We start from the raw sequence: 224,806 nt of genomic DNA, 5'->3' as shown, positions 1-224,806 counted from the left end.
TTCCGGCGTCGCGGACCTGAAGAAAGTGTTCGAAGCAGCGAAGCTGCGCCGCACGAATGGCCGCCAGACGCTGCTGTTCGTTGACGAGATCCATCGCTTCAACCGCGCCCAGCAGGACTCTTTCCTTCCGGTCATGGAGGATGGAACAGTTGTTCTGGTCGGCGCCACCACCGAAAATCCATCGTTCGAGCTGAACGCGGCGCTTCTGTCGCGCGCGCGGGTGCTGGTGTTTCACTCGCTGGGCGAGGACAGCATCGCCAAACTGATGACGCGGGCGGAGGAGACGGAGGGCAGGGCGCTTCCGCTCGACGACGAGGCGCGAGCGATGCTCATCCGCATGAGCGATGGCGACGGCCGGGCCTCGCTGACGCTGGCCGAGGAAGTCTGGCGCGCCGCCAAACCCGGCGAGGTTTTCGATCCCGAAGGGCTGCAGCGCATCGTCCAGCGCCGCGCGCCGATCTATGACAAGGGCCAGGACGGTCACTACAATCTGATCTCGGCGCTGCACAAATCGGTGCGTGGGTCCGACCCGGACGCGGCGCTTTATTATCTTGCCCGCATGTTCGACGCCGGCGAGGATCCGCTCTATCTCGGCCGCCGGCTGGTGCGCATGGCGATGGAGGATATCGGGCTGGCCGACCCGCAGGCGCTGGTTATCGCCAACGCCGCCAAGGACGCCTACGACTATCTCGGCTCGCCCGAAGGCGAACTGGCCTTCGCCGAGGCCACCGTCTATCTCGCCACCGCGCCCAAATCCAACGCCGTCTATACCGCCTTCAAGGCAGCCACGCGGGCGGCGAAGGAGTTCGGTTCGCTGCTGCCGCCCAAGCACATCCTCAACGCGCCGACCAAGCTGATGAAAGAGGAGGATTACGGCGCCGGCTACCGCTACGATCACGACCAGCCCGATGCCTTTTCCGGCCAGGACTATTTCCCCGAAAAGATGGGCCGGCAGACCTTTTACGATCCGCCCGAACGCGGCTTCGAGCGCGATATCAAGAAACGGCTGGACTATTGGGCAAAGCTGCGCAGCGAGCGGGAAAAATAGGTGCGCGGGACAAACGGGACGAACTCGGCCTGCCCGCGATGAACTGAAATTCTGTCCCCGCCAGTCACAGCAGTGTGATTGTACCGCATGACAAAAAGCCCTATCACGTCGCATGACTCGGCCGGGAGGCTGCCAGGACGGGCGATAATTCGGAACGGGGACAGCGCGCCGCGCGAACAGAAATGACAAAATCCCTTCGCAAAACGCTTCGCCAGGCTGTGATTGCTGTCCCGCTGCTCGCGCTCGGCTTCTATTTCATTCCGATCCTGACCACGATCTGGATCGTCTGCGGCCTGATCGATGTGCTGCGCAACGCCAACAAGGATCTGTCGCTGTTGCGCGGCTATTTCCTCGGCAATGGCATCTTCACCTGGCTGCTGTCGCCCTTCAATCTGCTGGTGGACCTCGTTTGCTACAGGAACCCGGGCGTGTGGAAGCTGGAGCAGTTTCCCGCCGATTATCAGCGCGAGGTCAACGAGGTTCTTGACGTCTTCAAGGCGCGCAAGGACGAGATCATCGCCGATATCGACGCCAATTTCGGCACCGGTCGTCGCGGCATGTATGTCTATCAGTGGTACGGCAAGCACCGGATCGACAATGTCGCGGAATTCAACAAGGATTTCAAATACATCAAGACCATTGCCGTATCTGTCTTCAGAGGCAAGGAATCGACTTCCTGGCATTTCGGACCGCTGCGGCTCAGCCTGCGCATCCTCTACAATCTCTTGCCGGTGAAGGCAGAGGTTTTCGTCGAATGCAACGGCGCGAGGAATTACTGGCACGACAACCCGCTCTATATTTTCGACGACACGCTGCTGCACCGCTCGGTCAACGAGTATGACGGACGCCGCTACTGCGTGTTCATGGACATCATCCGCCCGTCGCCGTTCCCCGGCTTCATCGCCGGACTTCTGGCCATCGTTTCGGTAACCGTCGAGCGCATCAATTCCATGTTCTACAAGAACTGGAAGATGATCGGCTCGAGCAAGGCAAAGAAGGTCGAGACGACCTGAGGCGTTGGCCTGAAGGGATTGACCGCACTGCCTTGGCCGGGCAGTAAACGGGCATGTTCAATCTGCTTCTTGTTGTGGTCGGCGGCGGCATCGGCGCCGGCATCCGCCACCTGACCAACATCGGCGCCTTGCGCCTCGTCGGCCCCAACTATCCCTGGGGGACGATGGCGATCAACATCGTCGGCTCCTTTGCCATGGGGCTGTTCGTCGCCGCGCTGATGCGGCGCGGCGGTTCCAATGAGCTCCGGCTGTTCGTCGCCACCGGCGTCCTTGGCGGCTTCACCACCTTCTCCGCCTTTTCGCTCGATTTCGCGACCCTATGGGAGCGCGGAGCGACGCTGCCGGCGTTGGGATATGCGCTTGCCAGCGTCGTTGGCGCCATTATCGCCCTGTTTCTGGGACTTTGGCTCGCAAGAACCGTTTCATAGTGTTATTGCCCCGACCTGGAGCACGCCGCATCCTCTGGACGCGCTGCAGAAACTTTGATCTTGCGCATGATCCTTTCCGAAAGCCGGAGTAGATTTTCGGGGTCACGCGTTAGAAACGGATAAAGCGAAAATCATGGCAGGCGTAGAACAGATCACGGTGGAGGCCGGCGAGGCGGGCATGCGGCTCGATCGCTGGTTCAAGACCCATTTCCCCGGCCTCGGCTTTGGCCATCTGCAGAAGTTGCTGCGCTCGGGCCAGATCCGCGTCGATGGCGGCCGGGTCAAGGCCGACAGCCGTGTCGAGCCCGGCCAGGTGGTGCGTGTGCCGCCGCTCGAGGTCGACAAGAAGGGCGAGAGTGCGCTTACGGGTTACTCGATCCGCAACCAGGGCGACGCCGATGTGCTGGCCAAGATGCTGATCCACGAAGATCCAAAAGTCTTCGTCTTCAACAAGCCGGCCGGCCTGGCGGTGCAAGGCGGCTCGGGCGTCACCCGCAATGTCGACGACATGCTGGAGGCCTGGCGCAGCCAGAAGGGCGAGAAGCCGCGCCTGGTGCACCGGCTCGACCGCGACACGTCGGGCGTGTTGGTGGTTGCCCGCACCAGGCTTGCGGCGATGAAGCTTTCCGAGTCATTCCGGGCGCGCGAGACCAAGAAGACCTATTGGGCGCTGGTCAAGGGCGTCCCGCCCAAGCGTGAGGACAAGATCTCGACCTGGCTGATCAAGGAGCCGACCGAGGACGGCGACCGCGTGCGCGTGGCAGCCCATGGCGAAAAGGGCGCCGACCACGCCGTGTCCTACTATCGCATCATCGAGCAGGCGGCTCAGACGATGACCTGGCTGGAAATGGAGCCGTACACTGGCCGCACCCACCAGCTGCGCGTTCATGCCGCCTATATCGGCTGCCCGATCCTCGGCGACCCCAAATATTTCGAGGCCGACACCAACTGGGACTTTCCGGGCGGCATTCAGAACCGCCTGCATCTGCATGCGCGCCGCATCGTCATTCCGCACCCGGACAAGGGCGTCATCGACGTCACCGCGCCGATGCCGCCGCATATGCGCCAGAGCTGGAACCTGATCGGCTTCGACGACGCCAGCGCGGAGGACTGACATTGGCCGTTGCCTCGGTATTGGATCGCCGCGATGCGGTCGATCTGGCGGCTGCTTCCATCATGGTCGGGTTGACCTTTTCCTGGGGGCTGAACTACGTCGCCGCCAAGATCTCCTATGCCGGCTTCGATCCGGTTTTCGTCTCGATCGCACGTTCGATCATTGGCGGGCTCTGTGTGCTCGGCTGGTGCTGGCTGCGCGGCATCAGGCTGTTTAAGGCCGACGGGTCGCTTGTCGCCGGCATCATCGTCGGCGTGCTGTTCGGCGTCGAGTTCCTGTGCCTCTATATCGGGCTGGAATACACGACCGTTGCCCGCAACACACTGCTGGTCAACACCATGCCGTTCTGGGTCCTGATCGGCGGCCATTTCCTGCTCGGTGAGCGTATCAACGCGCGCAAGCTTGGCGGGCTCGTTCTCGCCTTCTGCGGCCTGGTGGCGGTGTTTTCAGACGGGATTGCCGGCGGCACCGACGTGACCTTGATGGGCGATCTGCTCAGCCTCGGCTCCGGTATTCTGTGGGCGGCGACCAGTATCGTCATCAAGCGTTCGAAACTGGTCGAGACCAGTGCCGAGAAATTGCTGCTTTATCAGCTGGCCGGTGCGGCCATTGTCGGTGTCCTGGTTCTGCCTTTCGCCGGCCCGCCGATCCGCGCGGTCAGTGCCTTGCCGACATTGGCGCTGCTGTTCCAGTCGCTCTATATAGTTGCCTTCACCTATGTGCTGTGGTTCTGGCTGCTCAGGCGCTATCCGGCATCGGGCCTGTCGAGCTTCGCCTTCCTGTCGCCGGTGTTCGGCGTCCTCTGCGGCGCTATCATTCTTGGCGAGGCGCCAACGACCAGGATCTTTGTGGCGCTTGGGCTGATCGCAGTCGGCCTGATCATCGTCAACCGGCCGGCGCGCAAGCAGGTACCTGGATAGAAAGTTCGACCATGCGTGACATCCTCAACGACCTCGAAGCGGGAAAGCATCTGTCCGATCCGGATCCGGTCCGCCGCGCGCAGATCCAGATGAAGACGCACCTGCCGAAGCGCTTCTACAAGGACGTGTCGGTCGCAGCTGTGGAGGACGGTTTTGCCGTCCATCTCGACGGCAAGCCGGTGCGCACGCCGGGCAAGGCGCTGCTGGCGCTGCCGACCGAAAAGGCCGCCGCCCTGGTCGCCAATGAGTTCGCTGCACAGGGCGAGACCATCGACCCGGTCACGATGCCGGTGCTGCGTCTGGTCAACACCGCCATCGACGGCGTCGCCAGCGACCCGCAGGCGGTGCTGGAGGACGTCTTGCGCTTCGCCTCGTCCGATCTGACCTGCTACCGCGCCGACGCGCCACAGGGGCTGGTCGAGCGGCAGAACCAGCATTGGGATCCGGTGATCGACTGGGCGAGAGCGACATTAGGGGCTCGGTTCAATCTCGCCGAGGGCATCATCCATGTCGAGCAGCCGCGCGAGAGCATCGCAGTGCTCGGCGCTCATCTTGCCCAGCGTGCCGAGCCGCTGCGGCTGGCCGCAATCCATGTCATGACTTCGCTGACCGGGTCGGCGCTGCTGGCGCTGGCGGTCGATTACGGCGCGCTCGATGGCGACGCGGCTTGGGCCGCCGGCCATGTCGACGAGGACTGGCAGATCGAGCATTGGGGCCAGGATGCCGAGGCTGTCGCACGCCGCTCGGCCCGCAAACGCGACATGATGGCGGCCGTCGGCCTGCTCGATGCGCTGAAGACCTGATCCTCGGCCTTTGCCGCACTGCACCTAATACCAAAGTCATAAATCCAAGGTCTGTCTGCCTCCGGCGGTCGCTTTCTGTCATTTTTTACGCTGATGGCTGGTTCGAGTCGCGTTCAGAGGGAACGCCGACGATGACGCCCAGCGTCGAAGGCAGACGATTCACGGGAGGACAGTTCAATGGCATTGGCATCGACCGCCGGCGGAGCCAGCCGCGGCATGACACGAGAGGAGAAGAAGGTCATCTTCGCCTCCTCGCTGGGCGCGGTTTTCGAATGGTATGATTTCTATCTCTACGGAGCGTTGGCCGGCGCGATCGGCTTGACCTTCTTCAACTCGTTTCCCGAAAGCACCCGCTACATCTTCACGCTGCTGGTCTTCGCCGCCGGCTTCATCGTGCGCCCGTTCGGCGCGCTGGTGTTCGGCCGCATCGGCGATCTCGTCGGCCGCAAATACACATTCCTTGTCACCATCATGATCATGGGTCTGTCGACTTTCCTTGTCGGCCTGCTTCCGGGTTCAGAGACACTGGGCATTCTGGCGCCGATCCTGTTGATCGCGCTGCGCATGCTGCAGGGCCTGGCGCTTGGCGGCGAGTACGGCGGCGCCGCGACCTATGTCGCGGAACATGCGCCGGACGACCGTCGCGGCTTCTACACCTCATGGATCCAGACGACGGCGACGCTCGGCCTTTTCCTGTCGCTGATTGTCATCCTGCTGGTGCAGAATTCCGTAAGCAAGGACGCCTTCAACGCCTGGGGATGGCGCATTCCGTTCCTGGTCTCGGCTATCCTGCTCGGCATTTCGGTCTGGATCCGGCTGTCGCTTTCGGAATCGCCGACCTTCCTGCGCATGAAGGAAGAGGGCAAGAGTTCCAAGGCGCCGCTGTCGGAAGCCTTCGGCCAGTGGAAAAACGCCAAGATCGCCATCCTGGCGCTGTTCGGCCTCACCGCCGGTCAGGCCGTGGTATGGTACAATGGCCAGTTCTATGCACTATTCTTCCTGGCCAATGTGCTCAAGGTCGACGCGCAGTCGGTCAACATCATGATCGCCATTGCGCTGGCACTCGGCACGGGCTTCTTCGTCTTCTTCGGCTGGCTGTCCGACAAGATCGGCCGCAAGCCGATCATCATGGCCGGCCTTGCGCTGGCGGTCGTCACCACCTTCCCGCTGTTCAAGGCGTTGACCTGGGCCGCCAATCCGGCGCTCGCCACCGCGCAGCAGAACACGCGCGCCACGGTGACGGCGGCGCCGGGAGACTGCAACTTCCAGTTCAACCCGACCGGCACGCGCGTGCCGGTCAGTTCGTGCGATATCGCGACCGACTTCCTTGCCAAGAACTCGGTGCCTTACGACATCGTCTCGACGGCGGCGGCGGGGACCCCGGCGAGTGTCATGATTGGCAGCGCAACCGTGGCGTCTTATGATGCCAAGGCCGCGGGCGACAAGAAGGCTGCCAGCGACGCTGCCTTCAAGAAGGGTATCAACCTCGCGCTTCAGGGTGGCGGCTATCCGCTGAAACGTGCTGCCGCCAAGGTTGCCGACCAGAAGCTCGACGCCTTTGTCGCGGCCAATCCTGAACTGAAGCTCGACGCGGCAGCCATCCGCGCCGGCGAAAAGACTGCGGTCCCGACCGAACAGGCGATCAAGGACAAGGTGCTGACCAAGGACGAAGCCGCGGGCGCCACCGAGGTGACCGTCTACAGCGTTCCGGCAGCGGGCGCGTTCGCGATGTTTGCCGACCCCGCACAGGTCAACTGGGCCAAGGTCATCGGCATCCTGTTCATCCTGGTCCTCTACGTGACCATGGTCTATGGGCCGATCGCGGCGATCCTGGTCGAGATGTTCCCGACCCGCATCCGCTACAGCGGCATGTCACTGCCCTATCACATTGGCAATGGCTGGTTCGGCGGGTTGCTGCCCGCGATCGTGTTCGCGTTCAGCGCCTACAAGGGCGATATCTACTATGGCCTTTGGTATCCGGTGGTGATCGCGGCGGTGACGCTGATCATCGGCATGATCTTCGTCAGGGATACGCTCGGCACCGACCTGCATACCAAGCAGTAGCCGACGGCCCTGTATCAAACAAAAAACCCGGCGCGAGCGATCGCGCCGGGTTTTTGATTTGTGGGCCTGTTCGATCTATCAGCGCGGAAGACGCCTAGCTCTTGCGAGGCTGTTCGGCCTCCGCAATGGCGGCCTCATGATACCAGGCCTCGCCATGGTGAAGCGGGTGATCGCGCAGCGAAGCAAGCTCTGCCGCAAACTTTGCCTTTACGCCTAAATTTGAGGCACCCGCACGCGCTGCCACCGGGAACATCAGGATTTTGGCCGACGGACGGGCTGAGGTGATTTCCATGGTCGGTCTCCTTTCTTGTGGAGAGGCTCTTCGATTCATCTTTCCATCAAGGTAGGTCCTGCAATCCTTTTAGGCAAGATGCCTAAAGAAAGATCGGCATTTGCCTGTTATTTAAGCAAATTCTGCCTTTGATTGATCCGGGCGCATCGCTTAGGCGGCTTGCCATCACCGGCGGGATGAAAGGGCATTTTTGCCGCACCCTGACCAACTGATCTGGCACACGGTTTGCATTTTATCGACCGGCAGCTGGGCTGCTGGATGGCTCGGCGCGCCGGCGTCATCCAGGTTCGGTGATCAAGCAACGAGAGGCTCTAGAATGACGAAATACAAGCTCGAGTATATCTGGCTCGATGGTTACACGCCGGTCCCCAATCTTCGCGGCAAGACCCAGATCAAGGAGTTCGCCGAGTTCCCGACGCTCGAGCAGCTGCCGCTGTGGGGCTTCGACGGTTCTTCCACGCAGCAGGCCGAAGGCCACAGCTCCGACTGCGTGCTGAAGCCGGTCGCCGTGTTCCCGGATCCGGCCCGCAGCAATGGCGTGCTGGTGATGTGCGAAGTGATGATGCCAGATGGCGTGACGCCGCATGTGTCCAACAAGCGCGCCACCATCCTCGACGACGAAGGCGCCTGGTTCGGCTTCGAGCAGGAGTATTTCTTCTACAAGGACGGCCGTCCGCTCGGCTTCCCCGAGAGCGGCTATCCGGCGCCGCAGGGCCCGTACTACACCGGCGTCGGCTATTCGAATGTCGGCCCGATCGCGCGCCAGATCGTCGAGGAGCATCTCGACCTTTGCCTCGCAGCAGGCATCAACCATGAAGGCATCAACGCCGAAGTGGCCAAGGGCCAGTGGGAATTCCAGATTTTCGGCAAAGGCTCCAAGAAGGCCGCCGACCAGATGTGGATGGCCCGCTATCTCTTGCAGCGCCTGACCGAAAAGTACGAGATCGACATCGAGTATCACTGCAAGCCGCTCGGCGACACCGACTGGAACGGCTCGGGCATGCACGCCAACTTCTCGACCGCCTATATGCGCGAAGTCGGCGGCAAGGCCTATTTCGAAGCGCTGATGGCTCAATTCGACAAGAACCTGATGGACCACATCGCCGTCTACGGCCCGGACAATGACAAGCGCCTGACCGGCAAGCATGAGACCGCTCCGTGGAACCGCTTCAGCTACGGCATCGCCGACCGAGGCGCCTCGATCCGCGTGCCGCATTCCTTCGTCAACAATGACTACAAGGGCTACCTGGAAGACCGCCGCCCGAATTCGCAAGGCGACCCCTACCAGATCGCTTCGCAGATCCTGAAGACCATCGCGGAGGTTTCGACCAGCGCGCAGGTCTCGGCGGCCGCCTAAATACGCAACCACGGGTTGGACGTGAGTGTCAATTTCGCACTAACAAAACCCCGATGTCGCCGTCGGGGTTTTCTCGTCCTAATGGAATTTAGCACAGACTCTGATGCGCAGGCTGCTACGGCTACGACCTTCGCAGCTAATTGTATCCGCCACTGCAAAACCAGTCGGACGCCGCAAGTGCGGTGTACATAGCGGTTTGCCATGAATTGATGTGCGCAGCCGCGCTGCTTTCGGCCCTACGCAAAAGCTCCCCCCGAATATCGTCTACTGCCCCCCGCTCGCCAATTCGTTGCAAGCCGTAGCGGATGTTGGTGAGTTCCACGGCCGAGTGCGATGCGTAAAGCGCACCAAGACCGAACGTTTGGAAATGCAAGCGTAGCCGCGTTTGCATTGTCTCGGACCAATCTAATGGTGGGTCGGGAAAGTACAAAAGTGCAGCGGGGTTGCGTTCCTGTACACTCGCACGCAGCCAAACATCGTCATCCACGTTGTCGAAGTAGGGGTGCAACGTCTGCTCATTCGCAGCGCCGGGCTGGGCGTCCAGCTTCGCCTTGTTGCAGTCCCCGCACGAAGGAACCAGATTAGCGGGCGTGACCACGAGCGCCGGGTGAAGAGATTGTGCAAGGTAATGATCGAGCGTGCCCACCGTGCGTTGTCCGCACATGGGGCAGATGTCATTAGGTGAAAGCTTCTTGATTGCATCATAGATGTGGCGCGTGTTCTTGCTCTTCGCAAAGGTCCCTTTGTAAACACGTTTCATTTCGTCACTGGTTACATCGCCGACGCCGCCGGACTGCGAAATGGAGAAAAGTGTCTCTGTATTTCCGTGCTCAACATAGGCCGTTTCGGCCTCTTCGATCTGATCCTCAATAAGCTCGAGTCGTGTCGTAAGGTTTTCATCTCGGATGCTCTGCGCACATTGATCGAGAATGTCGCGGGCGGCGTATGCCGGGCGGATGAGACGACGCATAGATTTTCCTAAAGTCCGACTTCGCGCTCAGCTACGAGCGCTTGTACTATTGCTCGTGCCTCGTCACCAAGTTGCCCGCCAAAATGATCAACTACTGCGTCATACCCTAGCCGGTGCTGGTTAACTGCATTGTCGAGCATTCGGTGAAAGCCAGATTTTGTCACCTCGAAACCGAACACTTCGCGAGTAAGAATGCCGACGTTCTCGCCAAAGGTCTCGATGGACGGTCGCTCGGCTACTGAAACGCGCCCGGAGCGACGGAGTTTCCACGCGCAGGATTTCGGCACTTCTTGCAAGACCACTGGCGAATGGGTAGCGACTACAGCCACGCCATTGCGCCTTATTAGCAGATCGGACAGCGCGCGAATGAACGCGGATAGTAGAGGTGGATGAAGATGACCCTCTGGTTCGTCCAGCAGGACAAGCGTTCGTTCGTCAACCAGTTCAACCAAGCGGGTCATTGTGAGAAGAACTATGGCGTGACCGGAACTGAGCCTTTTGTAAAGCAAGAGAGCCTCATCTGCCCAAGCATCGTCGCCCATCTCCAACAGTGCCCCGACGTTTGCCTCCGCAAAGAGATCATCGGCTTCCAGAGTTTCGACAGCCGCAAGCCAACGAAGTGATCGCAAACCTTGGCGACAGGAGGAGAAGCTGTCCTGAAAGTCTTTCGCCAAATCGGCTGGCGTCTTCCTGGCCATGTACTCCTGGTCATCTTCACCGGCCTGCCATTGAAGAAGGCCAACCTGACTTGATCGGATCAAGTCGTTGGGAAGCGGACGAAGGTCGAAGTCATCGAATGCGCTGAATGAGATCATGACCAATCCTGAGAATGACCAAGCCTCTCCCGCCCGCGCATCTACGACTATTTCTCCGACGGATTCGTCACCCTCTTCCGGTTCGCGCCCAAGCAACGCTATCGCGACCCCTCGCATACAACGTGTTTTGCCAACGCCGTTTCGCCCGATAAGGACGTGCACGTTTGTTGGCGGTTCCGATTCTGGAGTGACCTCGAAGTGGGTGATCGGTGGTTCGATGCCTTCGCCTGGCTCGGGAAAGGCATAGCCGAATTTGAATTCCGTAAGCGTAACGTCGCCGCGCGAGAGTCTATGTAGGCGGCCGCGAACGTTGCTGGCGTCTACGCTTCGAAGCAGTGACCTCGCCATAACATTTTGCGAGCGCGCGCCGTCGAAAATGGCCAGGTCGTATGCGCAATCCCGAAGGCCCACCAACACCCGCTCACGCTGAGGCACGGATAAGCTGTTGAGTGTCTCATAGTAATTCTCATCTGGCCTAGTGAGAAAAACTCATCGTCAAGGCTGTCAAATGTCTCTGGCAATTCTGGAGCGCGCTGCCCGGGAGCGGTGGTTCCCGAGGGACGCAGCTCGTGCTGGCCGATTTTTACCGAGCCCACCTGGTGTCGGGCGGCATGTTCGTCGAACACCCAAAGAGTAAACATGGTCCGATAGCTGAACCAATCATCCCAGTTGTCTACAAGGAGGAACGCTGAATCTCGCGGATTAACGGGCACCTCGCTCCAACTGCTAATCACGGTAAAGAACATGCGATGCTGCCTGAGCGGTTGAAACGCGAATTATGTGAATTAAAGGCTAGCGCACTCCATTTCAGCAACTAGTTTGTTGCCCTGCGGAAACGCAAGGCCCGCACTGCGATGGTTCACAATACCGTTGACAGTCGGGAGCGCATTTTAATTGTCAGCCGTCAGTTCTTGGAGACTAGGGTCGGGTGCCGACTGTCACATAGTAAGAGGGCATACCGCAACTCGCAAATAAGCCAACCCGAACGGTAATAAGGGTGCTTCCTTGCCATTCAATGTTGCCGATTTCGATTTCATGTAAGCAATCTGTGGGTTGTTCCTTAGCTTGCCAAAGGCATCCGACATGATCGTAGTGGCCGGAGTAAGTGTCGCCTGGTGCTATATTCTTCTGGATAAAATCTGCAACCAAGGGTGTAAAAGGGTTATCTCGATGGTAATGGCTAGCGTAAACGTGACCAATTTTGGCGATCATCTGGCAAAAACCGACGGTATCGATCGCCTGGCTTGATATTTGTCGATTTGGTAGTTCTTAAGTGTCGACGCACTTGCATTGATATTGTATAGCCAGATTTACCCTCAATCGCCCAATTTTTCCGAACAGGATCGAACATCTCAGTTGCGATAGAATGCTCAAATGCCGCTGTAACTTTCTGGCAGGTATTGCAGGACGCTCGCGGCAATTCCAAGCCTGCGCCAAGAAACTCTGGCAGCACGTGCTCGCTGGTGAGCTTTAGGGGTTGGCCGTTGGCTTGCTTGCTTCGGCCACAAAAAGCACAGTGACCTAAGCTAGGAAGCTTGGACCTAACCTTTTGGGCCGGGAAGTCTTCTAAATACTCTCCAAAAAAACGCCCTTCCGTGTCAGAGAAACGGAAAGCGCCACCTTTGGGTTGGTAATCAGGTTTGCCAAGAGGCGGTAGGTACGCGAGATCATCCCAAGCAAATTTCCAATATCTGCTTAGTTCGACGGTTGGTGAATTGTCGCCGCGCATCAGTGTTCTCCATTTCCGAGAGGAGATTGTATGCATTAACCGCTTAATGGAGCTCTTGGCATTTCTGTCGAGAGCTTTCTCTGTCCACAATGATCCGGCCGTCAGTCCACGCGAGAACCCCGGCGAAAGCCGGGGTTCTTTTTTCGTCAATTCGTTGTCCGAAGCGTCGGATCAGACCGAATAGTACATGTCGTATTCGACCGGATGCGGGGTCATTTCGAAGCGCATCACTTCGGCCATCTTGAGCTCGATGTAAGAGTCGATCTGGTCGTCGTCGAAGACGCCGCCGGCTTTCAGGAAGCCGCGGTCCTTGTCCAAGCTTTGCAGCGCTTCGCGCAGCGAACCGCAGACGGTCGGAATCTTCTTCAGTTCCTTCGGCGGCAGGTCGTAGAGATCCTTGTCCATCGGCTGTCCCGGGTGGATCTTGTTCTTGATGCCGTCGAGGCCGGCCATGAGCATGGCGGCGAAAGCGAGGTAGGGGTTCGCGCCCGGATCGGGGAAGCGGACCTCGACGCGCTTGGCTTTCGGCGACGAGCCGAACGGAATGCGGCAGGAGGCCGAACGGTTGCGCGCGGAGTAGGCGAGCAGAACCGGGGCTTCATAGCCAGGCACAAGGCGCTTGTAGGAGTTGGTCAGCGGGTTGGTGAAGGCGTTGATCGCCTTGGCGTGCTTGATGATGCCGCCGATGTAGAACAGGCACGACTCCGACAGGCCGGCATATTCATTGCCGGCGAAGGTCGGCTTGCCGTTCTTCCAGATCGACTGGTGGACGTGCATGCCCGAGCCGTTGTCGCCGAAAATCGGCTTCGGCATGAAGGTGGCCGTCTTGCCATAGGCGTTGGCGACCTGGTGCACGACATATTTGTAGATCAGCATCTTGTCGGCGTTGCGGACCAGCGTGTCGAACTTGATGCCGAGCTCGTGCTGGGCAGCGGCAACCTCGTGATGGTGCTTTTCGACGCGCACGCCCATTTCGGCCAGCACGGTCAGCATTTCGGAGCGCATGTCCTGCGCGCTGTCGATCGGCGGCACAGGGAAGTAGCCGCCCTTGACGCGCGGGCGGTGGCCGAGATTGCCGGTCTCGTAGTCGGTGTCGTCGTTGGACGGCAGTTCGGTCGAGTCCAGCTTGAACCCGGTGTTGTAGGGATCGGCCTTGTACTTGACGTCGTCGAAGACGAAGAACTCGGCTTCGGGGCCGACATAGATGGTGTCGCCGATGCCTTCGGCCTTCATGTAGGCCTCGGCCTTCTTAGCGGTGCCGCGCGGGTCGCGGTTGTAGGATTCGCCGGAGACTGGATCGAGAATGTCGCACAGGATGACCATGGTCGACTGGGCGAAGAACGGATCCATGTGGACGGTGTCCGCATCGGGCATCAGCACCATGTCGGACTCGTTGATCGCCTTCCAGCCGGCGATCGAGGAGCCGTCGAACATGACGCCGTCGGCGAACATGTCTTCCTCGACCTCGATGACATCCATCGTCACGTGCTGCAGCTTGCCCTTCGGATCGGTGAAGCGCAGGTCGACGAATTTCACGTCGTTGTCCTTGATCTGCTTCATGATGTCTTTGGCTGTCGTCATGTCGTTTCTTCCCTGTGTGATGACGTTTCGAGGAGACGTTAATCTGAAATCAGAAAGCTCAGACGGCGTCCATCCCCGTTTCGCCGGTACGGATGCGAACGACCTCCTCGATGTTGGAGACGAAGATCTTGCCGTCGCCGATGCGGCCGGTCTGCGCCGCCTTGCGGATGGCTTCGATGGCGCCTTCAACGGCGTCGTCGCCCAGCACGACTTCGATCTTCACCTTGGGCAGGAAGTCGACGACATATTCGGCGCCGCGATAGAGTTCGGTATGCCCTTTCTGGCGGCCAAAGCCCTTGGCCTCGGTCACGGTAATGCCTTGCAGACCGGCCTCCTGAAGCGCTTCCTTCACTTCGTCTAGCTTGAACGGCTTGATGATCGCTTCGATCTTTTTCATGTAAAAAGTGGCCTCCACTGCCAAAAAAACGGGTTGTGCGCCCCGCTTGCGCCTCCATCAAGCACGAACTGTGCCAATTTCAGCCCACGCGAAGCGGTTTCGCGCAATTCCAATGCCGCGCCGCGCCGGGATGCACATTCGCGTCATCCTCTGCTTCGGCTGCGGCAAAGCTGCCCGAAGCCTACACATTGCCGCTTCCGGCGTCTGCACGATAATTAGGCAGATTGCGCATTTTGCAGGCCCGCGCGAATCCGTGGCACCAGTCTGCGAAAGGATTGGCCGCACGCCAACGCAGCACCTGGCCGTTTGCTTCGAATCCGAAACTGGACAATGCTCGATAGGGACAAAGGGGTCGGCCTTGAACGAAATGCGGATCGGCAATCCATGAGCAATGAGGTCCTGTCGCCGGCCGAGATGGGCGAGGCCGACCGGCTGGCGATCGCGGCCGGTCCGCTCGACGGCTATGGCCTGATGCAGCGCGCCGGCGAAGCGGTCGCTGCTGTGGTCCTGGCACGCTATCCCGCAGCAAGCCGCGTGCACGTGCTGTGCGGCCCCGGCAATAATGGTGGCGACGGCTATGTTGTAGCGCGGTTGCTGGCCGAGGCTGGTGTGAATGTGGCGCTCTGGGCCGAAGGCAAGCAGAAGCCCGGGAGTGATGCGGCGCGAGCTTCCGAGGCCTGCAATCTGCCGGTCGAGCACATCGGACACTGCTACCCGGAACCGGGTGAAGTCGTCGTGGACGCGCTCTATGGTGCGGGATTGTCGAAGAAGATATCCCTGCATGCCTCTGCCGTCTCAGGATTGGCCGCGGCGGAGCGCGTGCCTGTGGTGTCAATCGATCTGCCTTCTGGTGTGTCGGGCGAGACCGGCTTGAGCAACGCTTATTTCAAGGCCGACGTGACGGTGACGTTCGTGCGGAAAAAGCCCGGCCATCTGCTGATGCCGGGGCGCAGCCTCTGCGGCGAGATCATCATCGCCGATATCGGCATTCCGGATGCGATCGTCGATGAGTTCAAGATCAAGACGTTCGAGAACACGCCTGATTTCTGGCTATACAGTTTTCCGAAAACGGCGGTCGATACACATAAGTATAAGCGCGGCCACGTCAGCGTCTTTTCCGGCGGGCCGAGCGCGACAGGTGCGGCGCGGCTGTCGGCGATGGCTGCAGCCAGAGCCGGGGCAGGGGCGGTGACCGTGCTCTCGCCTGAAAATGCCATGCAGGTAAACGCCGCGCATCTGACATCGATCATGCTGCGCGAGGCCGGTTCGATGGAGGAAGTGCAGGAATTTTTGTCGGCGAGGCACCCCGAAGTACTTGTGTTCGGACCAGGGCTCGGGCCGAAACCCAAAGTGGGGGATTTCGCGTTGCAATTGATCGCGACGGTCGCTGACCTAAACCGCACGTCGACGAGTTCATTCGGAATTCAGCGCCCTGCCATTGTCTTGGATGCTGACGCCATCACGTCATTGGCGCATCAGCCTCAGGCCCTGTTCGACGCCGCGCTGCTCCCGTGGGCGCCGGTATTGGTGCTGACGCCGCATGAAGGCGAATTCGCCAGACTTTTTCCCGACATCGCGAAGGACAAGAAGCAGTCGAAACTCGCCAAGGCGCGCGCAGCCGCTGAACGAGCCAACGCCATCATGGTCTACAAGGGCGCCGACACCGTCATCGCGGCGCCGGACGGCCGCGCGGTGATCAACGCCAATGGTGCACCATGGCTCGCCACCGCCGGTTCCGGCGACGTGCTGGCGGGCATTGTCGCCGCGCTGCTGGCGCAGGGCATGCAGGCATTCGAGGCCGCCTGCGCAGCGGTCTGGATCCATGCCGAGGCCGGCAGCCGCTTCGGACCGGGTCTGATCGCCGAGGATCTGCCGCTGGCGCTGGTGCCGGTGCTGCGTGAACTTGTCGAGGCACGGCAGAAGGTGCCGATCGGATGAAGCGTTTCGCGCTCGCCATTGCAGCCATCATCGCGCTGTTCGCCTCGCATGGCGTGCGCGCTGAGCAGCCGGTGACCATCGTCGACGATCCGGCGGTGCTCGCCGCCCTCGATGCCAAGGGGTTTGGCTTCGCCGGCATTTTCGCCGTCGACGGCGCGGACGATCTGAAGACGCTCTACAGTGAGGTGCCGGCCTATCGTGCTGTTGTCGACATGGTGGCGGCCGATATTGCCACGCTGCGGGCCGAGATAAAGGCCGGCGGGCGCACGCTCTACGAGGTGACCGACGGCAATGTCGGCCGCATCATGGATATGCGCTGGCTGAAGACCGAGGCCGCGCGCTTCCGCCTGGTCGGCGTCGTCAACCGGCTGGACCGGCGTGACTTCACCGCGCTGCAAGGCGACAAGAGCTGTGGCGAGGTGCGCTTCATCTATCGCCTGGCCTACAGTTTCCGCAAGAACGGCAAGGTTTTGGCATCGCGGCTGCCATTCAATTTCAACGCCGTCTACAGCGTGGCGCCGGATGCCGATGGCGGCTGCGTCGGCGTTGCCGGGCGCTGGACACCGCAGATCGACGAAAACGTCGATGCCGGCTGGCTGGCCGGCGGGCCGCTGGCACCGGAGGAACTGACTTTCAAACAGCTCGAACTCAACGCGCAAGTGGTGCGCTTTCCCTCGGGCCAGGAGACCGAGTTCGGCGGGCAGGCGGCCTATCTGATGCGGATCTTCGGTATCGATGGCGCTGCCATCAGCGAGAAGCCGCTGGAGAATACGCCTGACGTTGCGCGGCTCTCGGATGATGCCGCACTGAAGAAAGGGCTCGCCGACTACGTCAGCGCCAATGTCGCGGCCATCGATCTCGGCGTCTACGAAATCCCCGACGAATTCCTGGCCAAGAAAATCATCTCGTGGTCGACCTTCGGCAGCGCGAGACGGGCCAACCATCCGTTCACGCCGCTGTTCCAGCCAGCGGATTTCGCCGGCTTGGACTATGCGGCGCTAAAGCTGGTGCGGACACCGGAGGCGCTGGTCGAGCGGCTGGACAATGGCGCCTGCCAGGGCTGCCACCAGGGGGGCTCGACGGCCGGCTTTCACTTCATCGGCCTCGACGACAAAACGACGTCGCCTCTCAACCGGATCGAGGTCGGCATCTCGCCGCATCTCCATGCCGAGATTGCGCGACGTGAGGCCTGGCTGCGCGCGACGGAAGAAGGCAAGGAGCCGAACCGCTACCGGCCGCTGTCCTTCGCGCCGCCGGCGACATGGACCGATGCCGGCGATGTCGACTACGCCCCGGCCGAGATCGCGATGCCGTGCCTGATGCCGGATGATGCAAAACGCTTCGGCGCGACCTGGCAATGCGGTGGCGGCACCGTCTGCACGCCGCTCGCGACGGCTTCAGGCGTGCATACCGCGTTGGCGCAATGTCTGTTGCCCACGGACAGTCCAAAGATGTTTTCGGGCCATCCCTGCCTGACCGGGTCGATCGCCAGCAACCCGTCTCAGCCGTTCAACGACCGCTACAAGATCACCGGCCAGTTCGCGGCTTTTGCGCCGACCTTTTCGCGGACCGCCTACACCTGCCGGCCACCGAAAATCGGCGTACCGGCAGGCATCGCTTATCGCGCCTGCGACGACAAGGACCGCAGCTTCGCCGCATTCAAGACGGGCAAGCCGATGCCATCGGAAATTTGCGGCATGGTCGGCGGCAAGAAATTCGACACCTGCGTCGCCACCAACAATTTCGACCAGTGCCTCGGCGGCGCGGTCAACCGCGGCAACCGTCCAGCCTGCTCGGCTGATCATTTCTGCCGCGAGGACTATATGTGCCAGTCGCTGCCGCCGGACACGCCGGGTGCTGCCAAGGTGAAAGGCATCGGCTACTGCTCGCCGACCTATTTCATCTTCCAGATGCGCATCGACAATCACGCGACGCCCTGGGCGAGCGCGACCAGCGCCCCCAGGAATGCGGGGTTCGGGGCGGCGGAAGAGGAGTGAGCCTGGGAGTTGGGAAACCACCAGTTCAGCGCTGGAGATAGTCTTCCATCCGCGCAGTCCATTTGGTGTCGAATTCCGAAATATGGCGCTGTGCTACGCTCGAGTTCAGCAGCGTCGAGAGCGCGGTCACGGCGATCGGGTCCAGGTCGGGCGGCTCCGTGTAGCCAAGCGCCGCCAGCCGTTGAGCCCATGATGGATGGGTGGACTTTGCGTCATCCGGGCTTGCCCACGCCTTGCGGGCGCAAACATTGAGGCAAATGGGTTCTCGCAGCTGGCCGGCAGCTTCCAGCATGCGCTCGAGCGGCGGTCGCGGCGGACGCAAAGCACCTCGCAATTCATGCTGCAAAGGGTCATAGACCGTCTCCGCGAAATGCACGTCTGCCGTGGCAAGAAGCAACAGCGCGCGTGCGGCGTGCTCGGCGTCGCCGGAGGATGCCGCGTGTCGATCTGCCTTGATCTCCGCTTCGCGCGAAAGCCGGATTTCTTCCCGCTCGAACGATTGCGACAGCCAGCCGATAGCGGCGTGGAGCAGGCTGCCTGTGATCGTGGTTCCGGGCGGGGCATACTCGAAGACAAATCCGAAACCGTTTTCGAACTCAGCGAGATTGAGGCTGCCATTGGTATCCTTGTTGCGCACATGCGCGTCCTCATGGGCAAGGATCGCGGCAAGCGCTCTTTCATCGGTCACTGCGAGGAGAGGGATGCCAATGGTTAGAAACAGCCGATTGCCGAGAAGGCCGAGAAGCGTGCGCTCTTCGTGCACGCTGGCGTTCAGGTTGCCCTCTAGTATGACAACCGTGCGCGCAGCACGGCGCGGTCCGGCGACGCTCCGCCACAGCGCCCAGAGGCCGGGCGCTTCTGCTTCACTGACGCCTTTGATCTTGCTGCGTCGGAAGCCCGCAAACAATGTGCCGAACAGAAATGCCAAGGCCGTGGTGGCGATCGGCATGACGACGAAGCCGCTGGCGATAAACCAGATTGGATGGTTGTCGAGCAGGGACATCCAGACGCAGAAGATGATGAGAGCGGGAACAACGAAAAACAGGACCGTGAACCTGCCAAACCGCCGACCGGCGCTGATGATCAGTCGCGACATTGGATGTTACAACGGGATGTTGTCGTGCTTCTTCCAAGGGTTCTGCATGTCCTTCTTGCGCAGCATGCGCAGCGCGCGGGCAATGCGGCGGCGGGTCGAATGCGGCATGATCACCTCGTCGACATAGCCGCGTTCGGCGGCGACGAAGGGCGACAGGAAGCGGTCTTCGTAAGCCTTTGTGTGAGCTGCGATCTTTTCGGCGTCGCCAATATCCTTGCGGTAGATGATCTCGACCGCGCCTCTCGCCCCCATCACCGCGATCTGCGCCGTCGGCCAGGCATAGTTCATATCGCCGCGCAGATGTTTTGAGGCCATCACGTCATAGGCGCCGCCATAGGCTTTGCGGGTGATGACGGTGATTTTCGGCACGGTCGCCTCGGCGTAGGCAAACAGGAGTTTCGCGCCATGCTTGATCAGGCCGCCATATTCCTGCGCGGTGCCGGGCAGGAAGCCGGGGACGTCGACGAAGGTGACGATGGGAATGGAAAAACAGTCGCAGAAGCGCACGAAGCGCGCCGCCTTGCGGCTTGCGTCGGAATCGAGCACGCCGGCCAGCACCATCGGCTGGTTGGCGACGAAGCCGACGGTGCGGCCTTCGACGCGGCCGAAACCGGTGACGATGTTCTTGGCAAAGTTCTGCTGGATCTCGAAGAAATCGCCTTCATCGGCAACTTTGAGGATCAGGTCCTTGATGTCGTAAGGCTTGTTGGCGTTGTCTGGGATCAGCCGGTCGAGCGACAGATCATGGTCGGTGACCGACTGGTAGCATTCGATCTCAGGAAGCTCCGACGTATTTGACGCGGGCAAAAGGTCTACCAGCCGGCGCATCTGCAACAGCGCCTCGACGTCATTGTCGTAGGCGCCGTCGGCAATCGACGATTTGGTCGTGTGGACGGACGCGCCGCCAAGGCTCTCGGCCGTCACCGTCTCGTTGGTGACCGTTTTGACCACATCCGGCCCGGTGACGAACATGTAAGAGGTGTCGCGCACCATGAAGATGAAGTCGGTCATCGCAGGCGAATAGACGTCGCCGCCGGCGCACGGGCCCATGATCACGGAAATCTGAGGAATGACGCCGGATGCGAGCACGTTGCGCTGAAAGATCTCGGCATAGCCGCCTAGCGCCGCCACGCCTTCCTGGATGCGGGCGCCGCCGGCGTCGTAGATGCCGATGATCGGCGCGCGGTTGCGCAGCGCCATCTCCTGCACCTTGATGACCTTTTCGGCATGAGCCTCCGACAGCGAGCCGCCGAAGACGGTAAAGTCCTTGGCGAACAGATAGACCGGACGGCCATTGACCGTGCCCCAGCCGGTGACGACGCCATCGCCGGCGATCTTGGTCTTCTCCATGCCGAAATCGGTCGAGCGATGCTCGACATACATGTCGAACTCCTCGAACGAGCCTTCGTCGAGAAAGACCTCGATACGTTCGCGCGCCGTCAGCTTGCCCTTCTTGTGCTGGGCGTCGATGCGGGTCTGGCCGCCACCCATGCGGGCGATCTCGCGGCGGCGCTCGAGTTCCTTCAGCACGTCCTTCATCGCTCGGTCTCCAGAAATGGAAGCTGCATTTGTGGTAATGATGCCTGCAGGCGTGTGCAAGCGCCGCTTTCGGCCTCGACTATTGCGCTGCAACATGTGGCCCCTTGCATTCCGGAGCGAACTCAGCCATATGCAGCCCATAGGCGCTTGGGCCGGAGATTCCGGCCTTCTCGACAAATGAGACTGGTTGCGTCTGTTTTCCCTCTTTCCGGTATATCGGCCCCTCTTTCCGATACATCACGAAGTGGCGAAAGAGCCCCGTGGCATGACGCCTGCGGGCACGACAGCGCAGCCGAGTGGACGTTTCCGTCCGCCCGCCTTGTCGTTTCATATCAAATTTCTCGACGGCAGGTTGCGCCCTGCCGCCATCGATGTTTGCGGCCAAGACCGCGTGAAAGAAGACTATTTTGACCAACGAAAACACCTCAGCCGGTAACGCGATCTCGACCGGCAACACTGCGGACCTCACCGGTTTCGCAGCTCTTGGGATCACGGGCGCGCTGCTCAAGGCGACGCATGGCGCCGGCTTCACCGAGCCGAAGCCGATCCAGACGCAGGCGATCCCGCCGCAGATGGAAGGCCGTGATATCTTCGGCATCGCCCAGACCGGCTCGGGCAAGACCGCTGCCTTCGCGCTGCCGATCCTGTCGAAGATCATCGCGCTCGGCACCAAGCGCCGGGCCAAGACCACCCGTGCGCTGATCCTGGCGCCGACGCGCGAACTCGCCGTCCAGATCGAGGACACCATCAAGATCCTCGCCAAGGGCGCGCATGTCTCAACCGCTCTCGTGCTTGGCGGCGTCTCGCGCTTCAGCCAGGTGAAGAAGGTTGCGCCCGGCGTCGACATCCTGATCGCCACGCCCGGCCGCCTGACCGACCTGGTGCGCGAGGGCGACCTCATCCTCTCCGACACCAAATGGCTGGTGCTCGACGAGGGCGACCGCATGCTCGACATGGGCTTCATCAACGACGTCAAGCGGATCGCCAAGGCGACCGCGCCCGACCGTCAGACGGTGCTGTTCTCGGCCACCATGCCCAATGAAATCGCCGAACTGGCGAAGGGCCTGTTGAAGAACCCGATCCGCGTCGAAGTCGCGCCGCAGAGCACCGCTGCCGCCGAAATCGTGCAGGGCGTTGTCTTTGCCCGCACCAAGCAGAAGCGCCAGGTGCTGTCGACGATGCTCGCCGACGAAGCGATGAAGTCCGTCATCATCTTCTCGCGCACCAAACATGGCGCCGACCGGGTGACCAAGGACCTCGAACGCGACGGCTTCAAGGCCGCCGTCATCCACGGCAACAAGTCGCAGAACGCCCGCCAGAAGGCGCTCAACGATTTCCGCGAGGGCTCGGTGCGCATTCTCGTGGCGACCGATATCGCGGCGCGCGGCATCGACGTCCCCGGCATCAGCCATGTGGTGAATTTCGACCTGCCGGATGAGGCCGAAAGCTATGTCCACCGCATCGGCCGTACCGGCCGTAACGGCATGGACGGCATCGCCATCACGCTTTGCGATCCTTCCGAAAACAGCAAGCTGCGTCAGGTCGAGCGCATCATCCGCAGCAAGCTGCCGATCGTTGCCGACCATCTCGGCAGCCCGGATCCGGTGCGCAATCCGGCCGAAAAGAACGAGCGCTTCGAGCCCGCCAATGATCGCAACGACCGCAATGGCCGTCGCGACGGCAGGCGGCCCGGTGGCCAGAACAACGGCTTCGCCAAGAAGCGTTTTGGTGACAAGCCGGCCTTTGCGGGTGCAAGCGAGCGCAAGCCGGAAGGCGCCAAGGCCTTCAAGGGCAACAACAAGCGCCGCTTCGGCGGCAAGCGGCCCGCGGCGCGGGCTGCCTGATCAGACGAACCGGTCAGGCTCGTCGAGCCTGGCTTGATTGCTGACGATCGAGTATGAGGACGGTCGGGGCAATGCTTCGGCCGTCCTTTTTCGTTTAGGGCTGCCCGGTAATTGCCTGAACCCACACGACGATCCGCTGCGCCAGGAATGCCGTGGTCGAGGGCGACAGCGCGTCGCCGGCAATGACGTGGTCGTCGGGATCGCCATTGTCGTCGACGGGCACCAGTTCATGCGGTGCGCCCCAGCGGCCGGCGATTTCGCGGGTGCGATCCTGGCGCACCACCTTGTCGGAATCCGAGAAGATGAACAGCGCCGGTATGGTTGCCTTCTCCACAGGCGCTGCGTAGGCAAGGTTGGTCAGCGCCGCCATCGGTAGCACGGCCGCCATTGGATAGGTGTGCGTCCAGAGTTTCTCGTGCAGCGCGTTGCGGGTCGTAAAGCTGCGCTCCTTGCCGCCGACGAACTCGGCGATCTGCCTGCCCCAGGGCATGGTCAGCAGCTCGGCGCCTGAAGCCCTGATGCCGAAATTCGGCGAGATGAATGCGATTGCAGCGACGCCGTCCGATGCGCCAGGCTCAGTCGCCGCCCATGCCGCCAGCGATCCACCGGTCGAGGTGCCGATGACGATCACCTTGTCGCCGATGGCCCGGCCGATGGCGAGCGCCTCCTCGTAGTCGTTGATCCAGGCATTGACGCTGCCTTGCGCCATCGAGGCGCCGTCCTGCCCATGACCGGTGAGGCGGGTGTAGAAAAGGTTGGCGTCGAGTTGGTCGGCGACCTCGTCGGCCAGCGGGCGAACCTCGCCCTTCGATGCCGAAAAGCCATGGATATAGACGATCGCCAATGGCGTCCTGGCGTGAACCATCGGATCGGCCCAGATGATTTCTTTCTCGAGCCCGTCGCGGACGTTGGGCACGGCAGCCTCTTCACGCGCGATATATGCTTGCGGATCGTCGCCGATCACCTTGGGGTCGAAGCTGATTGTTGTGTCGACGGGAACGCGCGGACCAAGCAGGAAGGCCAGGACAAGGATGATGACGACGCCCAGCACCGCAAGCACGATCCGCCGCCCCATCTCAGACTCCACGACAATTCTAAAGCTATGGCGGCCGGTGCAGTCAGGCAACAGCCGGGGCTGTGGACAGCTATTCGTTCGGCGGCTTGCGGTCGAAATTCAGCGGCCGCCCTGTCCAGCGGGTCGCCGTGCTGATGAACCACCGGCAGACTGGCCTTGGCAGCAGTGCCAGCAACTTCAGCCCCCAGCTCAGCCGGTGAGGGAAGGTAACCTCGAAGCCGCCATGCTCGATGCCGCGCAGCAGGCGGCGCGAGGCGCGGTTGACCGGCATCAGCCCCGGCATCGGCAGCATGTTCTTTTCCGTCAGCGGGGTGTCGATGAAGCCCGGATTCATCACCTGGATCCGGACATTCATCTTGTCGAAATCGTATTTCAGCGACTCGGCTAGGATGTTGATCGCCGCCTTCGAGCCGCCATAGGCCGCCGTGGTCGGCCAGCCGAAATAGGCGGTAACCGATCCGACAAGCACGATATGGCCGCGCGCACGGATGCGCATGCGCTCCATGAGCGGGACGAGGCCATTGATGATACCGAAATAGTTGACCTCGAAGGTCTGGCGAAAGTCGCGGACCCTGAGGTCTTCGCCGGGCGTGGCGATGTAGTTGCCGGCGTTGAAGACGGCGAGCACGATCGGCCCGAGCTCCTTTTCAATCGCCGCCACCGTGCTTGCCATGCGCGGCTCATCGGTGACGTCGCAAGGGTAGGCGACGACACGTCCCGGCATCTGCGCCGTCTCGACGATGAGCGCGTCGAGTGGGTCGCCGTCGAGTGCGGTGACCGCGACGACAAAGCCCTTTGCCGCGAGGTCCTTTGCCAGCGCACGGCCGATGCCGCTGCTGCCGCCGGTTATCCAGGCGACGCCGTGCTTCGGGTTGGCCCGGTAAAGTGTCATTCTGCGCCCTGCCGATCTGTCATTAGTGCTCTAGCGGTGAAAAAATCGAATGAAAAGAGCGCTTTTCCGTACTGGTTGAAATGATCGTCATCGCGCGATGTCCGGCCGCGGGAGATTGCAGTGCCCGAAATGCGACTGGACCAGGCGAATTCTTGCCTTGAAACGCACGCTTCGGGTTTCTAGGGTCTCGCCGCAGCTACATAAGGAATCCCGGATGCCCCGTTCTGTGATCGAAGCGATCGGCAACACGCCCCTGATCCGCCTCAACAAGGCCTCGGAGCAGACCGGCTGCGAGATCCTGGGCAAGGCCGAGTTCATGAACCCCGGCCAGTCGGTCAAGGATCGCGCCGGCCTGTTCATCATCCGCGACGCCGAACAGCGCGGACTGTTGAAGCCGGGCGGCGTCATCGTCGAGGGCACGGCAGGCAATACCGGCATCGGCCTGACGCTGGTCGCCAAGGCGCTGGGCTATCGCACAGTGATCGTCATTCCCGACACCCAGAGCCAGGAAAAGAAGGACACGATCAAGCTGCTTGGCGCCGAGCTGATCGAAGTGCCGGCGGTGCCTTACAAGAACCCCAACAATTACGTGAAACTGTCGGGGCGGTTGGCCGAGCAGATGGCGAGGTCGGAGCCGAACGGCGCGATCTGGGCCAACCAGTTCGACAACGTTGCCAATCGCGACGGCCATATCCGCACCACGGCGGAAGAAATCTGGACGCAGACCGGCGGCAAGGTCGACGGTTTCGTCTCGGCGGTGGGTTCGGGCGGAACGCTGGCCGGCGTCGCCTTCGGGCTGAAGGCCAGGAGCAGCAACGTCAAGATCGCACTCGCCGATCCGCTGGGTGCGGCGCTCTATTCCTTCTACACCAGTGGCGAATTGAAGTCCGACGGCAGCTCGATCACCGAAGGGATAGGACAGGGGCGCATCACGGCAAATCTCGATGGGTTCACGCCGGACTTCTCGTTCCAGGTGCCGGACGAGGAAGCGCTGCCGATCGTCTTCGACCTGATCCAGGAAGAAGGCCTGTGCGTCGGCGGTTCGACCGGCATCAACATTGCCGGCGCGATACGGCTGGCGCGCGAGCTTGGCCCCGGCCACACCATCGTGACCATCCTTGCCGACTATGGCACGCGCTACCAGTCGAAGCTGTTCAACCCGGAATTCCTGCGGGATAAGAACCTGCCGGTGCCGGGCTGGATGGATGAGCGCAGCACAATTTCGGTGCCGTATGAGAAGGTCGCCTGATGGCGCACAGAACAGAAGCGCTGTTTCGCGACGACGCCTATCTCAGAGCGGCTGACGCCACTGTTGTCGCCATCAACGAGCGCGGCGGCATCATTCTCGACCGGACCATCTTCTATGCCACATCGGGCGGCCAGCCTGGCGATACCGGAACATTAGAGCGCGCCGACGGCAGCCGCATCGCCATTGCCGCCACCATCACCGGCGAGACCAAGGACGAGATTATCCATGTGCCGGCGCCGGAGCAGCCGGCACCCGAGGTCGGCGAGCAGGTGAAACTCGCCATCGACTGGGAGCGGCGGCATCTCCTGATGCGCATGCACGCAGCTTGCCATTTGCTCACCGTCGTCTGTCCGTTTCCGATTACCGGTGCCGCGGTTTCCGAAGATGACAGCCGCGTCGACTTCGACGCTCCCGATGCCGGCTTCACCAGGGAAGACGTCACCGCCGGGCTGATGGAGCTGGTGCGAGCCGATCATCCGATCTTCATCAGGCTGATCACCGACGAGGAACTGGCAGCCAATCCTGGCCTGGTGAAATCCAAGAATGTCCGGCCGCCCGCCGGCACCGGCAAGATCCGCCTGGTCTGCATCGGCGACAACGCTTCGATCGACAGCCAGCCCTGCGGCGGCACCCATGTCAAAAGCACCGGCGAAGTCGGTGAAATCCATATCGGCAAGATCGAGAAGAAGGGCCGCGAAAACCGGCGTTTTCGCATTCGCTTCGGACCAATGCCGGTGGCTTGAACGAACCATGATCCCGAAAAGTGGAAGCCGGTTTTCGGGGAAGATCATGGTCAACAGGAAGCAATGCTTCGCCAAGGCGGAGCAGGAGAAGAACAATGGCCGATGACAGCTCTTTCATCGTCGATGCGGACTGGTTGCAGAGCCGTCTTGGCGAGCCCGGCCTGACGATCGTCGATGCATCCTGGTATCTGCCGGCGCAGAAGCGCGATGCGCGCGCCGAGTATGAGGCTGCGCATATTCCGGGCGCGCGATTCTTCGATCATGATGCGGCCTCCGATCCTGATGCCAAGCTGCCGCACACGCTGCCCTCGCCACAGCATTTGGCGCAATATGTAGGCGCCATGGGAATTTCGGCCGACGACACCATTGTCGTCTATGACGGTCCGGGTTTCTTCTCGGCGCCGCGCGCCTGGTGGATGTTCCGCGTCATGGGCGTGTTCCAGGTCTATGTGCTCGACGGCGGCTTCGACCGCTGGAAGGCGGCGGGCCGGCCGGTGACGGCGGAGCCGACCAACATCGCGCCGAATGTGTTTCATGCCGATTTCGATGCCGCTCGCGTCGCCAGCCTTGCCGACATGCGCCGCATCGTCGAGACTGGCGAGAGCCAGATTGCGGACGCCCGAGGCGCGGGCCGCTTCACCGGCGCCGAGCCAGAGCCCCGCGCGGGTGTTCGCTCCGGCCACATGCCCGGCGCGCACAATTTGCCTTATTCGGCGCTGTCGCTGGATGGCGCGCTGTTGTCGAAGGACCAGTTGCGCAAGGCCGTTGAGGATGCCGGTATCGATCTGTCGAAACCGGTCGTCACCTCTTGCGGTTCCGGCATCACGGCGGCTGTCGTCACTCTGGCGCTGGAGACGCTCGGCCACACCGACAACCGGCTCTACGACGGCTCATGGACGGAATGGGGCGGGCTGGCAGACACGCCCGTGGTGACGGGCAAGGAATGATGGCGATGGAAAATGGCGCGCTGGACGACATCGAGGTTACGGTCACGTTTCTGGAAATGCATGTGCCGCCGGCCTATTCGCCGCCGTTGCCCTACAACAGGCAGATCGCGCTGCTCAGGACCAAGGACATTCCGCTGCATTTCTACCGCTATCTGATGGATCGGGTCGGGCGCAAATGGCACTGGGTCAATGTGCTGAGGCTGGACGATGACGAGCTTGCCGCCGGGATCCACCGCGAGGACCGCGACATCCGGGTGCTTTATCTTGACGGCGCGCCAGCCGGGTTCTTCGACCTCAAGCCGCATCTGCCGGAAGAGGTCGAGCTCGCTTATTTCGGCATGATGGAACATGCGACCGGGCAAGGCATCGGCCGTTGGTTCCTCGGTGCGGCGATTGCCGCAGCATGGTCGTATGGGCCGAAACGGGTAACGGTGCAGACCTGCACGCTCGACCATCCGGCTGCCTTGCCGCTCTACCAGAAGCTCGGTTTTGCGCCGGTGGCGCAAAAGAAGGAGACCGTGCATCCGCTGTCGTTCGCCGAGCGCTCGGCCAGCGTCATGCGGCCGTGACTTTCTCCGACTGAAGGCCGAACCGACCGTTCATGGCGAGGAATTCCTGCTCGTGCGGACCCAGGACGAGAACTGGCGCAGGCGCCGGGTGACGCTGCGCCGCTTCGACGATTTCATCCGCTGAGCCGGCGCGGGACCTGCCCAATGCCGAAGCAGTCCGGCCTGAGACTGGCCGGGCTGCTGACAGTTGACAGGAATCGGGTGGGAAGCACCTCGGCGGGGGCATAATTTCCGGTCAACCACACCGGAGATTTAGCCATGACCGTCCAGTTCAAAGCCTTGCCGACAGAAGATGTGAGAGCGCTGCAGCGCGGCGGGCCGGACGCCTACGGGCAAACGCCGGAGCGGAAGGTTTCAGATGGCGACGGGGTGCCGTGCCGGCATTGCCTGAGAAACGTCGCCGAAGGCGATGGCTATCTGATCATGGCCTATCGGCCATTTCCGGCGTTGCAGCCTTACGCCGAGACAGGACCGATCTTCCTGCATGCGCAGGAATGCGAACGCGCAGCCGAGACGGAAGCGCTTCCAGAGATGCTTGAGAGCAGCGGCTATATCGTGCGCGGCTATGGTGCGGATGACCGCATCGTCTATGGCAGCGGCGGCGTCATTCCGACTGGCGGCATTGCGGCGCGGGCAGAGACGCTGTTTGAGCGCGCTGACATCGCCTATGTCCACGTCCGCTCGGCGCGCAACAATTGTTATCAGTGCCGCATCGAGCGTTTCTGACAAAAAGATGCCCGCCGGTGGTCTGGCGGGCAGTTGGGAACCGTGTGACGGCACGAGCCGTCAAGTTGGCATCCCTGTCTGCACATGTTTTTCGAATGGCTGATGTGAAGCACTTCACACAAGCGCCGCGATTGTCGCCGGCCTGGTGGCGCGCCGACTGCCGGTGAACTGTCGCACTCCCGTCGCATTCGTCCATTAAAAGACGAGTGTCGATGGGTTTGCCGACCGCGGATGAACCGGCGGCGATCTCGACAACGAGGAAGCGGGGCTTTGGCTCCGCTTTTTTGTTGTCCGCCAGCCTGTTCACTTCCGACGTCAGGAATTTTGCGCAAAGAAAAAGCCCGCCGGAATTGACCGACGGGCCTTCGCCGTGTGTGTGTGCGGCGTTTAGTTGAATTTATACTTCGCGCCGACGCGAACGGTCTGGAAGGAAGGCTCGTCGGTGAGGAAGCCGTCCGAACCGAAATCCTCTTTCTCATACTGCGAATAGCGGTATTCGAGACCAAGCGTCATGTTGCTGGAAACGGCCGTTTCCAGGCCGCCGCCGACCGAGAAGCCGCTCGAGCCCCAGTCGATGATGTCGCCAACGGGCGAGGAGGCATGCAGGTCGAAATGCTGCCAGCTGTAACCGCCGAGGACATAGGCCAGCGTCGATTCGTTGACCTTGGCGCCGATGCGGGCCAGGGCATCGAAGCCATAGTCGGCATCGCCTTTGATCGACCCACCCGGAATGTCCAGCTTCGAGCGTATGCCGGAATAGCGGGCGTCGACCAGAACGCCGGCGACCCAGCCGCCGAAATCATGGTCGTAACCGATGCTCGCCTCGCCGAACACGCCTTCGCCGCCGATGCCATCCAATTCGAGGGCGCTGGCGAGCGTCAGGTCATGCACTACAGTGCCGGCGCCAAGCGCGCCGCCGACATAGAAGCCGGTCCAGTTGTAGGTCGGAGCAGCAAACGAGGCACCGCCGCCATTCTGGGCGCCGAAGCGGTAGTTGGCCGCGATGTGGAAGGTATGGCTGGATGGCTCGACATCCAGAGAGGTCCCCGGGCCGCCGATAATGCCGAGGTCAGCCACCGAGTCGTCGCCATAGTTGGCGTAGCGGTACTCGGTCTTGATCGTCCAGTTGCCGCGCAGCACGGTTTCCATGCCAACGCCGACGACATAGCCGCCACGGTTCTCCGTGAAATCAAGACCGTCGGCAAAGCCCGAACCCTCGAGCTTGAAATGGTTCCAGGTGTAGCCGCCGAGCACATAGCCGAGCGTATCGGGGTTCAGGAGATAGCCGGCGCGCAAGCCGACGTCGAAGCCATAAGCGTTCGTCAGGTCGATATCAGCGCCCGGAAGGCTGATCGACGGACCGATATTCCCGATGTTGGCGTCGATGAAGCCGCCGAGCAGGAAGCGTTCAGAGACCATGTAGTCGTAGCCGGCGGTGATTTCGCCAAACACGCCGTTGCCGCCGATGCCATTGAAGTCGAGAAACGGGTCGACGCTGATGCGGTGCACGGTGGCGCCGAAGCCGCCGCCGATGCCGACATAGGCGCCGCTCCAGTTGAAGCCGGCAGGTTCTTCCACCGGCTGCACAACATCGGCGGCATGCGCTACCGATATCAAAGCCATTGCCGAAACGGCGCCGAGAAGAACGGATTTAGCAGAAATGAACATTTTAGCCCCTTAGCATAGAACAAACCCGTCCGTGTTCTAACAGGATGCTCGCTAATATTGGAATGACAAAAATGCCACATCGATAGGCAAAAGCACCGCCAAGCCGGGCCGTTTCGCCGTGATGTTGCCTTAGAGCCCGCAATTTGTGAGCACGCGGCCAATAAAAAACCCGCCGGCGCAACCGGCGGGTGAGGGAGGCAGAACTGCTTGAGTCGATTAAGGCGTCTGGTCAGGCCGCCAGAACCGCCTTCGATTCGACCAGCTCATAGCCGAGTGCTTCGGCGACGGCGCGATTGGTGATCTTGCCCCTGTGGACATTGAGGCCGTTGCGCAAATGATGGTCGTCGACCAGCGCCTTCAGGCCCTTGTCGGCCAGTTGCAGGCCATAATGCAGCGTCGCGTTGTTGAGCGCGTGCGCCGAGGTCACCGGCACGGCGCCCGGCATGTTGGCGACGCAGTAGTGGATCACGCCGTCGACCTCATAGGTCGGCTCGGCATGGGTGGTGGCGTGCGAGGTCTCGAAACAGCCGCCCTGGTCGATGGCGACGTCGACCAGCACCGAGCCCTTCTTCATGCCCGACAGCATTTCGCGAGTCACCAGCTTGGGTGCAGCAGCACCCGGGATGAGCACGGCGCCGACGACGATGTCGGCCGAGAAGCATTCTTCCTCAAGCGCCTCGACTGTGGAGTAGCGGGTGTGGACGCGGCCGGTAAAGAGGTCGTCCAGCTGGCGCAGGCGCGGGATCGAGCGGTCGATGATGGTGACGTCGGCGCCGAGGCCGACGGCCATGCGGGCGGCATGCAGGCCGACGACGCCGCCGCCGAGCACGGTGACCTTGCCGGGCAGTACGCCGGGCACGCCGCCGAGCAGCACGCCGCGGCCACCATTGGCCTTCTGCAGCGCGGTCGCGCCGGCCTGGATCGACAGGCGGCCGGCAACTTCCGACATCGGCGCCAGGAGCGGCAGGCCGCCGCGGTCGTCGGTTACGGTCTCATAGGCGATTGCGGTGACGCCGGACGCGAGCAGGCCCTTGGTCTGCTCCGGATCCGGGGCCAGGTGCAGATAGGTGTAGAGGATCTGGCCGTCGCGCAACTGCGCCCATTCGTTGGGCTGCGGCTCCTTGACCTTGACGATCATGTCCGACTTGGCGAACACGTCGGTGGCGGTCTTGGCGATGGTGGCGCCGGCGGCGCGATAGGCATTGTCATCGGCGCCGATGCCGGCGCCGGCGCCGCTTTCGACCAGCACTTCATGGCCATGCGCAACATATTCGCGGACAGAGCCCGGCGTCAGGCCGACGCGGTATTCGTGGTTCTTGATTTCCTTGGGGCAACCGACGCGCATAGTCTTCTCCTGATCCGGCCCTTCGGGCTCGTTCCCTGTATCAACCGAGTGAACCACGAATCGTTGCGCAGGTGTTTGCGAATGCGCTTGCGCGGGGTCACGCGTTTCGATAATCGTTGCGCGAAATTGCAGAATTTTCGCAGGAATCACTGTAAATGCCGCTCGACAGGATCGATATCGCCATTCTCGAGGCACTGCAGAAGGATGGCCGCATACCCAATGCGGCGCTCGCCGAAAGGGTCGGCCTGTCGCAGTCGGCCTGTTCGCGCCGGCTCGACAATCTGGAGAAATCCGGCACCATCCGCGGCTATCACGCCCGGCTTTCGAATGCCGCGCTCGGCCACCAGATGACGGCGATCGTGCACATATCGCTGTCGGGACAGTTCGAAAAGACGCTGTCGGATTTCGAGGCGGCGATCAAGCGCTGCCCCAATGTGCTGTCGTGCCACCTGATGTCGGGCGAATACGACTACATCCTGCGCATCGCCGCCAAGGATCTGGTCGACTATGAGCGCATCCACAAGGAGTGGCTGTCGGCGATGCCGCATGTGACCAAGATCAACTCATCGTTCGCCTTGCGCGAGATCGTCGACCGGACCGCCATGGGCATGAAGCCGGAACTGGCCTAGCCCTGAGCAGCCTCGGTCACCAGCCTATCCATTGGGATGTCGTGCGGCTGCGGGTAGATGGTGGCTATGCGCTGCAGTTCGTAGCCGACGCCGATGACCAATGGCTTGAACGGCATGGCAGCCAGCGTGCGGTCGAAGAAGCCACCGCCATAGCCCAGGCGGTAGTTTCGCGGGTCGATGCCGACGATCGGCGAGATGACGACGTCGGGCAGCACCGGGTCGCCTTCGGCGGGGATAGGGATGTTCCAGACGCCTTTTTCCAGCCGGTCGCCAGGCACATAAGCGCGGAAGATCAGCGGCTGGCCCTTCTCGATGACGACTGGCAGTGCCGTGCGGCCGCCGCGCTGGTTGATCGACGCCATCCACGACCGCAGGTCCGGCTCGCCGCGAAACGGCCAGTACAGGCTGACCATGCGGCCGGCGATGTCGCCGATTGCCGCGTCGAGGCCTTCGGTGATAGCCCGCGACATCGCCACCCGCGCATCGGCCGAAACCGCCAACCGTGCCGCGATCAGACGCTCGCGCTCGGCCTTGCGCCAACGGCGCACATCGGTCCAATCGGACGTGGGCGCGCGAAATTCCGGATCGAGTTCGTGCATGAAGCAAGGCGGCGAAGAATATTGCGCCCGCCCTTTGCGATCTTTGTCATCGTCGTTGGCCATGCCTCACTCCCGTGGTTCCAGCCCCTGCAAGGCTATACCCGTCCAGGCTTGCCGACATAGGCATTCGCGACATCCGGCGACGAGTCCTGGGCAGCCTTACGCGCGGCAGTCTAGCGCGCCGCGACATGGTTGCGGTGCACAAAAATCACTAGATAAAGGGAGACAAACAGGGGTGAATGCGATGAGTGAAACCAGCCATCATGTCGTTGTCGTCGGCGCAGGGTTCGGCGGTCTCGAACTCACCCGGGCGCTGGCCGGCGCACCCGTGCGCATCACCATGATCGACAAGCGCAACCATCACCTTTTCCAGCCGCTGCTCTACCAGGTGGCGACCACCTCGCTGGCGACCTCGGAAGTTGCCTGGCCGATCCGTCATCTGCTGCGCAAGCGCGAGGACGTGACGACCCTGCTCGGCAACGTCACCGGCGTCGACCGTCCAGGCAAACGCGTGCTGCTTGAGGACGGCAGTTCTGTTCCCTACGACACGCTGGTGCTCGCCACCGGCGCGCGTCATGCTTATTTCGGCCACGACGAATGGGAGCCTTTCGCGCCCGGGCTGAAGACGCTTGAAGACGCAACCACCATTCGCCGGCGCATCCTGCTCGCCTTCGAGCAGGCCGAGCGCGAGACCGATCCGGCCAAGCGCCAGGCACTGCTGACACTGGTCATCGTCGGCGGCGGCCCGACCGGCGTGGAGCTTGCCGGCACCATTGTCGAACTCGCGCATGAAACGCTGCGCGGCGAATTCCGCAACATCGACACGCGTGAGGCGCGTGTGGTGCTGGTGGAGGCCGGAGACAGGATCCTCGCCAATTTCGCGCCAAAGCTGTCCGACTATGCGCGCAAGGCGCTGGAGCGGCGGGGCGTCACGGTCGAGCTTGGCCGCGCCGTCACGCGCCTCGATGCCGAAGGCGTCGTCTTTGGCGATACGCATCTGCCGGCGCGAACCATCCTGTGGGCCGCCGGCGTAGCGGCTTCGCCCGCGGGAGAGTGGCTGGGCGCGCCGGTGGACCGGGCGGGCAGGGTAATGGTCGAGCCCGATCTGACCGTGCCGAACAGTCCTGAAATCTTCGTCATCGGCGACACAGCGCATGTCTCGCGGCCGGACGGCAAGCCGGTGCCAGGCGTGGCGCCTTCCGCCAAGCAGGAGGGCAAGCACGTCGCCGCGACGATCAGGGCGCGGCTGGCCGGCGATAGCGCGCCGCGGCCTTTCCGCTACAAACATGCCGGCGACCTGGCGACGATCGGCAAGTGGGCAGCCCCGATCGATTTCGGCTCGATCAAGCTCACGGGATGGCTTGCCTGGTGGCTGTGGGGCGTGGCGCATATCTACTTCCTGATCGGTTTTCGCAACCGGCTCTCGGTGTCGCTTAGCTGGCTATGGATCTATTTCACCGGCCAGCGCAGCGCGCGGCTGATTACCCAGGGCGATGACGACAAGGGCTGAGGTTCTCAACCGCGGCCAAGGATATTCATCCAGCCGTCACCTTTTGCTGATCGACTGACTTCACGGTGGACATGGCCGGCTTTCGGCGCGAAGCTTTCGCCCAGGGCTGGGATATTGTCGCATCGCTGGGAAGGAAAACCATGTCGCATTTGCTCCACCCCGTCTCCCGTCGCGGTTTTCTTGCCGGTGCGGCCGCCACAGGCGCGCTGATCATGCTCCACCCGTTCTCCGCCCGCGCACAGGCCAACCAGGCGCATCTCCGGATCATGGAGACGACAGACATCCATGTGAATGTCCTGCCCTACGATTACTACGCCGACAAAGCCAACGACACGATGGGCCTGTCGCGGACGGCCTCGTTGATCGCGGCGGTGCGCAAGGAAGCCACCAATGCGATGCTGATCGACAATGGCGATCTTTTGCAGGGCAATCCGATGGGCGATTACATCGCCTATGAGAAGGGGCTGAAGGAAGGCGATCTGCATCCGATCATGAAGGGCATGAACCTGCTGGGCTATGAATGCTCGACGCTCGGCAATCACGAGTTCAATTACGGCCTGTCGTTCCTCGACAAGGTGCTGGCCGGAGCCAATTTCCCCTTCGTCTGCGCCAATCTGATCCGCGGCACCGAGCTTGCCGCCAAACCGCGCGACGACAAGCTCTACCTCAAGCCCTATGTCATCCTCGACAAGAAGATCAAGGACGGGTCGGGCGCCGAGCAGCCGATCAAGATCGGCATCATCGGCTTTGTGCCGCCGCAGATCATGGTCTGGGACCTGAAGAACCTGGAAGGCAATGTCAGGACGCGCGACATCGTCGAGGCGGCCAGGGCATGGGTGCCGCAGATCAAGGAGGAGGGCGCCGACATCGTCATCGCGCTCTCGCATTCCGGCATCGATATCAAGCAGGGCGACGGCATGGAGAACGCCTCCTTCTTCGTCGCCGGCGTCGAAGGCATCGATGCGGTGTTCACCGGCCATCAGCATCTCGTCTTCCCCGGCAAGAAGGATTTTCAGGCGCTCGAAGGCGTCGACACCGAGAAAGGCACGCTGCAGGGCAAGCCCGCCGTGATGGGCGGTTTCTGGGGCTCGCATATGGGACTGATCGATCTGCTTCTGGAACGGGACGGATCGAAATGGCGCGTAGCCTCGGCCACATCGGAGGCAAGGCCGATCTACCAGCGCGTCGACAAGGCAAACAAGCCGACGGTGGCGGACGACCAGCGCGTCGTCGATGCGCTGAAGGCGGACCATGAGGCGACACTTGCCTATGTCCGCCGACCGGTCGGCAAGACCTCGGCGCCGCTCTATTCCTATTTCGCGCTGGTCGCCGACGATCCGTCGGTGCAGATCGTCAACCAGGCGCAGAGCTGGTACCTCAAGGACATATTGAAGAGCACGCAGTGGAAGGATGTGCCGCTGCTGTCGGCGGCAGCACCCTTCAAGGCCGGCGGGCGCAACGGCGCCGACTACTATACCGACGTGCCGGTGGGCGACATCGCCATCAAGAACGTCGCCGACCTCTATCTCTATCCGAACACGGTGCGCGCCGTCGAAATCACCGGCGCGCAAGTGAAGGAATGGCTGGAAATGTCGGCCGGCATTTTCAGGAAGATCGAGCCGGGCAAGGCCGACCAGGCGCTCATCGACACCGAATTCCCGTCCTACAATTTCGATGTGATCGATGGCGTCAGCTACGGAATAGACCTGTCGCAGCTGCCGAAATACGATGCCAAGGGTGGCGTCGCCAATGCCGGCTCGAACCGCATCGTCGGCCTCAGCTTCGACGGCAAGCCTATTGATCCGGCAGCGAAATTCGTCGTCGCCACCAACAATTACCGCGCCGGCGGTGGCGGCAATTTCCCCGACATCAATGCCTCGAAGATCATCTACGAGGCGCCGGACACCAACCGCGACGTGATCGTGCGCTACGTCGTCAGCGAAGGCACGATCAATCCCTCGGCCGACGACAATTGGTCGTTCACGCCGCTGCCCGGCACCAGCGTCGTGTTCGAGACCGGCCCCAAAGCGAAGGATTTTATATCGGGAGTGAAATCGCTCAAGATCGAGCCGGCCGGCGAGGGCGAATCCGGGTTTGCGAAGTATCGCATCCTGCTTTGAGGCAACGTGCAGCTAACAGGGAAAACGAGCGGGCATACGCCCGCTCAATCACGCTTCGGATCAGGCTTTGTAGACCACTTGGCGCACGTCGATGTAGCTGGCTCTAAAGCCGGCTTCGCAATAGTGGAGATAAAATTCCCAAAGCTTCTTGAAGCGGTCGTCGAAGCCGAGCGGGACGATCTTTTCCCACGACGCCCAGAAGCGGTTGCGCCATTCGGCAAGCGTGCGGGCATAGTCGTCCGGAAAGACGCGCTCGCGCAGATGGGCAAGGCCATGGTCGCTGCCCAGCGTCTTCAGGATCGACGGCGTCGGCAGCATGCCGCCTGGGAAGACATAGCGCTGGATGAAATCCGGCCTCGCCCGATAGGTGTCGTAGGCGGCCTCGTTGATGGTGATGATCTGCAGGCCGGCGGTGCCGCCGGGCCTCAAGCACGCCTTCATCTTGCCGAAAAATACCGGCCAATATTTTTCGCCGACCGCCTCGAACATCTCGATCGAGGCGATGCGGTCGTAAGTGCCCGTTTCGTCTCGGTAATCCTGCAGCTTGATGTCGACCTTGTCAGACAGTCCCGCCTTCTGGATGCGCGCCTTGGCGAAATCGTGCTGTTCGCGGCTGATGGTCAGGCCGGTGACGCGGCAGCCGATCTCGCGCGCGGCAAATTCGGCAAAACCGCCCCAGCCGCAGCCGATCTCGAGCACATGGTCCTTCTTGCCGATGCCGGTATCCTTGGCCAGCGCGCGGTATTTGGCGGCCTGAGCGCTTTCCAGGTCGTTGGCGCCGGTCGCATAGAGCGCCGACGAATAGGTCATGCTGGGATCGAGCCATTGCTTGTAGAAGGCGTTGCCGAGATCGTAATGCGCCGAGATGTTGCGCTTCGAGCCGGTGCGGGTGTTTTCGTTGAACCAGTGGCGGATGCGCTGGACCGTGTTGATGAGCCAGTTGGCGCCGCCGGCAATGCGTTCCCCAACGGCCGAGTTGACGACGAACAGTTCGAGGAAGCTGGTTACATCAGGGCTTTCCCAGTCGCCGTCCATGTAGGATTCGGCAACGCCGATGGTGCCGCCGGAAAAGGCACGGCCGGGCAGGCGCCAGTTCTTCAACACCAGCTCGGCATCCGGCCCGGGTCCGTTGCCGCCGACAAGCACCGCCCGGCCATCCGGCATCCTCACCTTCAGCGAACCGCGCGGCAATTTCATCGCCGCCGACAGCACCATGCGCGCCTTGGCCGGCAGGCCCTTGACGATCTCGGCGAAATTGAGTTCGTCCAGCCTGATGGCGTCGCCGATGCCTTTGTATTCCCTGACAGCCATCTCACACCCCCCTGGACTTCCGCGGGGGCGGCGCAAGATCTGCCGGCCTCCACATCCTCCACTTTCATTCGCCAGGCGCGAACGCCGTAGCCTGCTTAAATTTTCGCCACAATCTTCCACCGCATCGACCGGAACTTCAAGAGGCAAGCCGTGCCCGGCACTGGCCCAGGTGGCGTGCCTGGGGCCAGAATCGGTGAGGGCGAGCGACCGCCGGTGAAATCGCTATGGTTAGGAACAGCCACATACGTTAGTTTCAGCCATGCGTTACGTCATCGTCATCACCGCCATCGCCTTTTTCCTGATCTGGGATGGCCTCTATAATCAGGGCCGCTATCTCGACACGACGGTCAGGGAAATGTCGCGCGTCGTGCGCTACGTCACCGGCAAAGCCTAGCTTTTGCGCCTCTGCAAAGTCGCCTGCCGGCATTGCCGGGCGCGACATCGTGGCGGTTGACGCGACGGTCCCGCTCACACAAAACATGCCGCAAATCGAACGTGGAGGCAGGTGTGATCCGGCATATCGTTTTCTTCAGCGCGCGGCGCAAGGACGATGTCGAGGCCGTGCGCACGGGCTTGCTCGCGCTGGGCAAGATCCCGCATTCAAGCCTCTTCGAGGTGACGCTCAACACCAAGGTCGATCCGCTGTCGGATGCGATCGACGTGGTCGTCTATGCCGAGTTCGAGGATGATGCCGCGCTTGCCGCCTACAAGGCGCACCCGCTCTATGCCGAGACGACCAGTCGGGTCAAACCATTGCGCGAATTGCGCTATTCGGCCGATGTCGTGGCGATGGCCTGATCGGGCTGGCAAGAGGCCTTGAACCGATTTCCGGAATGATGCACACCGCGCCGGCATGACCAGCACGATCCATCCGCTTGACCATCTTGTGTTGCCGACGGCGAGCCTCGCCGTGGCGCGGGCGCGGCTGACATCGCTTGGCTTCATCGTCGCACCAACCGGCATCCACCCTTTCGGCACCGAAAATTGCTGCGTCTTCTTCGCTGACGGCACCTACCTCGAACCGCTGGCGGTCGGGAATGAACAGGCTGCAGACGAGGCATTTGCCGGTGGCAATGTCTTTGTCGCGCGCGACCGGCTCTATCGCGCCAGGCTGGGCGATGAGGGCTTTTCCGCCGTGGTGCTGGCCACCGACGATGCCGATGCGGACCATGCGCGCTTTATCAAAGCCGGCCTGTCGGCGGGAGACGTACTGAGCTTTTCCCGCGCCTTCACCGACACGGCCGGAAAGAGCGACATGGCCTCGTTCAAACTGGCTTTCGCCGCCGGCGCCGAGACGATGGACGCCTTTCTGTTCGCTTGCGAGCGGATCAACGCCCCTCAAATCGACCGTACGGCACTGCAGGCCCATGCCAACGGCGTGACCGGCATTGCCGAAATCGTCGCGGTCAGCGGCGTGCCATCCGAAAAGCGCCACCTGATCGAGACAGCGACGGGTTCGAGGCAGAGGAGCAGCACGGCGTTCGACCTGGCGAACGCGCGTTTGAGCGTTCTCAAGCCCGCGGCTTTCGCTGAGCGCTTCGGCATGTCGGCTGGCGCGCCGACGGACCTTCGCTTCGCCGCGATCGCCTTTTCGGCCCGCAGTGTCGGCGCTGTCGCGAGGCTGCTTGCAGACAACGCCGTCGGGCACGATATAGCGGGCAACGAAATCGTCGTGCAGCCGGCATCCGGACAGGGCGCGGCTTTCATCTTCCGGGAGACCCCATGAGCAAGCCGCAAGGGCCCAATTCGCTGGCGCCGAATTCGTCAGTAACCGTCGGCAACGTCGTCTTCGACAACAGCGGGCCCTTGGCGTTGATCGCCGGCCCGTGCCAGTTCGAATCGCGCCAGCACGCTTTCGACATGGCCGGCGCGCTGAAGGAACTGACCGGCAAGCTCGGCATCGGCCTCGTCTACAAGACCAGCTACGACAAGGCCAACCGCACCTCGCTGTCGGCAACGCGCGGCGCCGGCATGGACGCGGCGCTTCCGGTGTTCGACGAGTTGCGCAAGGCGTTTTCGCTTCCCATTCTGACCGATGTCCACACCGAGGAGCAGTGCGCGATCGTCGCACACCATGTCGATGTGCTGCAGATTCCGGCCTTCCTGTCGCGCCAGACCGACATGCTGGTCGCCGCCGCCAAGACCGGCAAGGTGATCAACGTCAAGAAGGGGCAATTCCTGGCGCCTTGGGACATGAAGAACGTGGTGGCCAAGATCACCGGTTCGGGCAACCTCAATGTGCTGACCACCGAGCGCGGCGCGTCTTTCGGCTACAACACGCTGGTGTCGGACATGCGGGCTTTGCCTGTGATGGCCGAGATCGGCGCGCCGGTGATTTTCGACGCCACCCATTCGGTGCAGCAGCCGGGCGGGCAGGGCGGTTCCTCCGGTGGTGAGCGCCGCTTTGTCGAGACGCTGGCGCGGGCTGCCGTCGCCGTCGGCGTCGCCGGCGTGTTCATAGAGACCCACCAGGATCCCGACAATTCGACCTCCTCCGACGGGCCCAACATGCTGCCGCTGAAGGACATGCCGGCGCTGCTCGAAAGACTGATGGCATTCGACCGCATCGCCAAGAATGCTGCTGACCTGAACCGAGGCTGATGGTTTCGGCTATGGCGCGCGCGCTGCCCTGCTTGTGGAAGGCATAAGCCGGCTGTAGGCTCGCTCCTGCAAATGAGCGTCTTGGCAGGAGGAAGCCATGTCCGTCGCCCGCGTCACCGAAATCACGTCGTCGTCGAAAAAGAGCTTTCAGGACGCCATCGAGAAGGGGATTGAGCGCGCATCCAAAACCCTGAAGAACGTCGAAGGTGCTTGGATCCAGGACCAGAAGATCGTCGTCGAGGACGGCAGGATCGCGGCGTATCGCGTCAACATGAAGGTGACGTTCATCCTCGCGGAGTAACCGCCCGCTCGAAAAAACGGGAACTTTCGCCCGCGCACCTCATTGTCAAAGTATAGATCAATGACATGAGGAGCATCAGCCATGACCACCCAAACAGGCCACACCGAAGCAATCGCCGCTTCGCGCGTCATCGGCACGTCGGTCTACAACACCGAGGGCACGAGCATCGGCAGCATCGAGGACATCATGCTCGACAAGACGTCGAACGGCATCATGTTCGCGGTGATCGGGTTCGGTGGATTTCTCGGCATTGGCGAGAAGTATCACGCCATTCCGTGGGCGAGCCTCGACTATGACGAGGACAAGGGCGGCTATGTCGTGCCGTTCTCGAAGGAGCAGCTGAAGGCAGCACCCGCCTATTCGATCAATGAACTGGCCGGCGCCGATGGCGAGGCCGCACGTGATGCTTCCTATGATTACTACAAGGTCACGCCGTATTGGCATTGATCAGCTGCGCTGACGCCTGACGTGAAAAGGCCCCCGAATTCCGAAACGGGGGCCTTTTCAGTGCAACCCGACAGTTTCTAAATTATTCTGCTGCATGAAGCGTAGACAGCTGCGTCGCCGCCCTGGGCGGCTGCTGCGTATCGCAGGACGTCAGGAACGCCGCCGCGATCAGGAACAAACTCACGATACCGCTCAACTCGGACATGGCGAAACTCCTCCTGTTTCGCCCCGCGCATCACCATCCTAGTCGACACAGAGATTGTTATCTCTGAATTATGATGACGTGGTGTTGTCGAACGTGATCCGAGGCATGCTCAGCCGAGGAGTCCGGCATTCTTCACCGCCTTGAAAACCTTTTCGTGCCAGGCGATCCGATCCGCTTCGCCATTGGCCTGCGTGGCGGAATTGGCGTTGCCGACGTTGATCGCGCGCGAGATCTTTTTGATCAGGCCGGCATCGGCAAAGGCATTGCAGCCTGACCCTTTCCATTCGGCGCAAGCTGCGAGCAGCGAAGTCTGCGGATCCTCGATCAGTTCAGGATGATTGGCGAGGTCAACCTTGGCGAGCTTGCCCTTGGCCGTGTACGCGTCGCGCCCGGTGGTCTGGAACGTGCCGCCGCCGCGGAAATTGAAGCCGTCCAACGTTCCTTTCACATTGCCCATGCGGCCGCCATAGGCCCAGTCGCCCAGGGCTTGCGGCTTGCGCAGCAGGTTGTCCCCGATCCACTGATCGGTCTTGCCCGCGGCTCGCGACCTCCATGCGTTCCGGATTGCCGCCACGGTCGTGTAGGTCAGGGATTCGCGAATGAGGGTGAAGCCACCGGTTTCCATCGCCGCTTGAGCGAAGAAATGCATCAGCCGATCATAATTGTTGCACACGCCATGATCGCCAAGTGCCTTGAGGCCCTTGTCGGAGGTAAAGGCGCCGATGTAACCGTCATAGATTGTTCGCTTGGAACCGCTTGCCGGTCTCGGCGCGAATTTCTGGAAGACCGCTGCCGGCAAACCCTTGTTCGGATCGCCCGCAACCGCTTCGAGCACGCTCTCGACACTCTCGGTCGACAGCACCGGTTCGCCTTCGACGACCACCGAAGCATTGGGAATTCGCTTGCCGTTGCTTTTCGGGAAGCCACCGCCGGCAAAGGTTTTCAGATCGTCAATGAGGGCGATTACGCGTGTCCGGCTCTCCGTGAAATCCATGTCGGAAAGCGGACCGCTCACCTTCTTCGTTGGGTTGATGCATCCGACGCTGGACAGGAAATTGACGCCCGGATGGATCAGGATTTCGGTGCGCTTGTTGGTCTTCAGCAGTTCGAGTCCAGGTTTGGGTGGCGTCTTGGCGCCAGTGTAGCCGATGGTCACATATTTGCCTCCGGCCTGTGTCGCCAGTGGATAGGTTCCGGGCTCGATGCGCCTGCCATTGTCTTCTTTGGAATTGTCGCCAGGGCCGCGAGATTCACACACGAACCCCGATAGACCCGTTACTGCCGTGCCGTTGTGGAAGACTTTATAGGTACCGACCGTCCTGCGTCTGGTGCCCCTCATATGCTCGACTCTGCGGCTAATAAGAAGTTCCCAGCCAGTACCTGAAATCGCTGCCATTGCCACCTCCCCAAAGAGTTCAAGTTTGTTGATTTCACTGTCGTCGTCAAATAGTCCGCGTTGTAGATGTGACGCTAACATCTTCGAATTCTCTGCATTGTGAAGTTTGTCACGTTGGCGGTAGCCTCTTTTGAAGCATCTGCTGGAGTTTGCGTGCCGCCTGGTATTTTGTGATAAGGGATTGCCGCGATCAAAGGGGAGGGGCACCCGCCCCATGCGGCGCCAGACATATGACGTCAGGGCGGGCTGTTTGCGTTCAGATGGCGTCGCCCATGCCCCACGGCCTGAGCGCATGGGGCGATCGTCACTATTATTTCATGCCATTCCTGATTGCCTTTTGCGGCACTTTGGCTAAGAGGGGCGCGACGCTTTCAATCGATCAATCGGGGACATCGCAATGACCGCCATCATCGACATTGTCGGGCGTGAAATCCTGGACAGCCGTGGAAATCCGACCGTCGAGGTCGACGTCGTTCTCGAAGACGGCTCGATGGGCCGCGCCGCCGTGCCGTCGGGCGCGTCGACCGGCGCGCATGAGGCCGTCGAACTGCGCGACGGTGGCGCCCGCTATCTCGGCAAGGGCGTGCTCAAGGCGGTCGAGGCCGTCAATGGCGAGCTGTTCGAGGCGATCGGCGGCATGGAAGCCGAAAACCAGATCCACATCGACCAGACCATGATCGAGCTCGACGGCACGCCCAACAAGAGCCGGCTCGGCGCCAACGCCATTCTCGGCGTTTCGCTGGCGGTCGCCAAGGCAGCAGCGGAAGCCGCCGGCCTGCCACTCTACCGCTATGTCGGCGGCACCAAGGCGCATTTGCTGCCGGTGCCCATGATGAACATCATCAACGGCGGCGCGCATGCCGACAATCCGATCGATTTCCAGGAATTCATGATCCTGCCGGTCGGCGCGCCGACGCTGCGCGAAGGCGTGCGCTGGGGCTCGGAAATCTTCCACACGCTGCGCAAGAAGCTCAAGGATGCCGGCCACAACACCAATGTCGGCGACGAAGGCGGCTTCGCGCCCAATCTGAAGAGTGCGCCGGTGGCGCTCGATTTCATCATGGAATCAATCGAGAAGGCCGGCTTCAAGCCGGGCGAAGAGATCGCGCTCGGTCTCGACTGTGCGGCGACCGAATTCTTCAAGGACGGCAATTACGTCTATGAGGGCGAGAAGAAGACCCGCGATCCGAAGGCGCAGGCCAAGTACCTGGCCAAGCTCGCCGCCGACTATCCGATCATCTCGATCGAGGACGGCCTGGCCGAGGACGACTGGGAGGGCTGGAAGTACCTGACCGATTTGATCGGCAACAAGACGCAGCTGGTTGGCGACGACCTCTTCGTCACCAACACGGCGCGGCTGCGCGACGGCATCCGCATGGGTGTCGCCAATTCGATCCTGGTCAAGGTCAACCAGATCGGCTCGCTTACCGAAACGCTCGACGCTGTCGAGACCGCGCATAAGGCAGGCTACACCGCAGTCATGTCGCACCGTTCGGGCGAAACCGAGGATTCGACCATCGCCGACCTCGCCGTCGCCACCAATTGCGGGCAGATCAAGACCGGTTCGCTGTCGCGCTCGGATCGCATGGCCAAGTACAACCAGCTGATCCGCATCGAGGAAGAGCTCGGCAAGCAGGCGCGCTACGCCGGCAAGTCGGTGGTCAAAGCCTAAATTCTGCCGAACTGGCGAAAACGATGGAAGGGCGGGATTTTCCCGCCCTTTTTCGTTGCGGCCGCTGGCTAATGCACCTGTCCGTAACCGTCCATTAAGCACAATCGAGCGACAAATGGCGGTCAAAGGATTGCGACCATGTGGACACGCCAGCACAAGCAGAGAAACACCGGCCGGCTGATCATCCCGTCGCTTTGCGTGGCGTTCCTGGCCTATTTCGGCTTCCATGCCTATCATGGCGAGTTCGGCATCAATTCCAAATATCAGCTCGAAGCGCAGACCATCGAATTGCAGGCCAAGTACGATGCCATCAAGGCGCGCCGGATCGATCTGGAGCGGCGCGTCCAGCTGATGCATGAGGGCACGCTTGAAAAGGATATGCTCGACGAGCAGGCACGCCGGGCGCTCAATCTGTCCCAGCCCGATGAAATCACCATCATGCTGCCGGCCAATTCGAAATAATCGAATTTCGGTTAATCGCTGTTATCTCTAACGATTCTGGGCGTTTAGGCGCATGCCAGCCATGCGTTTTTCTGCATGGCGAAACGCGGTCTCGCATGTTAGCTTCCTTCCAATCGGTGGGGAGGAGCTGATCCTCCCCGGAGCAGACATGGTCTGCTTTAGTGTCCGCGAAGAGACGCCAACAGGGAGTGATGCATGGCCACCGCCGCCAAAAAAGCGCCTGCCAAATCCGTTAAATCGACATCCGCCAAATCAACGGGGCTTTCCGCCCCCAAGCCGGCCGACTTCACCAAGGACGAGGAGCTTGCCGCCTACCGGCACATGCTGCTTATCCGTCGCTTCGAGGAAAAGGCCGGCCAGCTCTACGGCATGGGCTTTATCGGCGGCTTCTGCCACCTCTATATCGGCCAGGAAGCGGTCGTCACCGGCATGAAGATGTCGCTGATCAACGGCGACCAGATGATCACCGCCTATCGCGACCATGGCCACATGCTGGCGATGGAACTGTCACCGCGGGGCGTCATGGCAGAGCTGACCGGACGCCGTGGTGGCCTGTCGAGGGGCAAGGGCGGCTCCATGCACATGTTCTCCAAGGAGAAGCATTTTTACGGCGGCCACGGCATTGTCGGCGCGCAGGTCTCGCTCGGCACCGGTCTGGCCTTCGCCAACCGCTACCGCGACAACAACAATGTGTCGCTGACCTATTTCGGCGATGGCGCTGCCAATCAGGGTCAGGTCTATGAAAGCTTCAACATGGCCTCGCTGTGGAAGCTGCCGGTGATCTACATCATCGAGAACAACCGCTACGCCATGGGCACTTCGGTGTCGCGCTCGTCGGCCGAAACCAATTTTTCGCATCGCGGCGCCTCGTTCAGGATTCCCGGCATTCAGGTCGACGGCATGGATGTGCGTGCGGTCAAATCCGCCGGCGATCAGGCGACCGAATGGTGCCGTGCCGGCAACGGTCCGATCATCCTCGAGATGCAGACCTATCGCTATCGCGGTCACTCGATGTCGGATCCGGCAAAATACCGCTCCAAGGAAGAAGTGCAGAAGATGCGCTCGGATCATGATCCGATCGAGCAGGTCAAGGTGCGGCTGACGGCCAAGAAGTGGGCGACCGAGGACGAACTCAAGAACATCGACAAGGAAGTCCGCGACATCGTCGCCGACGCCGCCGAATTTGCCCAGCACGACGCAGAGCCGGATCCGTCCGAGCTCTGGACCGACATCGTATTGTAACGGGAGGGCAAGGACATGCCGATCGAAATTCTCATGCCCGCTCTCTCGCCGACCATGGAAGAGGGCAATCTTTCCAAGTGGTTGAAGAACGAGGGCGACAAGGTCGTCGCCGGTGATGTCATCGCCGAGATCGAAACCGACAAGGCGACCATGGAAGTCGAAGCCGTCGATGAAGGCACGATCGGCAAGATCGTGGTTCCCGCCGGCACCGAAGGCGTCAAGGTCAATGCGGTGATCGCCGTGTTGCTGCAGGACGGGGAAAGTGCAGGCGACGTCGAAAAGAGCGGCAAGCCTGCCTCCACCCAGGATGCCATTTCCGCTGGCGGTCAGCGGACCGATGCAGCCGAGGAAGGCTCAAAGGCGGCTCCCCAGGATGCCGGCGAGGCTCCGAAGGCAGTTCCCGCCGCTCCGGCAGCCAAACCTGCCGCCGATCCGGATATTCCCGCCGGCACCGAGATGATCTCGACTACGGTGCGCGAGGCCTTGCGCGATGCCATGGCCGAGGAAATGCGCCGCGACGGCGATGTCTTCGTCATGGGCGAGGAGGTGGCGGAATACCAGGGCGCCTACAAGATCACGCAAGGGCTGCTGCAGGAATTCGGGCCGCGCCGCGTCGTCGACACGCCGATCACCGAGCACGGCTTTGCCGGCGTCGGCGTCGGTGCGGCGATGGCCGGCCTGAAGCCGATCGTCGAGTTCATGACCTTCAACTTCGCCATGCAGGCGATCGACCAGATCATCAACTCCGCGGCCAAGACGCTCTATATGTCGGGCGGCCAGATGGGCGCACCGATCGTGTTCCGCGGACCGAACGGTGCGGCCGCCCGCGTCGGCGCCCAGCATTCGCAGTGCTATGCCGCCTGGTACAGCCATATTCCCGGGCTAAAGGTGGTGATGCCGTACACGGCTGCCGACGCCAAGGGCCTGCTCAAGGCGGCGATCCGCGATCCGAACCCGGTCATCTTCCTTGAAAACGAAATCCTCTACGGCCAGTCCTTCGACGTGCCGAAGCTCGATGATTTCGTGCTGCCGATCGGCAAGGCGCGCATTCACAAGCAGGGCAAGGACGTCACCATCGTCTCGTTCGGCATCGGCATGACCTACGCCATCAAGGCGGAAGCCGAACTGCGCGGCATGGGCATCGATGCCGAGATCATCGATCTCAGGACCATCCGTCCGCTCGACCTCGACACCGTCATTGCCTCGGTGAAGAAGACCAACCGCTTGATCGTGGTCGAAGAAGGTTTCCCGCAAAGTTCGGTCGGCGACCACATCGCCAACCAGGTTTCGCAGCGCGCCTTTGACTTCCTCGATGCGCCGGTCATCACCATCGCCGGCAAGGACGTGCCGATGCCTTATGCGGCGAACCTCGAAAAGCTGGCCTTGCCCAATGTCGGCGAGGTCATCGAGGCCGTCAAAGCCGTCACGTATCGCTGAGCCGGTCGGGAGGACATCATGCCAATCAACATCACCATGCCGGCGCTGTCGCCCACGATGGAAGAGGGCAATCTTTCCAAGTGGCTGGTCAAGGAAGGCGACAAGGTTTCGCCGGGCGACGTGATCGCCGAGATCGAGACCGACAAGGCGACGATGGAAGTCGAGGCCGTCGATGAGGGCACGGTCGCCAAGCTGGTCGTTCCGGCCGGCACCGAAGGCGTCAAGGTCAATGCGCTGATCGCCATTCTCGCCGGCGAAGGCGAGGATGCAGGGGCGGCGGCAAAGGGTGGTGGCGATGCCGCGCCCGCGAAAGCCGATGCCAAGCAGGATAAGGCGTCAATCTCCCCACCCGTGGGGGAGATGTCGACGAAGTCGACAGAGGGGGGCGCTGCCCCGCCGACCTCTCAGTCTGTCGCGCCCCCCTCTGGCCTGCCGGCCATCTCCCCCACAAGGGGGGAGATCAGCCAATCGTCAGGCGAGCGCACCTTCGCTTCGCCGCTGGCTCGTCGCATCGCCAAGGATGCCGGAGTCGACGTGTCCGCCGTAACCGGCACCGGCCCGCATGGCCGTGTCGTCAAGGCCGATGTCGAGGCGGCGATTGCCGGCGGTGGCGCCAAGGCTGCACCGGCCGCGAAAGCCGCACCTGCCGGCGCTCCGGCACCTGCGGCTCCGGCTGCGGCACCCAAGGCGATGTCGGACGAACAGGTGCTGAAGCTGTTTGCCGAAGGGTCCTATGAGCTCGTCCCGCACGACAATATGCGCAAGACCATTGCGCGCCGCCTGGTCGAGGCCAAGACAACCATCCCGCATTTCTACCTGACGCTCGACTGCGAGCTCGATGCGCTGCTGGCGCTGCGCACACAGATCAATGCGGCGGCTCCGATGAAGAAGACCGACAAGGGCGAAGTGCCCGTCTACAAGCTGTCGGTCAACGACATGGTGATCAAGGCGATGGCGATGGCGCTGATGGCGGTGCCGGATGCCAATGCGTCGTGGACCGAAAGCGCCATGGTCAAGCACAAGCACGCCGATGTCGGCGTTGCCGTGTCGATCCCCGGCGGCTTGATCACGCCGATCATCCGCCACGCCGACGAAAAGACGCTGTCCACTATCTCCAACGAGATGAAGGATCTGGCGAGCCGTGCGCGCAGCCGCAAGCTGAAGCCTGAGGAATATCAGGGCGGCACGACGGCTGTCTCCAATCTCGGCATGTTCGGCATCAAGGACTTTGCCGCCGTCATCAACCCGCCGCATGCGACGATCCTGGCGGTGGGTGCCGGCGAGCAGCGGCCGGTGGTCAAGAATGGCGAGATCAGAATCGCCAATATCATGTCGGTGACGCTGTCGACCGATCACCGCGCCGTCGACGGTGCGCTCGGCGCCGAACTTCTGGTCGCCTTCAAGCGCATGATCGAAAATCCGATGGGCATGCTGGTCTAGGAAGGAAAAAGGCTGTGCGGAAATTCGTCACCAGCCTTTTCGCCCTGATCCTTTCCGGCCTGGCCGGCGGGCTGGTGGCGCTGTGGCTGGCAATCGTCACCAATGCGAATTCCGAATACATCCTGGTCTTCATGGTTTCGGCGCTGGTCACCATCGTTGCGACCGTGGCGTTTTTCATCGCGCAGTTCGTGCCAAACCCGCAAAGGGCGATAAACCTGACGGGGCTTGTTGGGGTTTCGTTGTTCGTGCTGGCCGGAATCGGGCTGATTGCCTGGACCTTCTCGCAGCCGCCTGGCAAAGCCCAGTGGTCAGGCGATCTCCCCGTTGTCGCCGGTCTGTTTTTGCCAAGCATCGCCACGGTTATCGTGCAGTGGCTGTTCGTGGGATGGCGCGTGCGGCGCGCGCTTAGGGCGGAGGCGGGTGCGGGTGCATGAAAACGATCCTCTGCTACGGCGATTCCCTGACCTGGGGCTATGACGCGGCGAGCCTCGGGCGTTATGCGCTGGAAGATCGCTGGCCGAGCGTGCTCAAGGCGGCGTTGGGCGACGACGATATCGAAGTCATTGCCGAAGGTCTGAACGGCCGCACCACGGCTTTCGACGATCACCTGGCTGGTGCCGACCGCAATGGCGCCAAGGTGCTGCCGACGATCCTGACCAGCCATGCGCCGCTCGACCTGATCATCATCATGCTCGGCGCCAACGACATGAAGCCCTGGATCCACGGCAATCCGGTCGCGGCCAAGCAGGGCGTGCAGCGGCTGATCGACATCGTGCGCGGCCACGATTATCCGTTCGACTGGGCCGCGCCGCAAATCCTGATCGTCGCGCCACCAGCGGTCAGCCGCACCGACAATGCCGAATTCAAGGAAATGTTTGCCGGCGGCGACGAGGCCTCGAAGCAGCTGGCGCCGCAATATTCCGCGCTCGCCGACGAGGCCGGCTGCGGCTTTTTCGATGCCGGCACGGTGGCCGAGACCACACCGATCGACGGGGTCCATCTCGATGCCGAAAACACGCGCAATATAGGTGACGCATTGGCGCCATTGGTGCGTGTGATGCTGGAACTCTAGAGAAAATCAGGGAGAAACCCCGTGGCTGAATCCTACGACGTCATAATCATCGGCTCAGGCCCCGGCGGCTATGTCACGGCGGTGCGCTCCGCCCAGCTCGGCTTCAAGACGGCGATCGTCGAGCGCGAGCATCTCGGCGGCATCTGCCTCAACTGGGGCTGCATCCCGACCAAGGCGCTGCTGCGCTCGGCCGAGATCATGCACTATTCCGATCATCTGAAGGACTACGGCCTGAAGCTCGAAGGCGGCAAGGTCAGCGCCGACACGGCCGCTGTCGTCGACCGCTCGCGCAAAGTGTCGTTGAGGCTCAATGGCGGCGTCGCCTTCCTGATGAAGAAGAACAAGGTCGACGTTATCTGGGGCGAGGCCAAGCTCTCCAAGCCGGGTGAAATCGTCGTCTCCAAGACGGCCAAGAAACCGATGGAGCCGCAGCCGCCGGTGCCCAAGGGCGTCAAGGGCGAGGGCACCTATACCGCCAAGCACATTATTCTCGCCACCGGCGCCCGGCCGCGCGCGCTGCCCGGCATCGAGCCGGACGGCAAGCTGATCTGGACCTATTTCGAGGCGATGGTGCCGAAGGAGATGCCGAAGTCGCTGCTGGTCATGGGTTCGGGCGCCATCGGCATCGAGTTCGCCTCCTTCTACCGCACCATGGGCGCCGAGGTGACGGTGGTCGAGCTGTTGCCGGCGGTGATGCCGGTCGAGGATGCCGAGGTCTCGAAATTCGCGCAGAAGCAGTTCGAGAAGCAGGGCATGAAAATCATCCTCGAGGCCAAGGTGACCAAGGTCGAGAAGGGTGCCAACTCGATCACCGCCCATGTCGAGATGAAGGACGGCAAGGTCGAGAAGATCACCGCCGACCGCATGATCTCGGCCGTCGGCGTGCAGGGCAACATCGATAATCTCGGCCTCGAGACGCTCGGCGTGAAGACCGATCGCGGCTGCGTCGTCATTGACGGCTATGGCAAGACCAACGTTCCCGGCATCTACGCTATCGGCGATGTCGCCGGACCGCCGATGCTCGCCCACAAGGCCGAGCATGAAGGCGTGGTCTGCATCGAGAAGATCGCCAATTTCCCCGGCGTGCATGCGACAGACAAGCTGAAGATCCCGGGCTGCACCTATTGCAACCCGCAGGTCGCCTCGGTCGGGCTCACCGAAGCCAAGGCGAAGGCTGAAGGCAAGGACATCCGCGTCGGCCGTTTCCAGTTCGGCGCCAACGGCAAGGCGATCGCGCTTGGCGAGGACCAGGGCTTCATCAAGACCATCTTCGACAAGAAAACCGGCCAGCTGCTCGGCGCGCATATGGTCGGCGCCGAGGTGACGGAGCTGATCCAGGGCTTTGTCGTGGCGATGAACCTGGAGACCACCGAGGAAGAGCTGATGCACACCATCTTCCCGCATCCGACGCTGTCGGAGATGATGAAGGAAAGCGTGCTCGATGCCTATGGCCGTGCGCTCAACGCGTGATAAATTGGTGCCGCGAGACTCAGACGCATGCGCCGGAGGAACCTTACGGCAAGACAGTTCGTTTCCGGATGCATTTTCACCTGACACTGGAGGAGTTGGCATATGGACGTGAATGGCGTGGGCTGGATTGCGGCCATCATCATCGGCGGTTTGGCCGGGTGGCTGGCCGAGATGGTCATGAAGAGCAATACCGGCGTCTTGATGAACATCATTATGGGCATTGTCGGCGCGGTGGTGCTGAACGCAATTCTCAGGGCGCTCAACATCGAACCCTTCGGTGTCGGCTGGCTCGCCTACCTGATCACCGGCTTCATCGGCGCCTGCCTGCTGATCTTTGCCGGGCGGCTCATTCGCCGATAAAACGGCTCGCCGTTTTATCTCGTTCTTCTGACGCAATTCCGGACGGAAAACCGTGTCACACTTTTCCTGGAATTGCTCTGGATCCCCGCTATGCGAAAAAGGCTGTGGCGGCATGCGCCGCCGCAGCCTTTTTCTTTGCACCGAAAAGTCCTAGATGACGCCAGAAGGGCGAATGCCGACGGGCAGACGCCAACAAGTCAGGTTTGAGATGGTCACTGTTCTCGACACGATCGCCAACGCGCCGCGCCTGCGGCACCCCGAGAAGGCACACAAGCCTGATCAGGACGTGCTGCGCAAACCCGACTGGATCCGCGTCAAGGCGCCGATGTCGAAGGGCTATGCCGAAACTCGCGAGATCGTGAAGTCGCACAAGCTGGTCACGGTGTGCGAAGAGGCCGGCTGCCCCAATATCGGCGAGTGCTGGGAAAAGAAGCACGCCACCTTCATGATCATGGGCGAGATCTGCACGCGCGCTTGCGCCTTCTGCAATGTCGCCACCGGCATTCCCACCGCGCTCGATGCCGATGAGCCGGCGCGTGTCGCGCATGCCGTCAAGCAGATGGGGCTGACCCATGTCGTCATCACCTCGGTCGACCGCGATGATCTCGCCGATGGCGGCGCGCAGCATTTCGCCGAGGTTATCCGGGCGATCCGAGCAGCGACGCCCTTGACCACGATCGAAATCCTGACGCCCGATTTCCTGCGCAAGGAGGGCGCGCTGGAGATCGTCGTGGCGGCCAAGCCCGATGTCTTCAACCACAATCTCGAAACCGTGCCGTCGAACTACCTGACGGTGCGGCCGGGTGCTCGCTATTTCCACTCGATCCGGCTGTTGCAGCGGGTCAAGGAGCTCGACCCGTCGATCTTCACGAAGTCCGGCATCATGGTCGGCCTCGGCGAAGAGCGGAACGAGATCCTGCAACTGATGGATGACCTGCGCTCGGCCAATGTCGACTTCATGACCATTGGCCAGTATCTGCAGCCGTCGAAGAAACACCACCCGGTGATCCGCTTCGTCACGCCGGAGGAGTTCAACTCCTTCGCGACGATCGGCAAGACCAAGGGTTTCCTGCTGGTGGCGTCGAGCCCGCTGACGCGCTCCTCGCATCATGCCGGTGACGATTTCGCCAGGCTGCGGGCGGCGCGTGAGGCGCAGCTTAAAAAAGCCAGTTAAAATCCTGCTTCAATGCCGAAATTCGAAGCCACACGCCGCGTTGCCCACACGCCGGAGCAGATGTTTGCTCTGGTCGCCGATATCGAGACCTATCCGCAATTTCTGCCGCTTTGCGAGGCGCTGACGGTGCGCTCTCGCAAGGAGCGTGATGGCCGCACCATTCTCCTCGCCGATATGAGCATCGGCTACAAGGCGATCCGCGAGACCTTTACGACGCAGGTGCTGTTGAAGCCGGACGAGAACACAATCGACGTCAAATACATCGATGGGCCGTTCAAATATCTAAGCAATATCTGGCGCTTCGAGCCGGCCGACGGCGGCGGCTGCAACGTTCGCTTCTTCATCGACTACGAGTTCAAGAGCCGTATCCTCGGCGTGTTGATGGGCACCATGTTCGATCGCGCCTTCCGCATGTTTTCCGAAGCGTTCGAAAAACGTGCGGACGTCATCTACGGAACGACGCCCATCTCATGAGTGTCGCCCAGCGCGCGCAGGCCGATCTCCAGCGCATGCTTGACCGTCTCGCGGCGGATGAAGTCACGGCCATTGTCGGCAAACATATTGAGCTCGGCAGCCACCGGCCCACCTCTTAGGGCAACTCCGAACCAGACGAGGCCGACCGGTTTTTCCGGCGAGCCGCCGCTTGGGCCGGCAATGCCGGTGACGGCAAGCGCAAGCCCGGCGCGCGAGCGGGCCAGAGCGCCCTCCGCCATCTCCAGAACCGTTTCGCGCGAGACGGCGCCATGCGCCTCGAGTGTGGCGGGCGAGACGCCGAGCATCTCCATCTTTGCTTCATCGGAATAGGTGATGAGGCCGCGATCGACGACAGCGGACGAGCCGGCAATGTCGGTCAGTGCCGAGATGATCATGCCGCCGGTGCAGCTCTCGGCCGTCGCCAGCATGATGCCGCGTTGCTGGCAGACCTGGAGCAGGGCGTTGGCAAGATCGCTGTTGTTCATGCGGGAACCTCCCCGGGGAAGACGACACTGGCGGTGGCGATGGCGGCGATGCCTTCCTCGCGGCCGACAAAGCCGAGTTTCTCGTTCGTCGTCGCCTTGATCGAGATGCGATCGCTGGAAATGCCCAGCATCGCCGACAGCGCATTGGTCATGGCCCCGCGATGCGGGCCGACGCGCGGCGCCTCGCAGATCAGCGTGATGTCGGCATTGGCGATGCGGCCGCCGCGTTCGCGCACCAACCTGGCCGCATGCTCGACGAAGATCTTTGACGCCGCGCCCTTCCATTGCGGATCGGAAGGCGAGAAATGCGTGCCGATGTCGCCGGCGCCGCAAGTGGCGAGCAGCGCATCGGTCAGCGCGTGCAGGCCGACATCGGCATCCGAATGGCCGGAAAGCTTCTTGCCGTGCGGAATGGCGACGCCGCACAGGGTGACATGGTCGCCGGCCTCGAAGGCGTGCACGTCATAGCCATTGCCGGTGCGAATGTCTGGAAAACGCTCGCCAGTAAGCCGTTGATCTGCCATCGCAATATCCCTTGCCCAGGTCAATTTGACATTGTCCGGCGACCCCTCGACGATTTTTACCGGAATATGCGCCCATTCGGCGATCGCGGCATCGTCGGTGAAATCCGCCTTGCCGAGATGATGGGCCTTTTCATGCGCGGCGAGCAACGGCCAGAACGGAAAGCCTTGCGGCGTCTGGGCGGCATGAAGGCCGGCCCTTGGCACCGTCTCTTCGATCATGCCGGTCGTCGACTCGCGCTTCAGCGTATCGGCGACGGGCAAAGCGGGCAGCGCGCCCTGGCGCTCGCCAATGGCGGCGATGATACGGTCGATCAGGGCCGTGTCGACAAACGGCCGCACCGCGTCATGGACAAGGACACGGCCGGGCGTACGTTCCCTCAGCGCCAGCAGGCCGAGCCGGACCGAGGCCTGGCGCGACTCGCCACCGACCACGGCGGTAACCCGCTCGGCATACGCGCCGGCTGCCTTGTCGAAAAGCGCGCGGTCATCGGCATGGATGGCGACGACGACGGGGCCAATTTCGGGATGCGCCAGGAAAGTCTCCAGCGTGCGCGCGATGACGGCACGGCCACCAATGCGCTGATATTGCTTCGGCCCGTCGGCCTTTCCGGCACGCGCGCCGCGACCGGCGGCAACGATGACCAAGCCGACCTTGTCGGTCGTCGCTTCGGCCGGTTTTTCGCTTGCGTCTGTCATGCCGAGAGGCTTAGTCGCGGCTTATGGCGAAGGCCAGCATTTTCCCAAATGCGCCGCAATGTGACGTCATTGCGCGTTGCACAATGCCTTTCTTATGGCTAGAGAATGTGCAGCAATCCGATATGCTTGGTTTTTGTGCATGCCTGAAGTGACAAAATTGGCTTCGCCGCTCGACGTTGGCGGCGTGACGATCCGCAACCGCGTCTTCCTCGCGCCCATGTCGGGAATAACGGACGAGCCGTTCCGGCAGCGCGCCTACGCGCATGGCGCGGGCCTAGTCGTGTCGGAAATGGTGGCGAGCGGCGAGCTTGCCAAGGGCAGGGTCGGATGCGACCTGCGCATCCGTCATTCCGGGCTGCCCGTCCATATGGTTCAGCTTGCCGGCCGCGAGGCCGAGCACATGGCCGAGGGCGCGCGCATCGCTGCCGGCGAGGGCGCCGACATCATCGACATCAATATGGGCTGCCCGGCCAAGAAGGTGACCGGCGGCTATGCCGGCTCGGCGCTGATGCGCGATCTCGACCACGCGCTGTCGCTGATCGAAGCGGTGATCGGCGCGGTCCAGGTGCCGGTCACGGTCAAGATGCGGCTCGGCTGGGACGACAATGCGCTCAATGCACCCGTTTTGGCGCGCCGCGCCGAAGAGGCCGGTGTTAAAATGGTGACCGTGCATGGGCGCACGCGCTGCCAGTTTTATCAAGGCAAGGCCGATTGGGGCGCCATCGCCCGCATCAAGGACGCCGTCTCGATCCCGGTGGTCGCCAACGGCGATGTGGGCTCGCCCGCGGAGGCCGCCGAAATCCTTGAACAGTCGGGCGCCGACGCGGTGATGATCGGTCGTGCCCATTATGGCGCGCCATGGACGGCGGGCCGCATTGCGGCGAAGGCTGCGGGCGACGCGCTCTCCGGCGTGCCGGAAAGCCCGCAAGCCATGGCCGACTACATCGTTTCCCACTACGAGGACATGCTGACGCTTTACGGCGTCGAAAGCGGCTTGCGCCAGGCGCGCAAGCATCTCGGCTGGTATCTCGACCGCCACGCTGCTGGCGTTTCCGATGAGCGGCGGAAAGCCATCCTCACCTCTTTCGAACCCGCCCGCGTCATTGCCTTGCTGCATGAGGTGTTTTCCGGCGAAGCCACGCCCTTGCGGAGCGCCGCATGAACGCCACCGTCACACCGAGCTCCGACATGGCGGATGCCGCCAGTATAGTGCTGAACACCATCCGCCGTCCCGTCATCATGGTCGATCCGGACGGGTTCATCACCTACGCCAATGCCGATGCGGAAGACTTCTTCCGCTCAAGTGCCAACATGCTTGCCCGCAACACACTCTCCAAGCTGATCCCGTTCGGCAGCCCGCTGTTGCAGCTGGTCGACCAGGTGCGCGAGCGCCGTGCGCCGGTCAACGAATACCGTGTCGACGTGTCGTCGCCGCGTCTCGGCATCGAGAAGGTCGTTGATCTCTATGTCGCGCCGGTGCCGGAATTCCCAGGCTCGATCGTGGTGATGTTCCAGGAACGCTCGATGGCCGACAAGATCGACCGCCAGATGACACACAGGGGTGCCGCGCGTTCGGTCACCGGCCTTGCCGCCATGCTGGCACATGAGATCAAGAACCCGCTGTCCGGCATACGTGGCGCCGCACAGCTGCTCGAACTCTCGGCGTCCGACGAGGATCGCGCGCTGACCCGCCTCATCACCGACGAGACCGATCGTATCGTCTCCCTGGTCGACCGCATGGAAGTGTTTTCCGACGAGCGGCCGATTGACCGCTATCCTGTCAACATCCATGTCGTTCTGGACCATGTGAAGGCAATCGCGAAGAACGGTTTTGCCAAGCGAATCAGGATATTGGAGGACTATGATCCATCATTGCCTCCGGTTTTCGCCAACCGCGACCAACTGATCCAGGTGTTCCTCAACCTGGTCAAGAATGCCGCCGAGGCGATCGGCGGCGATCCGCAGGGCGAGATCGTGCTGTCGACGGCGTTCAGGCCGGGCATCCGCGTTTCCGTTCCCGGAACCCAGGACCGCGTCTCGCTGCCGCTGGAATTCTGCGTGCGCGACAATGGGTCGGGCGTCTCGGAAGACATTCTGCCGATCCTGTTCGATCCGTTCATCACCACCAAGCCGAACGGCTCGGGGCTCGGCCTGGCGCTGGTGGCGAAAATCGTCGGCGAGCATGGCGGCATCATCGAATGCGATTCGACGCCGCGCGGCACCACCTTCCGAATCCTGATGCCGGCCTGGAAAGAAACACCCATCGACACTGCCGATGATGAAGGCGAAGGAGACCGCAAATGACGGTTCGCGGCAATATTCTCGTCGCCGACGACGATGCGGCCATCCGCACCGTGCTCAATCAGGCGCTGTCGCGCGTCGGCCATGAGGTGCGCGTGACCTCCAACGCCTCGACGCTGTGGCGCTGGGTGGCGGCGGGCGAGGGCGATCTGGTGATCACCGACGTTGTCATGCCGGACGAGAACGCCTTCGACATGCTGCCCCGCATCAAGAAGGCCCGGCCGGAGCTGCCGGTCATCGTGATGAGCGCGCAAAACACTTTCATGACCGCGATTCGGGCTTCCGAAACAGGTGCTTACGAGTATCTGCCGAAGCCGTTCGACCTGACCGAGCTGCTCAATATCGTCAACCGGGCGCTGTCCGAGCCGCGGCGACCGAAGATCGATACGCGGCCGGAAGAGCAGCCTGACTCGATGCCGCTGGTTGGCCGCTCGGCCGCCATGCAGGACATCTACCGGATGCTGGCGCGCATGATGCAGACCGACTTGACGGTGATGATCTCGGGCGAGTCCGGCACCGGCAAGGAATTGGTGGCGCGCGCGTTGCACGAATATGGCCGTCGCCGCGGCGGTCCGTTCGTTGCCATCAACATGGCGGCGATCCCGCGCGATTTGATCGAATCGGAGCTGTTCGGCCACGAGAAGGGCGCCTTCACCGGCGCACAGAACCGCTCGACCGGCCGCTTCGAGCAGGCCGAGGGCGGCACGCTGTTCCTCGACGAGATCGGCGACATGCCGATGGAGGCGCAGACGCGGCTGCTGCGCGTGCTGCAGCAGGGCGAATACACAACGGTCGGCGGGCGCACGCCGATCAAGACCGATGTACGCATCGTCGCCGCCACCAACAAGGATCTGCGCACGCTGATCAACCAGGGGCTTTTCCGCGAGGATCTGTTCTATCGCCTGAATGTCGTGCCGCTGAGACTGCCGGGCTTGCGTGAGAGGTCGGAAGACATTCCCGACCTGGTGCGGCATTTCTTCAAGATCGGCGCCAGCGAAGGCTTGCAGACCAAGCGCATATCGACCGGCGGCATTGAATTGATGAAGCGCTATCCGTGGCCCGGAAACGTGCGCGAGCTGGAAAACCTGGTGCGCCGGCTTGCCGCGCTCTATTCGCAGGACGAGATATCAGCCGAGATCATCGAAGCCGAGCTGAAGACCGGCGAAAGGCCGGTCATTCCTGGCGGCGGCAATTTGATCCCGGACGATCTGTCCATCGGCCAGGCGGTGGAGCACTTCCTGCAGCGCTATTTCGCCTCTTTCGCCGGCGAATTGCCGCCGGCAGGTCTCTATCAGCGCATCCTGTCCGAGGTCGAATATCCGCTGGTGCTGGCTTCCATGACGGCAACGCGCGGCAACCAGATCAAGGCCGCCGAGTTGCTCGGCTTGAACCGCAACACGCTGCGCAAGAAGATTCGCGAGCTGGGCGTCAACGTCTACAAATCGTCGAGATCATGAGCGCCTACCGCCCGAAGTGACGTGGGGTCATCCCCTTTTCAGGGGATCGGCGGCCGAAAGATTTCCGTCACGGCCACACTTGTTGCATAATCGCCACAATGCGTTGCATACATCCGACGCAATCACTGGCTCTTAGACGGCGACATGGCTTCGCAAGCTCTGACATCAAACGAACCGCTTTTCAGCAGACCCGGCCAGAGGGATGGACGGCGGCTGCTTGCGTTGCCCGGCGTTGTGGCAATTGCCGGCGCGCTGGTTACGGCGGCGATCTCGTTTGCGATTCTTGTCGGCGCGACGCCGATCACGCCAGACGCAAACACAACGCTGACGCTGATTGCGGCCAACGCCGTATTTGTGCTGGCGCTGATCGCCCTGGTCGGCCGCGAGGTGCATCGCATCACCATGGCGCGCCGGCACGGCAAGGCGGCCTCGCGGCTGCATGTGCGCATCGTGACGATGTTTGCGCTGGTCGCCGCCATCCCCGCCATCATGGTGGCCATCATTGCCTCGATCACGCTCGATATCGGCCTCGACCGCTGGTTCGAGATCCGCACCAAGGCGATCGTCAACTCGTCGCTGTCGATCGCTGACGCCTATGTGCAGGAAAACGCTCGCAATCTTCAGGGCACGACGCTGTCGATGGCCTACGATCTCGACGCCTCGCGCACGCTTTATGGCCTCGATCGAACCGGCTTTCTCGACTTGATGAACAAGGAAGCCGTCGGCAGAAGCCTGGTGCATGCGGCGCTGGTCAGGGAAGACGGCTCTTTTGTCGTGAGTGCCCAGACCGATGCCAATTTCGCCATGCCGGCACCGCCCGAGGGCGCGGTGGCGAGTGCGGCCGACGGCAAGCCGGTGCTGATCGAGCCGAAGACGCGCAACATCATGGGCGCCATCATCAAGCTGCGCGAGATCGAAGGCCTCTATCTCTACACCAATCGCCTCGTCGACCCCGAAGTGATCAAGGCACGGGCGATCGTCCAATCCAATACCGCGGAATATCGCGGCCTGGAAGACAACAGGCGGACGTCGCAGGTGGCGTTTGCGCTGCCCTATCTGTCGCTGACGCTGATCATCATCCTGTCGGCCATCTGGACCGGCATAGCGGTGGCCGACCGTCTGGTGCGGCCCATCCGCCAGCTCATCGGCGCGGCTGACGAGGTTGCGACCGGCAATCTCGATGTCGCCGTGCCGGTACGGCCTTCCGACGGCGATGTCGCCTCGCTTGGCGATACGTTCAACAAGATGCTGCTGGAGCTTAAATCGCAGCGCAACGAGATCCTGTCGGCCAAGGATTTGATCGACGAACGGCGTCGTTTCTCGGAAGCGGTGCTGGCCGGCGTCACCGCCGGCGTCATCGGCGTCGATCCCTACGGCATCGTCTCCATCGTCAACAAATCGGCCGAAACGATGCTGGCCATATCGGCCACGGCAGCACTTGGGCAGAACCTGTCCGCCGTGCTGCCGCATGTCGGCCGCGTCTTCGAGATTGGCCGCAAGTCCGGCAAGCCGGTCTATCGCGAGCAGGTCACCTTCTATCGCACTGGGGCCGAGCGCACCTTCAACGTGCAGATCACCATCGAGGCCGGCGACGACGGCGAGGACGAAAAATCCTACGTCGTGACGGTCGACGACATCACCGATCTGGTCCAGGCGCAGCGCTCGTCGGCGTGGGCGGATGTGGCGCGGCGCATCGCACATGAAATCAAGAACCCGCTGACGCCGATCCAGCTCTCGGCCGAGCGCATCAAGCGCCGCTTTGGCAAGGTCATCACCGAGGACCGTGAGATTTTCGACCAGTGCACCGACACGATCATCCGACAAGTCGAAGACATCGGCCGCATGGTCGACGAGTTCTCCGCATTCGCCCGCATGCCCAAACCCGAGATGAAGGCTATCGATCTGCGCGAATCGCTGCGCGAGGCTTCGTTCCTGGTCGAAGTCAGTCGCGCCGACATCGCTTTCGAACGCGTGTTCGGCAACGAACCGCTCAAGGGCACGTTCGATAGCCGGCTGATGGCGCAGGCTTTCGGCAACGTGATCAAGAACGCGGCCGAAGCGATTGACGGACTGGAACAAAAGGACGGTTCACACGGCATAATCCGGATTCAAGCTGCCCGGCAGAATGGCGCAATCAGAATCGACGTGATCGACAATGGCAAAGGCTTGCCGCGCGAGAATCGCCAAAGGCTGCTTGAGCCCTACATGACGACGCGCGAGAAGGGCACCGGGCTCGGCCTCGCCATCGTCAAGAAGATCGTGGAAGACCATGGCGGGCGGCTCGAATTGCACGATGCGCCCGCGGATTTCCACGGTGGACGCGGCGCGATGATCTCGATCATCCTGCCGCCAGCTGCCGCAACCGCGCCGCCACGCGGTCAAGGCGAAACGGAACACGAACGAGAAACTGAAAAGGTCGGTAATGGCGTCTGATATTCTCATCGTCGATGACGAGGAAGACATCCGTGAACTCGTCGCGGGCATATTGAGCGACGAAGGGCATGAAACCCGCACGGCATTCGATGCCGACAGCGCGCTCGCGGCAATCGCCGACCGGGCGCCGCGGCTGATTTTCCTCGACATCTGGTTGCAGGGCTCGCGCCTCGACGGGCTGGCGCTGCTCGACGAGATCAAGACGATGCATCCGAGCCTGCCGGTGGTGATGATCTCCGGCCACGGCAATATCGAGACAGCGGTGTCGGCCATCCGCCGCGGCGCCTATGATTTCATCGAAAAGCCGTTCAAGGCCGACAGGCTGATCCTGATCGCCGAGCGGGCGCTCGAAACCTCGAAATTACGGCGCGAGGTGTCCGACCTCAAGCAGCGCAGCGGCGAAACTTTCGACTTGATCGGCATGTCGTCGGCGATGAGCCAGCTGCGCCAGACCATCGAGCGCGTTGCGCCGACCAACAGCCGCGTCATGATCATCGGTCCGTCCGGTTCGGGCAAGGAGCTCGCCGCGCGCGCCATCCACACGCTGTCGACGCGCAAGGGCGCGCCGTTCGTGACGCTGAGCGCGGCCAACATCACGCCCGAGCGCATGGAGATCGAGCTGTTCGGCACCGAATCGAACGGCACCGAGCGCAAGGTCGGCGCGCTTGAAGAGGCGCACCGCGGCATTCTCTACATCGACGAAGTGGCCGACATGCCGCGCGAGACGCAGAACAAGATTTTGCGCGTGCTGGTCGAACAGCAGTTCGAGCGGGTCGGCGGCACCAAGCGGGTCAAGGTCGACGTCCGCATCATCTCCTCGACCTCGCAGAACCTGGAGGCGATGATCGCCGACGGCCGTTTTCGCGAAGACCTCTATCACCGCCTGGCGGTGGTTCCGGTCATGGTGCCGGGCCTGGCCGAGCGGCGAGAGGACATTCCCTATCTCGTCGACAATTTCATGAAGCAGATCGCTCGCCAGGCCGGCATCAAGCCGCGCCGCATCGGCGACGATGCGCTTGCCGTGCTGCAGGCGCACAACTGGCCGGGCAATGTCCGCCAGCTGCGCAACAATGTCGAACGGCTGATGATCCTGGCGCGTGGCGACGATATCGATGCGCCGATCACCGCCGACCTGTTGCCGTCGGAGATCGGCGATGTCATGCCGCGCACGCCGAACCAGTCCGACCAGCACATCATGGCGCTGCCGCTGCGCGAGGCGCGCGAACAGTTCGAGAAGGACTATCTGATCGCCCAGATCAACCGTTTCGGCGGCAACATCTCGAAGACGGCGGAATTCATCGGCATGGAGCGCTCGGCGCTGCACCGGAAACTGAAGTCGCTGGGGGTCTGATCCCCGTTGTTGTTGGTCGAGCGGGCCGCGCCCGTGCAATTGCCGGTTACGGCAGCGGCGGAATCGCCTAGAAATAGCGGGACTGTTCTGAGGGATCACCCATGCCGCGCATTGCCTATGTGAACGGGCGCTATGTCGCCCATGCCGACGCTGCCGTGCATATCGAGGATCGCGGCTATCAGTTCGCCGACGGCGTCTACGAGGTCTGCGAGGTGGCGCAGGGCTTTATCGTCGACATGCCGCGCCATCTTGCCCGGCTGAACCGCTCGCTTAGCGAATTGTCGATCGACTGGCCGGTCACCAAGGGCGTGCTGCCGCTTCTTCTGCGCGAAATCGTCCGGCGCAACCACGTCGTCAACGGCCTGGTCTATGTCCAGGTTACGCGCGGTGTTGCCAGCCGCGACTTCGTTTTCCCGGCCGATACACCGTCATCGCTGGTGATTACGGCCAGAAAGGCCGACCCGGCGGCGGCCGCCAAGCGAGCCGAGGCGGGCATCAAGGTCATCACCGTGCCGGAAAACCGTTGGGACCGGGTCGACATCAAGAGCACCGGCCTGCTGCCCAACGTGCTGGCCAAGCAGAAAGCCAAGGAGGCCGGCGCCCAGGAAGCCTGGTTCGTCGACACCGATGGCAACGTCAAGGAGGGCGGCTCGTCCAACGCCTGGATCGTTACAAGGGACGGCGTTCTGGTCACCCGGCCGGCGGAGCATGGCATCCTGCGCGGCATCACCCGCACGACCATGTTCGAAGTGGCGGCAAAGCTCGGGTTGACGATCGAGGAGCGCGGGTTTTCAGTCACTGAAGCCAAGGCGGCGCGAGAAGCTTTTATCAGTTCGGCAACGACAATCGCCATGCCGGTCGTGGCAATCGACGGTGCCGCGGTCGCCAATGGGCACCCCGGTTCGATAACACTTTCATTGCGGCAAGCCTTTTTTGACGTTGCGGAAAAAAGTCCAGCCTGATAACCGCACAGACGGACTGCACATCAATATATCTCGTTCTGCTTGTCGTTACTGACGGCAAGGGGGTGTTTGCAAGCTTGACATGTGCCCGCTAATTTGGCGCATTAGCCTGCAAACCGAAGGGGATCGGCGAAAGACAAGAACAATGGCGGAACGATCGCAAAACCTTCAGGACCTGTTCCTGAATTCTGTTCGCAAGAGCAAAAATCCACTCACCATCTTTCTCATCAACGGCGTCAAGCTGACCGGCGTGGTCACTTCCTTCGACAATTTTTGTGTTTTGCTGCGCCGTGACGGCCACTCCCAGCTCGTCTACAAGCATGCCATTTCCACGATCATGCCGAGCCAGCCGGTTCAGATGTTCGATGGCGAGGAAAGCCAGGGCGCCTGATTGGCACGTGAAAAAGACGCGGACCGCGGCGTCCGCGGGAAACCAGCACATAATTCCGGGACGGAAGCCACAGGTCCGACCCGGGCGGTTGTCATTGTGCCGGTGCTTACCCGGCATCAGCGCAACGATGACGAAACGAACCGTCCACGGCTGACGCGTTCGGCGGATGCGCGCCACGACGAAGCGGTCGGCCTTGCCCGCGCCATCAACCTGGATCTGATCCACACGGCGGTGGTCACCGTCAACGATCCACGCCCGGCAACCTTGCTCGGCAGCGGCAAGGTCGCGGAATTCGCCGAGATCGTCAAAGAGGGTCACGCGGAGGTGGTCATCGTCGACCATCCGCTGACGCCGGTGCAGCAGCGCAATCTCGAAAAAGAAATGAATGCCAAGGTGCTCGACCGCACCGGATTGATCCTGGAGATTTTTGGCGAGCGCGCGCGGACCAAGGAGGGCACGCTGCAGGTCGAACTTGCCCATCTCAACTACCAGAAGGGCCGCCTGGTGCGGAGCTGGACCCACCTTGAACGCCAGCGCGGCGGAGCCGGCTTCCTCGGCGGCCCCGGCGAAACCCAGATCGAGTCGGACCGGCGGCAGCTGCAGGAAAAAATCATCAAGCTCAAGCATGAGCTGGAAACGGTGCGCCGCACCCGCGACCTGCACCGCGCCAAGCGCAAGAAGGTGCCGTTCCCGGTGGTGGCGATTGTCGGCTACACCAATGCCGGAAAGTCGACGCTGTTCAACCGGCTGACCGGGGCCGACGTGCTGGCCGAAGACATGCTGTTTGCAACGCTCGACCCGACGCTGCGCCGCGTGCGCCTGCCGCACGGCACGCCGATCATCCTGTCGGACACAGTCGGCTTCATTTCGGACCTGCCGACGCATCTGGTCGCCGCCTTCCGCGCCACGCTGGAAGAGGTCGTCGAGGCCGATCTGGTCATCCACCTGCGCGATATTTCGGATCCGGATACCGCAGCGCAAGCCGAGGACGTCGAGCGAATTCTCGCCGATCTCGGCGTCGATGCCGGCGATGCCAAGCGCGTCGTCGAAGTGTGGAACAAGGTCGACCTTCTCGACGACGGCAACCGGGAGCGCCTGCTCGCCGACGGCACTGACGCCAACAAGGCGCCGCCGATCGCCATCTCGGCGGTCACCGGCGAAGGCATCGATGCGCTGAAGGCGCTGATCGAGACCAGGATGTCGGGCGAACTCGAGGAATTGACGGTGACGATCGAACCGCCGCAGTTCGGCCTTGTCGACTGGCTATACCGCAATGGCGACGTCGTTTCGCGGGTAGACAATGAGGATGGCAGCGCGACCATCGCGCTCAAGGCCACGCACACCGCCCGGCAAGAGATCGAAAGCCGATTGCACCGCAAAAACAGGCAATAAGCCTGATTATTTCGCGCTCTTGGCCTGCTGCCAGAGCACTTCCATTTCGTCCAGCGTGGCTTTTTCGAGCGTGCTTCCCGACGCATCGATCGCGCGCTCGACATAGTGGAAGCGCGAGCGGAACTTTTCGTTGGTGCCGCTGAGCGCCGCTTCCGAATCGAGCTTGAGGTGACGGCCCAGGTTGACGACGGCAAACAGCATGTCGCCGAACTCGTCCTTGATCTCAGCCGTTTCGCCCTTGGCCAGCGCCTCGCGCAATTCGCCGATCTCTTCCTCGATCTTGTCGAGGATGGGTGCTGCCTCGCTCCAGTCGAAACCGACACGGGCAGCCTTTTCCTGCAGCTTTAGCGCCCGCGTCAAAGCGGGCAGGGCGACGGGCACGCTGTCCAGGAACCCCTTGCCATTGTCTTCGGGGTCGAGGCCGCGGGCGAGGCGCGCACTTCGCTTTTCGGCTTTTTCCTCAGCCTTGATCTTTTCCCACATGCCCTTTGCCATGCCGGCGCTGCGCGCCTTCTCGTCGCCGAAGACATGCGGATGGCGCCGGATCATCTTGGTGGTGATGGCCTCGACCACATCACCGAAGGCAAAATCGCCGGCTTCCTCAGCCATCTGCGCGTGGTAGACGACCTGCAGCAGGAGATCGCCGAGTTCGTCGCGCAGATCGTCGAGATCGCCGCGCGCAATGGCGTCGGCCACCTCATAGGCTTCCTCGATCGTATAGGGCGCGATGGTCGAGAAATCCTGCTCGATGTCCCAGGGACAACCGGTCTTCGGCGCCCTGAGCGCCGCCATGATCTCGATCAGCCGGGAAATGTCGCGCGAAGGTTTCATGCGGCGAATGCTATCCCGCTGCCTGTCGTGCGGCCAACGGCGTCAGCCGGAGAGGGGAGATTGTCCACAGCGAGCTTCAGCCGAGTACCGACACAACCGCCTTGGCGAGGTCATCCATGCCGTCCTCGGGCAGGCCGGCGACGTTGATGCGGCTGTCGCCGACCATGTAGACGCCATACTCGGCACGCAGCCGCTCGACTTGCGCCTCGGTCAGGCCAAGCCTGGAAAACATGCCGCGATGGCTGGCGATGAAGTCGAAGCGGTCGGAGTTGGACTGCCGGCGCAGCGCGTCGGCGAACTGGACGCGCAGCCTCAGCATGCGCAGCCGCATCTCCTCCAGCTCCGCCTCCCAGTCGGCGCGAAGGCCATCATCTTCCAGCACCATGCGCACGGCGGCGGCGCCATGGTCCGGCGGCATCGAATACATGGCGCGCGCCGCCGCCAGCATCTGGCTCATCGCCACATCGGCTTGCGCACCATCCTTCGCCAGGATCATCGCCGCGCCGACGCGGTCGCGGTAGACGGCAAAGTTCTTCGAGCAGCTCGAGGCAACGACCATTTCAGGCACCTTGCCCGCGAGAAGGCGCAAGCCGGCCGCATCGGCGTCCAGGCCTTCGCCAAAGCCCTGATAGGCAATGTCGACAAAGGGCAACAGCCCGCGCTCGACGACAAGATCGGTGACGCTGGCCCATTGCGCGATATCGAGATTGGCGCCGGTCGGGTTATGGCAGCAGCCATGCAGCAGCACGATATCGCCGGGCTCGGCTGCGCCAAGGGTTGCCAGCATCTCGTCGAAGCGCACCGCGCCGGAAACGGCATCGAAATAGGGATAATCGCGCACCTTGAGGCCGGCCCCGCGCATCACCGGCGGGTGGTTCGGCCATGTCGGGTCCGACAGCCAGACGGTTGCGTCGGGGCGGGTCCGCTTCAACAGCTCCGCCACCAGCCGCAGCGCGCCGGAACCGCCAGGCGCTTGCGCGGCGCGGATGCGCGTCATGTCGGCAGCGGGGCCGAAGGCCAGCTTGACCATCGCCGTGTTGAAGCCGGTGTCGCCGGCAAGGCCGAGATAGGTCTTGGTGTCCTGGTCCTGCAGCAACCGCTTCTCGGCCTCGCGCAGGGCGCGCATGACCGGCGTCCTGCCGTCGCGGTCCTTGTAGACGCCGACGCCGAGATCGATCTTGCCGGGGCGCGGATCGGCGCGATAGAGGCCGATCAAGGCGATGATCTTGTCAGCCGGGGCAGGTTGCAGGGTCTCGAACATCAATACGGCTCCAATGGCGGCGGAGTAATACGCAAAGCGGCCGCGTTTCGCCAGTGCTTCCATCTGCGCCAGTCCGCTAGCGTACTGGACCGCTACGCCAAGCTTTGTCTGTACGGCAGGGGTCGGCGGCTATGGCGACGGGTTCATTCCAATCCGCCGGATAAGCACCCGTCCAATCACGGCGAGACCGGTGCCGGTCAGCAGGGAGAAACCGCCGAGCATGCCGGCCAGCCCGGCAAGGAACCAGCGTCCGGCGAAGCTGTCGACGGAGGCATTTTGCGGATTGGTTGGGTCGTAAGCGACAGGGACGCTGTCGCCATCACCCCAGAACGAGCTGTGGACGGCATTGTTGAAGCGGATAACGGTGCCGTCGGCGGTCGAGAACTCGATGCGGGGATTGTATTCGGCGGCGACAATCCTGCCTGTCGCCGAAGCGGTACGAGGGCCGTACATCTCGACGATGGCCAGCACGCCGGAAGCGATCATTCCGACAATGCCAAAGATGATGAACACCCTGCCGACGATCGGCAACGCTGCAAAACCCGTTACACGACTACCATTGGCCATCTTTTGCTCCTGGGACAGACGGATAAGGCTAGACTTCATCCATAAAGCAAACATCTGCCGCACGGGAGATGGGTAAGTGCGCAGCGGACTTCTGATTGCATGATGCCTATTGTGGCGACGCAAAAAAGTTTTGGTGGCGATGGATTAAGATCCCCGCCTGTTTCGTAAACGGGGCATGAAACGGTCGATGCCACGCTTCGATATTGTCGGACAGCTGGGTTCGCTCAGGCGCTACGCACGCTCGCTGACGCGCGACAGCACTGACGCCGAGGATCTGGTGCACGATGCGCTGGTGCGCGCCTACGAGCGGCGCGACACATTCCGCTCGGGCGGCAATCTGCGGGCATGGTTGCTGTCGATCGTCCACAACGCTTTCATCGACAAGATGCGCTCGCGCCGGTCGGAAGCAGCGCGTGTCGAGCAGGCCGGCTATCTCACCGATGCCAGCACGCCGGCGCCTCAGGAACATTCCGTGCGACTGGCGCAGGTGCGCGAGGCCTTTTTCAGTCTGCCGGAGGAGCAGCGTTCGGCGCTGCATCTGGTCGCCATCGAGGGCCTTTCCTACCAGCAGGCCGCCGACGCCAGCGGGGTGCCGCTGGGCACGCTGATGTCGCGCATCGGCAGGGCGCGCGCAGCACTGCGCGAGATGGAAAACGCTGCACCTTCGCCGGCCAAAAGCCATCTGAGGATCGTGGGAGACCCGTCATGACCGACCTGTTGCGGGACCCGGTGACCGATACCGATCTCGATTCTTATGTCGACGACCAGCTGGATGTCGCGCGCCGCATCGAGGTCGAGGCGTTCCTCTCGGTTCGTCCGGAGGCTGCGGCTCGGGTGATGTCCGACTTGAGGACGCGCGACGAACTGCGCCTGGCGCTGGCTGCTTCCACAGGAATGGCGCGGCCGGCGACGACTGAAGTCGCGCGCCGGCTGGGCAGGGGGCTGGCCAGTCGCCGCGTCTTCGCCGTGCTGCAGCGGGCGGCCGCGGTCGCCGTCTTTGTCGCTGCCGGCTGGCTGGCGAACGGCCTCTTCGGGCCGCTGCTGGTGACCAAGGTCGTGGCTTCGCCGCCGCCGCCCGCCTATGTCGAAGAAGCGATCCGGGCGCACAAGACGACGCTCATGCGCGAGGCGATGCCCTCGCAGCTGGAGGCGCCCAACTACAATGGCGACGAAATCCGCGCCGCCACCGCAATCGTCATGCCATCGCTGCCCAAGGACTGGAAGGTCCGCGACGTGCAGATCTATCCGTCGCGCTTCGGGCCGAGCGTCGAGGTGGCGCTGGAGACGAAGGATATGGGGCTGGTCTCGCTGTTTGCGATCCGCCCCGGAACCTTCGACGTGGTCAAGCCTGCCATCGCGCCCTCCGGCGACATCTCCTCTGCCTATTTCCAGATCGGCGAGGTCGCGTACGCGGTCGTCGCGCGCAGCGATGTCCACGACCTCGACCGCGCCGCCGAGACGCTTGCCAAGACACTTTACTGATCAGGACACTTTACTGAGACCACTTAAGGAGAACCCGCAATGAATACCCCTGACCTCGGATACCGCATGGGCACTGGCGCACGCGGCGGCGCCATCTATGACGAGGGCCTGCGCAGCCACATGCTGCGTGTCTATAACTACATGGGCATCGGCCTCGTCGTCACCGGCATCGTCGCCATGGTGGTCGCTTCGACGCCGGCCCTCTACGTGCCGATCTTTTCCAGCCCGCTGAAATGGGTGGTGATGCTGGCGCCGCTCGCCTTCGTGCTGCTGTTCTCGTTCAAGATGCAGACGATGTCGGCGGCGAGCGCCCAGTTGATGTTCTGGGCCTTCTGCGCGGTGATGGGCCTGTCGCTGGCTTCGGTGTTCCTGGTCTTCACAGGCACCAGCATCGCGCGCACCTTCTTCATCACCGCCACCATGTTCGGCGCCACCAGCCTCTACGGCTACACGACCAAGCGCGACCTGACCCAGTTCTCGTCCTTCCTGATCATGGGCCTGATCGGTGTGGTGATCGCCAGCGTCGTCAACATCTTCCTTGGCTCGACCGCGCTGCAGTTCGCCATCTCGGTGATCGGCATTGCCGTCTTTGTCGGCCTGACCGCCTGGGACACGCAGACGATCAAGGAACAGTATGCGGAGAATTTCGACGCGGAATCGCAGCAGAAGCTTGCCGTTTTCGGCGCGCTGTCGCTGTACCTGAACTTCGTCAACATCTTCCAGCTGTTGCTGAATTTCACCGGCGAGCGCGAATAGTCGAACCGTAGCAAGGCAACAATCTCGATCTCGCAGTGGCCGGAGGTGAATCTCCGGCCACTGTCGTTTTGGCGTGGAGACATCGCTCCTCTATCAGCGCGATGTCGCGCCCTTGAGTCCACGCGGGCTTTTGCTAACCTGCCGCTCGCACGCAGCTTTCCGCGAGAACGCATGGAACAAGTGACGCTTCACGGCGACGGCATCTCGGCAACCATTGTCGGGCAGGGGGCCGAGCTCATCTCCTTGCGCGCAATGCCGAGGGTCTGGAGTTTTTGTGGCAGGCCGGGCCGGAATGGCGGCGGCATTCGCCGGTGCTGTTTCCGATCGTCGGCCGGCTGAAGGGCGACCAGCTCCGCCATGGGGGCCAGGTCTATCCCCTGACGCAGCACGGATTTGCCCGCGACAAGCCGTTTGTGTGGGCTGCTGAGACGAGTCCCCGATCCTGCACGCTGGTGTTGACCGACGATGCCGATACACGCACGCGCTATCCGTTCGCCTTTCGCCTTGCCATCACCTACACGCTCGAGCGTCGCGAACTTGGTGTGAGCTTCGAGATTGCCAACACCGGCGACGAGACGCTGCCAGCCTCCATCGGTGCACATCCGGCTTTCAATTGGCCATTGCAGCCGGGGCTCGCCAAGACCGACTACCACCTGACCTTTGCCCAGGACGAGCCGGCGCCGATCCGCCGGCTGAAGGATGGCCTGGTGCTGGCTGCACCGCGGCCGACGCCCATCGAAGGCAAAACGCTGGCGCTTTCCGAACAGCTGTTCGAGGCAGACGCCGTGATCCTCGACCGGCCGGCCAGCACCAGCGTGCGCTATGCCGCCGCGAACGGTGCGGCGATCGAGATGTCGTGGCAGGGTTTTAAGGAATTGGGCATCTGGTCGAAGCCGGGCGGCGCTCCGTTCCTGTGTATCGAACCCTGGCACGGGCTTGCCAGCCCCGTGGATTTCGATGGCGAGTTCGCGGACAAGCCGGGCGTGATGCTGATCGCGCCCGGTGAAAAGCGCGTGCTGAGCTATCAGGTACGGCTCGAGCATGCGCCACTGTGACCGATGAACCAGAGATAGGCGCGATGAAACTAGGCTTCATCGGCACGGGTGCCCTTACAGCGGCCATCGTCAGCGGGCTCAAATCCGTCGCGGATAACTCCGTCTCCGTGCTGCTGTCGCCGCGCAATGAAGAGATCGCCGCAGAGCTGGCAGCCCGTTATCCGGATGTGCGTATTGCTGATGACAATCAGGCGGTTCTCGATCAATGCGAACTAGTCATGCTGGCTGTCCGGCCGCAAATTGCGCATGACGTCCTGCCGGGTTTGCGGTTTCGGCGCGAGCATCACCTCATCAGCTTGATCGCCACGCTGCCGCGCGAGGAGATTGCCCGCTTGACCGCACCCGCGCACCAGGTGACGAAAGCGCTGCCCATGCCGATGATTGCCCACCGGCTGGGGGCAACGATCATCTGCCCGCCCGATGCCACTGTCGCTGCCTTGTTCGGCAATCTGGGGAAAGCGATCGAGGTCGAGAACTCAGCCGAATTCAATGCGCTGAGCGTGGTCACCGCGACCTATGCCAGCTACTTCAGATATCTCGATACGATCAACAGCTGGCTCAAGAAGAATGGCGTGGAGGAAGGAAAGGGGCGCGATTACATCGCCTCGCTTTTCAAAGCCTTGGGAAGCGCTCCTGATATGTCGCCGGATGCCGACTTCATGCATCTGGCGCAGGACTATGCGACGCGCGGCGGCATCAACGAACAGGTTCTTCGCGAACTCACGGCGCGAAACGTGTTCGATGCGCTCACCGAGAGCCTGGACGGCGTACACCGGCGCATCCTTGAAATTCCCTGATGATCAGGAGTATGGCTCCAACGGATGTTCCGGACCGTTTCGGGAGGGTCGGCGGGTGCCTGGATGCTTGAAATTGGGCTTTGTGGCAGCGGCGCTGGCTGTGCTGATTGTCTTTCCGGTCGCTGCCGCCGACATCGACCGCGCCAGCCTCTACCGCGCGCAATCGGTGACCAGCGGCACTGGCGAGGAGAACCGGGCGTGGGGCCTGGCGCCGTGCCTTGAAGAGGTGCTGGTCAAGGTTTCCGGCGACCCGCGGCTGATCGGCGACCCGCGTGTTGCGGACATGAGTCGGCACGCAAGCGACTATGTCACTGGTGTCGGCTACCGCGACCTGCTCAACAACCGTCCGCCGCATGACGAGCAGGGCACCCATGACCGGCCGCATTACATCACCGCCGATTTCGACCCGGACAAGATCGATGCCTTGCTGGCGTCGCTCGGGCGCAAACCGTGGGCGGTGCCGCGGCCAACAATCGTCGCACTGCTGGATGTAAGGCCGATGAAAGGCGACGGCTTCACGCTGGTGCGCGATGGCGGCGGCGAGCTTGCGGCGGATATGCGCGTTGCGCTGGCGGACGCGGCGCACCGGACCGGTTTGCCGCTGGAGTTGCCTCGGCCGTCCGACGTCGCGCTCGCCGACGTGGCCAACACGCTGGATGGGGACGCCCTGCTTGCCGGCACTTTGGCATGGCGCCAGGAAGCGCTGGGCTGGGTCGGCGACTGGCGGCTCAGCTTCAAGGATAAGGAGTATCGCTGGCAGGTACGTGGCGTCAGTTTCGACGATGCGTTCCGCAACGCCACGCGCGGAACGCTGCAGATCCTGTCGGGCAATGGAGAGCCGGAAGCCGTCACGCCCTGACTTCAAGGGAACCTTCTTGCCGGAGCGCCGTAAACAAAGTGGCGGGCAAGCTTTGAGCAAGGAGGTAGAATTGCAACATCGCCGGATCGACGTTGACGGAAACAGCATCTTCTATCGCGAAGACGGCCCGCCTGATGCTCCCGTCCTCCTGCTGCCGCACGGCTATCCGTGCTCGTCCTATCAATTCCGAAGGTTGATGCCGGCACTTGCCGATCGCTGGCATACATTCGCGCCGGACTTTCCCGGCTTTGGCTACAGCGGCACGCCCGAAATGTCGGACTTTGGCTATGATTTCGATGCCTATGCCGGGCTTCTGACAGCTTTCGCCGATGCGCTCGGCACGTCGCGCTATGCGCTCTGGCTGCACGATTATGGCTCTCAGATCGGACTGCGCCACGCCATCGCACATCCCGAGCGCATCGCCGCACTCATTATCCAGAACGGTGACATCTACGAGGACGTTCTCGGGCCGAAATACGCCGCCATAAAAGCCTATTGGAATGAGAAGACGCCCGAAAAGCATCGGCCGTTGGAAGAGGCGGTAAGCGAGGAGGGCTTCCGGCACGAGTTTGTCGGAGAGGTGGATGACGCTGTAGCCGAGCGCGTGCCTCCCGATCTTTGGAAACTCCACTGGCCTTTGATGGACACGCCGATCCGCCGGCGGCTCGCGGTCAACCTGATGGAGAAGTTGGAGGCGAACCTCGGCTGGTTCCCCCGCTATCAGAGCTTTCTGCGCGAGCACCAACCTCCGACGCTCATCGTTTGGGGTCCCGAGGATGGTTACATGCCGGCGCAATCGGCGCATGCCTACCAGCGCGATTTGCCGGAAGCAGAACTTCATCTCATCGGCGGCGCCGGCCACTGGTTGCTCGAAACCCATTTCGATGAGGCGCTTCCGCTGGTGCGCGATTTTCTGGCGCGCGTCCACAGTCAGGAAGCGAAAGGGACGGGCAGGGCGGCCGGCCGGGCGTAGACCCCTCCGTTGCGGTCATCGGATCGATCTGCAACCATGGCGTCATGATGGAAAAGTCTGCCGCGCCCTGGCCTCTGCTGCAAATCGCGATCGAGCCGAAGTCGCGGGCCGATCAGGAGAAGCTGCTTGTCACTTCGTCCAAGCTCGCGCCTGACGACCGCGACCCGTCCGCTGCCATGGCCATGGCCAGATGACGTCGCCAAAATTCTCCTCGCGGGCAGGGTTCCTTGTCGGCCTCGGCATCACGCCCGTCGCCTTTTTCCTGGCGCTCTATTCGGCCGGAGCCGGGCATGGCGACTATGGGCTGGCGCGACTTCTCTATCCGGTCCCCATGCTGGCAACGCTGTTGACCAACACAACGATCACCGGCCTTTCCATCGGATTGGCTGCGCTGCAGTTTCCTGCCTATGGGGCATTTGTTGCGGGCGCCGGCGGCTCCAGATGGCTGGCCCTTGGCGTCTTCCATCTTGTTGCAATCGCAGCAGCCTTCAGCGGCCTCCTGGAAAGCTTCTCGGGATGACGCTCCTGTTCGTTATCCTGGTGCCAGCCCGTCGAGCAGGAAGTCGAGGCCTTTGCGAAAGGCGCCATCCCAATCGCTAAGGGGAGAGGGGGGAATCGACCTGAAGCAGCCGCTCGTTAATGAGGCGATCATCCCATACCTGCACCTCGATGAACTTGTCATACTTCATCGTTGGATCGGTCTTCCAGCGCTCACCGGGCATCCCAAATTCGGCCACGACGGCTTCGATCTCACCAAGAGTAAACACTTGCCCGTGGTATCGCTTTCGTTGGGGGCGAAGATCGTCACGCGTCGCGATCGGAAGACTTGCCATGCTGTCTGGATAGGTGAAAGTGAGCGTCTCCGGTGGGAACTCTCGCAGTCGCATAACGAGTGAGCTTGGCCGTGACGGGTCTTTGCCGTCGGCAAAGTCGCCAAGCTAAGAAATAGACCGGACGCTCTAGCTTCGTGGGCCCAAGCAGTCGGCGCCGTTCTCGAATGAGCCATTCCTCCGTTAATCGTCGCCTCTCCAAGTAGTTTGCTTTGATAGCGCGCAGCCCAGACGCTCTGATCTCGTCAAGAACCCGTTCTGCCTGCTCTTCGGACAGCTCGCAAATATTTCTGCACGGTCCTCGACGGGGATCGTAGTTGTGAGTGATGACCTCGGGGAACGATTCCATTCGGGGAAGCTATACGAACCGCGCGTCAGCAGGCCAGATCGGTGGCAGATGGATGCCCCTGAGGGTACCCGTTGGGACGTTGTCGGCAAATCATGCGTTGTATCGCAACCATGGGATGGTGGGATGAAAGTCGCATAAGATAGATTATGGAACTTATGCATCAGGCCGCAGCTGGGAAAGGACGCGGACTTTCATAGAGCGTTTCAGATTTTGACAGAAGCGTGAGAGTGGTTTTGTGATTCAAGATGCTGGCTGGATCGGAGGCCAGCATCAGATGACTTGGCATGAGCCGTTGGCCAACGCTACGCTGTGTCGATGACGACAGGAAAGCGTGACATCGAAGCGGCGATCGAAGTGTTCGTGCACGGCTTCAGCACCGACAAGAGCCGCACCTTTCCATACGAAGCCAGCCGCGTCGGACCCTTGTGGCTGATGCGCGATGCCGAGCGCAAGAATGCACGCGACTACCGTGGCGAAGAATGGATCGTCCATGACGTCGCCGCCGAGGAAGCCGATGCCATCGTGCGGCAGCATGCGCGGCCGGGCTTTGCCGTTTCGGTCGTGATCGCGAATGACGGCCCGGACGAACCAACGCGAACGGCCTACAAGGCGCTCGGCTACCGGCTGCTGCGGACGGAAGGCTTTTTCATCCAGTCGCTGCGCCAAATTCCAGACCCGCCAGCAATCGTCTCTATCGAACGCGTGAGGACGGCTGAACGCGCTGCACAACTGGGAAAGGTCATACGCAGGCGGCCACTTCCAGACGATCAACTCGGCGACGATGCGCCGTTTCGCCAGTATGTGGCGCTCGATGGCGACGCCATCGTCGGGCGTGTGCGCAGCATAGACGCCGTCGGCGCCACATGGTGCTCGGCAATGTTTGTCGAGCCTTCGCACCGGCGTCGAGGCATCGGCCAGGCGCTGATGGCCAAAATGCTGCATGACGACAAAGCGCATGGGTCGCGGTGCTCGATGCTGTTGGCGACGCGTGCCGGAGCGCTGCTTTATCCCCGCATGGGCTATGAGCGGATTGGAACGCTGTTGATCTTCGCGCCGAAGAACCGAACGTCCTTATAAAGATCTGCTCGTATCATGCTGTCTCATAAAGGAATTTCGATCACCATGCCGTCATAGGCCGGAGTGACGTTGGCCGGCACCTCGGCCTTCACCGTGGCATAGTCGAGCGGCACATGCATATGCGTCAGCACGGCCTGTTTCGGCGCCAGTTTTTCAATCCAGCCAAGCGCCTGAACGAGCGACAGATGACTGGGATGGGTATGGTACTGCAAGGCATCGATGACCAGCATTTCCAGGCCGCGCAGCCGCTCGGCGGTGGCATCCGGGAAGTCGCTTATATCGGGGCAGTAGGCCAGCCCGCCGATGCGGAAGCCGAGCGAAATGATGTCGCCATGGATCTGCGGCAGCGGCTCGAGGGTGAGGGCACCGCCCTCGCCTTCGATCGTCACCGCCCTTGCGTGATCGATGATGTGCGGCCTGACGATCGGCGGATAGGAACTGCCAAACGGCGTCTCGAAGCAATAGCCGAACGCTTCGCGCAGCCTGAGCATGGTCGGCTGGTCGGCATGGACATCGATCAAATGGCGCTGCTCCAGCACGTAGCTGCGCAGATCGTCGATGCCGTGGATGTGGTCGGCGTGCGGATGCGTATAGACGACGGCGTCGATGCGCCGGACGGCCGCCATCAGCATCTGCTCACGGAAATCAGGCCCGGTGTCGATGACGACCGTGGTTCTGGCGCCGTTGGCTGCTATCCGCTCGACGAGCGCGGCTGAGCGTGTACGCCGGTTTTTCGGATTGGCCGGGTCGCAATTGCCCCAATCGCCGGTGATGCGCGGCGTGCCAGGTGACGAGCCGCAGCCGAGGATGGTGAGGCGCAGCCGGTCGCTCATGCGTCAGAGCCCGGCGGGCCGCGGCATCTTGCCGAACAGCCGGAAGAAGTTCGCCGTCGTCAGCGTCGCGATCTCGGCTTCGCCAACGCCGACCGTCTCCGCCAGCACCTTGGCTGTATGCGCGACATAGGCCGGCTCGTTGCGTTTGCCGCGGAACGGCACCGGCGCCAGATACGGTGCGTCGGTCTCGACCAGCAGCCGGTCATGCGGCACATCGGCTGCGATGGCGCGTAAATCGGCTGAGTTCTTGAAGGTCAGTATGCCCGAGAAGGACACATAGCCACCAAGCTTGACGCCCACGTCGGCCAGCCGTCGCCCCGACGAAAAACAATGCAGGATGAAGGGGAAGGCGCCCTTCCCTGTTTCGTCTTCGAGGATGGCAGCCATGTCGTCATCGGCATCGCGCGAATGGATCACCAGCGGCAAGCCGGTCTCGCGCGCGGCCGCTATGTGAGTACGAAAGCCCTGCGCCTGCGCATCGCGTGGCGCCTTGTCGTAAAAATAGTCGAGCCCGGCCTCGCCGATCGCCACCACCTTCGGGTGCGCGGACAGGCGCACAAGGTCCTCAGCCGTCACATCCAGCTCTTCGCCGGCATTGTGAGGATGAGTGCCGACCGAGCAATAGATTTCGTCGAAACTCTCGGCAATCTCAAGCACTTGCGCAAACCGCTTCACGCGTGTCGAGATGGTCACCATGTGACCTATACCGGCAGCCTTGGCGCGGGCGACGATGGCCGCCCGCTCCTCGGTGAAATCCGGAAACTCGAGATGGCAATGGCTGTCGACCAGCATCAGGCGCTCGCCTCAGGGTTTTCGACATAACGCGGAAACACGCCCTCCGGCGCGGGCAGCGCCGTGCCGGGCACCAGCGCATAGTCGGCATGGACATGCGCGAAGTCACGCTTGTCCGCCGGCACCGCCAGCAGGTCCAGCAGCTTGCCGGCCGACCCCGGAATGTAGGGCTGGCACAGCAATGCCACGCGCCGCACCAGTTCGGCGGTCGTCCACAGCACTGTTTCCATGCGCGCCGGATCGGTCTTCTTCAGCGCCCAGGGCGCCTGCGAGGCGAAGTAGCGATCCGCTTCCGCCACAACGCCGAAGATCGCCGCCAACGCGAGATGGATGCCCTGTTCCGCCATCGCCTGGCGCGCGGTACCCAGCGCTTCCACCGCCTGGTCGAGGATCGCGCTGTCGGCTTCGGTCAGCTCGCCGCGATGCGGCACCACGCCGCCGCAGTTCTTGGCGATCATCGACAGCGAGCGCTGCGCCAGATTGCCGAGACCGTTGGCGAGATCGGCATTTGTGCGGTTGACGATCGCGTCATGGCTGTAGCTGCCGTCCTGGCCGAATGGCACCTCACGCAAGAAGAAATAGCGCACCTGGTCGAGGCCGTAATGCTCGACCATGGTGAAGGGGTCTACGACATTGCCGACCGACTTCGACATTTTCTCGCCGCGGTTGAACAGGAAGCCATGCGCGAAGACGCGCTTCGGCAGTTCGATGCCGGCCGACATCAGGAAAGCCGGCCAGTAGACGGCATGGAAGCGGACGATGTCCTTGCCGATAATGTGCGTGGCCGGCCAGTAGCGCCATTGCTCGGCCTTGGTGTCGGGATAGCCGGCAGCGGTGATGTAGTTGGTCAAGGCATCGACCCAGACATACATCACATGCTTGTCGTCGCCGGGCACCGGCACGCCCCAATTGAAGGTCGTGCGCGAGACCGAGATGTCCTTGAGGCCGGACCTGACGAAGCTCATCACCTCATTTCGGCGCTCGGCCGGACCGACGAAATCGGGCTGGCTTTCGTACAGCGCAAGCAATTTGTCCTGATAGGCGGAAAGCCTGAAGAAGTAGCTTTCCTCCTCATTCCATTCGACCGGCGAGCCAAGCGGCTCGCGGCGCACGCCGTCGTCGCCGAGCGTGGTTTCGCTCTCTTCGAAATAGGCTTCCTGGCGGACCGAATACCAGCCACTGTAGCGGTCGAGATAGATGTCGCCATTGGCCGCCATCGCCTTCCAGATCGCCTGGCACGACTCGTAGTGGCGTGGTTCCGTCGTGCGGATGTAATCATCATTCGAGCCGCCCAGGACCTCTGTCATCGAACGGAAGATCGCCGAGTTGCGGTCGGCAAGCGCGAGTGGCGTTATGCCTTCCTTCTCGGCCGTCTGCTGCATCTTGAGGCCGTGTTCGTCAGTGCCGGTGAGGAAGAGCACGTCCTTGCCGTCCAGGCGCTGGAAGCGGGCCAGCGCGTCGGTCGCAATGACCGTATAGGCGTGGCCGATATGCGGCTTGCCGTTCGGATAGAAAATCGGTGTGGTGATGTAGAATGTGTCGCGTGACATGAATGAACCGTCATGAATGTCCGAATTGAGTGTGAGCGGTGGATATCGCATCGAGACGGCGATTGCCATCCCGACCCGAGGCCGGATCCGGTCACATTCGCATTGCGGAATTCAGTCGGTCGATCATGGTCAAGGCGTGCTGCTTCTTGTCGAGATTGTAGGTATCGGTCTCAGATATGGCGTTCAGCGCCTCGTGCCAAGTGTCGGACAGCGTTTTCGCCCGCGCGAGATCCCCGGCCAGCGCGGCTTCACTGGCGCCGGTGGAGAGCAGATCGAGCGCGCGGCGGTTGAAGATGTCGAACTGGATCGCCTGGTCGCGGCCGGCGACGGCCTCGGCAAGGCGATAGGCGCCGGCGATGTCGCTCTTGCCCGACGTGACCAGGGCGTCGAGGGTGCCGGCAATCTCCAGCCCGCCATATTGGGTCAGAAGGATCGCATTGCGGGCGCTGCCCCCTGCCCGTTCCGCTAGTGCCGCGCGCGCAGCAGGATCGGAAGGTGGCGGCGGCTCGACGGTCTCCAGAACACTCATCAGGCTGCCGGCATCGAGCGGCGTCAGCCGCACCATCTGGCAGCGCGAACGGATGGTCGGCAAAAGGCTGCCCGGCGCATGCACGATGAGGATGAACAGCGTGCGGCTCGGCGGCTCCTCGAGGTTTTTCAGCAAGGCATTGGCGGCGTTGGTGTTCATGTCGTCGGCCGGATCGACGATCACCACCCGGTAGCTGCCGTCATGCGAGGTCAGCGACAGGAAGCGGTTGACCTTGCGGATCTCGTCGACGGTGACGACGGTCTTGAAACTCTTGGTCTTGTCGTTCAGCGGCCGGGTCAGGTGCAGCACGCCGGGATGCGCCCCGGTGGCGATCTGGCGAAACAGCGGTGAGGCCGGATCGGGAACGGCAAACGTGTCCGGCGCCTGGTCGAAGGCCGGATGCTTCAACAGATGGTGCGCCAGGTGAAAGGCAAGCGTCGCCTTGCCGATGCCGACCGGCCCGGCAAAGATCAACGCATGCGGCAGTTTTCCCGAGCGATAGGCGGCAGCGAGCATCGCGGCCGCCTGCTCATGGCCGACCAGGCGCAGCGTCTCGGACGGCTCCGGTACACCGTCCAGCGTGTCGTGCTGCTCGGGAGCGATGCGTTCGAAGATCATGCGGGCGCCGCCTGTCGGTTGCGCGCGGGCGCCCTCGCCTCAAGTGCGGCGAACACCACCGCGGTGATGACATCCTCCACCGCAGCGGGAGGCGCCGACGCGTCGATCACGATGCAGCGGTCCGGCTCGGCCGCTGCGATCGCCAGGAAGGCGTCACGGCGGCGCTGGTGGATGTCCAGCGTCTCCTTTTCGAAGCGGTCCGGACCGTCCTCGGCGCCACGCCGCGCGGCGGCGCGCCGCAAGCCCTCGGCGGGGTCAATGTCAAGGATCAGCGTCATGTCCGGCATCATGCCGTTGATGGCGACCTCCTCCAGAGCTTCCATGAAAGCCGGATCGAGGCCGCCGGTGACGCCCTGATAGACGCGCGACGAATCCAGGAAACGGTCGCAAAGCACGATGGAGCCGCGCTCCACCGCCGGCCGGATGACCTGCTCGACATGGTCGGAGCGTGCGGCGGCAAACAGCAGCGCCTCCATCTTCGGCCCGAAAGGCTCGGCGGCGCCGGACAGGAGCACGTGCCTGACCGCCTCGGCGCCGGGTGACCCCCCGGGTTCGCGGGTGAGGAGGACATCGTATTTCTTGGCGCGCATCTTCTGGGCCAGCCGCTCGATCTGCGTCGACTTGCCGGCGCCCTCGCCGCCTTCGAAGGTGATGAAAAATCCGCTTGCCAATCGAAAGGCCTTTGTCCTGCTTTGCGCTGGTGTCTTAGTCCGCGCCCGAGAAAAGGTCCACGCCGCAGGAACTCAACGCAGCCAGCCTACGGCCAGTTCCCTGGCGGCATCAAACGCTCGTTGCGGCAGTGTGCCGACGCCAACCGATTCGGCGGCGAAAAGCGGGGTTTCCTGGCTCAGCGTGTCGCCGATCCAGACGCGCAGCGCGCCGACGGGCTGTCCCTCCTCCACCGGCGCCGATACCGGCCCCTGATAGACGATCCTGGCGGTCAGCTTGTCGCGGTTGGCGATCGGCAGCAGGACGTCGATGGGCGCCTTTGCCTTCAGCGCTACGCTGGATTTGGCGCCGCCGAACACCTGGGCCTCGCCGACCACTTCGTTGCTGGCGAAAATCTCGGTCTTCTCGAAGGAGCGGACGCCCCATTCGAGCAGCTTGCGCGCTTCCTCGGCGCGCTCGCGGTCATTGGCCAATCCGCTCATCGCCGCGAACACCCTGGTCCCGTCATGGCTGACCGAGCCGACGATGCCGAAACCGCCCGCCTCACTCGACCCGACCGCCAGCCCATCGGCACCGATGCCCATGGCCAGCAACGGGTTGCGGTTCTTTTGCGAGATCTTGTTCCAGGTGAAATCGGCCCGGCCGTAATAGAGATAGAGATCCGGATATTCGCGCCATATATGCAGGCCAAGCTGCGCCAGTTCGCGCACCGTCGTCTGCTGGCCGTCGGCCGGCAGGCCGGTCGAATTGACGAATGTCGATTTCGCGAGCCCGATCTGGCGCGCGCGATCGTTCATCTGCGCCGCGAAATTCTCTTCCGAACCGGCCATGCCTTCGGCCAGCACCATGCAGCCGTCATTGGCGGCCTGTATGGTGACCCCCTGGATCAGATCCTCGACCCGGATCGCCGATTTGAGCTTGGCGAACATGGTCGACGTTCCCGACGGGGCGCCGCCCTTGCGCCAGGCATTTTCCGAAACCACGAAGGTGTCGTCGAGGCTCATGCGCTTCGACTTGATGGCGTTGAAGACCATCTCCATGGTCATCAGCTTGGCCATCGAGGCCGGCGGGATCGGTTGGTCGGCATCCTTGGAAAACAGCACCGTGCCGGTTTCGGCATCGATCATGAAAGCCTGCGTCGCCTTGGTCTCGAAAAGCTGTGCGTTGGCCGGAACCAGCGCGGCAAGCAAGAAGCCAAGGCCAAAAAGCCCGGCAAAAGGGTGGAAAAGGCGAAATCGCATGAAGAGGCTCGACTGTTAGCCGGCAGAAACTTGCCGCAACGCTATCAGGCTTCTTCCCGGCGGATCAACCGCGCAATGACAAAACCGGCGTGCCTTTGTTGGTCAGTTGCGCACAGCCAGCGCGTCCGGCGCGCCATGCGACCATGCCGCGCGCAAGAGGTCGTCGACATTGCCATGGCCATCCGGATAGAGATTGACCGCGTACCAGTCATTGCCGTCGAGTTCGGTGCTCTGGATTTCGGTCCTGCCGAACGGTTCGAGAGCCGCAGCCACCCGCTTTGCCTCGGCAGCATCGTCGAAGGATCCGGCGGCGACATAGTCGGAAACGGCAGGCGATGCCTGCGGGTTGGATTTCTTCCACGATTGCAGGATGTCGGCTGGCGACATGCCCTGGTCGTCAAGCGCTGCAAAGACGTCGGCGCGCTGTACGCGCTCATCCGCATAGGAGAGCGAAGCCACGGCAAAGGGCGATTCCGGGCGCTGAGGCACGATCGGCCCGAATTCAGGCAGCGTCACATCGCTTGAGGCCGGTGCCTGCATCGACATCACTGGCTGTGTGTCGGAATTCGTCAACTGACCAGGAAACGGCACTACGGCAGGGTGTGCGCCAACAGATAGGCTCGGCGAAGGTCCGTTCATCGCCACCATGACGCCGGTCGGCAAGCCATCGGACGGGTCCGGGCGGTTGCCCGGGCGGTAGGAGGCGACCAGATATTGGTCGTCGTCGCCGTCGAGCGGTGCGCGGCCAATATATTCCACCTTGACCCTGGCCGTGCCGACCTTGGCATAGTCGAGCATTTGCGCGGCGCGTTCCGAGACATCGATGATGCGTCCCTCGTGATAGGGGCCGCGGTCGTTGACGCGCACGATGACCGAGCTTCCGGTCTCGGTGTTGGTGACACGGGCGTAGCTTGGCAGCGGCATGGTCGGATGCGCCGCCGTCAGATGGGTCATGTCGTAGACTTCGCCATTGGCTGTGAGACGACCGTGGAAGGCATCGCCATACCAGGAGGCGAGACCGACCTTGGCGTAGCGCTTGTCTTCCTTGGGGTAATACCACTTGCCGCGCACCTGATAGGGCTTGCCCAACTGGTCGCGGCCGCCGCCGCGCCGCATGTACTGAACGCGCGGGCTGGCCTTCACGCCGTATTCGGTCTCGGCAAAATATTCCTTCGAGCGAGGCTTCTTGTAGACCATGGCTTTCGGCTCGGACTGCGGCGACGCGCACGCGGCCAGCAACGCAGCCGAAAGAGCGCACAACACCAAAGCAGGAGCGCGACGAAGACGCCGATGCGTCGTGGTCTGCATGTTTTCCGATGTCCCCTACCGTCTCGACACAGGCGCCGCTTCTAGAATTTCGGCGGAGCCAGATGAGCAATGCCTGCGACGCGCCAATCCCCATCCCTTGTGCGCAGGAATTGTTTATCAGCGTATTAATCGATTGTGTCCGGAACCGGGCAGGAATGTGGCGGCCAGGTCCCGGGCTGGCCGGGCGCCTGTGAGGAGGCATCCGAGACCTCTGTCCTTTGGAGTCTGGAAGTGAACCTGTGGCATGAAGCGCGGCTGCCTGGAACCGACCGACCCGAGATACGTTCTGCGCCTCATGGATGAATTCATTGAACGTTTCGGGCAACAGACGTGGCTGCCCTTTTCCGTAATTTCAGCCAGGCTTTTGCTCGCGGCCGTCCTTGGCTCCATCGTTGGGATCGAACGCGAATGGCGTAACCGACCGGCCGGATTGAGGACACACATCCTAGTCTGTGTTGCGACGGCTCTAATTGCCATCCTCACGATCGAGATTACTCATCTTCACGTCTTCGATGGTCAGGAAATCGCCATTGATCCTATCCGCTTGATCGAAGCCACGACTGCCGGCGTGGCATTTCTGGCCGTGGGCTTGATCTTCTTCTCCAAGGGCGAGGTTCAAGGGCTTACCACTGGGGCGGGCATGTGGCTGGCAGGCGCCATAGGCCTGGCGGTTGGGCTCGGGTTCTGGCAGATCGCGGCTTTGGCTACCTTGCTCGCACTTGTCGTGCTGGGTCTTCTGCAACTTGTGCAGGTCGGCAGCAAGGATCGCAATTAGATCCCGGCTCCTTCGAAAACGGGTTCGCAGCTCCGTTCGGGTAACGAACGCCACCCCCTATTATCCATGACAGCGCCGATGGTTGACTTGGCGATGGGCAACGCTCTAGAGAAATGAACCGCAAGCTGGTCCGGAAGGATAGGTATCATTCGATACCAACTGTCGTTCACTGGGTCGGTTGATGTTCCTAGATGATTGAAAAGTCACGTTGGAGGGATGGCCGAGCGGTTTAAGGCACCGGTCTTGAAAACCGGCGTGGGTGCAAGCCCACCGTGGGTTCGAATCCCACTCCCTCCGCCAAGTCAAGCCCTGAAAAGGCCAGAAACCATAGGTTTTGGCGATTTCTGGTTAGTCGACCACCAACCAATCCACTAACCACCCGCGTGCTAACCATTCAAAATCCAATTCGCCTAAAATGCGCTGGAACTAAATTAGCAACTGCGCTTTGAATCGCGCGATTGGGGTTAGTACATGCGTCTGAAATTCATTCCGCCATTGATGCCGACGTTGGTTGAAAAACCTCCGGACGGCGCGAATTGGATTCATGAAGTTAAATTCGACGGCTACCGGTCACAGATCGTCATCGATGATGGCGGCGTTAGAATCTTCACTCGTCGCGGTCTCGATTGGACAACGAAATATCGCGATTTCGCAAAAGCAGCTGCTTCCCTCAATGTTGAAAGCGCTATCATCGACGGCGAAATTGTCGTCCTGAATGACGCTGGCATTTCGGACTTTGGTGAATTGCGAAAAGCGATCATGCGTCGGCAGCACGACTTGTATTTCGTCGCCTTCGATCTTTTGCACTCAACGGCCACGATCTTCGCGATATGCCGCTAGAGGATCGCCGCGAAATCCTCGCTGAATTGGTACCCGAAGGGCAGCATATTCAATTCAGCCAGGCGTTGCCCGGCGATCCAAAAGCAATCTTTCACTTGGTCGACCAAGCCGGCCTAGAGGGGATGGTATCGAAGCGGAAAGACAGCGTCTATCGCAGCGGCGCTTCAACGGCGTGGCTTAAGACCAAGGCGTACAGCATTGATGAATTCGATCTACTAGGTGTCGAGCGCGAGGCAGGCAAGCCGGCCTTTGCATTGATGGCAGAGCGCGGCACTGGACGCTATGTCGGATCGGCGTTCATCACCTTAAACCGCGAGATGCGCGAACGGCTCTGGCAGCGCGTCCATCACCATGCAGGACCGGGACCGAAGGCGATGAAGCGACCGGCAACGCAATGGGTCAAGCCGGGCCTAATTGGGCGTGTGAAGCACCTCCGAGGCGAGGAAGATTTGCGACACGCTTCGTTACAGGATTTTCGAGAGGAATGAGGGCGATCAATCTCTCCGTGTCTATAAGATAAACATCGGCGGATTCCAACCTAATAGTTCTGAAAGCAATCGAAAGTTACGTTCGAATTGACTATCGAACAATATTCCAGCTGGTCTTATAGTGCCATCTGAACGAATTGGCCAAATCTGTTCCACCAAACAATCGGTGGGTACGCTGATGTCAGACAAATTTAAATCTGGAGAGAAGCTAGTCCACACCAGGAAAAATAAACTTCCAAGTGCAAATGCAGTTGATTGGACGTTCATTCCCTGATTTTCACCGGAGAGTGAACTAAGTGCCATTCCGCGATGCGCTGCATTACCGTGCCATTGCAAGCCCTGATAAGTGCCTATAAAAATGCGCCAATTCGCACTGAGTTTCTGATCAACGCTGAATTGCTTTCGAAATTCGGCTGGTATCGCGATAGTTGCACGGTCGGCATGTTCGTACACCATCGTAAACATCGCTGCCCATGTAGCCAGTGCAAGCTGATCGTCCTCGTCGAGCCTGCGATCACGACCTAAGATTAGGTCGAGCAGCGCAGCCTTCGCATCGGTCTGCAATCCGCTCATCCATCCGTTGTTGCATCGCTTGCAGACACACCGCAGCTTCCTCGACCTTGGATCGCCCGGCTTTTCGACGACGCGTCTATGCTGCTCCGTAGCGTTTCCTAACGCATCAAGATCAAGTAGGTTTGCTGTATGCACCCAGCTGACGCCGAATTTTGGAACGTACGCGCTCAGCCAATCGGGCCAAATATGTTCCTTTGACAAACTTCCGCCGTCACAAAAAATACATTTTCCAGGTTCGTTCCCTCGCCTACTCAACGTCAGCTTGCTCCCCGGAGTCAGAATAAGACGTGTACATATAGTGCGGGTGGTTTTGCGGCCAGCTTTTAGGCGGCAACAGCCGTCACGTCATGCACCAAGCGGATATGGCAAGGATGCGCTTTTCAGTACCGTCGAACGGGTGCCGCTCGGCACTAGCTGCGACCGTGGCGGGCCGGTCAGGTTAGAAATTCACAAGATGCGGCGAGGTTAGTGGCGCCCATTCGAGCGCTATACCTTTTCTCGGAATGGGATTCCGCAAAAAGAGACGTTTTGGGCTAATCCCTGATGGCCGGCATCGAGCAAGGCGGTTCGGATCGCGTCCAATGCAACCGACGCCTCAAAGCACGGACCAACCACAACTTTTGAAACCAGCATGTCAATGGTCACCGCATTTCCCTGATTGATCGGCTTTCCATCAATCGGGATGCAATATATCGTCTGTGGCATTCCGTTGATGGCGCGGACTATTCGTTTTTCTTGCAGTCCGGGAGTTGGGAAGATGTTCGGCAAATAAACCAGACGCCACTCCTTCTCCTCAGAAAAGGATGGATGCTTCACTGCCGTTGCAAAATACTGAAACATTGCGAACAAACTTGAGATAAATTCAGATTTTGGTTTAGATTGTATTTTTTCCTTGTTGCGCTTGATGAACGCAATACGCTTCCTGAGTTCATTAAAAATCTGATTTAGGTTCCAGTATTCTACTGGATATCCTGACAGACCATACGGGCCTTCTCCTACAATCGCTTTGTTGTTTAGGTAGATAGCCACAGCTACGTCTTTTCCGCCGTACCCACGCCACATCGACAGACGGCCACTCCGCTCTTTGCGATTGTCGTGCTCCGATAGGCAGGTGATATAAGCTCCATTTTCAACGGATGGCAGATGTCCATTTAGCAACCTATCCAGGTCGCTGTGGGTGCCGGGGTGGCAACTGTCGCAGGCTTGTTTGAACCCCTGTGCGTTTTTGGCATCGCTAAAAAACGCTCGAATACCATCCAATGCATATGTCACCTCTTGGAAGTCATTCATACACCGTGCGTTGCGCATCCAGACTGCCTGGTTTTTTATTATCTCAAGTAGGACCGTCGCAGATGTATAGTGCACTAGCGAGAAGCGGTGGGTCGTTGCAATTTCGTCATATCTCTTCGACGAAGAGCCCAGGAAAAGCGGTTGGAAAAATCCCTCTTCTTGATCCAAAAATCTGCCTCCCCTAGTGGCTTCCGCAGTCTCGATCCTACGCCCTACCCGATGGAGTCGCTGCGTTCGATATAGCGGACTTTGGCATTGGTGGATGACGATGATCCAGCCCCTAGGTCGTCGAAGTAAGATGATGACATGCGAAATGCTTTTGCGGCATGGAAAATATCTGAGGAGCCACCAGCCTTATAAGTTGCACAAACTATCAGTCGCGCTTCTCCTTTCATCGGCGCAGCTTTGTCCAGATAGTCACTAAAGCCCTGAAGCTTCGGATTGAAATTGGGAAAAATCACAGTATTTCCGCGCTTCCAGTTAGTTGGCGTCGTTAGCTCAGACACGTAGGCCTCCACTGCGCCGTTATTGTCCATTATGATTCTTGGAAACTCTACTTTGACGTGGATTTCAACGCTTAACGCTGGGCTTCTTCCAAGATTCTGTGTCTCGATCTGGACGGCGATGACCGGCCACGTACCATCATCGGAATAGATTGAAACGCTGGGTGCACCGATCGCGATCCAAGGGCGTTGATCAGCAACGAAATGGTCCTGGGCGATTTTGTTGGCGGCAGCTGCCGCCTTGCTAGCTTCAACCGCTGCATTCGTGGCTCGGCTGTTCAAAATCAGAGTGTAGAAAAGCAATCCCATCCCAAGCAGCCCAAAGACGGCTTGGGCGTATGTTGGTAGAACTTGGCGCTCACTAGCCCTTGCGCCACGTTCGGCGGCATCGGCGGCACGAACTTGAGCATCCAAATCTTCCGCATCATGCCTATCTGATATTGCCTCCCGTTCAGTTGCATGAGCGGCATCGACGGGATTCTCAATGATTTTCACCGGGAAGGCCGACTTCCATGCAACAGGCTCATTTGCGCCACCAGCTGCTTGGCTATCGCTTGACTGCTGCTGCGTTTCCTGCGCAGCAGCAGTGTTGACAAACATCAAAAGCAACGCAACGCATATAGCCCGCATAGCCTAATCCTCCTCAATTGAGGAACAGGGTAGACCGAGTCGATCGTTTCCGTGAGCGGGTCGCGCGCTATGGCCTGGTAAGCCCGTCAAATTTAAAGGCGGGAGGAGAACCCCTCCGCCCGTTCCGTTGGCGATGCTTCCGTTTTCGGTGCAACTAACCAGATGCGCTAACCGATCCAGTGCGTCGGCACTGAATTTGACCACCTAGGTCTTCGGCGCGCCACACCGTCCCTTAAGAATTGCGATCTCAGTTTCGTGATCACCTCCTGACATCGAAGAGACGGGCACGCCTATGAGAAAAACCCCCAAGGCGTCGCCGGTCGCGGCCTTGTTTTGCTGGTTTGAAATGACGGCCAAACGCTCTCTGTCAGCCTGCGTACACGGGCCGGCGTTCGGAACTCCTGCGATCCTCTCAGGAGGCGTCGCACACCCTGCCACGCCAGCGAACATCGACATCAATAAGACAAATCGCTTCACAGTCCCCACCCCAAATTTGTTGTTTGCCCATCGGCAACATTGCGTAGTGGAAGACCGCGCGCAAGCCCGTTCGTCGGCAGATTCGACAACAAAATTCAAAAGGTGCATGATCTGGTTGGGTGTCGGGGGATACTTTCATGTATTGGCGTTTGTTTTCGACCGCTACAATTGCAGTGCTAGTTACGGGATGCGCTGCCGACTATTTGAACCATTACGATACGGTGACACTCGCGGCCGGCGACTCGAACCACGCCAACCAGCTTTTGCAAACCGTCGATCGATTCAATCCGAACAGCCAAAACACGCACATTGAGAGTGACGGCGCGCGGGTTGTAGCAGTCGTCCAACGCTATCGAGGTACGGCCCCGAGCGGTGGCGGCGACTTGGATTGTGCCGGTGGAAAGGGGAATAGGCCGGTCGTAGTTGGCCCGGTGACGATCAACGGCGCTGATCCTAACAAATTGGACGGCGATCACGACGGTATCGGCTGCGAGAACTGAAAAATGGTAGAAAGATCTCGCTATGAGAACCGGTCCGACAAATGGCGAAAGCGAACCGGAGCGAGGCGGTATCGCCAGAACCGGTTCGCAGGCATGCCTTTGCGCGTGATCTTCGTGACGGTAGCTGCGGCTGCGGCATTGGCGACGCAGTTCGTTATGCAGCACAGCGGCTCATTGCCTGAGATCAACCTACAGAACCTGACCAAGCCGAGTCCCGCGCCGATAACCGGGATGGCTTCGGTTATCGACGGCGACACGATTGAGGTGCACGGCCAACGCATCCGTTTCAACGGGATCGACGCGCCGGAGAGCCGCCAATATTGCGACGACGCAAAGGGCTTCGAGTATCCCTGCGGTCGGCGGTCTGCCGATGCGCTGGACAGCTTCCTAGCCGCCTCCGGGCCGGTTCAATGCTCTTTCGTTACATGGGATCGTTATGGCCGCTACGTGGGCGATTGCCGGCGGGCGGACGGCACAGGGGTGGCAGAATGGATGGTCGAGCGCGGTCAAGCGCTCGATTGGCCGAAATACAGCAACGGTGCGTATGCCTCGCAACAGGCGAAGGCCAAGGCGTCAAAGGTCGGCTTGTGGGTAGGATCGTTTCAGCCGCCGTGGGACTGGCGAGCACAGCACAGCGACGACGGGCAAACAACGTCGGCACCGCTATTTGCTCTCGGCAGCGACACCAACGGCTGCCTTATCAAAGGGAACATTTCAGCAGAAGGCGAGCGCATCTATCACGTGCCTGGGCAGAAATATTACAGCGCCACCAAAATCACTGAAGCCAAAGGCGAACGATGGTTCTGCTCAGAAGCAGACGCCGTGGCGGCTGGGTGGCGGCGATCAAAGCGATAGCCCGACAGATGGGAATTTGAGCACGGCGGGCAGCCACCGCCAGTTCGCTTGATTTGCCCCCTTTTTCCTGCAACTCACCCAACTTCACAACCAGCCCCAAGCTTTGCACCATGAGCCGACCGAAGAAACAGCACTTTGTTCCCCGTTTCTACCTTGCAAATTTTGTCGACCCGGAGGGGAAAGTGTGGACCTACGACAAGCGCGAAGGGAGCGCCCGCGCCGATCGCGCTGAGAATACGGCCGCAGAGACGAATTTTTATTCAATCAAAGGCCTCGATGGAGAATACAACGATCAGCTTGAAGAATGGCTTGCCAAGGTCGAGTCCGCCGCCGCGCCCTTATACCCGAAATTGCTGAGAGGAGAGACACTAAAAGGACAAGAGCGCTTCGATTTCTCATTGTTTATCGCGACTCTGTACACACGAAGTCCCGCAATGCTGAATGCTACTGCACGCCTATATGGAGATATGATCCAGGCTGTTGGAAACGTGGGTTTTAGCGACCGCGGACGGCTAGATGAAACCATGGATAGGATGGAAGCAGAGCGAGGCGAAAAGAAAACCACCAAAGAAGAACGTGACAAACTCTTTGAATTTTTCAATGACAAGACTCGATACACGATGTCGGTTGATAGACGCGCCGGCCTAATGTCGATTTCAGCCGCTGCTCCGTTGACCGATATCCTGAACGATATGAGCTGGATTGTGGTCGAACCAATGGGCCAACTTCTAATCACGAGCGATAGCCCAGTTGTGAGAATTACCCCAACAGAGTACGTGCACCCTTCCTATGGCGACGGAGGATTTGCGCATAAAAAAGCGTTTGTGACCCTCCCGCTTGCCCCCACTAGAATGCTCGAAATGTATTGGGGGGAACAGCGCTCTCCAGGCGTCCAACGAGCGCCGAAGGAACGGGGGAGGCTCTATAATCGCCAGCGGGCTCACTTTTCTGAGCGCTACTTGTATTCTAGCAGGCAGGACGCCGGTATCCTGCGACTAGGCGCCAAACACAAAGCTGCGGGTTTGCGAATTGACGTGGGTCACCCAGGCAAGCGAGTCCCGATCGAAATCAAGCGTAAGTTGGACGGCAGAAGTTAGACGGAGGGCCGCTCAGCCGAGCAGGCCGAAATCTCCCTTGCGATTACCCTAGCCGCAGCCATCGGTACTGCGGGGATCGCTGATCGTTGCATTCATTGGGAGTTCGCCCACTGTTTGCCGGGCCGGCGTCTGTTTGGATATTTGATGCTCACATGCGGAGCTAGCTCACTAGGGCTTGAGCGTGGGTTTGGCGAGCAGCGACCAAGCATCGCGATAGGAGTCCAGCCAGCCAGCTCCCCGCCCGATCAGTATCCCCATTTTGTCATAGTCAGGCAGGAACCGCCTAAAATCTGTGTCGGTCCGTTGCTGTCCTTTCTTGCCGGGCGAAGAGAGCCAAGTTTTATGCGATCTCCGAATTACATCAGCTACGACAGAGCTTGGAACGGCGTAGCAAATCGGCTGTTCACTAACGTCTTTTCCAAAGTCAACAAACACATAGAACAACGTAGGGGATTCAATTGCTTCGTGCTTTTTGCCCATATGCCAGCCGCCATCAGAGCCTTTGTCAACTCGGGTTTTAACCTGGATGGCGCACAGCCGGTCCCCTATATCGTCCGTGACCACGATATCGCAGTTTGGCACACCTACGGGCGCGAGCGCAGCAATGAAGCCGCGCCGCAATAACTGCGACATCACATGATATTCGCCGGCCGCGCCTAGTAGGCTTGATGCTGAGACCATCCACAATTCCGAGATCACGAGCGAGTTTTGGGCCGGTTAGACCCTATTTCATTTCATCTAGCTGGATGCCCTCAATCGACGGAATTAGGCTGACCTTCGCAAACCCAGCCTTGTCGAATCCTACGACACCTAGCGCCGGTCCGCAGTCCTTCAGCTGAGATGCAGTGTCGATTGTTGCAGCCATCTTGTTGGCGTCGAGCAAGACAGAACCCAGTACCATCTCTCCAGGCTTCTCGAAAAAGGTTGTCCCAATCGGACCGTCGTTTTTGACCGCTTGTGTGTACAGCCCGACATCCCAACCTTTTAATGCATTATCACAGCTCACAACGAGAGGGTTCTCGTCGGTCGAAGGACTATCTGCGCATTTGTTGCTTGTAGAGATCAATTGCCTTCGATCAAGTTCAAACGAATCACCGGTGCAGGGCTTGAACATCACCATATCGCCCGACCTTGAGACGACCATTCCAATAACGCCGCTCTCGCCCTTGATCTCGAATGGCCCAGCGCTTTTGACAAGCAATACTTTAAAGATATCACTTTGGTCCTGCGTTAGCGCGGGAGTAATAGCTACCGAAGTAAACACGAAACTAACTATTGCAGACCGTCTTGATAACATCCAAATCCTCCCTGATCTTATCAGCCGTATAGACAATGCGGCCATCCTTGCTCACCGCAAACAAGGTGCCCCGATTGCATGGATCAACTACGCTTCGACACATTAAGAACATCTGGTCAGGTAGGCCGATAATCTGCCGCAATCGCCTCCCCTTCCGGCAGGTTTCGTAGAGCACGCTCGCTTCGTCCTCCGGCTTCGAGGCGACTAGCGTCATCACACTTTGTGATTTCTTTCCTCTCCATACACCGTGAGCCATTTCCTGCCCTGACGCACTCGCTGCATCCTTAATGACGAATAGCAAGAACACCAACAGTACCATAGTCAAAACAACAAACAGGAATGCCAAAGTCTGCCCGGTTTTTGACTTGTCGCCTGAATGCAACTCAATGAGGAACGCCACGAAACCCGAAGCCGCTACCGCTCCGATCGCCCACAATACTTTGGAAGATTGGAGAGGAACGAAAGCATAAACCAGAACTGTCGTAAAACTAATGTCGATCTGGGTCGCATCGATGCCGAATTCGCCCAGGTATGATGTCAGATAGGCCCAGCCGCTGAAATAAACTAACGCAACCGGAAGGGCTGCAACAACAGCATCAACCAACGCTGCACGGATTGCTCCCACGCACGTCCCTCCCGACCCATGCTGCCAAGTATACGGGATGGAGCGCATCAATAATAGGGCTGTGGCTGGAATCGCTCGCGGCAGATCGCGTTTAGGATGGCAAACTCGACTGGATGCGCCGCGCGTGCTGCGCTAGTGAAGTAGGAGATGTCGCCAAACGCTTCGTGGTCCGTTCCTGTTGCGGCATAGATCGACCCTTTGAACACTTCGGGAAAGAACGCCGAGTTTGGAAAGCACGTAATAAGCCTCCGCTTCTTGGCTTTCTTAGATGATCGCGGATTATCTCGACTAAGGAAGCTCATCAACTTAAGCAGCCCTAGCCCATCCAAATTGAGCTTGCACCGGTCCATGTCGTAATGCGTCGGACTGTCGGTGACGTCGATACGATCAGCATCAATTGCCAACCAGCTTTTTTGCCGTTTTGGCAGCCTGCGGATTTCCACCACGCTGCTGCGATAAACATCGAATTGAAGCCGAAGAGACGCGACGTAGTAGCAGCCTGATGGTATTTGGTTCATGTGATCATCCCTACATAAACGTCGCGCGCGTTTTCAGTGGTGACGCTAATTGGCTCGCCATAGAGCGCGGTACGAATGGCAAGCGGCAATGTCGGTCTCGTCCAGCCACCTTCGAGCATCGCTGCGTACAGAGCATCCGGCTGCGTGAACTGCTGTCGCCACGTTTGATAAAGCCGGCGCCACTCCGCATAGATGACGCGTTGCTGGTCGTTCAATCTCGCTAGGTCCGGGCCACCACTGTTCCGATGAACAGCAGCGGTGATCGCGTCGATGCGCCGCCACTCATCGCGCCATCGTGCCATTGCCGGCAATCATCTGTTCAAGCTGTTGGATGCGGTCGCGGAGTTGTTCAAGTTCGCCAATTTCATTGAGGCGCGCGACTGTGGCAGCAATCGCCCTTCCCTCTTCGGGTGTGAGATCGCCATTGGCGAGCGCAGTTGCGATGGTTGTTGGCGACATATCGTCCAATTCAACCGGGCGATCCTTGGGTAGAATACGGTTGAGCACGAACACCACCGCTTCCCAATCGCCCTTCTCCAGCTTCGCACGCAATTGCTCAATCGCATCGTCCTTCATGCCGCGAACGGCAGTCAGCGCTTCGTTGCTGATCCTGTTTTTGCTTCCCTGCGGCCGACCCGGATTGTTTGGTGCAAACCGCCCATTTGGCAGATGCAGGACCGTAGATGAACGCTCTGTATCGGACATGCTCAAACCCACTTCACTTTTACGCCCCGGCGGTCCAGCCAGGCGGCTATGTTGGCGGTTGCAGTGAATGAGGTGTTCTGCCCGCGATATGCAGTTGGAAATCCATGGTGTTTGCGCCAGTGGTGAAGCTTCTGCCGCGAAGCGCCATCGAATACCGCGCTCACTTCAGCGGCATTCAGCTTTGCGACGGTCGGCAAATGCACCGTTGTGGGTAGCGGTATGCTCATGCCGCTTTCCCAGTGAGCAGATCGTATGCCGCGTCGTGCGAGAGATCGGTTGCCAGCGCCACAGCGGCGACGATGGAGCGCAAGCTGCCTTCCGCTGCCGCAACGACCTCTCCGCGAGCTTCGTGCCGCTTTAGCGCCTCCGCAGCAGCCTTCTCGACGCCTGGGACGTCCGGACCGCTGGCAGCTGGATTGGCGGCGTTCGGCTGGAGTTGATGGTCTGCCTGCAACCCCGTGATTCGGATATGCGCTTGGATGATGTGCCGGCGCTCGACAACCTGCCAAATGTTGTCATCGACACCATCGAAGAAATCCCGGCCGGCAGCGACCAACGCGCTTGTCTGCTCAACGCTGGCCCGCTCCGCGAATGCCGCTCGCTGCGCAGCCGGCATTGCTGCGAACTTGGCGACAATCATAGGGAAGAAAACCGGATCGCCGGCGCGGTACGCCATTGCCACGCCTCTTGAAGCTTTGGCAGCAGAGGCTTCGGCAATAACTGCCGCCTGTGCTGCCTGATACGGCTTGCCAACTGTGCGGGAAACCATGCCCCGCAAATCTTCTGCGCGAGCGTTGGGTTGCAACCGCTCATTAGCTGCGGCGATCTGATCAGCCAGGACAGGGAACACGTTGGCGAGCGCGGCAAACTGCGGCGCGAAGGCAACGCTCTTGGCGACCGTTTCCATTGGAATGACAGCGACTTGTGGATGGGCCGCGCCGCTGTCGCCGCTGATCGTGAGCAGCGCCGCACGGTCAGTGAGTTGGTAGGAAGACTTCATAGCTCTGTTCCTCATTGGTGACGTGATTTGGCTTTTTTAGCTATGAAGAGGTAAAGTGGTCAATCGCCTATATTACTTTTATACAGATTTTAATCTGATGATGTCGGTATTGTTGTCGGGTATTAATCTGGATAAATGAAGATAGCCGAAATTACTCTTATGACCATTACATCTATTCAACATTGACCATCGCAATCACCGCATTCAGCATCGCAATCGAGACGATGCGGATCAATTCGGTTGGTAAAATGGTTAGTTGGACGAGCATTGCTGCCGATCATCGCAACCATTTCAAAAACTTGGATGCGATATCGAGCGGACGTAACGTCCGTTTGGCCTTCGCCCGCATTCTTCACATTCCTCAAATTCTCCAGTTCTAAAAGGACGCTAAAAAAATCTTCTATTTTCGGTTTTACCAAGCCTTTGGACTGGAGAATTTGAAGGATTTGGAGAAGGAAAACCCTCCCCCTGTGAGCGGAAAGCCGTTTGGGCCTTGGTGATCACATCCGTAACGGCAGCATTGTCCAACTCTTGCCGATCGAGCTGACCTCTCACGATCAAGATCGTTCGGGATTTGAAGTTGATCCATCTTTTCTTGTCGGCAACCTTCATGCCGGCGCGTTCGATGATGTGCCGCATTGCGCCGGAATGTTTAGGCAGATCGTCGCCGACAAAGTCGCGTAGATCGTCGGTCGTAGCGAAATCGCCCGGCCATGCAGCCGCAAATTGCCGTGCTGCCCGATCTGCGGCGCTCTCCATGGCTGCAATAGCCTTTGCCTTGGCTGCGTTCATTGGCGCGCGCTCGCCCGGCTTGAACGTGCTGGTGTCGAGCGTTGCAAGATAATGCTGCACGCTCGCGATGAACGCCGGATGGTTCATGATGCTGTGAAGATATTCAAACCAAGCCGGCACCGCCGGCACCGTTGGATTCTCGATTACGATGACGCGCCGGTCGCCATTGTCGAACGGGAGCGCGTCGAGATGGTTCGAAAAAAGTAACCAGCGGCAACAATTGCGTTCAACATATTGCCTGCCGAATTTTGGATTGATCGCCCTTTCTTCCTCGACCACAGCGCTCTTGAAATTCTCTTGCTGCTGATAGCGCTGCCCCCCGCCTTCCCGAATTTCATCCACCGTGGCGAGTAGCTTTTGAGACAATCGCCCGTTGAACGATTTGTTGAGCAACATTCCCACATCTGCATTCGCGGCCACATAGCCGCGCAAAGCCCGCACAAGCATTGATGCAAGTGTTCCACGTCCTATTCCCGTGGTGGTCGCGATGAACAAATAGTGGGTATGAGGAAGTTCTCCCGGTTTCTGAGCTATATGAGCTAACCATTGCAGGAAGCGGTAGCGCTCGGCGTCGATTGGCACGAGATAGGTTACATGATCAACGAAGGGCTTCGCCCAATCCTCCCAGTTCGAAGGTGGTTCCGAAAATCGCGGCGGCGTCCATAGATTGTATGCGGTTTGACCGCTGCCGGTCGTTTCCAGCGCCCGGCAAATTTCTGGCTGGCCGGGCTGCCACGTCACGACATCAACAGATGTGCGGTTCTGTGATCGACGCCACAATTCAAGCGTCTGATGCCGCTTCAAAACACGATTGCCGTCTTTGTCGATTTTGCCAGTGTCAAGTTCGGTGACACTGGCGGCGTATTCGCTGGCAGCGTCTTCCCTGTTTCGGATAGTCTTGCTGCCGCGATGAATGATTTGCGATCCAAATCCCACGTGAACAAGATCGCGGTGCATTTCGTCCAGCGTCATCAGCGTTGGCAATGGCGCTGTCGGTAGGTCGTCGCCAATTTCCATATTGGCTTGTAGCTGTTGCTCTCGCCGCTCCTTGCCAGTGAAATATTTGCGATCGGGAGCGCCGATAGCGGATGCGATGGTGCGGGCGCGATAGTCGCCACGCTTCTGCCATTTCTCACGTTGGCAGAGCGGCGCAATGGTCATCAGCCGTTCGATACGCGCGGGGTTGCATCCGGTCCACCACGCCAGCGCATTGGCTAAGGCAAGCTCGGCCGCGCTGCGGTCGAACGAGCGCTTAGGATCGGGAAAGAACTTGCCTAGCTCGACCGCATCGCCGCTCCAAAGCGCAGCGAATGGCGGCGCAGTGCCAAGCGAAGCCAGCCCACCCTTGCTGGTGGTAGCGCGCCTTATCAGTTCATCATCATCGGCGGGGCCGGCGTAATCAAGCCGCGCCACGTCTTCCCAATCAACTACGCCAGGACGACCGGATTGCCGATCTGGCACCCAAGAGGCCAAGGCCGGACCGCAATCATCGGGCAGATAAAGCCGCGACCAATCACAACGGCCAAACGCGACAAAGCGGCCTTCGGTGTAGCATTCGAAACGATTACCGTTGTTGGTCCATTTGCGCGCCTTATTCGCAAACGCCATCTTGTTGCCCACGCGAGCGATGCCGTGGAGACCGTTGCCGCTTTGCGATGTTTCCCACGCCGCGCCGGGGAAGATGGCTTGGACGATTGTTTTGGCGTGCGGCAACCAATCCCCTGTGAGCGGATCGCGGCAATCATCAAGATCGATGAACGCGAAAGGATCGTCGGCGGTGAACACGAAACCAATGCCATTGAAGCCACCGGCAGCAGCTACGCGGGCAGCCGTGGCAAAATCTGTCCAGGTGGTCGGATCGGTCGAACTAGCGGTTAAACCGGTCTTTGGATCGAATGGCAGTTTGGCCGGCTTCGGTTCACCCGCTCGCTTCACAAGCCGCCAGACAACGAATTGCTGGTAGGCTTTCAGTGCTTCGGGCACGTCGAAGTTGCCAGCTGGCAGGACTGGAGCTATAGAGGTATTCATTCCTAGAGCCTTTCAGCCCGGCTTTCGCACGTTCGATGCGAGCCGGGTTTTTTCTGGGTGCGGCAGAGCTTTTCTCCGTCGAACCGTGTTCAACTAAGACGCTGATTTCGTCTGATAATTGCGCCTTGAGCGGATCGCGCCGACGCGGCGCTAACCAATTCAACTAGCCATCAGGCCGCGTTCGCTCGTTGCTTCTGCAAATATTCGAGCACATCGGTGCGTAGATAACCGACTTTGCGAGCGCCAATTTTCAGCTTAGGCGGAAAAGCCGGATCGGCCTTTTCGAGACGCTGGCGCGAGGTGTCGGAAATGTGGAGCAAGGCGCAAAGCTGATCGCGCGTGAGTAGGACTAAGGCATCCTGCATGGGTGCGTTCCAATTTATCTAGGAAATTGAAGAGTTTGCAGGCATCCACCTACGAGCACCCTTTTTAAGGGCTGGGCCATCCAGCCCGTGCGGCCCCTCGCGTATCCTCGCTACGGCGCACTTGGCTACGCGTATCCTCGACGCAGCAACCGCAATCGATCACAGCTAGCCATGTTTAGTCAAAAAAAGAATGGCCCGAAAGCCGGGCCATAAAGTAGTTATCCACAGGCAATAATAATCCGTTGTGAACGTCAAAGCCTATGCAACAAACCTTTGCCATTGCTCGCGGTATTCGTTGTCATTTGCGATAGTTAGAAAGTCTGCCCACTGCTGCATTAGTTGTTTGCGGCGTAGAAGACCATCGCCCCTACGATAGGCAGCTATCGTCTTGTCTTTTTGCACATGCGCAAGCGCTTGTTCAACGATGGTGTCAGGGTGAAGGGTTGTTTCTGCGGCCCAATCGCGGAAGCTGGATCGAAATCCGTGAACGGTTAATCCCGGTCGCATTCCTCGCAATTGCTCCAGCATGGCCATATTGCTCAAGGGCTGGTTGCGTCTCGCTCCAGGAAAAACATACGGATGATCCTTGAAGCGGGGCAGCCCTTTCAACAATTCAACTGCGGCGCTGCTCAATGGAATTCGGTGCTCAATCCCGGCTTTCATGCGCTCCGCTGGAATGATCCAAATCGCGTTGCCAAGATCGAATTCATCCCACGTTGCGAGCAGAGTTTCGCTCGTGCGGGTTGCGCATAGGATCGTCAGCACAAGCGCTTTGGCCGAATAATCTGTTTTGTTGCGCAACGCCTGCATAAAGGCCGGCACTTCGACAAAAGCCATTGCCGCATGATGGCCTTTCGATTGTTTGCCTTTCTTACCAAGCCAATGCTCAAGGCAATCTTCCCATTTTGCCGGGTTGGAATGGTCTTTCCACAAGGCTTTGATTTGAGGGTTTGCGCTGCCTAGCGCCTTCGATTTAGCTGCGGCTATGACAGTCTCGATGCGCATGCGCACGCGGGAGGCTGTCTCTGGTACAGCGTCCCAAAGTGGCAGTCGCTTTCCGTGTCGTATGTGCGGCTGCTGCAAGACCGCTAGCACGTCATCAACGTCGATTTCATATGGCAGCTTGCGCCCGATCTTTGGATAGACGTGGGTTTCAAGCGTGCTCGACCACTGCGCCGCGTGTTTGTCGTTGCGCCAGTTGGCGGAGTGGGTTGCGACGTAGTCCCGAGCAACATGTTCAAACGTGTCATCGCACGTGGTCTTGGCCGGCGTAGGCTTTAACGCTGCGAGCGGATCGATGCCGCCTTTCACTTGGTCGCGGTGTTCAATTGCGGCCATTTCCAGCTCTTTGAATTGCCGGTCGTTGATGGGGTCATTGTGTGGTGCTAGTGTCATAACGCGGCGGCAACCGGCGAAGGTGTATCTAAATACCCAAGTAGCTTTGCCAGTCTTTGCCAGTGCGAAACAAAGGCCGTTTCCATGTGACCACAGATTGGCCTGCCCGGCTTTTATGCGGTCGCGCAGTTCGCGGTTAAGAGTGTCGATTCTAGATGCCATTGCGGAGGCTCCTTGGTTGGTGCGGTTGCCCGGACTAACCTTCTTGAAGCCTTCCGCAGATTTGTTGGCTAGCTATGGCTATCCAAAATCGAGCGAAATCAACAGGTTGGCTGCTAGTGACTAGTCAGGACTAGGCACAGAATCGGCCACTCCCTCCGCCAGATATTTGGCTATCGTGCTGAATTGCCTCTGTATTTTCAAAGAGGGCCAAATCTTTCCTAATATTCCTAACTTCCTAAAACGAAGAAGCCTGCCACCGCGAGGCAGCGGGCCAGCGTTAGCGCAAACGTTGCGCCAGCCTCAGGATCAACGTTCGTCCTGGCGATAGAGCCGTTTGGTCGCGCGGTCGCTTTCCATGCGTTCTGCAGGACCACGGTGGCGTCGGGTCATAAGAACGTATGCCATCAATAGGGCCAGCAACAGTGGCCCACCAGCAACGACGATCAACCACATCACACTTTCAAACATGAGGCATCTCCTTCACGTCACAACCGTCAAGGAGAAGAACCGTTCCGTTCAAAGTTACAGCACACCAGCACCTCCTGCGACTGAGGGTCGTTTTCCCATGTGACCGTTTCGGAAATCCGGGCTCCGCTGCAACAAAAGGCTGCGGCTGCACGTTGCGGTTGATCATTCAACCAGGAGCAAAGCAAATGGCCGACGACAAAACGAAGACGGACTTCCGCGATCGGGACCGCGTCTCTGCCGATGAGGATTATGAAGTCGAGTATTTCGCCACCAAGGCCGGCATCACCCCGCAGCAGGTCAAGGAATTGATCGCGAAGCACGGCAACCGACGCGAGACGCTGGAGCGGGAAGCGAAGGCTCTGGGGAGCGGTAGGTAGGCCGGCATGCCAGAGTACCAGGTGGAAGAGTGGCATGGAGAGGAGTGTGTCTCAACTCAGGCCACGAGCGCCGATGATCCGTTATCTGCGGTAGAGAAGGTAACGGGCCAAAGGGTGTCGCCTAGAGCGCTTCAGGAGCATTGGTTTCGTGTGGTCGATGAAGATGCGCGAAGCACGCATGAATTCAGCCTTGAGGACGGCGGCGCGGCTGCAGATTTCGCAAAATAGCCATCACCAGAATCTCGGACCTGCATTGGGACCAACGCTGCAGACAGGCGAGAAAGGTGCAGCCGCCGGGCGGACCCGACGGCTTATCGTCGATTGGATCGCTGCCGCCGCATGGGGCCTTAAGGCGCGGCCGGCGCCAGCTTGGCGGCTACTTGGTCGATCTTGTCGGCAAGTACGCTATTGGCCCAATCTGTCACCTCAGGGTCAACGGGCTTGTTGGCCATTTGGGCAAGGGCTGCATCGATCGATGGGACGTTGGCAGCGGCAGCTGTGGCGGCGGTCTGAGCAGCGGCCGCATCCTGGGTGGCGTCATCGAGCGCTGCCTGTGCTGCATCGAGGTCGGCCTGCGTCGGGACATCTTCGGGCGGGGTATTCGGGTCAGCCGCTTTCGCATTCAGCGCGTCGAGCGCCGCTTTGGCGTCGGCAACCGCCTGATTAGCGGCATCGAGCGCCGATTGAGCGTTCTTGGCTATTGCCGACTGTGTCACAAAAGCCTGCACGCCAGCGAAGTTCTTGCTCTTGGAGTGCATAAAGGCGTTGGCGTTGCGCTGCAGTGAGTTCAATCGGCCCACCTTGGCATGGATATTCTTTTCCTTGGACACTGAACCGGTAGCGGCCTTGGCGACCTGGCCCTTGGCGGATGCCGACTTGCCGAGCGAACCGCCGCCTCCGCCATTGCCGCCAGCATTACCGTTTCCTCCGCTATTGCCATTGCCATTGCCGTTACCGTTACCATTGCCATGGCCGTTACCATGGCCGTTGCCACCAGCAGCAGCCAGGGCCGGCGACACCAGAAGCGAGAACACCGCAAATGCAGCAAAAAGGGTCTTTCGGGATGTCATAACTACCTCCGAGATTGCCACCGCCACTAACCGCTATAGCGGGCAACATGAGGAATCGCTAACACAAAGGGTAAACTTGGATATAGCTGTGCTTTCATTGCGAGAACGAAGCGGCCGGCCGGCGAAACGCCAACCAGCATAACTCTTTGAAATTGCTGAAGTAGATCACCCTCGTTGGGACCGGCCGGCCTTCCGAACTCAAAGGTCCTAGACCGCTCGGACCAAGGTCTTAAGCCGTGGTTTCGGCCGCGACTCAGAAGTCGTGACGGCGCGGCGACCTTCGGTAGTCGGCACCGTATCGGCCTGAGGCCGAGCTCGACATCGATCCGCTGCTGTGTCCCAAAACACCGCCTAAGTGGTTGTATTCTCTGTCTTTTGATATAAGCGCTAGTCTGAGGTAAATTTCGACCGGCATCTGGCGGGCTTACGTTATGCAGCATCGAACGTTCTTTGGCGGCAAGGTCACCGAGATCCCCACTTCGTTACATTGCGATCCCAGGGGAATGCTGACCGCTATCGAGTTCAGCGGTTACAATTTCCAAGCCGTGCGGGCGTTCGTCGTCACCGCGCCGCGCGGCACGTCGCGGGGCGGACATGCACACGGCTCGGGCCGGCAATTGATGATGCAGCTGTCGGGCGAGATCGGCATCGAATTTCGCTATCAGGAACAGATCGAACGGCTGACGCTCACCGCATCGAACCGCGCGGTGCTGGTCGATGCCCCGGTGTGGGCGCTGCAGACCTATGAAGGCGAGAACCCGTCTTTGCTGGTTTTCTGCGATACCGAATACGACCCTGAAAACTACGTATCGAACCCCTGATGACACTCATCGGGAAAGGAGAGGCCGCGATGCGCGCCAGGACATGACAGCGCCTCGCGGCAGAATGGCTATTCTCGGCGCCGGCATCATGGGCGCCAGCCTCGCTCTCATGATGGCCCGCAGAGGCTACGCGGTGTCCCTCTTCGACAAGGAGAGCGAGCCGATGGCCTGCGCCAGCCGTTGGAACGAGGGCAAGATTCATCTCGGCTATCTCTACGGGAACGATCCCTCGCTGCTGACCGCCCGGCATCTGCTTTCGGGAGGACTGTGTTTCGGCAGGCTTGTTTCCGAGCTGATCGGAAGCAATCTGGAAGCGCACACGACCTTTTCGGAAGACCTTTATCTGGTCCATCGCAACTCGATCGTCGCTGCCGAGGCGCTGGGGGCGATCTTTGAACGTGTGGATGTATTGGTGCGCAGCCACGCTGACGCCACCAGCTACCTTGCCGACGTATCGGCGGCGCGATCGAATCGGCTTTCCAAAACTGAATTGGCGGATGTCACCAACTCGGACCAGATCGTCGGGGGCTTCCAGGTGCCGGAGCGATCCGTCAACACGCGATGGGTTGCCTACCGGCTTTGCGCGGCGCTTCGGGGTGAACCCAATATCAGCTTGCGGATGGCGTCCAAAGTCCTGTCGGCACAGCCGGTGGACGGAATTGACGGGAAATGGCGCGTGGCGGTCGCAGGCGAGAAAAGTGAGGCGTTCGACATCGTCGTCAATTGCCTTTGGGAGGGGCGGCTGGCTGTCGACCGCACGGCCGGCATCGAGCCGGTTCCCGGATGGTCGCACCGCTACCGGCTTTGCCTGTTCGGCCGCACCAGCCAGCCTGTCGATGTGCCGTGCGCGGTCGTCGCCCTTGGCCCGTTCGGCGACATAAAAAACTATGACGGGCGCAACTTCTATCTCTCCTGGTATCCGAGCGGGTTGCTTGCGGAGAGTGGCGAATTGTCGATCGAAACGCCACAAGCGCTCGATGCCGACGCACGACAGCGGTTCATCGGCAACGTTCGCGCCACGCTCGCCCGGTTGGTGCCCAGTGTTTCCAGCATGTTCGACGATGCCGAGGAGCTTGAGGTACGCGGCGGCTTCGTGTTTGCGCAAGGGCGTGGTTCGCTCAGCGACCCGAAAGCCACGATCCATCGCCGCGACCAATTCGGGATCAACCGCCTGGGCAACTACATCTCGGTCGACACAGGTAAATATTCGACGGCGCCGTGGCTTGCCGACAGGCTGGCGCGGCAAATCTGCGGGATCGAGTGAATGGGTGAGACAGAACAGGGCGGCGCGAAGCAGGTAGCGCGGAAACAAGTCGAGCTTCGATCCGGCTGGCGGCCGAAGGTCACCGCGCTGGTGCCATGCTACAATTCGGCGGCATTCATTTCGCGTACGCTGGACAGCCTCGCCGCGCAGACCTGGGACAATATCGAGATCCTGGTCGGCGAGGACAATTCGACCGACGCGACATTCGAGATCATTTCGGCCTTCGCCGTCGGCCGCGACGATGTCCGTATCCTGCGCCGGGACAAAAACCTGGGATGGCTGAAGAATTCCAACGATCTGATGGCCAATGCCAGCGGCGAATTGATGTTCTTTGCCTTCCATGACGACGTCATCGATCCAACCTATATCGAGGCGCTGGTGCGGGCGCTCGATGCCAATCCCGAGGCGGTACTGTCGTTCAGCGATGTCGAAGTCATCGAAGTCAGCGGCGAAAGTGCTACGTGGAAGTTCGACCTGCTGGAGGGCTTGCAGGACGGTTTTGCGCGTGGCCGGGTGATGGCGCGCACGCCGCATGGATGGTGGGTTCCCAATCGTGGGATATTCAGGGCCTGGGCGTTCCACCGCAGCGGCGGGATCAAGCCCAACAGCCAAGGCGAATTCAGCGCCGACTGGACCTGGCTTCTGCATCTGTCGCTGCTCGGCGGCTTTGTCCGCGTGCCGCAAGTGCTCTGCCACAAATACTACCGAGCGGGCAGCATCAGCCGGCGCTGGGAACGCAACAGCACCCAACGAAGCGCATTGAGGGCGGCGGGGATAAGGGAGGTCTGGCACAGCGAGGCCGGCCTTGCACAGAGAACCTTCCTCGCTGCCTATATCGCCTTGCGGCCGTGGCGGTGGGTGCCGCGATCGCGAGAAGCGGAAAGACGGCGAAACAGGCTATCGGTGCATGGCAGCCCGGACAAATAAGAATGGCGCCGGCGACGTGTCAAAGCGGCTGCGTCAAAACCCCCTGCCCGGCCAACGGCGATTTCCGGGCACATCCGGCTGCCCCAAAATGGCACTCCGGTTGATTTTTCACGCGAGATATGGTCGTTCTCCCGCCCATGAAAAAACTGTTCCTTGCGGCGCTGGCTTCGGTGACGCTGGCCTGGCCCGCCCACGCGATGGACGCCGCCCTGCGCGCCGGCCTGCTGAAACTCGACCCGGAGACCCGGCTGGAGCAGAGATGCGACGCCGAAGTGCTCGACCGCATCAGCCATGACGACCACAAGTACAAGGCAGACCGCGTCGTCGCCTACGCCTTCGCGACGCCGGAAATGAAAGCCGATGCCATCCGCAGCCCGGGCGCTGCCTTCCGCAGCAAGGGGCAGTGGTACCGGCTGAAGTTCAAATGCGAGACGGCGCCGGACCATATGGAGGTCCTGCAGTTCCGTTACCGCATTGGCGACGAGATTCCGGAAGCCGACTGGGCGAAGTACAATCTCTACGACTGAATTCGCTGCGACCAGAATTCTCTCTGGCAGAACGACCTTCCCTATTCCCGTGGCTTTCAGCGTCGGCCGTTAGAGCGGTTCAGCTTTTTATAGAGCAGCTGACCCACTCTAACTCTTTGTTTTTGCATGATTCCGGACGGAAAACCGCTACGCACTTTTCCTGGAATTGCGCCGGCAGTCTCTTGACGCGCGGGAACCATACACGTTAGGGCGTCGGCATATCCGACGACGAACACGCCGATACAGCAAGGGGCTCCGGTCGATGGACATTTTCAGCGCTGCAAGCATGACGGCCCTCCTCCAGGTCATCGCCATCGATCTGGTGCTTGCCGGCGACAATGCCATCGTCATCGGCCTTGCCGCCGCCGGCCTGCCGGTCGAGCAGCGCAAGAAAGCCATCCTGATCGGCGTGTTGGCGGCGACTGTGCTGCGCATCCTGTTTGCCGCCGTCACCGTCAAGCTTCTTGCCATTGTCGGCCTGCTGCTGGCCGGCGGCATCCTTTTGTTGTGGGTGTGCTGGAAGATGTGGCGCGAGCTGCGGACGTCGCATGCCGACGAGTTCGAGGCGACCGAGGCGCTGTCCGATTCCGACCTCAACAGCGACAGAACGGTGGGTGGCAAGGCGCCGCGCAAGACGCTCGGCCAGGCGGCCCTGCAGATCGTCGTCGCCGATGTTTCGATGTCGCTGGACAATGTGCTGGCGGTCGCCGGTGCGGCGCGCGATCATTTTCCCGTGCTTGTCATAGGCCTGGTGCTGTCGATCGCCTTGATGGGCTTGGCCGCGAGCTTCATTGCCAAGCTGCTGCATCGCCACCGCTGGATCGCCTATGTCGGCTTGCTGATCATTCTCTACGTCGCGATCGATATGGTCTATCGCGGCGTTGTCGAGGTCTGGCCGCATGTCAGTCCTGTGGTGAGCTGACGCTGCCGGTCCCACAGCTTCTGTAGCAGCATGGGTATCTGCCGGAGGCAGTGGTCGCGTTCGCCGCAGCCGCTGCCCATACCAATGCCGCAATAAGTGTGGTACTGGCCGCCGATCCCGAAAAACCCGGATGTTTTCTCATGTCTGCGCCTCGCGTCAGTTTCGTCAGCCTTGGATGCCCGAAGGCGCTTGTGGATTCCGAGCGCATCATCACGCGCCTGCGCGCCGAAGGCTATGAGATCGCACGCAAGCATGACGGCGCCGACCTTGTCGTCGTCAACACCTGCGGCTTTCTCGACTCAGCCCGCGACGAATCGCTCAACGCCATTGGTTCGGCGCTTTCGGAAAACGGCCGGGTGATCGTCACCGGCTGCCTCGGCGCCGAGCCGGACGTGATCCGAGAGAAGCACCCCAACGTCCTCGCCATCACCGGCCCGCAGGCCTATGAGAGCGTGATGGCCGCGGTGCATGAGGCGGCGCCGCCCAGCCACGATCCCTATATCGACCTTCTGCCGCCGCAAGGCGTCAAGCTGACGCCGCGCCACTACGCCTATCTCAAGATTTCCGAAGGCTGCAACAACCGCTGCACCTTCTGCATCATTCCCGCACTGCGCGGCGACCTCGTCTCGCGCCCGGCGGCCGATGTGCTGCGCGAGGCCGAGAAGCTGGCCAAGGCCGGGGTCAAGGAATTGCTGGTCATCTCGCAGGACACCAGCGCCTACGGCATCGACATCAAGTACCAGACGTCGATGTTCGGCGACCGCGAAGTGCGGGCGAAATTCCTCGACCTGTCGGAGGAGCTGGGCAAGCTCGGCATCTGGGTACGCATGCACTATGTCTACCCCTACCCGCATGTCGCCGATGTCATCCCGCTGATGGCGGATGGAAAAATCCTTCCCTATCTGGACATCCCCTTCCAGCACGCCTCGCCGCAGGTGCTGAAGAACATGCGCCGTCCTGCCCATGGCGAAAAGACGCCGGAGCGCATTCGCGGCTGGCGCGAGGTGTGCCCGGATCTGGCGATACGCTCGACATTCATCGTCGGTTTCCCCGGCGAGACCGACGAGGATTTCGAGATGCTGCTCGACTGGCTGGACGAGGCCAGGATCGATCGCGCCGGCTGCTTTAAATACGAGCCGGTCCGCGGCGCCCGCTCCAACGATCTCGGCCTCGAACAGGTGCCGCAGGAGATCAAGGAAGCGCGCTGGCATCGCTTCATGCAGCGCCAGCAGAAGATCTCGGCGACGCAGCTGGCCAAGAAGGTCGGCAAGCGCCTGCCGGTGCTGATCGACGAGGCGCATGGCACGTCTGCCAAGGGCCGGACAAAATACGACGCGCCCGAGATCGACGGTTCGGTGCATATCCAGTCGCGCCGCCCGCTGCGCCAAGGCGACATCGTCACGGTCAAGATCGACCGCGCCGACGCCTACGACCTTTACGGCTCGGCGGTTTAGAAAATTACCAAAAGGGCGCCTCCCGGCGCCCTCGGATTTTTGGCCCAGCCCTCGGCGCGGTTTCGCAGTCGAAGCGTGCAGCCCGCGAAGTGAAAAAGGGCGCCGGGCGGCGCCCCTTCTCTTTTGCGTTTCCGATACTTACTGCGGCAACTTGTCGTCGACGCCCTTCACATAGAAGTTCATGCCGAGCAGCGTGCCGTCGTCGGCTACTTCGCCGTCCTTGAGCCACGGCGTGCCGTCCTGCTTGGCGACCGGTCCTGTGAATGGGTTCCAGCCATCTGCGATTTTCTTGGCGGTTGCCTCGGCCATCGCCTTCACATCGTCCGGCATGTTGGTGAAGGGCGCCAGCTTGACGGCGCCGTCCTTGATGCCGAGCCAGACATTGTCAGGCTTCCAGGTGCCGTCGAGCGCCGCCTGAACGCGGCTGATGTAATACGGCCCCCATTCGTCTGTCAGCGAGGTCAGCTGCGCGTTCGGCGCGAACTTGATCATGTCGGAGGACTGGCCGAAGCCGTGCAGCTTGCGCTCTTCCGCCACCTGCAGTGCCGCAGTGGAATCGGTGTGCTGGACGATGATGTCGGCGCCCTGGTCGAACAGCGCCTTGGCCGCGTCGGCTTCCTTGCCCGGATCGAACCAGGAGTTCACCCAGACGATCTTGGCCTTGAAGTTCGGGTTGACCGACTGCGCGCCGAGCATGAAGGAGTTGATGCCCATCACCACTTCGGGGATCGGGAAGGAAACGATATAGCCGGCGACCCCTGCCTTCGATTCCTTGGCGGCGATCTGGCCGAGCACGTAGCGGCCTTCATAGAAGCGCGCATTGTAGATGCCGAGATTGTCAGCGGTCTTGTAGCCGGTGGCGTGCTCGAACATCACTTTGGGGAACTTCTTGGCGACCTTCACTTCCGGGTCCATGAAGCCGAAAGAGGTGCCGAAGATGATCTTGCAGCCTTCGCGCGCCAGACGCTCGAAAGCGCGGTCGGCATCGGGACCTTCCGAGACGTTCTCGAGATAGGCGGTTTCGACCTTGTCGCCGAGCGCCTTCTCCACCTCGAGGCGGCCTTGGTCGTGCTGGTAGGAATAGCCGAAATCGCCGATCGGGCCGGTGTAGACCCAGCATGCCTTCAACTTGTCGGCGGCCTGCGCCGACGCCGCCAGTGACATGGCGGCGGTCGTGGTCATCAACGCGATAAACAGTTTTTTCATTGTGTTACCTCTCTGAGTTTAGCCTTGGAGCTTCCCGTTTGTTTTTGTTGTCAACGATCCGGAACGAATGGCTGCCCCAAGGAAGCCGGCGTGTTCATCATCGTCAGACGCTTGTTGCGCGAGATTAGAACGAGAACCACGACGGTTGCCAGATAGGGCAGAGAAGAAAGCAGCTGCGAAGGCACCGGAATGCCAAATGCCTGTGCATGAAGCTGGCCGATCCAGACCGCGCCGAAGATGTAGGCGCCGGCCAGCACGCGCCACGGCCGCCAAGAGGCGAAGACGACCAGCGCCAGCGCGATCCAGCCGCGGCCCGCGCTCATGTTCTCCACCCATTGCGGCGTGTAGACCAGCGACAGGTGGCCGCCCGCAAGGCCGGCGCAGGCGCCGCCGAAGATGACCGCGAGATAGCGGTAGCGGATGACTTTGATGCCGAGCGCATGTGCCGATGTGTGGCTGTCTCCGATCGAGCGCAGGGTGAGGCCGGTGCGGGTCTTGAACAGGAACCACATGACGGCCGCCGTCAGCGCGATCGAGATGTAGAAGATTGGGTCCTGGCCGAACAACAGCCTGCCGACGACGGGAATGTCGGTGAGCACCGGAACGTAGAGGTTTGGCAGCCGCTCGCCCGGCTGGCCGACGAAGCTGGTCCCCATCATGCCGGACAGGCCGAGGCCAAGCAGCGTCAACGACAGGCCGGTCGCCACCTGGTTGGTGGCGAGCGACAGCGTCATCACCGCAAACAGCAGCGAGAACACGGCACCCATGGCGATTGCCGCCAACAGGCCGATCCAGGGCGATCCCGTGAGATAGCCGGCGCCGAAGCCGCCGACGGCGCCCATGATCATCATGCCTTCGACGCCGAGGTTGAGCACGCCGGAGCGCTCGACCACGAGTTCGCCGATTGCCGCTATTAAAAGCGGCGTTGCCGCCGTGGCGATGGTCAAAAGGATGTTGACGGCGATGTCCATCAGCGGGCTTCCTTCAACTTCGGCGCGGCTTCAAGCTTCGCCGCGCTTTTCGTCAGCGCCATGCCGACCAGGCGAATGCGGTAATGGATGAGCGTGTCGCAACCGAGCACGAAGAACAAAAGCATGCCCTGGAACACACGCGCCACCTTGTCGGAAATGCCGAGCGCGCTTTGCACCGCCTCGCCGCCGAGATAAGTCAGCGCCAGCACCAGGCCGGCGGCGACGATGCCGAGCGGATTGAGCCGGCCGAGGAACGCCACAATGATCGCTGTGAAGCCGTAGCCGGGCGAGATCACCGGTTGCAGCTGGCCGATGGCGCCGGAGACTTCCGAAATGCCGGCAAGCCCGGCCAGCGCGCCTGACAGCAGGAAGGCGAAGAAGACCATGCGGTTGAGGCCGAAGCCGGCGAAGCGCCCTGCCCTCGGGCTGGAGCCGAGCACGCGGACCTCAAAACCCTTGAGCAGGCGGCTCATTAGCACCCAGATCAGCACGGCTGCAACAAGCGCGAAGACAAAACCCCAATTGGCACGGCCGGCGTCCGGCATCAGTTCCGGCAGGACCGCCGAGTCGTTGAACTGGATCGTCTGCGGAAAACCATGGCCCTGCGGATCGCGCCAGGGGCCGCGCACCAGCCAGTCGAGGAAAAGCTGGGCGACGTAGACCAGCATCAGGCTGGTCAGGATTTCGTTGGTGCCGAAGCGCGTCTTTAGGAGAGCAGGGATTGCCGCATAGGCGGCGCCGCCGACCATGCCGAACAACAGCATCAGCGGCAGCACAAGCGGGCCTTCGAACCCGGGAAACAGCACCGGAATGGCCGAGCCGAAAATGCCGCCGAGGATGAACTGTCCCTCAGCGCCGATGTTCCAGATGTTGGCCTTGTAACAGACCGACAGGCCGACCGCGATCAGGATCAAAGGTGCGGCCTTGATCGCCAGTTCATGCAACTGCCAGACCTGGCTGATCGGCTCGATGAAATAGATCTCGAATGCGCTCAGCGGGTTGACGCCGAGCAACGCGAACAGAACCGCGCCGGCGATGATCGTCAGGGCGAAGGCGATGAAGGGCGACAGCGCGGAAAACAGCATCGAGCGCTGCGGGCGTTTGACGAGTTCGAGGCGCATCATGCCGTCTCCAGACCATGTTCGGCCTGGCCGGGCTCGGCGCCGCCCATCAACAGGCCGATCTTTTCGAAAGTTGCCTCGGCGATCGGCAGCGGTTTCGACAATTCGCCATTGTGCATGACCGCGATCGCGTCCGAAATCTCGAACAGCTCATCGAGGTCCTGGCTGATGACCAGAACCGCCGAGCCGCTGCGCGCCAGTTCGATCAGCGCCTGGCGGATGTGGGCGGCGGCACCGGCGTCGACGCCCCAGGTCGGCTGGTTGACGACCATGACGGCAGGGCTGCGGTCGAGTTCGCGGCCGACGATGAATTTCTGCAGATTGCCGCCCGACAGGGCCGCGGCTTCCGGATCGGGCGCGCTCTTGCGCACGTCCATCGCCACGATGATGCGCTGGGCGGCGGCATAGACCGCACCGCTTTTGACCGTGCCGCCGGCGCCGACAAAAACCTTGCCGTCGGTGGCGTGCCGCGACAGAAGCAGATTTTCCGAAAGCTTCATGCGTGGCGCCGCGCCATGGCCGAGGCGTTCTTCCGGCACGAAGGCAGCGCCCATCAGCCGCCGGCCTGTGATCGAGAGCGAGCCGGCATCCTTGCCGCGGATGCGCACGGATGCGGCGTCCTGCTGCAGCACCTCGCCGGAGACGGATTCGACGAACTCGCCCTGGCCGTTGCCGGCGACACCGGCAATGCCGATCACCTCGCCGGCGCGCACAGTGAGGTTGATATTCTTCAGCGGGATCGAAAACGGGGTTGCCGGCTTGCGGCTGAGGGCGCGGATTTCGAGCAGCGGCTGCGCGGCCTCGATGCCTTCGGCCGGTGCGCGCACCACGGCCTTCACCTCGTTGCCGACCATCATGCGGGCCAGCGACGAAGCCGTTTCCTCGCGCGGGTTGCAATGGCCGACGACCTTGCCGTGACGCAGCACGGTGGCGCGGTCGCAGATGCGTTTGACCTCTTCCAGCCGGTGCGAAATGTAGAGGATGGATTTGCCCTCCGAGCGCAGGCGCTCAAGCGTTTCGAACAGCTTGTCGGCTTCCTGCGGCGTCAGCACCGAGGTCGGCTCGTCGAGGATGATGAGCTGCGGCGTCTGCAACAGGCAGCGGATGATCTCGATGCGCTGGCGTTCGCCGACCGAGAGATCGCCGACCAGCGAGTCCGGATCGAGCGGCAGGCCATAGCTGAAGGAAAGCGCCCTCGCCTTGGCCGCGATCGAGCTGATCGGTGAGCCGTCATCCAGAGACAGAGCGATATTCTCGGCCGCGGTCAGCGCCTCGAACAGCGAAAAGTGCTGAAACACCATGCCGATGCCGAGCTTCTTCGCCATGCCCGGACTGGTGATCCGCACCGCTTCGCCGTTCCAGAATATCTCGCCGGAATTGGGCTCCAGCGAACCGAACAGCATCTTGACCAGCGTCGACTTGCCGGCGCCGTTTTCGCCAAGCAGCGCGTGGATCTCGCCCTTGGCGATGTTGAGGTCGATATGATCGCACGCAGTCAGCGTGCCGAATATCTTGGTCAGGCCACGAACCTCAAGCAGGTTCGCTCCATCATGATCTGCACTCACAGTGCCTCCCATCCGGTTTCCGGATATGTTCTGTGTTCCCGCCAACATCGTATGCGCTGGCCGCTCTCGTGCGAAAGCAGCACCCACCTTGAAAGAGCTTCAAGAATTTCAGCGGAAACTCAAGGGGTAAAGATAGGCCCGTTTCGCACAACAAACCGACCGACCGGTTTTTCGTGCAAACAGTGCCTGGGCGCCGCGGCAAAGCACTGAAAGGAAGGCAAACCTCCGTCAGGGGATCAGTATTGTCGTACCCGTGGTCTTGCGCCCTTCGAGATCGGCTTGCGCCTTGCCGGCGTCCTTCAGCGCATAGCGCTGGTTGATCTTGATCTCGACCGCACCGCTCAACACCACATCGAACAATGCCGCGGCGGAGATTTCGAGGTCTTCACGCTTGGCGTTGTAGACGAACAGCGTCGGCCTGGTAGCGAACAGCGAGCCCTTCTGCGCCAGCAGCGACATCGAAAATGACGGGATCGGTCCAGAGGACTGACCGAAAGAGACGAACATGCCGAGCGGCTTCAGACAGTCGAGCGAGGCCGGGAATGTGTCGTTGCCGACCGAATCGTAGACGACGTCACATTTCTTGCCGCCGGTGATGGCGGCGACGCCGGCGACGAAATCCTGCTCCTTGTAGTTGATGACATGGTCGAAGCCATGCGCCTTGGCGAGCTCGATCTTGTCGGTTGAGCTTGCCGTGCCGATGACGGTGCCGCCGAGATGTTTTGCCCATTGTCCCAGGATCAGCCCGACGCCGCCGGCGGCGGCATGAAACAGGATGGTGTCGCCTGCCTTCACCTTGAAGGTCCGGCGCAACAGATACTCCGCCGTCATGCCTTTAAGCATCATGCCGGCGGCCTGTTCGTCGCTGATGCGGTCCGGTACCTTGACCACGCGGTCGGCGGCGACAATGCGCTGTTCGGCATAGGCACCGACATTGACGGCATAGGCGATGCGGTCGCCCGGCTTCAGCCAGTCGATGCCTGCGCCGACCTCGAGAACCACACCTGCCGCCTCGCCGCCCGGGATCAGCGGGAAGCCGCCGGGCGGCGGATAGAGGCCGATGCGGTGATAGACATCGATGAAATTGAGGCCGATCGCGGTGTGCCTGACCAGGATCTGCCCGGCGCCGGGTTGTCCCGGATCGGCGTCTTCATAGGTCAGGACTTCCGGACCGCCATGGGCGTGGATACGGATTGCTTTGGACATTTGTGGGCTTTCCTGCGGTCAGGCTTTCTTAGTGTCCGGCTTGGCGCCGAGTTTGGGGAAGAACTGCATGATACCGCCGATGCAGGCGAGGTAAAGTCCGGTGATGGTGATGCCGACCTTGGTAAAGACGCCGACCTGTTCGCCCAAAACGCCGATCTGGTCGTAGAAGGCGGCAAGGGCCGCCTGCGCCAGCGCCAGCGCACCGAAAGCACACCAGAGCAGCGTCATGCCAAGATTAATTGGCCGCAGCCGCACCACCCGCACGGGATGAATGAAGTTGATCGGCACGAAGGTGAGGATGCCGGCCGCCACGACGACGCCGAAGGACACCCACTGTCCCGGCTCGATGACGAACAGCGTGAACACGACCATGTTCCAGACCACCGGAAAGCCTTTGAAGAAGTTCTCCTTCGTCTTCATTCCGGTGTCGGCATAATAGATGGCGCTGGACACCACGATGATGGCCGCCGACAGGAAAGACAGCCCTTCGCCCATGAAGCCGCGCTGGTAGAGCGCGAAGGCGGGGATCAGCACATAGGTGACATAGTCGATGATGTTGTCGAGGAGTTCGCCCGACCAGGTCGGCAGGATCTCCTTGACCTCAAGCTTGCGCGCGATCGGCCCGTCTATGCCGTCGACGAACAGCGCCAGCCCCAGCCACCAGAACATCGCCGTCCAGCGTTGCTCGCTTGCCGCCACCAGAGACAGGAAGGCCAGGAACGAGCCAGACGCGGTCAACAGATGCACCGAGAATGCCCGCGCCTGCGGCCAGGTGACCTTTTTCTTCGGCCTCGGAATCCGGTCGGTGATCTTTTTGGCGGCGTTTCTGGCCGTTGTGTTCTTGCTCACGGGCCCCGCCAATCCAGTTTGCAGATTTCGGCCGAGCGGCCGGCAAAGTTCCAGTTGCGGCCGAAAGCCCGCATCTTGCTCTTGTCGGACCTGGCCACGATGATCTCCGGCGCGATCCAGTATTCCGAGTTGCCGATCACGGTATCCTTCTCGCGATCCTTGCCGGGAATCGGTGTGACCACCCCGTCGATGATCTTCGGTATCTGGAAAATACGGGTCTTGTCACGCGTCTCGTAGGTGATCGGCACCTGCTCGACACCGAGGAACTTGCCGACAAGGATCGACAACAGCGAGGTGGTTCCGCCGGCCTTCCCGGTGAAGATCCTGGTCAGCGCTTTCACCGCATAGACGGAGGCTTGCTTGTCGATGAACAGGCCTGCGGTCCAGTTGCCGCGGCTCATGTAGCCGGGGATTTCCATGACCAGACCGAGATTGAGGCCGGACAGGTCGACCTCGCCGAAATGGCCTGCGTCGATGCGGAAGCCCGCCCAGGTCTGGCAATAACCCTCCGTCGGCGGATGGCTGCCAAGCGACAGTACGCAAGGACAAAAAACCGTGCAATTGCAGGAGAGTACGAGCTCTCCTTTCATTGCCCAGCCTTGCTCTGCCATGGAATTATCCCCCGTCATGCCGAGACTACTAGCAGGGCGACTGCCCAGACAAGCAGTATCGCACCGGCCACTCGGGTTGGAAGGCTGGCGGTGGTCTCTTTTTCGATCAAGGTGAACAGGCCGATCAGCGCCATCCAGAACACGTTCATCGCGCCGACGGCAAACATCACCAGCATCAGCGCCCAGCAGCAGCCGAGGCACCACAGGCCCTGCTTCAGCCCTAGCCGGAAGATGCCACCCGGCTCCGCGCTCCAGTTGGAAAACAGTGTCGAGAACGGGTTCCGGCATTTTGTCAGGCAGGCCTGCTTGAGGCTGCTGAACTGGTAAAGGCCGGCAACCAGCAGCGCGGCCGCCGCGGCAAGGCCGCTCACCGGATCGAGCAATCGAGCGGAGGACGCAAATGCGTGGACGAGCAACGTCAGCACCGCGAAGCCGATAGAGGCGACAAGCCATGTCGAGAGGTAGCCGGCGACCAGGACCAGCGGGTGGGCCACCGGCTCGCCCTTGATGCGGGCGGTGTCGGCGATTTCACAATAGGTACGGATCATCGGCGCCGCCGACGGCAGCATCGTCGCCACGGCCATCAAAAACCACATCACGATCAGCGCCAGAACCGGTGCGCCGCCGGCATCAAGTGGTGCGGGCATCAGGCACATGCCGAAGAAGCGGTCGAGGACATCCGGCAGCGGCAGTTGCGGCAGATATCGCAGGACCACATCGCCTGGTACGCCGGGGAGCCGGCCTTCGGCGCCGCGGATCGCCATGGCGCCGAGAATGAACCAGGCGAGCAGAATGCCGCCGACGATGGCGATGTTGACCGTCAGGCGGGGGCTGCGGGCCAGGCTTGCCGTGGCGCGGCCGGCGCGGTCGAGATGGCTGAAATCGTCCTGCTGGCCGGTCATGACAACCGAATGAGCCTAATCGCCGCGTTGATCAAGCCGCATGGTCTGACCTATATCCATGGGTAGACACCTGCATCGCAAACTGGAAGTCCAATTTGGATCATCGCGAGACAGCACGGATACTGGTAGCCGGCAGCGGCCCTGCCGGACTGATCGCGGCGCTCGGTTTCGCCGAGGCGGGCTTTCCGGTAACCCTGGTCGGACCCGAAGCAGGCGGGCCCGATGGCCGGACCACGGCGCTGATGAACCCTGCTCTCAAGGTTCTCGATCGGCTGGGCGTGCTGGCCGAACTTGCGCCGAAGGCCGCGCCGCTGAAGGTCATGCGCATCGTCGATGCGACCAGCCGGCTGATCCGCAGCCCGGTGGTGACTTTTCGCGCCATAGAGATCGGCGAGGAGCAGTTCGGGCTCAACCTGCCCAACAGTGAGCTGAACCCGACGCTGGCCAAGTCCGTCGCGGCACATTCCGGCATCGAATGGCTGACGTCGATGGTCGAGAGTTGGCGTCTGGACGCCGATCAGGCGCATGCCGTTTTGGCTGATGGCCGCGAAGTCTCGGCCTCGCTCGCGGTCGCTGCCGATGGGCGCCTGTCGCCGGCGCGTGAGGCGGCGGGCATAGTGGCCTCGGTGCGATCCTACCGCCAAGCGGCGCTGGTGCTGAATTTCGGCCATCGCAGCGAGCATGGTTTCACCTCGACCGAGTTCCACACAGAGACCGGGCCGTTCACCCAGGTACCGCTGCCCGGCAACCGCTCCAGCCTCGTCTGGGTGGTGAAACCGGAGACGGCGAAGGACCTCGCCGCACTCGATGACGTGACACTTTCCGAGCGTGTCGAGCAGCAGATGCAGTCGATGCTGGGCCGGGTGTCGGTTGAGCCCGGCCGACAAATTTACCCGCTTTCAGCGGCATCACCGGGGCGCTTCGCGCAAAACCGTGTGGCGCTGGTCGGCGAGGCTGCACATGTGTTCCCGCCGATCGGAGCCCAAGGTCTCAACCTCGGCATCAGGGACGTTGAGGATCTGATTGGAATCGCACGCGAAAATCGCGGCGACCCTGGCGCCGCAAGGGCTTTGGCCGCCTATGATTCCAGGCGCCGTCCCGACGTTCTGGCGCGTTCGGGCGCGGTCAATCTGCTTAACATGTCGTTGCTGTCGGACATGTTGCCGGCGCAGATGGCACGCAGCGCCGGCCTCAATGTGCTCGGCAGTTTCGCGCCGCTGCGCGCCTTTTTCATGCGCGAAGGCTTGAGGCCGGGCAGCGGCTTTGCGGCGCTTACCGGCGGTTCAGGGAAACAGGTCCGGCGGTAAGATGCCGTGGCGGATCATGTAGAGCAGCCCGGTCACCGTCAGCACCGAGAGACAGGTGGTGATCATGACGCTGGCCGAGGCGCGTTGCACCCAGACGCCATATTGCTGGGCGATGACGAAGACGTTGGTTGCAGTCGGTAATGCCGCCAAAAGCACGGCTGAAAAAACCCAGATTTCGGAAAAGTTCCCGATCCAGCTCAGCACGACGTAGCAGAGCGATGGATGCAGGATCAGCTTCAGCGCCGCGATCGACGCCAACTCATGCGGCACGCGGTTGAGGGGCCGGAGCGCAAGCGTCACGCCCATGGCAAACAGGGCGCAAGGGGCGGCCGCCCGAGACAGATATTCGAGCAGGCGATCGACCGGCTGCGGTGGGTGAAAGCCGAGATAGGCGGCGCCGACGCCAAGCGCGGTCGCGATGATGAACGGGTGCAGGACGATTTTCCTGACTACGCCGAGGATGAGCCGCCACGGCGATGTCTTGTCGTCGCCCGACAGCGCCATCATCATCGGCGCGATGGCGAAATGCATGATATTTTCGAAGCAGAAGATCAGCGCAACGGGGACCGCCGCTTGTTCGCCGAAGGCGAGCAGCGCCAGCCCCGGCCCCATATAGCCGATATTGCCGTAGGCCGCGGCCAGCGCCTTGATCGTCGACTGGGCGATCTCGCCGCGCGACGCCGTCGCCGACCATACGAAACATGATCGAGAAGATCGTGTAGGTGGAAAATACCGAGCCGAAGATGAAGCGCCATTCCGTCAACTGTTCGAACGGCGTGCGGGCAAGCAATTGGAAGAACAGGGCAGGAAGCGCGACATAGACGATGAAGGTGTTCATCCAGCCAAGCGCTTCCAGCGGCTGCCTGGTCATGCGCGCAACCAGAAAGCCGATGAAAATCAGCCCGAAGAACGGAATAACAAGACCGACAATGTCAGACATTTTTGCCCTGGCCCGAAACCCCGGGACCGGGCTAGCCCGTAGCTTCATCGGGCGTCAAGCGCTTCGGCATTGAACTGACACGCCATCTGCGCCAAATAAAGCCTGATCCCAGACCTAAGTCGGGCTCGATTTTTGGCCACGGCGTGTGTAAATTCAAAGTCTTAGAGCGCTCTTCGCACATTCGAGGGGACGCCGGGCGCTCTAGAGGCTTAGTGGTGAGTATGATGAAAACGGCCAAATTTTCGATCGGACAGGTGGTTCGTCATCGGCTGTTTCCGTTCCGCGGCATCATTTTCGATGTCGATCCGCAATTTGCCAACACCGACGAATGGTACGAAGCCATCCCGGCCGACGTGCGGCCGCGCAAGGACCAGCCGTTCTACCATCTGCTCGCCGAGAATTCGGAAACCGAATACATCGCCTATGTCTCCGAGCAGAACCTGCTCGAGGATCAATCGGGCGAACCGGTCCGGCATCCACAGATCGGCGAGATGTTCGACAAGCGGCCCGACGGACGCTATGAGCCAAAACGCCAGTCGAGACACTGACATCACCTTGCATCGACGTGACGACAACAAAAAAGCGGGGCATGACCCCGCTTTTTGTCGCTCCGGTATCTGTCCCGGCGATTAGTTGGCGGCTTTGGCCTTGGCCTGCTCGTCCTTGAGCTTCTTGGCGAAGTCCTGGTTGTTCTTGACGACGAAATCCTGAAGTTTTTTCTGCCGATCCTCGATGTCCGACTGCTGCAGCGGCGCGCCGTCAAAGGCGCCGCTGAAGCCGGTCAAGGCAACCTTGATGGGATTTGGCTGACTTTGGAAGTTGATCGAGGTCAGCGTGATCGCCTGTCCCTTCTTGAAGGACGCGACGAGCGCGTCGGTCAGCGGCACTTCGGCAACGCAACGGTCGGCGAAGCAAATGACATAATCCAGCTTCGTCGCCTTGCCGGCGTCTATCTGCAGGGCGATGCCGGGGGGCACCAGGCGACCTGGGGGAACCGTGACCTGGAAGACCTTGCGGTTTACCTTGCCCTTCAACTCGATCAGGCTGACCCCGGTGACGAACTGGCCGTTGCCGGCAGTGATGATGTTCTGGACATTGCAGATGTCGACATCTTCCTGCTTGGTGCAGGCCTTGAACCAACCCTGCGGAATCTGTTGCTGTGCCGAAGCGGTGGGAAGTCCGGCGCCCAGAAAGCCGACCACGCCCGCGGCCAGGACCGAAAGGCGGTATGCGTTGCTGTTCAGGCTCGTCATGTCGTGCATTTCCTCTCAAATGATCCCGGGACCGGCTTCTTCGCGCCGTGTGGTCCTGCTACCTGTTGCCGAATTGAGGCAACAGAATGACTTCGGAGCGCGTGTTACACTGCATGAGCAGCCGAATCCAGCCCGCCGCCTGCAATTCTTGGCCTCGCAATTTGGGTCGTGCGATTTGGATTGATGTATCTGGCCGGAGCGCCGCGGCGCCATGTTAGGGTGCACTCCGAATCATCAAGCCGCCCAGTAAGGAGACGGTCATGGGCCGCATTCTTGTTTGGCTGATCGCCGCAATCTCGTTCTTCGCCTTTGCACCCGGCGTGGCGATGTCGGAACCGAAACATGCCATCGCCATGCAGGGCGAGCCGGCGCTGCCAGCCGACTACCAGCATTTCGACTACGTCAATCCCGATGCGCCCAAGGGCGGCAACATCACTTACTGCGTCGTCGGCAGCTTCGACAATCTGAACCCGTTCATCCTGAAGAGCCTGCGCACCACGGCGCGCGGCATGCAGGACCTCATTTTCGGCAATCTCGTCTTCGAGCCGTTGATGATGCGCAACTACGACGAGGCCTTCACCCTCTATGGCCTGCTCGCAGACAGCGCCGATATGGATCCCGAGCGCAAGTGGATCGAGTTCCATCTCAACCCAAAAGCGAAGTGGTCGGACGGTGAGCCGGTGACGCCGGATGACGTGCTGTTCACCTACGATGTCTTCACCGACAAGGGCCGCCCGCCCTACAGGGATCGCATGAGCCTGATCGCCAAGCTCGAAAAGACCGGCGATCACAGCGTACGCTTCACCTTCAACGACAAGGCCAATCGCGAGACCCCCTTGATCATCGCGCTGACGCCGATCATCCCAAAGCACGCCTTCAACAAGGATACCTTCGACAAGACGACGCTAAAGCCGGTGATCGGCAGCGGTCCCTACACCATCGACAAGGTGCAGCCGGGACAGCGCATCGTCTTCAAGCGCAATCCGAATTACTGGGGCAAGGACATCCCTTCCAAGCGCGGCTTCGACAATTACGACCAGATCACCATCGAGTACTTCCTCAACGCCAATGCCAAGGCGGAAGCGTTCAAGAAAGGCATCTGCGCCATTTACGATGAGGGCGATCCGGTCAAGCGCGAGCGCGATATCGATTTTCCCGCCTTCCATCGCGGCGAGGTGATCGCCGAGACCTTCGACACCGGCATACCGCCCGTGGTGACCGGGTTCCTGTTCAACACCCGGCTGGAGAAGTTTTCCAATCCGGAGGTGCGGCGCGCGCTCGGCATGCTCTACGACTTCGAATGGGCCAACAAGAACCTGTTCGGCGGCAAGTACACGCGCACGATGAGCTACTGGCAGAATTCCGAACTTTCCGCGCTCGGCCATTCCGCCAGCGACAGGGAAAAGGCGCTGCTGGCGCCCTACCCCGGCCGCGTGCCGGCCGATGTCATGGACGGCAGCTGGCGCCCGCCGGTGAATGACGGCACCGGCCAGGACCGCAAGGTGCTGAAGCTGGCGTTCGACCTGCTAAAGAGCCAGGGCTACGCCGTTAGGGACGGCGTCCTGCTGGATTCCAAGGGAAACCCGTTCGGTTTCGAGATCCTGACGGCGTCGCAGGACGAGGAACGCTTTGCCGCCATCTATCAGCGCTCGTTGGAAAAGATCGGCATCGCGGTGACCATCCGCAGCCTCGAGGCCGACCAGATCCAGTCGCGCAAGCAGCGTTTCGACTTTGAGGTTCTTGTCGGGTCGAGCGGGTTCAGCAACTCGCTGTCGCCCGGTATGGAGCAGAACCTTCGCTGGGGTTCTTCAGAGGCCAAAAGAGAAGGTTCATTCAATCTAGCCGGCGTCGCCGATCCAGCGGTCGACGCGGCGATCGACGCGATGCTTAGAGCACGGGCCAAGGAAGACTATGTCGCCGCCGTGCGCGTGCTCGACCGATTGCTGATCTCCGGCAACTACATGGTGCCGATGCAGTACAACGCGCAGCAATGGCTCGCCTACTGGAATTACCTGGACCATCCCAAAAAGACTCCCATATTCGGTTATCAATGGCCGACATGGTGGCGCAAGCCGAACTGAGCGTAGCCGAGATCATGCTCGGTAAAACGCTCGGCTCCAGGAGATCAAGATGAGCGATGACAATTCCATTACGGTCGACGTGGTTTCCGACGTCGTCTGCCCCTGGTGCTTCGTCGGCCAGAAGCGGCTGGATAAAGCGATTGCCGCTGCCGGCGACGTTGAGGTTCATGTGCGCTGGCGGCCGTTCCAGCTCGACCCGACCATCCCGCCCGAGGGCAAGGACCGGCGCGAATACATGCTGGCCAAATTCGGCAGCGACGAGCGCATCCGCCAGATGCATGCCCGCATAGAGCCGCTCGGCGAAGCCGAAGGCATCGATTTCGCTTTCGACGCCATCAAGGTCGCCGCCAACACGCTGGACGCGCATCGTGTCATCCGCTGGGCCGGTGCCGCCGGTGAAGCCGTGCAGAACCGGCTCGTGCGCCGGCTGTTCCAACTGTATTTCGAGAAAGGCGGCAATATTGGCAACCACGCCGTGCTGATCGATGCCGCCCGCGAGGCCGGCATGGACGCTGCCGTGGTCGAAACGCTGTTGCCGACCGATGCCGACGTCGAGGAGGTGCGCACAGAAATCGCCACGGCATCGCGGATGGGGATCACCGGCGTGCCGTGTTTCCTGCTCGAAGGCAAATACGCCGTCATGGGCGCGCAGGACGCCGACACGCTGACTGATGCCATCCGCCAGGTCGCGGCTGCAAAGGCCAAGGGCGAGCTGGAAAAGGCCGGCTAGAGCCTGTTCCATCCCGATGGAAATCGGGATGGGGCTCTATTCTCCTTGTTTGAGCATGATCTCTGGACAAAACGGTTCCCGTTTGTCCGAGAAAACCGGCAACCACTTTTCGGGATCATGCTCGGGTTATTTCACCGTTACCTTGGCTTTGCTGAGGAAGAATCCGTGGCCGTTGCTGCCCGTGCAGGTCAGTCCCTTGGTTGACGACTGGCAGGTAAACGGCCCTTTGCTCCAGCTGTTGCCATAGGCCAGCTTCGCCACATCGCTGCAGCAGCCCTGCTCGCCCGGATTCTTGATCAATGTCGCCGGGCCGTTCGGCCCAAGGATCACGGTGACGTAGCTGGGCTCGACGCGCGAACAGCTCAGTTCCGGACCGCCATCCTGTGGCTCGTAGGTGCTGGTGCCGCCCTTCGGCGTGTAGATGCAGCCGATGTTCCCGGACGGAGCATTGAACTCGATTTGCCCTTCGGCGCTTGCCGGAATGGTCTGGCTGCCGGCATGCGCAAGAGGCAGCCAGGCAAAGAGCGTCACGATTGCGGGAACGGCTGCGCGTGCAAGCATTGGGGAGCTTCCTTGTTAGGGACCGGACATGCATTGGTGCCGACAGTGCCCGGCAAGGTTCATTCCAGTGCGCTTGATTGTCAAACGGTGTTGAACTGCAGCTAAAAAGCGCGTGCCGCCTCATGAACAGTCGCTTTACAGCAGCGACGATCTTGCGTGCCCAACCATGATGGCCGGTGAGATGATTCGGGCGGCCTGGGGCGATCATGGACGGCAATTTTTCGGGCGATCCGGTTAGCGCGCGGTGGGAAAACCGGCCGACGGGCAGGCCTTTTGGTCACAAAGCCGTGTATGAGCCTTCCCTCAGGGAATATATTCGCACATCTGAACGTTCTCGCAACACATTGAAACAAAGGACAAATTGGGCCCAAAGACGGCGGTCTCGCAGCACCAACTGTTGCCCGATCGCAACGGCGGGTGGGCTGCCTCACATTCGCCGGGATAAAATTCATAGAAAATGATCAATTGGTGTTACTATCCGTAACAAAACTAAAAAAGGTTTGGGCGGGATTGTGATTCGGGTCGACAGACCGCGACGTTCAATATCGGCACTTTGGAACCGCGACGCCCCCGCCGGGCCGTCGCCCCTGACGCCAGTATCGTCGATGCGGACCTTCTGGGGACTGATGCGGGCCTACTGGTTCTCGGACCGGTGGAGGGAAGCCTGGGCGCTGACCTTGGTGGTCGCGGCGCTAACTGCTCTATCGAGCAAGGCCGACGTCTGGTTCACGGTGGCGATGGGAAAGCTGTCAAACTCCATCGCTTTTTTCCACGATGCTGCGAATACTGCGCCGCTTGAATCGCTTCTTACCAATGCCGGGCTGCTGGTACTGCTGGTCGTGGTCAAGGATGCGGGCATCACTTCCATCAAAAGCCTTGTCTCTGCGACACTGCATCGCAAATGGCGCGGCTGGCTGGATGGCCGCTTCAATGAAGCTCTCCTCGATAACAACCACACGCACTACCACGCCCAGAATGGCTCGGCCGGCACGCCGGCACCCGACAACATCGATCAGCGCGTGCAGGAATCGATTAAAGATATGACTGGTGGCGCCCTGGGGCTTGCACAGGGTGTGTTCGGCGTCTTTACCTCGCTGTACTTTGTGGGGGGAGCTTTGCTTGCAAACTCCGTGGAGGTAAAAGGGCTGGAGTTCCTCGGCAGCTACGGTAGCGTCGTGCTCGCTCTTCTAGCGGTCGCTATCTACGTGCCGTTCAACACTTGGATCGCAGTCAAACTTGGCGGAATGCTCGAGTGGCTCAACATCAGGATGCAGAAGGCGGAAGGCAGCTATCGCGGCGAACTGCTCACGCTACTGCGCCGGAGCTTCCATGTGTCAGCGGCGCGAGGCGAAGAAGTCCAGAAGAAAATACATGGTCGGCTCTATCTCGACATCGACCGAACTTGGTCGAAGTTCAATATTGTCAACAATATCTATTCAGGATTCGAATCGGTCTATAATTTTGTTGCGGCCAAAATTGTCGCTTTTGCTCCGGGCCTTGTGCCTTTCATCAACAACAAGGTTGATTTCACAGGGTATGTAACCGGCTCCGAGCAGGTCAACGCGCTGATCAGCAAGTGCTCGTGGTTCATCCATGTCATGCCGAGTCTCGCCACGTTGCGGGCCAACAGCCAGCGCGTCATTGAGTTGGCGAACGCCATCGAAAACGTCCAGCAGCCGCAAGACTTCTACAGCCAGACCGGCCAGTCCGACTTCCACTATGCCAGCCAGAACCCCGTCTTCGGCCTGACCATCCAGAAGCTCGAACTGGCGCATCAGGGCGAGGACGCCACGCCATTCCTGAGTGCTGCCAATCTGCGCTTCCGGCGCGGCGAGTGGGCATTCCTCAAGGGCGAATCCGGCTGCGGCAAAACTTCGCTGATCAAGGCGATCAACGGCTTGTGGCCTTATGGCCGCGGCACCATCGTCTTCCCTGACGGTGTGAGGAGCTTCTATGCCGCCCAGGAGGTCAAGCTGCAGCAGGTGTCGCTGAAGCAGCTGGTGTGCCTGCCCGGCTCCGAGGACGACTATGGCGATGCGCAGGTCGCGGCAGCCCTGCACAAGGCCGGCCTTGGCGATTTCATCGAACACATGGCCGATGAAAGCCGCGAGGGAAAGATCTGGGACCAGCTGCTGTCCGGCGGCCAGAAGCAGAAGCTGGTTGTGGCCCGCATCGTGCTGCAGCAACCGGGACTGTTGTTCCTCGACGAAGCGACCGGCGCGCTCGATCCGGATGGCAAGATCGCCTTCCACCAGGCCATCAAGGACAATTGTCCCGATGTCACGGTGATCAGCATCATGCACGAGGCGGTGGCGCCACGCTCGGCCTCGGGCGAGGAATTCTACCACAGCGTGGTCGCGATCGCCGACGGCGTCGCCACCAAGAGGCCGCTTGTTCCGAACCTTCCGCGCGAGCTCACCACCATCCTTACGCAGCCGCGGCCGGTCGAGGACAAATGGATGCGTTTTTCACGCCGGCTGAAGCAGAAATAGCAGCCACGCCGAAGCGCGTTCCGCCACTGGCGGCGGGGCACTCGCTCCCTCCCCCTTCAATAATCATCACAGTCTCGCGATTGGGCCGGCTCCCGGCTGTATTCCGCCACTCCCGCGATTGACTCGCCAAGATGCGCTCCTATGTTGCGCCCGCTCGCTGAATTCCAACTCGAACCCGCGAGCAGAAAGGTCACCGCGCCATGCCTGGCGACAGTAGTCGAACGCAACCGCCGTCCGCCTCGATGTGACCTCTAACGGCTCACGTCCCGCCGGACGGCAAGGAGTGAGCCATGAACGAATTTACCCCCGTCGTAGCGGGCGACGATGCCGTCGCTATCGCGCGTATCCTTGCCAATGATCACGTCGCCGATGTCGTCGAGGCCCTGAACCGGGAAGCTCGCGATACCGCGATAGAACTGCTTTGCGAAATGCCGTTCGAGCGGCTGGTCGAGATCTTCGACCAGCCTGAACTCGACGGCGCCTCCGATCTGGCCGAGGCGCTGCCGCGCGCCAAGGCGTGCAAGCTGCTGACCGCCATGTCGGTCGACCGCGCCGCCGATATCCTGCGAGAGCTGGATGAGCCGACGCGCTCCGAGCTGCTCGGCGGGTTGGTCCCGCCGCTGCGGGCAACGCTGCTTTCCATTCTCGGCTATCCCGAAGGCAGCGCCGCCTCGATCATGACGACCGAATTCGTCAGCGTGCCGTCGGACTGGTCCGTCGGGCGCACGCTCGACTACATCCGCAAGGTGGAGCGGACGCGGGAGACCGTCTACGCCATCTACATCGTCGATCCAGACACGCATGTGCTGGTGCGCTCGACCGGCCTGCGCCGGCTGATCACCGGCGAGCCGGACGATCCGATCCTGTCGGTGGCGCCGGATCGCGCCCCGGTGACGGTGAAGCCGCTGACCGATCGCGAGACACTGGCGCAGACGATCTCCAAATATGACCTGCTCGCGGTTCCCGTCGTCGACCATGGCAAGATCCTCGGCATCGTCACCATCGACGACATCATCGACACCATGATCGAGGAGACGACCGAGGACGCGCATCGTTTCGGCGGCATGGAGGCGCTCGACGAGCCCTACATGAAGATGAGCTTTCTCGCCATGATCAAGAAGCGCGGCGGCTGGCTGTGCGCGCTGTTCATCTCGGAGATGCTGACCGCCAATGCCATGCAAAGCTATGAAGGCGAACTGCAAAAAGCGATCGTGCTCACTCTGTTCATCCCGCTGATCATGAGCTCGGGCGGCAATTCCGGTTCGCAGGCGACCTCGCTCGTCATTCGCGCGCTGGCGCTGCGCGAGATCGGCCTTCGCGACTGGTGGCGGGTGGCGTTGCGCGAATTGCCCACCGGCTTCGTGCTCGGCGCCATGCTTGGCGTGGTCGGCATCTGCCGCATCGCGCTCTGGCAATATATGGGCTTCTACGATTATGGGCCGCATTGGCCGCTGATCGCGGCGACCGTGGGGGCAGCACTCGTCGGCATCGTCACCTTCGGCTCGCTGTCGGGGTCGATGCTGCCGTTCGCGCTGAAACGGATCGGCTTCGATCCGGCGAGCGCCTCGGCGCCGTTCGTCGCCACGCTGGTCGATGTCACCGGCCTGGTGATCTATTTCTCGGTGGCGCTGGTCATCCTGCGCGGCACTTTGTTGTAATAAGCTTCAGGCTCCCATCTCGGTGGCAACAGCGGCTGCCATGGGGGGTTCTTCAAGATCGAGCGCGCGGGCGTCAATCGACCCGCACGCCGTTCTTCACGCGGTAGGTAGGCTTGTACATGGTGACCAGTTCCTCCGCTGCCGTCGGGTGGACGGCCATGGTGCGGTCGAAATCATCCTTGGTGACGCCGGCCTTCAGCGGAATGCCGAGCAACTGCGCCATCTCGCCGGCGTCCGGCCCGAGGATGTGCGCGCCGAGCACTTTTCGCGTGGCGCCATCGACCACCAGCTTCGTCAGCATCCTTTCGTCGCGGCCCGACAGCGTGTGCCGCATCGGCCGGAATGTGGCGCGGTAGATTTCGATATCGGAGTAGCGCTTGACGGCATCGTCCTCGGACAGCCCGACGGTGCCGATCTCCGGCTGTGAGAAGACGGCGGTCGGGATGGTGTCGTGGTCGGGCGCGGTCGGATTGCCTTTGAATGCGGTCTCGATGAAACACATGGCCTCGTGGATCGCCACCGGTGTCAACTGCACGCGGTTGGTGACGTCGCCGATCGCCCAGATGTTGTCGATGTTGGTGCGGGAATATTCGTCGACAACGATGGCGCCGGTTTTGCCGAGTTCGATGCCGACGCTTTCCAGGCCCATATTCTCGGTGTTGGGGAGGCGGCCGATGGCGAGCATGACCTGGTCGACTGTCAGCACCTTGCCGCCGGTGACCAACGCATCCAGCCTGCCGTCCGGCCGCTTGCGGACCCATTCCGACACGGCGTGGCAGAGAATCTTGATCCCCTTCTTTTCCATGGTCTCGTGCAGCATGCGCCGCAGGTCCATGTCGAAGCGCGACAGTATCTCCTTGCCGCGATAGACCAGCGTGGTGTCGACGCCCAAGCCACGGAAGATATTGGCGAATTCGACGGCGATGTAGCCGCCGCCCTCGATCATGATCGCCTTCGGCAGTTGCTTGAGGTCGAAAACCTCATTGGAAAAGATGCAATGCTCGTGACCGGGCAGCGCCGGGTGCGGCGCCGGCCGGCCGCCGGTGGCGATCAGGATCTGGTCGGCGGTGACGGTGCGGTCATCGCCCAGGAGATGCACGACATGCGGGTCGACCAGCATGGCGCGCGAGTGGAACGTCTCGCCGCCGGCGCCTTTCACGTTCTTTTCGTAGATCGCTTCCAGACGGGCAATCTCGCGGTCCTTGTTGGCGACCAGCGTCGGCCAGTCGAAGCTCGCCTCGGGCACCGTCCAGCCATAGCCGGCGGCGTCGGCAAAATGCTCGGGAAATTGCGAGGCATAGACATAGAGTTTTTTCGGCACGCAGCCACGGATGACGCAGGTGCCGCCATAGCGGTATTCCTCGGCGATGCCGACACGCTTGCCGAGCGCTGCCGCCACGCGCGCCGCCCTCACCCCGCCGGAGCCGCCGCCGATGACGAAGAGATCGTAGTCGTAGCCGGCCATGCTGCTGTTCCTTGCCCCAAGAAATGTTTGAGACAGGTAGGCTGCATGAAGCCAAAAGAAAAGCCCGGTTTCCACCGGGCTTTCTGGTCCAGCGGCAAGGATGCCGGTGGCGAAATCAGACGTCTTAGTTCTTCGGCGCTTCCGGCTGGTCACCGTCTGCGGGCGCATCGCCGTCGGCAGGTGCAGCGCCATCGGCGGGGGCAGTTGCGTTATCCGGCGCAGGCGCGGCCGGGGCAGCGGCCTTCGCGGCGGCTGCCAGCGTTTCGCCGACCTGCTGGGCGAGATCGCGCGCCAGGCCGTTCTGCCAGATGTCGGCGGCCTTGACCAGTTCGCGCGTCACGTAGGGGCCGTTGTCGAGCAGCTTCTTGCCGGCATCGGAATTGTAGAAGGCGGCGATGTCGGTGAGATCCTTCTCGGAGAACACCTTGGCATAGGCGAGCGCTGCTTCCTTCTCCAGATCGGCACGGCGCGAGGCCAGCGCCAGTGCCTTTTCGCTGACGGTCTTGCCGATCAGCTCCTGCATATCAGGGTTCTTCTGGATAAGCTGCTGCTCGAGCGAGGCCGCCGCTTGCGGCAGGATGTTGTCGAACGAGTCGGTCGCGTGGGTTGCCGTGACCGCCGCCCGTGCCGCCTTCAGATGCGATTCCGTGATCTCCTGCGAGAACGCCGGGGAGGAGAAGGCGAAAACGGCCGAAGCCGCCAGAACGGCGCAAAGATTGCGAACCCGGTTATGCAACATCATGATCGGTAGAACTCCCTGGTTTTCGGGCGGCATGGACGGTTTGGATGCCGTCGCCGCCGGCGATGATGGCCGCTGACGCCAGCCCGATGAAAAGACCATGCTCGACCACACCAGGAATGGCATGGAGAGCATTCGAAAGCGCTCTTGTATCCGGAATGCGGCCAAAAGATGCATCGAGGATAAAATGGCCGCCGTCTGTAACAAAAGGCTGGCCCCCCGTCATCCTCAATGTAACCGGGCCGGAAAGGCCGAGACTTTTGGCCGCTGCCGCGACCGCGATTTCGGTGGCGCGCAGGCCGAACCGGTTGACTTCGATCGGCAAGGGAAACTGGCCAAGGGTGTCGACCATCTTCGAGCGATCGGCAATGACGATCATGCGCTGAGATGCCGCCGCGACGATCTTCTCGCGCAGCAGCGCGCCGCCGCCTCCCTTGATCAGCGTCAGCGCCGCGTCGATCTCGTCGGCGCCGTCGACGGTAAGGTCGAGCTCGGGCGTTTCCTCAAGCGTCGACAGCGGCACGCCAAGTTCGCGGCAAAGGGCTGCAGTGCGCTCCGACGTCGGCACGCCGATGACGGACAAGCCGGTGGCGATCTTTTCGGCCAGCAGCCGCACGAATTCGTCGGCCGTCGTCCCGGTGCCGATGCCGATGCGCATGCCGTCGCTGACATGGGCAAGGGCAGCCCGCGCGGCCTCGACTTTCAACTGCCTCGCATCCATGCTCGCCCCGGGGATTTGGCTTGGTTCTGATTTTTCTGGATGCGCGCTCCTAGCACTTTTGCCCGCAGGGTCAAAGACTTTGGCTCGCACCGGCTTGCCTGAAAGAAGCGCAGCCGCTATCGCCTGCCTGCAATGCATCAGCCACAGGACAGGCCATGACCCAACCGATCATCGTGTTCGACCTCGACGGGACGCTGATCGACACGGCGCCGGACCTGCTCGACAGCCTCAACCACAGCCTTGCCGCCAGCGAGCTTGCCGCTGTCGACGAGGCCGGCTTCCGGCGTTTTGTCGGCCAGGGCGGACGGGTGATGATCGAGCGCGCGCATACCGCGCAGCAGAAGTCGCTGGCGGTGGAGGAGCACGACAGGCTGCTGAAGGTGTTCCTCGACCACTACACACTCAACATCCCCGGCAAGTCGCGCCCCTACCCCGGTGTCGTCGAAGCCATCGCCCGCTTCGAGAAGGCCGGCTATCTGCTCGCCATCTGCACCAACAAATATGAGGCGAATTCGAAAGCGCTGATCGGGGCGCTCGGCCTGACAAAGCATTTCGCCGCGATCGCCGGCCAGGACACGTTCGCCTTCCGCAAGCCCGACCCGCGCCATCTGACCGAGACCATCCGGCTCGCCGGCGGCGATCCGCATCATGCGCTGATGGTCGGCGATTCGCAGACCGACATCGACACCGCCAAGGCAGCCGGCATTCCGGTGGTCGCCGTCGATTTCGGCTACACCGACCGCCATGTCAGAGAATTCGAGCCGTCGGCGGTGATTTCGCATTTCGACGCGCTGACGCTCGACCTGGCGGAACGGCTGATTGCAGCTGCGGCCTGCTGAGCGAAACGGGCGATTGCGCGGCAGCGCCTGCCCTCGCCTATTTCAGGCACAGAAGGCCGGCGCATCGCCTTGACTTCACAACCCTGCCTCCCTTATATCGCGGCTCGCTTGGCCTTCGGGCAACGAGCGGGCGATTAGCTCAGCGGGAGAGCACACCCTTCACACGGGTGGGGTCGCAGGTTCAATCCCTGCATCGCCCACCATTTTCTTTCCCTGAACAGCGCACTCCAAGCCAGCACTCCTAGCAGCTGCAACTCGCCCCTTCCCCACCAAAATTCTTCTGCGCGAAGTTCAAGGCGCTTGAGTAGCTCGTGTAGCTCTGGAACTGGCAGACATCGGAGCCGTTGCGCACCTTCATCTGCTCGAGATCCCAGAACGAAACCTCGATGTGATCGTTGGCGCAATAGACCGTGTATTTTTCAGGCTCCAGCGCGTTGGCTTTCTGCAGCGGCATGGAGACGGCTGGAATGCAAAGCGCGGAAAGTGCAAGCATGACGGCGTGACGCGTGCGCATGTAAAAACCTCTGGAGTGAGAACAGCCCGTATTTGTCGCGACGATAGTGAGCGGCGCATCGCGGCTTTTTTACGCGCCCTTGTCTTCGCCCCGCTCGGGCCTTCAGTGTTTCTATATGCTGGTCCATATCTCCAATGTGTTGGCCTTGATGATCGGCACCGCACGGGCTGTCACCAGTCGGCCAGCGGCAACCGTGAGGTCGGCGGCCAGCAGTTGGGCGGCGCCACGGTCGGCGTCGTTGTAGGGGTTGTAGCGAACTTCGTTCTTGCCGGCGGCAGCGGCGACACGTTCTTCGCCAGGGTTTGGAATGCCCCAGCCCAAGGCCCGCATTTTTGCGGAAAGCGCCCCGGCGTCCTCGCGCGCCATGCCGGCGAACTGGACGTAAACCGTCTGTGGGCTCTGCTGGATACGCAGCCGGTCCTTCAGCGTGTTGAGTGCGTTGCGATCCTGCTCACCGATAACAGTCTGGCCGTCGGCTGCCGAAAGGGCGAGATCGGCAACCGCCCGGCGCGCGCCGGCAAACACAGCCAGCCAGTCCGGGCGTTCCCACAATTCAGGCGGTACCCCAAGCAGGGTCTCAAGCACGTTGCGGCGCCCCGCCGGTGTCAGCCCGCTTATGCTTTGCAGGCCGGCCATCTCGACGAGAGCCGCGACGATCTTCTGCCGTTCGACCACCGGAAGGTCTGCGTCTTCGAGGACGGCAATCAGGTCACCGCGCAGTGCATCATTTGCGCCGTCGAGCAGCTTGACGCGAGCCGCCAGTTCGTCGGCCGCGGTTCCATTGGGGCCGCGGTTCTTCAGTGAATCCGTCCATTCGATGAGAGGGTCGAAATTGAGGCTCGTGAGCCTTTCAAGCTCGGCAACCGGGAGCCGATACTGCTCGACGTTGAACGCCCCCGTAGCGTCGGCTGGAATGAAGAACGCATCGACCTCAAATTCCGGCTCCCTCACCTCTCCCTTCACGGCCGCCGACACCGAGGACACCGCGAGCTTCCAATAGGCATAAGGGACCGGCACGCCGTCGACCGGCTGGTCCGCGGGCCGGAAGACAGGACCACTGAAGATGGTCACCCGATTGGCGAGCGGATTGTGCTGCGAGCGAACCCAGTTTTCGAGCGGCACCCATCGGCTGCCGTAGAAAGTACGCGGCTGCGGCATCGTGTTTGGCAGGAAAGAGGCATACTGCGCCAGCTTGAGCGCCGCCGTTGCCGGATCGCCGGCGAACTCCGGACCCCAGGCGATGTCGCTGGCACTTGCAAATCGCGCCGCCAGCCAGGGCCGGTCCGCGCGAAAGTACCAGTTGGGACGAGGCTGGTAGTCGACCGACAATCGGCTGTCGGGTTTCAGTCTGCTGGCGGTGAATTGCAGCGGCAACCTCTGCGACCGATCCAGGTTGACGGCCGAATAGATGGCCATGCGATGAGTTCGGCCCATGACCAGCGAGTAGTTGATGTAATCAAGCGGCGGCGCCACGGCGTCGTTGGCCAGGTCGTCGGTTATCCTGGGCAAGCCGATCGTGGCCCCTATGAAATCGACCTTGTATCCCGAAAGAACGTTAGGCTGTTTGTCTATGTCTTTGCCAAGCAGCGGTTCAAGCGCGGCGCGCAGCGGCGCCGGCAATTGGTCGAGCGCGACCTCGCCGCTTTTGACCTGCCCGGCCAGCTCGACCAGCACCCCCTGTCGCAAATCGGGCGCCAACTTGTCCAGGGACACGCTGCCGAGTTTGAGCTGTTCGACCACAAGCAAGATCGCGGATCGCAAAGTGGCCTGCGTGGCTTGCTGCTCGGCCAGCGTCTTGGCGGCGTCTTCCGCCTTCTTCTCGGCAACGGCAAGTGCAGCCTCGGCTCGCTGGCGTGCGTCTTCCGTCTTTTCAAGGGCGGTGGAAAGCTTTCCATTGAGCTTTGCGACCTCACTCGCCGTCGTCTCGGCATCCTTGCGCGCGTCAACAGCGTCATTTCTCTGGACGTAGGCGAAATAGGTGGTTGCCCCAAGGATCGCGGCCAGGATGGCAAACAGCGCGATCAATATATTCTTGCTGCGATCGCGCTGCTTCTGGCTGTCGGTCTCCGCCTTGGCGCTCGCCTCGACGAACTCGGCGATGTCCGGCCCCTGCGGCAGCTCCGCCGCCTCCTTCAGCGCTTCGCCGCGCAGGAGATAGCCGGGATAGCCGGTGTTCTTCCATTGCCGCGCCTGGGCGGCCACGCGAATGCGAAAGCGCTCGGTCAGCTCGTCCGAACTCAGTTCGTCGTCCGATGCGAAGCCGTCGCCGGATTCGGCACCGTCTTTGGTCGCGACGGCCATTGATTCAGGAACGGCGATGGCGACCGTTCCTGAATCGTTGATTTCACGCGATGCCGATTCGGAGTCAACCGCGACGGCAATTGGCTCTGTTGTTTCGAGCCCACCGCCACCTGCGAAAGACGCGAGCCGCGCCGGGCTGACGTCGGCTGAGGTGATGCCCGGCCGCGTGACCAGTTCGGCGGACCAATAATCGAGTATGCGCTGCGCCGCGCGCCGGTCGGATTCCCGCGCGATGGTGCTGCCGGCGCGCCGTGCCTTGGCCAGGAAGTCGCGGATGGCCTGCGCATCGGGGGCCGTGTTGTCGATGCTGGCTTCCGTCGTCTCGGCGCCGGCCTTGTCGCTGCGGCTCATCGATGGGTCGACGGCTTCATTGCTGCTGGCGATGCGCATCAGCTCGAGATGTGCGATCCGGATGTCGCTCAGCGAAATAAAATCGGCCGGAGTTTCGGTCTCCGTGCCTGTCGCAAGTTCATCGCTCATGGCCCCAGGTCCTCAATGATCTTATGCAAAGGCGTGCTGACGCGGACGATCGAGGCGCATTCCGTTTTCAGCGCCAGATCGACCTGGACGAAGCGTTGCTGGGCCTCGTCCCGATAGGCTTCGAAGGCAAGAATGAAGGCGGTATCGACGGTCTCGCGCGATAGCTGGTCGTTGACGTCGGTGGAGTAGTCGACGAGCGTCGTTCGCCAGGCGCCATTGGGATCGAGATCGGCAAGAACCTTGACCTTCACTTCCAGGTTTCGCCACAGCGGCGAAAACTGGAACGGCAGCGACTTGTCCGCCGCGGCGCCCTCTTCTATCGGCTCGATCATGTCGGTGAGGCTGGCCAGCTTGTTGTCGACGTCCTGCCAGAGCTTATGCTCGACGACGCGCGCATAGATGGTCGACGACAGCACCATGATCGCATCATGCGCAGCCTTTATCAAAGGAACATCCGGGGCACCTGCTGGAAGCTTGCCGGCTATCGTGTCGAGACCGGTGGCAAGAAGCCCGAACGGCAGATTCTTCGCGGTAACGAAAATCTGCTGGTTGAGCCGCGAAGGCACGACGCGCAGCACGGTGCGCACGTCAAACAGCGCGTCGTAGGCGTCCGGAGACTTGTTATCGATGGCAGCCTGCAACTTGATCGCAGCCGCCTTGAGGTCGTCGAGCCAGGCCTGCTCGATATCGTGAAGCGCCGGCCCCGCCGGCAGCTCCATGACCGACTCTCCGATCGAGACACAGAAGAGCTTCAATATTTTGAGGAAATTGCGCAGGACGCGGACCTGTTCCAGGTCGGCCCCCATGTCGCGGGCGGCGACCAGCAAGGTCTGGAAGCTGCCGATGCCATATTGGAAGCTTTGCAGGTGGTCATGCAGGTCCTTGTAGGTCTTGAGGACATCGATCTGGCTGGCGACGGTGGTGAGGCCATCGCCAGCGGCGAGTTGCGCCTGAATGTCCTTGGGCTGCTGGTTGACGGCGTTGAAGCCTGCGAGCGCGGTGTTGACCCGATCGTCGGTGGTCAGGCCAGGCAGTTCGGGCGTCGGTTTCTCGCCCGCGGCAAGTTCATCCAGATAGGCTTTGCATATTGCGGCGCATTGCGGATTTTGCCGAACGACAGTGTTCATCAGCGGCTGCGACAGCTTCTTGGTCAAGGCATAGTCGAGGATGTTGAACCAGACTGTGAGCGCCGCGCCCTGGAGGTTGATGGCGCCAGCGACGATCCCAGCGTCCTTGGTTACCTGCAACCAATCGGGAGGCAATGGGTAGAGATCAGCCAGTTGAAGCCTGAGGTCGAAATAGGCGCTGATCTCTGAACTCCCTGGTGTTTGGTGTGTGGCGTTATAAACCGTCACATCCGAAAAAATTTACATGCCGTAGTCCCAAATCGCCGCGCATCGAGCTGCGCCATCGGTCTGCATAGCTCACCATCTACACAGGCTTGGCCGCGAGGTCTTGGATGATGGTGTCGATCGCAATGCCTTCGTTGCGATAATATGTGCTTTTGGTAGGCGCGTTGGGCTCGGTGAGCCAGCCTCCGCTGTGATGCAGCGCAATCAGGTTCCAGTCGGTGTCGAAGACCGGCGAGCCCGACGAACCCGGCAGTGTGTCGGTGAGATACTGGACGCGGCCGCCGCCGACGAAGGCCACGACATTGGCGACGAACGAAATCTGTTTCTGCGCACCGCCGGGATGCTGGATGATGTTGACATGGTCGCCGGCCTTGACGGTCATGGGTTTCAATTCCAACTCGCCCCATTTGGAGGCATCGCCCTTGATGCGGACGGCGGACCAATCATTGTCCTTGGAGGTACGAAGAGGCACGGCGATGTCGATGTCGAACTGGTCGAGCGGCGCGTCGAGCCCGGCAACGGTGCGCTGATAGTTGAACTGGACCACCGTGCCCGCCAATGAAGCGCCGTCAGGCAAGACATGGTTGTTGGTGATCAGTATCCCGCCGGTGGTCATGAAGCCGGTGCCGGAGCTGCCATCCGCACGCTTGATGCGCACCACCGATCTTGCCCTGATGAGGCCAAGTTCCATATAGCTGATCGGCACCAGCGTACTCTTGTCGCCAAGGATTTTTTCGAGCTGGGCCGGCGCCGTCGCGCCGCTCCAATTGGCGGTCGCGGGGCCTTCGACCGGCGGAGGCGGGGCGTGCTGCTTTGCCTGCAGCAGTGCCTGGTCGCCGGGATTCTCTTCGAGTGCAAAGGCGACGAGGTCGTCGGCCCTGGTCTCCTGCTTTGCGCGCTGGACAATCGCAAACCAGTTGTTGATCGCCTTGTTGTCAAAGGCGATCTGGGCCGTCGAAAGACCGACACCTTTGGCAACACGCACGCCGTCGCCGATCATCGGGTAGAGGTTGGCGAGGATGCGGTTGAGACTGTTCAGTTCGGATTGCGTCCATTCGGTCATGGGATTCCCTCCGACCCTAAGCCTTCTTCTTCCGCTTGCGTGATCCCGCCCGCATCGCAATTTCGGTGCCGCGAACCGTTTCGTACTGGTCGGCATCGATCAACGATTGGTCGAAGCTGACGCCGGTCATTTCGGAGATTTCGGAGAGCGGGTACATTGCGCCGATGAACTCGTCGGAGACGGCAAACTCCAGCTGCGTGTCCGACAGATCCTGTTCGAGCACGAAGCCGTAACTGGCGATGCCGTCACTGACGCGGGCGACCACCACCTTCCAGAAGCGGCGCGGCACCGGGGCGCGAAGACTGGTGCCTTTGGGACCCTTGCCGGCAAAGGTCCGGTCGTCTTTGGCGAGGACCGGCCCGGCGAAGACGCAAAGCCGCTCGCTCGCCGCCTCCGACAGGACGTGGTTCTCAAGATCGCCCCAGTTCTTCTCGCCGCTGTCGGAGCGGTTGTAGCCTTCGACCTGGGGCGAGCAGTTGGTGACATGGAAGGAGCAGACATTGCCCCTGAGCAGCAGCTCGAAGGTGCTGCCCCAGGCCACGTCATCGCGCCTGACGATATGACCCTTGTCGAAGGCGCCCTGATCCTGGGTGTAGAAGACGTCGGGGATCTGGTACTTGTCGTCGAGCCGCAGATCCGGAAACCAGCGCTCGCTGAACAGGCCGCCGCGCGAATAGTTGCGGCCCTTTTCCGGCTCGCGCAGATTGCTCTCCTCGGTGACGTTGGAGGCGGTGAACAGCGCCAGCCGCCGCTTGGCGTGCATCTTGAGCGAAAAATTCTGGTAGTCGAGTTGCGTGCCGCCGGCCTTGAGCGGCGCCAGCACGGAGAGGTCGGTGGCCTCAGGCATGGGCACAACGACCGGCGCGAGTTTGGTGCCGCCAGAGAGAAATTTCTCGTCGTAGCCCTTATAGCCGGCATAGTCGGCAACCGTTTTGGGAACGAATGCGCCGCCTGGAGGGGTCGGCTTGGCCGCTTCCAGTTCGACCGATTCGGTGACCGCTTCATGGGCAGGCGTTGCGCCGAGCGAGACGGTGATGCGCAACGGCACTTCGAAGGTGACGCTGCCGCCTGGCGAAACGACGACGCCTGCCGATGAAGGCGTCTGGGTGGCGACGCCCGGGATCTGCTTGACGCCGCCGGCTTCAACCAGGTTTACGCCCTCGGCCGGCGACCCACTGTCCGTCTTGTTCCACCATGCGCCCCAATCGTTGGGGCCGCCGCTGGCGGCGCCGGCGAAATTGAGGCCGAGGTCGACGACACGCTGGTCCTTGGCCAGCGCGCCGGTCGGCACGGCGTAGTTACGCTCGAGATAGCGGCCGGCGAAATGCAGCGCCACGACCTCGCCGGTGGCGAGGTTGATCATGGCGGTGCCGGAGTTGCCGCCAGTGGTCGAGCAATCATGTGTCGCCGCGCTGACGATCTTGCCGAAACTCTCCGTATCGAAGCCGCCCTGCAGCATGCCCGGTTGCAGGCGCTTGACCTGGAAACGATTGCGCATGAGCTCGTTCTGGACATCGACCGCGTTGCGATTGTCGAACGCGGGATAGCCGATGGCGACGACTTCCTGGCGCAGCATATCGCGCGCGTCGGCGACCGCGAGCGACAGCGGCGTGATGTTGTCGGGCAGGCCTTCGACTTCGAGGATCGCCATGTCCCAATAGGGATGGATCATCCGGACATTGCGGATCTTGAAGACGTTTCCCGCCGCCGAATCGCGCTTGAAGTCGATGCCGGCGGCGCGGCCGTTGATGAATTGCAGATTGCGGTCGCCAAGGCCGTCCGCAAATATCTGCGCCACATGACGATTGGTCATCAACAGGTTGCGGCCGACGACGAAGCCCGTGCCGCCGTAAGGGATATTGGTGTTCCACAACAGTTCGATACGCCCGATCGCCGGCAGGGCGGCTTCGATGCGCTGCTTCAATGCGGCCTCGCTGGTAAGCTTCGTCCACAGCGAATGGCCAGGTGTCGGAGCGCCGTCGAAAGTCAGCGTCGTAAAGGTGCCATCCTTGATGTCATAGACCGGCCGCAACTCCGGGATGATTATGGCTTCCAGATCGGAAAGCTGCTCGGGCGCGACTTCGGCGCCCCGCGCGAGGCTCTCCAGGCCAGCGCGCGCCGATTCAAACGCCGCCTCCGTCTTGCCGGCTTCCGCAGGCGCAAGGGATTCCAGGCCGCCGCCTGCCATCGTCTCCATGTTGCCGAGGACCGATTCAGTCCCCTCGCCCCCGGTGACGAGATCGAGATATTGACGGATTCGCTGCTCTCTGCTGACCGGCATAGTCGCCCTCAAAGGTTCTGTCGAAGTAAAGAACTGTATTGCCCCATTTTAGACTGGTGCAATTCTGATTGGCAGGCAAGGAAACAAATCAACTCGCGTCGAAGATGACCGGAGTGCAACGTCGGCATGTCTCTTTGCCGCAGTCGCTCGCGCGATGTATGACGCTCGCATTATTTCAGCGATGCCGTATGTGATCTCCGTCACAGACGCTCACGCTGTTTGCGCCCACCTATCGCAACGGGTGGAAGGGCCATTGCGGCCGCTCGGTTTTACAGAAATTTTATCACCTATCCATTTTTATCAGTTGGCGCCTGCACGCGCGGCTCCTCTCGCCGCGCGTGCAGGCGGCTTTCCGCCCGGCACGAGCCAGGCACTGGGCGCGACCACTGCGCCAAGCCTTTACAAGGCGTAATCGCAAGGGATGAACGCCGGCCTTTGACGCGGTGCACTCTTGCCTTAGACTTCGGCCCTTAAACTTCGCCGATTGCGGCAATTGGGAATTTGGAACATGGCTTTTGGCGGCCCAAACGACAGAAACGATCTGCCGCGCCTGGCACGCATCGATCCAAAGCTGTTCGATATCCTGTTCAGCGGCTGCAAGGTCGAGCGCTACGCCGCCGGCCAGCATCTGTTCGTCCAGGAAGATGCCGCCGACCGGATCTACGGGGTGATGAGCGGCACGGTGGAAATCTCGATCTATTCGCCTGGCGGGCAGAAGCTGGTGGCCAATATCGAGCTGTCGCGCAGCCTCGTCGGCGAGATCGGCGCGCTTGACGGGCGGCCACGCACCGCCACCGCAATCTGCCTGACCGCTTGCGAGCTGGTTTCGCTCAGCAGGACACAACTCTTTGATCGCATTGAGAGAAATCCACCGCTGGCACGCGCGATGATCGAACTTCTGTGCGCCCGGCTGCGCTGGGTCAGCGGCGAACTCGGCGACCAGGCCTTCTTCGGCATCGAGGCGAGGCTCGCCAAACGCCTGGTCTTCCTGGCCAAGGTGATGGCCGACAGCGCCGGCTGGATCCCGATCTCGCAATCGGAACTCGGAGAGTTCCTCGGCGCCACGCGCGAGTCCGTCAACAAGACGCTCAACGACTGGCGCAACCGCTCGTTCATTGCCATCAAACGCGGCGGCCTGCGCATCACCGACACCGGGGCGCTGCGCCATATCGCCGAATCGCAGGACGACGACTGACGCCGATCCCGAATCAGCCCCGGCCAAGACTCAGAGCCGCGAAATCAGGTAGCGCAGCGCCGAGCGGCTGGGCATGAAGAAGTATCCACCACCCTTGGTGGTGACGAATTGCGGCATGTCACGGAGCGTCGTGACCTTTTCCCATGACGGAATGGTGAACCTGCCATCACCGCTGCGCGAACCAATCGTCGGGTCCTTTTCAGCGACGAGGCCCTGGAACGTGGCCGACGAAACCCAGGTCTGCTGAATGAATTCGTACTGGCGCTCTATGTCGGCGTTGAGGCACATGAACAGCAGCCCTTTTTCGACCTTGCCATTCTTGCCGTCCTGCTTCTCATAGGTACGGCCGACCCGCAGGATACGATGGCGCTTGCCGATATTGATCTGCGTATCGCGGTCCTCACCCAGCGAGTCGCGTGGGTTGGAACGGCGAATGTGGGCACCAAGCGGGCAGCGATGGCCTTGCGGATCCTCGGCGCCAGCCGCGAAGTTGTTGTCGATGACGCGTCCCGGATGATCGGGGTTGCGCACCAGCGAGCTACCGTTCTGCCAGCGGCCGAGCATCTTGGCGGCAATCCAGTCTTGCGTGATGGCTTGGTTGCCGAGTTGGCTCGCGACCAAGGCTGCAGCCTTTTTGCAGTAGTTGTTGAAGACGTCGACGTGCTGCTCGAACTGGCGAATAACCAGGAATGAACCGTTGCGCCCGAAATCGCGCGGCGGTGGCGGCAGGCCCGGAATCAGCCGGCTACGGCGCACCTGAGAAAGGATTCCGGTCCGATCGCGTGATGCGCTTACCGAGGGCGAGGCTGGATAGAACCCATGCTCATCACGATAGCCGAACAGGAACTCGCCGGGCGCGACCAGATGCATGGGCGCGGCGCCCCTGCTGGCGCGGGTCGTGCCCCGGACAATCGGCTGCGAAATCCCGTCCGCGAAACCGAAATGCTCGTAGGCTGGCCCACGTTCCGACCGATCGTCACGCTTTGCCCCGTCGGACGATTTCGTCTTCGTGTCGGTCGGACCCCGGTTTACGGCGAGCGGCAGTTCGGCGACGACCTTCATGCCTGCACCGGTCGTCTTTCGTCTCACGGTGGCAATCTCGGTCTTCAACCGTCCCGGGTCTTCAGCATAGCAGACGATGACCAGGTCCACAGGGTTCTCCAACGACCCCCACTCCCATTCGTCCGGGCCGTCGCGGCCTCGGTCGTCCAGTATGCGCCCACGCTCGGGATTGCCCATGCCATGGCGAAAGGCGATCGGAAATGTTTCCAGTGGATCGCCCTCCACACCCTCGTCGAGCCCAAACTGCCGCAGGCCACCGGGACCAAAGGCGACTATCATAGCGCGCCCGGCGGGCCTGCCTTCGCCGAAACTCGTCTGCTCGACAACGAAATCGAGCCAGGCTCTGCGCTTGGGCGCCGGCAACTTGTCCGGCACCCGGATCGCAAGCATATGCGAATAAGCGAGCGGGCCGAGCGGGCCGAAGAAGATGGACTGGATCTCGCCGGTTTCCAGCTGCTGCTCGAGAGGCGCCGGAAAGGCAGAGCTGATATTGGCCAGCAGCGAAGTGGTCTTTTGAACGGTGGTTGTTTCGCTCGCCGGGCGCCGTAGCGAACCGAACAAGCTCAGCCAGTCGCGCGCCTCGTTGCCGACGGCGGAAGCAATGCCGCGCCTGACCCGGGAATTGATCCGGATGCGCTCTGTGTTGATTTGGGGATAGGCGGAGTACCAGAACAGGGTCGGCACCTGCTGGCGCCGCGCCCAGCGCTTGAAACGATCGCCGTCGCGCGCGCCGTCCAGGAACAGCCATCGTGTGCGTGGATAGCCCACGGTGTTGCTCCACACGCCGGTCAGGCCAGCGGACGCCTTGGCGATGAAGTCCTCAAGATAGCTTTCCCAGCTGCCGCCGTAGTTGGAGAAGAACATCAATCGGTTGGAGCCGGGCAGCAGTATCCAGCGGGCGAAATGGATGGTGTTGATGGTGTTGAGGAAGCCTGGCTTGAATACCTTCTGGGCAGCTATCGAGATCAGGTAGAAAGAAAACCTGAGCGCCAGCCGCCGCAGAATGCCGGCCTTCATCGTCGAAATCGCAGTCAGATGGTTCTGTGCCGCGTGGCCCTCCTTGACGAGTATCGCGTTCAATTCAGATATGCCGATCGATGTGCTTTCCGGCCGATCCCTGTCCTCGCGGCGTCGCAGCGCCAGCAAGCACGAAAACGCCAGCAGCGCCGCTGCCACCAACACTCCAAGTCCCGACAACAGAAGTGAGGTGATTGCCACGGCTATAGCGGTGAAGGAGATTTCCTGGGAACTGATGTCGATAGATCTGCCGAACACCACACTGTAGGTCATGTACCAGCAAGCAGCCCAGATGATCGCCACCGTGACGAAGACCGGTGGTACCAGCAACGTCGTCATCAGAGCACGGCCCCAATGACCCGGCGGCTTTTCCAGCAGGCTCTCGGCCGGCTCGAACGCCCAGGCAAACGTCTCTAATGACTGGACATGCTGGCGAACTTCAGCGAGCACGGCAGGAGCGTTGCCGGCGCCTTTGCGTGGCCGCTCGACGATGTCGCGCACGGCTTCGAAAAGCTGCTGCTCGGCCTTGATACGCTGGACCGAGTGCCCCGGCGTGCCCGAAAACACCAGTCCGGCATTGCTGCCGAAGGACGGCGATATGTCGACATTGTGCTTGCGCAGGAAATCGTTCAATGCGCCGCCATCGGGCAGATCGCAGACATCCTTGAAGATCGGCCGCAGCCGGTGCCCGATGGCGTGCGTGACCGCATCGATGACATCGTCGATGCTGCCGTCACCGGACATCTCGAGAACCAGAGCTCCTTTTTCCTGACCGGAATCAGCGCTGATCTCGCCGGTGCCGACCACGGTCAGGCTGGTGAAGTGGACGGTGCCGGCAATATCGAGCGCGGTGCGGATATCTTCGACGGCCGGGTTGCCGAGGCTGGCAACCTTGTCGCGGACAGCATCCAGCGACGCGGATCGGGTGACCGAGCAGACCACCGTCACCATAGACTGCGTTACGGTGCGGCAGAGTTCTGCCCGTTCGAAATCGACCTTGAGGGTTTCGGGATAGGCGCCGATGCGGGTCATCCGCCCGGCCTTGCCGGGCATGCGGCGCACGCCCTGCTTCTGGAACAGGGCGCGCAGGCTTTCGCCGATCTGGATCCTGGCAATCTCGGCGCCGATGCACTGATGAATACCGTGGCCGAACACCATGTAGTCGCGATACGGGCGCGATGTGTCGAACTGGTCCGGGTTCTGCACGGCGTCGGCATCGAACATCGCCGACAGCGTCGCCGGCATCACCACCGTGCCGGCCTTCACCAGGCGCTCGCGGCGCGTACCCTTGCCGATGATCGCGTCGCGGGCCGTGTAGCGCCAGGGGCCGACCCAGATCGGCTTGAAGCGCATGGCTTCAAGGACGGCCCTGTCGAGCTTGGCGGTATCGTTTTCGGCCAATGCCGCATCGATAGCCTGCCGTGCGTCGGGCCGCGACAGGATCACGTCGAGGCAATTGCCGGCGGCCAGCACATTGGTCGGGACGAAGCCGGCGATCATGCCCAGCATGATCGAATTGAGGTCGTCCCGCGACAGGCGGCCCTGATCCATCTGGACAACCAGCCTCGCCAGCGGTTGCTCGGCCTTCAAGCCCCGGTCCCTGGCCGACTGGATGGAGCGATCGATGACTTTGAGAAGACGGTCGCCCGCCACCACCGCGAGTTCGCGCATGACGGGGCTCGCCGTCGGGTCCGAAAAGAACAGCGCACTCAGCGCGATCGCCCAGTCGGCGAATTCGGATTCATCGTCGATCTCGACGCCGAAATAATCTCGACAGATGTGCACCGGGACGATCTTCATCAACCTGGAGATCGCATCGAAGCCGGGGCTGGCGCGCGTCATGATCTCTTGCGAATGACGCGCCGCGATCGGCCTGACGGCGGCTTCGACCTCGGCCGGCGGGAATGCACTCAGCACCGACGATTTCATGCGCCGGTAGTCGGCGCCGTCCTGCATGCCGAGGATGAAGTTGGATCCCCGGGCAAGCTCGGTCATTTCCGGGCCGTATGGGGTCTGGAATTCGTCGCCGCGCTCCAATATGTCGCGGACATCGGCGTTCTTGGTGACCACGAGAACGCCGAAAAGTTTGCCGGTCGGCCGGAAACGCCGCAACAAGGAAAGCGCCCAGCGGGGGTCTTCGGCCAGAGACCCGACGACGCGCGCAATCAGCCCTGTCTTCCGGATCCGGCCGAGATCGAAGGGCGGCATTTCCGACAGCGGGCGCTGGTTTTTCTGGGCCGCGCGAATAGCGTCGAAATACTTCAGTTTGGTCATGCGCGTTCAAGCCCCCCGGCCATCCACGTCATTGCGATGCCGGCCGTTCAACGCCTAGGTTTGCATCGGCTGCACGTATGTGAATCTTTTCACAGTTGGTCCATGTTCCAGCCAGCACTGACGCCATGTTCATTTGGCCAGTTGGAAATTGGCGACGAGGAACTCGTTCGCGGCCTTGTCGGTGAACGGTATCCAGCGCACACGCTGTTCTGAAAAATCGGGATGCCGGGTGGTGAAAATGGTCATCTCGCGCCGCGCCTGTTCCGGCCGGCCGCTTCGCATCAGCGCGCCGATCTTCAGGAACCTGGAATAGAAATAGCCGGGAGACAGGTTGAGCGAGCGGTCAGCGGCAGCGATCGCCGCCGGCCAGTTCTCGACCAAACAATAGGCCGCCGTCAGTTCCCCCAGATTGTGGAAGCGGTAGAGGTCGAACGGGCTCAATCGCTCGGTATCGAGAAAGAACGGTATCGCGGTCGCGGCATTGCCGAGCAGCAGCTGGGCGCTGCCCATGGCCGAGCGCGCGAAGGCAAAGCTCGGATTGATGTGGATCGCTTCCTCGAGATGGTCGACGGCCGACCGCGGTTCGCCGCGCATGATGTCGACGGCGCCGAGATGGGCGTGCGGGCGCGCATCCAGGCTGTCCACCAGCAACGCCTTGCGGGCAAACTGCTCGACCTTGTTCAAATCGTCGCTGTCGCCGAAACGCAGCCATGCCCGCCAGAAATACCACCACGCCAGTTCGTTGAGCACGGCGCTCGAGTTGGCGTCCTCGCGGTAGGCCTTCTGGAAGAACTCGAGTGCGGTTTCGGTGTCGCCGCGGGTGCGCCGGTTCATGTGCCAGCGGCCCCGTCGCACCAGTTGCCAGGTCTCCAGGCTTTCCCAGGGAACCTGGAAGGTGCGTGCCTGTTCCGCCCGGTCGACCTCCTTGTCGAGGATCGAAACGATCTCAGCGCCGATCTGGTCGCGCAGGTTGAAGATGTCGACCAGATCGCGATCGAAGCGCTGCGACCACACCAGCCGCCCGTTGGACGCGTCGGCCAGCGAGGTGTTGAGGCGGATCTGGCCACCATTGCGCATCAGCGTGCCGCTGACGATGTAGCGCGCGCCGAGCGCGTTGCCGATCACCCGCGTGCCCAGCGTGTCGTCGCGGAACTGGAAGCTGGAGCCCTTGGCGATGACCGAGAGCCATCTGGTGTTGGAAAGACCATAGATGATGTCCTCGGCGATGCCGTCGGCCATGTAGCCGATTTCATGCTCGCCGCCATCGGCGTGGAAGGGCAGGACGGCGATCGCCGGCGGCCCCTTGGACGACAGCTTCTGCTGCGCATTGGCCTGGGGAATGGCGGCGAACGACGCCGCCGGCGAGGATCCGTTGCCACTGCGGCCGGCGATCAGAACGCGCACCGGCAAGGCGATGTTCTTCAGCATGAATTCGCCGAGATCGGTGAATTCGGCCGCCGTCTTGTCCTTCACATGGTGCCAGGTCGTCTCCGAAACGGCGAGACCGTCGCCCGGCGCGAATTCCTGGATTCTCGCGGCGATGTTGACGTCGTCGCCGTAGAGGCGTCCACCACGCACGATGACGTCGCCGGTGTTGATGCCGGCCCGAAACGGCATGCGCATGTCGTCGGCAACCTCGGCGTTGAGGGCGACGATGCGGCCCTGGAAATCAAAGGCCGCGCGCAACGCCTCGATCGGATTGCCGAACTCGGCCATGATGCTGTCGCCGGCGTCGCCGAACGTGCGGCCGCCAAATGTGCCACAGCTGTCGGCGATGATGTCGCGCCGTTCCTCGAATGCCGCGACAGCAGACTCGTCGTCGATGCCCATCAGCCGGGAGAACCCGACGGCATCGATAGAAATGATTGTCGCCAGCTGACGGGTGTAGTTCCGTACAGCCATGTTCGAGCCCCCGCTCCCTTTCTGGTTCTGGTCCAGCACAGGCGACGACCCGTTCCTGAAACACTTCGCCGCGCGCTGAGAGATGAAGATTCCGGCGGGGTTGGCGCGCCATGCCACCCCGCCAGGACCAGAAGTCTAGCAGGGTCTTGGGCAAAGCTCTACCACCATCGGGTTGTCCAGCGCGGGCCGTGGCAGCACTCATGGTTGGCCGGCGGTTGGCGCAAATATTGGCGTGCCGTCGCTCTGAGCGCGGCGATCCAGGGCTTGACGGAAGCTGCGCGATGTCAGCTCTCGGAACAAACTGTGCTGCCTGCGAGTTTCCGGTGCGGTTCATGCCAACGTGAAATGAGGGTAATCATGCGAAATCTTGTTCTGGCGACCGGTGTCGTCGTTCTTCTGGCCGGCTCGACGGCCTTTGCCGCGGATGACAGCCCACTGCCGCCGACGAATGCCCAGAAACTGTCGGCAATCATCGCCAAGGTCGAGCAGCGCGACGGCTTTCGCTATGTGAAGGAGGTCGACTGGGACAAGGAAGGGTACACCGTCACCTATTACACCGCCGACAAGGCGAAAGTCGAAATCACCTTCGATCCCGTGACCGCCGAACCGAAATAGCGCCGATACCGACACCGCTTCGGCAATTCCGTCCGCTGCGTTTTTTGCCTAGAATGGTGGCAGTTGTCGGACAACGGGGCGACCATGCTTTCTTCCAATCGAATTGCCAACTCGTTTGCGCTTGTCGTCGCACTTGCTGGCGGGGCGGTCTGCCTTGGTCCAGCGCGTGCCGACGGGCCGTCCTTCGACTGCCGCAAAGCCAGCCTGCCGGTGGAAAAGGCGATCTGTGCCGACCCGCAACTGTCGGCAATTGATGCCTTGGTGGCCGAGGCCTTTACGGGTTTCGAGCCAGCCTTTGGCGGCGACAAGCGCAAGATCGCCCGTGCGCTCATCGCCGACAGGAACGCCTGTGGGCAGGATGCCGCCTGCATCGTCAGCGCCCAGAACAATGCGCTGCAGACCTACGGCAATGCGCCGTCCTGGGTGCAGGACTACAACATCGCCCTGATCGGCAAGAAGGCGCTCGACACCGCGGCCCGCCATCCGGGCAGTCTCGACCAGCCCCTGCCCTCGTCGATCGGCCAATGCGCCTTGACCCACATCACCGCGCTGACGACGCGGCTCGGCGACGACCCGCTGGAAACCACCGGCCCTGAAGCCGGCAGCCTGGCGCGGTTCAGCAATGGCGGCGCCGGGGTTTCCTACGAGCGGGAGCCTGGCCTTGCCAGTTCGAAAGCCGGCGATCTTGTCGTCATGTGCCTGATATCGATCCCGAGGGATTGTCCGCAGGGCGACGAGCGCGGGCGGGTCTATTACGGCGTCGACCTCACGATAAAAGGCACATGGGTTTTGCCGGATTCACAACATCTATGCGGCGGCGCCTGAAGATTTGCCGCAAAGCACTGCTGGATGCACTCTTGCGCCGATCCGCCTTTGATGGCTGAGTGCGCGTAACAGTTGCAGGGCACGGGGGTGCATGGCCATGGTTAAGCATGTTTTGAAGCGCATCCTGATGATGCTTGCCGGCTATTTCGTTTCGGTGCTGATCGGATTGTTCGCGGTCGTGGCGATATATTGCGCACTCGCCGTATTGCCCAACGCGCCGGACTATTTCGGCGCCATGCAATTTTCGCCCATTGTCGTGCTGCTGTGGCCGCCGCTCGGCATGGTCGTCTATTTCCTGACGATCGTGCTGACCGGCCTGCAGACGCTGATCTTCGCGCTGCTCGCCGAATTCTTTGCCCTGCGCAATTTCCTGGTGCACATGCTGTTTGGCGCCGCTGCCGCTGCAGCCGGCTTCTTCCTGGTCTGGCCGGCCGCGGAAGAGGATGCCGGACGCTGGGCCGATATCGGCATCATCGCCGCCGCCGGCCTCGTAGCCGGCCTGGTCTATTGGCTGATCGCGGGCCGCGACGCCGGCTTCCGGCGTCCGCTCATCCAGCGCTGATCGCAGGAAACGGGCGACCGTCTATCGGCCAAAAATCTAATAAAACCAGAGAGACAAAGTGAGTTCCTCGTTCGTTGAACGAGGAACTCCGCTGGTTCAGCTCGTCGGCGAACGCACCGCTTCGGTCGCGTCCAGCGCCTGCATCAGCCGCGTGTCGCGGTCGTAGACGTCGTTGAAATATTCGACTTTGCCGGACAGGTCCGGCCAGGCAGTGAAGTAGGAGACATAGACGGGAATCGTGCGTGTCACGTCTTCGCTGGCATGGCCGTGCTTGAGCTTTTCGGCGATGTCGTCGACCGAGACGCCGAGCACCGCCGCCGCCATCCCACGTGGATCCTGAAGGCGAATACAGCCATGGCTGAGCGCCCGCATATCGCGCTGGAAGAAGGATTTTTGCGGCGTGTCGTGCATGTAGATGGCGTGCTTGTTGGGGAACAGGATCTTCAGTTCGCCCAGCGCATTGGCTTCGCTCGGCTGCTGGCGCACGCTGTAGGGAATGTTGGCGCCGTAGGCGCCCCAATTGACCGAGGAAGAGGGAACCCGCCTGCCGCGCGAATCGGTCACCTCGTAGCCGGCACGGTCGAGATAGCCCGGATCGCTACGCAGCCTTGGCAGCATCTCGTTGACGATGATCGACTGCGGCACGCCCCAATAGGGATGGAAATCGACCTGCTTGATCTCCTTGAAGAAGAAGGCGGTCTGGTTGGTGGTGCGGCCTATGACGACGCGGGTCTTCAGCTTCTCCTCGCCATTGTCGATATAGCTGGCGGTGAAGGCAGGCTGGTTGATGAACACCCGCGGGCTGCCGAGATCGGACGGCAGCCAGCGCAATTCTTCCAGCGCGACCTGCACCTTCTGCAGCCTGTCTGCCTTGGATGCGCCGGCGAGCGAGGCGACGGTGCGCGGGCCGATGACCCCATCGCCCTTCATGCCGGCCTTCACCTGCACGGCCTTGATGATCGGAACCAGTTCGGGAACATAGACATCGCTGGTGCCGAGACGAGACAGGATCTCGCCATAGGCGCCGCCCATCTCGTCGTCGAGATTGCGCGCGATCAGCGTCAGCAGCTTCGGCAGTTCGGCGCTGGTCTCGCCGGGCTTCAGCAACAGCTTGGGATCGACGACGATTTCGTTTTCGGCGCTCGCCTGCAGCGATTCAAGTTCGACGCGCAGCGCCTGATATTCCGCGTTCTGCGGGTGCCGCGATTCGAGGTAGGTGCGCACTTCCTGGGTGTGGGCCAGCGTCTTGAGCGCGCCTTCCATGTCGACCGGCTTCGGCGGAAATTCATAGTAGCCGGTGATGCGATTGGGATCGACGCGCCCGCTCTGGGCGTCACGGGCATAGCGCAGTACGCGCGCCGACAGCGCCATCTCGAAGCGGACGAGTTCCTTCAGATGGGCGTCGGCATCGACTGCCGATGCGTTGGCTGCCGGCACCTCGACCGTGTAGTCGGCCGACGTGAGACCATAGCTTGCGGCTTCGCCAAGCACCCGCACCGCATCCCGGGCGCGGGCATTGGGATTGCCCTCGTTCACCCAGATGAAATCAGGATTGGCAGAGTAATAGGCAATCAGTGCCTTGGCGATATCGGGCTCGGCATAGAGTTCATAGTCGCTGAGGCCTGCAACGGCTTCGCGGAAGGCGGTGCTGGTCGCCGACGGAACAAAGGCGGCGTCTTCAGCTGTTGCCACCTGGGGAGGTGCTGCCACCAACGCGGCAAAGTCGACGCGCACCAGCCGGTCGGCCTTGTAGGTGTAGTAGGACGGGCTGCTGATCCTGGTGCCGCCGCCGCCCGATACGGCGGGCTTCGGCTTGCGCTTTGGCGGCGGCGGGAATTCGCCTTGCGGCCTGTGCTTGACGCCACCGCCGAACAGCATGTCGAACAGGCCTTGCGCGCTTGCCTGCGGCACACCGAAGGCCAGTGCTGCCGCCACTGCAAGCGGCATCACGGTGGCTTTATTTCCGAGGAATTTCATTAATCACCCGCTCCGGCTGCAAGCCGGCTCCCGTTCCGCGCCGCTAGACGATCTTGCCAACCGCATGGCGGATGTAAGGCGCTACTATACCGATTCATACCGATTTCGTTAAGCTTCCATAAATTTCCGCAGGCCTGTTGCAGAACGGTTTCACAACATCGTGACGTCTGGAGCGGCGTTGCTGCTCCAGACCGGTCAAAGCGGCTGCTGCTTCAGGCGTTGGCGCCACCGTCGATGGTGAGCGCGGCGCCGGTGACGAAGCGCCCTTCCGGACCGGCGAGCCAGGCAACCATGCCGGCGATCTCGTCAGCCTTGCCGAAGCGGGGCGTCGCCATCTTCCGCCGCTGGTGTTCGGCATGCGGGCCTTCGGCCGGGTTCATGTCGGTGTCGGTCGAACCGGGATGAACGACGTTGGCGGTGATGCCGCGCGGACCGAGGTCTCGCGCCAGCGCCTTGGTCAGGCCGACCAGCGCAGCCTTGCTGGTCGAATAGGCGCTGAGGCTGGTGTCGGTGACGCGCTCGGCCAGATTGCTGCCGATCGAAATGATGCGGCCGCCCTCGCCCATGTGAGCCGCTGCCGCCTTCGAGGCCACGAACGGCGCTCTCAGATTGACCTCAATGGTCTCGTCAAAGTCGGCCAGCGACATTTGTTCGATGGGCGCCGCGCGCCAGATGCCGGCGCTGTTGACCAGGATGTCGAGCCGGCCGAAGGCATTCACCGCCTCGGTGACCGAATTTTCGATGGCGGCAGCGTCGCGATTGTCGGCTTGGATGGAGATCGCGCGACCACCTGCCGCTATAATCTCGGCGACGACAGCTTGGGCCGGCGCCGCACTGTTGACATAGGTGATGGCGACGTCGGCGCCATCGGCCGCGAGCCGCTTCGCAATCGCAGCACCAATGCCGCGGCTGCCGCCGGTGACGAGTGCTGCCTTGCCGTTCAATCCGTTCGCTGACATGTCATGCTCCTTTTATGTAACGATCGATACATAAATCTGGCAACCTTGCCTCGCGACGTCAAGTGAATTATGTATCGGTCAACACAGAAAAGATCGTCATGCCGGAAAGAGGCCGTCCCCGCACCTTCGATCGAACCGCCGCCTTGCGGCAGGCGATGGAGCTGTTCTGGGCCAAAGGCTATGAGGGCACCTCGATCGCCGACCTGACCGCGGCGATGGGGATCAGCTCGCCCAGCCTCTATGCCGCCTTCGGCAGCAAGGAGGCGCTGTTTCTGGAAGCGACCGAGTATTACACCCGCAACGAAGGCACCGAGATCTGGAGCGCGCTGGACGAAGCGCCGACGGCATGCCAGGCGATCGAGAATTTCCTGCGCCAGACGGCAAAAGCGTACTCTCAGGACGACCGCCCGCAGGGCTGTCTCATCGCGCTGGGCGCACTGCACCAGGATTCAAGCAGCGGCGCGATCTGCGATGATTTGCGCCGCCGCCGCGCCGAAAACCACACCCTCTTGCTGAGACGGCTGGAACGCGGTGTGGCGGAAGGCGAATTGCCGGCGGGCTTCGACAGCAACGCGGCGGCGACCTTCTATGCGACGGTCCAGCACGGCATGTCGATCCAGGCCCGCGACGGCGCCTCGTGCGAAGCGCTGATGGCCACAGTGGCCGGAGCGATGGCGGCGTGGCAGGGGCTGGTCGGAACAGCGTGACAAAGCGCGGAGCTTGTGCTGGAAATCCAGTCGGCGGCGAAATGCGCCGGGAGGGATCGTCCGTGAAAAAAGGGTATCGCGAGTTGCTCGACGAGGCCAATGCCGAGATCGAGGTGGTCTCGCCCGAGGAAGCGGCCGGGCTGCTCGACGACGAGGACACCATCTTCGTCGACCTGCGCGATCCACGCGAGATCGAGCGGGACGGCCAGATCCCCGGCGCCAAACATGTCACTCGCGGCATGCTGGAATTCTGGATCGATCCCGAAAGCCCCTACCACAAGCCGTTCTTCGCCTCGGGCAAGAGCTTTGTCTTCTTTTGCGCGGGCGGCTGGCGCTCGGCGCTGGCCACCAAGACGGCGCAGGATATGGGGCTGTCGCCGGTCAAGCACATCCTTGGCGGCTATACCGCCTGGAAGGCGGCCGGATTGCCCGTCGAGCCGGGCGGTAAGAAGAAGGGCTAGCTCACCGCTCCGGCGTTGTCGGTGTCGGACAATACACCGATTGGAATCAATGCAGTATCGGCTCGCGCTCGTTTTTGACAAAGGTCACAGCGCGTTCGATGACACCTTTGTCGGCGAGAATGCGACGGTGGCCGAGCCCATCGGCCCAGTGCAGCCGCACATGGCTGCCGGCGCCGGCATAACGTGTGGCATGATCGGCGGGGACTTCGCGGTCGTCCGGCGCGTGGATGACCAGCGTCGGCACCGGCGCCTCAGCCAACTGGCGGTCGCCGGTGAATTCATGCAGCGGCCGGCCCGACAGCCTTTTCACCTGATCGGCCATGGAAACCTGCGAACGCGGACCGACATTGAGCATGCGGCTGAAGTCGGCGAAGATCGCCGGCAGGGAACTTGGCGCGGCGACCAGCACCAGCCGCTCGGCCGCGACGGGCTGGATACCCTTGATCGAACCGGCAATGGCATTGGCGGCGACGGCGCCACCGAAGGAATGGCCGACGATCGCCTTGAACGGACCGAACCATTCGCCGGCGACCCTGACCGCCTCGACCGCATTGACCATATTGAGATGACGGCCCAGCGACTGGCCATGGCCCGGCAGGTCGAGCGAGGCGACCCGGTAGCCCGCATCGCGAAAGCCTTCGATCAGCGCCCGCATATATTCCGTGCGCGAACGCCAGCCATGGACCACCAGCACCGTGCCGGCGGACGCCCTGCCCGGCTCGGGCCGGAATTCGTGCACCATGACGCAGCCGGCCTTGGTCGTCAGCCGATGATGGCGCGCCTCGGCCATGAAGCCGGCGGCGCGGTCGACCGCACGCCGCTCGCCGTCGCTGAGCGCCTTGACGCTGGGCGTGCGGCAGAACAGTTCGAAGGCGGCGCGCCCGCTCAGGCGGGGCGCCACATGCTCGGCGGCGCGGAACACGCCCCGGATGACCTTCAGTCCAAATGATGCCATAGTGGCGGTCCATCCATTCCGTTCAAGCATGAACATAATAGTTCAAACATGAACATTAAACAAGAGCTGCCCTGGGACAACCCGCGCTTTCGCAACTGGGTCGCGGTGGCGCGCGCCTGCCATGTGCTGGAGCGTGCGCTGGCGGTAAAGCTGGCGCCGCTGGATCTCAAGCCGGCGCAGCTCGACGTGCTGATGAACCTCTATCGCCATCCCGGCATGTCGCAGCACGATCTCGCCCGCAAACTGCTGGTCGGCCGCTCCAACATCACCATGCTGTTGCCGCAGCTCGAGGCGCGCGGCCTGCTGCGCCGCGAAGGCGACGAGAAGGACAAGCGCGTGCTGCGGCTGACGCTTACCGAGGCCGGCACGGAGCTTTTGATGAAGGCGCTGAAGGTGCATATGGCGCTGATCGAAAAGGCGATGAGCCAGTCGACAGCGGAACAGTGCGACATGATCGGCGAACAGATGCGCAAGATCTATGACGTGCTGAAGGATACCTGAGCCGTTCGATCCACGCGCCTCCCACCTCACCACATCGTCTTCTTCGCCCGCTCCGGCCATTCCTTGTCGTAAGTACCGGCATCGATATTCTTGCGGCTGGTGACTTCCAGGATTGTTCCGGGTGTCGGCAGCGATTTCGGGTCGACGTGCTTTGCCGGGTTCCACAGCTCCGAGCGAACGATGGCGCGGGCACACTGGAAATAGACCGAATCGACATCGACCACGGTGACCGAGCGCGCCGGCTTGCCTTCGACGGCGAAGGAGGCGCAAAGCGCGGCGTCGGTGGCGATGCGGGCGCGGCCGTTGACGCGCAGCGTCGTGCCCGAACCCGGCACAAGAAACAGCAGCCCGACGCGAGGATCGCGGATGATGTTCTTAAGCGAATCGGCGCGGTTGTTGCCGCGCCTGTCCGGCATCATCAGCGTCTTCGGGTCATGCATGCGCACAAAGCCGGCGAGATCGCCGCGGCGAGCAGTCCAGCCCTTCCGGCCCGCTCGTCGCCAAAGCGACAAAAGGCGAGGCTTCGATGAAGGCGGCATATTCGGGAATGACGTGGTCGAGTTCCTTGACCGTCGACGCTTCGCCGGGCAGGCCGTAGAGGGCTTCGAGCTGTTCGACCGTGGTGATGTCAGACATTTTCCCGTCTCCGAACCGTTGCCAGCGTTACCCCCAGTCAATGACGTTTTGCCGACAGTGCCGAACTAGCGGTCGCGGCTCAGTCCCTTCTCCTGGAGCTCGGCGAGATAGGCATTCCAGCGCGCGTCCTTTTCGTGGCCAAGCGTGTGCAGGTAATTCCAGGTGAAGATGCCGGTGTCGTGAAAATCGTCGAAGGTGATGCGCACGGCGTAGTTGCCGACCGGCTCGATCTTCAGGATAGCAACGTTACGCTTGCCGGGAACCGTCACCCGCTGGTCCGGCGAATGGCCCTGCACCTCGGCCGAGGGCGAAGCGACGCGCAGCAGTTCGGCCGGCAGTTCGAACGGGCGATGATCGGGAAAGGTGACCGACAGCAGTTTTCTGTCCTTCGAGACCCTGAGTTCCTTCGGCGCCGTCATCGTTTTCAATCCTGCCTCAATCCGCCCTTCCCTACGCTGGTTCGCGCAACCGGAAAAGGCCATTTGAACCCTGCCGACATCGGATGTCGGCCGGGGAATGTTACCAAAGATCAAGAGCGGCTATCTTGAATGGCGGGTTGGTTCGTATCACATAGCTGTATATAACGGTGCCACTCGCAGCCATTGGAAACGTTTGACGCATGGACATGATCGATCCTTTCGGGCGCACGATCAGCTATTTGCGCGTGTCGGTCACCGACCGCTGCGATTTCCGCTGCACCTATTGCATGGCCGAGGACATGGCGTTCCTGCCCAAGAAGGACCTGCTGTCGCTCGAGGAACTCGACCGGCTCTGCACCGTCTTCATCGAAAAGGGCGTGCGCAAATTGCGCCTCACCGGCGGTGAGCCGCTGGTGCGCAAGAACATCATGCATCTGGTGCGCCAGCTGTCGCGGCACCTGAAGAGCGGCGCGCTGGAAGAGCTGACGCTGACCACCAACGGCTCGCAGCTGTCGCGCTTTGCCGCCGAACTCGCCGATTGCGGCGTCGAGCGCATCAACGTTTCGCTGGACACGCTCGATGCCGACAAGTTCCACGCCATCACCCGCTGGGGCCATCTCGGCAAGGTCATGCAAGGCATCGACGCCGCGCAGGCGGCGGGGCTGAAGGTGAAGCTCAACGCGGTGGCGCTGAAAGACTTCAACGACGCCGAGCTGCCCGAAATGATGCGCTGGGCGCATGGCCGCGGCATGGATTTGACCGTCATCGAAACCATGCCGATGGGCGAGATCGACGCCGACCGGACCGACCAGTATCTGCCGCTGTCGCTGCTGCGCGCTTCATTGGAGCGCCAGTTCACGCTGAGCGACATCCCCTACAAGACCGGCGGCCCGGCCCGCTACGTCCATGTCACTGAAACCGGCGGCCGGCTCGGCTTCATCACGCCGATGACGCATAATTTCTGCGAAAGCTGCAACCGCGTGCGGCTGACCTGCACCGGCACGCTCTATATGTGCCTGGGCCAGGAAGATGCCGCCGACCTGCGCGCACCGCTGCGGGCCTCCGAAGGCAACGAACTGGTCGCTGCCGCTATCGACGAAGCGATCGGCCGCAAGCCGAAGGGCCATGATTTCATCATCGACCGCCGCACCAGCCGTCCCTCGGTATCGAGGCATATGAGCGTCACCGGCGGCTGATTTTTTTCCGAGATTTGGTGCAAAGAGTGTCTCCAATGTTGGCTGGAGGCATCGAATGAGCGTATTTTTCTTGGTTTGGCAGTTGCACTGATCGCGGCAGGCAGCGCGGTCGCGGCGCCATTCACCAACACCGATGCGCGCTTCGGCACCGTCTGCACCTTTCCCGACGAGATATTCACCGACCGCCAGCCTGAGCCGGACAATGGCGATGGTCAGCAATGGCTCACCGCCGACGGCGCCAGCCTGATCTGCTCCGGCATCTTCAACGTCAGTGACGACACCCCCAAAAGCTTTGTCACTGCCGAGAGGGCAAGCAAGGAGGCGGGTTACGAGATCAGCTGTAGCAAGACCGGCAAGAACTGGGCGGTGCTGTCGGGGCTGAAGGATGGAAAGATCTTTTACGAGCGGCGCCTGTTCGGCAAGGACGGCGTCATCCGCACGGTATGGATCGACTATCCGCCGGCAGTGAAAGCAAAAATACGATCCGCTGGTCGGCGCCATTGCCGGCAGCCTCAAAGCACGTTGAGCATTTTCGGACACATCCCAGAAAAAGTCTTATGCGCAAACGGCCGGCGGATTTACCGCAAGCGTGTTCGGGCCTAGATTCCCAGACATAGCGGCTCGTCGCTCGATTTGGGGGAACACGACATGCGCACACTCTTACTTTCTCTTGCAATGCTTGGGTTTGCCGCCGCGCCGGCAGCGGCGCAGTCGATCGGCGGCACCTACACCGTCGCCGGCACCAATTTCGACGGCTCGAAATACGGCGGCGAGGCGACCATCACGTTGACCAGCGAGACCACCTGCACCATCCACTGGGAAACCGGCGGGTCGTCTTCGGACGGCATCTGCATGCGCAACGACAATGCCTTCTCCGCCGGCTACGTCATGGGCAAGGAAATCGGCCTCGTCGTCTACAAGGTAGAAGATGACGGCTCGCTGCACGGCCTGTGGACGATCGCCGGCAAGAACGGCAGCGGCACCGAGGTGCTGACGCCGAAATGAGGCCACCGGTCATCGGATTGGCTCTCTGACAGATTTTGCAGGCCACGGATGAAAATCCGTGGCCTATTTCTTTGACGTTGCTGTCTTGCCGCCGGCTGCTACAGGCTTGAGCGGTTCACCGTTTCACCGAAACGTCGAACCGCTCTATTCTTTGTTTTCATGCAATTCCGGACGGAAAACCGTTCCGGACGGAAAACCGTTTCACACTTTTCCTGGATTGCTCTTGCAAAACCGGTAACGCCCTTGCCTCTTTCCCTAAATCTTCGCGGCGCGCTGTTCATGATGGTGGCCATGATCGGCTTCACCCTCAACGACGCCATCACCAAGTTCTCGTCGGAATCGATGAACATGGCGCAGGTCATGCTGGTGCGCGGCGCCTTTGCGTCGGTGCTCGTCGGCCTGCTCGCCTGGCAGCAAGGCGCGCTCGCACGACCGGGCTCGATGCTGCAGCCGCTGGTGGCGTTGCGCGTCGTCGGCGAGGCCGGCGCCACCGTCGCCTTCCTAGTTGCGCTGGCGCATTTGCCGATCGCCAATGTGTCGGCAGTGCTGCAGGCGCTGCCGCTGGCGGTGACGATGGGCGCGGCCCTTGTGTTTGGTGAAGGCGTCGGCTGGCGGCGCTGGCTGGCGATCGCCGTCGGTTTCGGCGGCGTGCTGATCATCGTGCGACCGGGCTTCGAAGGGTTCAGTGTCTATTCGCTATGGGCACTCGTCAGCGTCGCCTGCTGCGCGGTGCGCGACCTCGCCACCAAGCGCATCCCGCAGGCTATCCCCACATTGCTGGTGTCGACAGCAACCGCAATCGCCATGACCATTGTCGGCGCCGTCCTGCTGTCGCCGATGGGCGGCTGGACGCCGATGTCGGGCAAGGGCACGGCGTTGTTGGCACTGGCGGCGGTGCTGGTGCTGATCGGCTACCAGTTCATCATCATGGCGATGCGGGCCGGTGACATCTCCTTCATCGCACCGTTCCGCTACACCGCGCTGTTGTGGTCGATGCTGCTTGGCCTGACTATCTTCGGCGATGTCCCAGACCTGCCGATGATCGTCGGCTCCGCCATTATCATCGGCTCCGGCCTCTACGCGCTCTATCGCGAACGGGTTGTCGGACGGCAAAAGCCCGCCGCCGAAAGCGCTGGACCCGACATGGCGCCGGACGGCATATAAGGCATGAGCCGAGACATTGCAGGGATCATCCTGGCCGGCGGCCTGTCACGGCGCATGGGCGGCGGCGACAAGACCTTGCTCGCCCTTGGTGGGCGTCCGCTCCTCGACCATGTCGTCGCTCGCCTTTCGCCGCAGGTCGGATCGCTGGTGCTGAGCGCCAATGGCGACCCGATGCGCTTTGCGGCGTCCGGGCTTTCGGTTCTCGCCGATACGGTCGAAGGCCATGCCGGACCGCTGGCCGGAATTCTCACCGGCCTCGAATGGGCGGCAGCAAACACCGCCTGCAAGGCCTTGGTGACGGCCGCCGGCGACACACCGTTCCTGCCGGCCGATCTGGTCGCAACGCTGGCCGCGGCCGCAACCAGTCGGCCGGGCTCGATCGCGGTTGCCAGTTCCGGCGGCAGGCGGCATCCGACCTTCGCGCTGTGGCCGCTCGGCCTGCGTCAGGCCTTGCGCCACTTCCTTGTCGACGAGGACAACAGGCGGGTTTCCGCCTTCATCGAGCGGCACGACTGCGTCGAAGTGGAATTTCCGTTGCTGGCGCACGGCAGCAATGAGATCGACCCGTTCTTCAACATCAACACGCCGGACGACCTTGCGGTGGCCGAGCGTCTGTTGCAGAGCATCGGGCCATGAACATCTTCGGCATCACCGGCTGGAAGAATTCCGGCAAGACCACACTGACCGAGAAGCTGGTCACCGAGCTCGTCCGGCGCGGCTGGACGGTATCGACGGTAAAACATGCCCATCATGACTTCGACATCGACAAGCCTGGCGCGGATTCCTTTCGCCACCGCCAGGCGGGGGCAACCGAAGTCGCGGTGGTGTCGGGCAGACGCTGGGCGCTGATGCACGAATTGCGCGCAGAGGACGAGCCAACGCTGGAGACGATCCTGTCGCGGCTGGCGCCGTGCGACATCGTGCTGGTCGAAGGCTACAAGCGCGAGGCGCACAAAAAGATCGAGACCCGGCGGCTCGAGGCCAAGGACCGGTCGCCGCTCTCGGCAAATGATGGGCATATCGTGGCGATTGCCGCCGACTTCGCGGTCACCGGCGAAAGCCTGCCGGTGTTCGATCTCGACGACACGGGATCGATAGCCGACTTCATCGAGCGCGCCACCGGCCTCAAACCTTGAGGCCCCTGCCCGGGCCCGGTTCCGCCGCTTTCTTCGGCGGTTGCATTGTCTAACCCGGCGTCAGCATTGGCTGGACCCGCAAATCCCGCAAGCGACGGTTTTACAGTTGCTTTTCTCCCAAAAACAGTGGGAGTATCGCGCCAGCGGGCGGTCAAAAGCACCGCCCCACAGAGCCGTTTCGGAACGACGGCCGGGAGCCATAAAGAGAGGACTATCATGCGTATTGCACTGCGTATCGCGCTCGCCGCATCGGCTGCGCTGCTGACGCTCGGCGTCGCCCAGGCTCAGGAAACGACCCTGAGAATCGGCACCGAAGGCGCCTACCCCCCATTCAACAATTTGACCTCCGACGGCCAGCTCGTCGGCTTCGACATCGACATCGCCAAGGCGCTCTGCGACGAGATGAAGGTCAAGTGCACCTTCGTCGCCCAGGATTGGGACGGAATCATTCCGGCGCTGCAGGCCGGCAAGTTCGACGCCATCGTCGCCTCGATGTCGATCACGCCGGAGCGTCAGGAAAAGGTCGACTTCACGCATAAATACTACAACACCCCCTCGGCGCTGGCGGTGCCAAAAGATTCAACCCTCAAGGGCGTTACCAAGGAAGACCTCGCCGGCAAGACCATCGGCGTGGCAACCACGACGACGCATTTCAACTATGCCTCGAAGACCTATACGGACAGCACGGTCAAGGGCTATCCGAGCAGTCCCGAAGAGCAGGCCGATCTCGCCAATGGCCGTCTCGATGCGATCGAGGACGATATCGTCGTGTTGCAGCAATTCCTGGATTCGCCTGATGGCGCCTGCTGCAAGATTCTCGGCCAGCCATCGCCGCAGCCGGTCGAGATCTTTGGACCGGGCGCCGGCATCGCCGTGCGCAAGGGCGAGACGGATTTGGTCAACAAGCTCAACACCGCCATCGACGCCATCCGCGCCAACGGAAAGTACAAGGAAATCAACGACAAGTACTTCAAGTTCGACGTCTTCGGCGCCGAGTCCTGATCATCGGAAACAAGGCGGCAGGGGAAATTTCTCCTGCCGCCTTGGCCTGATAGAAGTGGAGACAAGACCCGTCAATGCCAAGCCAAAACATATGGATACTTCTCACTTGGGGACCCGATGGCTGGATTGACGATATTGCCTATGGTGCACTGGTCACTATCGCGCTTGCGCTTGCGACACTGCCCATCGGCCTGACGATCGGCTTTTTCGTCGCCTGGGCCAAACAATCCGAAGAACCGTCGCTGCGGCTGGCCGCCAACATCTACACCACCGTCTTCCGCGGCTTGCCGGAACTGGTGACGCTGTTCCTGTTCTTCTTCGGCGTACCAATCCTGCTGCAACACCTCGTGCGATATTTCCAACCCGACGCGACCATCGACGTCAACAGCTTCGTCGCCGGCATGATCGTGCTGTCGCTGATCTTTTCATCCTATGCCAGCGAGGTGTTTCTTTCAGCCTTTCGAGCCATACCGAAAGGTCAATACGAGGGCGGCTATGCCATCGGCCTTTCGAACTGGCTGACCATGCGCAAGGTGATCTTGCCGCAACTCCTTCGCATCGCGTTTCCCGGACTTGAGAACTGCTGGCTCAGCCTGCTCAAGGATACGTCGCTCGTATCGGTCGTCGGCCTCGCCGAGACGCTGCGCAATGCCTACACTGCTGCCCGCGTTACCAAGCACGCTTTCCTGTTCTATGGCGTTGCGGCCCTGGTCTTCCTTGGCCTGGCCGTCGTTTCATCCTTTGCCACCAGCGCGATCCTGCGCTCGCTCGGCAGGCGAGAGGCACAACGATGAGCGTCACAGCCACCTTGGTCGAACGACCGCCACCACGGGCGCGCGGCTGGCCGCGCAGCCGTGTCATCGGCTATGCGATGGTCGGTTTCTGGATCCTGTTCGGCCTCGGCATCGTCAGTTATCTGATCTTTGCCTGGAACGCCGACTTCTTCGCCAAATATGCCCCGGCCTATCTGAAAGGCCTTCAAACCACGCTGTTACTGGTCTGCATATCGATGGTGCTCGGAGCGATCCTGTCGGTGCCGGTCGCCTATGGGCGCATGTCCAGCAACCGGCTCCTGTCCGGCCTCGCCTATTGCTATGTCTATTTCTTCCGCGGCACGCCGCTGCTGGTCCAGACCTATCTGGTCTACTACGGACTGGGATCGTTCAGGGCTGAACTTCAAACGGTCGGTCTCTGGGATTTTTTCAAAGACGCTTTCAATTGCGGTGTGTTTGCCTTCGCACTCAACACCGCCGCCTATCAGGCCGAGATCCTGCGCGGCGCCATCGAAAGCGTGCCAAGAGGCCAGTGGGAAGGCGCCGCTTCACTCGGCCTCCACAAATTGCAGACGCTGCGAAAGATCATCCTGCCGCAGGCGTTGATCGTCGCCTTGCGTCCCTATGGCAACGAGTTGATCCTGATGGTCAAGGCCTCGGCAATCGTCGCCATCATCACCGTTTACGATTTGATGGGCCAGGCCAAGCTTGCCTTTGCCAACTCGTTCGACATCCAGGCCTATATCTGGGTCGCCCTTGTCTATCTGGTGATGGTCGAAATCTTGCGCCATGGCGTTGAATGGATCGAACGCCGGATCACGATCCATCTGAAGCGTTGACTGGTCGGCTGCACCAGTCGATCGGCTCATGCGCGTCTTGACGAATTGCGCGCAGAGCCTAGAGCTTGCGCGGACAATTTCCGTTTCCATCTGAAGGGCAAACCTATGGCATCTGTGGCATTTCTTGGTCTTGGCGTGATGGGCTATCCCATGGCCGGGCACCTCAGGAACAAAGGCGGCCACGAGGTCACCGTCTACAACCGCACCACTGCCAAAGCCGAGCAATGGGTGGCCCAGCATGGTGGCAAGCTTGCTTTGACGCCGGCTGAGGCCGCCGAGGGCCAGGATTTCGTCTTCTCCTGCGTCGGCAATGACGACGATCTGCGCTCGGTAACGACGGGAGTCGAAGGTGCCTTCAAATCGATGAAGAAAGGCTCGGTCTTCATCGACAACACCACCGCCTCGGCCGAGGTCGCGCGCGAACTGGCCGACGCCGCGCAAAAGGCCGGCTTTTCCTTCCTCGATGCGCCGGTCTCCGGCGGTCAAGCGGGTGCCGAAAACGCCGCCCTGACGGTGATGGTCGGCGGCGAGCAGGCTGCCTTCGACAAGGCCAAACCGGTCATCGACGCCTATGCCCGCATGGTCGGGTTGATGGGGACGTCAGGCGCCGGCCAGCTCACCAAGATGATCAACCAGATCACCATTGCCGGGCTGGTCCAGGGTCTGGCAGAAGGCATCCATTTCGGCAAGAAGGCCGGGCTCGACATCGAGAAGGTCATCGAGGTGATCTCCAAGGGCGCTGCCGGTTCCTGGCAGATGGAGAACCGCCACAAGACGATGAATGCCGGCAAATATGATTTCGGCTTCGCCGTCGACTGGATGCGCAAGGACCTCGGCATCTGCCTCGATGAAGCCGACCGCAATGGCGCGAGACTGCCGGTAACCGCACTTGTCGACCAGTTCTACAAGGATGTGCAGGCGATGGGCGGTAAGCGCTGGGATACGTCCTCCCTGCTGGCGCGCCTGGAAAAATAGGCTGGCGATGGCCGAGCTTTCGCCCCAATCGAGCGCCGACGACATCGTCGCCCATTTGCGCTCGATCGGCTCGGAGGACAATCGCCGCGGCATGCTGCGCTATGGCATCAAGATCGAGCGGGCGCTCGGCATTTCTCATGGCATGCAGCGGCAGATCGCCAGGACAATCAAGCGAAACCACGAGCGAGCCTTCGAGCTCTGGCAGACCGGCATCATGGAGGCGCAGTTCATCGCTTCCGTCACGACCGACCCGAAGCGCTTTTCCGCAGCTGATGCAAGGCAATGGGCGGCGTCTTTCGATTCCTGGGATATCGTCGACGGCGTCTCCGATCTCTTCGTCGGCACGGACGACTGGAAGGAACTGATCGAAGAGTTCGCAGCGGACGAGCGGGAGTTCGTTCGACGCACGGCCTTTGCCATGATGGCCTGGTCCGTCGTGCACCGGAAGCAAGAGCCGGTAGCGACTTTCCTCGGCTTCCTGCCGATCATTGAAGCGCATGCCACCGACAGCCGCAATTTCGTGAAGAAGGCCGTAAACTGGGCGCTTCGTTCGATCGGCAAGCGGTCGATGGAGATGCACGGCGCTGCCCTTGCCACGGCGCAAAAGCTCGCTATGTCGCCAGACAAGACGGCGCGCTGGATCGGCAAGGACGCCGTACGAGAGCTGACCAATGCCAAGACGATCGAGCGGATCGCCTCCAGAAAAGGCTGATCTGGGCAAAGTCCGGTTCAGCGCGGTGACGCGAAAGACGCGAACCAATTTCGAGGGCCTCTTCGAAGCGCAGGGCGGTCCGAAATATTGCTGGTGCATGGCCTGGCGGCCTCTGCCCGGCCGCCGCGAGCATGTCCAGCACGCCGAGTTGAAACGGGCCATGATGGCGCTTGTCGACGCCGGCACGCCGGTCGGTATTCTCGCCGAGGTCGACGGCAAGACCGTCGGCTGGTGCTCGGTCGCGCCGCGCCAGACCTACCGCAAGCTGTCGTCGCATCAGGACGATGGCGAGACCGGCATCTGGTCGATCGTCTGCTTCTATGTGCCGAGAGGGCTGCGCGGCGGCGGGCTGGCGGCCGCTCTTCTTGACGCCGCCATCGATCACGCCTTTGCCAAGGGCGCCGGCGTGATCGAGGCCTACCCGGTCGACGAGGCATCGCCGAGCTACCGTTTCATGGGGTTTCGCGGCGTGTTCATCGCTCGCGGGTTCCATGAGGTCGGCATGGCCGGCTCTCGCAGACATGTGATGCGGCTCGAGCGTTGACGCGATCGGCCGCGGCGTCTTTACTCCTGCACAAAGGAAGCGGCCGATGAGCAGTCCTCTCAAATCGACCTTGGCGCTTGCAGCCGCGTTGTTGGTGTTCACCGCTACCAACGCCTCAGGCCAAACCGCGCACATCTTCTGGAAAGATCTGCGTCCTGCGACGCAGGCGGTGGCCGAAGATGCCGGCCTGCCGATGATTGCGGCAAAACTGCCCGATCGTGGCGAGACATTGTCGCTCAACCTGCAGGACAAGATGGTACAATTAGCCGGCTATGCATTGCCGGTCGACCGCGATGGCGACCTCGTCTACCAGTTCCTGCTGGTGCCGTGGACAGGCGCTTGCAGCCACATGCCGACGCCGCCGCCCAACCAGATCGTGCTGGTGACGCCGGCCCGTCCCTACAAGATGTCGCAGGCCTATGAGTCGGTTGCCGTGACCGGCGCCTTGCGGCCCGGCTTGGAGAAGAGCCAGTTGTTCATTCTCGACGGCGTCAGCATCATCCAGTCCGGCTACACCGTACGCAAAGCCGATGTGGTGGCAGTCGACACGGTGCCGGACACGATCACGCTGCCGGTCAACTCGCCCTGGAGTTTCCTCAACAAAAAGAAAAACTAAGCGCCGCCGGCTTGTGCAGCGTCACCGCCCAGTCACGGACAACCGCGCTCAGGCCGCGTTGGCGCCGGATTCCTTGTCCAGCAGCATGTAGTCGAGCGGCATTTCGGTCGTGTATTTGATCTGCTCCATGGCGAAGGACGACGACACGTCGCGGATCTCGATCTTGGCGATCAGCCGCTTGTAGAAGGCGTCATATGCGGCGATATCGGGCACCACGACGCGCAGGAGATAGTCGACGTCGCCGCTCATGCGGTAGAATTCGACAACTTCGGGAAATTCCTGGATGACTTCCGAGAAACGCCGCAGCCATTCATGGCTGTGCGAATTGGTGCGGATCGACACGAAGACGGTGACGCGCACATTGACCTTTTCGTGGTCGAGGATGGCGACCCGCCGCTTGATGACTCCCTCTTCCTCCAGCTTCTGGATGCGGCGCCAGCACGGCGTCGTCGACAGGCCGACTTTCTTGGCGACATCGGCAACCGCGAGCGTCGCGTCCTCCTGCAGGAGGCGGAGAATTTTTCTGTCGAGGCGATCCATTAAGGTGCTCCTGGTGCAGGCCGCGTTCCCTCGGGCGCGACGCGCTTTGGGAATAGATTGGCTATACTCCCTCTTATTTCGACCTTTCACAAGAAAGAAATTCTGCCGGATGGCACAAAAGCGAGTGATATCTTGCTTAGAGTCTAATCTATGCGATAGCGGATTTCCGATCTCAGAAACGGCAGCAAATCCATTTCAAACCATGGATTCTGCTTCAGCCATCCTGAGTTGCGCCATGACGGGTGTGGCAGCGGCAGCACTTTCGGGCTGGCCAGCGCATCCCAGATGGTGCGCCAGTCCTTCACGGTTTCGGTCAGCGACGGCCGGCGCGTGGCGCCCATATGCCAGGATTGCGCGTAGGAGCCGATTGTCAGAACGAGGTCGATCTGCGGCATCAGTGCTATCAGCGGCGCGCGCCAGGCCAGCGCGCATTCTCGGCGCGGCGGCAGGTCACCGCCCTTTGCGTCCTGGCCGGGGAAGCAAAAGCCCATCGGCACGATGGCGAATTTTTCCGTGTCGTAGAATTCCTCGCTGGTTACGCCCAGCCAGCTTCGCAGCCGGTCGCCGGACGCGTCGGTGAACGGCATGCCAGACGAATGCACCTTTGTGCCTGGCGCCTGGCCGGCGAGCAGGATGCGGGCGCTGGATGATGGCAGCAGCACCGGGCGCGGCTCGTGCGGCAGTGGCCTGCCGACCGGAGTGTCGACGCAGATGCGGCAGGCGCGGACCTTTGCCGTCAAGCGTTCGAGTTCCGCCTCCATCAGGCGGAAGCGCTCGGACGGCTGGAGACGGCGCTGTACCAGCGCAGCACGTTTGTGCACTCGTCCGGCACTTTGATGCGCGCCGGTTTCATGAAATCCACGGCGATCATGCCGGTGATATCGGCGATCGAATAGGCGTCGCCGGCGGCGAATTCGCGGTTTGCTAGTTCGGTGTCGAGCAGTTTTAGGAATTCAACCGCTTTCGCCTTGTTGGCCTCACCCCATTCGGGGATCTGCGGAATTTCCCATTCCTTCATCGCCGGATGGATGTGGCGAAAAGCCTGGGCGACGCAGCTGAGCAGATTGAACTCCATGCGCCTTTGCCACATCTCGACCTTGGCCTTGCCGAGCGCGCCTTGCCCGAACAGCGCCGGTTCGGGATGCAGTTCCTCGAAATAGCGGCAGATGGCGACGGATTCGGTGAGGATGGTGCCGTCGTCGAGCTCCAGCACCGGCAGCCGCTGCAGCGGGTTGCGCGAGCTGACCGGCTCCTGTTTGTGCCCCATCGCACCCATATCGACCGGCACCAGTGGCACTGCGATGCCCTTTTCGGCCAGGAAAACCCGCACGCGCCGCGGATTGGGGGCGCGGCCGCCATCGAACAGTTTCATGCTTTCCTCCCGATATGGTCCTTCAACTATAGTGCTCGTCACCAGCCGCGAAACAGCTCTCGCAAGGCGTCACCGACCGAAGCCAGCGTGCCGTGCTTTCTTTCGAGCGGGCCGCCGTGGTGGCTTTCGCGCCAGTCTTGCGGCTCATCGAAGGTGCCGGCCCAGATGCCAACCTTGCCGGCGCGGGCAATGGCCTGCTCGGTGTCGAAATCGCCATAGGCAATTGCCCAGCCGGCCTCAACCTGGGCCCGGTTGAGATCCTTTCCACCGGCCTTGCAATCGCCGAGCAGGCGGCCGTAGCGGTCGCGCTGCCAGCCGCTGCAGGTCACCGGATTTCCTGATATCAGCCGCACCAGCGCCTGGCGCGCCAGCCTGCCGCAGGCGTAGTCTGCGCCATCCCTACGGCAGATCTGCTGGTATTCCGGAGCGTCGATGCCGCGCATGCGGATACGTTCGGTGCCAAGGGTGAGTGAATCGCCATCGTTGACGATCGCCGCCCCTTGCGCCTTGCGCGTCTCGAAACGGTCGAGGCGTGCGGCGAGCAGGATCAGCAGGCCGAGCAGAATGACCGTCAGCGCGTAATCCAGCAGCTTGCGCCACAGGCTTCGCGGCGGCGGCGGATAGTATCGCCGGCGCGGCCTTGGCGACCACGAACGGCTCATATGGCAAACAGTCTCTTAATCATTCGAACGTAGCTTAACGAATTGAGATCGCTGCGCGCATAAATCGAAGTTTCCATGCCTCTGCTACGCTCGAACACAGCGGATAAATTCATTGTGGACCGCCGGAAACCGCACCGCAACAGCGATGTGGCGCGCGCGGTGCGCAAGACGCGCGACCGTCTTTCGCAGCAGGTCGGCAATCTCGACTTCGACCGCGAGCTGCTGAAGCTGCACGCCGGGACCATGGTGGGCGGCGCAGCCGTCATCCCACTGCTGGTGTTGGCGGTCGCGGCGGCCGGGCTGCTGGCCGGTGTGGACAAACAGATCAGCGTCTGGGCGCTGTTCACCCTGATCTGCTATTCGATCGTCGCCTTCATGGCGCGGCGCGTCGGCCGCACCGAAGCTGCCGAGCTCAACCCTGTTCGCACCCGCAGGGATTTTCTGATCGGCCACTCGCTGTGCGGCCTCGGCTGGGCGTGGTTCGCCTGGCTCGGCTGCGCCACCTGCCAGATCGACCAGTTCCAGGTGGCCAAGGCGGTGGTGCTGCTGCTGGCCATGGCGACGACCGCTATCATGGCGTCGTCCTTGCGCGGCTCGCTGCTTGCCACCTTCGTCGTTCCGGTGGCGGTCTATGCCTATGCTGAAACGAAATTTTGGGTGCCGGTCGGGACGATCATGGTCGCCCTGCTGGTCGCGGCATTGCCGTTCTTTGCCTATATCGCGCGCCATCTCAACCGCTCGTCGCTGATACTTCTGTCCTTCCGCTCCGAAAAGGATGCGCTGCTCGCCGAGGTGGAGACCGCGAAATCGATGTCGGACGAAGCTCGTCGGCGGGCCGAAGACGCCAATCTGGCGAAGTCGCGCTTCCTTGCTTCTATGAGCCATGAGCTCAGGACGCCCCTCAACGCCATTCTCGGTTTTTCCGAGGTGATGGCCAATGAGGTGCTCGGGCCGATGAGCAACCCGACCTATCGCGACTACGCCCGCGACGTGCACGATTCCGGCCAGCATCTGCTCGACCTGATCAACGAAATCCTCGATCTGTCGCGCATCGAGGCCGGCCGCTATCAGCTCAACGAAGAGCCGGTGATGCTGCTCAACATCGCCGAAGATTGCTGCCACATGATGGAATTGAAGGCGCGCAACAAGGACATCCGCATCGTCCAGGATTTCGAAAGTGCCCTGCCGCGGCTGTTCGCCGACGAGCGCGCGGTGCGGCAGATCACGCTCAACCTCCTGTCCAACGCCATCAAATTCACCGCCACCGGCGGCGAAGTTCGCGTGCGCGTCGGCTGGACGGCGGGCGGTGGCCAGTACATTTCGGTCAAGGACAATGGGCCGGGCATACCGGAAGACGAAATCCCGATCGTGCTGTCCGCCTTCGGCCAGGGCTCGATCGCCATCAAGAGCGCCGAACAGGGCACCGGGCTCGGACTGCCGATTGTGCAGGGCCTGCTCGCCATGCATGGCGGCGAATTCGAACTTCAGTCGAAATTGCGCGAAGGCACCGAGGCAATCGCCATCTTCCCGCTCGCCCGAGTGATGGAGGAACTGCCGGCGCTGCCAACCAAGACCGTGGCGGCGGCCCGCCGACGTTGACAGCTTGTTCTAGGCTTTGACCGCCGCCGCCATGCCCGAACTGGTAAGCGCCGCCGCCTTGACCAGACCGGCGGCAAGGGCGGCCCCTACCCCTTCGCCGTGGCTGATGCCGAGATCGAACAGCGGCCTGAGGCCGAGCCGCTCGGCGGCAAGCCTTTGGCCGGACTCCGGCGACAGACTGGCCAGCAGGCAATGGTCGAGCGCACCCGGGTTGGCGGCGTGCAGCACGGCAGCGGCGGCGGTCGCGGCGAAGCCGTCGAGCAGCACCCGGATTTTCTGCATCCGGGCGGCGAGGATAGCGCCGGCAATGGCCGCGAATTCGCGGCCGCCGACCCGGCGCAGTGCTTCCAGGGGGTCCTTCAGAGCCGCACCATGGAAGGCGACGGCTGCATCGACTACATCAGCCTTGCGCGCCTGCATGGCCGCGTCGGCACCGGAGCCGGGGCCGACCCAGTCGGCGCCGCTGCCGCCGAACAGGGCGGCGCACAAGGCCGCCGCAACGGTGGAGTTGCCGACGCCGAGATCGCCAAGGCAAATCAGATCGGCGCCACCGGCGATGGCTTCCATGCCGAAGGCCATGGTGGCGGCGCAGCCGCGTTCGTCGAGGGCGGCGTCCTCGGTGATGTCGGCGGTCGCAATGTGCAGCGCCAGGTCGAACACCTTGAGGCCAAGATTGTTGGCGACGCAGATCTGGTTGATTGCCGCACCGCCGGCGGCGCACAGCTCAACGGCGTTTGCGGTCGCAGCGACAGGGCGCGGCGAGATGCCGTGGCGGGTCACGCCATGGTTACCGGCGAAGATCGCCACCAGGGGCCGGTTCACTGCCGGCGGGGCGCGCCCGCTCCAGGCAGCAAGCCAGGCGGCGATGTCCTCGATGCGGCCAAGCGAGGCTTTCGGCTTGTCGGCCTTGGAAAACAGGGTGCGCACCCAGGTTTACGCGACAGTATCGGCAGGCGGCAGGCTCGCCAGCAGATTGCGAAAATCGTCGAAGGGCAGCGCGCTGGTCATGTCGGTCCTGATCATCCCCTGTGGTTGATCAGCGGCATAACCGCCTTGCCCGGCCGGCACAACTCCCCTCGACATTGGCGCGAAAGCGGTTGCCCGCGCCGCATTCCGAAGGGCTTGCATTGGCTTTGCCGTTGCACCATGTGGAGATGGAACGAGGGATTCCGGACGGAACCTGCAAGAGAAAGTCATGACGGCCATCGAATCCCCGTGCATCCTGGTCTGTTCGATCGACATGAAAACCGGCTTCTGCTTCGGCTGTGGCCGCACGCGCGATGAAATCGGCGCCTGGATGGGGATGACGCCGGAGGTACGCCGCAGCGTCATGGCCGAGTTGCCGGCCCGATTGGAAACGGTCGAGCGCCGGCCGCGCCGGGAAACACGCCGCAGCCGCATGGCGCGCGAGCGCGACGTCCTCTCTTGAGGCGGCAGGTCCAATGAACCGACTGTTCTGGATCGTGATGGCGGCAATCGGCCTCGGGCTGGTGCTGCTGATGATCAACAACGACGCCGGCAGCACGTTCGGCATCGAGAATTACGATTTCAGCCGTCTGGTCTGGCTGGGGGCGATCGGCTTGCTCGTCAGCGCCGGCCTTGTCCGGTCCGGCAGGCCGCTCGGCGTCATGGCCCGCAATCTCGGCACGTGGGCCCTGATCGTGCTGGCGCTCGTCGCCGGCTACCAGTACCGCTACGAGTTGCAGGATTTCGCCAGCCGGGTGACGGCGGGCCTCGTTCCCGGCAGCCCGCTGGCGCTCGGCGTCGAGGACGGCCATGCCACCGTGACCCTGGACAAGGCCGACAGCGGCCATTTCGAGGCCCGCATCACGATCAACGGCGCGCCGATCCGCACCGTCGTCGATACCGGCGCGACCAGTACAGTGCTCACCGCCGAAGACGCGCAGGCGGCCGGCTTCAATCCGGCCGCGCTGAGCTTCACCGTCCCGGTCTCGACCGCCAATGGCATGGCACGCGCCGCTTCGGTGCGCACCGACGAACTGGCGATCGGCGGCATCGTGCGCAAGAACATGCAGGTGATGGTCGCCGCGCCCGGCGCGCTCAGCCAGAGCCTGCTCGGCATGAACTTCATCGGTTCCCTGTCGGGTTTCGACGTGCGCGGCGACCGGATGATTCTGCGCGACTGAACTGCTTAAGCGGCCTTTTCAACACGGTCGAAATCGACGGCAGCGAACGCTGCCTTCAGCACATCCGGTCCGGCGCCGGGTTTCGTCGCGTCGGTGGACAGTATCTGCCGGAAGCGGCGCGCGCCCGGCAGGCCGTGGAACAGCCCGACCATGTGGCGGGTGACGTGGCCGAGCCGCCCGCCCTGCTCGATATGCCGCGCGGCGTAGTCGGCCATCGTGTCGATCAGCGCGGCAAAATCGTAGGCGCCGGCCTTGTCGCCGTAGAATGCCGCGTCGACGCCGGCCAAGATGCCTGGCGTGTGGTAGGCGGCGCGGCCAAGCATGGCGCCATCGACATGATCGAGGTGGCGAGCCGCCTCTTCGAGCGATTGAACGCCGCCGTTGATGCCGATGAATTTGTTCGATTTTCCCGCCTTGAGGCGATAGACCCTGTCATAGTCGAGCGGCGGGATGTCGCGATTTTCCTTCGGGCTCAGACCCTCCAGCCAAGCCTTGCGCGCATGCACCCACAGCGCGTCGGCGCCGGCCGCGAAAACGCCGTCGGCCAGCGCGTCGAGCGCGGGCTCCGGATCCTGCTCGTCGACGCCGATGCGGCATTTGACCGTCACCGGGATTTTCACCGCCGCCTTCATCGCCGCCACACAATCGGCGACGAGGTCAGGCACTTTCATCAGGCAGGCGCCGAACGTGCCGGACTGGACGCGGTCGGACGGACAGCCGACATTGAGATTGATCTCGTCGTAGCCGAAGCCCTCGCCGATGCGCGCCGCCTCGGCCAGCTTTTGCGGATCGGAGCCGCCGAGCTGCAGTGCCACCGGATGTTCGGTCTCGTCAAAACCAAGCAGCCGCTCGCGCGCACCATGGATGACAGCGTCCGCCACCACCATTTCGGTGTAGAGCAGCGCACGCTGCGTCAACTGGCGGTGGAAGAACCGGCAATGCCGGTCGGTCCAGTCCATCATCGGGGCCAAGGCCACTCTATGGTCTTGATTTTTCAGCATTTTTTCTTTAACAACAAATTGTTGGCACCTGACGAATGCACACGAATTTACGCCAGAATACGACCCTTTTCGCCACGTTTCGATCTCTCAGTGCACACGGAGCGCACACGAAAGAATGGCCACCTACACAAAGCTCTCATCCGGTTCCTGGCGTGTCCAAGTCCGTCGCAAGGGTCGCTACGTCAGCGAGACCTTCCTGCGCCGGGACGACGCACGGCGATGGGCAACCGAGACCGAGCGCCAAGTCGATCGCGGTGAGACGCCGACCAAGTCCCGTATAGCGCGCCTGAAAACTTTCGGCGAACTCATCGACCTTCATATCGACGACATGTGCGATGTAGGCAAGTCCCCTCGCCGCTCAAAGGCAGCAGCCCTCGATATGCTGCAAAGACATCTAGGGAAGTGCAACATCGCGGCTCTGGATCGCGAACGGCTCATTCGTTTTGGGCGTGACCGGGCAGCCCAAGGTGCCGGACCGATGACGCTCGGCATCGACATCGGCTTTATAAAACTCATTCTGGCTCATGCCGCTGCGGTGCACGGCCTGCCCGTCAAGGTCGAACCAGTTGATCTCGCGCGTATTGCCCTAAAGAGGCTTGGCCTCGTTGGTAAAGGCAATCAGCGCGACAGGAGGCCGACCCAAGATGAACTCGACAGACTCATCGCCCACTTCGATGCAAATCCTCGTCAAATAGCGCCGGTTGGTCAGATAATACGTTTTGCCGTCGCAACCGCGATGCGCCAGGAGGAAATCTGCAAGGCGCGATGGTCCGACATGGACGCCCGCACGCGGATGCTTCTAATCCGTGACCGGAAAGACCCGCGAAACAAAAACGGGAATAATCAACGCATACCCTTGTTCGCGGCAACTGGGTACGACGCATGGGCCATTGTCGAGGAACGACTGGCCAAGCGAAGCAATGACGATGATCGAATTTTCCCATTCAATCATAGGTCAGTCGGAACCGCCTTCCGTCTAGGGTGCGCTGACCTGGGCATCAACGACCTTCATTTTCATGATTTGCGGCATGAAGGAACGAGCCGCCTTTTCGAAGCTGGGTTCACAATTGAACAGGTAGCGCTGGTCACAGGGCACAAGGATTGGAAGATGCTGCGGCGCTATACGCACCTCAAGCCAGAAATGCTCCACACTATCCACGCGGCGAAGGCCGCATAGTTGACGTGAGTGGCGCTAACAGTCCGAGGTCTCAAGCAGAGTTGACCGCTGATGGATGGTCGCGGCTACGATCGTGCAGCTGCGAAACCGAGCCTCGATTGCTTCCATCGGAAAACGACCTGCGGTTTGTAAACGAAGGTCGGCGGTTCGATTCCGTCCGGGAGCACCAGTTCTCAAGACGTAAATCATTATTTATCTGCATAATTTTGTACGCTGCGAAAAGCCGACCTGTGCCCCTGACTGGCCTACCGGTCATTTGTGTAAGGATTTGTGAAAGAGATAGACGACGTTTTCGCGCGAATCTGACCCCTGTATGAGGTTCGCATGGCGTGCCCGGGGTGCCTTTCGAATCTGGACCGAGAGAGCACCGACCAAAGCAGGAATGACCGCCTGGTGCGGCTACGCCTCACTCACCAGCGCGGTGCATGTTGAGCCCAATTCGCAATGTGGTCTGCCGAGACTGCGCGGTTCGTTACCTTGCGAAGCTGCAGCCACCTATCTCGCTTGAAGCCATATAGGTCGTCGCGAAGCTCTGACGGAAGGACGACGTTATCCTGGTTCGCGAATAGGACGATGGAGCTTCCGCCAGCGCGGCGGGTGCTTCGATAGCGAACACCATCAACCTGGCGGCCGTCGATGGTTGTGACGGTCCGCAGAAATTCCGCCACGATTTGGGTCGGAACATATTCAATATGAATTTTGTCGTCACGAGCGATGGGGCGAGAGATATCGCTTTCGACTTCTTGAAGGAACCGTCGACGTGGGCGCGGATCATACTCCATGGAGTCGGGAATTTCCCAGAACATCGAGGGCACGGGCGGGAGGTTGGTTAGGGCGAGGATCGTTGCGTCCCGCAGTGTTTCGAAGGCTCCAACGGCGAATGTCCCGGCTTCGTCCGCGACCTCTGCTAGGGCCGTAGCGCTCTCTTGGGAAGCATAGAACACAACGATGCCGAGCGGGCTCATGCGATTTGCCTTTGCCAAGGTCTTGGGAGGAGGTCCCAGATCTGCCGCAGTTCTGAACTGCCCCTTTTTGGCCTGGTGACGAGCCCTTATAAGCATTGTGCCGGATGGCAGGGTCACAAACAGCCGGGCGTCCTGCGCATACTCGAAGATCATTTCGAGAACCTGGGCGGGCTCGTAAAGCTCGCCGTTAGGATAGCGTCGCTCACTCAAAAAAAGTAGCGGCGCTTAAACTTCACGTACTCACAGAACTGTTCCCAACTGATCGACAGGCGCTGCTCTGGCGTGAGCGAAAAAGGGTGGGCTTCTGACCAGAGCTCGTTGTCGATGCCTTCGACGATCGCTTTCAGGAGCGTGCCGTCGTTGTCCCGCGGTAAATCAAGTCCAATCATATCCGACAGCAGTTCGTCCGTCGTGTAGGCCGCGAATTGGTACCCCCCTTCCGCCGACTCCCAGGGGACTCCGGCGTTGTCAGGGTTGTCGTAGTGTTCTGAGATGCCGCGTTCGATCAAATCGATGACATCATCCAGTGGCGCGGCAATCTCGCGACGAGCGCGCCTAGCGCAAAATGAACAGCCGCTTGCTGGTGGCCGCCGATTCAACATAGCTGCGAATTTCCTCATCGCCGAAGCAGAGATTGCAAACGAACCGATCCTCGCGATGGAGGCGCATTAATCTGACCTTCGAACTCTCACGGGCGCGCTGTCGCCTCGCTTGGTTGTCTCAGAGAAACTGGACAAGCAAGTTGCCCATCCCCTCTCGTCGAATTTCGATGCAGTCCTCACAGAGACGCAAGGACGGCACACCTGACATGGTCTCCGCACCGTTGACCAGCCGGTAGTCCTTTACCGGCCGGTCGCCGCATGATGAGCAGACGTTTGTATTGCCCTCCATTGCTATGGCGTGGCGTGACAGCGCGGCCAGCGTCGGCTCGACGCGATCGACAATCGAATACCAATAGGCACTATGGGGCTCGATCTGCTCCCATGTGGCGTTTCAGATCGTCCGGATGGTGCTCAGCCAGCCATCCGTAAGCGACTTCTCGGCGCCGTTGGTCGTTCTGAACAAGCGTCCGATAGAGGTCTATTTCCAAGCGCAGAGACTCACGCGGATGGTTTTCCAGTGGCGTTCGAGCAGGAAGAGCGGATGCCGGGGCTGGACGTGCCGGAGGTCAAAGGCCCCGCCCACCAAAACTGGTACGGGCCGCTGCCGGCGTCATAAGATGTTCGCCCCCGTGCCGCGTTCGGCAGCGCGGCGCTGGTTACGATCTGCGGATCGCAACGCCCATCCCTAGTGCCGATTCCAATGTAACATTGCGGCCAGCCCCTACTAGGACGGTCAGCGCTGCTTTCCGAGGCTGGCAATGCTAAGACGTCGAATCTGATCCGACAGCCATGCCGCATGGCCCATGGAATCGCGCACGGCGCGAATCGAAGGCGCGTCGATCATGTCCTTCAATTGCCGTTGCAAAGCCTGAGCCTCCCGAAATGGTTTCAAGTAATCGTTGACCCGGCCAACGGCATCAAGGGTTTCCTGCAGCCTGCTGACAGCACCAAAGGGAGACTCCCGGCTCACACCGCTGGCCAATATCCTGTGTACGACCACGGCCCTTGGTCGGGCACGCTCCTTGGCGTCCGCAATCAGTTGACCCTGCTCTTTGCTCCATTTGTCCTGCCAGCGCCTCAGCAAGGCTTCGTCGGACGCCGCCTCCCAGCCTTTGTTGTTGTCACGTACCTGTTTCATGGCCGCCGTGGGACTGAGAGACGGATTCCTGATCAGGATATCTGCCACTATAGCCAGGAAGGGTGCATCCTGCTTCCCCGATCCAACGGGGCGGCCGCGACTGCGTTTATCGGTCATCTTGGTCCTCATGAACTGTTTAACCGCTCCCAATACTAAGGCTCTTCGGGCGATCGGCCAAACGAGAAGAAACCGCGGCTCACGATTTTTAGTGAGGAAAAATCGAGGGATAGCGCTGGGAACGAGGATAACTCGTCGTTCCCGCATTTATTCTCGTTCGCCAGAGGCGTAACCGGGAACGGCGCGCTGCGAGGGGCCAACAATGAATTTGCGAGAAGCCATCTGCGACAACGTCTTCGCTCAGAGCGTGCTGACGCGTTGTATTGAAGAAACGGCCAAATTTCAGAACCCCATAATCGGTCTTCTCTATGATTGGCAAACGCTGGTTACCGGCCTGTTTGCTCTCTTCGGCGCCTTCCTCCTCTGGGTTCAGATTCGAGACCAGAAACGGCAGTTTAAGCTGGAGAGAGAGCAGGTAATACTCGAAGGAAAACGCGAGAATCTCGCGGCCCGGATCGGGTTGCCGCATGCGCTCGCCGAGTTGACCAAATATTGGCAAGCCTCTTTCGAGGCCTGGAAAAAGGAAGATCCCGACAGCCGGCCAAAGCCGCCTCCCCTGGGCGCGCTAAAAACCGTGATGGAGGCAGCTGTCCTTGTCGATCAAGAGACCTTCCGCAGTATGCAGGAATTGGTTATCCACGCACAGGCGTTTGAAGCGAGGGTGGACACGCCCAAATCAGAACGCGCGCTCAATTTCTTTGAGACCATGATCTTTGATATCGCGAGGCTGAGCTACCTCACTAACCGTCTCTATGATTTCGGCAGGATGAGGGCTGACAAAACGCCCTATGTGCCGCCAACCCGCGAAGAGCTTGAGAGGGAGCTCTACCGCGACCTTGGAATGTACGCCTTGCCGGCAGGAGACCCGCTCAATGACCGAATTCGAAAGGCGATGGATCAAGAGTTCGGCAAGAAGCAAGACCCTAATGCGAAGACAGGCAAGACGGAGTGCCTTAGGGCGGGTGGGAGCGCGAGGGGCGGGCTTCGGGGGCTCCTCGCATGGCTGCGGGCGGCTCCGTGCCGCCTGTGGGCATACCTACGCTAACACAGCAAAAAAGGCCCGGAGCGGACGACGCTCCGGGCCTCTGTTCGCTTCGAACCCTGACTATTCGGCAGAAATCGCCGTCACGGCATGGTCAACCTCGCTTGTGACGAGAAGTTCACAAAACAGGCGCATTCCGCTGGGAATCTTCGTCGGAAAGCGCCGTCACGAGCTTGATGGCTTCGTTCCAATGTCGCGCTACGTCAGCACGCGTAATGTTGCGATCAGGTCGATAGGCTGGCAGATCCCCCGCAAGTGCCTTGAGGTCGCGCAATACGGACGAAATATGCGGCCATGGGAAATCCGTCGGATCGCCGATATCCCGGTCGGCGCCAACAATCATGTCCAGCTTTGCAATGATCCCAGCGAGCGAAAGAGCAGCAACGGTGGGGACAGCATCCTGAAATTTGAGTGCCTCGGTCATGGCAAACACCTCTGCCTCGCGAGCCACCGCATATTCGGCGCTCGCCTCCGACGCGGCCACGGACATCTGCCAATACGCGGATTCGCCCCAGGTCAATACCGGAATTCCGGTATTGGCCATCATTCGTGCCTCCAAACGCTGCTGCACCCGACACAATAGCAACGAGGCATATCGAGCTTGTTGCCACTTGCTCCAGAGGCCTGAAGCCGGGTCTATTGCTTGCCGTTCAGAACCGTTCGGCTTATCGCTTTGCCGGTCGATGACGAAAGGCAAAGTCGTGGTATTGTCGGTATCAGCCATGATCCGAGCTCCAGACAGCTTTGGCGTGGTCAGGCTAGGCATGGTGCGTCAACACTGCGTGTAGCCGCACCCCCGACAACAGGCCAAGGGTATCCACTGATACCTTTGGATCATAGCGCAATGATCTAAAGGGATCAACAGAAATTGGTGACAGCAGCACAGATGCGGGCGGCCCGAGCTTTGATCAGCCTATCACAATCAGAGCTTGCCAAGCGGGCTGGCGTTTCTATTCCAACTGTAAAACGCTGTGAGAGCGACAGTGAGCGCGCCGCTGCAGTGTCTGCTGAAACCCTGGACAAAATCCGTGCCGTTCTTGAGGCAGAGGGTGTGGAGTTCACGAACGGCAATCATCCGGGCGTGAGGTTGCGGCGACCCTGACCGACGACAAATCGAAGAACGTTTAGTAAGTGCTCCTGGCGCGATAGGGTGGTGGCGGGATAGGGTGTCCCCTCCTAATCCATCGTCTCGCACACCAAGGCGGCCCCTCCGCGGCCTTTCGGAAGTCCACCGGCTTCGCCGCGACCATTACCTTAACCGGCTCCTCGGCCCGATCAGGACTTCGCCTTCAACGCGCGGATGACCGCCGCGGCCGTCTTGGCGTAAGTTCAAAGGCTCTGAACATCGTCCCTCACGACCACGAGCGGAAGGTGCCACCAGAACAGCTCTTATGCCGTTTTCGCAAGAGCTATCGAAAGTCACCCGAATGCGTCGAAGCCGTCTGTCTCGCAATCAGACCTGACGCTCTTTTCGCCAAGCAACGGGATCAGCGATCCATCGATTGACATCGGATTCCCGCCAGCCCGCCCCGTTGATGCTTATCTTGATCTGAGCGGGGAACGTGCCTTCGGCAATCTTACGATAGATGGTTGAACGGGACAGGCCGGTCCTGGCAAGGACGGTTTTGAGGCGTATGATACGATCTGGCTCGGGCATAGCTCGCCTGCCCCTCAGTGGGTTGTTGCTGGTATGTGCTGGGACAGACAGCGCGAACCGATGCTCGACGCAAGCGAAGTTCCCGCAGCAGCTATCCATGGCGTGTTGCCGGCGGCAAATCGGAGGGTGTCAGATCCCAATGCCCCGACCCTTGCCGATGCCATGGCTGAATGCGAGTTCCGCGCCCAGGCGGCGACCCGAATCCAGGTTGATGCCAAGCTCGCGTTTGCGGTTCGCCAGTAGGGATTCCAGCTGCGGATCGCGTTCAAGGGTCTTGGCCATGTCGGACATGGCCGAGCGCGTTGACTTGTAGGCCGACATATCGCCCGCCTGGTATTGGTCCTGGCTTGTCCGGTGGAGCCTCTGCCAGCGTTCAACGAAACGGTCGGCGCGGCGGATCGGATCCGCGTCCAGTCCTGTGCGGATTTCCGTTTCAAGCTGGAGGGCGAGCACGATGCGATTGACGCGGCCGACCCCCGCCTCGCGAACAAGTTCGGGATTTTTGACGTATGCCGCTTCGGCATCGCGCCAGCCATGCGGCCGCACCTTCTCGAAATCGCTACGGGCATCCCTCAATTCGCGCATTTGCTCGGGACTGCCCTGTCCGTCCCCATTTCCAGTACTGAGGATCGCGTCGACAGCGCGCGCGTGACGAACAAGCGCCTTGGTGCGAGCGCTGCGCAACGCCGCTTCCGCGTCCATCGGCATATCCGTGTCGCGCGACACTCCCGTGTCGGGAGTCTTCCTTTCGGCCGCAGAGCCAGCATCTCCGATTCGCGCCCCAACATTTTCCCTTCCCGGCCCATCTTCCTGGCTGGGCTCACCGTCTCCGGGCGAGCGCAATCCGTCCAGCAGCCCGCCGATCCTGTCGCGCAGCTTCTCAGGAACGATCCGGCGCACGATCTCGACCACGCGCTCGCGGAACGAGATACCGCGCCGCTCGGCATAGCTTTGCGCCGGGTCGATATGCTCGTAGTCCGACGCCATGTCCTTGGCCCGGTCCCGTGACAGCGTTCGGTCCAGCCGCTCCCGCGTACTGAAGTCATCGCCGCCGTAATGGAGGTCCATTCTGTCTCGATGCCGCGACAGTGCGACGTAGCTGCCATGCGCATCCATGCCCGGCGTGGCGAGCACATGGGTCCGGTCGACGGTCATGCCCTGCGCCTTGTGAATGGTCGCGGCATAGCCGTGGTCGATATGGGCATAGTCTTTCAGGTCGAAGCGCACCGACCTCCCATCGTCGGTGCGAACCGTCATGCTTTGTGTGCTGAGCTCCTCCACAATGCCAATCGTACCGTTCTTGACGCCAAGCCCGCGCTCGTTGCGCAGGAACATTACGCGATCGCCGCTAGCGAAGGCCCTTGGACCGCGTTCCGCGTCCACCTGAACATCGTCGCCGAGATCGCCGGCGGCGCGCATGCGCTCGCGCGCTGCCTGGTTGAGCGCGCGCACCTCGTCGTTTGTGTGGGTGAGAATGATCCGGCTCGCTTCGGGGTCTGCCCGCCTGTCGCGGTCCCAGCGCTCGACAAGATCGCTGCGCGCCTCATCGCGCGTTACAGCCTGATGCACCATGCCTTGCGCGTCGTAGGCGCTGATCGCGGCGCCGATCCTGCCGGTTGCCAGATCGCGCGTGGCCTCACGCTGCCAGTCTTCGCGCTGCCGGCGCACCTGGCCGATTTCAACGCCGCCGTGTCGCTCGTGAATCGATCGGAATGCGGCGCCCGCTTCGATTGCCTGCAGCTGCTGCGGATCGCCGACGAGGACGACTTTCGCGCCAACGTCAGCCGCATGGGAAAGCACACGCTCCAACTGGCGCGTGCCGACCATGCCGGCCTCATCGATCACCAGGACATCGCGGGTGGTGAGCAGATCCCTGCCCTGCCCCCAGCCATGTTCCATACTGGCGATGGTGCGTGACGAGATGCCTGATCCGCTTTCGAAATTCTCGGCGGCAATGCCGGAGAGTGCCGCGCCTCGGACCTCATAACCCGCCGCTGCCCATGCTTGGCGCGCAACACCCAGCATGGCGCTCTTTCCCGTTCCGGCAAAGCCGACAACGACACCAAGACCGCGACCATCGGTGATATGCGCAAGCGCATCGGTCTGCTCGCCGGAAAGGATAAGCCCGCGTTGCGCAGCGCGCACCAGCGCTGCCTCACGATGTGCGTCACTCACCGGGTGTCGCTCGTCCAAATCGATACGCTCCGCCGCGCGGTGAAGGCGCTGTTCGGTCTCGATCATCTGCCTTGTGGTGATGCGATCTTCGCCACGTCCGTCCTTGCCGAGTTCGACCAGGTCGGGTGCGTTGCTGATGGCTGCCACGACCGCGTTGAACTGCTCCACTCCGTCGCTGTGCCGATGCGCAAACTTCGCGATGTCTTTTCGGGTGAAGGTCGATTGCTGATGGGTGATGGCATCGAGCGCCACGGATGGATTGGCAATGATGCGCGCGCCATTGTTGCGCGCGATCTCGCGGTGCAGTTCGGTGCGATCTGCTTCAATGTCACCAGCAGCAAGGCCACTACCCTCAATGCGCTGGGCTGGCGCACCAATCTGGGTTTGCGGCTCCAGGGCAATGCCCTGCGCTTCCAGACTGCGATGATCGATGCGCGCGTCGATGTCGAGTTCGGCCAGGCGTTCATTGGCCTGCTCCGCCCACCGCTCGCGCCAGCGCTCGACCAGCTGGGTAGCATTCCAGTCGCGCACCTTTGACCCAAAACCATTCTCGTCCACGGACCGCATCGTGAGCATGACATGAGCATGCGGCTTGGGGCTGCCATCCTCTGCCCTGTCCCAATGCACATTGAGGTCGGCGACCATGCCCTTGCTGACAAACTCGGAATGAACGAAGTCGCGCGCCAGTTCGATGCCTTGCGCCTGGCTGAGTTCACGCGGGAGCGCAAACTCGAGCTCGCGGGCAAGCTGGGCATCCTTGCGTACCTCGCACGCCTCGACATCGTTCCACAGCCTCTCGCGGTGGCTCCAGGCTTCGGGTGCACCCTCCGGCAACATCACCTCAGAATGGACGACACCACGTTTGGCTGAAAAATCATGGCTGCGTTCGATCCGCTCGTCACGCAATCGCGAAGCCGAGCGGTATGCGGCCGACGCCACGGCGCTTGAGCCTGCCTTGCGGCCAATGACCTTGACGTGAAGATGATAGATCGCCATCGCGACAGGATCATTTGCACGTCAAAGCGCACGTCGGCACGACGTATAAGCGCGCCCTCCCTCGAAAAAATCTCGGGATGGACCAGCCCGTCCCGGGCTGTCTCGGCAACGCTGAAGCCTTCCGGCAAGCTGTCGCCTATCATCCAGAGATCGACAATCAATGGAGACAGCCATGCGCAAACCACGAGACTTCGACGCCGAACTGAAGGCGCTCGACGAAAAAGCGCGAGAGCTCAAAATGCGAAAGATTCAGCAACTTGGCGAGCTGGTGATCGCCACAGGCGCCGATCAACTCAGCACTGACGAACTGGCTGGCGCACTGGTCGGAATCACCGAGACGAAAGACGCCGCAAAGCGTGAGGCATGGGCCAAGCGTGGTGTGATGTTTTTCGAGAGCGGCTCCCGGCGAACTGCTACGGGATCTCAGCGCAACCCTCGCGGCGCTCCAGCGCAACCGGGCAGCCCACAATCGCCGGCAAGCGGCACGGGCTCGGAATGATATGCGCACCTGGCAGGTTGACCGTCGCAAGCGTACCCGGCAGCTCATCGAACTTGGCGGTCTCGTCGTCAAAGCAGGCATTGTCGAGCTGACCGCTGATAATCGCGCCACGATATACGGCGCCCTGCTTTGGATCGCCGCCAAACTCCAAAGCCATGAAGGCGAGCATGCTCGGGACTTATGGACCGCGAAGGGAAAGCACGCATTCGATGCGGACCGGCATGAAGATGTCGACCGACCTCTCGTTTAGTGGAACGATGATTGGAACGAACGTCGGCGTCGCAACCAGCGCCTCCGCGACCTGGAGCATTGCGGTTGACTTTCCCGTACCGTGAGGGGCTGCGATCAGCAGCTCGCGCTCGATCGCCAGGCTGGCTGCCAAACTCTCGGCTGTTACCAGTCCGCCGCGATCATGGCCTTGGATCGCGAGGCTTACCGCGATCGGTTGCTTGGGGAAGTCTCCAAACTCTTGAACTTTGCCAAATCGGCCGCCGCTGCGGTCCAAACCTGAGTGTCGCCGCCTTCCGACGCCGGATTGGCAGCGGCCGCCAGCCGCCTGATCGAAACCTCCACAAACGCCTGATCGTGCGCTCTCCGTTTCCAGCTACTGGCTTGCCGCATTCTGACAAAGCCAAATCCCATTTTCGGAACCGGCAACGCTCTTCAGTGGTAAGGGTTGCCAAATAACGTTGCAGCCAACATTTGGTCCGACCGAATGAAGAAGTACGCTGCCTAGACACCTCGCGACTCTTACCCGTCGGATCGATCTTTCCGCTATCCGGATTTGAAAAGCTGCGCCTGAAGAAGATGTTCACGGTCAGCTAAAAGCTGGTTCAGTACCTCGGCGGGTTGGATCAATTCGTGCTCTCAAACCAACAACTGACTTGATTACGTCCACCTACGCCCGCGCTTCTCGTAGGCCAATCGACCCGCTTCCATCGCATCCTCCAGCCCTGTGTCAAAGTCGTCGGAAAGGTCGAAGGTGATGGTCCTCTTATAGGTGCCGGGGATCGCCTTACCCTCATGGAAAATGGAGCGGAGAAAAGAAGATATGGGATTTTCTCCATCACCACCGCGACGCCTTTTGACAAATGTTTCGGAACAATCTCGAAACCCTTCGCAGGCGTCACAAAATGCATTGCCTCATCCCATTGGAGCAGCCGCGTAGCCCGAGCGGCGATCATTCGACAGACGTGTACAATTTCCTTTGGGTCTCCTGGCACGCCCTCAGCGCCCCACGCTTCCTTCAAGCGGTTGTTGATGAGGTCCCCCAACGATTCCGCTATCTTCGGCAGTTCGGGAATCTGGGCTCCCACCCACCTCAAGTACTGGTTCGGCTTCTGCTGCCCCACGTCTTTCGTGTAGGAGCCTGCGTGGAGGTCCTTCCACCGACGGAGAATCGGCGTGAACACGTTGTCGAGCGCTTCAGCTGTGAGTTGATATTCCCAGCCCGGCGGTTTGTCCCTGATGATCTGCTGAGCAAATAGTGAAACGTCGGCGAAGTCATTCATTTGCCGCTCCTCCTCGCGCAGCCTTATCAGTTCCTTTGGTTTACCGCGTTCAGCCGTGATTTTAGCCTCGTGGGAGTTGCGCCAGTGGAAGAGCAAGTCTGGAGAGTAGTTGCGCTCCTCTTTGTCGATCACCGTGTGGCACATCACGCATAGCCAGATGCCGTTGCTGATGGTCGCCCTTGCGGCATCAGTCATTTCTTCACGGTACGAGCTTGCCCCCGTCTTGCGCCGTAGATGTGAGCACCCTCGCCAACAATAGTCGCTTTCATGTCCTCTGGATTCGGACCAATGGTCAGTGAATCACATTCAGGATTAGAGCATCGATACGCTGAGCGCTGGCCGAGCTTAAGCACAACCTTTGCCGAAAAATCGGGCGTCTGCAAACGGGGCTTTCGAAACTTGACCTTGGAAGACCTCACACCTAATCCTGACTCATGATTCCGAGCAGCGAAGAGTCTGCTGCCGATATCGAAAGAACAGCGAGACGCGCTGCCAAACTGAACCTTCTTATCACGACCAGCATTGGCGGTTCAGCAGCTTCAGGAAATTGTGGCCGCAGCATGAGTGACGCATTGGAGGCGCGAAGCGGCCAGCCGCCGCCCACTGCAATGCCGGATAGAACCATAAGTCCACTGCCATTATCCGCCATTGCCTGGACGGACTGGCGGCTGCATGCCACCTACGAACCGGCGCTCGCACGCTTCACGCATCTGGAGATCAGCGACGTGCGCGGGGGTGAAAGCTTCTTGCGTGTTCCGCTACGCCAAGGCGACATTGTTGTTGGCGATCGCGCCTACGCCCGCGCTCCGTCCCTTGAAAAGGTGGTGTCGGCGGGTGCCGACTTCATCGTGCGCACGGGCTGGAAAACCAGTGTTCGGCTGACCACAGGACGGGCAACGGGTCGACTGGAACGCCATCTATGAGCCCATGCAGCCTGGTGAGGTTTGCGAGATGAACGTGCTCGTGGAGCATTCGGGTCGCAAGGGACGAGGCAAGCCGCCCTTGCCGACAAGGCTCATCGTCAAGCGCAAGGATGAGAAGGCCACGTAAAAGGCCCAGAAGGCGGCAAGGCGGGCAATCAGCGCCGCTGCTCCAACACGCTGCAGCCGATGACCCTCATTGCCGCGGGCTTCGTCATGCTGCTGACCTCGGTCCCGGCCCATGAATTGACGGCCGACGAGGTTCTGCAGACCTATCGGTTGCGCTGGCAGGTCGAACTCGCCTTCAAGCGGCTCAAGAGCGGAATGGGCATCCATAAGCTTCCCGCGCGAGATGAGCGGCTCGCTGGAAGCTGGCTGACGGCCCACCTGATCCTAGCGCTGATGATCGACGAGGCCGTCACCGACGTTCTCGACTCTCCCCCCTGTGAAGACCAAACCACGCACGGCGCAATCGCTGTCCCTTTGGAGGCTGCATAGTATCCTGCGTTCTGAAATCCTCAACGCCATACTGATGGTGATGCGGCCGGGAAAAATCCTCACCCGCGTCACTGAAATCATTCGTCACGTCTGCGACCCACCAAGACGGCGCAAAAGCCAATCCGCCGCTGCAAGAAGCGTCGTCTTGGTGTAAAGTTAGCGCTTATGGGCTCTTCTCTCACCCCAGCAGGTGCACGCTATCTTTTGAGATGTGGAGGCGCTGAGCTTGCGCTGCGCTCACAATCCAAACCAACGTCGGCTGCCCCGATAGCCAATCCTATTGTTCGCGCAGAGCCCGACCCATGGCAGCGTAGACCGGAGCGCTAAGATATTCCCATGCTGACCTCGCTCCAGTCTCGATCATCACTTGTGTGTTCATTCCGGCTTGCAATGCCACGGGCGTCGCCTTCAGGGACTGAGGTGTCAGAGCGATGCGAGCTGCATAAAATGCCTTGCCAGTGCGCGGATCGACCAGCCGGTCTGCTGAAAGGGTGCGGACATCACCGTTCATGGGCTGCTGATACCGCCTGCCCACCGCGCTGAGCCAGATGGTCGCGTGCAGCCCCACTTTCACCTGGTCGACGTCAAGCGGGTCCACGTTGGCAATCACGACGAAGTTGTCGTCGACGGGCACGATATCCATCAGAGGATCGCCTGCTGCTATTACCCCGCCAATGGTGTGAATCTTGAGCCCCACTATGGTGCCTCCGATGGGAGCGCGGATCTCGGTTCTTGTCATGACGTCGTCGGCGGCGGCTATTCGTTGAGCGGATTCATATATCTTGGCACGCACCACCCCAAGCTCAGCGACAATGTCGGCCGCCGTGGATGCGTTAAGTTCAGCAACCTTGAACTTCGTCTCCTCCATTTTTTGCCTGGCAACGCCAATCGACGCGATATAGCCGCTCAGGTCGCCTCCCACATCCGCCTTTTCAGTCTCCAAATCTGTCAGGCGCGTCCTTACCACCAGCTTTTTTTGATACAGGGCACGAACATCGCCCAGCTGCTCCTCGATCAACTCCAGTTTCCGTGTGGCCGCCGCCACCTGCCCTTCATAGCCCTCTATCTCCTTATGCAGGCTTCCGGTCGTTTGCTGCAGCAAGGAAAGTCTCTCACGAAGCAGGGTCTGACGTGTTCGAAAGATACTCTCCTGGCCGGAAACAGCCTCGGCCGCCATTTTACCGGGCTCCTTTAACTCTGGCGGAATCTCGATTGAGTCCTTGCCGTCTCTCTCGGCGATCAACCGTGCCTCGGTAGCTTTCGCCTCGTACCATTGCGCCTTGATCTCGTTCGCAGCGGCCGTAGAAGCAGTGCTCTGCAGTCGTACCAGGACCTGACTTGGCGATACGCGATCGCCCTCCTGAACCAATATCTCGGATACAATCCCACCTTCGAGATGCTGCACTGTCTTTACGTTTGAGGCTACCTCCACCAACCCATTGGCCACAATGGCGCCCTGGATTGGAGCCGCAACAAGCCACATGCCGGTCAGGGTCGAAAAAATTGCGATTATCGCGAAACCGAGAACAATGAAGTTCTTACCAAAGGGCGCAGGATCGTCTCCAGCTTGTTTGGCGTCAACGGCGAGCGGGACTGTCACTTGACGCTCCGCAACTCAGTTTTCTGAGGACGAACCGGGCGCTCCGTGGGATCGGAGAGCTCAGGCGTTCGGCCGCCCAGGATCAGCGTCCGGTCGATTAATCCGCCAAGACGGTTGGTTTGTCCCGACATTGTAATGATTACCGAGCATCCAGACTCCTTCATGACTTTCACAGCCGCTTCAAGCGCCCTTCTCGATGAGCTGTCAAAATTGGCGAAGGGCTCGTCCAGAACGATAAGTCTCGGTGCGCGAAACAGCGCCCTTGCAAGTGCAATCCGTTTCCGTTCGCTGCCGGACAGTCCGACCGTGTCGTCAAGCACGGTGTCATAGCCTTGGTCCAGGCGAATAATAACCTGGTGGATTCCCGCTATTTTTGCCGCAGAAACCACATCGTCTATAGAGCTTTGTTGAAACCGGGCAATATTCTGGGCGACGGTTCCCTCGAACAGTTCGACCTGCTGTGGCAAATAGCCAATGGCCTCGGCTCTAATATAATCCGGAAGCCGGGTGACGTTCATGTCTCCCAGGCGGACCTGTCCGGTCCGTGGCTTGAGCAAACCTATCAGGAGACGGGAAAGCGTTGTCTTGCCGGTAGCTGCGCGCCCGATGACCAATAGCAACTCGCCTGGCGCCAGCGACAGCGACAGTTTCCTGAATACGTCTTCTCGCGATCCCGCGTGCCTGAACGCTACTTCATCAAGAATTAATGTGCCGCGCGGAGTTCCAGGCAGCAAGGACGGGCCCCCGTCCGACGGCCTGGCCAGGTCCGCCTTGATCTTTGCATATCCTTCCCGCGCTTCCCTGAAGCCTCTGAACTCTCCAACCGCCTTGCCCACCATCCTGTAGGCAAAATTGGCAATGAGTCGGGCTGCAAACAGGCCGCCGAGCGACGCTTGATCGTTCAGGAACAGCCATATGCCGGAGGCCAGCAGAATAATGTAAAGGCTACGGTTCAGCACCCGGATCGCAGCATCGAGGCTCGATCCGCGGGCGTTGAGCCGGTCTCGTTGCAAGAAGCCGTCCACTCGGTTCCTGCCCCAGCGACCAGCGATCGCATCCGCCATTGCGAACGCGCTGACAACGTCTCTATGCCTATCCGCCGAGACCAACACCTCTTTTGCCTGCTTGACGGCATCACGTTCCGCTTGGCGGGGCTCTCGCGTGAAATTTTCTTTCAACAGGCCCAAGCCAATCAGCAAAAGTGTGGCTGCTATTGCGATCAGGAAGAGAATCGGATGGATGAAGTACACACACAACAGGAAAATCGGCGCCCAAACCACGTCCAACCAGGGAGATAGCCCGCGCTCAATAAAGCCCGCGACTTTCTCGATGCTGGCCAGCAGCGGCGGATTGGCGACACCTGACGTCAATCCGGCTTTCACGGACTGGCTGGTCAACTGGTGCTCGATCCATACGCTCCAACGCGAAAGCATGCGACGGCGAATGGTTTCCAGTGCGACGCCGGCTACCAGGGCGAGCAAGGCAGCCAGGGTCAGGATGACAAGGGTTTCAACGCTGCGGCTCGAGATGACCCGGTCGAATATCTGTATGAGATAGAGCGGGCCGGCAAAGCGCAAAACATTGATAAACACGCTGAATACCACCAGAGCCGCAAGGCCGGGTATCGACTTTCTCCACATTTCGCTGAGGGGGCCGCTATCCCGACGCCTGCCTCGTGTGTTCATCGGGACACCGTCTTTCACGCGCGTCCAAGGGGAGCGTGCTGATCAGAATGCTCATTGAAGAGGCCAGAGAAATTCATGATCACCGCATCAATGTCATCATGAGCATCCAACGGCGGCGCCTCAAGTGCGTTTTGCAGAGGTCTGTCGTGATGGTCGGCCGCCTCAAACATTGACCAGGTTTCGTTCAGCAGGTAGGACATCCGGGCAGCCGGGAGCGGAGCGCAGCCGAGGGCCTGCACGATGCCGCCGAGCGACGACTTGAGGGCACCGCGGCTTTTTGCCAGCACTGCTGCCTCTACTATTTCCGCGGGCGCCTGCACCGACATGAATGTGGGGATAGAACCCTGGGAACCCTGGGAAGGCCGCTCAGGCAGAGTGACCAAGATGCTTCCGAATGGACTGGGCCACGTCGCCAGGCTGCCATTGGCATTTACTTCTCCCAGTTCGGCTACAATCAACTCGCGCGCGACCTTTGCCAAGAAATCAATCCGGAGTTGGTGAGAATGGGCTCGATCCACGCCGAGCGGCATGGCTGCCTCCGACGATGCCGCAATGCGCCGCAGGTACGGGTTGTTGCTCTGTCCGTTGGACAGTTTTTCCGCAGCGCGGGCCCTAAACACAGGACCGAGCGCGCCATCCTGGAGATCCCACGGGGAATAGCAATGCAGCCCGGTAGCTTCCTCAGCCTCTCTCACGCCAAGCGGTGATCGGCCAAGTCTGCCGCTGATGGCCAGCACCTTGTGGCCGGCAGCGCGCAACGTATCCACTCCATACTTTGCACCCATCGCGTCGTAGGACGCGAATATTGTGCCAAGAGCCATGCTGCGAAATGATTCCGCCAGAATTAACTCGGACGTTTCCTTCTGCTGCAGCCCGTCGGCAATCTCGATGACAGCAACGTCGCATCCATTTTCGGCTGCATGGTTCAGCAGGCGGAAAGCGCCCTTTTCGATCATTTCCACTGAGGCAAGATAAGTGGTTGCAAACCCGGCGTCGGTGAAATCAAGAACGATGTCAGCGCCCGCATCGCGCACAATCCAGGTGTCGCCACCGGACCCAGTTCCGGTAATCTTCAGCGCGGCAACCTTAAGCCCTGCTCTTTTGAAACCTCTTACCAACGACGTCGCCGTCAATGTCTTTCCCGCGTTCATGGATGTTCCCAGCGACAGGACAATCGGCAGAGAGGGGCGAAGGTCGTCGGAGCTGACCTTGTAATCCCAAACATTCAATCGGCGACCGAACTTGTCCCCGATCAGTCCGAGAGGGGTGATCTTCGTTGGCGCGATCATGCGATCATGTCTGGAAAGCTCACACGCTGCGATGCCTCCCCCCGCCACTAGGTCACATGGTCCGAGATCAGGGCCAATAACAGCTTCGAACTGGTCCGGTGCGTATCTGTTTCCATAGCAAATGATTATCTCATCGCCGGGAAACATGATCGCCTTTCTCCCGTTGATCAGTTCCAATCTGCTGTGATTGCCGAGTTTGTCCACACGAGCCAGGACAAGATCGCCTGCGACCGGCTGCAAGGAACCTGTGATCAACGTACGCATATGCGAGGCCGCGACCCGGCGAGTCGCGAACGAACGCTTGGCTTTCTTCATGCGCCCGCGCTGAATTCTACAAACAGACATGATACTCACCCCAACGCTACTTCAATTACGCAGTCCGAGTCTTTTTATCTTAAACTTTATTGAAGTTTTATTTTCCTCTGGTTCCAACCTTTCTTTATTTTTTTGTTGCCTTAACCATTAGCTAACCATAATATAACTGAGGGTTGCGCGCAAGCGGTGGAGGCAGGAACCTTTCGTAAAGCAGACGGAAGGTTAATTGGGGGGCAAAATGTATGGTTATGGTATGCCCAATTGAGGAGTTGGAACCATTTGAGATTGCCGGTTTCAGGACGCTATCCGGCCTCAATGTGTATAACGCGAATACAGTCGTTAAATTAACGCTGAATTTAGGGCAACTGGCTACTGCCCGCGTGTCCGGTTTATCTTCCGGGGCTTGCTCAGTGCTTGCCGGACTGTTTCCGGAGTGCGAGCAGGATGCTTTGGTGCCCTCGTATCTAGCTGATGCGATCCTGGTCGCCGACCTCGAGCTTCGCCGCGCGATGAATTTTTATACGTTTCCAACTGTGGCCACGTTGGTGAGCGATCCGTCCGAGATCAATTCAGTGATCGTCTGGGAGTCGGACGACCCGCAAATGTCGCGAGCGGCCGCGGCGGCTGTCGTTGATGCGGTCAGCGAGGCAACGCGAGATGGGAATGCCACATCGAAGTATTGCCTCGCACGGGAATTGAACCTGGAAAGAGCAAAGAAACGGCGACTTTCAAATTCGACCGCAGTGCTGGTTGCGGCCGCCAAGAGGAACCGCATCCCGTTCGAGTTTGTTGCGCGCAACCACCTTCGTCTCGGCCAAGGCAAGAACCAAAAGCAGCTCTTCTCAACGATATCCGGTTCGACATCGTTTGCGTCGGCCAAAGTGGCCCTCGACAAGAGGCTGGGCAACAGGCTTTTGGCGCAGGCCGGCTTGCCCGTACCGCGCCAGCTTACGGTTCGCAGCAAATCCGAGGCGGTCGCTGCCGCCAAGCAGCTGGGCAAATCTGTGGTGGTGAAACCCGCCCAAGGCAATCAGGGGCGCGGAGTTTCAGTCAAGCTGCGGGGACGCCGCGCTATTGAAGCCGCGTTCGACATAGCGTGCCAGGTGGCTCAGTCTGACCGGTATGGCGTGCTGGTAGAAGAGTTCATCGCCGGCCCGGAGTATCGAGCGACGATTGTTGATTTTCGTGTCGTGGCAGCAGTCCTATGTTGCCCGCCGCAGGTTACCGGCGACGGCGAAAAAACGCTGCGTCATTTGATCGATGATTTGAATCGGGAACCCGACAGGGACGGCAGGCGTCTGTCGCCTCTCGAAATCGACGACGACCTGCTTAGACACCTGTCATTGCACCATCTTACGATGGAGACTATCCCGATTGCCGGGCAGCAGGTGGTTCTGCGACCAAACGGTCACCTCGCACGCGGAGGCGTACCGGTTGACGTTACAAACTCCGTCCATCCGGACAATCATAAGCTATGTGAACGTATCGCCAGGGTCATTGGGCTCAGTATTGCCGGGTTGGATCTGATCATGCCCGACATTGCGCAATCTCACAAAGATGTCGGGTGCACTGTCATCGAGGTGAACGCTAGACCAGGGATTGAGTTTCATCTTTGGCCGCGGGCCGGCACGGCAAGGGATGTGAGCGAGATAATCCTGGCCAATATGTACGACGATCCGGCTTCATCGGAAGTTGCCACGGTGCTCGTCCTTGGCGACCGGCATACCAGCATGGTGGCAAAAGCAATCCAGCACCGGTTCATGGCAGAGGGGCGGAGCATCGGCCTTTTGTCGAAGAAAGGCGCCTACATCAACACCGCACCACAAGAATTCAGCCAGCGAGCAACACCGCAAATGCTGGCCAGGGATCCTTTATTGGAAGCGCTGGTTTATGCCGCTTCTCCAGCAAGAATCTCGGAGAACGGTCTTGGTCTGGGCGCTTGCCACGCCGTGTCGGTGACGGCGACGGACGTCGAGAATTGCGAGCTTCTCAAAAACCTGGCCAAAGCAGTTTTGAACGCCGGCAACCGTGGCTGTTTTATCGTCGACAATGAGGATTTCGTATCCCGCCAGGCGTTGTCGGCGCTGCCTGTTGAAAGATTGATTCTGACAAGTGCCGAGACTGAGCTTGGCCCTGATTTGCGGCGACATCTACAACGCGGTGGATTGGCTCTATCGATGCGGTGGAGCACCGATGGGTCCGGAGCCAAGATGACGCTTGCATCGGGATCTGGCGAGCTGGTTGCGGAACCTGCCACGTTTGCGTCGCGCCCGCCGCAGCTCAAGGCTGCCATGCATGCAATGGCAATTTCGTATCTGGCAAAACGGGATGCATGGTTCGATGAGGTGGCGTCGCCACCTTCGAATCGACCTTACGCAAATGGAGTTCAGCAGCAGGCAGGAGTTTCTCTGCTGAGGTAAAAAGGGAGTAGCGTTCATGGATACTGTTTCAGCAACTGCGACACCAAATGTTTCCCAAGGCGACGCAGCAGCACTCGTCGCCTTGGCCTTGCAACGCACCAAGAACAAGGCGGGGCAGCCTAGAACCCGTGCAAGGATGTCTTACAAGACATTCAGGCGCTTGACCGGGCGTCGTATAGGGGGGGCAAAATTTGTGAGGGAGTTCACTGCGGAGATGATGAACCTGGGTTGGCTGATGGTGCGCATGCCGTCGGCCTACGGCTTCGTGCGCGCAGCCTCCCTGGACAAATGGCAGCTCACAAAATCGGATGCGGTCGCGCAGGAACTCAAGCTGATTAATGAGGGGGCAGTGGCTGAGGCGTTGGACATTGCTCGACAGGAACTGGGTGAACCCGGTCACGTGGGCAAGTCAACAAGCGCTTATGCCGCGCCAATTCCGCGGAAAAAACCAGGCGCAATGGACAAATAGATCGATCTCGGCGGCCTTGACCACCAGAAGGCTTCTGTCGACGCAAACGGTCATCTCAACCAGGATGGAGACCATGGCAAACAAACAGACACTCCCTGAAGAAGTTCGCGAACTCCCTAAACTTAGCATGAAACCGATCGAGGAGATTGACAGCATGCAAATCTCCACCGCACTCGGGAAAAATCGGCCGTTTGTTGTACGAGGCTGGGTTAAAGCCTCCGACGGTTGGGGCTTGGACGACCCCAAATGGGCGCGGCATACCGGCCAGGTTACGCTAGTTCCAGGGGACGACACCACGGTGTCCGCTGCATCCTATGTCTTACGCAAGAGCGGGATGACTCGCGAAATGACCTTTCAAGAGTTGTTCGAGCGGATCCTAGGCCAGGGGAAATGGCAACCACTGATGGACCCCAACGAGCGCTACTACATGTTTGGTGGAAAAGTTCCCAGCAGTCTTCTGGAAGCATTGCCTTGGCCAAGCGATCTGGAGTTCATTGGCTCGTCTCCCTATGTTGCTTCCGAAGGGGTTACCGCCAAGGCACACTATGATCATTGGTATGCGTTCCTCGTGCAGCTACACGGGACAAAAGCGGTCAAAATGTTTCCCCCTTGGGACTATAGTTTCATCTATCCGGAGCATGAAAAGACGACCGACAATCCTAGGCGAGCGCTTGTGGATTTGAATAATCCCGATTTTAACCAGTTCCCCTTGCTGAAGCAACTGCATGGAGAGATTGCCGTACTGAATGCAGGTGACCTTCTGTATATGCCAGTCGATTGGTGGCATGAGGTTGAAACTGCGGGATTCTCCGTCAGCATCAACCGGCGTTTGAGACGGAGTGCGCTGGACTGGGCCGGCGCTCTGCTTATATTTGGATATTCGGTCCTGCAGGGCGCATACCGTTACGGGATCGAACCGATCCCTAGCAAAGAAATTAAGGGCCTGGCCACGCATGCCTATGATGAGTGGAAGAGCGACACCGGCAAAACGCAATACGATCAATGGTGCGGATACCTTGCCAAGTTGGGGCGGGACCAATCGAAATCGTTGCGGATCCCCGAAGATTTCGGCGTCCTCATGGCGCAGTGGTTGCAGACTGAGCAAGAGCCAACGAACGCAGAGTTTAACGGGCTCTCGCATCCCACGGCTGGACTTCCTGTTCGGCAGTGACCTGCATTCCGGCTTTCGGACCATTGGGAGCTGGAAATTTCCACTGAGTTGAAAGTTTTCGGGAGCGCAGATCGCGACAGGCTGATGAGGGACGGCGGTTGCGGAGCATCGTTGGTTCACCGGACCTGAGCTCGGCCATGACCTTCGCTGCCCTCGAGCAGTGGGCGAGGCAGAGCGGGCCGCTCGACGTCTGCTATCCGCTTGTGCTATCCGCTTGGTGGCCTCGCGACCTTCGGATCGACCTCACAGGAATGGAGTTCACCGCAGGGAGGAGCTTCTCTACTGAGGTAAAAGGGAGTAGCGTTTATAGATATGTTTTTCCAACTGCTATCCACACCGACTGTTTCGCGAGTTGATGCCGCGAACTCGTGGATTTGGCCTTGCAACGCAGCAAGAGCAAGGCGGGAGCCTCGAACGAGGATGTCATACAAGAGGTTCGGGCGCTTGACCGGGGACGCTTCGGTGCTGGGAGGTTCCGAGAGAATTCACCACGGAAATGATGAACCTGGGTTGGCTGATGGTCCATATGCCGTCCGGTTACGGTTTCGTACGCGCAGCCTCCCTGGACAAATGGCCGCTCACGAAATCGAACGTGGTCGCGAAGGAACTCAAGCTGATCGGTGAGGGATCGCTCGCGCAAGTGCTGGACAATGCACGGCGGGAGCTTGGCGAGGCGACCGACCCAAGCAGCGGGCGCCCTCAATGGGGCGACCCGGAAGAAGAGTGGTCCGATAGGCACGAATTGACGGAAAAGCGGTAGCGAATATCCTCAGGGCAGCGGTTACTGCTTTGCGTACGGGTATGACGGCGAAAGCAGTAACCTCTACAGGGGAGTAAATATGGCGACTGGCTCTGTTTACGTCTGGGAGCCATGTGACTCCGACTTTACCGGCGGCCGCGTTCATCTGGCCGAGGTCGAATTGCCATATCTCTCGCAGCGCGCCGGAAGGCGCGGCCTGCGTGGGCGGTACGTGGACGTAATCAGCCATCCAGGCATGGAAGAGGATTGGCCGACAGGCCAGATGGGCGAAGTGTCGCCCGACGAAGACGGCAATTTTTCTTTCCAGCCGTCTGGCGGTGGCGTTTGCGGCGGGCTGGAAAGCCGCGAGGCCGGCGCGGGCTTTGGCCAAGTCAACGTCTACTACCACATCTCCATGATGAGCCAGCGCATCAACGATGTGCTTCGCTCACTTGGAGTGGGCCCCCTGCCGAAAGTCAGGGCGATCGTCAATGCACGTCGGCCGAAGCAAAGGCCGGGCAGTTCTGAAGACACCGGCAGGTGGGTGCCGGTCAAAGGGGTCAGATATCGTTATCCGGCAAGAATGGAAAATCTCGATGATTTTTCAATTCCCCTCTGCGGAGAGTTGCTTTTTGGACCGGGGCATGGGGTCACCGCGGAAGGGTGGCTGCCGCGAATTTCAGGCGGCGCCTATCTCTGCGACCCATCCCACGACGCCGGCATGATATACCAGGCATTCGGGCTTCACGTCGTGCGTCATACCGCTGACGTGCAGGCCGACAGGTTGCGTACACCGCGTGCCGCGTTCAGCAGACCGGGCGCCCTGGAATATGCCGTGAGCACTTACCTGGCGGCCTCCATGCTGTCGACCCCGCACGTGTGGTGCTGGCACGCTCGTCACGATGCCGAGTTTGTGCCTGCGGGCAGCCTTGCGAATGACGCTCGCATTGACGATGACGAAGTGCAGCCGCAGGAGGCGCTGGTCGCACAAGCCGTTGCGGGGGCGATATGGGATCTGCACAAGGCATTTCTCGGGCACGAATTTGCCTGCATAGAATTGGTTGTTGGTGCCCTTTTGGAGCTTGGGCGACTTTCCGACAGCCTATTCGACCCTTCCCGCGTCAGAACGATCGCGATCAGATCATCACCACGCAGCTTTGCCTCGTGTCTGCTTCATGCGGACCGCGTGAGGTCCGGCGGCCTTTATGAGAGGCTGATCCGGGAAATCTTCGAGAAGCGCGGGATAGGCTTTAGCTCGCCTGTGACCAACATGCTGAGTGCACCTTCGGTTCTGCCTCTCTCCTCTCGTCTCAATGGGTCTGACGAGGTTCAGCGCCATGTTGCCAAAATTCGCGAAAGGTTTGCGGAGGTCATAATTCCGGACGATGGCGATCTCCTCGACCCGGACCAACTTGAACTGTTCCTCTCGTCGTCTACCACCGCCCCATACCATCTCGCCGCAGTGGGAGACGTCATGACAGGCATGCGGATGCGGCATCGCATCCGCAGGTTCGGCCCGGACTATTGCTTCGCCTGGGTCCGCCCGATCCTCAGCCGCTGCGCTCTGATTACAGGGAACCTCGAAGGGCCGTTCTCCTCGGATTCCGAGAAGGAAGAAACCACGCGCAACCACTCTTACAAGATCGATCCCAAGTCTGCCTCAGTCCTGCGTCGCGCCGGCTTTGCTGCGATGACTGTCGCAAACAACCACATACAGGATTGTGGTCGAGATGGTGTGATTGAGACCCTTGACACCCTGGAACAACACCATATCAGGCCGTATGGTGGCGGAAGAAACCAGAGCGTGGCGCACGATCCCGCGATCTTTGACGGCACAGATATCCGTGTCGGACTTCTCGGCTATTACTGGAACGACCGAACGGCGGCTCGTGACGACCTCCCGGGCTCCGCCCAGGATCTTCCCGAACTCGTCGAGAGAGATCTCGCACGGCTGCGGCCACTGGTCGATCGGATCGCCGTGATGGTACATTGGGGCGCACCATACCAGCGCCAACCTTCCGAGGAAGATCGCATGAAAGCACAGCTTTTCATCGATATGGGCGCAGACGCGGTTATCGGCCATCATCCCCATATCCTCCAGCCGGTCGAGATTTACAAAGATCGCCCCATACTGTACAGCGTCGGCAATTTCGCCTTCGGATCGGGAAACAGCAAGGGCGAGTCTATCTTGCCGTGCTTCCACTTTGGCGCGAGCCAGATAGATTTGGATATATACCCAGTTTACGTTCAAAACAGAGATCCGCGCCTCGACTACCAGCCAAAAATAATGGGAGGGGCGGCCGGGCGGGCGACGATCGATCGGCTGCTCGATTTGTCGCCTGGATTGGGCGGTGCAATAGCCGATGTCCAGGACAGATGCCTCAAATTGTCTATCCCGTCGCGCTGAGATGATCGGACCGCCCTCGTTAGAGCCAAGTCGTCTCTCTCCAACCAGGCATATCGAGTCGGGAAAGCAGTCCTTCGATAAGCACCAGTCCCTATGATGAAACGAAGTCTTTACCGCCCGGGCGGTTTTGATTTGTTTAGAAGTCTCTAATGAAATATGGCATCATGCCAATCGTCATAAGGAGGGGCAGGTGCGATTTCCAATCCGTCTGTTGATTGCGGCGGTGATGGCCTGCGGCTTGGTCTACTCAGGCCCAGTGCTTGCCTGGAAGGTGGGCAAGGGTACGACCACAGCAACCATCAACGGGACGAAGCTGACCGTCTATACCTATCACCCCAAGAGCTGCAGCAACCCCGCGATTCTATTCGTCTTCCATGGGTTGAGCCGAACGGCGTCTTCCTACAGGGATTATGCGCAGTCTCTCGCGGATCGAAACTGCCTGATCGTCATGGCGCCGCTCTTTGACTTGGAAAGGTTCCCAAGCTGGAGCTATCAACGCGGGGGGATCGTCAACAGCGGCGCTATTCAGCCACGGGATCGATGGACCGTCTGGTATGTGAAGGGCCTGGTGAACTGGGCGAGGTCACGAGAGGGGTTGCCGAACGCGCAGTATTACCTTTTCGGGCACTCCGCCGGCGGCCAATTCACGTCTCGCGTCGCGGCATTCGCCTTGGCCGACGCGAAAAGATTGGTGGTTGCCAATCCATCCTCATATGTTCTGCCCTCGCTGGCGGAATCCGTGGCCTACGGGCTCGGCTGCGTCTCGTCGGGATGTGTCTATACGCCGGATCAAGCCACCCAGGAGATGAAAGCGTACCTGGCTTTGCCGCTGACGATCTATCTGGGAGAGGAGGATACAGGCGATGCAGAGTTGAACGAAGGCGCGGCCGCTATGCGCCAGGGGGCGACACGCCTGGAACGGGGCCAGTACACATACGAGTTAGCGCAAGCTGTCGCGACCGCCAACGGGTGGCCCTTTAACTGGCGTCTTGTGATCTTGCCGGGCGTCGGGCATTCGGCAAGTGATATGTTGGGTTCGGATCAGGCAGCGAACGCATTCGGACTCAAATAGCGGGATCTGCGGTCCTGTAGCTCGGCAAGATGTAGATACCTCGATGAGCGAGATAGCCTAGCGCGAGTCGCTTGGCCAAAGTTTGCGCAGCCTGCAGCGGAATGCAATTTAGTTAGGATATTCTAATTTAGTAAAGTTTAAACGCGATTCGATCTAGGCTGCTTCTCTGCGAGGGCATCTCAATGCGAAAGCTGAAGGACCTGCTGCTCGATAGGAGCGGAAACTTTGCCGTGGCAGCGGCGTTGGTGGCGCTACCGCTATGCTTGGTCTTGGGCGTGGCCATTGACCTTACCAGTGCCGTCACCTGGAAGTCCAGACTGCAAGAGTTGGCCGATTCAGCGGCTCTGGCAGCTATAGAGAGCGACGGTGGAGACGAGGAAGCCGTCGCGGCCGCCAAGAACATTGCGCTTGGCAACGGCTCTTTTGCGGTCGGCGGGGTGGTTGAAGTCGACATCACAACGCCCACTCCCGTGTCGCGGGAGGCAGCAGTTGAAATCACCGCCTCAATGCCGACGGACTTTATGAACCTTGCCGGCATTCGGGCGATCAGCCTTCACGTCACGGCAAAGGCACGAAAGGCGCCCCCGGAATACTGCATCTATGCTCTCGATCCAGAGTCAACCGGAGCGCTGAGTGTGACCGGGTTGGGAAAGGTGTCGGTGCCAAATTGTGGCATTCAGGTAAATTCTTCCAGCCCCGAAGCACTGAGACACGTTGGGGCCGGCAAAATCGCCGCGACAAAAATCTCGGTAGTCGGCAATTACCAAGGCGGCGGATACAGTGTTTCCCCGAAGACGAACCAGCCCTTCCTCGCCGACCCACTTGTCACCACACCAGAACCGGTTCCCCCGACCGGTTGCGATTACAGCAACCAGGCGCTCTCGGATGTCACCATTCCGGCCGGGCGGGTGTTCTGCGGAAGCATCGACTTCGGTGGAAAAATTGTGCTTTCCCCAGGCGTTCACTACTTTCACAATGCGATAGTCGGCATCAGCAACAATGCGAAAATCACAGGCAAGGAAGTCACCATATTCGTCGATTCCAAGTCCAGCATCATACAGGCAGGTGGTAACGGCGCCATGAAACTTTCCGCTCCTACAAGCGGCGTTTATACCGGCATTGCCATCTTCGGATCGCGTACCGCCTTGCCATTGTTGCCGACTATATCGCTTGCAATAAATAACAATTACTCTGTAAATGGTACAATATACTCGCCAATGCACCACCTTAAAATGAAAGGGAGCAATGACAAGAAGTTGGCTACCGGCCTGGGATGGATTGTTGCTTGGCAATTCTCTTACAATGGAGATTCGAGCGTCAACCTGGATGGCTACAGCGGCACCCCACCAAAGGGTCTCGGAGACGCAGCAATCGCGTTGCTGCAATAGATGGAGACGGTACCCGCTTCGTGGCTTCGAAGGTGCCCTTCCGGCTGAGTTAGCGAACTCTCAAACGCAGTCCTTAACGGAATGCGACCCGCTTCTAAAGTCACCGTCGCGGGGTAACCGTCGTTTTCACCGATCTACGCGCCTTTGCAGCATTCGCCGAGACTGCGAACCCGAGCGAGTTGCAGCAAGCTGACGATGGTATTTGCAAAGACCTCTAGCCCTCGCTGCTCTAGACGGCCATCGGTCTCTCCTTTCTGGTCATCGTAGTAGTTGCTTCTTAACCAAGTCGAGCGCATCCTCTCTCCCGGCTTGAGGAGCGATTTCCGCGTGGGCTTTTTGAGAATGCTTCTGATTTGCGCGATTGCGAGCGCCGGTGCCGGTGGGTTCGTCACCGTTGTCCAATACTTGATGTTTACCCCACCGGCTCCGGTCGCGGCCGACGCTCCGGTCCTTCTGAAGAAGGCCCCCCCAAAGAAGCGAATATGGCGGCGAGCGCTGACCTAACTTCCGCACCGAGGATAGGGCTATCGGCAAAACTGGCGATCTTCGGCCTTTGCTACGCCGGCGTCGCGGCTGGCCTTTTCCCTGAAACCTACCTCGCGGCACTGGGAACGCGGCGACTGCTGATCCTCTATTTCCTGCTGCCCTTCATCATCCTGCTCGGGATCGGCATCGCGGCACCATTCAGTGACAGGCGCGCCCCTGCGACTTGATTCCTCGGGAAAATCAGCTCCCGCTGGCGCGGCGCGACCCTCACCCTTGGCATCTTCATTCTCTGCCTGGCCGCCTTCACCACGTACAAGTATGAGCTTGCGCAGATGGTGCCGTTCTTCGCCGACCAGCAGCTTGCCGAAATCGATGCGGCCTTGCATTTCGGGCATGTCTGGAAATGGGCGCGCTCGGTTCCTTGCCAGGTGTTGTCGATCAAATCCTCTATGTCCTCTATGCCCAATTGTGGTTCGTGGTGGTCGCCTTCGTGGTGGTCGCAGCCGCATGGATGGATCACGCCGCCGAGCGCCAGCGATACTTCTTGTCGCTCTCTGCGACCGCGGTCATCCTCGGCATTGTTGCGCGGGTAGCGGGATCATCCGCAGGCCCGACTTTCTACGATCGGCTGTTTGACCCGGACCTGTTTGACGATCTCACCGCCTCGCTTCGAAGCAGCAATGCAGGCGCGGCCATCCTGCGCATAAGCGACTATCTCTAGTCGTCCTATACAAGCCGCCAGACCTCGATCGGGAGCGGCATATCCGCCATGCCAAGCTTCCATGTCGCCATGGTCACGCTTAACGCGCTGCTGCTTGGCAGCATCAACCGGCCGGCCGGCATCTTCGCCTGGCTCTACGTCGCAGCGATCATGTTGGGCTCGGTCTATTTCAGCTGGCACTACGCCATTGACGGCTATGTCTCGATCATCCTGATATGGCTGATCTGGCGTGGCACGGGAGAGTTTACAGGCGCAAAGCAATAACAGGTTATATTTCAACGGAGCCACCCGTCGAGTGGCAAGCGCTGTTTAGCCTCGATGCCAAGTCTGCATGTAGCCATGACGCCGCCCCTCAACGCGCGTTGTTAGGCGATTTGTTGGTGGAAAGGTGATCTCGTTGGAATAGGAGGTAGCCGTGTACAATCGCGGTACAAGCAGGCTCAGTTTGTTTCGACCCGACGATCTTTCATACCGATCCGAAGGCCAGGCTGGGCGTTCGACAGCCACCCTGCAATAGCCCAGATGATTGGCGTCATCAGCATGGAAGCGTATCCATCGACCGCATAGTGCCAGGCCAAGTGCACCGAGCCCAGCTGGATTGCGGCCAGAAACGCAATGCTGACCCAGCGGAGCAAACGCCGGAAACGCCAGAGATAAATCGCGTTCAGGGTCGCGACAGCCACGTGCAACGACGGAAATGCTGAAATGCCGCTGCCCAAGCGTGGACCATCAAACCCGGCATCGACCAGCAGATAATTTTGCGTAGCCAGCGCCGAGACGGGATAGGTCAAATTGGTCGACTGAAGGTAGTCCATCAGGGGAGAAAAGGTACCATCGCCGTAAAAGGGCATAAAGAATGCCGGCCCAACTGAAGCGAAGGCTGCCGCCAAAACGTTACCTATCAACACCCAGGTAAGGACAAACGCGACCAGAAACTGGGAACGCAGCCGTCCATTCCCCGCTGAAAAAGCGACGCAAAACAAAACGATGAAAACCTCGGCAAACCAGAGATTGTAAAGAACGTTCAGCGAAAAGGTGACAGGGCCAAAGCCAAGCACAGGATGAAAAAACCTCCATGCATCGACCCCGCCATGAATTGCTCTGTCGATCGCCACCAGGGACGTGTCGGCGTAGAATGGTTGGATCCTGTTGAGTCCCCCCTTGATGCTGGTGAACATCGAGAAAAAGAGCGGGATGACGAGCGCAACGGGCAGTCCGAATGCAATTCGATCCGGCAGGTTGTTGGCCAGCATGAGATCCTTCATGGCACGCAACGGTTGCTCCGGCCGTTGAATAGTCAACCGAACCAGGACTACAGCGAGAAGGATCAGGGTTACGGCTGCCCCAAAAAATAAGAAATTCTTATTATATATTTTCAAGTTTATGACGATGTTCCAATGCGCCGCAGCAATAAGCGCCAGTAGAACATAGGCGAATACCGTCACGAAAAATGGCTGATTAGCGCGCCACGCCTCCGAAGTGGTACGGATCGCCAGCCGCGCTATCGACATGGAAGAAAATCTCCGGAACCAAGCGCTAGTTAAGCTGCCGCAGTATCCCAGAACTGCCCACCAGCGCCAGAGTGGCATAGATTTGGAACGCTATCGTGCAGATCGCAGCAGCTGAAATCGGCACGCCAAAAGGCACGACGCCCTTGCGGTCCAAGTGCTGTATATAGACCCGAAACGCGCCTGCCGGCAGCATGAAAGGGTTTTTCATGATCGCCACTGTGGCGACGGCGAAAACCAATAGCAGCACCGAGAACAGGGCGAGACCGTTTCCACCGGTCAGAAACGGAACGACCGCCATCAGCTTGACGTCGCCGGCTCCGACCTTGCGCAAAATCCAGAACGGAAAGAGCGCGACGAACAGCACAAATCCGGCGACCGCGCTCAATCCCATATCCCACCACGATCCACTAGCTATGGAAACAAGCTGAAGCGATCCCAGCCCGAGACACAAGAGCAGCAGCACATCACGGTTGGATATCTTCTGCGCCGAGAAGTCTATCCAGGCGACCCATGCCAGCAGAGGGATCACAAGCGCCTTTATCGACAGCGACGCGGCAAACAACATCCTACCGCTCGATGTTCTGCACGCTGGACGACAGCAGCTTCAGATTGTTGACCACAGTCGGGTCATTGGGCGCCAGCTCGTAGGCCTTGAGGAAATTGCTGCGCGCGTCCTGCAGCTTGCCGCGCAGCAGAAAGGAATAGCCGACATTGTTGTAATATTCGGGCGTCGCACCCGACAGCTTGAAGGCCCGGCCATAGGCCCGATCGGCAAGGTCGAAGCGATGGATCCGGTCGCAAGAGGCGGCCAGTCCCATCCAGGCGCCGCCATCATTGGGGGCAAGCTGCGTCGCCTTGAAGAACAGTGCGCCGGCATTGCCGTAATTTTCTGCACGAAACTGGTTCTTGGCCTCCGCGACGGCCTGGTCCGAGGCGTAGTATTCAACATCGCCGACCGTCTTCAACCCGTCGAATGCATCGCCAAAGGACGTTACGTCGCCTTTCGACGGCTCGTTGGTTCGAACGACGCCGTCCGCTCCGTTCGTCTGGCAGCCGGCGAGTGCCGCCATGAACAGGCAGGCCACCACTGCAATTGGCCTTTTCATACAATCTCCCCGAGTCCCCCGACCGATATTAGGAACAGAGCATATAGGCAACTAGAAGAAAATGCCCTTCATGCGAATGATCACCGGCAGCATGATTACCATCATCACCACCGGAAAGATGCAGAGTCCGAGTGGGATCATCATTTTGACAGGCAAGGCGTTGGCGCGCTCTTCCGCCTGCAGAATCCTCTGGCTGCGCATCTCCGCGCTGTAGACACGCAGGGCGTCAGTCAGGCTGGTGCCCAGTTCTTCCGACTGCCGGAACAGCACGGCCAGCGCCCGCGCCTCGTCAAGGCCGATTCGGTCAGCCAGTTCGCGAAGCCCTTCCCGAAGTGGCTTGCCGGCGCGCAGTTGCAGATTCATGATCGTGAGCTGAATCCCCAGCCATTTGTGCGTGGCCGCAAGTTCCTGGCTTACCCGTTCGACCGCGGCCTCGAGGCTCATACCGGCGTCGGCGCAAGTGATCATCATATCCATGAAATCAGGGAAGGCGCGACGATAGACTTGTTTCTGTGCATTCTCGAACCGGTCCAGCATGATGCTGGGAATAACAATGCAGGCTAACCCAAGCAAGGCCGAGCCGCCGAAAGTTACGAATCCCGGCAGTCGTGGGGGCAGCACCCACGACAGCAGGGCATGCATGACCAGAAAGCCTAAACCAACGGCGCCGAGGCGACAAACCGTGTAGACGAGCGGCGCGCCCGCTCGATAAAATCCAGCGCGGAAGAGTTTCGCCTCCAGAGCATTGGGCTCGGTGCGCTCTTTCTCGATCGACCTGAAGTAAGCGTCGACCGGCTTCTGCGCCGCGATCTTGGCGAGGCGCTCCCGTCCCAGGATCGATCGCGGATCGACAGAGCCTTCGCCCAAAAGGCTGTCCGCAACCAGCTTCCGGGTTTGCAATGCCGGCAGGAAGACCAGCGCCGCAAACAGGAACAGCGCCACCGCCGACGCGAAGACTGCGATGGATACAAAAAAGGTCAGGTCGTCGGTGTTCGAAAACAGATTAATGACTGGCTCCTGTCAGAAATCGAAATTAACCATTCGATACATGATGTAGTCTCCCAACAGCGCCCAGCTTCCAAAGATGACGAATGCAGGCGTAATGAGAGGACTACTCCAGACTTTGCCGTAGTAGCTGGGTGCGATCAGCCAGAGCGCCCCAAACATGACGAGCGGAAACAAGGAAATGATCCAGGCCGAGGCCCGGCCTTCGGCCGACAATGCCTTGATCTTCAACCGCAGTTTCTGGCGTTCCCGCAGCACGGTTGAGAGATTTGCCAGGATTTCGGTAAGATTGCCGCCGGTCCTCGCCTGAATAGAAAGGGACACCGATAGCAGATTGAGTCCCTCGAAGCCGACCCGTTGCGTTAATTTTCGCACTGCCTGCTCCATGCTGAGTCCGAAAGTAATCTCGTCGGCGACGATGCCGAATTCGGTGCCAAGCGGGTCAGGGATCTCGCGGGCGACGAGACCTATCGCAACTGAGGCAGGATGGCCCGCGCGCAAGGAACGAACGATCATGTCCAGTGCATCGGGCAATTGCTTGGCGAATTTCCGAATCCGTTTGTTACGTGCCCGGCGCAAAACAAGAACAGGCAAGGCAAAGCCCACCACGAGAAAGATGATGAAGGCTGCCGGCGCCGAAACGTGCAGGAAAAGCCAGAGGAGCAAAGCCAACGCGAGGCCGGCCAGGAAAAACGAGGCTGCGAAGGTCATCGGGTTTCCGGTGATGCCGGACTGGGTATAAAGCCTGTTCAGCGAGACAAAGCCGAAGATGAAATCTCCTGAATCGGTCAGGCCGCGTTCTCGCAGCAACCCTTGCAAGGTTTTTTCCGCGGGCGCTTCATCAGCGAGACGACGGAGCCGGTGGTTCACCGCCACGAGTCGGGAGCGGCGACCGGCCAAAGAAAGGTAAAGGGCTTCGCCGGCAAGGATCACCGAGGCTGCCGCAAGCATGTAGATAAAATAAAGGAGCGCCTGTCCACTAAGCATCAGAGGGCGACCTGCGGGTTGAAGGCATCCTTGCCGAAATGGAGCCCCAGCGTTGCGGCCTCTGGCGCGAAGCGCGGGCGGACACCGGTGGCGCGAAAATCCCCGATGATCATTCCATCCGCAGCTACATCGCGCCTCACGAAGTGATAGATTTCCTGCAGTTGGACGACATTGCCTTCCATCCCGGTAATCTCGGAAATCGACGTTACGCGCCTGCCGCCATCGGCGAGCCGCTGCGTCTGCACGATGATGTCGATGGCTGAGGCAATCTGCGCCCGGATGGATTCGTGCGTCATTGGCATGCCGGCCATGCCGACCATCTGCTCCAGCCGCGAGATCGCGTCGCGCGGCGTGTTGGCATGGATGGTGGTCATCGACCCCTCATGGCCGGTGTTCATGGCCTGCAGCATGTCAAAGGCCTCCTCGCCGCGAACCTCGCCGACGATGATGCGGTCCGGCCGCATGCGAAGCGCGTTCTTCAGCAGTTCGCGTTGACGAACCTCGCCTCTGCCCTCGACATTCGGTGGCCGCGTCTCCAGACGACCGACATGCGGCTGCTGCAGTTGCAGTTCCGCCGCGTCCTCGATGGTGATCAGGCGCTCTCTGGCCGGGATGTAGCTCGAGAGCGCGTTGAGCAAGGTCGTCTTGCCGCTGCCGGTGCCGCCCGAGACCAGGACTGACTTGCGGGCCTGGACGGCGATCCGCAGCAGCTCGATCATTGGCGGGCGAATCGAATTGAACGTCATCAGGCGCTCGAGCGAATATGGATTCTTGGAGAATTTGCGGATCGACACCAGCGGGCCGTCCACGGAAATCGGTCGCACAGCGATATTGACGCGCGAGCCGTCCGCCAAGCGGGCGTCGACCATAGGCGCCGACTCATCGACGCGCCGACCGATAGCCGAGACGATCTTGTTGATGACACGCAACAGATGCGCCTCGTCGCGGAAACGGATAGCCGTCTCCTCGATCACGCCGCGCCGCTCGATGAACACGCGCTCATGCGTGTTGATGAGGATGTCGGTGATGGAGTCGTCCTTGAGCAGCGGTTCGATCGGCCCGAGGCCCAGCATCTCGTCAGCGGTGTCGCTGGTCAGCTGATCCAGCTCGCGGGCGTTTAGCGGCACGGCACGAGTGCGAACGAACTCGCGCACGATCGGACGGATCTCGTTCAGTATCTGGTCCTTGGAGGCTGTTTCAAGAGCGGACAGATTGAACCTGTCAATCAGGTGTCGATGCAGCTCGACTTTGAGCGTCAGAAAATCATCGCCATGCGGTTCAACTTCAAGCGGCGGGGCTGGTGCCGATACGCTTGCTGGCACCGGCACTTGCTGCTGCAGCGCCTGCGGTTCACTCGGTCCCTTGATAAACCGCCCCAGCATAATCCCTTATACCCCCGCTAGCCCCTTATTAGCGGAAACTAAACGTTAACCAAGCGAGGCACAAGCGCTGGAGGGTCTCACGTGAGGCCAATGCTTTCAACATAGTTAAAGAGGACGCCAGAAAAATATCGTTTTATTTCGACCCGCGCGCTTAACCCTCTACCCAACTTCCACCTCACGGGACCTTTCATGCCGAAACAAATGAGATGCGGGTGAAAAATCTCCGTAAACCCTTAGATATAAAGGAATATGCAGGTATGCTAATACTGCTATCGTTTTGCCTTGGCTGTGGCCAAATTGTGAACGAATGGTTAAGGAGGATTGAAAAATCAGCAGAATCAAGCTCTTGTAAGAATTCAAGTCGCCCTTGAACTCGCGAGCATAGGTATTGGAAGGTTAAGGAATTGTTAATCCCGTTTGACTCTGCTTTTTCGCGAGCCTTAGGATTGAGGTGACGGGGGATGCTTGGGTATGGAGTTCATCCTGGCTCTGTCTCGTCGGGTTTGAAACCTCCAGAGGGAGAAATTGACATGAAAAAGCTCATGACGATGACCCGGCAGTTCCGCGACGACGAAAACGGCGCTGCTATGGTCGAATATTCTATCTTGATCGGCATCATCGCGGTGGCCTCTATCGGGTTCATCATCGGCATTGGCATGTGGGTCACGGGTCGTTTCTCGGGCCTTTGCACCGCCATGAACGATTCCGGTATTGGCACTTGCGCCAGCGGTGCCGGTACTTGATCGCTTGATCGGAATCAGGCCCGGGTTATCCAACCCGGGCCTGAATTCAGTCGTGGCGGGCGAATTCCCGCTCTATTGGCTGGGGGCTTGGGGTTATGCGCGCCAACACACTTATTATGATAGTCCTCGCCGGCGTCTTCGGGGTGCTGGCGGTCGTGCTGATCAACATCTGGCTCGCTGGCCAGCGTAGTGCTTTGGCTCAATCAAACGGCAAAGGCAATACGATCGTTGTCGCGGCACTGCCGCTGAAGTTCGGCGACACATTGAGCGCCGACAAGTTGCATGAGATCGCTTGGCCCGCGGGCGCAGTCCCGGCTGGAGCGTTCAAGACCACCAAGGAAGCCTTGGCCGGCAGTGGCGCAAGGCAGGCGCTGCAAGCGATCAGCACCAATGAGCCGATCCTCGGCAGCAAGATTACCGGTCCAGGCCAGCGCGCCACACTTTCGGCGGTGCTGGGTGAAGGCATGAAGGCCGTATCCATCCGCGTCAACGACGTGCTTGGCGTTGCCGGCTTCGTCTTCCCGGGCGACCGGGTTGATGTGCTGCTGACGCGCTCGGTGCGCGGCGATGACGGTGCGGACAAGAGTTTTGTCGACGTTCTGCTGCAGAGCATGAAAGTGCTCGCCGTCGACCAGGTCGCTGACGTAAGCAAGGACAACCCGACGGTTGTGAAGTCGGTGACGCTTGAAGCCACCACAAAGGACGCGCAGAAACTGACGCTGGCCGCCGGTGCGGGGCAGTTGTCTCTTGCACTGCGCCAGGCTGCCGCCAACAAGGGCGAGACAACCGAACGAGTCACGCTTTCCGACCTGAATGGCGAGACGCCGGACGATGTCGCAAAGAGGCAGGCCGAACTGGACAAGCAGGCCGCAGCCGACGCCGCAGCCGCAGCCGAACGCCAGCGCGCAGCTGACAAGATCGCCGGATTGGAAAAGGCCGTGGACAGGGTGGGAACCCAGCTCGACGAGTTGAGCAAGGTCAAGCCGGTGCCGGCCGTGGTGACGGCACCCGCATCAAAAGAAGTCGTCAAGGAAGTTATCAAGTATTTGGAGCCGGAACCGCCGAAGAATGTTACAGTGGGGGTCTTTCGCGGCGTGAAGCTTGAATCCTATGACGTGCCGCGACAACCATAAAGGGATGCGGCGAAGCGGGGCAGCCGGCGGCAGCAGTTTGGGAGATGGGGATGCAGGGGTTTTGGATGAGGGTAGCGGCGGCCGCACTGTCCTGTTTGGCTGCGCTGCTGACGTCGATTGCGGCGGCTGAAGCAGCCGACCGTTTCATCGACGTATCGAACCCGAGCGTCCATCGCATCTTCCTGCCGACGTCACAGTCTGTGACGCTACAGGTGAGCGCCAATCTCGGCGATATCGTTGTCGGCGACGAGAAGATCGCCGATGCCCAGCCCATGACCGACCGAACGCTTTATGTCATCGGCAAGAGCGCCGGCACCACTACAGTCAATCTCTTCTCTCCGGAAAAGCGCTCGCTCGGCGTCATCCAGATCGAAGTCGGCGTAGACGTCAGCGACATGGCGCAGGCGATCCGCCAGGTGGCGCCCAGGGCGCGCATCGAAATCGGTTCGATCAACGGCAAGGTGAGGCTTGGCGGTCACGTCAAGGACGGCGCCACGCTGGCGTCGATCCTGGAAGTGGTACAGCAGTATGGCCCCGACGCCATCATAAATTCCGTCATCGTCGACGACAGCCAGCAGGTCAATCTCGAGGTGCGCGTGCTGGAAGCCAAGCGTAATGCCGGCCGCGATCTCGGCGTTTCAATCAGGAGCACGAATGGCAGTGGCACAACCCGTACAGGGACAGGCATTGCCGCCGCCGACAAAGATAACGTAGTGCTTGGCCCGGGCGATCTGCTCAGTGGCCTACTGTCGACCAGCAATCCCTTCGCGGCACTGATTACCCGCGTCATTGACAGCAACATCAAAGTCGACCTGATCATTGAAGCGCTTGAGGCCAAGGGCGTCGTGCGCACGCTGGCAGAACCAAATCTCACCACTCTGTCCGGTGAGCCAGCCAGCTTCAACGCCGGCGGCGAAGTGCCTATCCGTGTCGTGGGCAATGATGGCCAGATAACCATCACGTATAAGCAATTTGGCGTCAATCTGCTGTTCACGCCGGTCGTACTCGACGACGGCAAGATCCATATGAAGCTGGCGCCGGAAGTGAGTGACCTCACCGGTTTCACCACCGCCGGCGACCCGATCTTCACCAACCGCAAGCTGGAAACCGTCGTCGAACTCCGCGACGGCCAGAGCTTCGCGGTCGGCGGGCTCCTGTCCAGCAAGACCACCAAGTTGCAGAACCAGGTGCCGTGGCTGGGCCAGGTGCCGGTCATCGGTGCGCTGTTCCGCAATTCGAGCAACCAGAAGGAAGAGACCGAACTGGTGGTTATCGTCACGCCGCACATCGTCCGGCCGGTGAAGCCTGGCGAGCAGCTGGCGACCCCGTTCGACAAGACACGGCCGGCCAATGACCCGGAGTTCTTCATCCTTGGTCAGCTCGAGGTGAACAAGGACATGATCCGAAAATATGAAACGGGCGACGGCGTCACCGGCCCCTATGGCCACATGCTGGACTTTAAATCGAAGGACAAGATGCTCTATGTCAAGAAATAGCGCCTTGATCCTCTTTCTGTGCGCCGGCGCCCTATCGGGCTGCGCCGCGGACTATCTGAACCACTACGACACGGTCACCCTGGCCGCCGGCGACACGCAAAAATTCAATTCGCTGGCGCAGACGGTGGATCCGTTCAATCCGAACGCGAAGAACACACATATCGAAGGCGACGGCGCCCGGGCAGCCGCTGTTGCACAGGGCTACAAATTTCCACCGCCACCACCGCCACCGCCTGCGATAACGGTCAATGTCGGCGGGTCGGGTGTGACCAACGGAGCGAATTGAACAGAAGGATGCGGTTGCATTGCGCCGGGCGAGCGAGGGGCCTGGTGCAAAGGAAGCAGAGAGTAAGGTCATGTTGGGGACCATTAGGGCGTTCTGGAATGATCAACGCGGCATAGCGATGATCCTTGTCGCAATCATGCTGCCTGTGCTGGTTGGCTTCGCATTGTTGGCAATCGATATGAGTCGGGCCTACGGACTGCACAATGATCTTCAGAAGGGTGTCGATGCGCTTGCGCTTGCGACAGCCGCGGAACTGGATGGCAGATCGGATTCGATCACCCGAGCCAACCTGGCGGCGTCCACTCTTCTGACCGAGCAGAAGACTAAGTTTTCGACCGTAGGCGATCATACGCTCGCCCTGTCTGACGTGACCATCAGATATCTGACCGGAATACCCGCCAGCGACGACACCAGGTTAGACGCTAGCGGCGTCGACTCCAACGGCGTAACATGGGCCAGCACCGATCCTAAAGTGGTGTCATTCTCCTTGGTGACTGTGAATGCTTCCGGCCTCACTGATGGTGCGGGTGCCTTCGCAACGATCTTTCCAGCAAGCTTTATCGGCAGCAACGACACCATGGACATCCGGCCACAGGCCGTCGCCGGGTTCAAGCAATCGATCTGCGAAACGGTCCCGCTGTTCATGTGCAACCCGTTCGAGACGAAAGACCCCTCGACCAGCAAGACCATCCAGCAGGCTTTCGCATCAGGTGACACCTATGGTCGCGAATTTCGCATCCTGAAGGCCGGCAACACCCCCGGTCCCGGTAATTTTGGCCTGCTCGACAACAACCTGACCTCGCTACGCGACGCCATAGCGATGGGAACGGCTGGCACTTGCTACAGCCGTGATGCGATTACCACAAAAACCGGTGTCACCTTGGGTTCGGTCAACACTGGACTGAACACGAGGTTCGATCTGTACAGTGGCTCTCTCAGCAAGAACATGAAGGATTGGGCATACCGGCCGTCGAGCAATGTACGCAAAGGCCAGAAGACTGGCTGCACCAAATACGACCCCGTCGTGGATAACACTGCTTTGCCCCTTCCTCCTGGCACCAACTACGTCGACGCGAACGGCATGTCCGACAAGATCACAGCGCAAAACTTCTGGACCAGCTACTGGTCGGTCAATCACGGGACGGCCTATCCAAACGTCCCCAGCGCAACCAATCCGACCGGCAGCAAAACTGCGCCTGCCTCGCGATACGACGTCTACCAATACGAGATCTCGAAAGGCCTCGTCGGGGACAAATCGAAAGCGCCGACCAAAGAAACCGGCACGCCGTCATGCTACAAAGGAGACAACCCGACGCCGGACCCCGACCGACGGCTACTCAACATGGCAATTGTCGATTGCTACGCCAACACCGCCAAGATCAACGGTCACATCGCGATCAAGCCGGATGGCTATGCGAGCGTATTCGTGAACACTCCAATTCAAAAGCAGGATAATACCAAAGACCCCGACGACCCTTCGGCTGGTGAAAAACCAATCAGCCTGGAGATCGTCGACGTCGATGGCGGCTTTGCCAACAACACTCTGGTCGACAAAGCATTCCGCAACGAAGCCCAGCTGTACCGGTAGAGCCGACATGACCAAGCTTGGCCACATCATCAGGCGGTTCCAGGGCGACGAAAGGGGCGCCGCCTTGGTGGAAGTCGCGATTACCGTCCCGTTCGTATTGCTGCTATCGGCCGGTGTGTTTGAATTCTCCAATATTCTGAACACGCGCCTGCTCCTTGCAGCAGGCGTCGAGGATGCAGCTCGCTACATGGCGCGATGCAGTAGCGACTGGGACACTTGCAAGGGGTGGGCGCAAAACCTTGCTGCCAAAGGGGCAGTCGTTGGCGGCAGTGACAGAGTGTCTGGATGGCTTCCTGCGACAGTTAACATTACCCCTACGTCTACGCCTGCGACCGATGTATCCACGGGCGCCCAGCTTTATCTCAGCAACACGAGCATGGTCGTCGTCGTAAACGTCAGTACATCCTATGCTTACCCGGACGTTGGATTCTTTTCGTATCTTGGCTTTGGTGCCCTTACCCTCAGTGTCTCCCATCAAGAACGAGTCATCGGATGGTGATGGGAAACCAAAGGTTTTGCGCGGAGCAGTCGGGCACCGCGATGGTCGAAATGGCCATCGCTCTGCCATTGCTATTGACGCTTCTGCTCGGCTTCGTCGATTTCGGCTACGCCTTTTACCAATGGAACGCGGGAAACAAAGCTGTGCAAGCTGGCGCAAGACTGGCGCAAATTTCTGGTCCTGTCGCACTCGGCCTTCCATCTGAAACGATAACGCAGGCCGATGTGACCAAAGTCGGCACCGCAGTGCCGGCCGGCACGTACGATTATGTCTGCACTGCAAGCACGGCAGGTGTCGCCTGCTGCAGTATCGGAGGAGGCTTGTGCCTACCCGCGAATGCGAGCCAGGCCTCGTTCGACGCAATTTATGACGGCACGGCCAACCGTGCCGGAATGGAAGACTACCTGCCGATGCTTGAGAAAGCGCAGGTGCGGATCGAATACGCCGCCTCCGGCCTCGGCTACTGGACGCGCCCCAGTGGCCCGGTCCCGACCATCACGGTCAGCATCACCAATCATCCCTTTCAGTTTTTCTTCCTGGCCGGGCTGCTCGGATTCGGAAACATCACCATGCCCTCCATGCTGAGCACGGTTACGGGCGAAGACATGAAGAGCACGTGGACACCATGAACGCCATCAACACCAAGGTTACACCGACCAAGCGAAAGCAGGTGGCGCTGTTCTCGTCGGATGCGAATTTCAAGCGCGATGTGGCGACGCGCCTCGATGCGCTGGCGATCTACGACGTCAGGGTTTCCGAGACCGGCGACTTCCTCGGGGGGCCGCCTGCGGACACCCGCCCAGGCATCGTCATCCTCGACCTCGGCAATGGCGAGTTGCTCGGAAGGCCGGGCATCGTCGAAGCGCGCGCCCTTTGGGCGACCGTGCCGCTGATCGCGGTCTCCGACGAGCTATCGTCGGAGCAGACCCGCGTGCTGGTGCGCATGAACGCTTCGGACTGGCTGCACAAGCCGCTCGACGGCAAGGAACTGCTGAACGCCGTGACCTTCCACGACACCGGCAACCAGGGAACGAAAAGCCGCATTATCACCTTCATCAGCGCCAGCGGCGGCGCCGGCGCGACGACGCTCGCTTTGTCGGCGGCCGAATTCCTGGCGTCGAAATCGAAGGAACGCGGGGCTTCCACCTGCCTGGTCGACCTCGATTTCCAGAGCGCCAATTGCGGCGCCTATCTCAACCAGTTCAACCAGTTCGACCTTGGCGGCATTATCGGCCAGCCGGAGAGGCTCGATGTCGAACTGATGGACGTCATCAAGCTCTCACGCCCGTCCGGGCTGACGCTCTATTCCTTCGAGAGGCCACGGTTGCCGTTCGAACCGCAGGGCAGTGACTTTGTCTTCCGGCTGCTGGACCTAGTCGCCTACCGGTTCGACGACATCGTCATCGATCTGCCGAACATCGAGACGCCTTGGCACAATTCGGTGCTGTCGACGAGCGACGAGATCTTCATCGTATTCGAACTGAACGTCGCCTCGCTGCGACAAGGCAAGCGGCTCTACAAGAAGATCCGCGAGTTGCGTGGCAATGCTGTCAGCATCACGCTGGTCGCCAACAAGCACAAGCGCAAATGGTTCGGCAACCACTTTTCGCGCAGCGAACTCGAAAAGATCTTCAAGGCGCCGCACATCAAGTCGGTCGCGCTGGACAATGCGCTTCTCACCGATGCGTTGAACCGTGCTATCCTGCCTGCCGAGGTGGATGGACGTGCGCGCTTCAACAAGGACCTCAAGCGGATGTTCAAAGAGCGGCTCGATGACGCTGCCAAATAGGGGGCGGCCAAGTAGGTATCGGATTGGCCCGGGATTGGCCTGCGTCATGAGCATTGCGCTGATGATGCTGGTCCAGGATTTCGCCAGCGCACGATCGGCACTTTCGGATCGGCCGCCGCTGCCGGCAATGGGACCCAGCCTGCGCAAGACTGTTGCCTTCGAGACGACAGAACAGCCCGGAACGATCGTTATCCGCAAGGGCGAGAAAGCGCTTTATCTGGTGACCCGACAAGGCCAGGCGCTTCGCTATCAGATCAGCGTCGGACGCGACGGATTTGGCTGGACCGGAGTGGTCGAGGTGGGGGCGAAGACCGAATGGCCGGAATGGCGCCCACCCCGCGAAATGCGCGCCCGCCAGCCGGACCTGCCGCAAATAGTGCCTGCCGGTCCTTACAACCCACTTGGCGCCAGGGCGCTTTATCTGCTTCGGAACGGGCGTGACACGCTCTATCGGATACACGGAACCAACGATCCCAAGGGTGTTGGCTTCGATGGAACATCGGGGTGTTTTCGCCTTACCAACACCGATGTGATCGATCTCTTCAAGCGCGTCGCGATCGGCGCAAAGGTGGTGGTTCAATGACGATGATCAGCGAACCGGACATGCCGGCAATCGAGATTGGGACAGCAACCCACATTGGAGAGCAAGCTGCCGTTGTGAAACCGAGCGACAAAAGCATTATCGGCGCGGTCATCATCGGCACGTCCCTGCTCACTTTGGTGAATATGGTAGCCGCAGTTTATCTCTACCGCGGTATCAGCGATATGCGGTTTTTGGAAGGGCGGCTGGAGGAACTCGGGACGTTCGAACAACGAATCGGCGGCCGGTTGGACACGGTCAACAACGGTTTTCAAAGCCGATTTGAAAAACTGGACACTCAATTGCAGAGCAGCTTTGGCGAAATCAACCGGAGCATAGCCCGGCTGGAACAGAACCAGCCTATTGTCCATGACGAAATCACGTCAAGCGCAGCGGAACCTTCCGTCGACACGACCAGCAGCATGGCGGAGGCGCCTGCTGTTCTCGATGGTGAAGACGCCACCGAGCCCAGCGTCGTCGATACACCGCGTCCGCCCAAAAGGAGGATTGCAGCTGCAGCGCCTGCCCCAAGCCCCGACTACCAGCGCATAGAGCAGGCCGACGGCAAGGTTTACTACCGGAAGATCAACTAACGTCGGAAAAATGGGGCTGCCTTAGAGATCTCGCTGCAGAGCAACAAGCCTCGCGGCCAGCGCCCCGGATCGCTCTTGAGCTTCCCTGAGAAAGACAACATGACAGTAGGCGCATGCTGTCAGACCTAGAACCAGTACAAGGCTGTTCTTCAAGGTGAAATCGACCATTAGCGAGAAGGGAAGCCCCCCGGGTACCGTGAATGAGGCGATCGTGCTCGCTGTTTCGGAATGGCTGGTGACGGCGATCATCAACCCGGCGAAAAGCAGGGCGACGTGATTGGCAAGAAAGAAGAAGGCAGCCGACCTTCGTATGCGGCACGCCGACCAGCAAACGATCGACGCGGCTGCCAGCATGGAGACATCAACGACCATCGACGACCCGAGATAAAGATCGACCTGTTGCCAGAATATCGTCGACAGCGGCCTTAGTTCAAGCCAAAACCGCCACATTGTGGGACTGGCCGGATATGCTCCCAGCAAGAAAGTCGCCATGCGCTCCCCTGCCAAGATCAGCAGGATCAGAGCTGGGAAGGCAAAGAGCATTATCGACTTGCGCTTCATGTCACCCTCAACCATCTTGCCTTCAAGATAGATTGCAGAGATTACGCGAGGCTTAACGGAGCGGTGGTGATTCTGTGGTGGCGCGGCTAGTCGGGCATGGCAGCCTGCAAGAGCCATTCGCGTATGGCGCAGCCATTAGAGCGGTTCACGACTTGATGGAATCGAAGGGGATTCCCGCTTTGTCGATTTTGTGATTCAAGATGCTGGCTGGAGTGGAGGCCAGCATCTGATGACTCGACCCCTTTCCAATGAGCTTCGCGAGCGGGTTGTGGCGGCGGTTTTGAGTGGTGAAAGCCGCCGGTCTGCCGCCAAACGGTTCGGTATTTCGGTTTCGGCCGCGGTGAAGCAGTTGCAGCGCCATGGGACTACCGGCTCGGTGGCACCGGGCAAGATGGGTGGGCATCGCAAGAGGGTGCTGGAGCCGCACCGTGCCTTCATCGAGGCGCGTATACGTGGGACGCCACATCTGACGCTGCACGGTCTGAAGGATGAGTTGGCCGGTCGCGGGGTCAAGGTCTCGCACAACGCAGTGTGGCTGTTCCTGCGCCGCGAGGGGCTGAGCTTCAAAAAAAACGCTGTTCGCCCTTGAGCAGGCGCGCACTGATATTGCCCGCAGGCGCCAGCGATGGCGATCTTGGCAGACCGGCCTTGATCCGCAGTGCCTGGTCTTCATCGATGAGACGTGGATCAAGACCAACATGGCTCCGCTGCGAGGCTGGGGGCCGAAGGGCAAGCGGCTGCGCGGCTTGGCCCCGCACGGCCACTGGCGCACACTGACCTTCCTTGGCGCGCTGCGCTGCAATCGGCTCGCGCCTTGCGTCTTCGATGGGCTAATCAACGGCCAATGCTTCCGGGCCTATGTCGAGCAGCAGCTCATCACCGTGCTGAAGCCCGGCGACATCGTCGTCATGGACAACCTGGGAAGCCATAAGTCGGCCGCCATCAGGCAGATGATCAAGGCTGCCGGCGCAAGGCTCTGGTACCTGCCACCTTACTCTCCCGATCTCAATCCAATTGAGCAGGCCTTTGCCAAGATCAAACATTGGATGCGCCAGGCTCAAAAGCGCACCGTCGAGGACACATGGCGTCACATCGGCCACCTCGTCGAAACCATCGAGGCAGCCGAATGCAGGAACTACTTCGAAAACGCCGGATATGCTTCCGTCAAAACGTGAAGGGCTCTAGTTGTTTTGGCTGAGGACGAGCGTAACCACCTTAGGCTCGGCTCGCTGCAGACATCGTTCCGGAATATTGGGCCACATCGCCTTGGCGCATCGCTGATCTTCGCCTGGGGCCGTCGCAAGCGAGAGTTCTGCGTTACCGGCTTCGTCTGCGGTCGACAGGAATACCTGCGTGGCGAGCGCAGTCGCCATAGATACTTGGACGAGGATAAGGGCGTAGGCAAATCGTCTGATCATCTGCTCGCAACGTTCAATCCGCGAAGTGGTTCCAACGTCGCGACCCGCCGATGTAACCCGATCACGATTCTCGAGCCTGCGCCCTGCCCGTCCTCAGCTTTCCTAAGGACAACCCTTCGTCATCTCCTAGCTCCACCTCCTGAGGCAAGATCTCACCCATAGATCCTATCCAAAACCGTTCACTTCCAGACCAAGGCAAGGTTTGCCTCAACGGCCGATATGAAGCGGTGGGTTCAACCGGTCATCGCAACACGTTCCGTAGGCTATCGGCCGGCGTTTCGAAGTCCAGGGTTTTTCGGGGGCGCTGATTGAGACGCAGAGCGATGGCGTCGAGCTGGTCCTGCGAGACTTGGGAAAGTTGGTTGCCCTGGGGAAATACTGCCTGAGCAGGCCGTTGGTGTTTTCGTTGCTGCCGCGTTGCCAGGGATTGCGCGGATCGCAGCAGTAGACCTGTAGGTAGGCCCCACGTCGGCCCAATCACTATGAATTGGCTTCGCACCAAAAATCCATGTGTGAGATGTAAGGCAAGAACCCCCATCGGAGTCCGTGAGTTCGGCCTGGAGGATGATACCACCCCCGAACAGGCGTCATCGATCATACTGAAAGATGATGCACGACAGTGGCCAGTGATCGGCGCGAAATCCATGATCGGAATGCTCGAACACGAGACCGACGAGACCGCGAAACAGTAGTCTCGCTCTGCTTCAGCGCGTCGCTCGCTGATTTCGTCAAGTTGCTCGCTTCGGGGGAGCTTCCAATCCTAGACGAGAAGACTGATCGCCGGCGAAAGCCACGGCATCTGCTTCATATTCGAATGCTCGGGAATACGTTTCACCGTTCCTCCCTATGAGGCGAACAACCCATTCGCCCAACGAATGGCGGATCTCTAGGAAGAGGGAAGACGAAGACGGCGGCCGGTACGTGACGCTGTCCAATGCCCTCGGGAGGCCTGTCCCGCCAAAATCGGCTCCATCGGAGGAATGAACTTCACGCATATGCACTGACTCCCGAGACCGCGAGTCAATTAGCGCGTGCTTAATTAGTTCCAGAACGTTTTAACGAATCGTTGACCGCGCTGTCCCATTATAGGACGGCGCGGTCAAATCCCAACCTTGGCTGCGCAGGCGGCTTCGGCATTGAGTTCCACCCCGAACTGTCGGAGCCGCCACCCACATTCCACAATTTACCAGCAATGGTTGAATCAACCGTTACTGCACGTGCTTTCAATGGCGCTTCCCTGATCGTTAGACTTTGACGGAACAAACAGGGGATTCACAGGTTCGGCGTTCCGAGACTCGACCGATGGAAGCGATTATCTTCGATGACATCGCCAACGCCCTCAGAGCGCCCCGCCAGGACGTGTGGCGCCCTGTCCGGCGCCTTCGCCATCGTTATGGCAGGCAAGCTGTTCATGGGCCTCGCTATCGGCCTAGGTGTTGGCTTTGGAATGGGTGCTGGCTGGTTAGCGTAGATCTGCCCCGGCGATGCGCTGCGTGAATTCCGCTCGACTCCAACAACAGCCTCATCGTTCGTTTCGACTGTTCCGCACGCGCCGCCGTCATCGCAGGTCCAGAACCAAGTGCCTGCGGCTGGGCCGTGCATCATCTTCAGGATGCGGCCGACCTTTTCCTGCTGGAAAGCTGCGGCGAAATCGAAGGGCGCCGTCTGCCCTCCTATGACGGTCCGCGACCAGGCCAGCCACACGCGAGCACCCCGGCCGAGCACGAAATTGAACGCCTCATCCTGCTTCTCGAACGTCTGAAGAATTGCGCTGCCGTCGACGACCTGAAAGCCTCGTTGATAGGCGAAGCGGACGGTAAGGCGATCAGCTGCTGGCATGGCTCCGAATATCCTTCAATCTTCCTCGCGGAAATCCTGCAGCGATGCATGACGCAGGTCATCCTCGCCGCGCAGGTGCTTCACGCGTCCAATGAGGCCCGGCTTGACCCATTGCGTCGCCGGCCGCTTCATAATGCCCTTGTGCGCCGTGGCCGTCACCCGGATTCGGGATCGAGGAAACCTTTTCCAAGCTTCGCTGTCAGGGTTCCATGGCCCGCTTCTTCTTCGATCTAACCGACAACGGAACCCCTTACCCGGACACCGATGGCACCGAGCTTGCAAGTCTGGACGCGGCTGAAGATGAGGCGGCAAGGGCACTGTTTGAAATCGTGAAAGACCAGGTGCCGGGCGGCACATTCCGATGACAGACCGTTGGAAGCCTGACGATTCATACCTCGAAAGCGCCCGCCGGAACCACGCCGGACGGTCGGCGAACTCAACTCCCTACGTACGACCATCGACGAGACACGCCGCGTCCTGGCTGCGTCAAGGAAGCTCTTGGATGGCCGAGCGCAATGACCCTACCCAGCCGCCTAGTTAAGGCGGCTTCTATGGAATCCGCTCATCTTTCGTCGCCAGCGCGCTAGCCGGTCCGTCAACCGGCTACCCACAGAAGCAGTGCGACACCGATCCCATAAGGGATCAGCAATGCCGCGCGACCCAGATGCCCGGATCGGCGAGCACCTGCATTTCCTTGCGAAGCTGTTCCATTGCACCCAACGGCGAAAGGCCCGCTGTGTTCCAAAAACTGAAAAGGCCGGCGCCCTCAAGCTGGCGATGGGCATTAGGTTCCATTGCTAGATCACGAGCAGGCGCGCTTACCTGCAGCGGAACCTGACGGCCATACGACCGTTGTTCGAAAGGACAACGAAGGAGATCGCCATCATGGATTGGAATCGCGTCGAAGGAAATTGGAAGCAATTCAAAGGTAAGGTCAAGGAGCAGTGGGGCAAGCTCACTGATGATGATCTCGACCGCATAGCCGGCAACCGCGATCAGCTCGAAGGTACGATCCAGGAACGCTACGGCATTGAGAAGGATCGAGTGCGGCGAGACGTCGACGACTGGTATGGTCGGCAAGACTCGTAGACTAGCACAGTTGGACTAGTCAAATAAAGGGCGCGTCATGAACCGCGCCCTTTTCGCGTTTTTGGCATCCGTCCACCGTTCGGCTCGGCCTTGAACAAGCGATTTTTGGGAACGTGCCGGCTTCCAGCCGCGTTGATCTCCACAATGGAGGTCCTAGCAATGTCCATCCACAAAGAAGACTATCGAACGAACAAAGCTGACTACCTGATAGCGAAAAGGCCAGATCTGGTTGAGAAGACCAAGCCGAAAAAGAAGACGTTGCGGCGTGACGATCAGCGTTCCGCAAAGTTATTGGAAAACCCTGCCGCGTTACGCGAGAGGCCGGCCTCACGCCGTTAGAAATCGCAGAAGGTCAAGAGGAACATTTTAGCGATACTGAATGTTCGACTGTCTATGGACAGCCGAACCGTACTCTCAGCGGACCAATCTAAAGCAGCACGAGCCCTACTGAACTGGTCGCGTGTGCGACTTGCCGCAAAGGCCAATCTTAGCGAAATGGTGATCAGCGATCTTGAGAACGAATTCAGGAAACCGCGTCCCCACAACCTCGCCGCCATCCGCAAAGCGTTTGAGGATGCCGGAATCGTCTTCACCGTCGAAGGCACTCCATCGCTAGCCCGCTCAGAAGGTGATAGCGGCCTCGCCACCGACAATAGACAGTGGCGCCGGCGGCAGAGAAAATAACAAGGGCGAAAAGCCTACTCAGGAGCGTCTTAGGCTCGGAACTCATACCGGAAGGCTCGCAATACGGAGCGCTGATTTACGGCTTTGAAGATTGCCGATCTCGTCGACCAAGGTCAGGCCGCTCAATCTGCGATCGAACTCTATGGGATGGAAGCACCGACCGCCGTGGCGCACTGCGCTTTGGAGGCACACTTCGACGGCCGACCAATGACTTCCGCTTTGGTGCGATGTCTTTCACCAACTGAGAAGACCAAACTGACGGAACTTTTGCCGCGGAATCGTGTTCGTTCGAGCATGACCAGAATAGCAGACCTTGGCCCACGCATCCCCGGCAAACCACATTCGCCGGCAGACGGACAAGACCGTTTCGACCTATGGCCCGATATGCGACCAGCAGGTTGACCGCCGCGACTTCCGTCAAGTGATGTGGCACGAGCAACCAGATCACGAGCCGCTTGAATTAGACGCTTGGGAGCGCGCGAAATGCCGAAATACCATGTCGAGGAAATGGCCGGCGAGACCGTGACGGCCACCCACATCGTAGGACATCTTCGGGCGGGGTATTCGGGTCAGCCGCTTTCGCATTCAGCGCGTCGAGCGCCGCTTTGGCGTCGGCAACCGCCTGATTAGCGGCATCGAGCGCCGATTGAGCGTTCTTGGCTATTGCCGACTGTGTCACGAAAGCCTGCACGCCAGGTAATCGGGCGGAAACACTTACCCAACCGTAGGGTAAGGGCCGCTATCTAAAAGCCCGCCAACCTTTCGGTGGGCGGGCCTCCACTGTCGGAACTGGAGAGTGTCATGTCGACAGCTCCGGCACTTGCGAACGGTTTGGTTAGTGGCGCCAGATCAGCAGGCAGAGCTGGCGCAGGTCACGATCATAAACGCCCCGGCTCTCGATCACGTCGATGCAGCGCTTCTTGAACCGAGTGATTTCGGCGCTCGACATAGCGTCGACAATGCGAGTCAGATCCGTATTGGTCGGATTGTCGGGGGACTCGGTTCCGACAGTGGCACCGCTCGTGCCAATGGGTGCAGTGGTTCCGTCGTCGCCAACTGCGGCGTTCGCCGGCATGCAAAGATTTGCGAGAACGGCTCCAATGGCCATGCTTCCCACCAGGATCTCAAAAATCTTTGTCATAATGCGCCTCCAAGGATGTCAGCCCCTTTTCCAAACCAAGGCCGGCGGTGTTTTAGCTCGCAACCAGCGCAACGGTGTGGTCGTTGAGTGCTTGATTGGGTATTGATCGAAAAACGGGAACGCGATCAGATAGGCGTATCGGCGGTAAGATGTGCCATGCGGAAACCTCCGCTGTCGGCATTAATTATGATCGTGACCACGACATCCTCCAAACCAGATCCGGGTGAAGGTGCTGAAAGACATAGCTCACTAGAAAGCACGAGTAGATGAATAAATGTCTAAAAACTCCATACCTATTCTTGGCAATGACAGTGACGAAGTGAATTGTGTTAGGCGTTCTTAGCCGTGTTAACCGTTGACAAGCGTGAGGCGAGTTCCTGCGGTATCGCGTTCAGCTCCGCCTTTGCGGCGTTAGGATGCGCGCCTCTCGCAAAAGCGATGACCAGTTGTGTAGCTGCTATTTGTTCTCCTCGCGGAAGTCCTGCAGCGATGCATGCCGCAGGTCGTCCTCGCCGCGCAGGTGCTTCACGCGGCCGATCAGCCCCGGCTTGACCCATTGCGTGG

The 224,806-nt window shown here is 60.8% G+C and carries 222 protein-coding genes, 3 tRNA genes and 8 pseudogenes (1 of these 233 cut by a window edge); 132 read left to right on the top strand and 101 right to left on the bottom strand.

Annotated elements, in window-relative coordinates; genetic code table 11:
- The 7 genes from NKI37_RS17470 to NKI37_RS17440 all read left to right on the top strand — a co-directional run.
- Positions 1-1,048 carry the 3' portion of a replication-associated recombination protein A gene (locus NKI37_RS17470; RefSeq protein WP_023682595.1) on the top strand. The gene continues 263 nt to the left of window position 1, outside the view, so 1,048 of the gene's 1,311 nt are visible here — the last part of the coding sequence; its start codon lies off the left edge, out of view; the stop codon is at positions 1,046-1,048.
- Between the two features lie 182 nt (positions 1,049-1,230).
- A complete protein-coding gene (locus NKI37_RS17465; RefSeq protein ID WP_023698807.1) occupies positions 1,231-2,061 on the top strand; it encodes an aspartyl/asparaginyl beta-hydroxylase domain-containing protein in 831 nt (276 codons plus the stop codon).
- Between the two features lie 53 nt (positions 2,062-2,114).
- On the top strand, positions 2,115-2,489 hold the full coding sequence (gene crcB / locus NKI37_RS17460) for a fluoride efflux transporter CrcB (RefSeq protein ID WP_023698806.1): 375 nt from the start codon (positions 2,115-2,117) through the stop codon (positions 2,487-2,489).
- Positions 2,490-2,622: 133 nt separating this feature from the next.
- Positions 2,623-3,603, top strand: coding sequence for an RluA family pseudouridine synthase (locus NKI37_RS17455; protein WP_023672769.1), 981 nt, complete (start codon positions 2,623-2,625; stop codon positions 3,601-3,603).
- A gap of 62 nt (positions 3,604-3,665) precedes the next feature.
- Positions 3,666-4,523 carry a DMT family transporter gene (locus NKI37_RS17450; RefSeq protein ID WP_081727411.1) on the top strand — a complete coding sequence of 286 codons (858 nt, stop codon included), beginning with the start codon at positions 3,666-3,668 and terminating at the stop codon, positions 4,521-4,523.
- 11 nt (positions 4,524-4,534) lie between these two features.
- Complete coding sequence (locus tag NKI37_RS17445) at positions 4,535-5,326, top strand: ATP12 family chaperone protein (protein WP_023738898.1); 792 nt, start codon at positions 4,535-4,537, stop codon at positions 5,324-5,326.
- A gap of 177 nt (positions 5,327-5,503) precedes the next feature.
- Positions 5,504-7,390, top strand: a complete 1,887-nt coding sequence (locus NKI37_RS17440; RefSeq protein WP_352788899.1) for an MFS transporter — start codon at positions 5,504-5,506, stop codon at positions 7,388-7,390.
- Between the two features lie 94 nt (positions 7,391-7,484).
- Here the strand turns inward: NKI37_RS17440 and NKI37_RS17435 are convergent, their stop codons facing one another.
- Positions 7,485-7,682, bottom strand: coding sequence for a DUF2735 domain-containing protein (locus NKI37_RS17435; protein WP_023698802.1), 198 nt, complete (start codon positions 7,680-7,682; stop codon positions 7,485-7,487).
- 316 nt (positions 7,683-7,998) lie between these two features.
- Between NKI37_RS17435 and NKI37_RS17430 the strand changes: the two genes are divergently transcribed.
- Positions 7,999-9,039, top strand: coding sequence for a glutamine synthetase beta-grasp domain-containing protein (locus NKI37_RS17430; RefSeq protein WP_023691256.1), 1,041 nt, complete (start codon positions 7,999-8,001; stop codon positions 9,037-9,039).
- Between the two features lie 136 nt (positions 9,040-9,175).
- On the opposite strand, the gene NKI37_RS17425 is transcribed toward NKI37_RS17430, so the two are convergent.
- The 5 genes from NKI37_RS17425 to NKI37_RS17405 all read right to left on the bottom strand — a co-directional run bounded on the left by NKI37_RS17425 (position 9,176) and on the right by NKI37_RS17405 (position 14,531).
- On the bottom strand, positions 9,176-10,009 hold the full coding sequence (locus NKI37_RS17425; protein WP_352788895.1) for an HNH endonuclease: 834 nt from the start codon (positions 10,007-10,009) through the stop codon (positions 9,176-9,178).
- A gap of 8 nt (positions 10,010-10,017) precedes the next feature.
- On the bottom strand, positions 10,018-10,824 hold the full coding sequence (locus NKI37_RS17420) for an AAA family ATPase (RefSeq protein ID WP_352794518.1): 807 nt from the start codon (positions 10,822-10,824) through the stop codon (positions 10,018-10,020).
- A 1,180-nt stretch (positions 10,825-12,004) separates the two neighbouring features.
- Positions 12,005-12,553 carry a hypothetical protein gene (locus tag NKI37_RS17415; RefSeq protein WP_352788891.1) on the bottom strand — a complete coding sequence of 183 codons (549 nt, stop codon included), beginning with the start codon at positions 12,551-12,553 and terminating at the stop codon, positions 12,005-12,007.
- Between the two features lie 171 nt (positions 12,554-12,724).
- Positions 12,725-14,134 carry a type I glutamate--ammonia ligase gene (gene glnA, locus NKI37_RS17410; RefSeq protein WP_023672775.1) on the bottom strand — a complete coding sequence of 470 codons (1,410 nt, stop codon included), beginning with the start codon at positions 14,132-14,134 and terminating at the stop codon, positions 12,725-12,727.
- Positions 14,135-14,192: 58 nt separating this feature from the next.
- Entirely contained in the window at positions 14,193-14,531 is a 339-nt protein-coding gene (locus NKI37_RS17405; protein WP_006205430.1) for a P-II family nitrogen regulator, read from the bottom strand.
- A 384-nt stretch (positions 14,532-14,915) separates the two neighbouring features.
- On the opposite strand from NKI37_RS17405, the gene NKI37_RS17400 reads away from it, so the two are divergent.
- The gene (locus NKI37_RS17400; protein ID WP_023691258.1) at positions 14,916-16,469 is read left to right on the top strand and encodes a bifunctional ADP-dependent NAD(P)H-hydrate dehydratase/NAD(P)H-hydrate epimerase; all 1,554 of its coding nucleotides are present in this window, start codon (positions 14,916-14,918) and stop codon (positions 16,467-16,469) included.
- Complete coding sequence (locus NKI37_RS17395) at positions 16,466-18,466, top strand: hypothetical protein (protein WP_352788888.1); 2,001 nt, start codon at positions 16,466-16,468, stop codon at positions 18,464-18,466. Before NKI37_RS17400 ends, NKI37_RS17395 begins: the two co-directional genes overlap by 4 nt.
- Positions 18,467-18,491: 25 nt before the next feature.
- On the opposite strand, the gene NKI37_RS17390 is transcribed toward NKI37_RS17395, so the two are convergent.
- Together NKI37_RS17390 and NKI37_RS17385 are read right to left on the bottom strand one after the other, a co-directional pair.
- Positions 18,492-19,469 (bottom strand): M48 family metallopeptidase, encoded by a 978-nt coding sequence (locus tag NKI37_RS17390; protein ID WP_352788885.1) that lies wholly within the window; start codon positions 19,467-19,469, stop codon positions 18,492-18,494.
- Positions 19,470-19,568: 99 nt separating this feature from the next.
- Positions 19,569-21,101: an acyl-CoA carboxylase subunit beta gene (locus tag NKI37_RS17385; RefSeq protein WP_352788882.1), complete on the bottom strand. Its 1,533-nt coding sequence runs from the start codon at positions 21,099-21,101 to the stop codon at positions 19,569-19,571.
- Between the two features lie 407 nt (positions 21,102-21,508).
- Here NKI37_RS17385 and NKI37_RS17380 point away from each other — a divergent pair, with 407 nt between their 5' ends.
- A complete protein-coding gene (locus tag NKI37_RS17380; RefSeq protein WP_031193338.1) occupies positions 21,509-22,945 on the top strand; it encodes a DEAD/DEAH box helicase in 1,437 nt (478 codons plus the stop codon).
- Positions 22,946-23,039: 94 nt separating this feature from the next.
- Here the strand turns inward: NKI37_RS17380 and NKI37_RS17375 are convergent, their stop codons facing one another.
- Both NKI37_RS17375 and NKI37_RS17370 read right to left on the bottom strand, forming a co-directional pair.
- Complete coding sequence (locus NKI37_RS17375) at positions 23,040-24,020, bottom strand: alpha/beta hydrolase (RefSeq protein ID WP_352788879.1); 981 nt, start codon at positions 24,018-24,020, stop codon at positions 23,040-23,042.
- Between the two features lie 70 nt (positions 24,021-24,090).
- A complete protein-coding gene (locus NKI37_RS17370) occupies positions 24,091-24,912 on the bottom strand; it encodes an SDR family oxidoreductase (protein ID WP_023805244.1) in 822 nt (273 codons plus the stop codon).
- A gap of 214 nt (positions 24,913-25,126) precedes the next feature.
- On the opposite strand from NKI37_RS17370, the gene NKI37_RS17365 reads away from it, so the two are divergent.
- The 6 genes and pseudogenes from NKI37_RS17365 to NKI37_RS17340 all read left to right on the top strand — a co-directional run bounded on the left by NKI37_RS17365 (position 25,127) and on the right by NKI37_RS17340 (position 29,146).
- Positions 25,127-26,161, top strand: a complete 1,035-nt coding sequence (locus tag NKI37_RS17365; protein ID WP_023682581.1) for a cysteine synthase A — start codon at positions 25,127-25,129, stop codon at positions 26,159-26,161.
- Entirely contained in the window at positions 26,161-26,904 is a 744-nt protein-coding gene (locus NKI37_RS17360) for an alanyl-tRNA editing protein (RefSeq protein WP_023736674.1), read from the top strand. The genes NKI37_RS17365 and NKI37_RS17360 overlap by 1 nt, the downstream gene beginning before the upstream one ends.
- A 95-nt stretch (positions 26,905-26,999) precedes the next feature.
- A complete protein-coding gene (gene sseA / locus NKI37_RS17355) occupies positions 27,000-27,851 on the top strand; it encodes a 3-mercaptopyruvate sulfurtransferase (protein WP_352788876.1) in 852 nt (283 codons plus the stop codon).
- Between the two features lie 5 nt (positions 27,852-27,856).
- Positions 27,857-28,420: a GNAT family N-acetyltransferase gene (locus NKI37_RS17350; protein ID WP_023682574.1), complete on the top strand. Its 564-nt coding sequence runs from the start codon at positions 27,857-27,859 to the stop codon at positions 28,418-28,420.
- A gap of 19 nt (positions 28,421-28,439) precedes the next feature.
- Positions 28,440-28,544, top strand: a pseudogene (locus NKI37_RS17345) (OmpA family protein); the annotation flags it as partial.
- Positions 28,545-28,678: 134 nt separating this feature from the next.
- Positions 28,679-29,146, top strand: coding sequence for a DUF1203 domain-containing protein (locus NKI37_RS17340; protein ID WP_023745030.1), 468 nt, complete (start codon positions 28,679-28,681; stop codon positions 29,144-29,146).
- A 387-nt stretch (positions 29,147-29,533) separates the two neighbouring features.
- Here NKI37_RS17340 and NKI37_RS17335 read toward each other — a convergent pair whose 3' ends face one another.
- Positions 29,534-30,814 (bottom strand): outer membrane protein, encoded by a 1,281-nt coding sequence (locus NKI37_RS17335; protein WP_352788872.1) that lies wholly within the window; start codon positions 30,812-30,814, stop codon positions 29,534-29,536.
- 229 nt (positions 30,815-31,043) lie between these two features.
- Complete coding sequence (gene ald, locus NKI37_RS17330) at positions 31,044-32,159, bottom strand: alanine dehydrogenase (protein ID WP_352794516.1); 1,116 nt, start codon at positions 32,157-32,159, stop codon at positions 31,044-31,046.
- A gap of 155 nt (positions 32,160-32,314) precedes the next feature.
- Between ald and NKI37_RS17325 the strand changes: the two genes are divergently transcribed.
- Entirely contained in the window at positions 32,315-32,788 is a 474-nt protein-coding gene (locus tag NKI37_RS17325) for an Lrp/AsnC family transcriptional regulator (protein WP_023668897.1), read from the top strand.
- Here NKI37_RS17325 and NKI37_RS17320 read toward each other — a convergent pair.
- Complete coding sequence (locus NKI37_RS17320; protein WP_352788866.1) at positions 32,785-33,450, bottom strand: 5-formyltetrahydrofolate cyclo-ligase; 666 nt, start codon at positions 33,448-33,450, stop codon at positions 32,785-32,787. The genes NKI37_RS17325 and NKI37_RS17320 overlap by 4 nt on opposite strands.
- Positions 33,451-33,631: 181 nt before the next feature.
- Between NKI37_RS17320 and NKI37_RS17315 the strand changes: the two genes are divergently transcribed.
- Together NKI37_RS17315 and NKI37_RS17310 are read left to right on the top strand one after the other, a co-directional pair.
- Positions 33,632-34,897: an NAD(P)/FAD-dependent oxidoreductase gene (locus tag NKI37_RS17315; RefSeq protein ID WP_352788864.1), complete on the top strand. Its 1,266-nt coding sequence runs from the start codon at positions 33,632-33,634 to the stop codon at positions 34,895-34,897.
- A gap of 140 nt (positions 34,898-35,037) precedes the next feature.
- Positions 35,038-37,017, top strand: a complete 1,980-nt coding sequence (locus NKI37_RS17310) for a bifunctional 2',3'-cyclic-nucleotide 2'-phosphodiesterase/3'-nucleotidase (protein WP_352788861.1) — start codon at positions 35,038-35,040, stop codon at positions 37,015-37,017.
- A gap of 60 nt (positions 37,018-37,077) precedes the next feature.
- On the opposite strand, the gene NKI37_RS17305 is transcribed toward NKI37_RS17310, so the two are convergent.
- Positions 37,078-38,328: an SAM-dependent methyltransferase gene (locus tag NKI37_RS17305; protein WP_023668904.1), complete on the bottom strand. Its 1,251-nt coding sequence runs from the start codon at positions 38,326-38,328 to the stop codon at positions 37,078-37,080.
- Between the two features lie 259 nt (positions 38,329-38,587).
- On the opposite strand from NKI37_RS17305, the gene NKI37_RS17300 reads away from it, so the two are divergent.
- The 6 genes from NKI37_RS17300 (at position 38,588) to NKI37_RS17275 (ending at position 41,677) form a co-directional block, all read left to right on the top strand.
- Positions 38,588-38,722: a hypothetical protein gene (locus tag NKI37_RS17300; RefSeq protein WP_023668905.1), complete on the top strand. Its 135-nt coding sequence runs from the start codon at positions 38,588-38,590 to the stop codon at positions 38,720-38,722.
- A 113-nt stretch (positions 38,723-38,835) separates the two neighbouring features.
- Positions 38,836-39,126 carry a Dabb family protein gene (locus NKI37_RS17295; protein WP_023682566.1) on the top strand — a complete coding sequence of 97 codons (291 nt, stop codon included), beginning with the start codon at positions 38,836-38,838 and terminating at the stop codon, positions 39,124-39,126.
- 55 nt (positions 39,127-39,181) lie between these two features.
- Positions 39,182-40,054 (top strand): VOC family protein, encoded by an 873-nt coding sequence (locus tag NKI37_RS17290; RefSeq protein ID WP_352788858.1) that lies wholly within the window; start codon positions 39,182-39,184, stop codon positions 40,052-40,054.
- On the top strand, positions 40,051-40,929 hold the full coding sequence (gene kdsA / locus NKI37_RS17285) for a 3-deoxy-8-phosphooctulonate synthase (RefSeq protein ID WP_031196594.1): 879 nt from the start codon (positions 40,051-40,053) through the stop codon (positions 40,927-40,929). The genes NKI37_RS17290 and kdsA overlap by 4 nt, the downstream gene beginning before the upstream one ends.
- Positions 40,930-41,026: 97 nt before the next feature.
- Positions 41,027-41,230, top strand: coding sequence for a dodecin family protein (locus NKI37_RS17280; protein WP_023668908.1), 204 nt, complete (start codon positions 41,027-41,029; stop codon positions 41,228-41,230).
- 81 nt (positions 41,231-41,311) lie between these two features.
- On the top strand, positions 41,312-41,677 hold the full coding sequence (locus NKI37_RS17275) for a PRC-barrel domain-containing protein (protein WP_023668909.1): 366 nt from the start codon (positions 41,312-41,314) through the stop codon (positions 41,675-41,677).
- Between the two features lie 82 nt (positions 41,678-41,759).
- Here NKI37_RS17275 and NKI37_RS17270 read toward each other — a convergent pair whose 3' ends face one another.
- Both NKI37_RS17270 and NKI37_RS17265 read right to left on the bottom strand, forming a co-directional pair.
- Positions 41,760-41,882, bottom strand: coding sequence for a hypothetical protein (locus NKI37_RS17270; RefSeq protein WP_023682563.1), 123 nt, complete (start codon positions 41,880-41,882; stop codon positions 41,760-41,762).
- A 109-nt stretch (positions 41,883-41,991) separates the two neighbouring features.
- Positions 41,992-43,572 (bottom strand): glycoside hydrolase family 19 protein, encoded by a 1,581-nt coding sequence (locus tag NKI37_RS17265; protein ID WP_352788855.1) that lies wholly within the window; start codon positions 43,570-43,572, stop codon positions 41,992-41,994.
- Positions 43,573-43,675: 103 nt separating this feature from the next.
- On the opposite strand from NKI37_RS17265, the gene eno reads away from it, so the two are divergent.
- The 11 genes from eno (at position 43,676) to NKI37_RS17210 (ending at position 54,081) form a co-directional block, all read left to right on the top strand.
- Positions 43,676-44,950 carry a phosphopyruvate hydratase gene (eno, locus tag NKI37_RS17260; protein ID WP_023682561.1) on the top strand — a complete coding sequence of 425 codons (1,275 nt, stop codon included), beginning with the start codon at positions 43,676-43,678 and terminating at the stop codon, positions 44,948-44,950.
- A gap of 138 nt (positions 44,951-45,088) precedes the next feature.
- The gene (locus NKI37_RS17255) at positions 45,089-45,412 is read left to right on the top strand and encodes an FtsB family cell division protein (protein WP_023682560.1); all 324 of its coding nucleotides are present in this window, start codon (positions 45,089-45,091) and stop codon (positions 45,410-45,412) included.
- A gap of 195 nt (positions 45,413-45,607) precedes the next feature.
- Entirely contained in the window at positions 45,608-46,654 is a 1,047-nt protein-coding gene (gene pdhA / locus NKI37_RS17250) for a pyruvate dehydrogenase (acetyl-transferring) E1 component subunit alpha (RefSeq protein ID WP_352788854.1), read from the top strand.
- Between the two features lie 15 nt (positions 46,655-46,669).
- On the top strand, positions 46,670-48,091 hold the full coding sequence (locus NKI37_RS17245) for a pyruvate dehydrogenase complex E1 component subunit beta (RefSeq protein ID WP_023668915.1): 1,422 nt from the start codon (positions 46,670-46,672) through the stop codon (positions 48,089-48,091).
- An 18-nt stretch (positions 48,092-48,109) separates the two neighbouring features.
- Positions 48,110-49,531, top strand: coding sequence for a pyruvate dehydrogenase complex dihydrolipoamide acetyltransferase (locus NKI37_RS17240; protein WP_023824950.1), 1,422 nt, complete (start codon positions 48,110-48,112; stop codon positions 49,529-49,531).
- Between the two features lie 14 nt (positions 49,532-49,545).
- Positions 49,546-49,965 (top strand): hypothetical protein, encoded by a 420-nt coding sequence (locus NKI37_RS17235; protein ID WP_023835247.1) that lies wholly within the window; start codon positions 49,546-49,548, stop codon positions 49,963-49,965.
- Positions 49,962-50,603 carry an SGNH/GDSL hydrolase family protein gene (locus NKI37_RS17230; RefSeq protein WP_023835246.1) on the top strand — a complete coding sequence of 214 codons (642 nt, stop codon included), beginning with the start codon at positions 49,962-49,964 and terminating at the stop codon, positions 50,601-50,603. Before NKI37_RS17235 ends, NKI37_RS17230 begins: the two co-directional genes overlap by 4 nt.
- 21 nt (positions 50,604-50,624) lie before the next feature.
- Positions 50,625-52,073, top strand: coding sequence for a dihydrolipoyl dehydrogenase (gene lpdA / locus NKI37_RS17225; RefSeq protein WP_023668919.1), 1,449 nt, complete (start codon positions 50,625-50,627; stop codon positions 52,071-52,073).
- A 102-nt stretch (positions 52,074-52,175) separates the two neighbouring features.
- Positions 52,176-52,433: a GlsB/YeaQ/YmgE family stress response membrane protein gene (locus NKI37_RS17220; protein ID WP_023668920.1), complete on the top strand. Its 258-nt coding sequence runs from the start codon at positions 52,176-52,178 to the stop codon at positions 52,431-52,433.
- 208 nt (positions 52,434-52,641) lie between these two features.
- On the top strand, positions 52,642-53,607 hold the full coding sequence (gene lipA / locus NKI37_RS17215; RefSeq protein ID WP_023688453.1) for a lipoyl synthase: 966 nt from the start codon (positions 52,642-52,644) through the stop codon (positions 53,605-53,607).
- 12 nt (positions 53,608-53,619) lie between these two features.
- Positions 53,620-54,081, top strand: a complete 462-nt coding sequence (locus NKI37_RS17210; protein WP_023710532.1) for a type II toxin-antitoxin system RatA family toxin — start codon at positions 53,620-53,622, stop codon at positions 54,079-54,081.
- Here NKI37_RS17210 and NKI37_RS17205 read toward each other — a convergent pair.
- Positions 54,057-54,566, bottom strand: a complete 510-nt coding sequence (locus NKI37_RS17205) for a CinA family protein (RefSeq protein ID WP_352534931.1) — start codon at positions 54,564-54,566, stop codon at positions 54,057-54,059. The two genes, NKI37_RS17210 and NKI37_RS17205, sit on opposite strands and share 25 nt — an antisense overlap.
- Positions 54,563-55,786, bottom strand: a complete 1,224-nt coding sequence (locus tag NKI37_RS17200; RefSeq protein WP_352788851.1) for a bifunctional 2-C-methyl-D-erythritol 4-phosphate cytidylyltransferase/2-C-methyl-D-erythritol 2,4-cyclodiphosphate synthase — start codon at positions 55,784-55,786, stop codon at positions 54,563-54,565. Before NKI37_RS17200 ends, NKI37_RS17205 begins: the two co-directional genes overlap by 4 nt.
- A gap of 139 nt (positions 55,787-55,925) precedes the next feature.
- Between NKI37_RS17200 and dusB the strand changes: the two genes are divergently transcribed.
- The 8 genes from dusB (at position 55,926) to hflX (ending at position 66,073) form a co-directional block, all read left to right on the top strand.
- Positions 55,926-56,948, top strand: a complete 1,023-nt coding sequence (gene dusB / locus NKI37_RS17195) for a tRNA dihydrouridine synthase DusB (RefSeq protein WP_023706548.1) — start codon at positions 55,926-55,928, stop codon at positions 56,946-56,948.
- The gene (locus NKI37_RS17190) at positions 56,945-58,090 is read left to right on the top strand and encodes a two-component system sensor histidine kinase NtrB (RefSeq protein ID WP_023706549.1); all 1,146 of its coding nucleotides are present in this window, start codon (positions 56,945-56,947) and stop codon (positions 58,088-58,090) included. The genes dusB and NKI37_RS17190 overlap by 4 nt, the downstream gene beginning before the upstream one ends.
- The gene (ntrC, locus tag NKI37_RS17185; RefSeq protein WP_352788847.1) at positions 58,087-59,544 is read left to right on the top strand and encodes a nitrogen regulation protein NR(I); all 1,458 of its coding nucleotides are present in this window, start codon (positions 58,087-58,089) and stop codon (positions 59,542-59,544) included. Before NKI37_RS17190 ends, ntrC begins: the two co-directional genes overlap by 4 nt.
- 144 nt (positions 59,545-59,688) lie before the next feature.
- Positions 59,689-61,977, top strand: coding sequence for a sensor histidine kinase NtrY-like (locus NKI37_RS17180; RefSeq protein ID WP_023755216.1), 2,289 nt, complete (start codon positions 59,689-59,691; stop codon positions 61,975-61,977).
- Complete coding sequence (gene ntrX / locus NKI37_RS17175; protein WP_023668929.1) at positions 61,967-63,328, top strand: nitrogen assimilation response regulator NtrX; 1,362 nt, start codon at positions 61,967-61,969, stop codon at positions 63,326-63,328. The genes NKI37_RS17180 and ntrX overlap by 11 nt, the downstream gene beginning before the upstream one ends.
- 101 nt (positions 63,329-63,429) lie before the next feature.
- A complete protein-coding gene (locus tag NKI37_RS17170) occupies positions 63,430-64,290 on the top strand; it encodes a D-amino-acid transaminase (protein WP_023755217.1) in 861 nt (286 codons plus the stop codon).
- A 145-nt stretch (positions 64,291-64,435) separates the two neighbouring features.
- A complete protein-coding gene (gene hfq, locus NKI37_RS17165) occupies positions 64,436-64,681 on the top strand; it encodes an RNA chaperone Hfq (RefSeq protein ID WP_006202172.1) in 246 nt (81 codons plus the stop codon).
- Positions 64,682-66,073, top strand: a complete 1,392-nt coding sequence (hflX, locus tag NKI37_RS17160) for a GTPase HflX (RefSeq protein ID WP_023688461.1) — start codon at positions 64,682-64,684, stop codon at positions 66,071-66,073. It abuts the gene before it with no gap.
- Positions 66,074-66,079: 6 nt separating this feature from the next.
- On the opposite strand, the gene mazG is transcribed toward hflX, so the two are convergent.
- From mazG to NKI37_RS17145, 3 genes are all read right to left on the bottom strand, one after another.
- The gene (gene mazG, locus NKI37_RS17155; protein WP_352741600.1) at positions 66,080-66,904 is read right to left on the bottom strand and encodes a nucleoside triphosphate pyrophosphohydrolase; all 825 of its coding nucleotides are present in this window, start codon (positions 66,902-66,904) and stop codon (positions 66,080-66,082) included.
- Positions 66,905-66,980: 76 nt separating this feature from the next.
- Positions 66,981-68,165, bottom strand: coding sequence for an amino acid aminotransferase (locus tag NKI37_RS17150; RefSeq protein WP_023691284.1), 1,185 nt, complete (start codon positions 68,163-68,165; stop codon positions 66,981-66,983).
- 129 nt (positions 68,166-68,294) lie between these two features.
- Entirely contained in the window at positions 68,295-68,732 is a 438-nt protein-coding gene (locus tag NKI37_RS17145) for a DUF3592 domain-containing protein (RefSeq protein WP_081839910.1), read from the bottom strand.
- Positions 68,733-68,907: 175 nt separating this feature from the next.
- On the opposite strand from NKI37_RS17145, the gene NKI37_RS17140 reads away from it, so the two are divergent.
- From NKI37_RS17140 to NKI37_RS17100, 9 genes and pseudogenes are all read left to right on the top strand, one after another.
- Positions 68,908-69,441, top strand: coding sequence for a sigma-70 family RNA polymerase sigma factor (locus tag NKI37_RS17140; RefSeq protein WP_023752287.1), 534 nt, complete (start codon positions 68,908-68,910; stop codon positions 69,439-69,441).
- Positions 69,438-70,214, top strand: coding sequence for an anti-sigma factor family protein (locus NKI37_RS17135; RefSeq protein ID WP_023696103.1), 777 nt, complete (start codon positions 69,438-69,440; stop codon positions 70,212-70,214). The genes NKI37_RS17140 and NKI37_RS17135 overlap by 4 nt, the downstream gene beginning before the upstream one ends.
- Positions 70,215-70,253: 39 nt before the next feature.
- On the top strand, positions 70,254-70,970 hold the full coding sequence (locus NKI37_RS17130) for a Bax inhibitor-1/YccA family protein (RefSeq protein ID WP_023696104.1): 717 nt from the start codon (positions 70,254-70,256) through the stop codon (positions 70,968-70,970).
- Positions 70,971-71,141: 171 nt separating this feature from the next.
- A pseudogene (locus NKI37_RS17125) lies at positions 71,142-72,025 on the top strand (aldose 1-epimerase family protein).
- Entirely contained in the window at positions 72,022-72,822 is an 801-nt protein-coding gene (locus NKI37_RS17120; RefSeq protein ID WP_245259921.1) for a pyrroline-5-carboxylate reductase, read from the top strand. Before NKI37_RS17125 ends, NKI37_RS17120 begins: the two are co-directional and overlap by 4 nt.
- A gap of 82 nt (positions 72,823-72,904) precedes the next feature.
- On the top strand, positions 72,905-73,681 hold the full coding sequence (locus tag NKI37_RS17115; RefSeq protein ID WP_352788915.1) for a DUF8605 domain-containing protein: 777 nt from the start codon (positions 72,905-72,907) through the stop codon (positions 73,679-73,681).
- 52 nt (positions 73,682-73,733) lie between these two features.
- The gene (locus NKI37_RS17110) at positions 73,734-74,654 is read left to right on the top strand and encodes an alpha/beta fold hydrolase (protein ID WP_050594108.1); all 921 of its coding nucleotides are present in this window, start codon (positions 73,734-73,736) and stop codon (positions 74,652-74,654) included.
- Positions 74,655-74,698: 44 nt separating this feature from the next.
- Entirely contained in the window at positions 74,699-74,848 is a 150-nt protein-coding gene (locus NKI37_RS17105; RefSeq protein ID WP_023696109.1) for a hypothetical protein, read from the top strand.
- Entirely contained in the window at positions 74,845-75,174 is a 330-nt protein-coding gene (locus tag NKI37_RS17100; protein ID WP_023696110.1) for a hypothetical protein, read from the top strand. The genes NKI37_RS17105 and NKI37_RS17100 overlap by 4 nt, the downstream gene beginning before the upstream one ends.
- A gap of 76 nt (positions 75,175-75,250) precedes the next feature.
- Here the strand turns inward: NKI37_RS17100 and NKI37_RS17095 are convergent, their stop codons facing one another.
- Entirely contained in the window at positions 75,251-75,487 is a 237-nt protein-coding gene (locus NKI37_RS17095; protein ID WP_023805225.1) for a hypothetical protein, read from the bottom strand.
- A 661-nt stretch (positions 75,488-76,148) separates the two neighbouring features.
- On the opposite strand from NKI37_RS17095, the gene NKI37_RS17090 reads away from it, so the two are divergent.
- A complete protein-coding gene (locus tag NKI37_RS17090) occupies positions 76,149-76,910 on the top strand; it encodes a GNAT family N-acetyltransferase (protein ID WP_023736650.1) in 762 nt (253 codons plus the stop codon).
- 23 nt (positions 76,911-76,933) lie between these two features.
- On the opposite strand, the gene NKI37_RS17085 is transcribed toward NKI37_RS17090, so the two are convergent.
- From NKI37_RS17085 to NKI37_RS17055, 7 genes are all read right to left on the bottom strand, one after another.
- Positions 76,934-77,743 carry an MBL fold metallo-hydrolase gene (locus NKI37_RS17085; protein ID WP_352788841.1) on the bottom strand — a complete coding sequence of 270 codons (810 nt, stop codon included), beginning with the start codon at positions 77,741-77,743 and terminating at the stop codon, positions 76,934-76,936.
- A 3-nt stretch (positions 77,744-77,746) separates the two neighbouring features.
- Positions 77,747-78,535, bottom strand: coding sequence for a TatD family hydrolase (locus NKI37_RS17080; RefSeq protein ID WP_023805223.1), 789 nt, complete (start codon positions 78,533-78,535; stop codon positions 77,747-77,749).
- Positions 78,535-80,085, bottom strand: coding sequence for a methionine--tRNA ligase (gene metG, locus NKI37_RS17075; protein ID WP_023668947.1), 1,551 nt, complete (start codon positions 80,083-80,085; stop codon positions 78,535-78,537). The genes NKI37_RS17080 and metG overlap by 1 nt, the downstream gene beginning before the upstream one ends.
- Positions 80,086-80,176: 91 nt before the next feature.
- Entirely contained in the window at positions 80,177-81,232 is a 1,056-nt protein-coding gene (locus NKI37_RS17070; protein WP_023668948.1) for a DNA polymerase III subunit delta', read from the bottom strand.
- Positions 81,229-81,903 carry a dTMP kinase gene (gene tmk / locus NKI37_RS17065; RefSeq protein ID WP_023668949.1) on the bottom strand — a complete coding sequence of 225 codons (675 nt, stop codon included), beginning with the start codon at positions 81,901-81,903 and terminating at the stop codon, positions 81,229-81,231. Before tmk ends, NKI37_RS17070 begins: the two co-directional genes overlap by 4 nt.
- A gap of 72 nt (positions 81,904-81,975) precedes the next feature.
- On the bottom strand, positions 81,976-83,142 hold the full coding sequence (locus NKI37_RS17060; protein WP_023738862.1) for a D-alanyl-D-alanine carboxypeptidase family protein: 1,167 nt from the start codon (positions 83,140-83,142) through the stop codon (positions 81,976-81,978).
- Positions 83,143-83,244: 102 nt separating this feature from the next.
- A complete protein-coding gene (locus NKI37_RS17055) occupies positions 83,245-84,450 on the bottom strand; it encodes a septal ring lytic transglycosylase RlpA family protein (RefSeq protein ID WP_352788838.1) in 1,206 nt (401 codons plus the stop codon).
- 295 nt (positions 84,451-84,745) lie between these two features.
- Between NKI37_RS17055 and NKI37_RS17050 the strand changes: the two genes are divergently transcribed.
- The 3 genes and pseudogenes from NKI37_RS17050 to NKI37_RS17040 all read left to right on the top strand — a co-directional run bounded on the left by NKI37_RS17050 (position 84,746) and on the right by NKI37_RS17040 (position 86,553).
- The gene (locus NKI37_RS17050) at positions 84,746-85,225 is read left to right on the top strand and encodes an MgtC/SapB family protein (protein WP_352788836.1); all 480 of its coding nucleotides are present in this window, start codon (positions 84,746-84,748) and stop codon (positions 85,223-85,225) included.
- Positions 85,226-85,435: 210 nt separating this feature from the next.
- Positions 85,436-85,525 (top strand) — tRNA-Ser (locus NKI37_RS17045).
- 171 nt (positions 85,526-85,696) lie between these two features.
- A pseudogene (locus tag NKI37_RS17040) lies at positions 85,697-86,553 on the top strand (ATP-dependent DNA ligase).
- 21 nt (positions 86,554-86,574) lie between these two features.
- Here NKI37_RS17040 and NKI37_RS17035 read toward each other — a convergent pair.
- From NKI37_RS17035 to NKI37_RS17025, 3 genes are all read right to left on the bottom strand, one after another.
- Complete coding sequence (locus NKI37_RS17035; protein WP_352788834.1) at positions 86,575-87,117, bottom strand: hypothetical protein; 543 nt, start codon at positions 87,115-87,117, stop codon at positions 86,575-86,577.
- A gap of 495 nt (positions 87,118-87,612) precedes the next feature.
- Positions 87,613-88,584: a DUF2971 domain-containing protein gene (locus NKI37_RS17030; protein ID WP_352788832.1), complete on the bottom strand. Its 972-nt coding sequence runs from the start codon at positions 88,582-88,584 to the stop codon at positions 87,613-87,615.
- Positions 88,585-88,628: 44 nt separating this feature from the next.
- Entirely contained in the window at positions 88,629-89,519 is an 891-nt protein-coding gene (locus NKI37_RS17025; RefSeq protein ID WP_352788829.1) for a hypothetical protein, read from the bottom strand.
- A gap of 644 nt (positions 89,520-90,163) precedes the next feature.
- Here NKI37_RS17025 and NKI37_RS17020 point away from each other — a divergent pair.
- The 3 genes from NKI37_RS17020 (at position 90,164) to NKI37_RS17010 (ending at position 92,478) form a co-directional block, all read left to right on the top strand.
- Complete coding sequence (locus NKI37_RS17020) at positions 90,164-90,526, top strand: calcium-binding protein (RefSeq protein ID WP_352788826.1); 363 nt, start codon at positions 90,164-90,166, stop codon at positions 90,524-90,526.
- A 93-nt stretch (positions 90,527-90,619) separates the two neighbouring features.
- Positions 90,620-91,381 (top strand): thermonuclease family protein, encoded by a 762-nt coding sequence (locus tag NKI37_RS17015; protein ID WP_352788824.1) that lies wholly within the window; start codon positions 90,620-90,622, stop codon positions 91,379-91,381.
- Positions 91,382-91,491: 110 nt separating this feature from the next.
- The gene (locus NKI37_RS17010) at positions 91,492-92,478 is read left to right on the top strand and encodes a DUF4238 domain-containing protein (RefSeq protein WP_352788821.1); all 987 of its coding nucleotides are present in this window, start codon (positions 91,492-91,494) and stop codon (positions 92,476-92,478) included.
- A gap of 168 nt (positions 92,479-92,646) precedes the next feature.
- Here NKI37_RS17010 and NKI37_RS17005 read toward each other — a convergent pair whose 3' ends face one another.
- The 12 genes from NKI37_RS17005 to NKI37_RS16950 form a co-directional block, all read right to left on the bottom strand.
- On the bottom strand, positions 92,647-93,159 hold the full coding sequence (locus tag NKI37_RS17005) for a hypothetical protein (RefSeq protein WP_352788819.1): 513 nt from the start codon (positions 93,157-93,159) through the stop codon (positions 92,647-92,649).
- A 43-nt stretch (positions 93,160-93,202) separates the two neighbouring features.
- Positions 93,203-93,742, bottom strand: a complete 540-nt coding sequence (locus NKI37_RS17000; RefSeq protein WP_352788817.1) for a hypothetical protein — start codon at positions 93,740-93,742, stop codon at positions 93,203-93,205.
- 4 nt (positions 93,743-93,746) lie between these two features.
- Entirely contained in the window at positions 93,747-94,400 is a 654-nt protein-coding gene (locus NKI37_RS16995; protein WP_352788814.1) for a hypothetical protein, read from the bottom strand.
- 47 nt (positions 94,401-94,447) lie between these two features.
- Positions 94,448-94,918 (bottom strand): hypothetical protein, encoded by a 471-nt coding sequence (locus NKI37_RS16990; RefSeq protein WP_352788813.1) that lies wholly within the window; start codon positions 94,916-94,918, stop codon positions 94,448-94,450.
- Positions 94,915-95,220 carry a hypothetical protein gene (locus tag NKI37_RS16985; protein ID WP_352788810.1) on the bottom strand — a complete coding sequence of 102 codons (306 nt, stop codon included), beginning with the start codon at positions 95,218-95,220 and terminating at the stop codon, positions 94,915-94,917. The genes NKI37_RS16990 and NKI37_RS16985 overlap by 4 nt, the downstream gene beginning before the upstream one ends.
- Positions 95,201-95,623: a hypothetical protein gene (locus NKI37_RS16980; protein ID WP_352788807.1), complete on the bottom strand. Its 423-nt coding sequence runs from the start codon at positions 95,621-95,623 to the stop codon at positions 95,201-95,203. The genes NKI37_RS16985 and NKI37_RS16980 overlap by 20 nt, the downstream gene beginning before the upstream one ends.
- Positions 95,624-95,625: 2 nt before the next feature.
- Positions 95,626-95,850, bottom strand: coding sequence for a hypothetical protein (locus tag NKI37_RS16975; protein ID WP_352788804.1), 225 nt, complete (start codon positions 95,848-95,850; stop codon positions 95,626-95,628).
- Positions 95,847-96,623, bottom strand: a complete 777-nt coding sequence (locus NKI37_RS16970) for a hypothetical protein (RefSeq protein WP_352788802.1) — start codon at positions 96,621-96,623, stop codon at positions 95,847-95,849. The genes NKI37_RS16975 and NKI37_RS16970 overlap by 4 nt, the downstream gene beginning before the upstream one ends.
- A gap of 387 nt (positions 96,624-97,010) precedes the next feature.
- Positions 97,011-99,398: a phage NrS-1 polymerase family protein gene (locus tag NKI37_RS16965; protein ID WP_352788799.1), complete on the bottom strand. Its 2,388-nt coding sequence runs from the start codon at positions 99,396-99,398 to the stop codon at positions 97,011-97,013.
- Positions 99,399-99,613: 215 nt separating this feature from the next.
- Positions 99,614-99,808, bottom strand: coding sequence for a helix-turn-helix transcriptional regulator (locus NKI37_RS16960; RefSeq protein WP_352788796.1), 195 nt, complete (start codon positions 99,806-99,808; stop codon positions 99,614-99,616).
- A 258-nt stretch (positions 99,809-100,066) separates the two neighbouring features.
- The gene (locus NKI37_RS16955; protein ID WP_352788793.1) at positions 100,067-101,365 is read right to left on the bottom strand and encodes a tyrosine-type recombinase/integrase; all 1,299 of its coding nucleotides are present in this window, start codon (positions 101,363-101,365) and stop codon (positions 100,067-100,069) included.
- Between the two features lie 306 nt (positions 101,366-101,671).
- Positions 101,672-101,833, bottom strand: a complete 162-nt coding sequence (locus NKI37_RS16950) for a hypothetical protein (RefSeq protein WP_023691300.1) — start codon at positions 101,831-101,833, stop codon at positions 101,672-101,674.
- Between the two features lie 185 nt (positions 101,834-102,018).
- Here NKI37_RS16950 and NKI37_RS16945 point away from each other — a divergent pair, with 185 nt between their 5' ends.
- Entirely contained in the window at positions 102,019-102,210 is a 192-nt protein-coding gene (locus NKI37_RS16945; RefSeq protein WP_023668952.1) for a DUF3606 domain-containing protein, read from the top strand.
- A gap of 347 nt (positions 102,211-102,557) precedes the next feature.
- On the opposite strand, the gene NKI37_RS16940 is transcribed toward NKI37_RS16945, so the two are convergent.
- Entirely contained in the window at positions 102,558-103,280 is a 723-nt protein-coding gene (locus NKI37_RS16940) for a hypothetical protein (protein WP_352788790.1), read from the bottom strand.
- 431 nt (positions 103,281-103,711) lie between these two features.
- Between NKI37_RS16940 and NKI37_RS16935 the strand changes: the two genes are divergently transcribed.
- The 6 genes from NKI37_RS16935 (at position 103,712) to rimO (ending at position 109,195) form a co-directional block, all read left to right on the top strand.
- Positions 103,712-104,101: a sugar 3,4-ketoisomerase gene (locus NKI37_RS16935; protein WP_023696117.1), complete on the top strand. Its 390-nt coding sequence runs from the start codon at positions 103,712-103,714 to the stop codon at positions 104,099-104,101.
- A gap of 64 nt (positions 104,102-104,165) precedes the next feature.
- On the top strand, positions 104,166-105,365 hold the full coding sequence (locus NKI37_RS16930) for an FAD-dependent oxidoreductase (protein ID WP_352788787.1): 1,200 nt from the start codon (positions 104,166-104,168) through the stop codon (positions 105,363-105,365).
- Positions 105,366-106,292 carry a glycosyltransferase family 2 protein gene (locus NKI37_RS16925; RefSeq protein WP_352788784.1) on the top strand — a complete coding sequence of 309 codons (927 nt, stop codon included), beginning with the start codon at positions 105,366-105,368 and terminating at the stop codon, positions 106,290-106,292.
- 119 nt (positions 106,293-106,411) lie between these two features.
- Complete coding sequence (locus tag NKI37_RS16920; RefSeq protein ID WP_032889884.1) at positions 106,412-106,819, top strand: DUF930 domain-containing protein; 408 nt, start codon at positions 106,412-106,414, stop codon at positions 106,817-106,819.
- A gap of 262 nt (positions 106,820-107,081) precedes the next feature.
- Positions 107,082-107,741, top strand: a complete 660-nt coding sequence (locus tag NKI37_RS16915) for a TerC family protein (protein WP_023668959.1) — start codon at positions 107,082-107,084, stop codon at positions 107,739-107,741.
- 140 nt (positions 107,742-107,881) lie between these two features.
- Positions 107,882-109,195: a 30S ribosomal protein S12 methylthiotransferase RimO gene (gene rimO, locus NKI37_RS16910; RefSeq protein WP_352788782.1), complete on the top strand. Its 1,314-nt coding sequence runs from the start codon at positions 107,882-107,884 to the stop codon at positions 109,193-109,195.
- Positions 109,196-109,333: 138 nt separating this feature from the next.
- On the opposite strand, the gene NKI37_RS16905 is transcribed toward rimO, so the two are convergent.
- The 8 genes from NKI37_RS16905 to NKI37_RS16870 form a co-directional block, all read right to left on the bottom strand.
- On the bottom strand, positions 109,334-110,401 hold the full coding sequence (locus NKI37_RS16905; protein WP_023668961.1) for a BMP family ABC transporter substrate-binding protein: 1,068 nt from the start codon (positions 110,399-110,401) through the stop codon (positions 109,334-109,336).
- A gap of 50 nt (positions 110,402-110,451) precedes the next feature.
- Positions 110,452-111,372: an ABC transporter permease gene (locus NKI37_RS16900; RefSeq protein WP_023668962.1), complete on the bottom strand. Its 921-nt coding sequence runs from the start codon at positions 111,370-111,372 to the stop codon at positions 110,452-110,454.
- The gene (locus NKI37_RS16895; RefSeq protein WP_031193354.1) at positions 111,372-112,496 is read right to left on the bottom strand and encodes an ABC transporter permease; all 1,125 of its coding nucleotides are present in this window, start codon (positions 112,494-112,496) and stop codon (positions 111,372-111,374) included. The genes NKI37_RS16900 and NKI37_RS16895 overlap by 1 nt, the downstream gene beginning before the upstream one ends.
- Positions 112,493-114,070 carry an ABC transporter ATP-binding protein gene (locus tag NKI37_RS16890; protein WP_352788773.1) on the bottom strand — a complete coding sequence of 526 codons (1,578 nt, stop codon included), beginning with the start codon at positions 114,068-114,070 and terminating at the stop codon, positions 112,493-112,495. Before NKI37_RS16890 ends, NKI37_RS16895 begins: the two co-directional genes overlap by 4 nt.
- 216 nt (positions 114,071-114,286) lie before the next feature.
- A complete protein-coding gene (locus tag NKI37_RS16885; RefSeq protein WP_023807406.1) occupies positions 114,287-115,264 on the bottom strand; it encodes a quinone oxidoreductase family protein in 978 nt (325 codons plus the stop codon).
- 18 nt (positions 115,265-115,282) lie between these two features.
- Positions 115,283-116,113, bottom strand: a complete 831-nt coding sequence (gene pcsA, locus NKI37_RS16880; protein WP_023682522.1) for a phosphatidylcholine synthase — start codon at positions 116,111-116,113, stop codon at positions 115,283-115,285.
- Positions 116,110-116,724, bottom strand: coding sequence for a DUF1326 domain-containing protein (locus NKI37_RS16875; RefSeq protein WP_023755258.1), 615 nt, complete (start codon positions 116,722-116,724; stop codon positions 116,110-116,112). The genes pcsA and NKI37_RS16875 overlap by 4 nt, the downstream gene beginning before the upstream one ends.
- Before the next feature lie 14 nt (positions 116,725-116,738).
- Positions 116,739-117,626 carry a DUF2182 domain-containing protein gene (locus NKI37_RS16870; protein ID WP_352788770.1) on the bottom strand — a complete coding sequence of 296 codons (888 nt, stop codon included), beginning with the start codon at positions 117,624-117,626 and terminating at the stop codon, positions 116,739-116,741.
- A 95-nt stretch (positions 117,627-117,721) separates the two neighbouring features.
- Between NKI37_RS16870 and NKI37_RS16865 the strand changes: the two genes are divergently transcribed.
- A complete protein-coding gene (locus NKI37_RS16865; RefSeq protein ID WP_023714196.1) occupies positions 117,722-118,933 on the top strand; it encodes a UbiH/UbiF family hydroxylase in 1,212 nt (403 codons plus the stop codon).
- Here NKI37_RS16865 and NKI37_RS16860 read toward each other — a convergent pair.
- Positions 118,910-119,873: pseudogene (locus tag NKI37_RS16860) on the bottom strand (AEC family transporter). The gene NKI37_RS16865 and the pseudogene NKI37_RS16860 sit on opposite strands and share 24 nt — an antisense overlap.
- Positions 119,874-120,097: 224 nt before the next feature.
- On the opposite strand from NKI37_RS16860, the gene hspQ reads away from it, so the two are divergent.
- Positions 120,098-120,421, top strand: coding sequence for a heat shock protein HspQ (gene hspQ / locus NKI37_RS16855; protein WP_023668971.1), 324 nt, complete (start codon positions 120,098-120,100; stop codon positions 120,419-120,421).
- Between the two features lie 81 nt (positions 120,422-120,502).
- Here hspQ and NKI37_RS16850 read toward each other — a convergent pair whose 3' ends face one another.
- Positions 120,503-121,126 (bottom strand): invasion associated locus B family protein, encoded by a 624-nt coding sequence (locus NKI37_RS16850; protein ID WP_023668972.1) that lies wholly within the window; start codon positions 121,124-121,126, stop codon positions 120,503-120,505.
- Between the two features lie 260 nt (positions 121,127-121,386).
- Here NKI37_RS16850 and NKI37_RS16845 point away from each other — a divergent pair, with 260 nt between their 5' ends.
- Both NKI37_RS16845 and NKI37_RS16840 read left to right on the top strand, forming a co-directional pair.
- Positions 121,387-123,207: an extracellular solute-binding protein gene (locus tag NKI37_RS16845; protein WP_352788767.1), complete on the top strand. Its 1,821-nt coding sequence runs from the start codon at positions 121,387-121,389 to the stop codon at positions 123,205-123,207.
- A gap of 49 nt (positions 123,208-123,256) precedes the next feature.
- Positions 123,257-123,937 carry a DsbA family oxidoreductase gene (locus NKI37_RS16840; RefSeq protein WP_023668974.1) on the top strand — a complete coding sequence of 227 codons (681 nt, stop codon included), beginning with the start codon at positions 123,257-123,259 and terminating at the stop codon, positions 123,935-123,937.
- Positions 123,938-124,063: 126 nt separating this feature from the next.
- Here NKI37_RS16840 and NKI37_RS16835 read toward each other — a convergent pair whose 3' ends face one another.
- Complete coding sequence (locus NKI37_RS16835; RefSeq protein ID WP_023668975.1) at positions 124,064-124,498, bottom strand: hypothetical protein; 435 nt, start codon at positions 124,496-124,498, stop codon at positions 124,064-124,066.
- A gap of 605 nt (positions 124,499-125,103) precedes the next feature.
- Between NKI37_RS16835 and NKI37_RS16830 the strand changes: the two genes are divergently transcribed.
- Both NKI37_RS16830 and mgtE read left to right on the top strand, forming a co-directional pair.
- The gene (locus tag NKI37_RS16830; RefSeq protein ID WP_027050901.1) at positions 125,104-126,990 is read left to right on the top strand and encodes an ABC transporter ATP-binding protein/permease; all 1,887 of its coding nucleotides are present in this window, start codon (positions 125,104-125,106) and stop codon (positions 126,988-126,990) included.
- A 290-nt stretch (positions 126,991-127,280) separates the two neighbouring features.
- On the top strand, positions 127,281-128,648 hold the full coding sequence (gene mgtE, locus NKI37_RS16825; protein ID WP_352788764.1) for a magnesium transporter: 1,368 nt from the start codon (positions 127,281-127,283) through the stop codon (positions 128,646-128,648).
- A gap of 73 nt (positions 128,649-128,721) precedes the next feature.
- Here mgtE and gor read toward each other — a convergent pair whose 3' ends face one another.
- The 3 genes from gor to rpiA form a co-directional block, all read right to left on the bottom strand.
- On the bottom strand, positions 128,722-130,113 hold the full coding sequence (gor, locus tag NKI37_RS16820) for a glutathione-disulfide reductase (protein WP_352788761.1): 1,392 nt from the start codon (positions 130,111-130,113) through the stop codon (positions 128,722-128,724).
- A gap of 124 nt (positions 130,114-130,237) precedes the next feature.
- Positions 130,238-130,855 (bottom strand): DUF2059 domain-containing protein, encoded by a 618-nt coding sequence (locus NKI37_RS16815; protein WP_352794513.1) that lies wholly within the window; start codon positions 130,853-130,855, stop codon positions 130,238-130,240.
- Positions 130,842-131,573: a ribose-5-phosphate isomerase RpiA gene (rpiA, locus tag NKI37_RS16810; protein WP_352561123.1), complete on the bottom strand. Its 732-nt coding sequence runs from the start codon at positions 131,571-131,573 to the stop codon at positions 130,842-130,844. Before rpiA ends, NKI37_RS16815 begins: the two co-directional genes overlap by 14 nt.
- A gap of 155 nt (positions 131,574-131,728) precedes the next feature.
- Here rpiA and NKI37_RS16805 point away from each other — a divergent pair, with 155 nt between their 5' ends.
- Both NKI37_RS16805 and NKI37_RS16800 read left to right on the top strand, forming a co-directional pair.
- Positions 131,729-132,412, top strand: coding sequence for a phosphoglycolate phosphatase (locus tag NKI37_RS16805; RefSeq protein WP_352788755.1), 684 nt, complete (start codon positions 131,729-131,731; stop codon positions 132,410-132,412).
- Between the two features lie 128 nt (positions 132,413-132,540).
- Positions 132,541-132,615 (top strand) — tRNA-Val (locus tag NKI37_RS16800).
- A 38-nt stretch (positions 132,616-132,653) separates the two neighbouring features.
- On the opposite strand, the gene NKI37_RS16795 is transcribed toward NKI37_RS16800, so the two are convergent.
- The 5 genes from NKI37_RS16795 to NKI37_RS16775 all read right to left on the bottom strand — a co-directional run bounded on the left by NKI37_RS16795 (position 132,654) and on the right by NKI37_RS16775 (position 140,403).
- Positions 132,654-132,926: a hypothetical protein gene (locus tag NKI37_RS16795; protein WP_023696133.1), complete on the bottom strand. Its 273-nt coding sequence runs from the start codon at positions 132,924-132,926 to the stop codon at positions 132,654-132,656.
- A gap of 111 nt (positions 132,927-133,037) precedes the next feature.
- Positions 133,038-135,707, bottom strand: coding sequence for a DNA/RNA non-specific endonuclease (locus tag NKI37_RS16790; protein ID WP_352788752.1), 2,670 nt, complete (start codon positions 135,705-135,707; stop codon positions 133,038-133,040).
- The gene (locus tag NKI37_RS16785; RefSeq protein WP_156940988.1) at positions 135,704-136,969 is read right to left on the bottom strand and encodes a hypothetical protein; all 1,266 of its coding nucleotides are present in this window, start codon (positions 136,967-136,969) and stop codon (positions 135,704-135,706) included. The genes NKI37_RS16790 and NKI37_RS16785 overlap by 4 nt, the downstream gene beginning before the upstream one ends.
- Positions 136,970-137,138: 169 nt before the next feature.
- A complete protein-coding gene (locus NKI37_RS16780) occupies positions 137,139-138,122 on the bottom strand; it encodes a trypsin-like peptidase domain-containing protein (protein ID WP_352788749.1) in 984 nt (327 codons plus the stop codon).
- Between the two features lie 16 nt (positions 138,123-138,138).
- On the bottom strand, positions 138,139-140,403 hold the full coding sequence (locus NKI37_RS16775; protein WP_352788746.1) for a DNA/RNA non-specific endonuclease: 2,265 nt from the start codon (positions 140,401-140,403) through the stop codon (positions 138,139-138,141).
- Between the two features lie 508 nt (positions 140,404-140,911).
- Between NKI37_RS16775 and NKI37_RS16770 the strand changes: the two genes are divergently transcribed.
- The gene (locus tag NKI37_RS16770) at positions 140,912-141,598 is read left to right on the top strand and encodes a Crp/Fnr family transcriptional regulator (protein WP_023668987.1); all 687 of its coding nucleotides are present in this window, start codon (positions 140,912-140,914) and stop codon (positions 141,596-141,598) included.
- 30 nt (positions 141,599-141,628) lie between these two features.
- Here the strand turns inward: NKI37_RS16770 and NKI37_RS16765 are convergent, their stop codons facing one another.
- Positions 141,629-145,951, bottom strand: a complete 4,323-nt coding sequence (locus tag NKI37_RS16765) for a cytochrome P450 (RefSeq protein WP_352791345.1) — start codon at positions 145,949-145,951, stop codon at positions 141,629-141,631.
- Between the two features lie 129 nt (positions 145,952-146,080).
- Positions 146,081-147,853, bottom strand: a complete 1,773-nt coding sequence (locus NKI37_RS16760; protein WP_352791343.1) for an adenylate/guanylate cyclase domain-containing protein — start codon at positions 147,851-147,853, stop codon at positions 146,081-146,083.
- Between the two features lie 357 nt (positions 147,854-148,210).
- Between NKI37_RS16760 and NKI37_RS16755 the strand changes: the two genes are divergently transcribed.
- From NKI37_RS16755 to NKI37_RS16745, 3 genes are all read left to right on the top strand, one after another.
- On the top strand, positions 148,211-148,468 hold the full coding sequence (locus NKI37_RS16755) for a PepSY domain-containing protein (protein WP_023690752.1): 258 nt from the start codon (positions 148,211-148,213) through the stop codon (positions 148,466-148,468).
- A gap of 84 nt (positions 148,469-148,552) precedes the next feature.
- Complete coding sequence (locus tag NKI37_RS16750) at positions 148,553-149,293, top strand: lysozyme inhibitor LprI family protein (RefSeq protein WP_352791341.1); 741 nt, start codon at positions 148,553-148,555, stop codon at positions 149,291-149,293.
- A 91-nt stretch (positions 149,294-149,384) separates the two neighbouring features.
- On the top strand, positions 149,385-149,855 hold the full coding sequence (locus tag NKI37_RS16745) for a hypothetical protein (RefSeq protein ID WP_023668992.1): 471 nt from the start codon (positions 149,385-149,387) through the stop codon (positions 149,853-149,855).
- Between the two features lie 96 nt (positions 149,856-149,951).
- Here NKI37_RS16745 and NKI37_RS16740 read toward each other — a convergent pair whose 3' ends face one another.
- Both NKI37_RS16740 and NKI37_RS16735 read right to left on the bottom strand, forming a co-directional pair.
- Positions 149,952-151,832: a L,D-transpeptidase family protein gene (locus NKI37_RS16740; protein WP_352791339.1), complete on the bottom strand. Its 1,881-nt coding sequence runs from the start codon at positions 151,830-151,832 to the stop codon at positions 149,952-149,954.
- 212 nt (positions 151,833-152,044) lie between these two features.
- On the bottom strand, positions 152,045-152,791 hold the full coding sequence (locus NKI37_RS16735) for a 3-oxoacyl-ACP reductase family protein (protein WP_352674973.1): 747 nt from the start codon (positions 152,789-152,791) through the stop codon (positions 152,045-152,047).
- Between the two features lie 98 nt (positions 152,792-152,889).
- Here NKI37_RS16735 and NKI37_RS16730 point away from each other — a divergent pair, with 98 nt between their 5' ends.
- Both NKI37_RS16730 and NKI37_RS16725 read left to right on the top strand, forming a co-directional pair.
- The gene (locus NKI37_RS16730; RefSeq protein ID WP_023710494.1) at positions 152,890-153,498 is read left to right on the top strand and encodes a TetR/AcrR family transcriptional regulator; all 609 of its coding nucleotides are present in this window, start codon (positions 152,890-152,892) and stop codon (positions 153,496-153,498) included.
- Between the two features lie 62 nt (positions 153,499-153,560).
- Positions 153,561-153,959, top strand: a complete 399-nt coding sequence (locus NKI37_RS16725; RefSeq protein WP_023682502.1) for a rhodanese-like domain-containing protein — start codon at positions 153,561-153,563, stop codon at positions 153,957-153,959.
- A gap of 46 nt (positions 153,960-154,005) precedes the next feature.
- On the opposite strand, the gene NKI37_RS16720 is transcribed toward NKI37_RS16725, so the two are convergent.
- Positions 154,006-154,914 carry an alpha/beta hydrolase gene (locus NKI37_RS16720; protein WP_352791337.1) on the bottom strand — a complete coding sequence of 303 codons (909 nt, stop codon included), beginning with the start codon at positions 154,912-154,914 and terminating at the stop codon, positions 154,006-154,008.
- Positions 154,915-154,962: 48 nt separating this feature from the next.
- On the opposite strand from NKI37_RS16720, the gene NKI37_RS16715 reads away from it, so the two are divergent.
- Complete coding sequence (locus NKI37_RS16715; protein ID WP_023668997.1) at positions 154,963-155,415, top strand: MarR family winged helix-turn-helix transcriptional regulator; 453 nt, start codon at positions 154,963-154,965, stop codon at positions 155,413-155,415.
- A gap of 26 nt (positions 155,416-155,441) precedes the next feature.
- Here the strand turns inward: NKI37_RS16715 and NKI37_RS16710 are convergent.
- Positions 155,442-156,051, bottom strand: a pseudogene (locus NKI37_RS16710) (pyridoxamine 5'-phosphate oxidase family protein).
- 65 nt (positions 156,052-156,116) lie between these two features.
- A complete protein-coding gene (locus NKI37_RS16705) occupies positions 156,117-156,470 on the bottom strand; it encodes a gamma-butyrobetaine hydroxylase family protein (protein WP_023668999.1) in 354 nt (117 codons plus the stop codon).
- Positions 156,471-156,670: 200 nt separating this feature from the next.
- Between NKI37_RS16705 and moaA the strand changes: the two genes are divergently transcribed.
- The 13 genes from moaA (at position 156,671) to NKI37_RS16640 (ending at position 166,432) form a co-directional block, all read left to right on the top strand.
- Positions 156,671-157,666, top strand: coding sequence for a GTP 3',8-cyclase MoaA (gene moaA / locus NKI37_RS16700; protein WP_352791335.1), 996 nt, complete (start codon positions 156,671-156,673; stop codon positions 157,664-157,666).
- Positions 157,667-157,741: 75 nt separating this feature from the next.
- Positions 157,742-158,269, top strand: a complete 528-nt coding sequence (locus NKI37_RS16695; protein ID WP_352791334.1) for a hypothetical protein — start codon at positions 157,742-157,744, stop codon at positions 158,267-158,269.
- A gap of 45 nt (positions 158,270-158,314) precedes the next feature.
- A complete protein-coding gene (locus tag NKI37_RS16690) occupies positions 158,315-158,671 on the top strand; it encodes a hypothetical protein (protein WP_352791333.1) in 357 nt (118 codons plus the stop codon).
- A 243-nt stretch (positions 158,672-158,914) separates the two neighbouring features.
- A complete protein-coding gene (locus NKI37_RS16685) occupies positions 158,915-159,835 on the top strand; it encodes a DMT family transporter (RefSeq protein ID WP_352791331.1) in 921 nt (306 codons plus the stop codon).
- 3 nt (positions 159,836-159,838) lie between these two features.
- Positions 159,839-160,471, top strand: coding sequence for a molybdenum cofactor guanylyltransferase MobA (mobA, locus tag NKI37_RS16680; protein ID WP_352791330.1), 633 nt, complete (start codon positions 159,839-159,841; stop codon positions 160,469-160,471).
- Positions 160,468-160,971: a molybdopterin-guanine dinucleotide biosynthesis protein B gene (gene mobB, locus NKI37_RS16675; protein WP_352791328.1), complete on the top strand. Its 504-nt coding sequence runs from the start codon at positions 160,468-160,470 to the stop codon at positions 160,969-160,971. Before mobA ends, mobB begins: the two co-directional genes overlap by 4 nt.
- 216 nt (positions 160,972-161,187) lie before the next feature.
- A complete protein-coding gene (locus tag NKI37_RS16670; RefSeq protein WP_352791326.1) occupies positions 161,188-161,973 on the top strand; it encodes an ABC transporter substrate-binding protein in 786 nt (261 codons plus the stop codon).
- A gap of 74 nt (positions 161,974-162,047) precedes the next feature.
- Positions 162,048-162,767, top strand: coding sequence for an ABC transporter permease (locus tag NKI37_RS16665; protein WP_352791324.1), 720 nt, complete (start codon positions 162,048-162,050; stop codon positions 162,765-162,767).
- Positions 162,764-163,585 carry an ABC transporter permease gene (locus tag NKI37_RS16660; protein ID WP_352791322.1) on the top strand — a complete coding sequence of 274 codons (822 nt, stop codon included), beginning with the start codon at positions 162,764-162,766 and terminating at the stop codon, positions 163,583-163,585. The genes NKI37_RS16665 and NKI37_RS16660 overlap by 4 nt, the downstream gene beginning before the upstream one ends.
- 105 nt (positions 163,586-163,690) lie before the next feature.
- On the top strand, positions 163,691-164,560 hold the full coding sequence (locus NKI37_RS16655) for an NAD(P)-dependent oxidoreductase (RefSeq protein ID WP_352791320.1): 870 nt from the start codon (positions 163,691-163,693) through the stop codon (positions 164,558-164,560).
- Positions 164,561-164,567: 7 nt separating this feature from the next.
- Positions 164,568-165,272, top strand: a complete 705-nt coding sequence (locus tag NKI37_RS16650; protein ID WP_352791319.1) for a DNA alkylation repair protein — start codon at positions 164,568-164,570, stop codon at positions 165,270-165,272.
- On the top strand, positions 165,232-165,816 hold the full coding sequence (locus NKI37_RS16645; protein ID WP_352794511.1) for a GNAT family N-acetyltransferase: 585 nt from the start codon (positions 165,232-165,234) through the stop codon (positions 165,814-165,816). Before NKI37_RS16650 ends, NKI37_RS16645 begins: the two co-directional genes overlap by 41 nt.
- 46 nt (positions 165,817-165,862) lie before the next feature.
- A complete protein-coding gene (locus NKI37_RS16640) occupies positions 165,863-166,432 on the top strand; it encodes a DUF3299 domain-containing protein (RefSeq protein ID WP_023669012.1) in 570 nt (189 codons plus the stop codon).
- A 48-nt stretch (positions 166,433-166,480) separates the two neighbouring features.
- On the opposite strand, the gene NKI37_RS16635 is transcribed toward NKI37_RS16640, so the two are convergent.
- The 4 genes from NKI37_RS16635 to NKI37_RS16620 all read right to left on the bottom strand — a co-directional run bounded on the left by NKI37_RS16635 (position 166,481) and on the right by NKI37_RS16620 (position 169,006).
- Entirely contained in the window at positions 166,481-166,972 is a 492-nt protein-coding gene (locus NKI37_RS16635; RefSeq protein ID WP_023669013.1) for an Lrp/AsnC family transcriptional regulator, read from the bottom strand.
- A 143-nt stretch (positions 166,973-167,115) separates the two neighbouring features.
- A complete protein-coding gene (locus tag NKI37_RS16630) occupies positions 167,116-167,733 on the bottom strand; it encodes a uracil-DNA glycosylase family protein (protein WP_352791347.1) in 618 nt (205 codons plus the stop codon).
- Complete coding sequence (locus NKI37_RS16625; RefSeq protein ID WP_352791315.1) at positions 167,733-168,344, bottom strand: glutathione S-transferase; 612 nt, start codon at positions 168,342-168,344, stop codon at positions 167,733-167,735. The genes NKI37_RS16630 and NKI37_RS16625 overlap by 1 nt, the downstream gene beginning before the upstream one ends.
- Positions 168,345-168,382: 38 nt before the next feature.
- Positions 168,383-169,006 carry a thermonuclease family protein gene (locus tag NKI37_RS16620; protein ID WP_352791314.1) on the bottom strand — a complete coding sequence of 208 codons (624 nt, stop codon included), beginning with the start codon at positions 169,004-169,006 and terminating at the stop codon, positions 168,383-168,385.
- Positions 169,007-169,081: 75 nt separating this feature from the next.
- On the opposite strand from NKI37_RS16620, the gene NKI37_RS16615 reads away from it, so the two are divergent.
- Positions 169,082-170,605 (top strand): sensor histidine kinase, encoded by a 1,524-nt coding sequence (locus NKI37_RS16615; RefSeq protein WP_023706851.1) that lies wholly within the window; start codon positions 169,082-169,084, stop codon positions 170,603-170,605.
- Between the two features lie 9 nt (positions 170,606-170,614).
- On the opposite strand, the pseudogene NKI37_RS16610 reads toward NKI37_RS16615, so the two are convergent.
- Positions 170,615-171,613: pseudogene (locus tag NKI37_RS16610) on the bottom strand (nicotinate-nucleotide--dimethylbenzimidazole phosphoribosyltransferase).
- 187 nt (positions 171,614-171,800) lie between these two features.
- On the opposite strand from NKI37_RS16610, the gene NKI37_RS16605 reads away from it, so the two are divergent.
- Positions 171,801-172,034 (top strand): DUF1289 domain-containing protein, encoded by a 234-nt coding sequence (locus tag NKI37_RS16605; protein WP_023824914.1) that lies wholly within the window; start codon positions 171,801-171,803, stop codon positions 172,032-172,034.
- Between the two features lie 13 nt (positions 172,035-172,047).
- A complete protein-coding gene (locus tag NKI37_RS16600) occupies positions 172,048-172,752 on the top strand; it encodes a TIGR02281 family clan AA aspartic protease (protein WP_023726599.1) in 705 nt (234 codons plus the stop codon).
- A 5-nt stretch (positions 172,753-172,757) separates the two neighbouring features.
- Here the strand turns inward: NKI37_RS16600 and dusA are convergent, their stop codons facing one another.
- A complete protein-coding gene (gene dusA / locus NKI37_RS16595) occupies positions 172,758-173,753 on the bottom strand; it encodes a tRNA dihydrouridine(20/20a) synthase DusA (RefSeq protein WP_352791767.1) in 996 nt (331 codons plus the stop codon).
- Positions 173,754-173,868: 115 nt separating this feature from the next.
- Here dusA and NKI37_RS16590 point away from each other — a divergent pair, with 115 nt between their 5' ends.
- Together NKI37_RS16590 and NKI37_RS16585 are read left to right on the top strand one after the other, a co-directional pair.
- Positions 173,869-174,930, top strand: a complete 1,062-nt coding sequence (locus NKI37_RS16590) for a tyrosine-type recombinase/integrase (RefSeq protein WP_023807426.1) — start codon at positions 173,869-173,871, stop codon at positions 174,928-174,930.
- Positions 174,931-175,030: 100 nt separating this feature from the next.
- Positions 175,031-175,099, top strand: a tRNA-Ser gene (locus NKI37_RS16585).
- A 241-nt stretch (positions 175,100-175,340) separates the two neighbouring features.
- Here the strand turns inward: NKI37_RS16585 and NKI37_RS16580 are convergent.
- From NKI37_RS16580 to NKI37_RS16570, 3 genes are all read right to left on the bottom strand, one after another.
- Entirely contained in the window at positions 175,341-176,048 is a 708-nt protein-coding gene (locus NKI37_RS16580) for an RES family NAD+ phosphorylase (protein ID WP_155927158.1), read from the bottom strand.
- A gap of 53 nt (positions 176,049-176,101) precedes the next feature.
- The gene (locus tag NKI37_RS16575) at positions 176,102-176,497 is read right to left on the bottom strand and encodes a HEPN-associated N-terminal domain-containing protein (protein WP_352791769.1); all 396 of its coding nucleotides are present in this window, start codon (positions 176,495-176,497) and stop codon (positions 176,102-176,104) included.
- A gap of 733 nt (positions 176,498-177,230) precedes the next feature.
- Positions 177,231-177,752 carry a hypothetical protein gene (locus tag NKI37_RS16570; RefSeq protein ID WP_155927162.1) on the bottom strand — a complete coding sequence of 174 codons (522 nt, stop codon included), beginning with the start codon at positions 177,750-177,752 and terminating at the stop codon, positions 177,231-177,233.
- Positions 177,753-177,954: 202 nt separating this feature from the next.
- Between NKI37_RS16570 and NKI37_RS16565 the strand changes: the two genes are divergently transcribed.
- Positions 177,955-178,797: a hypothetical protein gene (locus NKI37_RS16565; RefSeq protein WP_023807431.1), complete on the top strand. Its 843-nt coding sequence runs from the start codon at positions 177,955-177,957 to the stop codon at positions 178,795-178,797.
- Positions 178,798-178,912: 115 nt separating this feature from the next.
- Here NKI37_RS16565 and NKI37_RS16560 read toward each other — a convergent pair whose 3' ends face one another.
- Positions 178,913-179,518, bottom strand: coding sequence for a hypothetical protein (locus NKI37_RS16560; RefSeq protein WP_352791772.1), 606 nt, complete (start codon positions 179,516-179,518; stop codon positions 178,913-178,915).
- A 162-nt stretch (positions 179,519-179,680) separates the two neighbouring features.
- Here NKI37_RS16560 and NKI37_RS16555 point away from each other — a divergent pair, with 162 nt between their 5' ends.
- Positions 179,681-179,896 (top strand): helix-turn-helix domain-containing protein, encoded by a 216-nt coding sequence (locus NKI37_RS16555; protein WP_196814091.1) that lies wholly within the window; start codon positions 179,681-179,683, stop codon positions 179,894-179,896.
- A gap of 351 nt (positions 179,897-180,247) precedes the next feature.
- Here NKI37_RS16555 and NKI37_RS16550 read toward each other — a convergent pair whose 3' ends face one another.
- Together NKI37_RS16550 and traA are read right to left on the bottom strand one after the other, a co-directional pair.
- Positions 180,248-180,451, bottom strand: coding sequence for a helix-turn-helix transcriptional regulator (locus NKI37_RS16550; RefSeq protein ID WP_023807433.1), 204 nt, complete (start codon positions 180,449-180,451; stop codon positions 180,248-180,250).
- 129 nt (positions 180,452-180,580) lie between these two features.
- Complete coding sequence (traA, locus tag NKI37_RS16545; RefSeq protein ID WP_352794509.1) at positions 180,581-183,622, bottom strand: Ti-type conjugative transfer relaxase TraA; 3,042 nt, start codon at positions 183,620-183,622, stop codon at positions 180,581-180,583.
- A 172-nt stretch (positions 183,623-183,794) separates the two neighbouring features.
- Here traA and NKI37_RS16540 point away from each other — a divergent pair, with 172 nt between their 5' ends.
- Both NKI37_RS16540 and NKI37_RS16535 read left to right on the top strand, forming a co-directional pair.
- On the top strand, positions 183,795-184,121 hold the full coding sequence (locus tag NKI37_RS16540) for a conjugal transfer protein TraD (RefSeq protein ID WP_081725429.1): 327 nt from the start codon (positions 183,795-183,797) through the stop codon (positions 184,119-184,121).
- A 1-nt stretch (position 184,122) separates the two neighbouring features.
- On the top strand, positions 184,123-184,371 hold the full coding sequence (locus NKI37_RS16535) for a conjugal transfer protein TraD (RefSeq protein ID WP_081725389.1): 249 nt from the start codon (positions 184,123-184,125) through the stop codon (positions 184,369-184,371).
- Here the strand turns inward: NKI37_RS16535 and NKI37_RS16530 are convergent.
- The gene (locus NKI37_RS16530) at positions 184,300-184,626 is read right to left on the bottom strand and encodes a hypothetical protein (RefSeq protein ID WP_031208137.1); all 327 of its coding nucleotides are present in this window, start codon (positions 184,624-184,626) and stop codon (positions 184,300-184,302) included. The genes NKI37_RS16535 and NKI37_RS16530 overlap by 72 nt on opposite strands.
- 349 nt (positions 184,627-184,975) lie before the next feature.
- Positions 184,976-185,827: a hypothetical protein gene (locus tag NKI37_RS16525; protein WP_023807439.1), complete on the bottom strand. Its 852-nt coding sequence runs from the start codon at positions 185,825-185,827 to the stop codon at positions 184,976-184,978.
- A gap of 239 nt (positions 185,828-186,066) precedes the next feature.
- Here NKI37_RS16525 and NKI37_RS16520 point away from each other — a divergent pair, with 239 nt between their 5' ends.
- Positions 186,067-186,555, top strand: a complete 489-nt coding sequence (locus NKI37_RS16520; protein ID WP_352791193.1) for a hypothetical protein — start codon at positions 186,067-186,069, stop codon at positions 186,553-186,555.
- 186 nt (positions 186,556-186,741) lie between these two features.
- Complete coding sequence (locus NKI37_RS16515) at positions 186,742-187,050, top strand: transposase (RefSeq protein ID WP_050592998.1); 309 nt, start codon at positions 186,742-186,744, stop codon at positions 187,048-187,050.
- A gap of 277 nt (positions 187,051-187,327) precedes the next feature.
- Here NKI37_RS16515 and NKI37_RS16510 read toward each other — a convergent pair whose 3' ends face one another.
- Genes NKI37_RS16510 through NKI37_RS16500 form a run of 3 tightly spaced genes read right to left on the bottom strand, consistent with a single transcriptional unit; the run spans position 187,328 to position 191,939 of the window.
- Complete coding sequence (locus tag NKI37_RS16510) at positions 187,328-188,650, bottom strand: HlyD family type I secretion periplasmic adaptor subunit (protein WP_023807443.1); 1,323 nt, start codon at positions 188,648-188,650, stop codon at positions 187,328-187,330.
- The gene (locus NKI37_RS16505; RefSeq protein WP_280940132.1) at positions 188,647-190,290 is read right to left on the bottom strand and encodes an ATP-binding cassette domain-containing protein; all 1,644 of its coding nucleotides are present in this window, start codon (positions 190,288-190,290) and stop codon (positions 188,647-188,649) included. The genes NKI37_RS16510 and NKI37_RS16505 overlap by 4 nt, the downstream gene beginning before the upstream one ends.
- A gap of 59 nt (positions 190,291-190,349) precedes the next feature.
- Positions 190,350-191,939: a hypothetical protein gene (locus NKI37_RS16500; protein ID WP_023708270.1), complete on the bottom strand. Its 1,590-nt coding sequence runs from the start codon at positions 191,937-191,939 to the stop codon at positions 190,350-190,352.
- A 410-nt stretch (positions 191,940-192,349) separates the two neighbouring features.
- On the opposite strand from NKI37_RS16500, the gene NKI37_RS16495 reads away from it, so the two are divergent.
- The 7 genes from NKI37_RS16495 to NKI37_RS16465 all read left to right on the top strand — a co-directional run bounded on the left by NKI37_RS16495 (position 192,350) and on the right by NKI37_RS16465 (position 201,605).
- Positions 192,350-194,359, top strand: coding sequence for an ATP-grasp domain-containing protein (locus NKI37_RS16495; protein ID WP_352791195.1), 2,010 nt, complete (start codon positions 192,350-192,352; stop codon positions 194,357-194,359).
- A 16-nt stretch (positions 194,360-194,375) separates the two neighbouring features.
- Positions 194,376-194,828, top strand: a complete 453-nt coding sequence (locus tag NKI37_RS16490; protein WP_196814078.1) for a hypothetical protein — start codon at positions 194,376-194,378, stop codon at positions 194,826-194,828.
- 73 nt (positions 194,829-194,901) lie between these two features.
- A complete protein-coding gene (locus tag NKI37_RS16485; RefSeq protein ID WP_196814079.1) occupies positions 194,902-195,999 on the top strand; it encodes a cupin-like domain-containing protein in 1,098 nt (365 codons plus the stop codon).
- A 496-nt stretch (positions 196,000-196,495) separates the two neighbouring features.
- Entirely contained in the window at positions 196,496-196,759 is a 264-nt protein-coding gene (locus tag NKI37_RS16480) for a hypothetical protein (RefSeq protein ID WP_031208144.1), read from the top strand.
- A 79-nt stretch (positions 196,760-196,838) separates the two neighbouring features.
- A complete protein-coding gene (locus NKI37_RS16475) occupies positions 196,839-199,145 on the top strand; it encodes a CapA family protein (RefSeq protein WP_023807447.1) in 2,307 nt (768 codons plus the stop codon).
- Positions 199,146-199,335: 190 nt separating this feature from the next.
- Positions 199,336-200,217: an alpha/beta hydrolase gene (locus NKI37_RS16470; RefSeq protein ID WP_155927166.1), complete on the top strand. Its 882-nt coding sequence runs from the start codon at positions 199,336-199,338 to the stop codon at positions 200,215-200,217.
- Positions 200,218-200,399: 182 nt separating this feature from the next.
- Positions 200,400-201,605: a TadE/TadG family type IV pilus assembly protein gene (locus NKI37_RS16465; RefSeq protein ID WP_023708262.1), complete on the top strand. Its 1,206-nt coding sequence runs from the start codon at positions 200,400-200,402 to the stop codon at positions 201,603-201,605.
- Between the two features lie 524 nt (positions 201,606-202,129).
- Here NKI37_RS16465 and NKI37_RS16460 read toward each other — a convergent pair.
- The gene (locus NKI37_RS16460) at positions 202,130-202,477 is read right to left on the bottom strand and encodes a hypothetical protein (protein WP_155927168.1); all 348 of its coding nucleotides are present in this window, start codon (positions 202,475-202,477) and stop codon (positions 202,130-202,132) included.
- 17 nt (positions 202,478-202,494) lie between these two features.
- Between NKI37_RS16460 and NKI37_RS16455 the strand changes: the two genes are divergently transcribed.
- A complete protein-coding gene (locus NKI37_RS16455) occupies positions 202,495-202,812 on the top strand; it encodes a hypothetical protein (RefSeq protein WP_023807448.1) in 318 nt (105 codons plus the stop codon).
- Between the two features lie 27 nt (positions 202,813-202,839).
- Entirely contained in the window at positions 202,840-203,076 is a 237-nt protein-coding gene (locus tag NKI37_RS16450) for a phosphatase PAP2 family protein (RefSeq protein WP_280790681.1), read from the top strand.
- 176 nt (positions 203,077-203,252) lie between these two features.
- Here NKI37_RS16450 and NKI37_RS16445 read toward each other — a convergent pair whose 3' ends face one another.
- Genes NKI37_RS16445 through NKI37_RS16420 form a run of 6 tightly spaced genes read right to left on the bottom strand, consistent with a single transcriptional unit; the run spans position 203,253 to position 208,803 of the window.
- Entirely contained in the window at positions 203,253-204,323 is a 1,071-nt protein-coding gene (locus NKI37_RS16445; protein WP_050590881.1) for a phosphatase PAP2 family protein, read from the bottom strand.
- 25 nt (positions 204,324-204,348) lie between these two features.
- Positions 204,349-204,888, bottom strand: coding sequence for a prepilin peptidase (locus NKI37_RS16440; RefSeq protein ID WP_023708256.1), 540 nt, complete (start codon positions 204,886-204,888; stop codon positions 204,349-204,351).
- A 1-nt stretch (position 204,889) separates the two neighbouring features.
- Entirely contained in the window at positions 204,890-205,429 is a 540-nt protein-coding gene (locus NKI37_RS16435; protein ID WP_023708255.1) for a tetratricopeptide repeat protein, read from the bottom strand.
- Positions 205,430-205,480: 51 nt separating this feature from the next.
- Positions 205,481-206,431, bottom strand: a complete 951-nt coding sequence (locus NKI37_RS16430) for a type II secretion system F family protein (protein ID WP_023708254.1) — start codon at positions 206,429-206,431, stop codon at positions 205,481-205,483.
- A gap of 18 nt (positions 206,432-206,449) precedes the next feature.
- Positions 206,450-207,421, bottom strand: a complete 972-nt coding sequence (locus NKI37_RS16425; RefSeq protein ID WP_023708253.1) for a type II secretion system F family protein — start codon at positions 207,419-207,421, stop codon at positions 206,450-206,452.
- On the bottom strand, positions 207,421-208,803 hold the full coding sequence (locus tag NKI37_RS16420; protein WP_023708252.1) for a TadA family conjugal transfer-associated ATPase: 1,383 nt from the start codon (positions 208,801-208,803) through the stop codon (positions 207,421-207,423). The genes NKI37_RS16425 and NKI37_RS16420 overlap by 1 nt, the downstream gene beginning before the upstream one ends.
- Before the next feature lie 530 nt (positions 208,804-209,333).
- Here NKI37_RS16420 and NKI37_RS16415 point away from each other — a divergent pair.
- The 10 genes from NKI37_RS16415 (at position 209,334) to NKI37_RS16370 (ending at position 217,510) form a co-directional block, all read left to right on the top strand.
- Positions 209,334-209,546 carry a Flp family type IVb pilin gene (locus tag NKI37_RS16415; RefSeq protein WP_023708251.1) on the top strand — a complete coding sequence of 71 codons (213 nt, stop codon included), beginning with the start codon at positions 209,334-209,336 and terminating at the stop codon, positions 209,544-209,546.
- A gap of 95 nt (positions 209,547-209,641) precedes the next feature.
- Positions 209,642-210,679 carry a Flp pilus assembly protein CpaB gene (cpaB, locus tag NKI37_RS16410; protein WP_023708250.1) on the top strand — a complete coding sequence of 346 codons (1,038 nt, stop codon included), beginning with the start codon at positions 209,642-209,644 and terminating at the stop codon, positions 210,677-210,679.
- Positions 210,680-210,729: 50 nt separating this feature from the next.
- Positions 210,730-212,175: a type II and III secretion system protein family protein gene (locus tag NKI37_RS16405; protein ID WP_023708249.1), complete on the top strand. Its 1,446-nt coding sequence runs from the start codon at positions 210,730-210,732 to the stop codon at positions 212,173-212,175.
- A gap of 4 nt (positions 212,176-212,179) precedes the next feature.
- Positions 212,180-212,461 (top strand): hypothetical protein, encoded by a 282-nt coding sequence (locus NKI37_RS16400; protein WP_023694789.1) that lies wholly within the window; start codon positions 212,180-212,182, stop codon positions 212,459-212,461.
- A 70-nt stretch (positions 212,462-212,531) separates the two neighbouring features.
- Positions 212,532-214,049, top strand: coding sequence for a TadE/TadG family type IV pilus assembly protein (locus tag NKI37_RS16395; protein ID WP_081725392.1), 1,518 nt, complete (start codon positions 212,532-212,534; stop codon positions 214,047-214,049).
- A 7-nt stretch (positions 214,050-214,056) separates the two neighbouring features.
- Complete coding sequence (locus NKI37_RS16390) at positions 214,057-214,548, top strand: TadE/TadG family type IV pilus assembly protein (RefSeq protein WP_031196329.1); 492 nt, start codon at positions 214,057-214,059, stop codon at positions 214,546-214,548.
- Positions 214,542-215,177 carry a TadE/TadG family type IV pilus assembly protein gene (locus NKI37_RS16385; protein ID WP_023708246.1) on the top strand — a complete coding sequence of 212 codons (636 nt, stop codon included), beginning with the start codon at positions 214,542-214,544 and terminating at the stop codon, positions 215,175-215,177. The genes NKI37_RS16390 and NKI37_RS16385 overlap by 7 nt, the downstream gene beginning before the upstream one ends.
- Entirely contained in the window at positions 215,174-216,337 is a 1,164-nt protein-coding gene (locus NKI37_RS16380) for a CpaE/TadZ family protein (protein ID WP_023807450.1), read from the top strand. Before NKI37_RS16385 ends, NKI37_RS16380 begins: the two co-directional genes overlap by 4 nt.
- On the top strand, positions 216,321-216,920 hold the full coding sequence (locus NKI37_RS16375; RefSeq protein ID WP_023708244.1) for a L,D-transpeptidase: 600 nt from the start codon (positions 216,321-216,323) through the stop codon (positions 216,918-216,920). Before NKI37_RS16380 ends, NKI37_RS16375 begins: the two co-directional genes overlap by 17 nt.
- The gene (locus NKI37_RS16370) at positions 216,917-217,510 is read left to right on the top strand and encodes a hypothetical protein (RefSeq protein ID WP_023708243.1); all 594 of its coding nucleotides are present in this window, start codon (positions 216,917-216,919) and stop codon (positions 217,508-217,510) included. The genes NKI37_RS16375 and NKI37_RS16370 overlap by 4 nt, the downstream gene beginning before the upstream one ends.
- A 21-nt stretch (positions 217,511-217,531) precedes the next feature.
- Here the strand turns inward: NKI37_RS16370 and NKI37_RS16365 are convergent, their stop codons facing one another.
- Positions 217,532-218,071 carry a hypothetical protein gene (locus tag NKI37_RS16365; RefSeq protein WP_023807451.1) on the bottom strand — a complete coding sequence of 180 codons (540 nt, stop codon included), beginning with the start codon at positions 218,069-218,071 and terminating at the stop codon, positions 217,532-217,534.
- Positions 218,072-218,300: 229 nt separating this feature from the next.
- Between NKI37_RS16365 and NKI37_RS16360 the strand changes: the two genes are divergently transcribed.
- Positions 218,301-219,246 (top strand): IS630 family transposase gene (locus NKI37_RS16360; protein WP_155927170.1). Its coding sequence is split into 2 segments (ribosomal slippage): positions 218,301-218,636 and positions 218,638-219,246, totalling 945 coding nucleotides; the frame shifts between segments, so codons are not numbered across the junction.
- Positions 219,247-219,730: 484 nt separating this feature from the next.
- Here the strand turns inward: NKI37_RS16360 and NKI37_RS16355 are convergent.
- From NKI37_RS16355 to NKI37_RS16345, 3 genes and pseudogenes are all read right to left on the bottom strand, one after another.
- Positions 219,731-219,945: pseudogene (locus NKI37_RS16355) on the bottom strand (IS30 family transposase); the annotation flags it as partial.
- Between the two features lie 816 nt (positions 219,946-220,761).
- Positions 220,762-221,328 (bottom strand): hypothetical protein, encoded by a 567-nt coding sequence (locus NKI37_RS16350; RefSeq protein ID WP_023807453.1) that lies wholly within the window; start codon positions 221,326-221,328, stop codon positions 220,762-220,764.
- Positions 221,329-221,343: 15 nt separating this feature from the next.
- Positions 221,344-221,487, bottom strand: coding sequence for a hypothetical protein (locus tag NKI37_RS16345; RefSeq protein ID WP_023694776.1), 144 nt, complete (start codon positions 221,485-221,487; stop codon positions 221,344-221,346).
- Between the two features lie 50 nt (positions 221,488-221,537).
- Here NKI37_RS16345 and NKI37_RS16340 point away from each other — a divergent pair, with 50 nt between their 5' ends.
- From NKI37_RS16340 to NKI37_RS31945, 5 genes are all read left to right on the top strand, one after another.
- Entirely contained in the window at positions 221,538-221,693 is a 156-nt protein-coding gene (locus NKI37_RS16340) for a DUF6894 family protein (protein WP_023709647.1), read from the top strand.
- A gap of 520 nt (positions 221,694-222,213) precedes the next feature.
- Complete coding sequence (locus NKI37_RS16335) at positions 222,214-222,417, top strand: CsbD family protein (protein WP_023673385.1); 204 nt, start codon at positions 222,214-222,216, stop codon at positions 222,415-222,417.
- 159 nt (positions 222,418-222,576) lie between these two features.
- Complete coding sequence (locus NKI37_RS16330) at positions 222,577-222,756, top strand: hypothetical protein (RefSeq protein ID WP_023708236.1); 180 nt, start codon at positions 222,577-222,579, stop codon at positions 222,754-222,756.
- A 54-nt stretch (positions 222,757-222,810) separates the two neighbouring features.
- Positions 222,811-223,101, top strand: a complete 291-nt coding sequence (locus NKI37_RS16325) for a helix-turn-helix domain-containing protein (protein ID WP_031196332.1) — start codon at positions 222,811-222,813, stop codon at positions 223,099-223,101.
- Between the two features lie 84 nt (positions 223,102-223,185).
- Positions 223,186-223,503 (top strand): Y4oE-related protein, encoded by a 318-nt coding sequence (locus NKI37_RS31945; protein WP_502896402.1) that lies wholly within the window; start codon positions 223,186-223,188, stop codon positions 223,501-223,503.
- Between the two features lie 433 nt (positions 223,504-223,936).
- Here the strand turns inward: NKI37_RS31945 and NKI37_RS16320 are convergent, their stop codons facing one another.
- Together NKI37_RS16320 and NKI37_RS16315 are read right to left on the bottom strand one after the other, a co-directional pair.
- Positions 223,937-224,242: a hypothetical protein gene (locus NKI37_RS16320; RefSeq protein WP_023708233.1), complete on the bottom strand. Its 306-nt coding sequence runs from the start codon at positions 224,240-224,242 to the stop codon at positions 223,937-223,939.
- A gap of 457 nt (positions 224,243-224,699) precedes the next feature.
- A pseudogene (locus NKI37_RS16315) lies at positions 224,700-224,806 on the bottom strand (ATP-dependent DNA ligase); the annotation flags it as partial.

Source organism: Mesorhizobium sp. M0626, assembly GCF_040320665.1.
Taxonomy (GTDB): Bacteria; Pseudomonadota; Alphaproteobacteria; order Rhizobiales; family Rhizobiaceae; genus Mesorhizobium.
This window is presented reverse-complemented; position numbering and strand designations above follow the sequence as displayed.

What these genes read in the sequence shown, in the direction of transcription:
- NKI37_RS17465 (WP_023698807.1), top strand. Translation starts at nt 1,231, where the DNA reads ATGACAAAATCCCTTCGCAAAACGCTTCGCCAGGCTGTGATTGCTGTC.
- crcB (WP_023698806.1), top strand. Translation starts at nt 2,115, where the DNA reads ATGTTCAATCTGCTTCTTGTTGTGGTCGGCGGCGGCATCGGCGCCGGC.
- NKI37_RS17455 (WP_023672769.1), top strand. Translation starts at nt 2,623, where the DNA reads ATGGCAGGCGTAGAACAGATCACGGTGGAGGCCGGCGAGGCGGGCATG.
- NKI37_RS17450 (WP_081727411.1), top strand. Translation starts at nt 3,666, where the DNA reads ATGGTCGGGTTGACCTTTTCCTGGGGGCTGAACTACGTCGCCGCCAAG.
- NKI37_RS17445 (WP_023738898.1), top strand. Translation starts at nt 4,535, where the DNA reads ATGCGTGACATCCTCAACGACCTCGAAGCGGGAAAGCATCTGTCCGAT.
- NKI37_RS17440 (WP_352788899.1), top strand. Translation starts at nt 5,504, where the DNA reads ATGGCATTGGCATCGACCGCCGGCGGAGCCAGCCGCGGCATGACACGA.
- NKI37_RS17435 (WP_023698802.1), bottom strand. Translation starts at nt 7,682, where the DNA reads ATGGAAATCACCTCAGCCCGTCCGTCGGCCAAAATCCTGATGTTCCCG.
- NKI37_RS17430 (WP_023691256.1), top strand. Translation starts at nt 7,999, where the DNA reads ATGACGAAATACAAGCTCGAGTATATCTGGCTCGATGGTTACACGCCG.
- NKI37_RS17425 (WP_352788895.1), bottom strand. Translation starts at nt 10,009, where the DNA reads ATGCGTCGTCTCATCCGCCCGGCATACGCCGCCCGCGACATTCTCGAT.
- NKI37_RS17420 (WP_352794518.1), bottom strand. Translation starts at nt 10,824, where the DNA reads ATGATCTCATTCAGCGCATTCGATGACTTCGACCTTCGTCCGCTTCCC.
- NKI37_RS17415 (WP_352788891.1), bottom strand. Translation starts at nt 12,553, where the DNA reads ATGCGCGGCGACAATTCACCAACCGTCGAACTAAGCAGATATTGGAAA.
- glnA (WP_023672775.1), bottom strand. Translation starts at nt 14,134, where the DNA reads ATGACGACAGCCAAAGACATCATGAAGCAGATCAAGGACAACGACGTG.
- NKI37_RS17405 (WP_006205430.1), bottom strand. Translation starts at nt 14,531, where the DNA reads ATGAAAAAGATCGAAGCGATCATCAAGCCGTTCAAGCTAGACGAAGTG.
- NKI37_RS17400 (WP_023691258.1), top strand. Translation starts at nt 14,916, where the DNA reads ATGAGCAATGAGGTCCTGTCGCCGGCCGAGATGGGCGAGGCCGACCGG.
- NKI37_RS17395 (WP_352788888.1), top strand. Translation starts at nt 16,466, where the DNA reads ATGAAGCGTTTCGCGCTCGCCATTGCAGCCATCATCGCGCTGTTCGCC.
- NKI37_RS17390 (WP_352788885.1), bottom strand. Translation starts at nt 19,469, where the DNA reads ATGTCCCTGCTCGACAACCATCCAATCTGGTTTATCGCCAGCGGCTTC.
- NKI37_RS17385 (WP_352788882.1), bottom strand. Translation starts at nt 21,101, where the DNA reads ATGAAGGACGTGCTGAAGGAACTCGAGCGCCGCCGCGAGATCGCCCGC.
- NKI37_RS17375 (WP_352788879.1), bottom strand. Translation starts at nt 24,020, where the DNA reads ATGGGGCGGCGGATCGTGCTTGCGGTGCTGGGCGTCGTCATCATCCTT.
- NKI37_RS17370 (WP_023805244.1), bottom strand. Translation starts at nt 24,912, where the DNA reads ATGACACTTTACCGGGCCAACCCGAAGCACGGCGTCGCCTGGATAACC.
- NKI37_RS17365 (WP_023682581.1), top strand. Translation starts at nt 25,127, where the DNA reads ATGCCCCGTTCTGTGATCGAAGCGATCGGCAACACGCCCCTGATCCGC.
- NKI37_RS17360 (WP_023736674.1), top strand. Translation starts at nt 26,161, where the DNA reads ATGGCGCACAGAACAGAAGCGCTGTTTCGCGACGACGCCTATCTCAGA.
- sseA (WP_352788876.1), top strand. Translation starts at nt 27,000, where the DNA reads ATGGCCGATGACAGCTCTTTCATCGTCGATGCGGACTGGTTGCAGAGC.
- NKI37_RS17350 (WP_023682574.1), top strand. Translation starts at nt 27,857, where the DNA reads ATGGAAAATGGCGCGCTGGACGACATCGAGGTTACGGTCACGTTTCTG.
- NKI37_RS17340 (WP_023745030.1), top strand. Translation starts at nt 28,679, where the DNA reads ATGACCGTCCAGTTCAAAGCCTTGCCGACAGAAGATGTGAGAGCGCTG.
- NKI37_RS17335 (WP_352788872.1), bottom strand. Translation starts at nt 30,814, where the DNA reads ATGTTCATTTCTGCTAAATCCGTTCTTCTCGGCGCCGTTTCGGCAATG.
- ald (WP_352794516.1), bottom strand. Translation starts at nt 32,159, where the DNA reads ATGCGCGTCGGTTGCCCCAAGGAAATCAAGAACCACGAATACCGCGTC.
- NKI37_RS17325 (WP_023668897.1), top strand. Translation starts at nt 32,315, where the DNA reads ATGCCGCTCGACAGGATCGATATCGCCATTCTCGAGGCACTGCAGAAG.
- NKI37_RS17320 (WP_352788866.1), bottom strand. Translation starts at nt 33,450, where the DNA reads ATGGCCAACGACGATGACAAAGATCGCAAAGGGCGGGCGCAATATTCT.
- NKI37_RS17315 (WP_352788864.1), top strand. Translation starts at nt 33,632, where the DNA reads ATGAGTGAAACCAGCCATCATGTCGTTGTCGTCGGCGCAGGGTTCGGC.
- NKI37_RS17310 (WP_352788861.1), top strand. Translation starts at nt 35,038, where the DNA reads ATGTCGCATTTGCTCCACCCCGTCTCCCGTCGCGGTTTTCTTGCCGGT.
- NKI37_RS17305 (WP_023668904.1), bottom strand. Translation starts at nt 38,328, where the DNA reads ATGGCTGTCAGGGAATACAAAGGCATCGGCGACGCCATCAGGCTGGAC.
- NKI37_RS17300 (WP_023668905.1), top strand. Translation starts at nt 38,588, where the DNA reads ATGCGTTACGTCATCGTCATCACCGCCATCGCCTTTTTCCTGATCTGG.
- NKI37_RS17290 (WP_352788858.1), top strand. Translation starts at nt 39,182, where the DNA reads ATGACCAGCACGATCCATCCGCTTGACCATCTTGTGTTGCCGACGGCG.
- kdsA (WP_031196594.1), top strand. Translation starts at nt 40,051, where the DNA reads ATGAGCAAGCCGCAAGGGCCCAATTCGCTGGCGCCGAATTCGTCAGTA.
- NKI37_RS17280 (WP_023668908.1), top strand. Translation starts at nt 41,027, where the DNA reads ATGTCCGTCGCCCGCGTCACCGAAATCACGTCGTCGTCGAAAAAGAGC.
- NKI37_RS17275 (WP_023668909.1), top strand. Translation starts at nt 41,312, where the DNA reads ATGACCACCCAAACAGGCCACACCGAAGCAATCGCCGCTTCGCGCGTC.
- NKI37_RS17270 (WP_023682563.1), bottom strand. Translation starts at nt 41,882, where the DNA reads ATGTCCGAGTTGAGCGGTATCGTGAGTTTGTTCCTGATCGCGGCGGCG.
- NKI37_RS17265 (WP_352788855.1), bottom strand. Translation starts at nt 43,572, where the DNA reads ATGCGCTCAGGCCGTGGGGCATGGGCGACGCCATCTGAACGCAAACAG.
- eno (WP_023682561.1), top strand. Translation starts at nt 43,676, where the DNA reads ATGACCGCCATCATCGACATTGTCGGGCGTGAAATCCTGGACAGCCGT.
- NKI37_RS17255 (WP_023682560.1), top strand. Translation starts at nt 45,089, where the DNA reads ATGTGGACACGCCAGCACAAGCAGAGAAACACCGGCCGGCTGATCATC.
- pdhA (WP_352788854.1), top strand. Translation starts at nt 45,608, where the DNA reads ATGGCCACCGCCGCCAAAAAAGCGCCTGCCAAATCCGTTAAATCGACA.
- NKI37_RS17245 (WP_023668915.1), top strand. Translation starts at nt 46,670, where the DNA reads ATGCCGATCGAAATTCTCATGCCCGCTCTCTCGCCGACCATGGAAGAG.
- NKI37_RS17240 (WP_023824950.1), top strand. Translation starts at nt 48,110, where the DNA reads ATGCCAATCAACATCACCATGCCGGCGCTGTCGCCCACGATGGAAGAG.
- NKI37_RS17230 (WP_023835246.1), top strand. Translation starts at nt 49,962, where the DNA reads ATGAAAACGATCCTCTGCTACGGCGATTCCCTGACCTGGGGCTATGAC.
- NKI37_RS17220 (WP_023668920.1), top strand. Translation starts at nt 52,176, where the DNA reads ATGGACGTGAATGGCGTGGGCTGGATTGCGGCCATCATCATCGGCGGT.
- lipA (WP_023688453.1), top strand. Translation starts at nt 52,642, where the DNA reads ATGGTCACTGTTCTCGACACGATCGCCAACGCGCCGCGCCTGCGGCAC.
- NKI37_RS17210 (WP_023710532.1), top strand. Translation starts at nt 53,620, where the DNA reads ATGCCGAAATTCGAAGCCACACGCCGCGTTGCCCACACGCCGGAGCAG.
- NKI37_RS17205 (WP_352534931.1), bottom strand. Translation starts at nt 54,566, where the DNA reads ATGAACAACAGCGATCTTGCCAACGCCCTGCTCCAGGTCTGCCAGCAA.
- NKI37_RS17200 (WP_352788851.1), bottom strand. Translation starts at nt 55,786, where the DNA reads ATGACAGACGCAAGCGAAAAACCGGCCGAAGCGACGACCGACAAGGTC.
- dusB (WP_023706548.1), top strand. Translation starts at nt 55,926, where the DNA reads ATGCCTGAAGTGACAAAATTGGCTTCGCCGCTCGACGTTGGCGGCGTG.
- NKI37_RS17190 (WP_023706549.1), top strand. Translation starts at nt 56,945, where the DNA reads ATGAACGCCACCGTCACACCGAGCTCCGACATGGCGGATGCCGCCAGT.
- ntrC (WP_352788847.1), top strand. Translation starts at nt 58,087, where the DNA reads ATGACGGTTCGCGGCAATATTCTCGTCGCCGACGACGATGCGGCCATC.
- NKI37_RS17180 (WP_023755216.1), top strand. Translation starts at nt 59,689, where the DNA reads ATGGCTTCGCAAGCTCTGACATCAAACGAACCGCTTTTCAGCAGACCC.
- ntrX (WP_023668929.1), top strand. Translation starts at nt 61,967, where the DNA reads ATGGCGTCTGATATTCTCATCGTCGATGACGAGGAAGACATCCGTGAA.
- NKI37_RS17170 (WP_023755217.1), top strand. Translation starts at nt 63,430, where the DNA reads ATGCCGCGCATTGCCTATGTGAACGGGCGCTATGTCGCCCATGCCGAC.
- hfq (WP_006202172.1), top strand. Translation starts at nt 64,436, where the DNA reads ATGGCGGAACGATCGCAAAACCTTCAGGACCTGTTCCTGAATTCTGTT.
- mazG (WP_352741600.1), bottom strand. Translation starts at nt 66,904, where the DNA reads ATGAAACCTTCGCGCGACATTTCCCGGCTGATCGAGATCATGGCGGCG.
- NKI37_RS17150 (WP_023691284.1), bottom strand. Translation starts at nt 68,165, where the DNA reads ATGTTCGAGACCCTGCAACCTGCCCCGGCTGACAAGATCATCGCCTTG.
- NKI37_RS17145 (WP_081839910.1), bottom strand. Translation starts at nt 68,732, where the DNA reads ATGGCCAATGGTAGTCGTGTAACGGGTTTTGCAGCGTTGCCGATCGTC.
- NKI37_RS17140 (WP_023752287.1), top strand. Translation starts at nt 68,908, where the DNA reads ATGAAACGGTCGATGCCACGCTTCGATATTGTCGGACAGCTGGGTTCG.
- NKI37_RS17135 (WP_023696103.1), top strand. Translation starts at nt 69,438, where the DNA reads ATGACCGACCTGTTGCGGGACCCGGTGACCGATACCGATCTCGATTCT.
- NKI37_RS17130 (WP_023696104.1), top strand. Translation starts at nt 70,254, where the DNA reads ATGAATACCCCTGACCTCGGATACCGCATGGGCACTGGCGCACGCGGC.
- NKI37_RS17105 (WP_023696109.1), top strand. Translation starts at nt 74,699, where the DNA reads ATGATGGAAAAGTCTGCCGCGCCCTGGCCTCTGCTGCAAATCGCGATC.
- NKI37_RS17100 (WP_023696110.1), top strand. Translation starts at nt 74,845, where the DNA reads ATGACGTCGCCAAAATTCTCCTCGCGGGCAGGGTTCCTTGTCGGCCTC.
- NKI37_RS17095 (WP_023805225.1), bottom strand. Translation starts at nt 75,487, where the DNA reads ATGGCAAGTCTTCCGATCGCGACGCGTGACGATCTTCGCCCCCAACGA.
- NKI37_RS17090 (WP_023736650.1), top strand. Translation starts at nt 76,149, where the DNA reads ATGACGACAGGAAAGCGTGACATCGAAGCGGCGATCGAAGTGTTCGTG.
- NKI37_RS17085 (WP_352788841.1), bottom strand. Translation starts at nt 77,743, where the DNA reads ATGAGCGACCGGCTGCGCCTCACCATCCTCGGCTGCGGCTCGTCACCT.
- NKI37_RS17080 (WP_023805223.1), bottom strand. Translation starts at nt 78,535, where the DNA reads ATGCTGGTCGACAGCCATTGCCATCTCGAGTTTCCGGATTTCACCGAG.
- metG (WP_023668947.1), bottom strand. Translation starts at nt 80,085, where the DNA reads ATGTCACGCGACACATTCTACATCACCACACCGATTTTCTATCCGAAC.
- NKI37_RS17070 (WP_023668948.1), bottom strand. Translation starts at nt 81,232, where the DNA reads ATGATCTTCGAACGCATCGCTCCCGAGCAGCACGACACGCTGGACGGT.
- NKI37_RS17060 (WP_023738862.1), bottom strand. Translation starts at nt 83,142, where the DNA reads ATGCGATTTCGCCTTTTCCACCCTTTTGCCGGGCTTTTTGGCCTTGGC.
- NKI37_RS17055 (WP_352788838.1), bottom strand. Translation starts at nt 84,450, where the DNA reads ATGCAGACCACGACGCATCGGCGTCTTCGTCGCGCTCCTGCTTTGGTG.
- NKI37_RS17050 (WP_352788836.1), top strand. Translation starts at nt 84,746, where the DNA reads ATGGATGAATTCATTGAACGTTTCGGGCAACAGACGTGGCTGCCCTTT.
- NKI37_RS17025 (WP_352788829.1), bottom strand. Translation starts at nt 89,519, where the DNA reads ATGTTTGTCAACACTGCTGCTGCGCAGGAAACGCAGCAGCAGTCAAGC.
- NKI37_RS17020 (WP_352788826.1), top strand. Translation starts at nt 90,164, where the DNA reads ATGTATTGGCGTTTGTTTTCGACCGCTACAATTGCAGTGCTAGTTACG.
- NKI37_RS17015 (WP_352788824.1), top strand. Translation starts at nt 90,620, where the DNA reads ATGCCTTTGCGCGTGATCTTCGTGACGGTAGCTGCGGCTGCGGCATTG.
- NKI37_RS17010 (WP_352788821.1), top strand. Translation starts at nt 91,492, where the DNA reads ATGAGCCGACCGAAGAAACAGCACTTTGTTCCCCGTTTCTACCTTGCA.
- NKI37_RS17005 (WP_352788819.1), bottom strand. Translation starts at nt 93,159, where the DNA reads ATGGTCTCAGCATCAAGCCTACTAGGCGCGGCCGGCGAATATCATGTG.
- NKI37_RS16990 (WP_352788813.1), bottom strand. Translation starts at nt 94,918, where the DNA reads ATGAACCAAATACCATCAGGCTGCTACTACGTCGCGTCTCTTCGGCTT.
- NKI37_RS16985 (WP_352788810.1), bottom strand. Translation starts at nt 95,220, where the DNA reads ATGGCACGATGGCGCGATGAGTGGCGGCGCATCGACGCGATCACCGCT.
- NKI37_RS16980 (WP_352788807.1), bottom strand. Translation starts at nt 95,623, where the DNA reads ATGTCCGATACAGAGCGTTCATCTACGGTCCTGCATCTGCCAAATGGG.
- NKI37_RS16975 (WP_352788804.1), bottom strand. Translation starts at nt 95,850, where the DNA reads ATGAGCATACCGCTACCCACAACGGTGCATTTGCCGACCGTCGCAAAG.
- NKI37_RS16970 (WP_352788802.1), bottom strand. Translation starts at nt 96,623, where the DNA reads ATGAAGTCTTCCTACCAACTCACTGACCGTGCGGCGCTGCTCACGATC.
- NKI37_RS16960 (WP_352788796.1), bottom strand. Translation starts at nt 99,808, where the DNA reads ATGCAGGATGCCTTAGTCCTACTCACGCGCGATCAGCTTTGCGCCTTG.
- NKI37_RS16955 (WP_352788793.1), bottom strand. Translation starts at nt 101,365, where the DNA reads ATGGCATCTAGAATCGACACTCTTAACCGCGAACTGCGCGACCGCATA.
- NKI37_RS16950 (WP_023691300.1), bottom strand. Translation starts at nt 101,833, where the DNA reads ATGTTTGAAAGTGTGATGTGGTTGATCGTCGTTGCTGGTGGGCCACTG.
- NKI37_RS16945 (WP_023668952.1), top strand. Translation starts at nt 102,019, where the DNA reads ATGGCCGACGACAAAACGAAGACGGACTTCCGCGATCGGGACCGCGTC.
- NKI37_RS16940 (WP_352788790.1), bottom strand. Translation starts at nt 103,280, where the DNA reads ATGACATCCCGAAAGACCCTTTTTGCTGCATTTGCGGTGTTCTCGCTT.
- NKI37_RS16935 (WP_023696117.1), top strand. Translation starts at nt 103,712, where the DNA reads ATGCAGCATCGAACGTTCTTTGGCGGCAAGGTCACCGAGATCCCCACT.
- NKI37_RS16930 (WP_352788787.1), top strand. Translation starts at nt 104,166, where the DNA reads ATGGCTATTCTCGGCGCCGGCATCATGGGCGCCAGCCTCGCTCTCATG.
- NKI37_RS16925 (WP_352788784.1), top strand. Translation starts at nt 105,366, where the DNA reads ATGGGTGAGACAGAACAGGGCGGCGCGAAGCAGGTAGCGCGGAAACAA.
- NKI37_RS16920 (WP_032889884.1), top strand. Translation starts at nt 106,412, where the DNA reads ATGGTCGTTCTCCCGCCCATGAAAAAACTGTTCCTTGCGGCGCTGGCT.
- NKI37_RS16915 (WP_023668959.1), top strand. Translation starts at nt 107,082, where the DNA reads ATGGACATTTTCAGCGCTGCAAGCATGACGGCCCTCCTCCAGGTCATC.
- rimO (WP_352788782.1), top strand. Translation starts at nt 107,882, where the DNA reads ATGTCTGCGCCTCGCGTCAGTTTCGTCAGCCTTGGATGCCCGAAGGCG.
- NKI37_RS16905 (WP_023668961.1), bottom strand. Translation starts at nt 110,401, where the DNA reads ATGAAAAAACTGTTTATCGCGTTGATGACCACGACCGCCGCCATGTCA.
- NKI37_RS16900 (WP_023668962.1), bottom strand. Translation starts at nt 111,372, where the DNA reads ATGGACATCGCCGTCAACATCCTTTTGACCATCGCCACGGCGGCAACG.
- NKI37_RS16895 (WP_031193354.1), bottom strand. Translation starts at nt 112,496, where the DNA reads ATGATGCGCCTCGAACTCGTCAAACGCCCGCAGCGCTCGATGCTGTTT.
- NKI37_RS16890 (WP_352788773.1), bottom strand. Translation starts at nt 114,070, where the DNA reads ATGGGAGGCACTGTGAGTGCAGATCATGATGGAGCGAACCTGCTTGAG.
- NKI37_RS16885 (WP_023807406.1), bottom strand. Translation starts at nt 115,264, where the DNA reads ATGTCCAAAGCAATCCGTATCCACGCCCATGGCGGTCCGGAAGTCCTG.
- NKI37_RS16875 (WP_023755258.1), bottom strand. Translation starts at nt 116,724, where the DNA reads ATGGCAGAGCAAGGCTGGGCAATGAAAGGAGAGCTCGTACTCTCCTGC.
- NKI37_RS16870 (WP_352788770.1), bottom strand. Translation starts at nt 117,626, where the DNA reads ATGACCGGCCAGCAGGACGATTTCAGCCATCTCGACCGCGCCGGCCGC.
- hspQ (WP_023668971.1), top strand. Translation starts at nt 120,098, where the DNA reads ATGAAAACGGCCAAATTTTCGATCGGACAGGTGGTTCGTCATCGGCTG.
- NKI37_RS16850 (WP_023668972.1), bottom strand. Translation starts at nt 121,126, where the DNA reads ATGACGAGCCTGAACAGCAACGCATACCGCCTTTCGGTCCTGGCCGCG.
- NKI37_RS16845 (WP_352788767.1), top strand. Translation starts at nt 121,387, where the DNA reads ATGGGCCGCATTCTTGTTTGGCTGATCGCCGCAATCTCGTTCTTCGCC.
- NKI37_RS16840 (WP_023668974.1), top strand. Translation starts at nt 123,257, where the DNA reads ATGAGCGATGACAATTCCATTACGGTCGACGTGGTTTCCGACGTCGTC.
- NKI37_RS16835 (WP_023668975.1), bottom strand. Translation starts at nt 124,498, where the DNA reads ATGCTTGCACGCGCAGCCGTTCCCGCAATCGTGACGCTCTTTGCCTGG.
- NKI37_RS16830 (WP_027050901.1), top strand. Translation starts at nt 125,104, where the DNA reads ATGCGGACCTTCTGGGGACTGATGCGGGCCTACTGGTTCTCGGACCGG.
- mgtE (WP_352788764.1), top strand. Translation starts at nt 127,281, where the DNA reads ATGAACGAATTTACCCCCGTCGTAGCGGGCGACGATGCCGTCGCTATC.
- gor (WP_352788761.1), bottom strand. Translation starts at nt 130,113, where the DNA reads ATGGCCGGCTACGACTACGATCTCTTCGTCATCGGCGGCGGCTCCGGC.
- NKI37_RS16815 (WP_352794513.1), bottom strand. Translation starts at nt 130,855, where the DNA reads ATGATGTTGCATAACCGGGTTCGCAATCTTTGCGCCGTTCTGGCGGCT.
- rpiA (WP_352561123.1), bottom strand. Translation starts at nt 131,573, where the DNA reads ATGGATGCGAGGCAGTTGAAAGTCGAGGCCGCGCGGGCTGCCCTTGCC.
- NKI37_RS16805 (WP_352788755.1), top strand. Translation starts at nt 131,729, where the DNA reads ATGACCCAACCGATCATCGTGTTCGACCTCGACGGGACGCTGATCGAC.
- NKI37_RS16795 (WP_023696133.1), bottom strand. Translation starts at nt 132,926, where the DNA reads ATGCGCACGCGTCACGCCGTCATGCTTGCACTTTCCGCGCTTTGCATT.
- NKI37_RS16790 (WP_352788752.1), bottom strand. Translation starts at nt 135,707, where the DNA reads ATGAGCGATGAACTTGCGACAGGCACGGAGACCGAAACTCCGGCCGAT.
- NKI37_RS16780 (WP_352788749.1), bottom strand. Translation starts at nt 138,122, where the DNA reads ATGACCGAATGGACGCAATCCGAACTGAACAGTCTCAACCGCATCCTC.
- NKI37_RS16775 (WP_352788746.1), bottom strand. Translation starts at nt 140,403, where the DNA reads ATGCCGGTCAGCAGAGAGCAGCGAATCCGTCAATATCTCGATCTCGTC.
- NKI37_RS16770 (WP_023668987.1), top strand. Translation starts at nt 140,912, where the DNA reads ATGGCTTTTGGCGGCCCAAACGACAGAAACGATCTGCCGCGCCTGGCA.
- NKI37_RS16765 (WP_352791345.1), bottom strand. Translation starts at nt 145,951, where the DNA reads ATGACCAAACTGAAGTATTTCGACGCTATTCGCGCGGCCCAGAAAAAC.
- NKI37_RS16760 (WP_352791343.1), bottom strand. Translation starts at nt 147,853, where the DNA reads ATGGCTGTACGGAACTACACCCGTCAGCTGGCGACAATCATTTCTATC.
- NKI37_RS16755 (WP_023690752.1), top strand. Translation starts at nt 148,211, where the DNA reads ATGCGAAATCTTGTTCTGGCGACCGGTGTCGTCGTTCTTCTGGCCGGC.
- NKI37_RS16750 (WP_352791341.1), top strand. Translation starts at nt 148,553, where the DNA reads ATGCTTTCTTCCAATCGAATTGCCAACTCGTTTGCGCTTGTCGTCGCA.
- NKI37_RS16745 (WP_023668992.1), top strand. Translation starts at nt 149,385, where the DNA reads ATGGCCATGGTTAAGCATGTTTTGAAGCGCATCCTGATGATGCTTGCC.
- NKI37_RS16740 (WP_352791339.1), bottom strand. Translation starts at nt 151,832, where the DNA reads ATGAAATTCCTCGGAAATAAAGCCACCGTGATGCCGCTTGCAGTGGCG.
- NKI37_RS16735 (WP_352674973.1), bottom strand. Translation starts at nt 152,791, where the DNA reads ATGTCAGCGAACGGATTGAACGGCAAGGCAGCACTCGTCACCGGCGGC.
- NKI37_RS16730 (WP_023710494.1), top strand. Translation starts at nt 152,890, where the DNA reads ATGCCGGAAAGAGGCCGTCCCCGCACCTTCGATCGAACCGCCGCCTTG.
- NKI37_RS16720 (WP_352791337.1), bottom strand. Translation starts at nt 154,914, where the DNA reads ATGGCATCATTTGGACTGAAGGTCATCCGGGGCGTGTTCCGCGCCGCC.
- NKI37_RS16715 (WP_023668997.1), top strand. Translation starts at nt 154,963, where the DNA reads ATGAACATTAAACAAGAGCTGCCCTGGGACAACCCGCGCTTTCGCAAC.
- NKI37_RS16705 (WP_023668999.1), bottom strand. Translation starts at nt 156,470, where the DNA reads ATGACGGCGCCGAAGGAACTCAGGGTCTCGAAGGACAGAAAACTGCTG.
- moaA (WP_352791335.1), top strand. Translation starts at nt 156,671, where the DNA reads ATGGACATGATCGATCCTTTCGGGCGCACGATCAGCTATTTGCGCGTG.
- NKI37_RS16690 (WP_352791333.1), top strand. Translation starts at nt 158,315, where the DNA reads ATGCGCACACTCTTACTTTCTCTTGCAATGCTTGGGTTTGCCGCCGCG.
- mobA (WP_352791330.1), top strand. Translation starts at nt 159,839, where the DNA reads ATGAGCCGAGACATTGCAGGGATCATCCTGGCCGGCGGCCTGTCACGG.
- mobB (WP_352791328.1), top strand. Translation starts at nt 160,468, where the DNA reads ATGAACATCTTCGGCATCACCGGCTGGAAGAATTCCGGCAAGACCACA.
- NKI37_RS16670 (WP_352791326.1), top strand. Translation starts at nt 161,188, where the DNA reads ATGCGTATTGCACTGCGTATCGCGCTCGCCGCATCGGCTGCGCTGCTG.
- NKI37_RS16665 (WP_352791324.1), top strand. Translation starts at nt 162,048, where the DNA reads ATGCCAAGCCAAAACATATGGATACTTCTCACTTGGGGACCCGATGGC.
- NKI37_RS16660 (WP_352791322.1), top strand. Translation starts at nt 162,764, where the DNA reads ATGAGCGTCACAGCCACCTTGGTCGAACGACCGCCACCACGGGCGCGC.
- NKI37_RS16655 (WP_352791320.1), top strand. Translation starts at nt 163,691, where the DNA reads ATGGCATCTGTGGCATTTCTTGGTCTTGGCGTGATGGGCTATCCCATG.
- NKI37_RS16650 (WP_352791319.1), top strand. Translation starts at nt 164,568, where the DNA reads ATGGCCGAGCTTTCGCCCCAATCGAGCGCCGACGACATCGTCGCCCAT.
- NKI37_RS16645 (WP_352794511.1), top strand. Translation starts at nt 165,232, where the DNA reads ATGCCAAGACGATCGAGCGGATCGCCTCCAGAAAAGGCTGATCTGGGC.
- NKI37_RS16640 (WP_023669012.1), top strand. Translation starts at nt 165,863, where the DNA reads ATGAGCAGTCCTCTCAAATCGACCTTGGCGCTTGCAGCCGCGTTGTTG.
- NKI37_RS16635 (WP_023669013.1), bottom strand. Translation starts at nt 166,972, where the DNA reads ATGGATCGCCTCGACAGAAAAATTCTCCGCCTCCTGCAGGAGGACGCG.
- NKI37_RS16630 (WP_352791347.1), bottom strand. Translation starts at nt 167,733, where the DNA reads ATGGAGGCGGAACTCGAACGCTTGACGGCAAAGGTCCGCGCCTGCCGC.
- NKI37_RS16625 (WP_352791315.1), bottom strand. Translation starts at nt 168,344, where the DNA reads ATGAAACTGTTCGATGGCGGCCGCGCCCCCAATCCGCGGCGCGTGCGG.
- NKI37_RS16620 (WP_352791314.1), bottom strand. Translation starts at nt 169,006, where the DNA reads ATGAGCCGTTCGTGGTCGCCAAGGCCGCGCCGGCGATACTATCCGCCG.
- NKI37_RS16615 (WP_023706851.1), top strand. Translation starts at nt 169,082, where the DNA reads ATGCCTCTGCTACGCTCGAACACAGCGGATAAATTCATTGTGGACCGC.
- NKI37_RS16605 (WP_023824914.1), top strand. Translation starts at nt 171,801, where the DNA reads ATGACGGCCATCGAATCCCCGTGCATCCTGGTCTGTTCGATCGACATG.
- NKI37_RS16600 (WP_023726599.1), top strand. Translation starts at nt 172,048, where the DNA reads ATGAACCGACTGTTCTGGATCGTGATGGCGGCAATCGGCCTCGGGCTG.
- dusA (WP_352791767.1), bottom strand. Translation starts at nt 173,753, where the DNA reads ATGCTGAAAAATCAAGACCATAGAGTGGCCTTGGCCCCGATGATGGAC.
- NKI37_RS16590 (WP_023807426.1), top strand. Translation starts at nt 173,869, where the DNA reads ATGGCCACCTACACAAAGCTCTCATCCGGTTCCTGGCGTGTCCAAGTC.
- NKI37_RS16580 (WP_155927158.1), bottom strand. Translation starts at nt 176,048, where the DNA reads ATGATCTTCGAGTATGCGCAGGACGCCCGGCTGTTTGTGACCCTGCCA.
- NKI37_RS16575 (WP_352791769.1), bottom strand. Translation starts at nt 176,497, where the DNA reads ATGTTGAATCGGCGGCCACCAGCAAGCGGCTGTTCATTTTGCGCTAGG.
- NKI37_RS16570 (WP_155927162.1), bottom strand. Translation starts at nt 177,752, where the DNA reads ATGACCGATAAACGCAGTCGCGGCCGCCCCGTTGGATCGGGGAAGCAG.
- NKI37_RS16565 (WP_023807431.1), top strand. Translation starts at nt 177,955, where the DNA reads ATGAATTTGCGAGAAGCCATCTGCGACAACGTCTTCGCTCAGAGCGTG.
- NKI37_RS16560 (WP_352791772.1), bottom strand. Translation starts at nt 179,518, where the DNA reads ATGGCTGATACCGACAATACCACGACTTTGCCTTTCGTCATCGACCGG.
- NKI37_RS16555 (WP_196814091.1), top strand. Translation starts at nt 179,681, where the DNA reads ATGCGGGCGGCCCGAGCTTTGATCAGCCTATCACAATCAGAGCTTGCC.
- NKI37_RS16550 (WP_023807433.1), bottom strand. Translation starts at nt 180,451, where the DNA reads ATGCCCGAGCCAGATCGTATCATACGCCTCAAAACCGTCCTTGCCAGG.
- traA (WP_352794509.1), bottom strand. Translation starts at nt 183,622, where the DNA reads ATGGCGATCTATCATCTTCACGTCAAGGTCATTGGCCGCAAGGCAGGC.
- NKI37_RS16540 (WP_081725429.1), top strand. Translation starts at nt 183,795, where the DNA reads ATGCGCAAACCACGAGACTTCGACGCCGAACTGAAGGCGCTCGACGAA.
- NKI37_RS16535 (WP_081725389.1), top strand. Translation starts at nt 184,123, where the DNA reads ATGCGCACCTGGCAGGTTGACCGTCGCAAGCGTACCCGGCAGCTCATC.
- NKI37_RS16525 (WP_023807439.1), bottom strand. Translation starts at nt 185,827, where the DNA reads ATGACTGATGCCGCAAGGGCGACCATCAGCAACGGCATCTGGCTATGC.
- NKI37_RS16520 (WP_352791193.1), top strand. Translation starts at nt 186,067, where the DNA reads ATGATTCCGAGCAGCGAAGAGTCTGCTGCCGATATCGAAAGAACAGCG.
- NKI37_RS16515 (WP_050592998.1), top strand. Translation starts at nt 186,742, where the DNA reads ATGACCCTCATTGCCGCGGGCTTCGTCATGCTGCTGACCTCGGTCCCG.
- NKI37_RS16505 (WP_280940132.1), bottom strand. Translation starts at nt 190,290, where the DNA reads ATGTGGAGAAAGTCGATACCCGGCCTTGCGGCTCTGGTGGTATTCAGC.
- NKI37_RS16500 (WP_023708270.1), bottom strand. Translation starts at nt 191,939, where the DNA reads ATGAAGAAAGCCAAGCGTTCGTTCGCGACTCGCCGGGTCGCGGCCTCG.
- NKI37_RS16490 (WP_196814078.1), top strand. Translation starts at nt 194,376, where the DNA reads ATGGATACTGTTTCAGCAACTGCGACACCAAATGTTTCCCAAGGCGAC.
- NKI37_RS16485 (WP_196814079.1), top strand. Translation starts at nt 194,902, where the DNA reads ATGGCAAACAAACAGACACTCCCTGAAGAAGTTCGCGAACTCCCTAAA.
- NKI37_RS16480 (WP_031208144.1), top strand. Translation starts at nt 196,496, where the DNA reads ATGATGAACCTGGGTTGGCTGATGGTCCATATGCCGTCCGGTTACGGT.
- NKI37_RS16475 (WP_023807447.1), top strand. Translation starts at nt 196,839, where the DNA reads ATGGCGACTGGCTCTGTTTACGTCTGGGAGCCATGTGACTCCGACTTT.
- NKI37_RS16465 (WP_023708262.1), top strand. Translation starts at nt 200,400, where the DNA reads ATGCGAAAGCTGAAGGACCTGCTGCTCGATAGGAGCGGAAACTTTGCC.
- NKI37_RS16460 (WP_155927168.1), bottom strand. Translation starts at nt 202,477, where the DNA reads ATGCAAGGCCGCATCGATTTCGGCAAGCTGCTGGTCGGCGAAGAACGG.
- NKI37_RS16455 (WP_023807448.1), top strand. Translation starts at nt 202,495, where the DNA reads ATGGGCGCGCTCGGTTCCTTGCCAGGTGTTGTCGATCAAATCCTCTAT.
- NKI37_RS16445 (WP_050590881.1), bottom strand. Translation starts at nt 204,323, where the DNA reads ATGTCGATAGCGCGGCTGGCGATCCGTACCACTTCGGAGGCGTGGCGC.
- NKI37_RS16440 (WP_023708256.1), bottom strand. Translation starts at nt 204,888, where the DNA reads ATGTTGTTTGCCGCGTCGCTGTCGATAAAGGCGCTTGTGATCCCTCTG.
- NKI37_RS16435 (WP_023708255.1), bottom strand. Translation starts at nt 205,429, where the DNA reads ATGAAAAGGCCAATTGCAGTGGTGGCCTGCCTGTTCATGGCGGCACTC.
- NKI37_RS16425 (WP_023708253.1), bottom strand. Translation starts at nt 207,421, where the DNA reads ATGCTTAGTGGACAGGCGCTCCTTTATTTTATCTACATGCTTGCGGCA.
- NKI37_RS16420 (WP_023708252.1), bottom strand. Translation starts at nt 208,803, where the DNA reads ATGCTGGGGCGGTTTATCAAGGGACCGAGTGAACCGCAGGCGCTGCAG.
- NKI37_RS16415 (WP_023708251.1), top strand. Translation starts at nt 209,334, where the DNA reads ATGAAAAAGCTCATGACGATGACCCGGCAGTTCCGCGACGACGAAAAC.
- cpaB (WP_023708250.1), top strand. Translation starts at nt 209,642, where the DNA reads ATGCGCGCCAACACACTTATTATGATAGTCCTCGCCGGCGTCTTCGGG.
- NKI37_RS16405 (WP_023708249.1), top strand. Translation starts at nt 210,730, where the DNA reads ATGCAGGGGTTTTGGATGAGGGTAGCGGCGGCCGCACTGTCCTGTTTG.
- NKI37_RS16395 (WP_081725392.1), top strand. Translation starts at nt 212,532, where the DNA reads ATGTTGGGGACCATTAGGGCGTTCTGGAATGATCAACGCGGCATAGCG.
- NKI37_RS16390 (WP_031196329.1), top strand. Translation starts at nt 214,057, where the DNA reads ATGACCAAGCTTGGCCACATCATCAGGCGGTTCCAGGGCGACGAAAGG.
- NKI37_RS16385 (WP_023708246.1), top strand. Translation starts at nt 214,542, where the DNA reads ATGGTGATGGGAAACCAAAGGTTTTGCGCGGAGCAGTCGGGCACCGCG.
- NKI37_RS16380 (WP_023807450.1), top strand. Translation starts at nt 215,174, where the DNA reads ATGAACGCCATCAACACCAAGGTTACACCGACCAAGCGAAAGCAGGTG.
- NKI37_RS16375 (WP_023708244.1), top strand. Translation starts at nt 216,321, where the DNA reads ATGACGCTGCCAAATAGGGGGCGGCCAAGTAGGTATCGGATTGGCCCG.
- NKI37_RS16370 (WP_023708243.1), top strand. Translation starts at nt 216,917, where the DNA reads ATGACGATGATCAGCGAACCGGACATGCCGGCAATCGAGATTGGGACA.
- NKI37_RS16365 (WP_023807451.1), bottom strand. Translation starts at nt 218,071, where the DNA reads ATGAAGCGCAAGTCGATAATGCTCTTTGCCTTCCCAGCTCTGATCCTG.
- NKI37_RS16350 (WP_023807453.1), bottom strand. Translation starts at nt 221,328, where the DNA reads ATGCCAGCAGCTGATCGCCTTACCGTCCGCTTCGCCTATCAACGAGGC.
- NKI37_RS16340 (WP_023709647.1), top strand. Translation starts at nt 221,538, where the DNA reads ATGGCCCGCTTCTTCTTCGATCTAACCGACAACGGAACCCCTTACCCG.
- NKI37_RS16335 (WP_023673385.1), top strand. Translation starts at nt 222,214, where the DNA reads ATGGATTGGAATCGCGTCGAAGGAAATTGGAAGCAATTCAAAGGTAAG.
- NKI37_RS16330 (WP_023708236.1), top strand. Translation starts at nt 222,577, where the DNA reads ATGTCCATCCACAAAGAAGACTATCGAACGAACAAAGCTGACTACCTG.
- NKI37_RS16325 (WP_031196332.1), top strand. Translation starts at nt 222,811, where the DNA reads ATGGACAGCCGAACCGTACTCTCAGCGGACCAATCTAAAGCAGCACGA.
- NKI37_RS16320 (WP_023708233.1), bottom strand. Translation starts at nt 224,242, where the DNA reads ATGACAAAGATTTTTGAGATCCTGGTGGGAAGCATGGCCATTGGAGCC.